We start from the raw sequence: 230,686 nt of genomic DNA on the forward strand, positions 1-230,686 counted from the left end.
AAGAAAACTCGTAGAAGTAGAAGAGGAGGTAAGAAAGCTTCAACAACTACTCCACCAGTTGAAACTAAAGCTTCTAACGAAGAAGAATAAATGTTGATAATCATTTATAAATATAAAGGATAAGCTATTTTAGTTTATCCTTTTTTTTTGGAATTTTGTAAAACCTTATTCTCGTACAAGCGAGATCTTTTTGAAAAGACTACAAATGAAATATAAACAAAGAAAAAAAGCCTTAATTCTTTTAGCTGACGGAACAATTTTTTATGGTAAATCCATAGGAAAAGAAGGTTCTGCATTTGGTGAAGTGTGTTTTAATACTGGTACAACTGGTTATCAAGAAATATTTACTGATCCGTCATATTACGGACAGTTAATGGTAACAACCAATGCACATATTGGTAATTATGGTACAAAAGAAGCCGATGTTGAATCTGATAGTGTAAAAATAGCAGGTTTAATATGTAAGAATTTCAGTTTTGAATATTCTAGACCTGGAGCAGATATGTCTCTTGAGGATTTTTTTGAGAAGCATAATACTTTAGCTATATCAGATGTAGATACACGAGCTTTAGTCAGCTATATTAGAGATAATGGAGCAATGAATGCTGTTATATCTACAGAAGTTGATAAAATAGATGAACTAAAAGCGCAATTAGCCGAAGTACCTTCAATGGTAGGCTTAGAGTTATCATCAAAAGTATCTACAAAAGAACCGTATTATTTTGGTGATGAAAATGCTACTTATAAAATAGCAGCACTAGATTTAGGAATCAAAAAGAACATTCTTAGAAATCTAGCTGCACGTGATGCTTACATAAAAGTATTTCCGTACAATTCAAAGTTTGAAGATTTAGAAGCCTTTAATCCTGATGGATATTTCTTATCTAATGGACCTGGTGACCCAGAACCTCTATCAGATGCAATCGCATTAGCCAAAGAAATTATCTCTAGAGATAAGCCTTTATTTGGTATTTGTTTAGGTCATCAAGTTATTGCTTTAGCAAATGGTATTTCAACTTATAAAATGCATCATGGTCACAGAGGAATTAACCATCCAGTTATGAACCTTGTAACTGGTAAAGGTGAAATTACATCTCAAAACCATGGCTTTGCTATCAATAGAGAAGAGACTGAAGCGCATAATGATATTGAAATTACTCATGTTCATCTCAATGATGATACTGTAGCAGGTATTAAAATGAAAAACAAAAATTGTTTTTCAGTACAATATCATCCAGAGGCTGGTCCAGGCCCAAATGATGCAGTCTATTTATTTGATCAATTTATAGAAAATATTCAAAAATAAATGATAAAAAAAACGCAATGAAACTTAAGTTTTATTGCGTTTTTTTAGTTACGAAAACATTTTAGTAAAGATTAATCATAAATATGATTTTTCGTTAACATTTAAGCTATAGATTTTCGTAAATTTGAATAAACTGAAAGGTGCTGTAATACTTGACTTGTTTAGAAATTAAACACCTTTCGATTAATAAATTAAAGTTAACTAAAACCAAAGAATAATGAGCATTATAATTAATGTACACGCAAGGCAAATTTTAGATTCCAGAGGGAATCCAACTGTAGAAGTAGATGTAGTAACAGAAAATGGAATAATGGGTAGAGCTGCAGTGCCTTCTGGTGCTTCTACTGGTGAGCACGAAGCTGTAGAGTTAAGAGATGGTGGTGATACCTACATGGGAAAAGGTGTTTTAAAAGCGGTGGATAATGTTAATTCAATAATTGCTCAAGAGTTAATGGGAATTTCTGTTTTTGAACAAAATGCCATTGATAAATTAATGATAGAATTAGATGGTACACCAAACAAATCAAAGTTGGGTGCTAATGCGATTTTAGGTGTGTCTTTAGCGGTTGCTAAGGCAGCAGCAAATGAGTTAGGAATGCCTTTATATCGTTATGTTGGTGGTGTATCAGCAAACACTTTACCTTTACCAATGATGAATATTATAAATGGTGGTTCTCATAGTGATGCTCCTATAGCATTTCAAGAGTTTATGGTTATGCCAGTAAAAGCTAAAAACTTTACGCATGCTATGCAAATGGGAACTGAGATTTTCCATAACCTAAAAAAGGTTTTACACGATAGAGGTTTAAGTACTGCTGTTGGCGATGAAGGCGGCTTTGCTCCAACTTTAGATGGTACAGAAGACGCTATTGATACTATTGCAAAAGCAGTTGAAAAAGCAGGTTACAAATTTGGTGAGGAAGTTATGATTGCATTGGATTGTGCTTCAGCTGAATTTTATGTAGATGGAAAATATGATTACTCTAAGTTTGAAGGTGAAACAGGAGTTATTAGAACAAGTAAAGAGCAAGCCGATTATTTAGCAGAATTAGTAGAAAAATATCCAATTATTTCTATTGAAGATGGAATGGATGAAAATGACTGGGATGGTTGGAAATATTTAACCGAAAAAATAGGTGATAAAGTACAGTTAGTTGGTGACGACCTATATGTAACAAATGTAGAGCGTTTATCTCGTGGTATTGAAAATGGTATTGCAAATTCAATTTTAATCAAAGTAAACCAGATTGGTACATTAACAGAAACTATTGCAGCTGTAAACATGGCGCACAATGCAGGTTATACATCGGTAATGTCTCATAGATCTGGTGAAACAGAAGATAATACTATCGCTGATTTGGCTGTAGCTTTAAATACAGGACAGATTAAAACAGGTTCTGCTTCTCGTAGTGATCGTATGGCAAAATACAATCAACTATTACGTATAGAAGAAGAATTAGGAGATGTGGCTTATTTTCCGCAAGAAAAAGCTTTCAAAGTAAAGTAAGACTCAAGTAAAATAAATGATTGAAAAAGCGATTACCCATTAAAAAGTAATCGCTTTTCTATTTAATAGAAAATAACAATACTGATATTGTTAAAACGCTTATAAATCCCCTTTAAAAATCGTAGGATATTTTGTAAATTTACCATCCTAAAATTCAAATAAAACAATATAAAAACATGTCAGATAAAGCTACCCTAGAAATCAATGGTAAAAAGTATGATTTCCCAATTGTAGTAGGTTCAGAAAATGAAGTTGCTATCGATATTAAATCCTTAAGAAGTTCAACAGGTGGAGTAATAACTATAGATCCAGGTTACAAGAATACTGGAAGCTGTGAAAGTGCTATTACTTTCTTAGATGGTGAAAAGGGAATTTTAAGGTATAGAGGGTATTCTATTGAAGAACTAGCTGAAAAAGCTGATTTCTTAGAGGTTGCATATTTGTTGATTTTTGGAGAATTACCAACTAAAGAACAACACGACAAGTTTCATGATGACATCAAGAGCCATTCTGTGGTTGACGATGATGTAAAGAAAATTTTAGAGGCCTTTCCTAAATCTGCCCATCCTATGGGTGTGCTTTCTTCTCTTACAAGTGCTTTAACAGCATTTAACCCATCTTCTGTAGATATTAATTCAGAAGAGGCAATGTATAATGCTATCGTAAGAATATTAGGTAAGTTTCCAGTAATTGTTGCGTGGACAATGCGTAAAAAACAAGGGCTGCCATTAGAATATGGTGATGATAGCTTAAGCTACGTAGAAAACGTCTTAAAAATGATGTTTAAGAGTCCAAACCGTGAGTATGAACAAAACCCAATCTTAGTTAACGCTTTAGATAAGTTATTGATCCTTCACGCAGATCACGAGCAAAACTGTTCGGCTTCTACAGTAAGAATTGCAGGTTCATCTCATGCTGGTTTATTCGTGTCTTTGGCATCTGGTATTTCTGCACTTTGGGGACCACTTCACGGTGGTGCTAACCAAGCGGTTTTAGAAATGCTTGAAGCTATTAAAGAAGATGGTGGTGATACTAAAAAGTATATGGCAAAAGCTAAGGATAAAGATGATCCTTTCCGTTTAATGGGCTTCGGTCACCGTGTTTATAAAAACTTTGACCCTAGAGCTAAAATCATCAAAAAAGCAGCTGATGAAGTATTAGGAGATTTAGGTGTGGAAGATCCTATTTTAGATATAGCTAAAGGTTTAGAAAAAGAAGCCTTAGAAGATTCTTATTTTGTGGATAGAAAATTATATCCTAATGTAGATTTCTATTCTGGGATTATTTACAGAGCTATGGGTATACCAGTAGAAATGTTTACTGTAATGTTTGCTTTAGGTCGTCTACCAGGTTGGATAGCACAATGGAGAGAAATGCGCATGCGTAAAGAACCTATAGGAAGACCAAGACAATTATACATTGGTGAAACTCACAGAGCATTTGTGCCTATCGAAAAAAGATAATTTCTCAATATAAATTATTAAAAAGCTTCATAAATTTTATGAAGCTTTTTGTATTTTACCCTCAATGAAACTACATATAAAAAACGAAACGTCTCGGTTAAGAGCTGTAATACTTGGAACAGCAGTAAGTAATGGTCCAACTCCTTCAATAGAGGATGCTTATGATCCTAAATCTTTAGAACATATAAAAGCAGGTACATATCCAGTAGAAGAAGATATGGTGTCGGAAATGGAAGCAGTTGCTAAAGTTTTTCAGAAATATGATGTGCAAGTTTACCGACCAGAGATTATAAAAGACTGTAATCAGATTTTTTCAAGAGATATTGGCTTTGTAATTGACGATATTTTTATAAAGGCCAATATTCTTCCAAATCGCGAAGAAGAGCTTGAAGCCATTCAATATGTAATTGATAAAATGGATCCTAACAAAGTAATTCGTCCTCCAGAGGAAGCACATATAGAAGGTGGTGATGTTATCGTTTGGAATGATCATATTTTTATAGGAACATATAGAGGTGAAGATTACCCAGATTATATTGTAGCGCGTACCAATAAAGCAGGTGTAGATTACATCATTGAAAAGTTTCCAAATAAAAAAATCAAAAGTTTTAACCTTAGAAAGTCACAAACCAATGCTATGGAAAACGCTTTACACCTTGATTGTTGTTTTCAACCCATAGGAAAGGATAAAGCTATTCTTCATAAAAATGGATTTTTAGAAGAAGAAGAATATCAGTGGCTGGTAGATTACTTTGGAAAAGACAATATTTTTGAAATTACCAAAGAAGAAATGTATCATATGAATAGTAATATTTTCAGTATTTCTGAAGACGTTATTATTTCAGAACAGAACTTTACTAGGCTTAATACATGGTTAAGAGAAAACGGGTTTACTGTTGAAGAAGTGCCATATGCTGAAATAGCAAAGCAGGAAGGTTTATTACGTTGCTCTACTTTACCTTTAATAAGAGATTAGAAACTTTTACTTTCTGTAAAGAAAATAATTGTTCACTAAGTCTATATACTCTCTTTTAGCTTCATCTTGACTAATCTTCTGCACTTGAAAAAGTGCATTAGTTTTGAAAGCATTTATAATGGGCTTTCTACTACTAGGTCTACCATAATCGTTGGTGGCCTTTTTGTAATAGGCATACAAGCGTAAAAGAAAATCTGCAGGAAAGGGTTCTGTGTACGCATTTACGCGCTCTACAGCATCTAAAAATTCAGTATCTAAATCTTCTTTTGAGGTCATTTTATTTCATTTCAGCAATGATACTTTCTCCTCCTCGAACCTTTTGGTTTAGTTCTACTTTGATATCGGCATCTAAGGGTAAAAATAAATCAACCCTAGACCCAAATTTTATAAATCCAGAATCAGCACCTTGAATAGCATTTGAATTCACTGTAGCATAGTTAACGATGCGTTTTGCAAGTGCACCAGCAATTTGTCGGTATAAGACTTTTCCAAAACCTTTATTCTCCACAACTACAGTAGTACGTTCATTTTCTTCACTAGCTTTAGGATGCCAAGCCACTAAATATTTACCAGGATGATATTTGCTATAGCTTACATTACCACTTATAGGATATCGAGTAACATGAACGTTTATAGGCGACATAAATACAGAAACCTGAATACGTTTATCATTAAAAACTTCTTTTTCAAAAACCTCTTCTATAACAACAACCTTGCCGTCAACCGGAGATAATGCTTGTTTTTCGTTAGGATGCGTATTGCGTTTAGGATTCCTAAAAAACTGAAGTATTAATAAAAAGAATATTAAAAAGGCTAGCATTAAGCCTTTTCGCAACCATTCGTTAGTAGCAAATTCATCAATTAAGAAAATAGCTCCAACCACTATCACTAATGTAACGAATATAATTTTATGACCTTCTTTATGAAACATAGGTTATAATTCTTAAAAATAAATAAATAAATGGTGCTGCAAAGATAACAGAATCTAACCGGTCTAGTAAACCTCCATGACCTGGCATTATCACTCCACTATCCTTAACACCAGCTTGTCTTTTAAATTTAGATTCTATTAAATCCCCAAATGTACCCAAAACACTCACAATTATTGCTAAAATTAGCCAACTATTAAACTCTAAACCTTCAAAATATAAAGAGATAAAATAACTGGATACACAGGCAAAAAATAAACCACCTAAAAAACCTTCAACTGTTTTTTTTGGTGAAATACTCGGAAATAGCTTCTGTTTACCAAAATTTTTCCCAACCAAATAAGCCGAACTATCATTTACCCATACCAATATAAAACTACCTAAAAGTAATAATGGCGTAAACGTACTTCTGTAATTTGCTATTAGTAGCATAAAAACAAAACCACTAGAAAGATAAAATGTTGTAGCTATATAGCGTTTAGATTCAAATAGAGGAATCTTTTTTTCCGTGAATAAATCTTTAATGAGAATGAGATTTACAAAAATGGTTATTACCAATAAAATTTGAATAGCTTCATTACTACCTCTAGCATCATTGTGATAAATGCAGAGATACCAAAATATTGAATATAGCAGTACAAAAATAACGTACTGGATATAAGATTTTAGTTTAATAAGCTTACTGAACTCAGCAAGACACAAAACACCAAAAAATCCAATAATAGCAATAGATGTATTTTGTAGGTATAATGAACCAACAAGTAATAAAACATAGATAGCACCAGAAACTGCTCTTATGGCTAACTCTTTCATTATAGGTCTTCTAATAGTAGTAGGTAAAGGTTTTTTGCACTACTTCCGTAGGTTAAAAAATCCTTATCATCATCTGTTTTAAAATTCTTTATGGTAGTGATGTTGGTAGGTATGGCTGTCTTGCTTTTTTCTTTTATTCCTTTAAGTCCTTCACCAATATTTTCTACAAATTGACTTGTAGTAGCATAGATTATAAAATGATCAGGTAATTCAATCAATTTTTTCTCTGCTATTTGATTTGAAGAAATTAAAAGTGATCCATCATCAGAAATTAAATATTCACATGTAGACAAGAAATAAGCACTTTCACTAGCATTCTTTGTACTATTAAGATTAAAATCTTTGAACAAATCAGAGAGACGATTATCTACAAGAAAGACTTTATCATTATGCCAATTGTTTTCATCTAGGATAGCATTAAAGCTTTCTTTTATTTCTTCCATATTTTCGCAATACAAAAATTTGCCACCGTTGGCTTTGAAGTTTATAGTAAAGCGTTCATCAGCAGGCAACTTGATTTCAGGCATATATTTGCCACGCTCTTGATTTGGTATGTTTTCTTCTGGCTCATTAGTTTTTTTGCCAAAGAATTTACGAAATAAGCTCATTCAATAGTTGCTATTAATCTCTAAATATGGTGTAATTCTCAAATATAAAAAAACTTAAACTAACATAAGATTAATTTAAGTTTTTTATAAGGTTTTATAAAGGTCTATTCCTCTTCTTCAGTAGCTTCTACTGTAATAGTATCTCCATTTTCAAACGCGCGTTTTCCGAATATTTTTTCTAAATTATCTTTGAAAATCACTTCTTTATCTAGTAAAACTTCAGCTAGTTCGGTAAGCTTGTCTTTGTTCTTTTCTAATAAATCTATAGCACGTTGATATTGTGCTTCAATGATATCAGAAATTTCTTTATCGATAAGTTCAGCAGTCTGCTCACTGTAAGGTTTGGTGAAACCATATTCTGATTGACCAGATGAATCATAATAAGTTAGGTTACCTACTTTGTCACTAAGACCGTAAATAGTTACCATAGCACGTGCTTGTTTTGTAACCTTTTCTAAGTCGCTTAAAGCTCCTGTTGAAATCTTATTGAAGATTACTTTTTCAGCAGCTCTACCACCTAAAGCGGCACACATTTCATCTAACATTTGCTCTGGTCTAACAATTAGGCGTTCTTCAGGTAAATACCAAGCAGCTCCAAGAGAACGACCTCTAGGAACGATAGTAACTTTTACCAAAGGAGCAGCATGCTCTAACATCCAACTTATTGTAGCGTGACCAGCTTCGTGGAAGGCTACAGCACGTTTTTCATCAGGAGTAATAATTTTATTTTTCTTTTCTAGACCACCAATGATTCTATCTACGGCATCTAAGAAATCTTGTTTGTTTACAGCTTTCTTACCTTTTCTTGCAGCAATTAAGGCCGCTTCATTACAAACATTAGCTATGTCAGCTCCAGAGAAACCTGGTGTTTGTTTTGCTAAGAAATCAATGTCTAAAGTTTCTTCTTTTTTAAGCGGACGAAGATGAACTTCAAAGATTTCTTTACGTTCTCTAACGTCTGGAAGGTCTACGTAAATCTGACGGTCAAAACGACCAGCACGCATTAATGCACTATCTAAAACGTCTGCTCTGTTAGTTGCAGCTAGTACAATAACGTTTGTATTTGTACCAAAACCATCCATTTCTGTTAAGAGTTGATTCAATGTGTTTTCACGTTCATCATTAGAGCCAGAGAAATTATTTTTTCCTCTTGCTCTACCGATAGCATCAATCTCATCAATAAAAATGATTGAAGGAGATTTCTCTTTAGCTTGTTTAAATAAGTCTCTTACACGAGAAGCTCCAACACCTACAAACATCTCTACGAAATCAGAACCAGAAAGTGAAAAGAACGGTACTTTTGCTTCACCAGCAACTGCTTTTGCTAATAAGGTTTTACCTGTTCCAGGAGGTCCTACAAGCAATGCACCTTTAGGAATTTTACCACCTAAAGAGGTGTATTTTTCTGGAAACTTCAAGAAATCTACAATTTCTTGTACTTCTTCTTTTGCCCCTTCTAAACCAGCAACATCTTTAAAAGAAGTTTTAGTATCTGATTTTTCATCAAAGAGTTTTGCTTTAGATTTTCCAATATTGAAAATCTGTCCACCAGCACCTCCGCCACCACCAGATGACATTCTACGCATGATGAAAATCCACACTCCGATAATTAAAATGAAAGGAAGTAATGTTAACAAGAAGTCGCCCCAAACATTGTGTTCGGTTTTAAAAGCTACAGTAACATTTAAGTTGTTTTCAGCTTTTATTTTGTTAATTTCTTCTTGAAATAAGGTTAAATCACCGAATTCAAATTTATAATTTGGAGATGCCGTTACGGAAGGAAATATACTATTCGGTTTAGAACTTTTATGGATTTCTTTGTCCTGAGCTTCTGATGTTAAGTAAACTCTCGCTTCACGATTGTTTATAATCTCTACCTTTTTTACATCACCACTTTGTAGGTAAGTAAAAAATTCATTAGGTGTCGTTTGTTTACCTGTAGATTCACCAAAACCTCCAGAGAAAAATTGAATTCCTAGAAATATTGCAATGATAACTCCATATATCCAATACGGATTAAGCTTAGGTTTTTTATTTAGGTTTTTATTGTCTTTTGCCATTAGTAGCTTTTGTCTATTTAGTAACTTGTTTCTATTTGTGTGGTTTTAGCATCTCCCCATAGACTCTCTATGTCGTAGTAATCTCTGATGTGTTTTTGAAAAACATGAACTACAACATTTACATAATCTATAAGTACCCATTCAGCATTGTCGGTGCCTTCAACATGCCAAGGTTTGTCTTTGAGGGTTTTGCTAACTAGTTTTTGGATGGAATTGACGATTGCGTTAACTTGTGTATTAGAAGTACCTTCACAAACTATAAAATAATCACAAACCGTATTTTCTATTTCTCTTAAATCTAAAATTGTTATCTCTTTACCTTTTACCTCTTCAATACCAGCTATGATAGTTGTAATGAGTTGGTCTGCACTAGCTTTTTCTTTCGTCATTAAATTGAATTAAATTTATGCAAAGTTATTATTTTTTTAGTACTTGTAAGCCTTATTTTGTCTTAACAAATCTATAAAATAAAACTACTGTTTTAATGTACATTATCAAACTTAATGCCATTGACTCTACAAACACGTATCTTAAAGAGATGGTGTCTGCAGGAATACCTGATGATTACACGGTTGTAGTAACTGAATCTCAGGAAGAAGGACGTGGGCAAATGGGTACGATGTGGCAAGCAGAAAAGGGCAAAAACCTTACTGTTAGTGTGTTTAAGAGATTGCCGAATCTAAAAATTGAACAGCAGTTTTATATAAGTATGGTTATGGCTTTAGCAATTTTAAAGACTTTAGAAGCATTAGAAATTCCGAAATTAAGTATTAAATGGCCTAACGACATTTTGTCAGCAGATCAAAAAATATGTGGGATTTTAATTGAGAATGTCATAAAAAATAATGCTTTAAAAGGCACTGTTTTAGGTTTTGGACTTAATGTTAACCAGAAGTTTTTTGACAATTTACCTCAAGCGTCTTCACTGACTTTGCTCACAGGAGTGACTTATGATAAGGACGAAATTTTATCTAAAATCCTAAAAAACCTGCAATTTTATTTTGAAAAACTAGAGTCTAGAAAGTTTAGTGAAATAAAAGAGGAATACGAAACTTTACTTTTTAGAAAAGAAAAACCTTCAACATTTCAATTGTTAGATAATGAAATGTTTTCTGGAATAATAAAAGGGGTTTCAGAAGATGGAAAGCTTAATGTTTGGACGGAAAAGGATATAATAAAAAGCTTTAATCTTAAAGAAGTAAAACTGCTGTATTAAACAGCAGTTTTCATATTTGTAGCTAAAGTTTCTATAAATTTACTAATAGGCCCTTTAATCATCATAGCCATCATAGCATTAAATTCGCCATTAAAAGTTAATTGTACTTCACTTTTTTTGTTAGCATCTACTTCAGTGATATGACCAGTTAAGGCAAAATCTAATTTGCCACCAGCTGCACCTAAAACAATTTTGCTATGTGGAATTGTTTCTTTTTTCTTAAGTACGATTTCAGGCATACCTTTCAGAGCAAAAAGAAATTTATCATCGTCTAAAACTTCAAATTTGCTAATGTTTTCTGGCATTAAAGCTTCGAAGTTTTTGACATCAGATAGAAAATTGAATGTTTCTTCTGCTGATTTATCTAAAGTAACCTTTGGAGATTCTAAATTCATTTTTTTGTTGTTTAATAGTTTAATCGCTTAGCTGTTAATCAAAAGTTCGTTTTAAAAACATTTCAACAATTAAACGATTCTACATATTATTATCAATTAGCGTTCCATTCGCTAGGATTGGCATTCCATTGTGCTAAAATGTCTTGTTGCTTTTCTGTAATGTAGTTGGTTTCAAGAGCTTGTTCAAGCAAATTTTCGTAATTGCTTAGTGTGTTCAATTCAATATTAGCTTCTTTGAAATTTTCACTAGCCACATTAAATCCGTAAGAGAAAATTGCCACCATGCCTTTTACGTGTAAATCAGCTTCTTTCAATGCAGCAACAGCGTTAAGACTACTTTTTCCGGTGCTGATTAAGTCTTCCACAACTACAACAGTCTGACCTTTTTCAATAAAACCTTCAACCTGGTTTTGACGACCATGCTTTTTAGCTTCGGGTCTAACATAGATAAAAGGAAGGTTAAGGTATTCTGCCACCAAAGCTCCAATACCAATGGCACCTGTAGCGACACCTGCAATAACATCAGGTTTGCCGTAGTGGTGCTCGATGTGTCTTGCCATGGTTTCCCTAATGTAATTTCTAATGAGAGGGAAGGAAAGGACTATTCTATTGTCACAATAAATTGGCGATTTCCAGCCAGAAGCCCAAGTAAACGGATTGTCGGGCTGTAATTTTATAGCGTTAACTTGCAATAAAACCTCTGCGGTTTTCTTTGCGGTTTCTTTGTTAAAAATCATGATGCAAAAATAGTGAATTTTAAAAGTTGGGAAATTTTAATTTAAATTAATTTTCATTTGAAAAGCTTTCCAATAAAAAATAATACTTTTACATAAGTAATGCGATAAAAAATCTTTTATGCACACTATATATGTTGGAGATAAACCAATAATCTTAACTACAAAAATTGAAAAAGAAACAGATTTTAAATCATATCTTCTAAAATCTGTAAACATCGGAAAGGTAATTAAGACACTTAATAAAACAGATTTACAAGCTGTACATCTCATTCATGATGATCCAGATAAACTTTTAAAAAAGTTTTTGAAACTGTTACCAAACGTTGTAGCAGGTGGTGGTAAGGTTTTTAATGCTAAAGGTGAAGTTCTATTCATTTACCGAAATGATAAATGGGATTTGCCTAAAGGGAAAGCCGAGCGTAAAGAAACCATTGAAGAAACTGCCATACGTGAAGTAGAGGAGGAGACGCAAGTAAGTGGTCTTAAAATCACGAAACCGCTACCGACAACCTATCATATCTTTAAACGTAATGGAAAGCATAAAATAAAAATCACCTATTGGTTTGAAATGAAAACAGATTTTGATGGTGAACTGCTGCCTCAAGAAAAGGAAGGTATTACTAAAGTGAAATGGTTAGACAGTAAAGCGTCTCAAAAAGCATTGGAAAATAGCTATGCCAATATTAAGATTTTAGTTTAAAATTTATTGATAAAAGATAAAATGAAAGCCCTAAAAGGATATTAACTTTTAGGGCTTTTTTGTTCAATTATTAACTTGATGTTCCCAACTTGCGCCACTGACATCAGTGATTTTTAGGGTATGGATGTTATTATCCAGATTTTTAATTTTGGAATCCTGGATAGAAAGTTTAGCCTTTGCTCCAAGAGGAATTATTAAACTATGTTTTCCAGGTTTAACTTTGGTAACATAATAGTTATCAATTGTCAATGTGTTGGATATAGCAAAATCATTATGAGATAGTTCTAAAACGGTTTCATTATTTGAATTTTTAAGTTCAATACTAATTATCCAAGCACCATAAACATCAACACCTTCAGTTCTGTAAACTTCAAAGGATAAATTGTCATTCTCAATTTTTCCGTTAGAAATTTCAACATGAGGTTTTACCGATTTATTATGAAGTGTTCCCCAAAGCCCACCATGAAAAACTTGATTGGTGTATAATGAAATTCCTAAAATTAGAAAGGAACCAACAATCACGATTTTAGAAAAAAGTTGATCTTTTATAGGTAAAATACCTGAAGCTAACCATTGAAACGATTTTTTCTGGGTGATTTTAAAATCCTTTTTAATCAGATAATTATCAATCGAAAGTTTTCCGCCTCCAGAAAGGAAGAGCAGAAATCCTGTAGCAATGCCTAAGATACCGATTTGCCATTCGTCTAGGCAAGTTGTGCCAATCCAACCAGAACCTAATAAAATTCCCAAAGCCAGCATGAATACTCCAATACTCATCAGTCTGGTGAAAAACCCAAACATTATTAATAGACCGACAATACCTTCTATAATAGTGAAAATTACCATATGCCACCACAAGGCTTCAGGATGGGTGACCAAATATTCTATCATGGGTTTTATACCAAGGGCATGAGGCAAAAAATGATTAAATTTTTCACCAATATAACCTGCGGTATCAGGATCTAATTTATCTGCTAAAAACAGTCGCCTCCAAAAGGCTGAAAAGTAAGTCCAGCCAACCACTAATCTTAATGCTAAGGCTAAAAAACCAGCATCATTTTTTATACTTGTAGTTTTCATAAAAGACTGAATTTAAATAGTAAGTGTTATAAATCCTTGCTTTGCTAATTGAAAACCATAGAGTATACCATTTTCGGTCAATTCCATGGTGTTCGGAATTTTATTGGGATCGATATTGAACTTTTTTAAGGAAATTCCACATACAAAAACTCTTATATTTTGAGCTTTTGTTTTTTGTAAAAGGTGTTTTAAGTCTTCATTATTCGGAATGTTTTGTACTGTTTTTCCACAAATAATGACAAAGAATTCTCCGAAGTTTGCGCCATCTTCATCTGCTAAAGCTGTTGCGGTTAGTAGTACTGGATTTAATTGCTTTATATTTTTTGAAAGCACTACATAATTGTGCTTTTCTGAGCTGAACTCTTGTGCTTCAACTGTTCCTAAAACCATCAGGAACAATGAAGTTATTAAAAATAGTTTTTTCATTTTTTTTAAGGTTTAATGCGTGCTGAAAAACAGGGAGTATAAAGTGTAACTAAGGTGTATTATAGAATAGCTTTATTCCTTTTTTTCAGAATTGTAATTGATAAAATAGCAGTTGTGACTGCTTCCGTTTTATAAAATTTTAAGGGAAATCAATTACGAATAAACCTTTAGGTTTTGGTATAAAATATAGAGTGGAACCTCAGACTCAGTTTGAGTTTTGGCCGTGTAAGTTTTAAAACTATGTTTTTCAGAATTATCGAAAAACAGAAAACTATAAAACTCTAAAGTAGATAGTTTATAAAGTTTTATAGTCGGTTTAGAAGTGGACTGAACAACTTGCGAAAGTTCAACATCCTGACAATTGGATTGAGAAACCGTTGTTTGGCTTTTGTTAGAAACTTCAGTTTTAGGAATGCCAATTTCAGCCTGAATAAAATTTCTGACTTTACAAGGGGAAACTAATAATAGAACGGCTAATCCTATTATTGAAAACATTCGATTTGTACTGACTTTTGCTTTCACGATACTAAAATAGAGCTTAGTTGATGAAATTTTGTTGCAGGAATGTTAAAAAAGAAACTAAGTACCAATAGCAACAGTTATGTTTTTATTAGGAATTCTCCTATTTAAGAATATCAACATCTGCTATTAATATTGCTATATTTCTGTTAACTTAATTGTCTGGATATATTTTAGCTCTTATTAAAATAATTATGGTGTTCTTTTTTTTGAGACTAAAAAAAAGCTATTGAAACAAGTTGGATTACGAAACTTTTATTTTTATTATTAGCTATTTACAGAAACTGATATTCAATTTATTATGTAACCATTTTATCTGACGCGACATTTCAACAATAGTAGCATATTTTCTCTTGAAGGAATTATCATTTTTTTCTATTTCTTTTATAATTGAAAGATATTTTAGATAAGTGCCATAATCTAAAGTGTCATCTGTGTAACATATTATGACCTTATTTGACTCTAGTATTTTTTTTAAATTTATCAAGTTAAGGTCCATCACATTTTCCCCTCCTAATTTAAATCCTTTATTCGTTAAAGTTATACATCTATAAGTTGTTTTCTCTAAAACCTCATTAATGACCTTAGGACGAATAGAATATAAAACGTCTTCTATTAGATATGGTAATTTTTTATATTTCCATTCATTTGGAACATCAGGGAACATTTTACTCTCGTTAACACGTCTTTCATTTTCGATTTTTTCAATACTATCTTTTCTAATTAGTTGTTTTCTTGTTAATAACTTTTCTTTTGGTTTTAGATTAAAAAATGAAGGGTGTAATTTATGGTCTAGACCACGTTGATTGAACTTTTTATCAAAATTAGTACGGTATATAATATGTTTCATATCTTCTACACCAGCAATTTCCGTTTTTACTGAATCAACAATTTTATAGGGTGTTTTGGCATCAGCAAAAATCTGTACAAATCTATTAGAATAAACGGTTAAATCTGTAAAAGGTGCACTTTGATAAGGTGTGACATACAACTTGTATTTTAACTCGGAGTATTGTATAGTGTCTTTTTCAAAAATAAGTATACCGTCTTTAGTTATATATATTGATTGTGTTGAGCCATAATTTAATTTATGGTCATTTTCTATATTAGGCAGATCTATATTTAGATTTTGACTATTAATAAAGTTAAAGATGAAGAAAAATGATAATGTAATTTTTACTCTAGTCATTTATAATTAAATTTTTAGGGTAGTACATGTTGTCTCTAAAACAACTATCGTCTATACCTTTAATTTTCACTATAGCTGCAACTTCAAAAGCCCAATAACCAAAGAAATCTAATCTTTCTTCTGGTAATAAATGAGAATTATAAAAACCAGCATTTTTATAACTTTTATACCATTCTTTTTCTAAATAAACTTTTACCATTTTAGAGCAAACGTTATCATCTTTCTCAAAAATGATATCCATTATTTTTGTTTTGGGTTTTTCTGGATAAATGTTTTCTGATATTATTCTGTCAGGGAATTTATAAGACAACAAGTAGTCATATAATCCATCTTTAACTTTGTCATTGTCTATTATATCTCTCAGTGTTTCAAAATAAACTTCATCAACATCAAACAAAACTAAGAAAGACAATAACTTTCTCATAAAAAAATTATACTCCAACCAATACATGGCATAATATATAGGTTTTCTTCCTTTACTAACCTTAACTAGTTCTGGTTGCCAATGATCTTTTATTAAATTAATAATTTTAGGTAAGTCTTTTAAAAGTTCACTTTTTTCTTCGTCTAATGAATATTTAATATGAATAACGTTAGTTAAGTTTATTGCAAGAGCAACTTTAAATTTATCATAGAGACTAACATCAAAACTCTTAAATTTTTCTGGAAATGATGATATTACTTTTAGTCTCTGTTTTAACACAAGTTTATAATATTGTTCTGTTTTTTTATTACAAATCATATTTTATTGTGAATTAAAAATATCTCAAATTCCATTTAGAATAAATTAATAAATCTCTCTTCTTCGTTAATATTCAAAATTGCCATACTATTCTAATCTATAAACAGGATACTGCAAATGCACTTTTTCATAATTAGCACTTTGCTTATGTAACCAATCTAATTGTGCATACCAATTATTAGCAAATTTTTCATCATAACTAACTTTAACATCAAATTCCATTTTTAGTTTTTGATTAGATGCAAGAAGTTCTTCAGCTTTATCTTCCCAAACATAAGGAGAGAAATGTTCCTTTTGTTGTAGAATGGTATCGAAGAAATTCCAGTTAAAAAAGGAATCAGGAGCGGTAGGTTCTAAAGTTTCTAATAAATAGCGTAAGCCTTTTTGATTGGTTGAAACCATATAATCACCTTCTTTAAAATGTACTTTTTCATGAGATGATGTCACTTTGGTATCGTAATGCTGATAGTGACCTTCGTATGGTGAATTTCGAGTTTCGTAAGTAGAAATTTTATAAGACTCTACGGTTAAAGTAGTGTCTTTTTTTAATTGCTTCATTTCAATAGCATTCAATTTCAATAAATCAATAACGTTGTGCCAACCTTGTGGTATAATGTAAGCTTTAGGAATGGTAACTTCTGAAGTTGATTTAAAATAATTCTGGTAAACTACTTCTTTAGTAAAAGGTTTAGTTCTGTCATATTTTAGTCGTTGTGCTCCTGTAATATTACTTGGCAACATTTCTCCTTCATAACCTTTAAAGGTCAGGGTTGAGGTTTTCGTCGTATCAACTTCCCAAGTCAAAGCATATGTTTTTCCTACTTCCCAATTTTTGGACTGTTTTTTTCGTAATGCTGTAATTTTATCACCTTGTTCTTCGGTGATTTCTATCATGCTTTTCATTAACTCATAAGTGCCTTCAACACGTTGTTTGTAAGGTTTTAGCATGTGCGTTTCTACCATCATTCCGAGTGTATTAAACAATGTTGTGTAACCCGTTGAATATCTTGGTGAATCCATAAATTGCGAAAATCCAGTTTCCGGCACACGATTAAAAACATTAACGTAGGGTGTAATATCCCAAGATTTTGAAGCTAGTTTTTCCTCAAGTTTAGGCATAATTTCGGTATGAAGATAGTCGCCCAATTCACCTCCTAGTTTATTATGTTGTGTAAATAAGTGTGTTAGTGTGTATTGATAATCGGCACCATTACTTACATGATTGTCAATAAATACATCAGGTTGTACTAAGTGAAATATTTCGGCAAAAGTTCTTGCATTTTTAGTGTCAGCTTTAATGAAATCTCTGTTCAAGTCATAATTGCGTGCATTTCCTCTAAAGCCATAAGCTTCAGGTCCGTTTTGATTAGTTCTAGAAGTAGAATTTCTATTAAGACTTCCTCCAACATTATATACAGGAATGGTAACCAAAACCGTTTTTTTAGGCGCTTCAATTTTCCCTTGAACAATATCTCTGTATAACATCATAGTGGCATCAATTCCATCAGGTTCTCCAGGGTGTATGCCGTTATTTATCAATAAAATTCGTTGGGTTTGTCTGATGCTTTCAAAATCATCACCAGAGCCGCTTGTGTTTAAGGTTACAATATGCAGTGGTTTGCCAGAATCAGTTTCACCTATAGCTTTAATTGAAATTTCTGGGTAAGCTTCAGCTAAGTTTGAATAATACGCAATTGTTTCTTCGTAAGTAGCAGTTTTTGAGCCTTCACTTTTTTCAAAAACCGTAGTAAAATCATAATCAGATTCTTGATTTTCAGTTTGAGTTTCTTTGGTTTTTTCGTTGCAGGATAAAACAATAAAAAATAACAATAGAAGTTTTTTCATGGTAGATGTGATTATACTTCAAACTTAACGATTTTAACTAAATAATGATGTTTAGATTAATTTCAAAAGCTTAAAAAAATAGTAATTTTGCAGTCCTAAAACTAAGTATATGCAACAAACAACTAATACTATTTTAATGATTCGTCCCGTAAATTTTAGGATGAACGAGCAAACGGCTGTCAATAATTATTTTCAGGAAGATTTAAAATTAAAGAATGCTGAAATTAATGCAAAAGCACAAGAAGAGTTTGACGCTTTTGTTGAAAAATTACAAGCTGTAGGTATTAATGTTGTTGTAGAAAATGATGATAAATCGCTAGATACTCCAGATTCTATTTTTCCTAATAACTGGGTAAGTTTTCATGCCAATGGTGATGTGGCGCTCTATCCTATGTTTGCTGAAAATAGACGTAGAGAACGTAGAGAAGAGGTATTAATGAGGCTAGAGGAAGAAGGTTTTAAGATCGAAAACATTATTGATTATACTTCTGCTGAAGATGAAGGTTTTTTTCTAGAGGGAACAGGAAGCATTGTGCTTGATAGAGCCAATAGAAAAGCGTATTGTGCTTTATCTCCAAGAGCAGATGAGGATTTATTTATTGAATTTTGTGAAGATTTTGAATATTCTCCTGTGATTTTTACCGCTTACCAAACAGTAGAAGGGAAGCGATTACCTATTTACCATACCAATGTTATGATGTGCATTGCTGAAAGTTTCGCGGTGATTTGCCTAGATGCTATTGATGATAAGAAAGAACGTAAGAACGTAGTAAAGCATCTTAAACAAGATGGCAAAGAAATTATCTCTATCACAGAAGCGCAGATGCATCAATTTGCAGGAAATATGTTGCAGCTTAGAGGAAAAGATAAGCGTTATTTGATTATGAGCGCATCTGCTCATAGCAGTTTAACAATAGCTCAAACCAATGCCATTGAAAAACATTGTGAGATTTTATCAAGTTGTTTAGAAACTATCGAAACTTGTGGTGGAGGTAGTGCTCGTTGTATGATGGCAGAGGTGTTTTTGCCAAAAGAAAATTAAACCTGAGGCGAAGCTTTTGGCAGCTCAATAAAGAATTTACTACCAACATTCACGGTACTTTCAACCCAAATTCTACCATTGTTAAGTTCAACTAAATCTTTAGCAATGGTGAGTCCAAGACCTGTGCCTTTTTCGTTTTTTGTACCGATGGTGGTGAAGTTTTTATTAGCATTAAATAGCTTGTCAATATTTTCTTTAGATATACCAACACCAGTATCTTCAACACAGATTAATGCTTTGCCATTTACGTCTTGGTTAGACACTGTGATGACGTCGCCAGTTCTACTGAATTTTACCGCATTAGTAATTAAATTCTGAATCACAATTTCTAACATACTCTTGTCAGCGTAAGCAAAATCACGCTGAGATTCATCAATTAATACAATGCGTTTGTCTTCCACTTTTTGCTCAACTAAAGCAATCTTATTATGGAAAACTTCCTGAATATTAAACAGCTCAGGTTTTGGTTCTAAATTCTGCATTTGAGATTTAGACCAGTTTAATAAGTTGAATAACAATGCAGAAGCGTTATTGGCGTTTTCACTTAATTCAGGTACTAAATCATAAAATTCATCCCTAGAGATACTATCTTCTTTAAGTAAATCTAAAAATGCTTTTATTGACGAAATTGAATCTTTTAAGTCGTGAGAGACAATTGAGAAAAGCTTATCTTTTACTTGATTAACCTCTTCTAGGTTTTCAATTTGTTCAGCAATACCTTCGTTTTTCTTACGTTCGTCAGCAAGTATTTTTTTCTGTTTTACAAGTTGACTTTTGTATTGCTTCGTTTTCGAAAAATTGAAGATGGTTAATCCTAGCAAAATAGCAATCAAACCTAAGGCTACATATAAAAAAATCGGATTAACCAACTTTGAAGTTTGGCTATCCTGATCTAACTTTTCATTTTCAGATTTAATATCTTCCTTTATAATATTATCAATAGGAAGTGTTTCAATTTCTGTTGGGAATTTAGGTTCTTTCTCTTTTGCTAAAGAATCCTTTAAGTCATAAAATTTATTCTGCCAGTAAAATGCATTTTGATAATAACCACGTGTAGAATCTAATACAATATGAAGTCTGTAGTTTTCTAAAAGCTCAGCTTTATTGTCTATTTTTTGAGCGATTTTATAAGCTTCACCGAGTTGGTTTTCGGCTAATTTTATCTTTTTTCTCTGAAGGTTTAATTGCCCAATAGCGTTCAAAGATCTTAAAAGTCCTTCTTTATTATCTTGTTTTCTGTTGAACTTTAAGCCTTCAACTAAATATTCAGAAGCTTTATCAAACTCATTAAAACGCAAATATTCACTACCTAATTTTGGTAATATCTCACCTCTTAAGGCTTTGTCTTTTTCAGGATCTAGGATTTGAAGTACTTTTTCGTAATACTCAATAGCTTTTCTGTGTTCTTTTGAAATTGAATAAAGTTCTGCGATGTTTTTAGTAGAAGCTATAATGCCATCACTGTCATTAATAATACGCCTTATTTCAAGGGCTTTAAAATTGTAATCTAAAGCCTTATCGGTTTGGTGTGTTTTGTAGTAAGCTTCAGCAAGATTATTATAAGCCGTACTTAACTCTTCTTTTAAGTTTTGTTCTTCAAAAATCTCTATAGCAGATAAAGAGTTTTGAAGTCCAATACCATAATTACCTCTTTTTATTTCTAACAAACCTATACTATTACTCACTTTAGCTACTCCAAGAGTATCTTTTATCTGGGCATAGTATTTTTTAGATTTATTATAATTGTCAATGGCATTATAGTAATCATTGCGTTTTGCGAAAATTAAGGCTCTGTAATAACTGCTTTCTGCAAGACCTTTAGTATAGTTAATGTCTTCAGACAATTTTGAGGTTTGGTTAACGTATAATAAAGCTTTGTCGTAGTTCCCTATTTTTAAAAGTTCATCAATAAGTAATACAGATATATCCACCTTAGTTGAGTCCTGTTCTTGGTACGCCAACTGAACGGTAAGATTATCTATCTTTTCGTTTTGGGAAAAAACAAAAAGGGATAGAAAACAAGCAATTATTATAGCAAACCGCTTCATCTTCGTATAGCAATGTATCGAATTGAAATGTTTTGGTGTAAAAAACTTTTAAAGAGGGATTTAAAAAGTAAGTCAACACTAAACAATAACAACAGGGTTAATGTTTGATATTTAGGCCTCATTAATGTTTGGGACATTGAGTTAATAGCAATCCAAAAGTGCTATTATGTCGACAAATATGCTAATAATTAGGTTTTAATACCGATAAATTAGATGAAGTGACAGCTGAAATGTATGAGTAAAACCAATGTATCGACAAACGGCAGAAATCTTGGAAAAAATACATGTTTGTCGATGAAATGCACGTCTTATTTAAGGTGTTGTTTTTTAGTTGTTTACATAAATTGTTTTAAGTTGAATAAAGCCTTTTGTTATTGAAATCGATTTGACTTTTTAGAGGGAATGACAGTAATTATTTATAAGCTTTAGATAAGCATAAGAAAACATAATAAAACTTCTATCTTTGCAGACGTTTTAATAATACCAAGTACTAGCAATAATGAATCTTCAAGAGACTTTAGAATTACATGTTAAAGCCGCAGTAAAAGCGTTATTTCAAGCCGAATTAGAATCTGTAGAATTTCAAGCTACTCGTAAGGAGTTTGCAGGAGATGTTACAGTTGTTGTGTTTCCGATGCTACGTGTGGTAAAAGGAAACCCAGTTGTAATTGGTGAGCAAATTGGTCAATATCTGCAAGATAATGTGGATTTGGTAAAAGGTTTCAATGTGGTTAAAGGCTTCTTGAATATTGAAATTAGTGATACTTATTACCTAAGTTTCTTCGAATCTATAAAGCAAAATGAAAATTATGGTTTTGTCACCGATAAGGACGATAAAGCCATTATGGTAGAATATTCTTCTCCTAACACCAACAAGCCTTTGCATTTAGGACATGTTAGAAACGTGCTTTTAGGTTATAGTGTTTCTGAGATTTTAAAAGCCTCAGGAAAAAAGGTTTACAAAACCCAAATCATTAACGATAGAGGTATTCATATTTGTAAAAGTATGTTGGCTTGGCAACGTTTTGGAAATGGAGAAACTCCAGAGTCTACAGGCTTAAAAGGCGATAAACTTGTTGGTAATTATTATGTAGAGTTCGATAAGGCTTACAAAAGAGAATTAAATGAAATTTATAAATCTGCCTCTAATGAATATAAAAAGTTATTAGAAGATATTAATTCTAATAAAAGAGCGATACCTGTATTAAATAATGAAAAAGAACCAAATTTAGTTGTTATTCAAAATGCTTTTCAAGAGGCCTTAAATGAATATTTAAAAGATTCTTTTTCTGAAGAACAATTGTTCGCTATTCCTCTTCTTAAAAGTTCACTTATATCTGATTTCTCTTTAGATAAAAATGACGCTTTAGATGTTGAAATACTGACAAAAAAAGATAAATTTAGAAAAATTCAGACAAATTTTAATTTTTTATCAGATCAAATCTCGGATATAAAAGATTTAGAAGAAAAGAAAATAATTGCTTTATGTATAAAGCATTTTCAGTCAAGAGTACCTATTCTCAATGAAGCTCAAGAAATGCTCCGTCAATGGGAAGCTGGTGATGAAGAAATTGTTGCACTTTGGAAGACAATGAACGGTTGGGTATATGATGGTTTTGAGGAAACCTATAAAGCCATAGGAGTCGATTTTGATAAATACTATTACGAAAGTGATACTTATCTTTTAGGAAAGGAGTTTGTTGCGGAAGGTTTAAAAACAGGTGTATTCTTTAAAAAGGAAGATGGTTCGGTTTGGTGTGATTTAACCGAAGATGGGTTAGACGAAAAAATAGTATTGCGTAGTGATGGTACTGCGGTTTACATGACGCAAGATATAGGTACAGCGATTCAGCGTATTAAAGATTTTCCAGATGTAGGTGGTATGGTTTATACCGTAGGGAATGAGCAAGATTATCATTTTAAGGTGCTGTTCTTAATTCTAAAAAAACTTGGTTTTGATTGGGCAAAGAACTTATACCATTTAAGTTATGGTATGGTAGATTTACCAAGTGGAAAAATGAAAAGTAGAGAAGGAACCGTTGTAGATGCTGATGATCTCATTCAAGAAATGGCAGATACTGCGGAAGAAATATCCAAAGAGTTAGGAAAGCTAGATGAGTATAATGAAGAAGAGAAGAAAGCTCTATATAAAACCATTGGTTTAGGTGCTTTAAAATATTACATCCTAAAAGTAGACCCTAAAAAACGCATTTTATTCGATCCAAAAGAATCTATTGATTTTCAAGGTAACACAGGGCCTTTTATTCAATATACTTATGCAAGAATTCAGTCTATATTAAGAAAGTCAGAAGACGCAATAAATTCTACAGTAGTAAGTGAACTGTCTTTACATGAAAAGGAGAAGCAACTTTTAAAACAGTTAGAACAATTTCCTGAAGTCATTCAGAATGCAGCGGAGCAACATAGTCCTGCTTTGATAGCAAACTATACCTACGATTTGGTGAAGGATTTTAATTCGTTCTATCAAAATGTTTCAATTCTAGGAGCTGATAAAGAAGAGGAGAAAATTTTTAGAGTTCAATTATCTAAAACAGTTGGGCAAACTATTAAAAATGCATTTAACGTACTAGGTATTAATGTACCAGAGCGTATGTAAATTAACTTTTTTCTTTACTATTAAAGCGATAAACATAGCCTAAACTCAATTCAGTAAAATCCGCTTGGCCAAGATTGGCATTGATATGTGCGCCAATAAAAATGTTATGTTTAGGCGCAGTATTGGTTGACCATAGGTAGTATTTTAAGCCCATTCTAGCAGAAACGGTTCGTTTTATTTCGTAGTACCAATCGAGCTCACCTAAGACTTCGATGGTTTCGCCATTGGCATTTTCGTAATCATAGCCTTGATTAAGTCTCCAATCAATTTTATAGAAGGGTTTGTAGACATTTAAGCCTAATTCAAATTCAAAACCTATATGGCTCATTAATAGTTCTGCAGTAGCAAAAAGCCCAAAATTGGTAGCATAGCCATATGCATTGTCTCTAAAATGTGGATAATCTTCTTCAACCAAAACTTCATTATTATTGATGTAATCATAATAATGCTCGTAAAATCTATAGTAAAAACCACCGCCAAATTTAAAGGTATTGTTTATGATTTTTCCTGCTGAAGCAGCATAAGTAAAAACCTCTTTTTTAGTATTAAATTTTTCCGACAGTACATTTTGTCCGATGCCAATTCTTGTAGAAAAGTAGGATTGAGATTTTGAGCTGAACTTAGGTTTTTCGAAATCTAGGTGCTGTTTTTTTGTGTCAATCTTTGTAGAAATACTAGCTGCTAAAGAATTTAATCCTTGATTTGGTAAACTTGTATGACCATTGGAATGGTGCAAATAGCCTAAACCAAATCTCCAAGATAATGTTTCGGATTTAAAGACATTATAGTATAAAAAAGACCGAAATGACCAGTTAATTTTAGTGGTTATTGCCTTGTTGAAAGGGTTAGTTGTTGCGTCGTACTGTGTGTCCATATAAGAACCACCAATGCCTACTTGTAGATTTAAGCCTTCAACTGTTTTTTTTAAAATTGAAAATTCTATAAAAGGCATTAGGGTATAAGCGTGCCCAACCTTTTCACTATTACCAAAGTCTGTATAACCTAAGGTAATACCTGTTTTAGGATAATTTAACCTTGCAGCCCATTCTTTATTTTTGTCAAAATTGTATTTTCCTAAACTAAGAAAAAGGTCTTTTTGAAGTTTAGTTTCTGGAAAAAATGTATTGGCTTCTAAGGTTTTTCCGACTACGATTTCAGGAATGATAAATATAGAATTATCTTTGTTTTGTGCCGTTGAAATTTGATAAAAAAGACCAAAAAAAAAGGTTAGTAGTAGCTTACAGTGATTCTTTATTTGCATTTATAATGTTGATTGGTACTACAATAAACAATTAAAAATTGACTCTCAAACTTAAATTTGGTGTAAATTTTAAAGACCTATTATTAACCTCTACAATATTATCATCAGGATTTAAGATGTAGTAACGATTGATGATATTGGTTTGATTAAAAATATTCCATATTGAAGCACCAACTTGGGTTTTTATTCCTTTTGAAAGTTTAAAATCATAGATAGCAGAAATGTCAGTTCTAAAATAATCGTCTAACCTTGAACTGTTAGGTGAATTGTATTCTATGCTAGAATTAGCATCATTTTGTGTTTCTGATGGTAATGTAAATGGTCGTCCGGAATGCCAATTCAAACCTAAACCCACCTTAAAATTATCTATACTGTAAGTAACCGAGGCATTTGCGACATGTCTTAAATCTAATGAGTTTGGAAAAGTGAGGCCTTCATTTAAATTTTCGAATTTATAGTTGTTGTTACTATAGGTATAACTAAGCCATGTACTAAAGTTGTTGAATTGCTTATTAACTAAAAAATCGAAGCCTGTGATGGTGTACGAGCCAATATCATTTGTAAACTGAAATTGATTTTGAAATCCTTGACTTCGAGAAGAAATATCCGAAACGTTTTTATAATAACCTTCAGATGAAATTAAAAGACCATTAAAATTATAACTTAGACCAGCGGAAACTTGTTGACTTTTAGTTAAAGGAACGTTATCGTTATTAGCTAATTGCCATCGTCTTTTTTCTATTCCAAAAAAATCTTGTTGTAAATCGACTATTTGAGTTATGGATTGGCTTTTTAGTTCAGCTAAAATTTCGAGTCTGATATGGTCAGATATCTTCTGGTTAAATGCTAACCTTGGCTCCATTAAAAATTCTGAGAGTTTTTCAAAATAATTGATTCTGGCACCAAACCTCATATAGGTATTTCTAGATTCGGATTTCCATTGTAATTCGCCAAAAAGCGCATGGGTTCTTATGATTTCTTTTTTATAGCTTGTGAAAACAGGATTTGTAACATCCTCTAAATCCTCTACGCTAACTTCATTAAATTGGTAACCACTACTAAATTTTGTGAGTTTGTCTATGGTTTTTGAAACATCAAACCTTAAGCCTAAATCAGTGACTTCATTTTCTTGAATAAGTCTTTGGTTACTAGTAATGTCATTATTCTCTGCAGCCAAATCATAATTAGAGTAGTAGACTTGAACGGATGTGTTTGTTTCCTTGTTCCAATCTTTAGAATATTTGGCTGTAGCTCCATAACTAACTTGATTTAGAGCACTTCGAGTTTCTTGAAAATTATTATTTGATGTTGTAAATACCTGATTATAATCTAGATTATTATAAATGTTCAACAGGTTAACACTCAGATTTGAAGACTTATCAATAGCATATGAAAATTTAGCATTGAAATCATAAAATAGAAAACGTTCATCTAAAGATAATAATGTGTTTACATCATTAGAAGTGTTTAATTCTGAATCATTGAAAATACGATCAAAGTACGAGTCGTATGTCGTAGAAGCTATAAGGTCGGTAAAAGATCGCCTAGCCGAAAGCTGCAATTCAGTCTTTTTAGATAAAGGTATTTTTGCAAAACCATCAACGCTCAATAAATTTCCACCTAAGCCAGCACTTGATTTTTCGTTAATATCATCAGAGTTGTCAATGGCTATTGTGCTAGAAACACCATTGCCAAATTTGGCACTTGTACCATTTTTTGAAATGCTTATTTCTTCGGATAAATAAGGATTAAACGCAGATATTAATCCAAAAAAATGACCCGATTGATACATGCGCATGCCTTCATATAATATTAAGTTTTGATCATTTGTACCACCTCTGACGTTAAGGTTAGAAATACGTTCGTCTACACTAATAACACCTGGAAGTTTTTGTACTATCTGTAATACATCGGGTTCAATAAGACCTGGTAGAATATTAAAAGAAGTATTGTCTACTTCAATGGTTCCATTATTGGTTTTAGAAATCCCTTTAGTTAGGTAGTTATTAATGACAACTTCTTCTAAATGTTGAATTGTTTTATTTTGTTCAGATTGAAGCGTCGGTGTTATAGCTATAAAACGACTACTTAATATTTCAAAATTAAGGTTAGTATAAGTTTTGAGCTGTGCAAGAGCCTCCTCTAATGAAAGCTCAGGATTTAAAGGTTCTACTAAAATGTCTTCAATTGTTGAGGTCTCGTAAGAAAATTTAATACTGTATCGAGATTCTAATTGAGTAATGATTTGAGCGAGAGGTAGCTTATCCTTTTGATTCTGACCATAAGAAAGATTACAAAAGGCAATAATTAGGAAATAAAAAACTATAGCTTGTAATAGTTTATTCACGCTTTATTGTAATAGATTTACCCGACTTGCTATAGCTTAAATGTAATGGTATTGTTATAGATTTCAAGGCTAAATCTAAATTTTTATGCGTAAAGCTTCCTGCGAATAAGCGAGAAGTATCAATAGTAGAGGCATCAACTTTTAAATCATATTGGTTTTCAAGTTCTAAAAACACATATTTTAAAGGAACATTGGTGAAGTTAGTTTCACCACGCAACCAGCTAGGCTGCGTGGCAACTTCTTTTTCTTCTGCAAATTGTTTCCCATCTATGACTTTAAAAGTGTAACCTGGTTTTAATTTTTGAGATGTATTATCGTAGGTTACCTGTACTAAACCTTCGTAGCATGTTACTTCAAAATAAGATCCGCGTTGTTTTACATTAAACTGAGTTCCTAATACTGTAACGATACCATCTTCGGTAATAACATCAAATTTTTTGCCTTTGGCAACTTTAAAAAATGCTTCGCCATCTAATTTTACTTCTCTATTGGTTTTCCAATCACTTTTATTAAATGAAAGTGTAGAATTAGAATTTAAGTCTACGGTTGAAGCATCTGGTAACTCTACAACTGTTTGTTGCGCAATGGTGGTTTCAAAATTAGAATCTAATGTTGTTGAATAATAATAAACACTAAAACTGATAGCTAAAACGGCAGCAATTCTCATTAACGGTTTTATCCAATTTCTGCTATTCTTTTCTTTAGGTTTTAGATTAGATTTTAAATTGTTGAAAGTATTTTCCACAGAGAATTCAGGTGCTTTAAATGACTTTATAGCACTGCTCATTTTTGTTAATTGATCGTAATCCTCTAAACGCTCAAAAGCCTTTTGCTCTTCAGGGTTGAGGTTATGATCTAACCATTTTTTTATGAGTTCTTCTCTTTCCATTTCACTTATATAACAATTTAGGTTTCAAAACTCCTACCCTTTAAATTCCATCAATATCTTCACGTAGTTTTTTTAGGGCTCCATATATACGTTTTTCAACCGCTTTAGTAGAAATATTTAAGATTTCTGCTATTTCCTTGAAACGTTTTCCTTCAATCCTATTTAATAAAAAAGCAGTTCTTTGGGCTTCGGTAAGATTAGCAAGTGCCTTTTGTATTTTTTCGTGGTACTCTTTTTCTTGTAATACAAACTCGGGAGACTCATTAGTAAAGCTCTTATGTGGTTTAGAATTGTATTTTAAAACTACTTTTTGATGTGATACAGCATTGAGCATTAAATTATTCGCTGTAGTAAATAGATAGCTTTTTGCTTTAGCTGGAGCAACCTTACCGCAATTCTGCCATAATTTCACAAAAGCTTCTTGAACTTTGTCTTGTGGATTTAAATGGTCACCAAATTTGTAATATAAAAAGTCATGAAGGTTCTTAGAATGTTTTTTGTAAAAACGCTCAAAGAGAGATTCATCACAAATATTATCGTGTAGAGGTTGGCTCATAACCGGTTTTTGCGGGTCGCAAATTATAAATAATTTTTTTTAAAACCTTAAGGTAGGAGATTCAGATTGTTAGCTGTTTTATAATAAACTAAGCAAAAAGGCAATGAAAATAAAAATCAATCATATCTTCCTCTTATTCATGATGGCGCTTCTAGGGTTTTTTTCATGTCAAGAAGAAGAAACGAACATCGATAATCCTTCAGAGCAAGAAACCATTTTAGCTAATTCATCTCTTTCAAGTTTAATGACAATGACATCATCAAACGATGGATCAGCGGATGATATCTTAGATGGATCCAGTTGTTTTTCTGTAGAACTTCCTGTTACAATTGTAGTAGGTGATGCTACTTATGTTATAGAAACTTTAGAGGATTTGGAAGAATTAGAAACGCTTTATAATAACATCAGTAATAGCGATGTTATGGATTTTGTGTTTCCTATTACAATTATTTTTAGTGATTACTCGGAGGTTACAATTGAAAATGAAGACCAATTAACAAACTACATTACGAATTGTAATGCTGAGGAAAATGATATTATAGAATGTGTAGATTTTGTATACCCAATATCTTTTTCAGTCTTTGATTCTGCCTTTAGTTTAACGGAAACAGTAGTGATTAATAACGATGAAGAACTTTATGTTTTTCTTGAAGATTTAGAAGATGATGACAATGCTTTAATTGTAAGTCTTAACTTTCCTGTTTCTTTAGAATATGCTAATGGAGATGTTGTTGAGGTAAATTCAAACCAAGAGTTGGCAGAAGCTATTGAATTAGCAGATGATGATTGTAATGAGGAAGAAAACAATTGTACAGAAGTACAAATAAGTCCTATTCTACAAGAATGTCCTTGGAATTTTACAGATGGTAATAATGCATATGCTAATCTTCAAATGGTGTTTTATGAAAATGGAGAGTTACAAATTACCGAAGGAGATACAACATCATTTATTGGGGGTTTTTATAACTTATCGTCTACAGATAATGGTTTGATGCTCACAATTTCAGAATTAACGTCTTTTCAAGACGATTTAGGCGGTGAATGGCTAATTGTAGATTGTGGTGAAAGTAGTGATGACAATCCAGAACTTACAATAACACGAGGCGATACGACTTTACAGTTACAACAAGACTGTTATGAAGCGCCTAGCTGTAACCAGTCAGAAGTAAGTGATTATTTAATGTCTTGTTACATAGAGCCTACAATTAATGGTTATACGTCACCGATGACATATTTTCAATTTTCAGAAAACAATAGTCTCTTTACAATGTATCAAGGCGACATGCCGTATAGTGGTACTTGGGATATCAGTACAGATGATGACGGTGTGTTTATTGTCATCAATTTTGATCCATCATTAGGCGATTATAATGGTTTCTGGTACTTACAAGAATGCAATGAAGATGAATTGGTGTTTAATCAAGGTGATGATGTGTTAATTCTAACGTGTGGTGAAGAAAATCCTTTTGAGTGCTTTGGTAACTATGACCTAACAGTGTGTGACCAAGATGATGGCAATGTAGATGGTGTCGCACTATTTGATCTAAACCTAATTTTTGCTAATTGTACTAATGACGATGTTGAATATACATTTTACTTAACATTACAGGATGCAGAAACTGAAGTTGGTGCTTTACCAAATCCATTTACAAATTCTACAACACCTATTCAGACAATTTATTCAAGAGTATCTTTAGCTGGTGATCCAAGTGTTTTTGAGATACTATCCCATAATTTAATTGTAGAAGATTGTTCAAATACCTGTAGTGAAGAAGAGGTAGATACATTTTTAACCACCTGTATTTGGAATGCTGTAAACTATAATGGAAGTGACAACCTAATGACATGGAATTTCGATTTTGAAGCTAATAGTCAAAACGTTATAATTTATAATAACGATACTACAATAGATGCTACTTGGACAACTTCACAATCTGCAGATGGAGTTATTGTTGAGTTTTCAAATGTTACTGGAACAAACATACAGGTCGTAACTGGGCAATGGCTTGTGGTAGAATGTCAAGAAGATCATTTAGAATTACATAGCGGAGACAATATTCTTGTCTTAGAAAGAGGCTGTGATTAAATAAAACCGCTAGATTAGTTAGTAAATTTAGTATGTTTAAGTTGGTAGAAAGAGTTGTCCAGTGCTAGGCAACTCTTTTCTTTTACATACAAGTTAGGGCATTAGGCTATATTTGTACATTTCACATTCGTATATCTCTTGTAAATTCTTAAATTTGCAACTTCCAAAAAGAGATAAAGATTATGTTTAATAATTTAAGTGAAAAGTTAGATAAAGCGCTACACGTACTCAAAGGTCATGGTAGTATTACGGAAGTCAATGTTGCAGAGACTTTAAAAGAAGTAAGACGTGCGCTTTTAGATGCCGATGTTAACTTTAAAATAGCAAAGGAATTTACCAATAAAGTAAAGGAAAAAGCGCTTGGACAAGATGTATTAACGACACTTCAGCCAGGTCAATTAATGGTTAAAATCGTTAAGGACGAATTAACCGAACTTATGGGAGGTGATGCTGAAGGGATTAATCTTTCAGGCAATCCTAGTGTAATCTTAATGTCGGGTTTACAAGGTTCTGGTAAAACAACCTTTTCTGGTAAACTGGCTAATTATCTTAAAAACAAAAAAACAAAGAAACCTTTATTGGTAGCCTGTGATGTTTACCGTCCTGCTGCGATAGATCAGTTACACGTTGTTGGTGAGCAAATCAATGTTGAGGTTTATAGTGATAAAGGTAATAATGATCCTGTAGCTATTGCGCAAGCAGGTATTACGCATGCAAAAGCAAATGGTCATAATGTTGTAATCATAGATACCGCTGGTCGTTTGGCAGTAGATGAAGCCATGATGACCGAGATTTCTAATATTCATAAAGCCATTCAACCGCAAGAGACATTGTTTGTTGTAGATTCTATGACAGGTCAAGATGCTGTAAATACAGCTAAGGCCTTTAACGATGTTCTTAATTTTGATGGTGTTATTCTTACTAAATTAGATGGTGATACTAGAGGTGGTGCAGCAATTTCTATTAAGTCTGTTGTAAACAAACCAATTAAATTTATTGGTACAGGTGAAAAGATGGAAGCGATTGATGTGTTCTATCCATCACGTATGGCAGATCGTATTTTAGGAATGGGTGATGTGGTGTCTCTTGTGGAGCGTGCTCAAGAACAATATGATGAGGAGGAGGCACGAAAACTTCAAAAGAAAATTGCCAAAAACCAATTCGGGTTTGATGATTTCTTAAAACAAATTCAGCAAATCAAGAAAATGGGTAACATGAAGGACTTGATTGGTATGATACCAGGAGCTGGTAAAATGATGAAAGATATTGACATCGATGATGATGCTTTCAAAGGTATTGAAGCTATTATTCATTCTATGACACCAGATGAGCGTGCTAACCCGTCAATCATAAATGCAAGTAGAAAGAAGCGAATAGGTAAGGGGTCAGGAACTTCAGTTCAAGAGGTAAACCAATTGTTAAAACAATTTACTCAAATGAGTAAAATGATGAAGATGATGCAAGGCGGTGGCGGAAAACGTATGATGCAGATGATGAAAAACATGCCGAGATAATTTTCTCAATTAATATCTAAATGAATTACAAAACAGACAAACCAAAGTTTCACGAAGAAGTATTTAAAGCTGTTAGTGAGATAGTGGAAATATGTTTTGACTATTTAAGCGATGAGGAAGTTAGGGATTTAGAAGTAATTTATGCAATGGGTATTGCTGAAGAGGATTGGTTGACTTTTAAACCTTTTTATCACATTAAGGATGAGTTGCTTAGTTATGGTGAAATTAAAGATAAGGACGATCATGATTCTCAAATAGGAATACAGATGAGTGGTACTGAATTTTTAATAGAATTAATTGATGTTTTTAAATCCTATGATCAAGAAACTCCTAAGTTGATTAAAATACAGTATTATTCAAAAATAGAAAAAGTAGAATATCAATTTGAATATGATTTAAAGTGGTCTAATAGTGAGCATAAATTGCCTGCTAATTTACATGAGGATTATTTTGAGGAAATTAAGAATAGCTTAGAATCTAAATAGTTAATACTTTCAAAATTATATTCAAATCAAAACAATTGAAAACCATAAAACATGACAATTCTAGACGGTAAAAAAGTTAGCAACGACATTAAAAATGAAATTGCAGAAGAGGTAAAACAAATGAAAGCCAATGGTGAAAAAGTACCTCACCTTGCTGCAGTTATTGTTGGTAATGATGGTGCAAGTTTAACTTACGTTGGCAGCAAAGTAAGAGCTTGTGAGCGTATAGGTTTTGAATCTACTTTGGTAAAACTATCTAATACTACAAGTGAAATTGAATTATTAGATAAAATTGAAGAATTAAACAATAATGATGATATCGATGGTTTCATCATTCAGTTACCGTTGCCACCTCAAATTAATACACAAAAGGTATTGATGGCTGTTAATCCAGATAAAGATGTTGATGGATTCCACCCAATGAACTTCGGAAAAATGGCTTTGGATATGTCAACATTTATTCCTGCTACGCCATTCGGTATTTTAGAATTGATAGATCGTTATGGAGTTGAAACCAAAGGAAAACACACTGTTGTTATCGGTCGTTCTCACATTGTTGGTCGTCCAATGAGTATCTTAATGGGACGTAAAGGTTTTCCAGGAAACTCTACTGTAACTTTAACCCATAGCCATACCAAAAATATTACTCAGATTACATCTCAGGCAGACATTATTATTTCAGCATTAGGAATTCCTAAGTTCTTAAAAGCAGAAATGGTAAAAGATGATGCTGTAATTATAGATGTTGGTATTACAAGAGTACCAGACGATTCTGAAAAAGGTTACTACATTACAGGTGATGTGGATTTTGAAAACGTTAGTAAAAAAGCAAGTTTTATTACTCCGGTTCCAGGTGGAGTTGGTCCAATGACTATTGCTATGCTACTTAAAAATACACTTATCGCTAGAGAACAGCACAAGAAGAATAAAAAGTAAGATTAATTATTTAGCGAATAGCTGATTTAAATCTTTAAAGGCTTTAAATTCTAAAGCATTTCCGGAAGGATCTTTAAAGAACATTGTTGCTTGCTCACCAACTTGTCCTTCAAAACGAATGTAAGGTTCTATGATGAATTTTATGTTTTTGCTTTTTAACATGTCAGCAAAACCATGAAAATCTTCCCAAGGTAAAACAACACCAAAATGTGGAACAGGTACATCTTTTCCATCAACGGAATTGGTATGGGTGTCTTCTTCAGTTTTTGGTTTGTAATGAATCACTAACTGATGACCAAAAAAGTTGTAATCGACCCAGTGATCACTACTTCTCCCTTCTTCAAAATTTAAAGTATTGGTATAAAAATCTCTACATTCCGAAAGATTATGTACAGGTATTGCCAAATGAAAGGGAGATAAAGCCATAGTTAACTAGTTTTTTTGGTTTCGTCTTCGGTTGGGTTGAAACGTCTTTTTTGAATCGCTAATAAGCTCGCTTAACGTATCGAATTCTGTTTTTGTAAGCTCTCGGTAATTACCAATAGGCGTATCGAGTTTAATATTCATAATTCGAATACGCTTTAAGGTCAGAACTTCGTAATTAAGGTATTCGCACATACGACGAATTTGACGATTCAATCCTTGAGTTAAAATGATACTAAAGGTGAATTTGTCAATCTTTTTAACAACACATTTTTTGGTGCGTTGCTTAAGTTCTTCAATATAAATACCACCAGTCATTCGCTGAATGAATGTTTGTGAAATCGGTTTGTCTACAGTAACGACATATTCTTTTTCATGATTATTACTGGCACGAAGTATCTTGTTCACGATATCACCATCATCTGTAAGAAGAATTAAGCCTTCACTTGGCTTATCTAAACGGCCAATAGGAAAAATACGTTTTGGATAATTTATAAAGTCAATTATATTATCTTTTTCAACTCTAGTATCTGTAGTGCAAACAATTCCAACAGGTTTGTTAAAGGCTAGGTAAACAAAATCTTTTTTGCGCTCACCTATAATTTCTCCATCAACTTTTACAACATCGTCTGGTGCAACTTTGGTTCCCATTTCAGGAACAATATCGTTAATCGTAACTCGACCAGCATCAATAAGCCGATCAGCTTCGCGACGTGAGCAATATCCAGCTTCACTGAGGTATTTGTTTAGGCGTTTTAGTTCTTCTGACATATTGCAAAAGTACTACAAAGAAATCTATTTGAAATACTTAAGATTTAGGTAAAAATAGAGTGGCATTTTCAAGCTGTACATTATCAAGATGTCCCATTTTCTTTTCATCTTTTGTAATAAGATGCATGTGAAGAAAGGAATCGTGATGTGTAAAAATACCTTGATGTTTGGTAGAGTAGAAGCCAATGATATCTACAGCTTCATAATCTAACATATAATTTATCTGACCTTGATGCGCTTCTTTAGGTGAGGATACTTTTGTGCCTTTAGGTAAATTTTGAATATGGATTTCAGCGGAATTCACCGTTCCACTGAGTTTAAAAACAAAAGGTGCGTCAGAATTTTTGCTTTTGGAAGTAATAAAAGTTTCTAGATCACTAATACTCTTAATGGTTTTGGGTAGCATCATAGTTTTCCAATCGGTAGAATTGGCATAAACAAAAAATGGTGCACTGGTTTTAGCGCTCTTTTCTACAATCATAGTGGAATCGCTAAGCACTTTAGAAGTATAAGTTGTACCGTTATTAATAAGGATTTCACCCGTTAAAAACGACTCAGGTCCCAAACCGTAAAGTCCTTTTTTGTTAGAAATCGTATCCAATAAAATCTTACCATCAAGTTTGCCCTTCCACATTACGTCTTTCATAGCTCCAACAATCTTTACTTCATTTTTAGAAGCTGAAGTTTCAGAGTTTTTCTTGTTAGAATTACAACTAAAAACTATTAAGGAAAGAACTATGACTAATAGGTTCTTGTATTTCATCAGTTTTGAATAATTACTGGTTAATAAAATCAATAATCTTAGGAGTTAAAGATTTATCCTTTAGTCCATGACCAAATCCCGAAGTTGTAATAAGTTCTGAATATTTATAACGATTAGCAAAAAGCTGACCATCTTCATAAGGAATAATTTTATCCTTTTTATCATGTATTATTAAGCCTTCAGCTTCAATAGCTTTAGTGAAGTTTGCGGCAGAGAAATAATCTACAGGATTTCCAAATCTATTAAGGACAATATTGTCTAAGCCGTTTGAGATTCTTTTGTTATAGCCCATCATAGATTTGTATCTGGAAAACACTCCTGTAAAATGAGCAGGAGCACCCAATAGCACCATTTTTTTTACGAATGGCAAATTGTGGTTATACATACAAAACACGCTTGCCATACCACCGACAGAGTGCCCAATGACTACTTCAGGTTGAAATTTTTTAGCCACAACATTTATAAATTCAGAATATAATATGGCGTTAAACTGTTTTCCTCCTGATTTTCCATGTGCAGGTCCATCAAGAGCGATGATGTTGTAATCTTGAGCTTTTAAAGCTTCTAGTATATAACTCCAGCGAGAGCTATTGCTTTCCCAACCATGAGCTAATAAAACAGTTTTGTTTTTGCCTTCCCAGTGGTAGGTGGCGATATTCAAATTATCATAGCTCAATTCTTCGAAAGAGGCTGAATTTATAACCTTCAGTTGATGTTCAGAATAGCGTCCTTTTCTAGGAGATGTGAATAGATTTAAAGCTTTTTTTGAAGCATATTTTGGCGAAATTAAACTTGTAAAGTTTAAAGCGTTACCTATAGATTTTATAACAAAACTACTCATATTATGCTTCTTCTCTGTTAACGGATTCAATCGAAAAAGCGGGTAAGCAAATGGCTAAATATTCACAAGGTTCTGTAAAGGGATTAGAATATTGAATTCTGGTGTTTTTCTCGATTTTAATAGATTGTCCAGCTTCAAGAATTATAGTTTCATCTTCAATAATGAACTGTTTTTTCCCTTTGATGATGAAGGTGTATTCATCAAATTCTGGAGTTTGAAATGGTTCACTCCAACCAGGTGGAGCAACCATATGAGCAATACTTATGTCAGAATTACCATCAGAAGCTTTTCCAAAATGTTCTTTTATAATTTTTCCATCATCAGTTGGGACGATGAAAGGTGAAGTTTGTATTTTATATTTCTTATTTTCTTCCAAATTAGGAACTATTAAATTTGATAATTGTAATATGAAGCTTAATCAGATATTACCAATGAATCATAAAGTACTTAATCTTTGCTTTTTCAGGAATTTGAATAGGATCAATAGTCATATTCATATCAAAACGCATACTAGCAGGAAGCTCTTTTTTATCAATTGTAAAAGAAGCGTTTAATTCATTTACTGAAACCACAATAACGTTGATAAGATTATCAATTTTTGAAATTTTATAAGCATCTTGTATGTCCTTGAATGTACTTAGGGTTGAAATCTTCTTTGCAGTTTTGTAACGTTCATCAATGATTCTAACACTTGAAATTACTGAAGTAGAATCTAACGCTTCCTCTGGTGAGAGATCTAATAATTTAGCGCCTCCTTTTTCAAAGATTTCAATAGTGTTTACTGAACCAATAAATTCATCTCCTGCAATATATCTTACAACCGAGTCATTGCTAAAAATGGTTTCTAAGTCTTTAACTTGGGTGGAGTCGGTTAGTAAACCAATTTGGTTTTTCTGAACTAAGAAAGGATCTACCGATTTATCTTTAGTACAACTTGTTATCAAAATAGCACAGATAACTATGGCAAAAAATATGTTTTTCATGTTTTAGATTATGGGTTTGTTATTTAAGCATTTTAGTTAGTATTCCTAACACACTTCGTATCACAGTTGGGCTGGATAAAACTTTTACAAGTGGGTTTTGTCGTGTACTTCGTCTGCTAGAAGTACTACGTCTTTTGCTTTCGGCTTTTTTAAGCGCTTCTTTTTCTTCTTCAGCTTTTCTTTTGGCTTCTTCAGCTTCAGCAAGTTCAATTTTTTTGTTCAACATTTCATAAGCACTTTCTCTATCAATCTCTTGATTGTATTTTCGTGCTAATTTTGATTGTGCAAGTAAATTGCTAAGTTCACTTTCTGTTAAGATATCCATGCGGCTCATTGGTGCGCGCATCATGGTCGCTGCTAGTGGAGTAGGCTTTCCTTTTTCATCTAGAGCAGAAACTAAAGCTTCACCAATTCCTAAAGAGGTTAATACTTCTGCAGTATCATAATATTCTGTGTCTGGATAGTTCTGTGCGGTAAGTTTTATAGCTTTTCTATCTTTTGCAGTAAAAGCACGTAAAGCATGTTGAACCTTTAGTCCTAATTGTCCAAGTACAGCTTCTGGTACATCAGTTGGGTTTTGCGTTACAAAATATAAACCAACACCTTTACTTCGAATAAGCTTAACAATACTTTCAATTTGGTTTAATAAAGCGTCAGAAGCTTCATTAAAAATCAAATGAGCTTCATCAATGAACATTATAAGTTCTGGTCTGCCACTATCTCCTTGTTCAGGAAATGTTGAATAAATTTCAGCCAAAAGACTCAACATAAAAGTTGAAAACAACTTCGGTTTGTCTTGAATGTCAGTAAGTCTGATAATGTTGATGTAACCACGACCATTTTCATCAATACGAAGTAAATCTTGCGTATCAAAAGAGGTTTCTCCAAAAAACAAGTCGCCACCTTGTTGCTCAATTTCAATAATTTTTCTTAAGATAGCTCCTGTTGAAGCTGTTGAGATTCTGCCGTAAGCTTCTTGAAATTCATCTTTACCTTCATTGGTAGCATACTGTAAAATCTTTTTGAAATCTTTGAGGTCTAGAAGAGGTAATTTGTTGTCGTCACAATATTTAAAAATCACTGAAATAATACCAGCTTGAGTCTCTGTGACGTCTAATATTCTCGAAATGAGAACTGGTCCAAACTCGCTAATAGTAGCTCTTAGTCTAACTCCATCCTGCTCAGACAACGTTAAAACTTCAACCGGAAAAGATTTGGCTTCAAAAGGCAGTCCGATTTTTTCCATGCGCTCATCAATTTTAGCATGGCCAGGACTAGGTTTTGCCAATCCACTTAAATCTCCTTTAATATCCATTAATAATACAGGAACTCCTTTTTCAGAAAGATTTTCGGCTAAAACTTGTAACGTTTTTGTTTTTCCTGTTCCCGTAGCACCTGCAATTAAGCCATGTCTGTTCATGGTTTTGAGGGGTACATTTACAAAGGCATTTGTTAGGGTTTCACCATTGAGCATTGCAGAACCTAAAGTAATGTAATCACCTTTAAATGTGTTACCTTCAGTTATATCTTTAAAGAAAGTTTCAGAATTCGTCATGGTCGGAAAATTTGTATAAAAATAGTGTAATTTCATTAAGTATAAAACAGTTTTTGACTTCGAATAAAGTTACTTTCCAATATACAGTAATGGTTTACTGCTTACTTATTAATATCTTTGCAAACTATGACAAGACGAGAACGACAAGAATTAATTGATAAAGGTTTATTACTGCCTTTAATGGAGGAATTTTATACTATACAAGGTGAAGGTTATCATAAAGGAACCGCAGCTTACTTTGTTAGAATTGGAGGTTGTGATGTAGGGTGTCATTGGTGCGATGTTAAAGAAAGCTGGTTAGCAGAATTACACCCACCAACTGAAACCAATAAAATTGTCGATAATGCTGTAAAATATAGTAACACAATTGTGGTTACAGGAGGTGAGCCATTAACTTGGGATATGGGACCGTTGACTGAAAAACTAAAAGCAAAAGGAGTGCAGACTCATATTGAGACTTCTGGAGCTTATAAGTTAACAGGACAATGGGACTGGATTTGTTTGTCACCAAAGAAGATGAAATTGCCAACAGATGAAATTTATAGTAAGGCTCACGAGTTAAAATGTATTGTTTATAATACGGACGATTTTAGGTTTGCTGAAGAGCAAGCTGAAAAAGTAAATAAAAATTGTATCTTGTATTTGCAACCAGAATGGAGCAAACGTGAAAAAATGATGCCCAAGATTGTTGACTATGTAATGGCAAATCCAAAATGGAAAGTATCATTACAAACCCATAAATATTTGAATATCCCTTAAATGTTCTTTAAAGAAATTAAAAATTACAGAGGTGAAATTTGGAAAGCTTTGGAATCCCCTAAAGAAGACAAAATTTCACCAAAAGAAAAATTTTTCGTTTCAAATTATGGTAGACTTATAAAGCTTGAAGGCGAGACACCAAGATTAGTAGACCCTTATCTATTAAATGGTTATCCGCATATCAAGATAAAGACCACCGAAACAAAAATTTACAGAGGCTACACAAAGCATAAATACAAAGGTTTTTATGTGCACAAACTTGTAGCGCAGTATTTTTTAGAAAATACTTATGGAGTTTACGTGATTCATTTAGATTATGACAAGGAAAATAACCAAGTCAGTAATTTAAAGTGGGTTACTAAAAGAGAAAAAGAACTGCATCAATGGAAAAACCCAAGGTTTATTGAAGCTAAAAAAAATGCAGATCCTCCCTATTCTAAACTTACTGAAAATAAAGTTAGGCTAATAAAAAAGATGCTTAACAATCCTGAGCGTAAAACACGATTAAAGATGATAGCCAAGCAATTTGGTGTGTCTACAACACAATTAAAAAGGATTCAAACTGGAGAAAATTGGGGGCATGTTCCTTCACTCTAGTAAATGTTATAAAAAAAACCTGATAAACTTTAGTTATCAGGTTTTTTTAATTTAAAGTAAATGAAAATTGTATCTTATACTTGCAGCCAGAGTGGAGTAAGAGAGAAAAGGTAATACCTATGATTGTTGATTATGTAATGGTGAATCCAAAATGGAAAGTGTCATTGCAAACCCATAAATATTTGAATATCCCTTAGTTTCACTGATTTTATAAAACAAAGGCAATTACTACTTTTTAATAAACTTTAATGAGGTTCTGCCAGAATTATTGTGAAAATCCAAAATGTATGTTCCAGAGGCTAATTCTGAAAGATCAAAACTATAATTATTTAAGGTTTGTTGTAAAATTATTTCTCGAGAAAGCTGCTTTATAAACTTACCTTTTATGTCATAAAGCTCAATTAGTAAATTATCATCTGCAGGAAAATCAATTGTAAAATTTAGATAGTTTTCAATAGGATTTTTTAGCATCTCTACTATAAGCTCGTCTTTGATAAACGGTTCTTCTTGAGTACTTAAAGTTGCGTCAGTAAACTTATATATAGTAGTTCCTGAGGCATAAGCAGTTGTAGAATTGATAATAAAAATTCGATTTAAATTGTTACCAATATTCAAACTATTCCATGTTTGTCCACCGTCAAGTGTTTCATAGAACCCTGTTGTGTGGCCACCCATCCAACCTTGGTTTTCGTTTATGAATCCCACAGCTTGTATATTTGTTTCAACTGAATCTAAGCTTATCCAATTGGTTCCACCATCGGTAGATTTTATCAGTTTGCCATTGTTAGGAGAAACAGAACTTACTGCTCCAAACATCAAATTACTATCACTCTCTAATACTTGTAGTTTCCATACATACTCACCCACTATGTTTGTGTTGTAAATTTCAGTCCATGTGTTACCACCGTCTATGGTCTTTAAGATACATCCTCCATTATCATTTCTGCCAGAAACAAAACCAATATCTTCATCTAAAAATAATACTTCTACTAAAGCACTAGCATAACTAGACATGTCTACATAAGTCCATGTCTCACCACTATCTGATGACTTAATAATGTGAGCAGGGCTGAAATAAGCACCACAGCCATAGACTGTTGAACTACCAGCGGTTTCAATACCGCAAATGGCGTTAGGATTGGTTGGGAAATTAGTTACTTCAGCCCAATTTGTACCTCCATCGGTAGTTCTAAAAAAAGTTCCATTTAGTGTACCAAGAAAACCAATATCTTCGTTTAAAAATTCAATATTTCTGAAATAATAATTTCCAGGAATATTATTTTCATTGAGTTGTTCTACCCAATCTAAGCCTCCATTAGTAGTTTTGTATATCCTAGCATAATAGCCATTAGCAGCCCATCCAAGGTTTTCGTTGAGGAAGAACACATCATCAAAGCGCTGTCCATAAGGATTTGAGAAAATATTAGGCATAGTTTGCCACATAGGTTGTGCACCTAAGGTTATTGATATTAAAAAAATGAATAGCTGTTGTAATCGCATGTATTAATCTTATAAGTTAATGTAAAGTTATAAATATGTTTTTTATAATTAATCTTTACATTGTAAACCTAGCACTAAATAAAAAAACATCTTGAGTTATCAAGATGTTTTTATTTAATTGTTTAAGCTGTTAGGACTTAGAAAATGGCACGGCAACTCTAACCGTTCCCCAGCCAATGTGCATGTCTGTACCACCTTCAGCCTCATCAAAAGCAATTGAGAATGCCTCAAGAGATTCTTCGCTTTTAGTTGTTGGCACTGTAATTCTAGCGACATCATTTTTCTCATCATAAAAATAACTTCCCCAAACATTTAAGTCTGTGCTAATAATGATGGTCCATTCGTTTTCACCTGGTATAGCATACATAGTGTAAGTTCCTTTTTTTATGTCTTTTCCGTCTAGTGTCATATCTGAATAGACTTGAAGTTCTGCAGCTTCATTAGCACCAAGTCTCCAAACTTCTCCTGGTTTTGCCAAATCGTAAACTTCTCTGCCTTTTAATTGAGGTCTGCTGTAAACAATCTTAATCAACTTATTTGATTCTTTGTAGCTACTTGGGTAAGACGCGGCATCCATTGGGCTTTTGTCTAATCCAGAAAATTTTTGAGCTTCAGCGTTGAATGATAAAAGCATTAAAAATGCGAAAGTGATGGTGGTGATTAGTCGTGTTGTTTTCATAATTTTTTTGATTTGTTGTTTTTTTAAAATTAAGTGATAATATTTTAAGAGGTCGTAATTAAATTCCAAAGTTTACAGATTAAAAGTTAAATACAGATTTTAATCTATTAATCTTTTAGAATTTATTTAAATACGCGTTTAATATTTTAAATTATAATTGATTTGTGTTTTATTGTTTAAAATATGAAAGTTTAATTTCATATTTGTTTCGTAATTAATAATAAAATATAAAGTTATGTGCGGAATAGTATGTGCGTTCGATATAAAACAAAAATCTGAAGATTTAAGATCTCAAGTCTTAGAGATGTCTAAAACAATTCGTCATCGCGGACCAGACTGGAGCGGGATTTATAGTGATGAAAAAACTATTATGGCTCACGAGCGCTTGGCAATTGTAGATCCAAGTTCTGGAAAACAACCATTATTTAGTGAAGATAAAAAGCTTATTCTAGCTGCAAATGGAGAAATCTATAACCACAGAAGTTTACGCAAGCAATTTCCAGATTATAAGTTTCAAACTGAAAGCGACTGTGAGGTTATCTTAGCATTGTATAAGGAAAAAGGTCATGATTTTGTAGATGAGATGAACGGAATCTTCGGTTTTGCTATTTATGATGTAGAAAAAGACGAGTATTTCATTGCAAGAGATCATATGGGAATTATTCCATTGTACATGGGTTGGGATAAGCATGGAACCTTCTACGTGGCTTCAGAGCTAAAGGCTTTAGAAGGAGTTTGTACAAAAATTGAATTGTTTCCTCCTGGGCATTATATGAGTAGCTCTGATGGTGAATTAGTACAGTGGTACAAAAGAGATTGGCAAGATTACGATGCTGTAAAAGATAATGAAACCAGTATTGCAGAAGTGAAAAAAGCTTTAGAAGATGCAGTACATAGACAATTAATGAGTGATGTACCTTATGGTGTGCTTTTGTCTGGCGGATTAGATTCTTCTGTAACGTCTGCTATCGCCAAAAAATATTCACAAATGCGTATTGAGGCTGATGACCAAGAGCAAGCTTGGTGGCCACAATTACATAGCTTTTCTGTTGGGCTTGAAGGTTCACCAGATTTAGCAGCTGCAAAAAAGGTAGCTGATCATATTGGTACGGTTCACCACGAAATTAAATTCACGATTCAAGAAGGTTTAGATGCTATAAAAGATGTGGTGTATCAACTAGAAACTTACGATATCACTACTATTAGAGCAAGTACTCCAATGTATTTAATGGCAAGAGTTATTAAATCTATGGGTATAAAAATGGTATTGTCTGGTGAAGGTGCAGACGAGTTGTTCGGAGGTTACTTGTATTTCCATAAAGCACCAAATGCTAGAGAATTTCATGAAGAAACCGTTCGTAAACTGAGCAAGTTACACATGTATGATTGTCTAAGAGCAAACAAGAGTTTAGCGGCTTGGGGAATTGAAGGACGTGTGCCATTCTTAGATAAAGAATTTATGGATGTAGCTATGCGAATTAACCCGCAAGACAAAATGATTACAGAAGATCGTATGGAAAAATGGGTGGTACGTAAAGCGTTTGAAGATATGTTACCAGAAAGTGTGGCGTGGAGACAAAAGGAACAGTTTAGTGATGGTGTAGGTTACAGTTGGATTGATACCTTAAAAGAATTAGTAAATGAAGAAGTGTCGGATGAACAAATGGCAAATGCACACTTTAGATTTCCAATTCAAACTCCTCAAAACAAAGAAGAGTATTACTACAGAACCATTTTTGAAGGGCATTTCCCAAGTGATGCAGCGGCACTGAGTGTGCCACAAGAACCGAGTGTAGCTTGTAGTACTAAGATAGCTTTAGAATGGGATGAGGCATTCAAAAACATGAATGATCCTTCAGGTAGAGCAGTCGCAAAAGTACATGCCGATGCATACTAAATTATATAACAAAATGTAATAAATAATTGAAAGCCAGTTTTTAAGCTGGCTTTTTTTGTACGGTAATTTGTAACAATTCATTACATTTATAAACATATAAGCATAACCAACCATCTCTACTTAAGTATTGCCTACTTACAATTAGATGTAAGTAATGATAAATTTTTTTCGTAAAACTCGACAGAAATTCCTTCGAGAGAATCGCTTTACAAAATATCTGCTTTATGCTATAGGTGAAATTATTCTTGTAGTCATAGGGATCTTAATTGCACTACAGGTTAATAATTGGAATATAAATAGACAGATTCAAAATAAGGAACAAGCCTATTTGCTAGAAATCCGAAATAACCTTCAACAAGATTCATTGAAATTACAATTAGTATTGGATTTTAATAGAAATAAGGTGAAAATAGTTGAAGACATGCTACAGATTTTTATAGACACACTTACAAACCAAGAACGTTATGCTATTTTGAATAAAAACGCCAATAACTTTACCTATTATGAAGTTTTCGATCCTGTACGTATTGCATTCAATAATATGCTGTCAGCTGAAAGTATTGGTCTCATTAGAAATAATGAGTTTAGGAAATCCTTGTCGGAGTATTACAACTATCCCTATTTAGATGGAGTTCAGAATCGTATATCAGTATTAAATAGGAGAGTTGTAGATGAGCATTATCCTAAGTTTTTCACAAAAGAATTTGTGCAAAATTGGATTGGTTTTTCATCAAAGATGCCTCCATTGAGCGATTTGGAAATTGAAAAGGACAATAAATTGATGTCTGATCTTTTTGGTATTAAAATGATTATTAATGTTCAAAATGAATTAATCAAAAATACTCAGAAACAAAATCAAGAATTGATGGCTTTATTGAATTCAAACCTAAAAAACTAATCAAAACCTGATGATAAAATTTTTCCGAAAAACACGTCAAAAATTACTTCAAGAAAATCGTTTTTCAAAGTATATGCTCTATGCTATAGGCGAAATAATACTTGTGGTTATTGGTATTTTGATTGCACTTCAAATCAATAATTGGAAAGATTACAAAAAGAATAGAGTAGAAGAGCAGCAAATTTTAAAGAACTTTAAGGAAGATTTAGAAACGGATAAGAAATTGCTTGATGAATTTAAGGGAAAGGCTTTATCCTATTCAAAATCTGCAGATACAATCTTGCTGTCAATAAATGAAGCTGTGCCTTTTGATCCTAATAAATTTATAGGTCATGCTTCAGCAATAATTTCAAATATCTATTTTGAGTCTAGTAGCTCAACTTTTGATCAGTCTTTGAGCACGGGTAAAATTGATTTGGTAGAAAATGCAGAACTTAGAAAAGAGCTTTTGGAGTACTACAAACTGACCAAACTTAATTTTGATGACAAGCGTATTTCAGAAACCAACCAAAATTTTGTTTTTCCTGAAGTTTTTTCTCAAATCGTTGCCACAAAAGAAGTGAGTGAACAATTAACAGGTATTGCAACCAAACTTCCTCAATTTGATTTGCATAGTCTCGCCACAAATAGAGCATTTAGTACATGGGTTATACTGAAAAAACTGGCTTTTAGGGAGCAGTCTATAAACTACACCGAACTATCTGAGAAAGTTATGGACTTAATAAGTAAAATAGATGAAGAAATAGAAGGTAACAACTAAAGTTCAATGATAAGATTTTTCCGAAAAATGCGTCAGAATTTAGTAGCTAAAAATCGTTTTAGTAAGTACTTGCTTTATGCTATTGGCGAAATTATTTTAGTGGTCATTGGCATTCTTTTAGCACTTCAGATTAACAGTTGGAATCAACAGCGCATTGAGGATAAAAAGGAAGAGGAATTGCTTTCAGATCTGAAAAGTGAATTTCAATATAATTTAACAGAGTTAGAGGAGTCTATCAAAATCAATAAAAAAGTGAGTCAATCTTGTATTGAGCTTACCGTAATAATTAGGTCTAACACCATTGGCAAAAACTCTCAAAAGGTTGATGAGTTATTGATAGCTATAGGTAACTTTAATTCTTTTGATGCTAGAACAGGGGTTTCTAATGAGATCGTTAATTCCGATAAATTAAGCTATTTAAAGAATGAGGAACTGCGCAGGCAATTGAGTAATTGGTTAACTACAATTGTAGATTGTGAAGAGGATATTCTTTTTAGGTCAGATAATTACACTATAAACCTTATCCCTTTTTTAATGAAGCGATTTCCTTTGGCAAATGGTGAGTTAACCAAAAAATTAGCATTTGACAAGAATAACTATTTGGAAGCCTACAAGGAAAGTTCACCATTCAAATATAATTTACCTCAAGAAGATTTAATGGAATTTGAGAACCAAATATGGCACCATAAACATAATCAAGATTATGTAGCGGTTAATGAATTAAACTTGAAAGATTTCATTCTAACCACCATAGATATGATTGAAAAACAACTAAAAGAAAACGAATGATTAAATTCTTTAGAAGCATCCGAAAATCACTTCTTAGTGAAGGCAAAACAAGCAAGTATTTTAAATATGCTATTGGTGAAATCATACTCGTTGTTATTGGTATTCTCATAGCGCTTCAAATTAATAACTGGAATGAGAATAGGAAATCTCAAGAAAAAATCGACAACTATTTCAATAAAATGCTTGTGGAGATGAGGCAAAAGAAAGATTGGCTCAAAAATTATCAAAAAGGTAATCGAAAGTTCAATCAAGACGTTGAGCGCATCGCACATATAACTGCTTATAAGAACGCGGATTCCATACCTGTTTTAAAATCCTTATTGGGAAGCCTTACAGTTGCAGGAGATCCAAATATTTCTTTTCCTGTGCTAGATGAGTTTTATAATCAGGATCTACAAGTAGCCATAAAGAACGATTCCTTAAAAATATACCTGGAGCGATTGCTGGATCTGAGATTGGTTAGAAATCAAGTGTCAAGCTTTGCTTTAGATCAATATATAACCAATGTTGAACCTTTTTACATTAAGCATATAAACTATAGCCAAACCGCTACCAATAATTACTACTATGATGGATTTCTTGATAAAGGTCCAGATACCAACTATGAGAACCTCCTTTATAGTATGGAATTTTGGAATATTATTAACTTAAAACTCGATACTAATAGTACTGCTTCAAGAATTTTAGAAGGTTTGATAATTACCATTGATCATATTATCGAGTTACTAGAAAAAGAAATAAAAATGCAAAAGTGACCTATGATAAAATTCTTTAGAAACATTCGTAAAAAACTTTTAAATGAGGGTAAAACCTCAAAATACTTTAAATATGCCATTGGCGAAATCATACTCGTTGTTATTGGTATTCTCATAGCGCTTCAAATTAATAACTGGAATGAAAAGCGCAAACAAACCGAATTAGGCTATCAATATTTAACCGAAATGCGCTATGAGCTACAGGATGATGTTGTTTTGCTCGACTTCTATATAAACGGATTAAAAAAAAGCATTGAAAACCATGAAGCTGCTTTAAAAACTAAAAACATAAACACCTTACCATTAGATAGTCTTTATATGCTTGTATCACCTCAAAATTTAGATTTTAAGGTAAGTGAATTAACTTATAATAAAATGACCAATTTAGGTATTTCTAAATTATCCAATAACGACCAGTTAAATACAATGGTTACCAATTATTATAATAAGCAGGTAGTAAACTTAAAACTATCACTATCCTTTTTAATTGAAGAATTAAAAAAATATGCGGACTATTTCCAGTATCAACAAGACTATTTTGATTGGTATCCTGTTGATGAATATCCGTCACTTATAAATGAAACTCAAGAAGAATATTATGGTTTAAACAGGCTAGGGCTTATAAAATTTGCAACGTCTGCTAGAGGAAGAAATCTCATCATTAATGATTTAGAAAGTAAGCAGTATGCATTAAATCATCTAGAAGAATTTCAAGCTGCTACGGTTGGCTTATTAAATGCTGTTTATAATGAGCTAAAACAGCAAGACCCTACTACAGACCCGTTACCAGAATTACCCGAAGAGTACAACTTTAAAGCTATTGAGCTACCCCAAGATGTTCTCAAACAATACGTTGGACGATATGAGTTAACACAAGAAACCTTTGTAATGATAAAATTTGAAAATAAAAAACTCTTGTTAAGTTACTATGACAAGGATGGCGCAAACATACCTAATAATGAAATTTTACCTTACGAAACGGATAAATTTTATATTAAAAAATATTTTCAGCGCGTGTATTTTAATAGAGATGAAGGCAACATAAAAAGTCTTGCCTTTGATCAAAATGGAGTAAGAGAGTTTAAAAAAATAGACTGATGCTATGATAAAATTCTTTAGAAATATTAGAAAATCACTTCTTAATGAAGGTAAAACAAGTAAGTATCTAAAATATGCTATTGGCGAAATTGTGCTTGTTGTTATTGGTATTCTGATAGCCCTACAGATTAATAATTGGAATGAAAACAGAAAAGGTTTAAATAAAAGAAGTGCTTACACCAAGTCCCTTTTAAAAGAACTAAAACAAGACACTACAGATTTTAGAAAGAACACAGAATTTCTTAAGAAACAAATGGATATCTTGAAAGGTTTTCATGAAAGACTAAAATCAGAAAGCGCAACCATAGACACCATGAAACAGATTGCCCGATATGAGTTTGATATGGTAATAGATAACAAAAAAAACTACAACGACAAGACAATGCGGTCTTTACAAACTTCGGGGGAAATACAATTATATCCTAAATATGTACAAGAGTTAATGCTCGAACTCACAGCGATTCAGGAAGAATATAATGATCTTATAGAGCTATACCTTGCGGATTATCTACATGCAGTCCAAGTGCAAAATCTTTTGGTCACAAAACCCGAAAAGTATAATTTTTTTGGAATCAATGATAAATTCAAATCTAAAACTTGGAATGCTATGGATGATGTTGATTTTATCACGGTTTTTGACAATTTACTAAATTCAAAGTTAGACTTTACTAACTCAAGAATCATGATTTATGATATGGTTTCCAAAAAAACGGAAGCGCTTATAGAAACCCTTCAAACTCTAGATGAAAATGATTAAACTCTTTAGAAACATCCGTAAAAAATTTCTTAGCGAAGGCAAAACTAATAATTACCTAAAGTATGCCATTGGAGAAATTATTCTGGTAGTGATTGGGATATTAATTGCGTTACAAATTAATAATTGGAACCAAAACCGAATAGAAAATAATAGAGCTCGTAAGTTATTAAAAAACATGGTAGAAGATTTGGCTACCGATACACTAATGCTAAACCAAAGTATTACAAATTATGAGTTTCAGAGTAATAATTGCGTAAAGCTTTTGAATGATTCTCTTTTTGCTAATACAAAGGCAGACTCTATATTTTTTATGCTTCCATTAAATCAAGCAGGACTACTTTTAACCACTCAAGCTTTTGATAAAATTAATAACGCAAGTCTCACCTCTTTACTGGGTTCATCTGAGTTAGATCAAGCTATTAGTGAATATTACATTACGTCAGCCGAGTATGCGGAAAAACAGTTTACATGGGAAGAACAAAGGACCAATAAAGATGAGGACTTTTGGCTTGATGCGCTACAAATGGAAATTCCGCAATATTTTAAGGTCAAAAACAACCCGAGTTATAAACAATCTGAATCTGAGAGAAAACAAGAGTTGTTACGAGTTATTGCTTCCACCGAAGGCAGACAAAGAATTCGATTTGCTTTAGATAGAAAACAAATGATATTGTATTCAATAAAAATTAGAAAGGAAATGGCAATAGATTTAATTTCTCAAATTAAAAAGTACTTATAAAATGACCAAACCAGTATGATAAAATTCTTTAGACATATTAGGAGGTCACTTCTAAATGAAGGCAAAACTACCCAATACTTTAAATACGCTATTGGGGAAATTGTACTTGTGGTTATTGGTATTTTAATGGCATTGCAGATTAATAACTGGAATGATAATCGTAAAACTCGAAATTATGAAAAAGAAATACTGTCTTTAATCAATCAAAATCTACAAAAAGATTCTTTAGCGCTATCAATTGAGTTAGATAAAGCAAAGGAAGGTATCTTATTAACGGATCGTGTATTAAAGGAGATTGCTAAGGGAAATTATATAGATAGTCTCTATTTCTGGATGGGAAAAATAATAACATTTGAAAGGTTCAAGTCACAATCTAGTGCATTTGAGATATTAAAAGCTAGAGGTATTGAAACAATATCTGATAAAACACTTCAACTGGCATTAATATCGTATTACGATGATAATTTATTTAAAGTATATCAGTCTTTAGATGATGTGGAGCAGTCTTTTAAAAAAGATTGGCAACCAATATTAAAGAATGATTTTCTTGATTTTAGGTGGCGTGAATATTGTGAACCTAATAATCCAAAAGAGTTCTTTGAAAATCCATCAACCATAACTTTTTTTAAAATTTATCAAGACAATAGAAAAGGGATTGTGAGGAACACGCAATTAGCAATAGACAAAATATCTGAAATAAGAATAATTACACAAAAGCATATTTATGATTAAATAAAACAGTTAAAATAAAACGAACCAAAACCACCAACCAAGATGCAAAATGATACAGTTAAACCCATTCAAAAAAGTGAGCGCATTCACTATCTTGATATTTTAAGAGGCATTGCCATATTCTTTATTTATTCTGCTAATATTTTATTCTTTTCTGGAATTTGGTTTTTTCCAAAAGAAAAGATAGCCTATACATTACCAACCGATGAAATCTTTGCTTTCGTAAACTATGTTCTTGTCGATGGTAAGTTCTATTCCATATTTTCCATATTATTTGGTATCGGTTGTTACATACAGTATAATAACCTTACGTCTAATAATAAAGCCTTTGCACCTTTTTTTAGGAAACGCATGTTTTGGCTTCTACTATTTGGTTTAATTCACATGTTTTTGTTTTGGCCAGGAGATATTTTGACCTTATATGCATTTCTAGGGTTTTTCCTCATTTGGTTTGTGAAGAAGTCAAACAAAACACTTCTTGTCACGGCCTCTATACTTATTTTATTTCCTTTGGTGAATTGGGCGTTTATGCATTTTTCAGGAATTTATTATCCAGGAATAGCTTTTCAAAAAAGTACTGAAGTCTATCAACACTTTGAAATGCCAGTAATTAAATTTGGTGAATATTTACAACCAAATATATTAGCCTTTCTTGAAAATGACAATATTGGTGATTTCTTCAAAATGAGCCTTGGAAACGGTTTTGTAAGGATAGGCATGATATTGGATGAAGCACGAATTTTTAAAGTTTTTGGTATTTTTTTGATTGGCCTTTGGGCAGGTAGAAAAATTTTAAATAATAATCTTCTTGAAGATACAAGTTTCCTAAAGAAAGTATTTGTAATTGGATTGATTGTTGGCTTACCAATAAATATTGTTAGAGGCTACATAGAAATTTATACTGAAAATTCAGATACCTTACATCTTTTTCATATTCTAGCTTATGCCTTAGGTACTGTGCCTTTAGCTTTGAGTTATGCGGCAGGAATTGCGTTGTGGACTAAAAAAGGGACAAAGTATTTAAATTGGTTTGCTCCCGTTGGTAAAACAGCATTGTCAAATTATCTTTTTCAGACCTTTATATCTATAATAATCTTTTACGGTGTTGGATTTAATTTAACAGGTAAGTTCGGTTTTACTTATGTTATGATTATCGGTTTAGTGATTTTTGCTATGCAAATCCTACTTAGCAAAATATGGTTATCCTATTTTAAATTCGGTCCTATGGAGTGGCTCTGGCGAAAACTAACTTATGGTATTAATCTCAAATTGAAGAAATAATCACCTATGCTTAAATTCTTTAGAAATATTAGAAAATCCCTTCTCAATGAAGGTAAGACTGGAAAGTACCTTAAATATGCTATTGGAGAAATTGTACTTGTTGTTATTGGTATTTTAATAGCGCTTCAAATTAACAATTGGAACGAAAATAGAAAATTAGAAAATAGTAAGGAAAAACTAATGTTGGCGCTAAAAAAAGAATTATTAATCAATCAGGAGACATTAGAACGCTATACTTTAGAGTTGTATGATAGCAACAGTAAGTTTAATAAAGTACTTAATGTTTCTGCAGGTAAAATTACTTTGCCTCCAGATAGCTTAAAGCAATATTTGTCTGAGGCGATGTATGCAACAACATTGTCATTTTTGAATACGGTTCAAGAGGAAGCTGTTTCCACTGGTAAATTTGAGCTTTTAAGTGATACTTTAAAACAAAAATTGTCCCTCTTAAAGGACTATACCAAGTCAAGAACTTCAATATATGAGGAAAGAAGTAAAAATTACTACAATAGTGATCTTAAACTTGAAAAACTAAAGATTAAACTGGGAATGAATCCTGATGTGCCAGAACGTATTTCATCACATCCGCCTATTCCTACACATCCAGAATTTTTGTTAAATGAATCGGAATTATTAGAAGTAATTAAGGATCCTGAGACCTATATAGCTCTTGGGAATATTTATAAAAATTATATGAATGATGAAATCTGGATAAAATTTGGTTTACTCAGGTTAACCAAGGAGTCTGTAGCTTTAATCGATAAAGAATTAAGTGAATTATGATTAAAATCTTTAGAAATATTAGAAAGTCACTTCTTAACGAAGGTAAAACTGGTAAGTATTTTAGATATGCTATTGGCGAAATCATTCTTGTTGTAGTTGGAATTCTAATTGCACTTCAGATTAATAACTGGAATGAAGAAAGAAAGGATAAAGTCAAGGAAACAAAAATGCTAATGTCACTTCAGGAAGACTTTCAATCTACAAGAAGTAATTTAAAAGCTTCGCTAGACTATTATCCTGTGCTCAGACGTCGTCTAGAGAGACAAATAAAATATCTGGGTTTCACTAAGGAAGAAATCAACGATTCGGTAATTAGTTATTTATCGGGTACTTTTTTTCCTAATACCGAAATCATAGAAGGAAGTTTAAATGTTATTTTAAGTTCAGATAATCTTCAGCTTATTTCTAACGATAGTTTAAAAAAACACCTTACAGCTTATCCATCTTACTTATCGAGCTTTAAAGAACAGGAATTTGAGACAAAAAATCTTGTTTTAAAAGAACATAGGCCTATTGTAGAACGTCATATTTCTTTAACAGATTGGTTTCTTGATGATGAAAAATATCCAGATTTAAGAGATAGGGCTATTCCTTCTGATTTTGTATCATTGGTCAATGATCATGATTTTCAAAACGTCTTAGTTAAAGAAATATATCATATATGGTACACTACTGATAGAGCAAAATTCCTTCTCGAAAAAACCGAGAAAATTCTCGAAAGTATCAACGAAGAACTAAAGTCTGATTAATGACTAAGTTTTGATTGTTTTAGAAAAATATCTTATCGTATTATGAAGCTTTTTAATAGTGGTGTGCTTCAAAACCCTTATATTTACTAATAATGACAGATAGGTGACATTTAAATGTCGTGCTAAAAACCAGGTGTTAGCTGTAAGTTTGTATCAGCAAAACAATAGCAATGAAAAATAATTCTATCAGTGACAACTTAGTTTATCAGAGAAAACTAAAAGGCTTTACACAAGAGCAGCTTTCAGAAGAATCATCAGTTACAATTCGTACAATACAACGAATAGAAAAGGGTGATGTGCAACCGCATTTGCAAACCGTAAAATTACTAGCTGTAGGTTTGGGAATAGAAGTAGAGGACTTAATAGTTTTAGACGACCCGAAAACAGAAACCGTACAACGCAAATGGATGCTGTTGCTACATGGCTCACCATTTTTTGGTTTAGTAATCCCTTTTGCAAATGTTTTATTTCCACTTTTTATATGGATAAGTAAAGCAGAAGACAATAAAATATATGATGAACATGGTCGTGCAATTATTAATTTTCATTGTACTATAAACCTCTTGCTGATTATATCTTTATTGTTGTTTTTTCCATTTCCAGGTTTCAATTATTTTCTAACGGCAGCAGTATTTCTTTTCGGTATTATTTTTAGCCTGAAAAATTTAATGTCTGCACTAAGTTCAGGAACTTGCTATTATCCGTTATCCATCCCTTTCCTTAAATCAAAAAAGATTTAGTTCATTTTTTAACATTTTAAAATTTATATGACATGAAAACAAAATTCATGCAGATATCTTCTGCACTTATGTTACCTATTGCTTTTATAGTAATTTTAATTCTTTTGAATATTGTGCCCTTTGCTTCACTGAGTAAGTATGGCTTTGGTGGAATACTCGTTACTGCAATTGCTTTGTTGCTTACCTATGGTTTTGTAAAAAAAGATGGGAAAACATTAAGGGATATAGGGTTTTCTTTTAGTAAGAATACTCCAATCAACTTTTTAAAAGGGCTAATGATTGGATGTTTGGTAGCAATAACAATGTTTGCGATAATTCTAACCCTTTCAGAATTGCAAATTTCTTTTAATGAAGAAGCAAATATTCCGAGTGTTTTGATATGGTTATTGGCTTTTTTTCCACTTGCATATATGGAAGAAGTGATTTTTAGAGGTTATGCATTTACAAAGCTCATTGAACTTGGTGGAATTTGGCCTGCCCAAATTTTAATGGCATTACTTTTTACTTGGTATCATGATTTTACAGGTGCTACATTTTTTGTTCAGTTGTTAGGTCCTGGTGTTTGGGCGCTAATTTATGGTGTTGCATTAATCTGGTCTAAAGGAATAGCGTTACCTACAGGATTGCACATGGGTTTAAATATTATTTTAGCTTTGGTAAGTCAAAAAGATAATAGAGAGGGTTTATGGTATTTAGACTATAAAACAGAAAATACTCAAGATTTAATTTTAGACAGTGAGACTGTTAGTTTGATTATGCAGATTTGTGTTTTAGTAACCGGAATAGTTTTGACAGAATATTTTAGAAGAAAGTATAGAAATAAAGGTAAAATGTTGAACCAATTAAAAGCAAAATAACGGTCGATAAAACACTTTTGTAAAATTCAATTGTCGGTAAGTAGAAAAAAACACTAAGATCCAATTTAAAGTACTTTTTAGGCGTTTTAAGCAACTTTTTCTTAATTAACAATTGTTAATAATTATCCCTTTCAATCGATTAAAAGCTTTTAAAAAGCCATCTAAATTCGTATATTTGTTTGTACTCAAAAGAGACGCCAAAACAGCGTCTTTTTTTGTGTTGAAATAGCAATAAAATTATAAGTTTATATGAGCGAAGAAAACAAAAAGCAATATGGCGCAGATAGTATCCAAGCCCTCGAAGGGATGGAGCACGTGCGCATGCGTCCATCAATGTATATTGGTGATGTTGGAGTAAGAGGATTACATCACTTAGTGTATGAGGTTGTAGACAACTCTATTGATGAGGCACTTGCTGGTCATTGTAATAATATTTCGGTAACTATCAATGAGGATAATTCCATAACTACAGAAGATGATGGTCGTGGTATTCCGGTAGATTTACATAAAAAAGAAGGTGTATCTGCATTAGAGGTTGTAATGACTAAAATTGGAGCAGGTGGTAAGTTCGATAAGGATTCTTATAAGGTTTCTGGTGGACTTCATGGTGTAGGTGTTAGTTGTGTGAACGCATTGTCAGAGCACTTAAAAGCTACAGTTTACAGAAGTGGACAAATTTGGGAACAAGAATACGAAAGAGGAAAAACACTTTACCCAGTTAAGGCTGTTGGTGAGTCTGATAAAACAGGTACTATTGTAACTTTTAAACCAGATCCTCAAATATTCCAACAAACATTAGAATACAATTACGATACTTTAGCAAGTCGTATGCGAGAATTGGCATACCTTAATAAAGGGATTACAATTCATTTAATAGACAAAAGAAGCAAAAAAGAGGATGGTTCTTTTGAAGGAGAAACGTTTCATTCGGAAGAAGGTCTTACTGAGTTTGTAAAGTTCTTAGACGGAAACAGAGAGCCTTTAATGCAAAGTGCTATAGCTTTTGAAGGGGAAAAGAATGGTATTCCTGTAGAGGTGGCTATGATTTATAATACGTCTTATGCGGAAAATCTTCACTCTTATGTAAATAACATTAATACGCACGAAGGTGGTACGCACTTATCAGGATTTAGACGTGGTTTAACGCATACATTGAAAAAATATGCGGATGAATCAGGAATGTTAGATAAGTTAAAGTTCGATATTGCAGGTGATGATTTCCGTGAAGGTTTAACAGCTATCGTTTCGGTAAAAGTTGCAGAACCACAGTTCGAAGGTCAGACAAAAACTAAGTTGGGTAATCGTGAAGTTTCAGCGTCTGTGTCTCAAGCAGTTTCAGAAATGTTAACAGATTACTTAGAAGAACACCCAGATGATGCTAAAACTATCGTTCAGAAAGTAATACTTGCAGCTCAAGCACGTCATGCAGCTCAGAAAGCACGTGAAATGGTGCAGCGTAAAACTGTAATGAGTATTGGTGGACTTCCTGGGAAATTATCAGATTGTTCAGAACAAGATCCTGAAAAGTGTGAAGTATTCTTGGTTGAGGGTGATTCCGCAGGTGGAACAGCTAAACAAGGTAGAGATAGAGCGTTTCAAGCAATTCTACCATTAAGAGGTAAAATTCTTAATGTTGAAAAAGCAATGACACACAAGGTTTTTGAAAATGAAGAGATCAAAAATATCTTTACAGCATTAGGTGTTACAATTGGTACAGAAGAAGATAGTAAAGCGCTAAACCTTTCAAAATTACGTTACCACAAAATCGTAATTATGTGTGATGCCGATATTGATGGGTCTCACATTGCGACTCTAATTCTTACCTTCTTCTTCCGTTATATGAAAGAATTGATAGAACAAGGACATGTTTATATTGCAACTCCACCATTATACTTGGTGAAGAAAGGCTCTAAGAAACAATATGCTTGGTCAGACAAAGAGCGTGATACTATAGCCGAATCTTTTGGTGGTAGTGTAGGTATACAACGTTATAAAGGTCTTGGTGAGATGAATGCAGAGCAACTTTGGGATACCACTATGAATCCTGAGTTTAGAACATTACGTCAAGTTAATATTGATAATGGAACTGAGGCAGACCGTATCTTCTCAATGTTAATGGGAGATGAGGTACCACCACGTAGAGAATTTATAGAAAAGAATGCTATCTATGCTAATATTGACGCGTAAATAATATTTTTTAAAACTAAACTTAAAGCAATTACGTTAATAATGTAGTTGCTTTTTTTATACACTTGAATGTCGATAAAATACAAATTATGTCGGTAAAGTGTTTAATTAAGGTTGTTTTAATATATTTGTCCCAGATTTAAACCCAATTCAAATGAAAAAAAGAATTTTATTTTCAATAGTTTTTTTAATCAGCTTATTAACTCGTGCGCAAAATGATATAGATGTTCTTCTTGCTGCAGGTATAGATGATGCGCAACGCTTCGCAAAAGATTATTTGGCTCCTGGTACTAATGGAATCATGCACAGTATGAATGCTAACTGGTTTAATTCGGCAAAAGTAAAGCCCTTAGGAGGCTTTGAGATTTCAGTAATAGCAAATGCTTCTTTGGTAAAAGATGAAGATAAAACCTTTTACTTGAACACGGCAGATTATAATAATGTGCAATTTGTAACTGGTCCAAGCGCACAGAATGTAGCTTCTGTTTTAGGAGAGAATAATCCTGATATTTTTGTTGAGATTCAATATGATGATCCGATTTTTGGAACACAAACAGCTCAGATTGAGCTTCCACAAGGTATAGGTGATCAAAGTGCTAATATGCTTCCGACAGCCTTTATACAGGGTGCCGTTGGTATAAGTAGTGGTTTAGAGTTAAAAGCACGTTTTGTTCCTAAGGTAGAAACTGATGAAGTTGATATAAGTATGTATGGTGCAGGTTTACAAGTGGAATTTACAGATTGGTTGCCAGCAGATAAAATTTGGCCAGTGGCAATTTCTGGTTTGGTAGCTTACAATCACTTAGATGGTTCTTATGATATTACCGATTCGTCAGGAATTGATGGTGAAAATCAGAAATTGGAAAATAGTACTAATACATGGTTGTTTCAGCTTATAGCTTCAACCAAAATGCCTGTAATTAATTTTTATGGTGGTTTAGGATATATTAGCGGAAAAGCAGAGTCTGATTTAAAAGGTAACTATAGAGTAACAAATGGATTTTTAACAACAGATACTATTACAGATCCATTTTCAGTTTCCAGTGAGGTTTCAGCTGTCAGAGGAACTATCGGGACAAAATTAAAACTAGGTTTTTTCAGATTGAATGCAGAATATCATCTTTCAGAATTTGATGCCTTTTCTGTAGGTATTAATTTTGGATTTAGATAGTCAGAAAAAATATTTTTTTAAATATTGAAAAGCACAAGATATACTCTTGTGCTTTCTTCTTTTACAGGGATTTTATTTGTAAATTTGTTGCTATTAATACATTTAGTTTCACAATAAAAAATTATATAAAAACATGAAAGTAACAGTAGTTGGAGCTGGAGCAGTTGGTGCAAGTTGTGCCGAGTATATTGCTATTAAAAATTTCGCTTCAGAAGTTGTAATTTTAGACATTAAAGAAGGATACGCAGAAGGTAAAGCAATGGACCTAATGCAATGTGCTTCACTTAACGGATTTGATACAAAAATTACAGGTAGTACAAACGATTATTCTAAAACTGCAGATAGTGACATCTGTGTAATTACTTCTGGTATTCCTCGTAAACCAGGAATGACTCGTGAAGAATTAATAGGTATCAACGCAGGTATCGTAAAAACTGTTTCTGCTAATTTAGTAGAGCACTCTCCAAATACTATTATCATTGTAGTAAGTAATCCGATGGATACAATGACTTACTTAGTTCATAAAACTACAGACCTTCCTAAAAATAGAATCATAGGAATGGGTGGAGCTTTAGATTCTGCACGTTTCAAATACAGATTAGCTGAAGCTTTAGAAGCACCAATTAGTGATGTTGACGGAATGGTTATCGGTGGTCACAGTGATGTTGGTATGGTACCATTAACATCTCACGCGACTAGAAACAGTATAAAAGTTACTGAATTTTTATCAGAAGAACGTCTTGAGCAAGTAAAAGAAGATACTAAAGTTGGTGGTGCTACACTAACTAAATTATTAGGTACTTCTGCTTGGTATGCTCCAGGTGCTGCTGTTAGTGGTTTAGTACAAGCGATTGCTTGCGACCAAAAGAAAATTTACCCTTGTTCTACGTTATTAGATGGGGAATACGGATTAAGTGATCTTTGTATTGGTGTTCCAGTTGTTTTAGGTAAAAACGGTATTGAAAGCATTGTAGATGTACCATTAAGCGATGCTGAAAAAGAGCATATGGCTGCAAGTGCAGAAGGAGTTAAAAAGACAAATGGTCTTTTAGAATTATAAAATTCATTCTTAACAGAATATATTTAATAAAGACTGTAGAAATACAGTCTTTATTTTTTTCTATATTTGGCGCGTGAAAATTAGATTGCAATTTGGAATCCTTATCGTTTTACTAGCGTTTTTTGGAACGTTAGTAGAGCAGCCTATTGTTCCAAATCAGCAGATTGTAGTTCATTTTTCTGATCAAAATATTTCTGATCAAGATACAGAAAAGACGATTCTGAACATTCAGGAAGAATTACAACGTATTGGCGCAAAGCATGTGCAAATTGGTTATGATGCACAAGGTCAATTGAAGATTACTTACTACAGTGAATCAGATGTTGAACTTATTCAAAATTTACTTCTTCAAGAAAACTTCAAAGTAAGTTTTAATTCAAACCAAGACAAGTCTAGTAACCCTTCAGAACAAAAGGATGTAAAGGATTATGAACTTAATATTTCTGAAATTCAGAAAGATACTCATAATAATGATTGGGGTTTTGAAGGTACAGAAGTTGTTGAGTTTAATCAAAAAACAGATCATCCTCATAACGATTTTAAAGTAAAAGCCTTTGCGAAATATATTAATACTTCGCATACTATATTTGAAAATACTACGGAAACAGAAATGTACGCTGTAGTCATTATTTCAAACAACAATACTCATAAAATACCTGAAGTTAGGGCAGGACCCAACGCTGCTAGAATTATATAATCTACAATAATTCTATAATCAACTTTTCAAAGCTTTTATCAATCAAAAAGCTATAAAAATCATATCAATAAAAACAATTGTCGAGTTTGGATGTAAAGTATATATTTGCGCCCAGAAAAATTTTATATAAGATTCGACACTAAATAATTACAAAATGCAAAACAAAGGAATAATTAAACTTTTTGCCATTTTATTTGGGTTGGTAAGTATTTACCAATTGTCTTTTACATTTAAAGCCAATCAAATAGATGAGCAAGCAGAGCAAGCCGCAATTAGTAAGTATCCTGACACGGTTGAGGATTACCAAACTAAGCGAAATGTAGCAGAAATTAACTACTTAGATTCTTTAAAAACAACTAAAGTTAAAGTAGGAGATAAGTTTGAGCCTATTGAGGTTTACAACTTAGGAGTAGCACAGTTTACGTACCCAGAAGTACAAAACAATGCCATGAACCTTGGTTTAGACCTTAAAGGTGGTATTAACGTAATTCTTCAAATTTCAGTAAGAGACATCTTAAAAGGTTTAGCAGGAAACAGTAAAGATCCTGTGTTTAACAAAGCTTTAGATGATGCTGATGAACTTCAAAAAGATTCACAAGATTCTTACTTGCAATCGTTCTTCGCAGCTTTCGATGCTATTAAAGGAGATACAAAATTAGCGTCGCCAGATATTTTCGCTAATCGTGATATGATGGGTACCATCGACAGAAACATGTCTGATGATGAAGTAAAAGGTATTCTTGAAACTAAAATAGATGAGTCTATTGTTTCTGCTTTTGAGGTATTACGTAAGCGTATCGATAAGTTTGGTGTTACATCTCCAAACATTCAACGTTTAGGAAACTCTGGTCGTATTTTATTAGAACTTCCAGGTGCTAAAGATATAGAGCGTGTTAAAGATTTAGTTACTAAAACAGCACAATTACAATTCTGGGAAACTTATAAAGTAGATGAGGTTGCACCTTATTTATTACAAGTTAATCAAGCTTTAGTAGAAGCAGCTGAAAAAGAAAAACCAGCAAATGAAGAAGAAGTTGCAGAAGCAGAAGTAGAGCAAGATTCAACCGCTAATGCTATTGATGAATTAACTGGTCAGATAGAGTCTGCAGATTCAACAAACGTTGCAGATGTAAACCCATTAGGTATTCAAGGTTTTGGAAACGGTCCTGTAATAGGGATGTTCCTAGCTAAGGATAAGGAAAGAGTAATGGCTAAGCTTAATGACCCTAAAAACAGAGCGCAGTTACCAGCAGAAATGCGTTACTTAAAATTTGTTTGGGGATTACAAGAAGAAGATTCTGAGTATTCTCAATTATATGCAATAAAAAATAATAGAGATGGTGAGCCAGAATTAAGTGGTGCTGTTATTACAGATGCAAGACAAGATTATGATCAGTTAAGCAGACCAGCAGTTAGTATGCAAATGAATGCTCAAGGTGCAAAGACTTGGGAGGAAATGACTAAAGTGGCTTATGAAACTCAAGGTTATATTGCCATAGTTTTAGATGATATTGTTTACTCTGCACCAAGTGTTTCTACAGGTCCTATTTCTGGAGGTAATTCTCAAATTTCTGGAGCGTTTTCTTTAACAGAGGCGGTGGATTTAGCAAACGTTTTAAGAGCTGGTAAATTACCTGCTTCGGCTACAATTGTTCAAGCAGATGAAGTTGGTCCATCTTTAGGACAAGAAGCTATTGATAGTGGAATGAAATCATTTATAATAGCATTGGTGTTTGTATTATTATGGATGGTGTTTTATTACGGTAAGTCAGGAATTTTTGCTGATATCGCTTTGTTATTAAACATCTTATTAATTTTTGGTGTCTTAGCAAGTTTAGGCGCAGTATTAACTTTACCTGGTATTGCAGGTATTGTATTAACAATAGGTATTTCGGTAGATGCCAACGTACTTATATTCGAACGCATTAGGGAAGAGTTAGCTAAAGGAAAATCGCAAAAAGAATCTATTAAAGATGGTTTCTCTAATGCATTATCTTCAATTTTAGATGCTAACATTACTACTGGTTTAACAGCGATTATCTTATTTGTATTCGGAACTGGACCTATCAAAGGTTTCGCAACCACATTAATCATAGGTATTTTAACATCATTATTTACAGCAATCTTTATCACAAGATTATTGATAGACTGGTATGTAAATAGAGGTGGTAACTTAGACTTCTCAACAGGTTTAACAAAGAACTTATTTAAGAATGTAAATATCGATTTCTTAAAGAAGCGTAAGATTGCTTATATTCTTTCAGGTGTTTTATTATTAGCAAGTTTAGGGTCTTTAGTCACTACAGGATTAGATCAAGGTATTGACTTTGTTGGTGGTAGAACATACCAAGTACGTTTCGACCAAGAAGTGAGTGTAGAGGAAGTAAAATCTGACTTAAATGCTGTTTTTGAAAGTGCTGAAGTTAAGACAATTGGTGGTCCTAACCAGTTAAAAATTTCAACAAAATATAAAGTTGAAGACAGTACAATAGAAGCAGATGAAGAAGTTCAGTCTATGCTTTTCGGTGCTTTACAAAAGTATTTGCCATCAGGAATGACATATGAAGAATTTTTAGATGGTTCTGGTGAGGCAAAAATTGGTAAAATGTTGTCTAGTAAGGTGAGTCCAACAATTGCAGATGATATTAAAAAATCTTCAGTATGGGCAATTCTGGGATCTTTGGTTGTGGTATTCCTTTACATCTTATTTAGATTTAAAAGATGGCAATTCTCTCTTGGTGCTGTTGCTGCAGTATTCCATGATGTTATAATTGTATTAGGTATCTATTCTATAACATGGAGATTTATGCCATTTAGTATGGAGATTGATCAAACGTTTATTGCTGCGATATTAACCGTTATTGGTTACTCATTAAACGATACCGTGGTTGTATTTGATAGAATTAGAGAATTCTTAAATGAGCATACAAGCTGGAACTTTAAGAGAACTATAAACGAATCTATAAACAGTACAATTAGTAGAACATTAAATACATCTTTAACAACTTTAGTGGTGTTATTAGCAATGTTCATCTTTGGTGCAGATTCACTTAAAGACTTATTATTCGCATTAATAATAGGTGTTATTGTAGGTACATATTCATCTGTATTTATTGCTACACCATTAATGTATGATACAGCTAAAAAAGGTGATGCAGCAGAATCACTTAAGAACAAAGTAAAAGAAGAAGAGGAAGCGTAATTGCTGAGTTTTCTATCATTGATACAAAAAAAGAGCCTTTCTGAAAAGAAGGGCTTTTTTTTTATTATCGTTTCTGTAAGACAGCAGTCTTGATCTTTATTTCAAAATTTTAAAATCAATTTTATCACCTTCTTCCAATTGCCATTCATCAAATAAACCACCATTTATTTCTAAAACATATTTAGCAGGTGTTCCTGAAGGTAAAGAGGCTTCATTAAAAGGCTTAGCGTTCTTTTGCACACTCACTATAGAACTATCTGCAGCGATATAAATAATGTCTAATGGAATTTTTGTATTCTTCATATAAAAACTTCTGTAGTCTTCATAAGGGAATACAAACAACATACCGTGATTAGTTTCTAATTTTGATCTGTACATCAAACCCGTTTGCGTTTCGTATTCGTTGTCAGCGACCTCAATATCTAAAGTTTTTATAATAGAGTCAGACTTAGTCCTTCTAATTTTTAAAACACCTTCTTTTTTAAAACTAACTTCAACTTTGTCCTCAGTTTTAGTAGGTTTATCGGTTTCTTTACATTGTGTAAATGCCAATAATCCTAATAGTACAAAAGGGTATTTAGAAACTTTAAAAGTCATTAGTTCAATTCTTTTTTAGGCTTATAGGCAAACATAAAATAAAGACCAATGAGTACAAATGGTATGCTTAACCATTGCCCAGTATTTAAGAACCAGTCTTCACGTGCATCTACTTGTGCTTTTTTTACAAATTCTACAAAGAATCGTATGGTCCAAAGTAGTACTAAAAATAGGCCGAATAAAAAGCCCTGTTGTTCTGATTTTTTAGTTTTCCAGTAGAAATAAAACAGAATTAAAAACACAAAAATATAGCAAAATGCTTCGTAAAGTTGTGCTGGATGTCTTGGCTCAGTTTCACTTAGCTGTTTAAAAACCACACCGAAATCACTATTGGTGAATTTTCCAACGATTTCAGAGTTGATGAAATTTCCAATTCTAACAAACACAGCGCCTAGTGCAACAGGAACAACAACTCGATCTAAAATCCATAAAACTGATTTTTTTAAGATTTTCTTATTGTATAAATACATTGATATAATCATCGCAATGGCAGCGCCATGACTAGCCAAACCTTGGAAACCAGTAAATTCAAATCCACCTTTAAATTTAAATGGAAGAAATATGCTAAAAAAGTCTTCTGTTATTAACTCTGGTTGATAAAATATAACATGCCCAAGCCTTGCACCCAACATTATACCTAAAACAGAATAAATAAATAATGAATCTAAAGATTCTTCAGATTGACCTTCGTTTTTGTAGATACGCTTCATAATGTAAAAGCCTAGGATAAAGGCTACAATCCACATAACGCTATAAAAATGAAGTTTAAAAAATCCTAAATCAAGATACTTTACAGGATCCCATACAATGTATAATAAATGCATATAATATCACTTTGAGCTGTAAATATACTATTTTGAAAGGTATTGAAAATGAGATTAACGTAATATTAATCTTCTTTTGGTGGAACAGGGTCGTAACCTTTTCCTCCCCAAGGATGACAACTAAAAATCCGTTTTATAGCTAACCATCCGCCTTTAAAAATTCCATGAACTTCCAAAGCTTCTTTAGCATAATGCGAGCAAGTAGGTTGATATCTACATGTTGCAGGTGTAAGAGGCGAAATAAAAGTCTGATAGATCTTTATTATAAATAAAAAGGGAGCAATCAGAATTTTTTTCATAATGAATGATATAAACTAATAAGTTCGTTCCTTTAAAGAATATTTAAAAGTGACTTTTAGTTGGTCGTAAAAGTTGTGCCATCCTTGCCATCTTGCAATTGTATGCCAGCTTCAGCGAGTTCATCTCTAATCTTATCAGAAAGTGCAAAGTCTTTATTTAATCTTGCTTCTTTTCTAAGATTGATTAAAATTTCAACAGCACTAGTTAATTTAACGGTAGTGTTGTCTGTTTTTGAAGCATCTTGTAAGCCTAAAATTTCAAATGAAAATAATTCTAGAGTTTCTTTTAGTAGCTCTAAATCGTCTTTAGAAATTGTAGCATTACCTTCCTTAACTTGGTTGATGAATTTTACAGCATCAAAAAGCTTAGCGATTAATATTGGTGTATTAAAATCGTCATTCATAGCATCATAACATTGCTGTTTCCATTCAGAAATGTTAATAGAAGAAGAATCATTTGTTTTTAAAGTACCAACAATTTTTAGAGCTTCCATTAGGCGATTGAAGCCTTTTTCAGCCGCAAGAAGTCCGTCGTCAGTTAAGTCTAGAACACTTTTGTAAGAGGCTTGCATCATAAAGAAACGCACAACACTTGGACTGTAACCTTTGGACATAATGTCGTTTTTACCAGAAAGTAATTCGGCAGGATTAATATAGTTTCCGGTAGATTTACTCATTCTAGCTCCATTTAACTCAAGCATGTTAGCGTGCATCCAGTATTTTACAGGATCTTGGCCTTTGGCAGCTTTATTTTGTGCTATCTCACATTCGTGATGTGGGAATTTTAAGTCCATTCCACCACCATGAATATCAAATTGTTCTCCAAGATATTTAGTGCTCATTGCTGTACACTCAAGGTGCCAGCCAGGAAAACCATCGCTCCAAGGAGATGGCCAACGCATAATGTGAGTAGGCTCAGCCTTTTTCCAAAGTGCAAAATCTTGTGGATTCTTTTTATCACTTTGTCCATCAAGCGTACGTGTATTATGAATAAGATCTTCAAGCTTACGTTTGCTCAAAATTCCATACTCGTTAGACTCATTATATTTGTGAACATCAAAATAAACAGAACCATTTACAATATAGGCAAAGCCATTGTCTATGATAGTTTGGATCAATTCTATTTGCTCAATAATATGACCTGTAGCAGTTGGCTCTATGCTTGGTGGCAAAAAGTTGAAGGTGTTTAAAACGTTATGAAAATCTACAGTATAACGCTGTACAATTTCCATTGGTTCTATAGCTTCTAAACGTGCTTTTTTGGTGATTTTGTCTTCACCACGATCGGCATCATTTTCTAAATGTCCTGCATCTGTAATATTTCTTACATACCTAACTTTATAACCAAGGTGCTTAAAGTATCTAAAAATCATGTCAAAAGACATGAAAGTTCTTACATTACCCAAATGTACATTACTATAGACCGTTGGTCCACAAACGTACATGCCTATGTGTCCTTTAGTTATAGGTTCAAAAGGTTCTTTTTCTCCCGTTAGAGAGTTGTAAATCTTTATATTTTGGGTATCGTAAAGTGGCATGTTTTGAGTTTGAAAAAATGTTTAGCAAAACTAAACAACTAACTCAGAGAAAACAAGCTAAAATTGCGTATCTAATTGAATATAATCCAAAAATTCTCTTCGAGTTTCCTTTTCTTTGAATTTTCCACCAAATTCAGAAGTTACAGTACTGCTTTCAATATCTCTTATACCTCTAGAATTTACACATAAATGTTTGGCGTCAATAACACAAGCGACATCTTCAGTCCCTAGTACGTTCTGAAGTTCTTTTACTATTTGAATAGTTAAACGCTCTTGTACTTGTGGTCGCTTAGCATAGTAATCAACAATTCTGTTCATTTTAGATAAACCAACAACAGTACCGTTAGAGATATAAGCAACATGAGCTCTACCAACTATAGGAAGTAAATGGTGCTCGCAAGTAGAGTAAACCGTAATGTTTTTTTCTACTAGCATTTCACCATATTTATATTTGTTGTCAAAAGTGGAAGCACTTGGCTTTTTTTCAGGGTCTAAACCACCAAAAATTTCATTGACAAACATTTTTGCAACACGGTTTGGAGTGCCTTTAAGGCTATCATCAGTAAGATCTAGTCCTAAGGTTTCCATAATATGGCGTACATCGTCCTTAATAATATCTATTTTCTCTTTACCAGAAAGTTTAAATGCATCAGCTCTCATAGGTGTATCACTTGAAGTTCCTACGTGGTCATCGCCTAAAGCATCAATATCATTAAAATCACTTTCAATTTTCATATACAAAATATTAGTCCATCATTAAAAGAAGATGCAAAGATAAGCAATAAAATAGTTTAGATAAGGTAGGAGTTTTTTAATTCTAACTGTTATATAAGTAAAACCGTTAAAATACCAATTAACACTGGTGAATTAACAGTTGTTTCTATAAAATTTTCTTATTTTTCGCAATTCTAAAATTCAGGTTAAGCTATGACAAAATTTTTTACAATTTTAATTTTTTTACTTTTACCCTTTTGTTTGTCTGGGCAGCAAACAGTTAAAAAAATCCCTCTTAAAGTTATTCAATTTGATGATAACGTAGATTTACCTCTAACTATTAAAGAGAGACAACAAATAGATGAAGTTTATGGTGATCAGGCTGAAAAGTATGTTTACAGTAATGCTTTTCGTTTAAAAAACATTAAAGACATTTTAAGAAATAGAGTGGTTATAAAATTAATCACAAAGGAAGCTGATAAAAAGCAGTGTAAAAACTTATCAGAAATTCCGCTATTGAACAGTTTTGTTTCAAACATTGAAAGAGATAAAACTTTCGATCCTAAAAAATTCAATCCTTTGAAATATAATTTTGCATTTAACTCTCAGGGTTCTAGTATTTATCATGTTGATAATACTAATTATTACATCATCATAAAATCTCAATATCAATGAAAAATTTCACAAAAATGAAGTGCTTTTTAGCTTTAATTTCAGTAATGTTTTCATCGGTATTGTTTGCGCAAGATGTTGACATGTTTAACGGAGTAGTCAATCAATGTGGAGGTGTTTTATATGACTCAGGAGGAGAGTTCGGTAATTACGGAAATGACGAAAATATTGTAATGACTATCTGTCCAGAAGATCCAGGTCAAAGAATAGAACTAAATTTCACAGAGTTCAGTACTCAACTTAATACTGATATTATAACTATTTATAACGGTGATACTAACGATCCTGACCTAGCTTTTGGTCAATTTTCTGGTGCACTATCCCCTGGTTTAGTAGTGGCGACAGAGGAAAATACTAGTGGTTGTATTACAATAGAGTTTGTTTCTAATGATTCAGGAAATACTAGTGGTTGGGCAGCAGCTATTTCATGTATTACACCTTGTCAAGTAATTACTTCACAGATAGATGTAGCCACTCCTGCACCAAATAGTGATGGATATATAAGAGTTTGTACTGGAGAAGAGATTACACTTGAAGGAAGTGGCAATTTTGAATTTGATGGTACTGGTGCTATTTATGAATGGGACTTAGGTGATGGTAATACTGTAGAGGGAGAAACTGCTGTGTTTTCTTATTCAGAACCCGGTGTGTATATAGTAAATCTAAATATTAGAGATGCTAATACATCTATTAATCCTGATGGTTGTCCTAATACGAATCTTATAAATCAGGTTATTCAGGTTGCCACAGATCCAGATTTTACAGGAACAGCTGCAGTCGAAAGTGTTATATGTTATGGTGAAAGTACAGATATTACAGGCTATGTAGAGGCTGTTCCTTTTGTTAATGATTGTACACCACCAGTCAGTGGAACAACATTTTTACCTGATGGATCGGGTGCACAATATGAAACCTGTATAACAGTAGATTGTTTTGATTCATCACAAACGTTAACAGATCCTAATCAATTAGTTGAGGTTTGTGTTAATATGGAGCATTCTTATTCTGGTGATTTAGATATATTTATTCAGAGTCCAAATGGGCAAGAAATTAGATTATTCGATCAAGCTGGTGGAGGAACCTATTTTGGTGGTGCAAATGATGATGGTTCTAACACACCAGGTACAGGTGAGACCTATTGTTTTACTATGAGTGCTTCAGTATTATTGGCTAATGCACCGACAGAAATTAATGGAACCAATCCACCAAACAATTCTTGGGTTCCAGGATCTTATTTGCCTTATGAAGATTTTAATGGTTTGGTAGGTAGTCCTTTAAATGGTGATTGGTGTATTAGAATTGTAGATAACTTATCAATAGATAATGGTTATATATTTGAGTGGTTCTTAAACTTTGATCCTAATATTCAACCACCAGAGTTATCATTTACACCTGTTATTACTGATGAAGGATGGTTAGATGACCCAACTATCACAAATACCAGTGGTAGTACAATTACTGTTTCTCCTCCTGATGCAGGTGTTTATACCTACACCTATGCAGCTACTGATGATTTTGGATGTGAGTACTTACAAAGTGTTCAGGTAGAGGTTTTACCAGAAATAATTACTGATGTTCCAAACAATTTATATTTATGTGACCAAGGTGCGCCACCTTACATTTTTGAATTAAGTTCAAATACTTCTGTAGTTACAGCTAATGCAACTAATCCATCAGATTTGGAGGTTACTTATCACAACTCATTAGCTGATGCTGAAAATGATGTAAGTGAAATACCTAATCCAGATAATTACTCGGGAACTGATGGTGAAATTATTTATGTTAGAGTAGAGTACTTGGAATCTGATTGTTATGAGATTCTAACATTTACGCTGAATGTCACAGACCAACCAACGATTAATCCAGTAGCTAATTTGGAGTTATGTGATGACGATAGTAATGATGGGGTAGAGGAGTTTGATTTGAGCTTACAGGACTTGGGTATTTTGGGTGTTCAGCCATCGACTGATTTCAACGTCACCTACCACTTGAGTTTTGCCGATGCGGATGCAGGAACAGGAGTGCTTCCTGATCTCTATACCAATGGAGGTAACCCAGAGCCAATCTACGTAAGAGTAGAGAACGCCAACGACCCAGATTGTTATAATGCGACTGTAAATCCGCTTTTCGAGCTTATAGTGAATCCAAGAGCGATAGCCAACGAGCCAGCAGGTATGGAGTTATGTGACGATATCAGTAACGATGGAGTTGCGGATTTTGACCTTAGCAGTCAAGAGGCAGATATATTGGGAGGTCAAGACCCAGCAATATATACTGTGAGTTTCCACGCGAGCCAGGCAGATGCAGAAGCTAATCAATCGGCATTACCGAGTAACTATACAGGATCAGACCAAGAGACTATCTATGTAAGGGTAGAAGATCCAGCTTATCCAGACTGTTATGGTACTACGAGTTTTGTGCTAACGGTAAATCCATTACCAGAGATAACTGTCGTTCCGCCATTACAAGTGTGTGACGACGACACGGATAACTATGTAAGTTTCCCATTAAGTACTAAGACTGATGAGTTATTGAATGGCCAAACAGGAGTTGAGCTATCCTACCATAGTACACCAGTAGGAGCGGATATGGACACCGACGAGATCTTCGACGGCTATATAGGAACTGACGAGACCATCTATGTGCGTTTAGTCAACACTACAACGAACTGTTACAATGTAGGGGTTTTGAATCTGGAAGTGTTAGAAAACCCGATAGCCAACCCTACGACACCATTAGAGGTCTGTGATGACGATAACGACGGCTTTGCAGAGTTCGATCTAACCTTACGTGACGCCGAAGTGATTGGAGCACAAACAGGAATGGTGGTAAGCTACCATGCCAATCCAGGTGATGCAGAGACAGGTGACGCACCATTACCAAGTAATTTCACCAATACAGATCCAGATGCTCAAGAAATATACGTACGTATAGAAAATGCGACAACAGGCTGTTACGCAACGACAACACTTCAATTGATCGTGAACCCAATACCAACAACGGTAACGGTAACACCATATGAGCTTTGTGACTATGATAATCCAGGAGACGAGATAGAGCTTTTCGACCTACCGACCAAGGACGCCGAGATCCTTAATGGACAAGTAAACGTTACGGTAGCATACTATGAGAGCCAAGCCGATGTAGATGCGGGCAATGCCATAACAGCATTGTATCCTAATAATACAGGCAACCCACAAGAGATTATAGCTGTACTAACCAATACCAATACAGGCTGTACATCCAGTACAACCTTTGACTTGGTGGTAAACCCATTGCCAGCATTGATAGATCCAACACCACTAGAGGTCTGTGACGACGGTACACCAGATGGTATCACAGAGATGGATCTTAGTGTAAAGAATACCGAGATCACAGGTGGTAATCCTAATTATTCGGTAAGCTATTATGAGAACATGGGAGATGCTCAGACACAGACAAACCCATTGCCGACACTTTACACGAATAACAGTAACAACCAAATCATAATCGTGCTTGTAGAGGATACCACAACAGGCTGTTACGATACCACAACAATGGAACTGATTGTGCAACAGGCACCAGAGGCTTTTGACCCAGAACCGTTACGCTATTGTGATCCGGACAACGATGGTTTTGGTGTATTCGATTTGACGACTGTTGACAATGAGATTACAGGAGGAGCATCGGGATTGACGGTAAGCTACCATGAGACTTTGGTCAACGCCGAGAACAACGTAGATGCCATAACAAATACCACGGCCTATAACAATATAGTTGTCAATACTCAGATGCTCTATGCAAGAGTGGAAAGTGCCACGATAGCTACAAACTGTGCCACGATAGTAGCACTTCAACTTATTGTAGAGCCAACACCACAGTTGGTAACACCAACACCATTGGAAGTGTGCGATGATATTTCTGCCGATGGTTTTGCTATCTTCAACTTAACAACGAAGAACGAAGAAATTCTTAATGGGCAAGACCCAGCACAATATATTGTCAGCTATTATGAGAATGAAAACAATGCTGAATTGGGCAACAACCCAATAGGAAATCCTAACGCTTATACTAATACAGAGGCTTTTACTCAGATTCTATGGGTGAGAGTAGAGGACACGTCAACTGTAGAGGGCTGTTATAAGCTTACAACCTTAGAACTTATCGTTAACCCATTGCCAGTACTGGTAACACCATCACCATTAGAGCTTTGTGATGTTAATAATCCAGGAGATGAGCAAGAAGCTTTTATTTTGGAAGAAGCTAATGCAGAAATCCTAAACGGTCAGACTGGTATAACGTTGACCTATTACGAGAATCAAGCAGATGCTGAGAATGAGACAAGCCCGATTACGAGCCCATATGTAAATACTAGTAATGCACAAACCATATTTGTAAGAGCAGAGAATGATGTTACGGGTTGTTATAATACGGTAACGGTAACCTTAAGAGTAAACCCGATCCCTTCCCCAGAACCAGATCCAACACCGATAGAGGTCTGTGACGATGACAATGACGGTTTTGCAGAGTTCGATCTAGAGATCCGTACGGTAGAGATCACCAACGGAGAGGATGATATTGTAATTACCTACCATGAGACCTTGGCAGAAGCGAATCAAGGCAATAATGCAATCACAGGACTTTATACGAATATTGTACCGGACAGTCAGATGATTTATGTGCGTTCAGAGAACACTATAACAGGTTGTTACAGTTTAACACTGAACACTTTGGAACTAATTGTGCTACCAGCACCTGAAGTGCCATTGGATATAGAGCCTTACATTATATGTGATGGTGATGATGACGGTATAGCACAGTTTGACCTGACAACCAAGGATGATGAAATCTTGGGAACACAAGATCCAACGGAAGTTGTACTGACCTATCATACCAGTGCGGCAGATGCAGAAAATGGTAACAATCCTATTATTAATGTAGGTAACTATACAAACACGAGCAATCCACAGACTATTTATGTAAGACTATATAATCCAACCACAGGTTGTCAGGATACGGGCATGTTCGATCTACAAGTAGAACTGCCACCAGTAGCGGTACAGCCAACCCAGTTGAGCCTATGTGATGACTTTGGAGAAGAAGGGGATGAAGTTACGGTATTTGACCTAACGGTAAAAGATTCAGAGATCACAGGCGGCAATGCAAGTTGGTCAGTAAGCTATTACGAGACCTTTACAGATGCCTTGTTACAGGACAATGTTATAGCTGACCCTACACAGTATACCAATACCTCTGTAGGAGGAGCTGTAGCAAACCCACAGACCCTTTACGTTGTTGTAACCGATACGGATACAGGGTGTGTAGACTATACCACTTTAACGATACGCGTATTACCAAACCCAACACCAACACCAAGTGAGGATCTGCCAGATCTAGAGCTATGTGATGATGTAAATACAGGAGACGGAGTAGAAGCTTTTGATCTTACAGAGCGTGAAGACCTGATATTAAACAGTGAAGATGGGGTTACGGCAACTTATTATGAGAGCTATGATGATGCCTTCGCAGCAACAGATGCGATAGCTGATCCAGCAGCATATACGAATATAGAGACACCAGAGCAAGAGATCTATGTAAGAGTGACCAAGGATGCAACAGGTTGTTTTACGATAGTAGACTTTACCATCCGTGTGAACCCATTACCAGAAGTAGTAGCCGTGACGGACTTTATACAATGTGAACTTAATACCGATGGTATTGATAGTTTTGATCTAACGAGTAAGAACGATGAAGTACTGAATGGTCAGGATCCATCACAATTTATAGTGACCTATCACGAAAGTCTGGTAGATGCACAAGATGGTATAAACGCTTTAGTAAGTCCATATACAAATACTAGTAGCCCACAACAGATCTTTGTGACCATTACCAATAATGTAACAGGCTGTTCTATCAGTACACAGAGTTTTTATTTGGAAGTACATGAAGGAGCAGAGGCTAACTCGGATATGGTAGATATAGTGTACGAGGAGTGTGATGACAATATGGAGACCGATGGAGATCCTAGTAATGATAGTGTGCAGTTCGATCTATCTACACAAGATGCTTTTGTACTTGACGGTCAGGATGCAGATAGCTACATTGTAAGCTATTACGCAAGCGCCGCTGATGCAAACTTAAATATCAATCCGTTACCTACGCTTTACGAAAACATCGTAAACCCTCAGATCATTTATGCAAGGGTAGACAACAATACTATGGTAGTAGGTGTTATAAATCTGGATTTAGCGGCACTAACCGAAGCACTAGATTTTGATGGAGATGGAACGCCGGATACTTACGACACTGATAATGATGGTATCTACGACTTAGTGGATATCAATGGTGATGGCATCTCTGATGCTACAGACACTACAGGTGATGGTCTTATCAATGAGATAGATACCAATGGAGATGGTATTGCAGACTTTGTGGACCTCAACAATGATGGAGAGTTCGATAACCAAGAAGATAGTTCAATTTGTTATGCAGTAGCACCGTTGACCCTACAGGTAAACCCGTTACCACTGTTTGATTTAGATGATAGCTATACATTGTGTATCGATACCAATGGAACAGAGATATTAGATCCATTAGTGATAGACACTTACTTGTCGGACACGGAGTATACCTTTGAGTGGAGCTATGAGGGTGCTGTTATTGCAGGTGAAACCGGATCTAGCATGATGCCAGGTCAGAGGAGGTACCTATAGTGTAATAGTAGTTAATATAGCAACAGGCTGTGTTAACAACGATAGTACTATTGTAATAGAAAGTGCACCACCTAGTTTGGAATTGATATCCCAGACACAAGCTTTTGTAGATAATAACGTTATAGAGGTATTGGCAACAGGAATCAGTGAGTACGAGTACAGTATGGACGGAGGACCTTGGCAGGATAGCGGTGTGTTTAGCAATGTGTCACCAGGTGACCATTATGTCACAGCAAGAGACAAGATGGGTTGTGGAACGGCAACAATATTGGTTCCTATAATAGACTATCCAAAGTACTTTACACCAAACGATGATGGTTATAACGATACTTGGAACATTATCAACATTGATAGTAGCGCAAAAATTTATATATTTGACCGCTACGGGAAGTTGATTAAGCAGATCAGTCCTTCGGGATCTGGTTGGGACGGTACCTTTAATGGGAACCTAATGCCGAGTAGCGATTATTGGTTCACCGTGGAATATGTTGAACCAACAACAAACGAACCTAAAGAATTTAAAGCCCATTTTACTTTAAAGAGATAGAGGTAAGAGTATATGCAAAAAAAGCCAGAGTTTTAACTCTGGCTTTTTTATTTATAATGTCCCGTCCTAAAATAAGTTGACTTATTATGAGAGATAAAGCGTAATCAAGGGCTAAACTTATACAAAGTGATTACAACTTAGGTTTTGAACAAGCTGTTGTATTCCAAGTTGAAAAAGACGAACAGAACCTATAAACAAGTTCATCAAGTAATCTATAGAAGCTTATAACAGTAAAAGACCAAAGACCGCATTTGAGCCTTAATGTGAAAACACCTAGTTTGTATATACAATAAAAAAACCTGTGAAACTAGCTTCACAGGTTTTTTTCTATTTTATTAAAAATTGTCAACCTATTTTAGTACTACTCAATAATATTTTTTTAGATATTAAAAGCGAATGTTAAAATGAAATCATTAAACTTTGAAGCTATTTCAGCAGAGTCTGTTAAGCCAACAGTATACAACTGATAGTTAATATCTCTTTGAGAATGACTAAAGGCTAAGTCTAAATTAAAATTACCAAAACTATAACCAAGGCCTAAAGAATACCTATCAAGGTCTCCATAAAATGAATCATCCTTGTAAGGACTTTCTTCAAAACGGTATCCACCTCTAAAACTTAAAGCTTTATAGCGGTATTCACCACCTAATCCGTATGAAATAGAAGAACCTAAAGTATTATTGATTTGATAATTTAAATCTGAAAAATAAAGATCAGAGCTAGGTTTAAATTTTGTATTACTATAATCTTTCAGTGAGTAATCAAAGCTTAATAGACCTTGTTTCCCAAAAACATAAGCTATACTCCCAGTGAGTTTTCCAGGTGTTTTTAGTTTGTATTCCTCATACACATTAATAACATTAGGATTAACAATTTGGGTCATATTTGTACCTCCTTCAATTCTAGTTGTAGCTAGATATTGAGATGTCTCATCCGAAATTCTGTACCAAGTAGGTGAGTTGTATGATATACCAAGTCTTAATTCGTCTGTAAGTTTAGCTATACTTCCAAGTTGAAAAGAAAAACCACTACCTGTTGTAAGTAAATTATTTTCAAAATTTACATTAGTAACAGTAGAGTTAACATTAGAGTTTGACTCCGTGAAATAAGTGCTACGTTCATAATTTATGAAATGAGAATTTAAATTTAATCCAAAGAAAACCTTGTCACCATAACTTGTAGCAAAGTTAAATGCTAATTTACCATTGTAACCTCTAGAGGCATAAGCGTAACTTTGATTAAAATTATTGCCATTGAGGTCAATACTTGAGGAATATGCAGTGTTTTCATCTATATCTTCAGCAGGATTTAGAATGTAGCCTTCGTAACCTAAAAAAGCTTGTTGATTACCATATCCGTAAAAAGCTCCAATTTCATTATAAGCCTCAGATATTGTTTCTCCTGGAAAAGCAGATATTTCATCCAAACGAAGTCCTTGTACATAATCCATAAAATAATTCCCGATAGTGTTTCCTGGGTTTACTCCACTAGCAAACCACTCATCATCAAAGTCAGATGTAGTATCATATGCAACTCCTAAAGTGAATTTTTTCCAAGGTGAATTTATGTCAGTATTGTTAAATACAAATGTAGCACCAAGCTGATTTAAATCTATATTGGTATCTGAGGTAGAATTTGTCCCTCCAAAATAATAGGTATCATTATTGGCATTAAACACACCTAATGATAACGAGGCATGACTATTGTTAAAAATAGCAGAGCCAGCAGGATTGATATTAACGGCAGACATATCACCACCTAGAGCGCCAAAGGCACCTCCCATAGCTTTAAATCTTGCTGTACCTTGAATTTCATCATTTGAATATCTAACAGCATCAGTAATGTCTTGTGCTAAAATTAAGGATGTGCTTAGCAACCCTACGCAGAGCATAAGTGATTTTTTCATAAGTAATTTTTTTAATGTGAAAATTAATTTTTATCCTCTTCCACCCCTTCTGCTACCGCCAGAAGAGCCTCCTCTTGATGATGACCCAGAAGATCTAGAACCGCCTGAAGATCTTACACTGCCTGAAGACCTTGATGAACTTCTTGAAGAAGAAGATCTTACAGAGCCTGAAGATCTAGTACTACCTCCAGATCTCATAGTTGATGATCTAGAAGATCTGCTTGTTGCTGGTCTTGTAATCCTACTCGATCTTGACGTGGAAGAAGAACTTCTTCTCATAGTAGAAGAACTAGATCTTAAACTTCTTGAATTTGAACTTCTAGATAGTCTTGATGAATTTGATAATCTACGAGTAGAATAATCTCTTCTAGATACAGCAGCATTGCTTCTTGTGCTTCTGCTCAAGTTATTGTTGTAAAGTAGTGAGCCTCTTCTTCCTGTACTGTAAGCATATCTATTATAACCTCTGTAATAAGGATTGTTCCAGCCGTAATTGTAAAAGCCACCATAATAGCCCCAATTATTCCAACCATAGCCGTAATAACCTCCATATAACCAAGGGTCATTCCATCCCCAACCATAATTCCAACGCCAGTTATTCCATCCCCAAGGTCTTCCCCAACCCCAAGCATAACTACCGTTCCATAACCAAGGATCATTCCAGCCGTACCATCCGCCATACCAGCCATTGTCAATATAATTGATGGTCACTGAACTATTGTTTTGTCCCCATCCTCCATAAGCAACTCTCTGTTGCGTACTATCTTGTTCAGTGTAGTTACCTTCATAGCCATCAATGTCAGTGAAAATTTCACCATCTTGATTTATAGCGTCAATCTCGGCAGAGTTTTCGGCAAAATAATTTTTATAATAATTAGAATCATTAGTGGAAGTCGTGGCTACTGGTTCTTCTACTTCAGTGTTGTAATTGTATTCTTCACTAGAGTATATACCATCATTGTCGTACCCTGCATATTGAAAGGAACCACATGAAGTTAACACAGCCGTTAGACCAAGTGCAACAAAAAATGGCAATTTTTGATTTAAAAAAGTATTAAATTGCATATCTCATTTATTTTATTGTTGAACATTACAAAAATAGTTAGTTTTGCTGAACTATTTTTTTATTTAACATAAGCACAACATCTGTGCCAAAACACGGTAAATGAGTAAAAATCTTACAAGTAGAGCAGAAGATTATTCCAAATGGTATAATGAATTGGTTGTAAAGGCCGATTTAGCTGAAAATTCGGCTGTTAGAGGATGTATGGTTATTAAACCTTATGGCTATGCTATTTGGGAGAAAATGCAGGCTGAATTAGACCGAATGTTTAAAGAAACAGGTCATCAAAATGCCTATTTTCCATTATTTGTACCAAAAAGTCTTTTTGAAGCTGAAGAAAAGAACGCTGAAGGTTTTGCTAAAGAATGTGCTGTTGTGACACATTACAGGTTACAAAACGATCCTGATAATGAAGGTAAGTTAAGGGTAGATCCAGAGGCTAAACTCGAAGAAGAATTAGTTGTAAGACCAACAAGTGAAGCTATAATTTGGAATACCTATAAAGGTTGGATTCAAAGTTATAGAGACTTACCTATATTAATAAATCAGTGGGCTAATGTTGTTAGATGGGAAATGCGTACGCGTTTATTTTTAAGAACAGCAGAGTTTTTATGGCAAGAAGGACATACTGCTCATGCAACAGAATCTGAAGCGCTACAAGAAGCAGAACAAATGAATAATGTTTACGCGGATTTTGCAGAGAACTTTATGGCAATTCCTGTGATTAAAGGAGTGAAAACAGAAAGCGAACGTTTTGCTGGTGCCGTAGAAACTTACTGTATAGAAGCGCTTATGCAAGATGGAAAAGCTTTACAGGCTGGTACATCACACTTTTTAGGTCAGAATTTTGCTAAAGCGTTTGATGTTAAGTTTACTAATAACGAAGGCAAGTTAGATTATGTTTGGGCAACTTCTTGGGGTGTTTCAACACGATTAATGGGAGCTTTAATCATGACACATAGTGATGATAAAGGTTTAGTACTACCACCAAATCTAGCTCCATTTCAAGTGGTTATTGTTCCTATATATAAGAATGACGAACAATTTGATTTAATTTCAGAAAAAGCAAATTCAATAATAAACGAATTGAAAGCTCTAAACATCAGTTGTAAGTTTGATAATAGAACAACACATAGACCAGGAGCTAAGTTTGCTCAGCATGAATTACAAGGTGTGCCTCTAAGGATTGCTATTGGACCTAAAGATTTAGAAAATGAAACTGTAGAATTAGCAAGACGAGATACACTTACAAAATCTATAGTTGAAATTTCAAATCTTTCAGAGACCATAAAGGATCTTTTATCTCAAATTCAAGATGAATTATTTAATAAAGCTCTAGATTTTAGAAATACACATATTACTGAAGTAGATAGTTTTGAAGATTTCAAGACCGTATTAGAAACTAAGACAGGTTTTATTTCTGCTCATTGGGATGGTACTGCAGAGACGGAACAAAAGATAAAAGAGCTTACTAAAGCAACCATACGTTGTATACCAATGGACAGCAAAATAGAGGAAGGTAACTGTGTTTATAGTGGTAAACCATCTACTAAACGAGTGCTCTTTGCAAAGGCGTATTAAAATTTTTTAAAAAAAAATTAATTTGTTGTTGCAACATTTAAAAATAGTTGTATTTTTGCATCCGCAATGGAAACGTTGTAGGTTCATTTAAATAAATAAGTAACCAAATGGCCCGTTCGTCTATCGGCTAGGACGCCAGGTTTTCATCCTGGTAAGAGGGGTTCGATTCCCCTACGGGCTACAATTTTTAATAAGAAAGAATAAAAATGGCAAATCATAAGTCAGCTTTAAAAAGAATTAGAAGTAACGATAAAAAGCGTGTGTTAAACAGATACCAACACAAGACTACTCGTAACGCTATAAAAAAATTACGTGAGATTACTGATGCTAAAGAAGCTCAGAAAATGTTGCCTTCAGTTATCAGTATGGTTGATAAGTTAGCTAAGAAGAATATTATTCATTCTAACAAAGCAGGTAACTTAAAGTCTCAGTTAACTAAACATGTAGCTGCTTTATAATAGCAATTCTTACTAAGATATTTAGAAAGTCTTTCCTTTTTGGAAAGACTTTTTTTGTTAAGCTATTTTGCTCTTTTAAAAAGCAATATCAATAATAGAAATAAGACTATTCCTGTTATCCAATATACACTATAAGATTTTGTATTAATTTCAATTGGAAATGTATTTCCAATTAAAACTAATCCAGCCCAATACTGATGAGATATTGCTTAAGGGGTGAAAAAAATTAAAGCATTAATTCTAGTATTTAGGCGAGGCGTTTAAGATACAGTTGACCACTATAGTCTAGCATATATAATAGAATACCTAGAAAAATTACTTAATCTGCGTAGTATATACTAATAAAGTAAAACTAAAACAATTTCTAAGTTTCTCAGAATTTAAGTTCAACTGAAAAAATGATTATTTAATCTATTAATGTGTTTTTTTTGAGTTTTTGACTCTAAAATATTTTAATTTTGATATTACGTATTTTTGACGTTAAAGCCCTAAATATTAGAGTGTAGGAAATAGAATTAAAGATGTTTTTGTTAAGTTTTAAAGACAATAATATTTTTAAAATGGTTTCTTTGTGTTCTGGACTTCTTTTTATTTGAATCAAAGGGTTTTGTCGATTTTAGTTAGGTTAAGTAAAAGAAATTAATCTGTTTAAGCATTATTTAATAACATCAAAAGCTATAAAGTGATTTTTGAAAACCCCTTTTTATCACAAAGTTTCAAATCAATTTGGTTAAAGCATTTTAACAGTAATAATGATTCAATTAAGTCTTTTGATTGTATATCTAATGTCGAGTTTCTAAAACATAATAACTGGCCTATTCATGTAAATGTTGGTGAAACGCTTACTAAGGGTATGGACTATGCATTAGCTTTAAATAACAAGTCTTGTCTCAATGGTGAAACTTTATTGATATATGACGTACCAACATATTTTAATGTTAATAGTTCAAATTTAGGTCCTAATATAGGATTGCTAAAATCTAAACAATATCCAGGTTTTTTAATTGAAACAGGAAATTATAGTAGTCTCGATGACTATATGCAACATAATTTTAGTAAAAGTAGTAGGAATAAAAACAGAAAATATAAAAGACGTTTAGAAACTGCTTTTAACATAAAATACAAAATGTGGTGTGGTGAAATCACTAAGTCAGAACATGATTCAATCTTCAAACATTTTAAAAGGCTTTTAATTAAACGTTTTGACGATAAACAAATAACAAATGATGTTCTAGGCTCAGAAAAATGGGCTTTTTATCATGATGTATCATATTCATTGATTTTAGAGAAAAAAGCATCACTTTTCGTTATTTATGATAACGACCAACCAATAGGTGTTACGCTTTGCTTTTTTTCTGAAGATATTTTATTTGATGCTGTTACGGTTTTTGATATAGACTACTTTAAGTTTCACCTAGGAGCAGTTACTATTATGAAATTAATAGAATGGTGTATAGATAATGGTATAAAAACTTTTGATTTTTCAAAAGGTTATTACGAATACAAAACAAGATGGTGTACAAAAACCTATGATTTTGAATACCATATTTTTTATGACACTTCTTCTTTAAAATCTAAATTTATAGCAAAGTGGGTTAAACATTTTTATGATGTTAAGCAAAAGCTAAGAGACAAAAAACTCAATGACCGACTACACAAAGTTACATACAGAATAAAGCATAAAGAACAAAAGGAGGAAAGTGAGAAAGCTAAGTATAGTTTTATTGATTGTGAAGATGTAAAAGCGTTAGGTAAATTTATAGCTATTGATTATGAGAAAAGTGAAAATCAAGCTCTAAGATTAATGCTTTTTGAGTATTTGTATTTGTATGAAGAAAATTATAATGACCTCAAGATCTTTAAATATCAAGATCAAAATAAAAAGTACTTAATTACAGGAAGTAAAACATCTGTGATAGCGTCAATAAACGACTAATTAAATTTTTTAAAAAGTGTTATTTAATTCCCTTCAGTTTTTAATATTCCTTCCTATAGTCTACATGCTATATTGGTTTGTATTTAAGAAGAATCTTAAGTTTCAAAACTTGTTAGTGATAGTGGCAAGCTATGTGTTTTATGGTTGGTGGGACTGGCGTTTTTTGTTTCTTATAGCATTTAGTACTTTTTTAGATTTTTATGTAGGACAAAAAATATATAAATATCTTAATGACAAAAAGAAAGCTAAATATTGGTTATGGTTAAGTGTTGCCTGCAATGTAGGTTTACTAGGTTTTTTTAAATATTATAACTTTTTTGTAGATTCATTTATAGATATGTTTAGTGCTTTTGGTTATGAGATAAAGAGTACTTGGACATTACGAATAATACTTCCAGTAGGTATTTCTTTTTATACGTTTCAGACCATGTCTTATTCGTTTGATATTTATTATAAAAAATTAAAGCCTACCGACAACTTTATATCTTTTGCAGCCTTTGTAGCTTTCTTTCCTCAATTGGTTGCAGGTCCTATAGAGCGAGCTTCTAATTTATTAAATCAAATTAATAATAAGCGTGTATTTAAGTATGAACAAGCAGTTTCTGGTTTAAAGCTTATTTTGTGGGGTTTTTTCAAAAAGCTAGTAATTGCAGATTCTCTAGCACCAATTGTTGATGATATTTTTGCTAATTATTCCAACTATCCTGCTTCAACATTAATTTTAGGTGTGTGTTTGTTTAGCTTTCAAGTTTATGGAGATTTTAGTGGTTATACAGATATTGCTATAGGTACAGCGAAGCTATTTGGGATAGAGTTAATGTCTAACTTTAAATTTCCAAACTTTTCTAGAAATATTGCAGAATATTGGCAACGATGGCACATATCGTTATCCACTTGGTTTAGGCACTATCTCTACATTCCCATGGGAGGTTCTAGAGTGAGTAAGCTAAAATCTGTTCGAAATATAGTAGTAATATTTCTCGTTAGTGGTCTATGGCATGGAGCTAATTGGACGTTTGTCATTTGGGGAGCTATTCACGCTTTATTATATATACCTGTTTTTTTAATGGGAAGAAATAGACTCTATGCAGATAATGTTATTGCACAAAATACTTGGCTACCCAATCCTAAAGAAATTATACAGGTTATTATAACATTTCTATTGGTAACCTTTTCTAGAATATTTTTTAGATCACCATCCATAAGTGATGCGTTTGATTACATTAATCAGATAATTAATAATTTTACTTATGAAAGCTATGTGCATCCTATGGGTTATAGAATGTTAGATTTCTATATTCTGATAGCAATGTTTACAGTTTACGAGTATCTCATTAGAAAAGATGAACGTAATCCTTTCAAGTTTAAGTATCCATTGGTAAGATTGCTTATTTACGCATTAGTAATTTTAAGTATGCTCTTGTTTTATGATGATGGAGTTAATAGATCATTCATTTATTTTCAATTTTAAATCGGATGAAAAAGTTTATAATAAAATCAGGAATTTATATTGTACTAATACTTCTAATTATAGAGATAATAGTACGAGTGTTTCATTTGTATACTGAAGATCCACCTCGTTTTATCGATGAGTATGGAGTAGAAAAACGTGTTCCTGGTAATACAGGCTATACCGTTTTTGGAAATAGAAACCAAAGTTATTCAAGGTTTAGTATCAATGAATCTGGCTTTAACTCTCACCGAGAATTTAATCCAACTAATGACAAATGTGAAATAGCTATAATAGGAGATTCTTTTATTGAAGGTTTTCATCAAGATTTTGATGATTCTACAGGTAAAAAACTTGAAGATAAATTAGGTAATTGTGAAGTCTATGAGTATGGTTACTCAGGTTATGATTTAGCAAATCAGATGCACTTGATACATGCTTATAAAGAGCAATTTGATTTAATTGATGAAGTGGTCATCTATCTTAACTATGATAGTGATTTGGATAGAGGCGTTTATGAACCAAATTATGATAGAATTAAAATGTTGAAATCCACTCCTTTTAAAATAAGGGATAACATTAAGATTTTAGCTTATGGTTCTAAAATAGGAATTTTGGAACCTCTAAAGCGTTTAGTTAGTGGTAAAGCTTTTGAAGAACCAGAAAATGGTTACCAGACTAATGAAATAGAGACTACGGATGATGAAAAAGAAAAAGCTTTAGATCTTCAAAAATTATCTAATTTTAAAAGCCTAGTTAAGCTTTATGGATTTAATAAGTCTAAAACATCGTTTTTGTTAGATTCTAGAAAAACCAGTAAACGGTTTTTAGAGTATTGCAGAAACAATGGTATCAATTATATTGATTTTGCAGATAATTTCAAAAAATCAAAAAAGGCTACAACTTTGATATATGATTGGCATTGGAATAATCACGGCAGAGATATTATAGCATCTACAATTGCGGACTACATGAAAGCTAAAAAGGAAAAGGTTTCAAAATGAAGACAAAAACTATAAATTTTGTTACTCAGCTTTTTGCTAAAAGAGATATTCCATATATCTATTCTAATATTTACAACAAAGTAAGTGGTGAATATATCTATGAAAATAATATTGAAATTGAACCACTTGAAGATGTATTTATTGTAGAAGATTTACCTCATTATCTGAAGATAGAGGAGGTTGAAAAACCTAAAAATTTTCATTCATATAAATTTAAACAATATCCTGGGTTTAGAATTGATTTCAAAGATGTAAAGAGTTTGTCAGGTTATTTAAGTGAGCGTTTTGGCAAATCCAGTAGATATAAATTACGAAGAGAACAACGTAAGTTAGAGCATTGTTTTGACATAAGTTATAAAATGTATTATGGTGAAATGCCGAAGGATGAATATGACTTTGTTTTTGATGAATTCTATAAATTACTTGAAGTAAGGTCAATAGAAAAAGGTATTACAGGCAATGCAAACCTTAAATATAAGGATGATTATTATAAGTGTGTTCATGACATGATTCTTAATAAGGATGCTTCCTTTTTTGTGATTTATAATGGTAAAAATCCAATAGATATTTGCCTTAATTTTCATGTGAAAAACACTATTTTTCAGTATATCAGAACTTATGATATTGCCTATTCTAAGTTCAATACAGGTTATACAGATTTAATGAAGCAAATCGAATGGTGTATTGCCAACAATGTAGATAGTATTAGTTTTTCCAAAGGGCCTTACTATTGGAAACAGCGATGGTGTAATACTGTTTATGATTATGACTATGAAGTGTTTTACAATACAAAATCTTTCAAGGCTATATTTTGCGCTACAAAGTTTAAGTTGATAAAAAATCTTAAGCAAATTACTCGTGAGTTAGGTGTTATTGAAAAATATCATGCTTGGAAAGAAGAAAAACGAAAAGCAAGCTTACCAGAACCAACTTATAAAACAGAAATTTTAGAGTCTCAAGAACTTGATTTTTCAACAATAGAACTTATAGATTTCACAAAAGAAGAGTTTAGTGATTTAAGAAGGCTCACCTATGAGTTTTTGTATGCTTCAGATGAAAAAGAAAAGGATATCAAAGTATATAAAGACAAAGTAAATAAGGACACTTTTTTTGTTTTAGGAAGTAGTAACCAAGCAAAGATTACTTTATAAATTATTGCACTACCTTTGTAAATAAATTTAAACTAAATGCACAAAGCAGGTTTTGTAAATATTATAGGTAATCCTAATGTTGGTAAATCTACCTTGATGAATGCCTTTATAGGTGAAAAACTATCAATCATCACTTCAAAAGCACAAACTACAAGGCATAGGATTTTAGGTATTGTTAATGGAGATGATTTTCAGGTTATTTTAAGTGATACACCAGGAATAATAAAACCAGCTTATGAATTGCAAGAATCCATGATGGATTTTGTAAAGTCTGCTTTTGAAGATGCAGATGTACTAATTTATATGGTAGAAATTGGTGAAAAAGAACTAAAAGACGAAGCCTTTTTTAAGAAAATAACCAATTCTAAAATTCCAGTTCTTTTACTATTAAATAAGATAGATAATTCTAATCAAGAGCAATTAGAAGAACAAGCAGAATTATGGCAACAAAAAGTACCTAATGCTGAGTTTTATCCTATTTCTGCATTAAATGGCTTTAATGTTCAAAATGTGTTTGATAGAATTATAGAGCTTTTACCAGAGTCACCACCGTTTTATCCTAAAGATCAACTCACTGATAAACCTGAACGTTTTTTTGTTAATGAAGCCATCAGAGAAAAAATTCTAATGCATTATAAGAAAGAAATTCCCTATGCTGTAGAAGTAGATACGGAAGAGTTTTTTGAAGAAGAGAATATCATTAGAATGCGTTCAGTAATTATGGTCGAAAGAGATACTCAAAAAGGTATTATTATAGGTCACAAAGGTTCTGCATTAAAACGAGTAGGAGTAGAAGCTCGTAAAGACTTAGAGAAATTCTTTGGGAAACAAGTACATTTAGAGCTTTACGTAAAAGTGAATAAAAATTGGAGAAGTAACCAAAACCAACTGAAGCGTTTTGGCTATAATCAACGATAGGCTCTAAGCGTTTCTTTCATAAAACCATGTAATTCGTACATTTCTGGCTTTCCTTTAGATCGTCCGATTCTTCCGGCAAAATAAAGCACAAACCAAAAGGCTACCATTAGTAGCATTAAAAAAAGCTGAATGGCAAAACTTTCTTTAAGTGAAATGTTAGTATATAGCCATATTCCGAATGCTATAAAAAGTCCGGCAACAACAAAATGTAAAAACATAAACATAGTCCACACTGTCGGGTTAGGTCCAAAAAGCCCATGAACCGTTGAGGAGTGTTCGCCGTTTTCATTAATTTCTAAATGTAGTTGAGGCGACCAAAAATGCTGCTTGTGTTTTGGAAATTTTAGAAATACATGGTCGTCAACACGAGTAACAATGAATTCAGTTTGATTGTTTTTCTCAACTTCAAAACCAGCTAGGAGTTGTTCGTTAGGAGCATTGACTTCAAACTTAAAACGCGGTCTTAAAACTACTTCATTAGATAAAGCCATAGTGTAGCATGTTAGAAGTTTTTATTTTAAGATAAGAAACTCACAACGTCTGTTTATAGAGAATTCAATCTCAGTACAGTTATCACCACAAGGTACAAGTGGTTGGCTTTCACCATAACCTTTAGAGGTTAGTCGAGCTCTATTAATACCATTTTCTACAAGATACTCTAAAGTTGCTCTAGCTCTCTTTTCAGATAAGTCCATGTTGAACTCATATCCTGCTCTAGAATCAGTATGGGCACCAAGTTGAATTTCCATACGTGGGTATTTTTTCAACAAAGCAACAAGTACATCTAGTGTTTTGGCAGCTTGTGGTTTTATATCCCATTTAGCAAAATCGAAATATATATTTTCAAGTTGAATGAAGGTATTTCCTTTGTCATCATCCGTGACAATTTCTTCTGCATCTTTATAAGATTCAATTTCAAGCTCTATATTAAACTCTATATTACCACTGTCGTTAGTATTGAAAAATTGAATTTCAGGAATATATTTAGGTTGAAAGCCTTCAATAGAATAACTTCTGTTAGGTCTTGTTTCTAGCTTGTATTTAGCATCGTCTCCAACGACCATTTCAGCAACCACATTGCCATCTTCATCAAATAGTGTCACTGTAGTATTTGGTAGTAAGTTGCCGGTAACTTTGTCTGTTACAAGACCCTCAATATAATATGTTCTATTTGTTGGTATGCGGTTAAAAGAGTAGATGTTGTCATTACCATCTCTATTAGAGGACATAAATCCTTTGTTTATGGAGTCTGTAACAACAAAAGCAAAATCGTCATACGAGCTATTAATGGTTTCACCTAAATTGAGTGCATCTAAAAATTCACCGTCTTTTTTTGAACTAGCATATAAGTCTAAACCTCCAAAACCAAACCTCCCATTTGAAGCAAAATATAGTGTACTGTCTTTAACTATAAAAGGAAATTGTTCTCTACGGTCAGTATTAACAGACGCTCCAAGATTAACAGGCTCTCCAAAAGAACCGTCTTCGGTAATATCTACATAGTATATATCAAACGAACCAATAGAACTAGGCATATCACTAGAAAAGTAAAGTTTACTCTCGTCACTGTTTAATGCTGGATGCATGGTGGAGTAAAATTCACTGGCAAAAGATACTGGTTTTGCCTCAGCCCATTCATTGTTGATTAATTCTGATTTGAATATGCTTACTACAGCTACTTTATTAGAATCAATTTCTACACGTTTATCTAGATTTCTAGAGAAGTAAACCGTTTTACCATCCTTGGTGAAAACCGCATTACTTTCGTGCTGTTTTTTTGTGTTTATTGATGATGGTAAGGCTTTAATACTATCGAGTTTGGTTGAATCTTTTTCAGAGAATTGAGATTCGTAAATATCTAGATATGGCTTTTTATTCCATTTGTAATCTGGGTTATCCGCATTGTGTGTAGACGCAAAAATAATTTTATCACCATATATGGTTGCACCAAAATTAGAACCACTTATATCGCTGGTGATATTGTAAAGTTGGTAGTCAAAAGGAACAACCTTTCTTAATTTTTCTAATTGTGCTTTAGTATCCAATGAATCTTTTAAATACTTTGTAGAGATTTCATCTGCTAGGTCATACTTTTTTGTACCTCTTAAAACATCAAAGAATTTAAAATAGAATGTTTTTGAAATTTTTTTATCAAGACTGTAGTCATTGTAGACTTTTTGATAGGCTTTGTAAGCTTTATCAAATTGAGAGTTGTAATAATAACAATCTCCTAATTTTTCATAAACTTCGGCTGATTTTGGGAGTTGTGAGTAAATTTCAGCAGCCTTAACATAAGCTCTATTATTATATAGATTGTCTGCTTTACGGAGTGATTGGGAGAAGCTAAAAAAACCGCTTGCTAAAACTATTAATAAGATATGTAGTCTAAAATTTCTCATATAATTTTACTAGAAAAATCTTGGGGATTTATCATATCCTTTTCCTAATCTATTGATGTTAAATAATAACATTATTTCGTGTGAACCATTATTGAATCTTCCTAAATTAGAAATAGTATGATCATATGCATAACCAATTTTAATTGAAGGAGAAACTGTAAGATTCACTAGCCCACTGAAAGAATCGGTAAAACGATAAGCGGCACCAAATTCAACTTTATTTTTTATAAGAACATTTGTTGTTAAATCGAAAGATATGGGAGCTCCACTAACTTGCTTAGCCATAAAGGCAGGTTTTAGTTTATAATTTTCACCCAAATTAAAAACATAGCCACCTGTAAAAAAGAGATGGATTTTTTCAGCACCTTGAGTAACGACTCCGCTATTCTGATCCATATGCTTAGACTCTAATAAATTTGGAGCTGAAAAACCCACATAGTAGTTGTCTGTAAAATAAAATAAACCGGCACCTACATTAGGAAACGTTCTGCTGATATTTTCTGCAAACGCAGGATCAAATGAAGGGTCTGAATATACAAAACCATCAAAATTTGTATTAAAGAAAGTTGCGCCAGCTTTAATTCCAAACGAAAGTTTTGAAGTTTCACTTACAGGTAATACATAGGCAATGTCAACAAAAGCATTTGTTTGTTTTACCACACCATCACCAACTTCATCATGAATTATGGATATACCACCTTCTAAGCGGTCGGTAATAGTTGAGTGTGCAAATAAGCTTGCTGTATTTGGTCCTCCTACAGCACCAACCCATTGAGAACGGTAGAGGAGTCCCAAATTAATATTATCTTCATCATCAATAGCGTATGCAGGATTTATGACACTCATATTATACATATATTGTGTATAATGTGGGTCTTGCTGAGCATAGGAAATTGTTCCTATTGCTAGAAGTAATCCAAAAACATAGTATTTCGCTACTCTTTTAATCATTTAAATTTGTGTCATTATCTATTAAGATAAACTCTTCCTTGTACAGCTTCCTTTTCACCATCATTAAATTCTAAAATATAAAAATAAACTCCTGCAGGTAATGGTTTGCTGTTATTTTTTGAGGTTCCGTCCCATTTAGGTGTATTTATATTGCCTTCATAAATTAAATTACCATATCTATTAAAAATGGTCAGTTTAAAGTTAGGGTAAAGATCCTCTATGTATAAGATGTCAAACACATCATTAACATTGTCATTATTAGGCGAAAAACCATCAGGAATAAGTAGGTCTCCAATACAAGAAATCAAACTCACAGTAACCGCTAATCTTGTTTGGCTTTCACAACCTTCAATTGTTAGTATAGACGCATAATATGTTTCACCATCAACTAACAATGTTGAAGAGTCATAAATGTTTCCATTTACAGGTGCATTATACCATACTATAATTTCATCATCTATAATATTAGTAGATAAGTTTGCTATAGTAGGATTTTCATCTAGACAAAATTCATATCCTCCACTTATGATTTGAGGTGTTGGTGGATCAATAATTAGAAATTTAAGACTTTCTATATTCTGAGTGTCTGCGCTACAATTTTGCCCAGCAATGAACAATTGAAGTATCGCAAGATCATTAGGACCTGCATTAGGTATTAAATTTGAAGGGACAATAAATGAACCTTCTCCATTTGTAATAGTTATGGTTACCGAGTTTATAGCTGAGTTACTATCTGTGATTTCATAAACTATAGTATAATCTCCATCAGCTAATTGGGTAGCTCCAACAATATTAACTTCTAGAGATTCACCTAAACAGATTCTATCCAGTGAACTCATCCTAAGTCCTGAAGCGTCTGGTATATCATTAATGTTTACTGTTACCGTAGCACTTGCTGTTAAATTACATTGAGAAGATGTTACATTATACGTATAATTACCAGGTGTATCAATGGTAGGATCGAAAACACCTGTGCCACTTGCTAGAGCAGGAGACCAAGTTCCTCCAGTTTCGGCCAAAGGACCTAAGCTATCAAATAAATCAACAGGATTTGTGTCATCTATACATATATCAACAATGGCATCTACACCAGCATTTGGAGCAGGTAATACCGTTACGGCTATTTGTGCTGAAGCAGGAGGGCAGGTTGAGCTTGGATTAAAAACTGTATAAGTATAAACACCTGAAGTATCAAGACTAGGATCAAAAATACCTGTACCACTTGTAAGGGTTGGTGACCAAGTGCCTCCTGTTTGTGGTGTGCCACCTAAACTGTTAAATAAATCTACAGGCATGTCGTTGCTACATAATTCTAAAGTACTGTTATTACCAGCATCATTAGGATCAGAAAATCCAACAGTAACAGTTGCAGAACTGTCTCCACAAGATGAAGTTACAGTATACGTATAAATGCCAGCTAAATCTATTGTAGGATCAAAAACTCCCGTACCACTCGCCAAAGTAGGTGACCATGTACCTCCTGTGTGAGGCGTTCCTAAAAGTATGTCAAATAAGTCTATGGTAGAAACATCTCCTGTACAGAAAAATATAGCACTATCATTACCTGCATCAGCTGTTTGCCCAATAGTAACTGTTACGGTTGCAGAATCATCAGGACAAAGCGATGATGAACCACTAGAAACTGTGTAAGTATAAGTTCCAGCAGTATCTATAGAAGGGTCAAAAATACCTGTGCCACTACTCAAAGTTGGCGACCAAGTTCCTCCAACTTGTGGTGTGCCTCCAAGAACGGTGAATAAATCTACAGAAGTATCATCTTCACATAAGTTTATAGAAGCATCATCTCCAGCATCATTCAAATTAGAAAGCGAAACAGTTACCGTAGCTGAGCTAGTACCACAACTATTGCTTACAGCATAAGTGTATGTACCTTCAGGATCAGTATTTGGATCGAAAACACCAGTACCACTTGCTAAAGCAGGTGACCAAGTTCCTCCAGATTGAGGTGAGCCAGTTAAACTATTAAATAAGTCAACGGTGTTTGTAGCGTTACATAAGTTGAGTGTAGCATCGCCTCCTGCATCAGGTAAAGATATAATGTTTACAGTTACAGTAGCAGAATCATCTGGACATAATGAAGTGCTGCTTGAAATGGTATAAGTATATGTACCTGCAGTATCAAGGTTTGGGTCAAAAACTCCAGTTCCACTAGCTAAAGCGGGAGACCAGGTTCCTCCGACTTGAGGTGTTCCTCCTAAACTATCGAATAAGTTTACAGGTAAATCATTAGCACATAATTCAACAGTACCATTCTCACCAGCATCATTTACGTTTGTATTAGACACTGTTACACTTGCTGAACTTGATCCACAAGAATTTGTAACTGTGTAGGTATATATTCCTTCTGAATCATTATTAGGATCAAAAACTCCTGTTCCGCTAATTAAAGCTGGTGACCAAGTACCATCAGTTTCAGGAGTTCCTGTGAGACTATTAAAAAGATCTACCGGATCTGTAGCTCCACAAAGGTTCAGTGTTCCGTCACCTCCTGCATTAGGCTCAGTTAAGATAGTTACAGTTATAGTTGCTGAATCATCAGGACAAAGCGTTGCAATATTTGATACTGTATAGGTGTAAACACCATCACTATCTATACTAGGATCAAAAAGGCCTGTGCCACTGTTTAGCGTCGGCGACCAAGAACCACCAACCTGAGGAGTACCTCCTAAAACGCTAAATAGGTCTATTGTAGGATCATTTTCGCAAATATCTAATGTTGCATTTTCACCTGCATCATTTTCATCAGTTAAAGAAACCGTAACATTTGCCGAACTTGTACCACAAGAATTGGTGACTGTATAAGTATAGATGCCTTCAGGATCAACATTAGGATCAAAAATACCAGTTCCACTTGCTAATACAGGAGACCAAGTTCCTCCAGAATCAGGAGTGCCAGCTAAGCTATTGAATAAATCTACAATATTAGAGCTGTTACAAAGATTTAAAGTACCATCATTTCCGGCATTTGGTTCTAATAATACAGAAACAATCACTGTTGCAGAATCATCAGGACAAAGAGAAGCACTATTAGAAACTGTGTAAGTGTATGTACCAGCACTATCTATACTAGGATCAAAAATTCCAGTTCCACTAGCTAAAGCTGGAGACCAAGTTCCTTCAGTATCAGGAGTATCGTTCAAGCTGTTAAATAAATCTATTGGAGGATCGTTTTCACATAGTTCGGCTACTCCATTACTTCCTGCATTATTAGCATCATTTACAGTTACTGTAACTGAGGCAGAAACATCACCGCATACAGCAGAGGTTAAGGTGTAGGTATAAGTACCTTCTGGATCAATATTAGGATCAAAAACACCAGTTCCACTTGCTAGAGCAGGAGACCATGTTCCGCCTACATCAGGCGTACCACCAAGGTTGTTGAATAAGTCTATTGTATTATCAAGGCTACACAAATTCACGGTGCTATTATTTCCAGCATTTGGAGGAGTTTCAATTGTGACGATAACAATTGCAGAATCATCATCACAGGTTCCACCAGGTGAAGTTGTGTATGTGTAAGTTCCAGCAGAATCAACATTAGGATTAAAAACACCAGTTCCACTTGTTAGAGCAGGCGACCAAGTTCCTCCAGAGTCAGGAGTACCACCAAGACTATTGAATAAATCTACAGGCGCATCTGTTGTACATAAAGTTATAGCTCCATTTTCACCAGCCTCCATAAAAGGTGTTACGTTTATGGTAACTGTTGCTGTTGCATCAGGACAAGGTGAAGTTCCTGTGATGGTATAAGTGTAAACACCATCAGGATCGATATTAGGATCAAAAATACCAGTTCCACTTGCTAGAGCAGGCGACCAAGTTCCGCCAGAGTCTGGAGTGCCACCAAGACTATTGAACAAATCTACAAGACCATTATCATCACAGATGTTCAATGTACCATCTAGACCAGCATTTGGTTCTTGAATAATTAAAACTTCAACTGTTGATGAAGCATCAGGACAAGGACTTGTTCCAGCTATTGAATAGGTGTAAATTCCAGGAGAATCAATTGTTGGATCAAAAACACCAGTTCCACTTGCTAATGCAGGCGACCAAGTTCCACCTGTATCTGGTGCCCCTCCTAAAGAAGAAAACAAATCGACAGAAGAATTGTCATTGCTACACAATTCTAAGATGTTATCAATACCAGTATCAGGTAAATTATTTACTGTAACTGTAACTGTTGCTGATGAATCTGGACAAGAACCACTTCCTGTAAAAGAATAGGTGTAAGTTCCAGCTGAGTCAACTAGTGGGTCAAAAATTCCTGTGCCACTTGCTAAAGTAGGAGACCAAGTTCCGCCAATATCAGGTGTGCCGTTGAGACTGTTAAATAAGTCAATTGTTCCATCGCTGTCACAGATTATGATACTTCCATCTTCACCTGCATCATTAAAAGGAGTTACTGTAACATTTACTGTAGCTGTAGCATCTGTACATGGTGGAGTAGCGCTTACAGTGTATGTGTATAATCCAGGCGCGTCAACACTAGGATCAAAAATACCAGTTCCACTTGCTAGAGCAGGAGACCAAGTTCCACCTACTTCAGGGTTACCACCTAAATTTTCAAATAAATCAATTGAGGTATCAGTACTACACAATTCTACAGAACTGTCAGTTCCAGCGGTAGGTTGTTCGTAAGTAGTTATGGTAATTGTTGAAGATTCGTTAGGACAAGTATTATTAGATAATACGGTATATGTATAAACTCCATCTGGATCTACGTTGGGATCAAAAACACCAGTTCCACTTGCAAGGGCAGGAGACCAAGTTCCGCCAGAATCAGGTGAACCACCAAGTAAAGTGAATAAATCTACAGGAGTGTTAGTGTCAGCATCGCATAAGTCTAGTATCCCGTCAATTCCAGGATCTGGTCCAGTTTCTAAAAGTACTAAAACTCCTAATCTACCGATACTTTCACAAGGAGGATCTAAAGTAGTGGCGTAATAAGTCTGGCCATTTACTAAAGGAGTAGTAGTTGGTAACGGTAAAGCAGAAAACAGTGAAATATACCAATTGTTAGTTCCGCTAGCGACTAAGTCTCCAACGGTTGGTATATTGCCTGAAGATGAACAGAAATATTGAATAGGGTCACCAGTTGGTATAGGTGTAAAACCTACGTTTACTAAAACCGTAAGTCTAGATGTTCTACAACCAGTATCAGGATTTAGTTGATCTGCATAATATAAAGTATTGTCAGTAAGTACAGTTGTGTCTGGTAGAGGTAATCCGCCAGAAGGAGTTAAGTACCATTGTACATCATTACCTACAGCAACTAAGTCGGCAACAGTTGCTAAAGTCGGATCGTCAAGACATACTCCTTGGAAGTTTTGCCCTGTTGGAGGACCATATATAACTACATCAACCCGTTGTCTAGCACCACAACTACCAGTGTTATCATCGGCATAATAATCTTCACCACTAACTAAGCTTTGAGAGTTTAATAAAGGAGTTGTAGATGTTGCAGTCTCGTACCAAACAATCCCACCACCATTATCAATAGCTTCTAAGTCTCCAACCAAAATAGATTCTACATCACAGAATGATTGCAAACTATTAACCACTGTTGGGCATTGTGCCGTTGAGGTTGATAGTCCGTAGGTTAGATATAAGGTTAGTATAAATACTAGCTTAAAATAACTTTTAAAACTTTGCGGTTTGGCTTTCATTAAAAATTTAAAATCAAATACTTTCTCTTGAAATCGATGCCATGGATTAAGAACAGCAAGTTCAATGTTATTCTATCTTGCTAAAAGCTTGATTAGAGGGCAAACAAATATATACATTTAGCGTTTACATAGCAAAATATTTATTGTTCTGTTTTGTAAGGTTTTTCTCTTGAACTTTTACTTGTCTTTTTCAAGTTCAATCATACCATTATTAGAGTCGTATTGCATTAAAAATAGACTGCTGTTAGAGTATAAGGTGTCACTAGTTTTCTTGTAGTCAAATTTCACATGTGAATGCTCTGATTTGATCTCGTTTATTGTGTTTTCGAAATCTTGATTCTGAGAAAGTCTGAGTAGAACATCTAAGGTAATATTGTAACCTAAAATAGCGTATCTAGAAGGTTTAATCTCGAAAAGGACTTCATATTTAGTTTCAAAGTCAGACGTTAATTTTGTGTTTTTTTGATCTATTGCTGTAGGAAAAACTAGTTTTAAAACTCTATATCTCATGTCAGAAACTTCGTTTTCTTCAGGAATTAAAGAAGAGTCTATAAGGGCAAGTTGGATGTTGTACTCTGATAGTTTGCTCATTAAAGAAGTTGTAGAGTTTAAGAATAGAATGGTTTTTTTACTATCTAGAATTACAAAGTTCAATTTATTCTTGTCTAGCGCTTCTTGTAAATCTTGCTCTTTGAAAAAGCCAGCATTATCTACTTTTAGAAATTTTGCTTCTGGAATTTTATTTAATATCAGTGTTTTATTTGTAGGTTCATCTAATTCGCTAACCACTATAACATTCGCATTTTTATTAGCAATGTAGTTTAGTGTTTCTGTTTTTTGAAAATTCTCTGAAGGTATGGATTTATATATCTTATTGTCGGTAGATGGAAGGTTAGATTCAATATCAATTATAGCTATACTTTCATTTGAAGTAATTTTAGGGAGCGTGGCTCCTTGTTTTAAAAAAGGAACGAGTAATGCGTTTTTTGGATATGAGCTTTCAATTTCAAGTTGAGAATTTATATTACTTTCTTTTATTACCGTAATATCAAAATTTATGCTAAGTGACAATGCGGAATCAATTGCTATTTGAGCACCTTGGAAAAAATCTAAATATTTATAGTTATCAGCATTTTTATTGAGCATTTTTTCTCTAAGCTCAGGAGAACTTAATTCTTTGCCAGAAAATGGAGTGTAAAAATATAATCCGCTTGTGCCTGAAGTATCTAAATTGGTATAAAGCGCTTCATTTCTTTTTTTAAGCTCAGTTTCAGTAGTTGTGTTTGTCTCTGTCTCTGTGTCAGTATTATTGTCTGTCGTTTCAACAATTTCAGGATTGCTATCTACGGTTTCTTCAGTTGGGTTTATTGGCATTTTTATAATGTCTCCAGCAATAACTCCATCTAATAATTTAGGATTTAGCTCTGTGAATTCCTCAATAGACATTCCAGCTTTTTTAGATAGACCATAAAGCGTTTCCTGTGGTTCTATAACATAATTTTTATAGGCTTTAGTTTCGGTTGTAGAGGTGGTGTCTGTTTCTGTTACTGTCTCTTCAACTGGAGTTGTTTCTTCATTTTCTATAGGTGTAGTTTCTTCAAGAGTATTGTTTTCCTCTGCAACCTCTACCTCCTGTTCCTCTTCCTGTTCTGTGTCAACCGTAACTAAAGAATCATCAGACTTACTAATATCTAAGACATGACCAGCCATTAACATTTTTACAATGTGTGGGTTTTTTTCTTCTAGCTCAGCTATGCTCATATTAAAGCGTTTAGCTAATGAGAACTTAGTATCTCCTCGCTTTACAAGATATTCTCCTTCTGGAGTTGCTATCTCATTTTTATCAGGAATTCTTAAAATTTGACCTATTTGTAAATATTCAGACAAGTTATCTGCATTAGCATTAATTAACTGATCTAAACTCACTCCATACCTTTTGGAAATTCCCCAAAGCGTTTCGCCTTTAATCACCAAATGTTCACCTTCATTAACCGTTTGCTTAACTTGAAGTGTTTTGTCAATATTAATAATGTGTCCGGCTTGAAGCATGCTAATGATGTGAGGATTTTGCTGTTCGAGCTGCGCAATGCTTACACCAAATCTTCTAGATAAACCAGATTTTGTTTCGCCTCGCTTTACTTTATAATTCTGAATTTTGGTGTCAGTTATAACTGCTGAAGAAGATGAAGAAGTGTTGGAATTGCTCGAATTAGGAACACGTAAAGTGCTTCCGGCATAAATGACATCTTCGGATCCAGGATTTAATTCAAATATGGCTTCCATGGTAACACCATATTTCTTGGAGATAGAATAAACACTTTCTCCTTTTTCAATGGGATGCTCAATAACATTATCTTGAGCAGTTATAAGATTTGAGCTTAAAATTAATAATATAATAAGCGTAAAAAAATTCCCCATTCTTTTTTGTTTATAGCTCCTGATATCAGTTTTTTTAATTTCAATTATATGTACTAACAATGCAACCAAACAAGAGGAGGGGCAACATTCTTGTGGAAGCATAATTAGGGAATAAGTGTTGCAAAGTCAGTGACTTTTTACAAGGAATAAAATTACTAAAAATATGGTGTAAGGTGTTATAATCTTTAGTTATTATCAACAGGATATTAACAATTTGTTTTTGGTGTAATTTCAAAAAAATAAGGGGAAAGTTTCTAAAAACGAATTATGAATAAAGCTAGATAAGGTCAATGTACTATCTTTGTAGCCTTAAATTATCAGAATGAGTAATATAGTCGCTATTGTAGGACGTCCTAATGTTGGAAAATCTACTTTTTTTAATCGTTTAATAAAACGACGTGAGGCCATTGTAGATGCGGTAAGTGGTGTTACTAGAGATCGTCATTACGGCAAAACAGATTGGAATGGAAAAGAGTTTTCATTAATAGATACTGGTGGATATGTTATAGGGAGTGATGACGTTTTTGAAGCTGAAATAGATAAGCAAGTAGAGTTGGCAATTCATGAGGCAGATGCTATAATTTTTATGGTAGATGTAGAATCTGGTATTACGGGAATGGATGAAGATGTAGCTAATTTACTGCGTAAGGTAGAAAAGCCTGTTTTTTTAGTGGTAAATAAAGTTGATAATAATAAAAGAGCTGAAGATGCCGTAGAATTCTATGCACTTGGTTTAGGTGAATATTTTACTATAGCAAGTATTAATGGTAGTGGTACAGGTGATTTATTAGATGCTGTTGTTGAAGCTTTGCCAGAAAAAGAAGAGGTTGCTGAAGAAGATTTACCACGTTTTGCTGTAGTAGGAAGACCTAATGCAGGTAAGTCGTCGTTTATAAACGCTTTAATAGGTGAAGATCGTTACATCGTAACCGATATAGCGGGTACAACAAGAGATTCAATAGATACAAAATATAATCGTTTTGGCTTTGAATTTAATTTAGTTGATACGGCTGGAATCCGAAGAAAATCTAAAGTTAAAGAAGATTTAGAGTTTTACTCTGTGATGCGAAGTGTAAGAGCTATTGAGCATTGTGATGTGTGTTTACTTGTGCTAGATGCTACACGAGGCTTTGATGGTCAGGTTCAAAATATATTTTGGTTAGCAGAGCGTAATAGAAAAGGTATTGTAATACTTGTAAACAAGTGGGATTTGGTTGATAAGGATACCAATACTACAAAGAATTTTGAAAAGCATATCAGAGAACAAACAGCACCTTTTAAAGATGTTCCTATTATTTTCATTTCTGTTTTAAATAAACAAAGAATTTATAAGGCTATTGAAACAGCTGTTGAGGTTTATCAAAATCGTTCAAAACGAATTAAAACAAGTGTGTTAAACGAGACTCTATTACCAATAATAGAAAATCAACCACCACCAGCATACAAAGGGAAGTATGTAAAGATAAAGTACATAATGCAATTGCCTACGCCACAACCTCAATTTGCTTTTTTCTGTAATTTACCTCAGTATATCAAGGATCCTTACAAGCGCTTTTTAGAAAACCAACTTAGGGAGCATTTCGACTTCAATGGAGTACCTGTAAGTGTGTACATGCGTAAAAAGTAGTATATTTAAAACTTGCTATGAAAATATTGAAGAGCACTTTTTTAGTATTCGCTTTCCTGCTGAGTTTTTGCGATCTTTTTTCACAAGATTCACCACCAGAAATACAGGTTGATGGAAATCAAATATATTGTCCAGGTATTCAAGTACCTATAGTTACATCGGTTTCAATTTCTGATCCAGATCCAACGGATACAACTTTAGATGAAATATTTATTCAAATATCTGAAGGGTACGCTTCAGGACAAGATCTTCTTTCTTTAACAGGAAGTAATCCAAATGTGTCATCAACTTGGAACGTTTCTGCAGGACTACTCACATTAATTGGTCCTGCAACTTTTGCTGAATTTGAAGCTGCTATTGAAAATGTAGTATTTGAAACTACTGATACAGATTATGCTCAAGACCGACAGTTTTCAATTAATCTAGGTAATGCAAATTATCTTCCAAGTACAGGACATTATTATTTTTATGTAGCAGATGTAGGTATTACATGGACCGAAGCTAGAGATGCTGCGGCAGCCCAAGACTATTTTGGTTTACAAGGTTATTTGGCTACGATTACAACAGAAGAAGAATCCCAATTAGCAGGAGAACAAACTTCTGGTACGGGATGGATTGGTGCTAGTGATGCAGAAACAGAAGGAACTTGGAAATGGGTAACTGGCCCAGAAGCCGGAACTACATTTTGGCAAGGCACTTCAACAGGAGCTCCTGTAGATGGTGAATATTCTTCTTGGAATACAGGTGAGCCTAATAATGCAGGAGATGAGGATTATGCTCATATTACAGCACCAAATGTGGGAATTTTAGGTTCTTGGAATGATTTGGCTGTAACTGGAGATCTTAATCCTAGTAGTGATTACCACCCTCAAGGTTATATTGTTGAGTTTGGTGGTCTGCCTAATGAACCAGTTATAAATCTTTCAGCATACAGTACAATGGTGATGCCTAGGATATCTTCTCAAGAAATTACTGCTTGTGGTTCTGTAGAAGAGACATTGGTAGTAAGTTCTTCAACTGGTGATGCGCAATGGTTTGAAACGTCAACTTCAATAGATGTTATTAATACAGGATTGACTTACGATGTTACTTTAACAGAAACAACAACATTTTGGGTTTTGCCTGTAGTACCAGGTTGTGCAAATAACTCAACTAGATATCCAATTATGGTTACTGTTAATCCATTACCAGAAGTTTCTAACATTACTATAAATCAATGCGAAGATGAAGTGATGGATGGTATTTCATTCTTTAATCTTAATGAATATAATGATGTTATTGTTTCAGGTAGTTTAAACAATATTGTTGTTGACTATTTTAAAGATGAAGAAATGTTTATACCAATTGATGATGAAAATTATGTTAATGAGAATAATTATCAAACAATATATGCTTTAGTAACCAACACTGAAACTAATTGTTCTGCTACAGCAGAAGTAACTTTAGTCGTTAATACAAACTCTGGAAATAGTGTTAACTTATCTTTTTGTGATAGTTTAGAAGAGACAGGAATCATAAATTTTGATTTGTCTTCTGTAGATGAGCAAATTTTAGAAAATGAAACTGGTGGCATAGAAGTTCTGGGGTATTATGAAACTTATAATCAAGCATTGCTTCAGCAAAATCCCTTAGGAAGTACTTACACAAATACAACACCTTATCATCAAACTATATTTGCAAGATTAGAACAGGATGGTAGTTGCTATAGTATTTTAGAAGTCAATCTAACTGTTGAGGAATTGCCAAGTCTTATGGACGATGAAACAGTTTACTATTGTACTAATACTTTTCCAGAAACTATTTCACTTTACGGAGGTATTGTAGATGATGTACCAAACAATTTCTATTATGAATGGTCAACGGGAGAAACAACTATTAACATAGAAGTTAATGAGCCGGGAACGTATTCTGTAGTGGTAACAAAACCTTTTGGCTGCTCTAATGAAAGAACTATTACCGTTTTGCCTTCTAGTACAGCTACATTTGAAATGATAGAGGTTACTGATATTTCGGAAAATAATACTATTACTGTATTGGTATCTGGCGAAGGTGATTATACCTATAGTTTAGATGACGAATTTGGTGTTTATCAAACATCAAACGTTTTTGAAAATGTAAATTCTGGTATACATACTGTATTTGTAAAAGATATTAAAAGTGATTGCGGCATAGTCTCAGAATTGGTTTCCGTTTTGGGTTTTCCAAAATTCTTTACACCTAATGGTGATGATGAAAATGACACTTGGGAAATTTCAGGATTTTCTGCTGAGTTTCCAGTAACTGCTTCTGTCCAGATATTTGATCGTTATGGAACATTGCTCACTGTGCTCAATGGAAATAACACAGCTTGGGATGGATATTTTAATGGAGAATTAATGCCTTCATCTGATTATTGGTTTATAGCCAAATTGCTAGATGGGAGGACTTTTAAGGGGCACTTTTCTCTAAAAAGATAAAGTTTTATAATTCTTTTAAGAAATTTCATACGATTTCTTAGTTAATTGCGTTAATCAATTAACTATCAATCTAATCATCAATCAATCTTCATGAAAAAACTCTTATCAGTTTTTGCACTATTATTTGCTTTACATTCATTTTCACAGGAAAAAACATTCAAAATTACAGGAACACTTATCGCTGAAGATTCAAACCAACCTATAGAATCTGCAACAGTTTATTTAGAACGTGTTAAAGATAGTAGTGTTATATCGTATTCGATTTCAGATAAATACGGAAAATTTGAATTAGAATCTTCAACTTACGATCAAAGTCTCAATTTCTACGTGTCTTATGTAGGCTATAAAACTTATTTCAAAAAAATAAATATTGACAAGGAGAACATTCAGCTCAATACTATTTCAATGCAATTAGATAGTCAACTCGATGAAGTTGTTATCAGATCTACTGCACCAATTACCATAAAAAAGGATACCTTAGAGTTTAATGTAAAATCTTTCAAAACAAAGAAAGATGCTAATGTTGAGGATTTACTCAAACAATTGCCAGGAGTAGAAGTAGATCCAGAAGGAAATATCACCGTAAATGGTAAGCCTGTAAATCAAATTTTGGTAAACGGAAAGCCATTTTTTGGAGATGATCCAACGATTACTACTAAAAATTTAACCAAGGATATTATTGAGAAAATTCAGGTGGTTGATACCAAGACTAAATCTGAAGCTTTTTCAGGTGAAGCAGGAGATCAAGAAAATAAAACCATCAACCTTACTATTAAAGAAGAAAATAACAAGGGAATTTTTGGTCGTGTTTCTGCAGGTGCTGGTACCGATGATCGGTATGAATATGCTGGAATGATTAACTTTTTTGATAATGATAGGCGTATTAGTGCTCTTGCAGGTGGTAACAATATAAATTCACCAGGTTTTAGTTTTGGTGAGATTTCTAAAATGTTCGGAAACATTAATAGTGTTAGATTTGAAAGTAACGGTTCTTTTACATTCAACGGTCGTTCTTTTGGTGGTGGTCAAGGTATAACGACTTCAAGAAGTAATGGTTTAAATTATGCTGATGTTATTGGTGAAACTGTAGATATTTCGGCTGATTATTTTAATTCTTCTAGTAATTCTGAAAATGAAACTTCAACACAGCGAGAAACTATATTATCTGATTCAAGATATTTTACCAATTCTAATTCTAGATCAGATAGTGATACAGATAGTCATTCTGCTAATTTAGAGTTTGAAATAGAAACCGATTCTACATTCCAATTAAATATAGAACCGTCTTTTAGTTATTCTAAATCAAGGACATTGTATAGTAGTTTTGACGAAACTTTTGACGAGGATCGTGAGCTTACTAACCAATCAAATGTAAACTCTAACGTAGAGAGTTTTGCAAGACAATTTTCTACAGATATATCTGCAACAAAGCGTTTTGGGAATAAAGGTGGGTTTATAAGAGCAGAATTTGAAACCAGCATTAATAAAAGAGAAAGTGATGATTTTTTAAACTCTATTGCTGAAATATTTGGAACCGAAGCTGAAACTATTGTCAGAGATCAGTTTACCGATGGTGAAAATGATAGTTATGGAGTTTCTGCTGAATTCACTTATAGATTGCCAATTATAGCCAAGAAATTTTTCTTGAATTTTGAGTACGAATTTTCAAGAGATAAAGATAAAAACAGGCAAAGTACGTTTGATTTTAATGATACTACACAAGACTTTACGGATTTCAATACGGAATTAAGTACAGATTTTGAATATACCGATTCTAGAAGTATTCCAACTTTTGGACTAACTTATAGAGGTGAAAAGTTTTTCACAAGGTTCAATTTAGGTTATAACATAAGAACTTTGGAGAATCAAGATTTACTCCGACCTCAATTTAACGTCGAACGAGATTTTAAAAATTTAGAACTGAACTATAGAGCTAACTACAGGTTTAGTCCTAAGTCATCAATCTATGGTAGCTACAGATTAGGTAATAATCCACCTGCATTAAGACAATTACAGGCTTTTACAGATGTGTCTAATCCATTGAGTATCGTCATTGGTAATCCTAATTTGGCACCATCTAATCGACATAGTTTTTATGCTGGTTATAACGGGTTTGATTGGCAAAAGCGTACAGGTTTTTATGGTAATATCAATGCAAGCTTTACTAACAATCAAGTGGTTTCAAGGACTGTTGTAGATCCAGAAACTTTAGTTAGAACTACTACTTACGAAAATGTAGACGGCAATTACAATTATGGAGTTTCGGGAACCTATAATAAAGATGTGAAATTAGACACTTTAAGAACTTTAAAGTTTAATATTAGAGCACGATACAATTACTCAAAAAACATTAATTATAATAATGATGTACAATATGCCAGTGAAGTTGGAACTTTTTCTCCAAGATTTGGGGTAGATTTTTTATGGGATAAGGTTATGGAGTTAAGACCATATTATGAACTAAATCTCTCAAACAACGCATATGATATTGAAGCTTTTGATGATCGTAATTTTACCAGTCATAATGCTGGTTTGAGAACAGCTACTTTTTTACCTGAAAAGTTTGAGTGGAGAAATGATATTGCCTTCAACTACAACCCGAATGTAGCGGATGGATTTCAGAAAAGTGCTTGGTTTTGGAACTCTACACTGTCTTATAGCTTCTTAAAAGACAAAGCGCTTATAACTTTAAAAGCTTATGATTTACTAAATCAGAATACTAACGCCAGACGTGTAGCAACTCAAGATTATATTCAAGATAGCCAAAGTACAGTGCTTAGACAGTATTTTATGTTGGGCTTTAGTTATAAGTTCAATAGCCTAGGTTCTAAAGGCAAGACAGGTGATGATGATTTTTTCTTTATTGATTAATCCCAAAGAATGGAAATTGAATCGATAGCTCTAGATACTCCTTTGTAATACTTTTTTTGAACAAAATTTGGAATCATGATACTATCAATTATTACCTTGCATTCATAATCAGAAATAGTTTTTTCTGTACCTAAGCCTGTTGAAATAGCTACTTGTCTATCAAATTTTGATATTGTAATCAATAATCCGTTGTCTTTTTCTTTTTTGCCTATTCCCCAATTCTTAGCAACATTAGTTCCAAAGAATTTGATATCCATATTTTTTGGAATTGAATCTACTGTTAAAATAGCAATTTCATTAGTTGTTTCTTTCTCATAAGTTATGATTTTTTGAATGAGAGAATCACTTTCTAAAGGTGAAAATAAATTTGAAGAGTCGAATACAACAGCCTCATTATAGTTTTTAGGAATATAGTCTGATGTATTTTTAGATTTTTTTGTTTCATATTTACATCCAGTCAGTAAAGCAATCGTAAATAGAATTGAAAAGTATATACGAATATTCATAATTAATTTATAAGCTTTTTCTAAATAGAGTAAAGTAGTAGTAATTTTTTAAATATTACCAACCACCAGAGGCGCCTCCACCACCGAAACTTCCTCCGCCGAAGCCGCCACCAAAGCCACCTCCTCCAAAGCTTCCACCTCCAGAACTTCCTCCCCAGCCACCAAAGCCACCAGAAGATGAGCCTCTAGAATAACTTCCGCGTCCCATGTTGCTAAGTATAATGGCTTCAAGAAGGCTTCTGCTGTCATCTGAACGATTTCCACCATTACCACCTTTTCCACCACCTCGTTTTTTGGTAAGTGCGATTATAAATATGATAAAAAAGAATAAGAGTACTATAACAACACCAACAGGGAAACCATTTGAGGAACCACCTTGTCTGGTACCTTGATATTCGCCTTGCATAACTTCAAATATGGCATCGGTTGCTCTGTTCAGTCCGCCGTAATAATCGTTACGTTTAAAATATGGGATAATATCATTATTAATGATGCGCTTGCTCATAGCATCAGTAAGCAAATGCTCAACACCTTTACCAGTGTTGATTCCTATTTTACGATCGTCTCTAGCTAATAAAATAAAAATGCCATTGTCTTTATCTGCTTGTCCAATTCCCCATGCTTCGGCCCATTGCGCGCCTAAATAATTGATGTATTCTCCTTTGGTAGAACTTATGGTTGCAATTACAATTTGTGTTGAGGTTGTATCAGAGTAACGAATTAACTTTTGTTCAAGATTATTTTTTTGAGTTGGTGTTAGCAATCCTATTTCATCATAAACACTAGTTTGCTCTTTTGGTACAGGAGGAATGTTATACTGAGCAAACCCAACCAAGGAACATAAAAGACAAACGGCTATTATAGATTTAAATAAAATGTATTTTAAATACTTCATTAGCCTTTTGAAATTGTATTGTCTAACTCGTTAGTGTCATTATGATGCCAAGGGAAATGCGTAGAAAGCACACGCCCTGCTTCAGTAATACCATCTACTAAGCCTTGTTTGAATTTACCTAATTTGAATTGAGAAGCAATTTTATCTCGTGTAGAATTCCAGAACTCAGAGCCAACAATGTTGTTAATGCCTTCATCACCAAAAATCACAAAGGCTTTGTCATCAACAGCGACGTAGATCAGTACACCATTACGTTCTTTGGTGTTATCCATTTTTAATAAATGAAACACATCTAACGTGCGTTCGTATACATCTTTATCGGTTGTTCTTTCGATATGCACACGAATTTCACCCGAAGTTTTATTTTCAGCAATTCTTATAGCTTCTACGATTTCCTCTTCTTCTTTTTTAGTGAGAAAATCTTCAATATTAGACATGGTGAGTTTTTTTAAAAATCGAAATTTACGTCTGGAACTTTTTCACTACCTGGATCGGCTTTATAACGTGGCATTTTTTCAAAACCAAACCAGCCAGCAAGTATCTTTCCAGGGAATTTGGTGATATAGATATCGTATTTATTTACAGTATTATTATATTTTTCACGTGCAATATTTATACGGTTTTCAGTACCTTCTTGTTGTGCTTGGAATTCTCTAAATTGATCTGAAGCTTTTAAGTTTGGGTAGCGCTCAAAGGAAGCAATTAATCTACTGAATGAACCACTTAATTGGCTTTGAGCTTGTTGGAATTTTTCTAAATTTTCAGGAGTTAAATCATCTGCGTTAATGTTGATTGAGGTTGCTTTTGATCGGGCTTCTATTACTTCATTCAATGTTTTTCTTTCAAAATCAGCAGCGCCTTGGACAGTTTTAATTACTGTACTATACAGATCACTTCTTCTTTGATATGCACTTTCAACATTAGACCATTCTGTTTTAGCATTAGCTTCAAGTTCAACAGCTGTGTTGTTAAAACCTACAGCCCATCTATATATTCCAAAAACAATTACTACAATTACAATTAAAGGAATTAACCATTTTTTCATGATGATAAGTTTTTTAAAGTTGAGTTTTTATTTTGATAAGTTGTGCTTTTATATCTTCCAGTTTTTCGATGATATCATATTTTTCTAAGGCTTGTTTACGCTCTTCTTTAAGATGTGTCTTTGCACCTTCCAATGTAAAGCCTCTTTCTTTTACAAGATGGTAAATAAATTTTAGATTTTTGATATCTTCAGGGGTGAATTTTCGATTGCCTTTAGCATTTTTTTTAGGCTTAAGGACATCAAATTCTTTCTCCCAAAAGCGTATTAAGGAAGCATTTACCTTAAAAGCTTTGGCAACTTCACCAATTCCGTAGTAGCGTTTTTCTGGTAAATCTATATGCATCTTAATCTAGAGATTGGTTTTCTAAAGAAGCTTTTTTCAACAGTTCATCATACTCTTCAGCAGATAGGTTGCCGTAGTAGAAGTTTATTGGGTTGATACGATCACCATCTTTGAACACTTCATAATGAAGATGAGGTGCTTCCGATCGTCCTGTACTTCCAACAAAACCTATTAAATCGCCTCGTTTTACACGTTGATTAACTCTTACATTATATTTATACAAGTGTGCATAAAGCGAAACATATCCGTAACCATGATCAATTCTAATGTGATTACCGTAACCTGTAGAACCATTGTCTGCACGTTTTACAACGCCATCACCAGAAGCATAAATAGGAGTACCACGTGGCGCGGTAAAATCCATACCATAATGAAATTTTCTAACTTTAGTAAATGGGTCTGTTCTATAACCATAACCCGATGCCATACGAGTTAAATCTTCATTGCTTACCGGTTGAATTGCTGGTATTGCAGCTAAGAATTTTTCTTTGTCTTCGGCAAGTTTTGCAATTTCATCCAAAGACTTGGATTGTACTACAATTGCTTTTTCTAAAATATCTAAGCGTTTATTGCTTTCGGCTATGAGTTGCGAGTTGTCAAAGCCTTCAAATTTTTTATAACGATTGATACCACCAAAGCCAGCACGACGTTGTTCGTCTGGAATTGGATTGGCTTCAAAATAAAGTCTGTAAATAGCATTGTCGCGTTCTTCAACATTTTCCAAAGCAGCAATGGCATCATCCATGCGTTTGTTCAATAATTCATATTGAATCTGCATGTTTTGAAGTTCTCTGGTAAGCTGACGCTCTTTTGGCGATTCAACATACTGTCCAGCAATAAAAACAAGTAGAAAGGCAAAAAGTGCAGTAGCCGTTAAAAAAGCAGCTACATATTTAAAAGTTGTAGATTTCTTACGCTTTATCTTACGGTACGAAAGCGTTTCGGAATCATAATAATATTTTACCTTAGCCATGTATTAATTTATACTATTTTTGCAGCTAATAAGCCTTTTGCGAGAGCAATTTTTTATTAGTGTAACGTCCAAAGATAAAAAATTGTTTTGCATTTGCAGTAATTAAATAAAAACAAGCTATAATTTCAATATATGAAGTCTCAGGAAATTCGTTCTAAGTTTCTAAATTTCTTTAAGGAAAAGCAACATCTTATTGTGCCTTCAGCACCAATGGTAGTGAAAAATGATCCTACCCTAATGTTTGTAAATTCTGGTATGGCACCTTTTAAGGAATACTTTTTGGGTAATGCCGAACCAAAGAAAAATAGAATAGCGGATTCTCAAAAATGTTTAAGAGTTTCGGGTAAGCATAACGATTTAGAAGAAGTGGGATATGACACTTATCATCACACACTTTTTGAAATGCTAGGAAACTGGAGTTTTGGCGATTACTTTAAAAAAGAAGCTATTGCTTGGGCTTGGGAATTGTTAACCGAAGTCTACGGAATTGATAAAGATATTCTGTATGTTACAGTTTTTGAAGGTAGTGATGAAGATAAACTAGATATGGATACTGAAGCTTACGATATCTGGAAACAGTATATCTCAGAAGACCGTATCTTAAAAGGAAATAAAAAGGATAATTTCTGGGAAATGGGAGACCAAGGACCATGTGGGCCTTGTAGTGAAATACATGTTGATATTCGTTCTGCTGAAGAAAAAGCTAAGGTAGATGGTAAAACACTTGTAAATATGGATCATCCGCAAGTGGTAGAAATCTGGAACTTAGTATTCATGCAATACAATCGTAAGGCAGACAAATCCTTAGAAATTTTACCAAATAAACATATTGATACAGGTATGGGCTTTGAGCGTCTTTGTATGGTGTTACAAGGAGTTCAGTCTAACTATGATACTGATGTTTTTACACCAATAATCAGAGAAATTGAAACCATAAGTGATAAAGATTATGGTAAAGACGAAAAAGTAGATGTTGCTATTAGAGTTATTGCGGATCACGTTAGAGCCGTAGCGTTTTCTATTGCAGATGGTCAGTTGCCAAGCAATACAGGTGCTGGTTATGTTATTAGAAGAATTTTGCGTAGAGCTATCCGTTATGGCTTTACATTTTTAGATAAAAAAGAACCTTTTATTTACAGGTTAGTTGACATTTTGAGTAAGAAAATGGGAGAAGCCTTCCCAGAAATGAAAGCTCAAAAACAGCTTATAGAAAATGTGATAAAAGAAGAAGAAGCGTCATTCTTAAGAACTTTAGAACAAGGCTTAGTACTTCTAAATCGTATTGTAGAAGAAACCAAAGGTGATACCGTTTCAGGTGAAAAGGCTTTTGAATTGTACGACACTTATGGTTTTCCAATAGATTTAACGGCTTTAATTCTTTCTGAAAATAAGATGAAGCTCGATGAAGAAGGCTTTAAAACTCATCTTGAAAAGCAAAAAGACCGTTCGCGCAAGGCAAGTGAAATGTCTACGGATGATTGGACGATTTTAGTCGATGATGCTGAACAGGAATTTATAGGTTATGATGCATTAGAAGCTAATGTAAAAATTACAAGATACAGAAAAGTAACCTCTAAGAAAGATGGTGAAATGTATCAGTTGGTTTTTAATTTAACTCCGTTTTATGCTGAAGGTGGAGGACAAGTAGGTGATAAGGGTTATTTGCAAGATAGTCATGGTGACACGGTTTACATCATAGATACTAAGAAGGAAAACAATGTTATTATTCACTTTGCAAAAAATTTACCTGAAGATTTAACGGCTACCTTCAAAGCTGTGGTAGATGCTAAGCAACGTTACAGAACCGAATGTAATCACACGGCAACGCACTTATTACATCAGGCGCTTCGTGAGGTTTTAGGAACTCATGTAGAGCAAAAAGGCTCTGCAGTGCATTCAAAATATTTACGTTTCGATTTTTCGCATTTTTCAAAATTAACAGTTGAAGAATTACGCGATGTTGAGAATTTTGTTAATGCACGTATTGATGGGAAATTACCATTAGAAGAAAAACGAAATGTGCCAAAAGATGTGGCTATAGCAGATGGTGCTATGTCTCTATTTGGTGAAAAATATGGAGATACCGTTCGTACTATTCGTTTCGGGCAATCTATAGAACTTTGTGGTGGGACACACGTGAAGAATACTGGAGATATTTGGCACTTCAAAATTGTATCAGAAGGTGCTGTTGCTGCTGGTATTCGTCGTATTGAAGCCATAACCAATGATGCGGTGAAGGACTTTTATTTTGAAAACAATAGAGCTTATTTTGAAATGAAAGACTTGCTTAACAATACCCAAGAGCCAGTTAAAGCATTGCAAAACCTTCAAGAAGAAAATGCCGATTTAAAGAAACAAATTGAGCAATTACTTAAGGACAAGGCTAAGAACATCAAAGGCGAGCTTAAGAATGAAATCACTGAAGTTAATGGCGTGCAGTTTTTAACTAAAAAGTTGGATTTGGATGCAGGAGGAATTAAAGATGTGTGTTTTGAATTAGGTAGTCAGTTTGATAATTTATTCTTGCTTTTTGGAGCTGAAAATAATGGTAAAGCTATTCTGTCTTGTTACATTTCAAAAGAATTAGTGGACACTAAAGGATTGAATGCAGGGCAAATTGTTAGAGAACTAGGAAAATACATCCAAGGCGGTGGAGGTGGTCAGCCATTCTTTGCAACAGCTGGAGGTAAAAATCCTGATGGGATTGATGAGGCTTTGGTTAAGGTAAGATCGTTTTTAGACTAAAATCTAACTATTATATTATTCATTATAAATAATATATATTAGCGCATTCAAATCTCAAAAACAATTTCATGAAAAAAATTAGCTACTTATTTTTTATTACAACCTCAATTTTCTTGTCATCTTGTAGTAGTGATGATTCCTCAGAAAACAATAACCAACCAAGTGAAAATCTTCTTCTAAGCCAATTAATCGTAAGCTATGAAGATGGTACAAGTTATATTACAAATTTTTCTTACGAAGGTGACAGATTAGTGGGAGCTTCAGACAATGATGGATATGAAGAAGTTTACACCTACACAAATAATTTATTGAGTCGTATAGATGAATATCAAGATGGAACTTTAGAAAGGTATGGTGAATTTGAATATGATTCACAAAATAGACTAATTGAGGAAACTTATAGTTTTGAAAATACAATTATTCAATCTAATAACTACTCTTACGATGAGCAAGGAGTAATTACAATGACTGATGATTGGGGTGAATATGATTATGTCCTAAATGATGATGGAGATATAATAGAGGAAATAGATGTAAATGGTAACCAGGATTATACCTATACTTATGACAATCATTTTAATCCATTCATTAATTTACATCAAAGAGAAACTCTAAATTTAATATCTGGAGGTTTTAGTATGACCATGCATAATGTTACTTCCTCTACAAATACTAGTGGAGCAAGTGTTACAGATGATTTTACTACAACTTATACTTATAATTCACAAGGGTTTCCTGTTTCAGCAACATCAATTTATGAGCCAGGAACTGTAAATGAAGAAACAGAAACGCTTCAATTTATTTATAACTAATAGAAAATAGAAATATTAAAAATCCTTAAGTTTATCCTTAAGGATTTTTTTGTTAAATGAAACTTCAAACTAACATACCACTACAACCACAACAGCATAATCAAATAGATTATAACGCTAAAGTGATGCTTTTAGGGTCTTGTTTTTCAGAGAATATTGGTGGCAAGTTTGACTATTTTAAGTTTCAATCCAATGTAAATCCCTTTGGTGTTTTATTTCATACTGTAGCAATTGAAAATTTAGTAGCTCGCAGTATCAATGAAGATTTTTATTCCGAAGAAGAGTTAATTTACAATAATGAAGTTTACAGTTGTTTTGATGCGCATTCAAAATTAAATTCTTCTACACAAAAAGATGTATTGAGGACTTTAAACGATAGTATTAAATCGACACATCAACAACTAAAAGACGCTACTCATATTATTGTTACCTTGGGTACAGCTTGGGTGTATAGGTATATAGCTTCAGACAAAATTGTGGCTAATTGTCATAAAGTGCCACAAAAGCAATTTCTAAAAGAACTATTGCCAATTGATGATATTTTAGCTTCAATAGAAAATACTATTGCATTAATTAGGAGTGTTAATCCTAAAGCAAATTTCATTTTTACAGTATCACCAGTACGACACTTAAAGGATGGCTTTGTTGAAAACACGCAGAGTAAATCGCATTTGCTTTCGGCAATACATCAAGTTGTTGATCCAAGACACCAACAATATTACTTTCCGTCTTATGAGATTATGATGGATGAGCTTCGTGATTACAGATTTTACAATTCTGACATGATTCATCCGAGCGATTTGGCTGTAGATTACATTTGGGAAAAGTTTAAAACAGTTTGGTTATCTGAAGATGCGCAACAAGTACTAGACAATGTCAAACAGATACAGTCTGGTTTAGCTCACAAGCCTTTTAACCCAGATTCAGAAGCGCATCAAAAGTTCCAAATGAAATTAAATGAGCGTATAGAAGTTCTTCAGACTGAATATCCTCATATGAACTTTAATAAATAAACTCTATTTACCTAATAGGTTTCTTTAGTTGTTCTTTTACTCTATCAAAAGACTTTTTGCTAGAGCGTTCCCATCTATGAATGTTATATTTTCTAGGAGCTTTATTTTTTTGAGACTCTTCTTTGTCTCTTATATTTTTTAACCAACTGAAGCGTTTTCGGGTGATAGAAATAACAAGTTCATTATTTGGTGAAATTCTTTCTAAAGCATTTAGAGCAGCAATGGAAACGTTGTGAATATTGTCATCAATAGCATTCAATAGCACAGGAACAGAAGAAGAGTTGCCAACAATTTCTAGGCCTTGAGCAGCAAGTTGACGTGTTTTATAATTCCCATATTTCAAACAATATTCTAACTTCAAAATATCTGAGTTTTTTACCCAGAACCTTATGGCTTTTTCAGAAGGTTCTGTAAGCTTCAGTTTGAAAAACAAGTATGAAATATTGTAAAACATTTTGATTACTAGGCTTATAATATCAGTATGAAAAATCGATATTTTGTTACAATCGGTCTTTTTCTAGATTTTGTTTTTAGGGCTTATACGCAATTCATCGTATAGTATTTTATAGAAATAATACTTTTATTTGTGTATGCTAAAAAGTGTATTTTATCCTAATAAAACAAATTCATTTGCATGGGTAAATGTATTGTTTCTCATCTTTCTGGTGACAATTGGAAAGGTTGAGGCTTATGCTGTACTTTTCGGTTATTTTTTAGAGAGTATAATTATTGGATTATTCAATGTGGTTAAGATGTACCTGTCTTACAAGCATAATGACAAAAAAGTTTCAATTCTATTTTCAATTCCTTTTTTTATTGTGCACTATGGTGGGTTTATAGCCATTCAATCTATTTTCTTGTTTGGGATTGTTTCCATAGCTGGTGATGTGTCTTTTAAAGAACCTTTTAACGTTTTAGCAAATTTTCAGAAAGTTTTAGAAATAGAAGGTGTGCCAATAGTTTTAGCGTTATTAGTGGGTACGCAGTTAATGAAATTTATATTTGATTTTCTTGTTCCTAAGAAATACAACCAATTCAAGGTGAACGAAATCATGTTTAAACCTTATTTCAGAATTTTTATTCAACAATTTACAGTGATTTTAGGATCGTTTTTTATGGTGTTTTCTAATGGTTCTATCGTTGCTGCTGTTTTACTGATTATCTTTCGATTTATTGTGGATTTTATCTTTATAGCTATTAAAGAAGATAGCGAGATTCTTGAAAGAATCGTAGATAAACTGCACGATGGTAAAACCAGTAAATCTGAAATAAGAAAGCAATTACTTCTCTTTACAGAATAGTTAATTCTGTTTATTGTATTCGTTTTTAATCATCTAAAAATCAAAATATACGTAATTCATCGTATGGTTTGGCTTTTGCTTATTGTTGAGATTTGTCTCATTAATAATCATAAAAATTTCAACAATGAAAAAATTAAACCAAATCTTGTTACTTATCATGACAGTTTCAGCAGTAACATTTACATCATGTTCTAGTAGTGACGATGGTGGTGGAGGTGGAAATGCTCCTTCGGGAACTTTAGTTGCAAAAGTTGATGGCACAAATTACGAATCTTGGGAGATATCATCTTCTGCTACAGTTGCCAACAATGGACAAAACTTAATAATTATTGCTTCTAATAGTGATGGAAATGCATTTTCATTCACAATTTTCGGTTATGAGGGAGTTGGTACTTACGATTTTGATGGCTCTTCAATCAATAATTTCAATACAGGTTCTTATTCAGAAACTGCTGTTGATTTAAACAATCCTCAAAACTCAACTACTGAAATGTGGCAAGCACCTTATGATAATTCTATGGTAGGTTCTTTAAGTGTTTCTGAAGAAACAGACGATAAGTTAATCGGAACTTTTGAGTTTACGGGTAAGAATCTTAATGGTGATCAATCTGTAAAGACCATTACTGAAGGTTCTTTCAATTTGAATAAACAAGTACAATAGAAAATTTGTATCATGAAAAAGCTATTAATTCAAATCAATAAAACAATGATGTTAGTACTCGTAATGGGTACTACATTGTTGTATGGACAAAAGGCAGAATCGCCAGATCAAAGCTATGATTTGGGTGCTAAAATAAATGAAATGACATTAACGGTTGGTGGTGTTTTAGTGGTTGCTACTAATGATGGCTTGGCAGGTATAAAGCCAGATCAAAGTCAACCTGTTTTTACCTTTAATAACTTCGGGAAGTTAAAACCTGAAGAGACCGATTTCATTCCAGGATCACCTTACATTGTGGTGTCTCAAGGAGCAGGTTCAAAATTTGCTGGTATAGCCAAAACCAAGCGTGCCGTTATAGATTATATGCAAGGAAAGGTAATATTTAATTCTGATGACGATAGTTGGAATCAGATTTACACTTGCGATGTGGTATTACCACAAAATAAACTTATAGTAAGTGGTATTCAAAAAGTAGGGAGTAAAGCAGAAAAAAGCACACCTAAAGTTGCGGTCTATGATCTAAACACATCAAAACTAGATTATAGTTTCTTTTTAGATACACCAGGACGAGTAGGAGTAGCAAAAGATTTTAGTGTAACAGGAACACCATTATTATTAAAAGATTTTTTAATAATACCAACAGCTCAAGGCTTGATTGCAAAATCGCATTCTGGTGAAGAGCTTTGGAAAAATAAAATTAAAAATGTGAGCTGGTTGGTTGCAGATAAAACAGAAAAGGAAATTTATGGTTTTGAAACTACAACTAACGGAAAGAACACACGTATCCATAAAATAGGAACAAGCGGACAAGAGCTTTGGGAAGATGATAGAAAAGTAAAAGGTATTGTTTCTAAATTCGAAATTCTGCCTCAAGGTTTGGCAGTTGTAAGTAATGTAACTGGTGGTGATGGTGCGTTTGCTGCAAAATCAGAATCTAAAATTACGATGTTTAGTGCTGCTACAGGTGAAGACCTTTGGGAAAAAGCACCAAAAACAAAAGGTTATGTACAGCATTTTTATATCATGGAAGATGGTATTTTGTTCGGAATCTATTCTGGTGGCATTAATAAGATTTCATTTGAAGGTGAAACACTATTCAAAAACCCATTAAAAACTGGTGAAAACATTATGATGATGGCACATACACCTCAAGGGTTAATCTATATTACAGGCGAAGATGCTAACATTGTTAACTTAGAAACAAGTGACCAAGTTTGGGATAAACCTTTAAAATATAAAAACATATCTTCAGTAGTATCAACTTTCGATAGTGATAATAACCGTTATTTAATTGCGGCTGGTGATGAATTGTTTGCTATAGATGCTAATTCAGGTGATGTTTCAGAGTTGGCAAAAATTAAGTTTGAAGAAAAGGAATATCCAAACTCAATTGAGATGAGAAATGATAACATATTCCTAAGTTCTTCTCAAAACTTAATGTCTTTAAGCGGTAATGGAGATGAAAATTTTCACGGTTATTACAAGTCACCAGGAAAAAGTGCTTTTATGAAAGTTGTAGGTGGTGCTGTAGCAGCAGCTTCTCTTGTAGCAACGGCTTCAACGGCTTACACTGCAGGAATGAACAATAATGGTATAAGTACCAACAATCTTAGAAATTATAATGATTATGGAAAGGAAGCAAAACGTGCTTCAGATATGTTTGCTTCAATAGCTGGCGCCTCTTTCGATATGATGTCTCAACGTTTTAAAGCTTCCTCAGCAACTGAAAATTCTCAGTTTATTTTAACAAAACTAGATAGTGGAGTTGGTCTTGTTAAGGTCAATAAAGATTCTGGTGAAGTAGAAAAAGAAATTGTGCTTAAAGACAAAAAACCAGAATATGAAGTAGACGAGTTTGGTGGTTATTTGTATTACAAAGCAGGTGATAACAAAGTTTATATGTACAATTTAAAAAATTAAACTTATTGATTAATTTTATAGAGATTAAGTGTAATCGTTGATTACGCTTAATCTTTTAAAATCGGCGCTTAATCGATAAAAATGTAACCAATTCTCAAATAGTTATATATTAGTTATGCTATTAATCAATTTTTGTAAGAAAGCATCAGGTAAATTTTCTGTTATAAACAGTAAGTTGTATCTGATGCTTTTTTTCTTCACCAACACGTTGCGATTTTCAATACTTACTTTAGTTTTTCTTTTTATGGGAATGGAGTTTGCCGCAGCTCAAGATGTAAAATCTCTTTTGCAGGAGCTTGAAAATCTCCAAAATGATTCACTTATAAGATTAAAGGCCCAAGAGATCTTGGAAAAACAGGATCTGAATGGTAATGAAAACATCATTGGCAAAGCCTATTATTATTTAGCAAGCTCTTTTGATGAAAAAAATAATTACAAGGCTATTGAATTCTATAAAAAAGCTAATGAGTTACTTGAAAATGATAGTGTTCTTGAAGACAGCTTCTTTAGACAATCTAGAATCCATACGATATTTTCCGAGTTTCCAGAAGCAATGAAAATGGCATTAAAATCATTGGAGTACAACAAGCTAAACAATAACTTGTCTAAGGTGCAGCGAGACATGTCTTATATTGGCTATATCAACGACCGAATGTATGAATTTAAGGCTTCTATTGATTGGAACAGAAAATCATTGGTCATTGCAAAACAACTTAAGGATACCATGGCAATGGCATATTGTTTTGGTAGAATTGGAATTGCTTATGACGAGTTGGCCGAAAAAGATGACTTTAACCCAAAACTTTTTGACAGTGCTTTATACTATAATAATAAGGCTGCAAAGTATGCGGAGTTGACAGGCAATTTGGGTTATGCCAGAACCACATATTCCAATATAGGGAATAGTTTTAGTAAGTTAAAAAACTATAAAAAAGCAGAAGAGTATACGCTTAAATCACTTGCCATACCTGGTTTTGAAGAATCAAAAGGTGTGACTTTAGTCAATCTTGGAAAGATTTATTTAGAGACTGGCAGATATAATGAAGCGAAAAAAATATTGGATAGTGCAATGCAGAATACCGTAAAGTACGGTACAAGAAAATATCAGCTTGAAGCTTTTTATCGATTGCACGAACTTGATGTTAAAAAAAATGATTACAAAAATGCTCTAAAGAATTATATAGACTATAAATCCATTGAAGATTCCTTGCTCAATGAAACCAAGACCAAACAGATTGTTGAAGCACAAGAACAATACAAGACAGCAGAAAAAGAACGTGAAATTTTAATGCAAAGGACCACTTTGGCAGAGCAAGATTTAATCATACAAGAACGGAATTATCAAATTTTTGGTTTAATTGCTTTAGCTGTTATAATGTCTGTAATAGGTTATCTTATTTATAAACAACAGCAGTTAAAGAACAATCAATTAAAGAAAGAAAGTGAATTAAAGGATGCACTTTTGAAAATTGAAACTCAGAATAAGCTTCAAGAACAACGCTTAAGAATTTCAAGAGATTTACATGATAATATTGGTGCACAACTCACCTTTATAATTTCGTCTATAGATAATTTAAAATATGCCTTTGAGATTAATGACCATAAGTTAAAACATAAGCTTAATACCATTAGCGACTTTACATCTAGTACTATTTATGAGCTTAGAGATACTATTTGGGCGATGAATAAAAACAAAATTACTTTTGAGGATTTACAAACCAGAATTTCAAATTATATAGATAAAGCGCACCTGTCTGATGCGCAAGTAAAGTTTGAATTTAATGTTGAAAGTAATGTTGATACTTCAGAGAAATTTTCTTCTGTTGAAGGCATGAATATTCTAAGAATTATCCAAGAAGCTATTCACAATAGTTTAAAATATGCTAATGCAAAAAGAATCAACGTTGATGTGTCTAAAAAGAATTCAAATGTAGAATTTCAAATTTCTGATGATGGAGCAGGCTTTGATTTAGAAAAAGTAAAACGTGGTAACGGTCTCAATAACATGGAAAAAAGAGCTATGGAGATCAATGGAAGTCTTGACATAAAATCAGGACAAGGAAAAGGAACAACAATAATACTTAGCGTTTAGTATTAACCACAAAAAAACTAAAATGAAAATAAGAATAGCCATAGTAGATGACAATACTTTTTTAATAAAAGCTGTAGAGGAAAAACTCTCCTTTTTTGATGACTTAGAGGTGAAGTTCTCGTCAATGAATGGGGTAAATTTACTACAGGATTTAGAAGAGAATAGTAATGTAGATCTTATATTGATGGATATTGAAATGCCTGTAATGAATGGCATAGAAGCTACTGAAAAAGTTAAGCAAAATTATCCGCATATTAAAATAATAATGCTTACTGTTTTTGATAATGATGAGAATATCTTTAACGCTATAAAAGCTGGTGCTGACGGCTATTTGTTAAAGGAGATTAATGCTGGTGACTTGCATTCTGGCATTTTGGAAACTTTAAATGGTGGTGCAGCAATGAATCCATCCATAGCGTTAAAAACCTTGAAGTTACTTAGAAACCCTTTTGTGATAGAAGATAAAGAAGAACAAGAAAACATTAAGCTTACCGAGCGCGAAGTTGACGTTTTAGAGCAACTTAGTAAAGGATTAAGTTATAATGCAATTGCTGAAAATCTTATTTTGTCCTCAGGTACTATTAGAAAGCATATAGAAAATATATACAGAAAATTACAAGTACATAACAAACTTGAGGCCGTTCAAAAAGCTAGGCGAAATAAAATTATTTAAGAAAAATAAATAATTGTTGTCATCCTGAACTAGTTTCAGGATTTCATAACATTATTAGCTTGAAATTTTAAGGGTGTACTCTTACACTATCAGGTACCAAAACTGTATAATCGCCATGGTTTCTAATGACATCACGTACAATAGAAGATGAAATAAAAGATGTTTTAGAAGCGGTTAATAAGAAGACGGTTTCAATTTTAGACAGTTTTCTGTTAGTATGAGCAATAGCTTTTTCAAATTCGAAGTCAGCAGGATTTCTCAAGCCTCTAAGGATAAATTCAGCATTAACCTCTTTACAAAAATCTATGGTTAAACCTTCATAGGTTACAACTTTTACTTTTGGCTCATCTTTAAAAGCTTCTTCAATAAAATGTTTGCGCTCTTCAAGAGAGAACATATATTTTTTTTCCGAGTTAATACCAATGGCAACAATAACTTCGTCAAAAAGTTTAATACCTCTCGTTATAATATCGTAATGTCCATTGGTAATCGGATCAAAAGATCCTGGGAAAAGAGCTCTTCTCATTTTGTAAACTTTATCTTTTCAAAGATAATTATTATTTCTTCAACGCTTCTTCAATAGCATTTGTAAACAAGTCTTTTAAGCTAATTCCTGCTTTTTCGGCTTGTTGCGGTAAAATGCTTTCTTTGGTCAGACCTGGTACAGTATTTACTTCAAGAAGATGCGGTTCATCATTTTTAAAAATAAATTCACTTCTAGAAAAACCGGTCATACCCAAAACCTCATATATCTTTTTGGCTACTGTTTCGACTTTAGTTTTATAATCATCAGATATTCTCGCTGGAGTAATTTCTTGAGATTTACCTTCGTATTTCGCTTGGTAATCAAAGAAATCATTTTCCGAAACTATTTCAGTAATTGGTAAAACAGTGGTTTCACCTTTATAAGATATTACACCAACAGAAACTTCTGTACCATCTAAAAATTGTTCAATAATAATTTCGTTGTCTTCCTTAAATGAGGTTTCAATAGCGGTCTTTAAATCTTCCTTTTTATACACTTTTGAAATACCAAAACTACTACCAGCTTTATTCGCTTTTACAAAACAAGGCAGACCAACTTTTTTAACGATTGCATCTTCGTTAATAGTATCTCCAAGGTTTACATAATAACTCTCTGCAGTTTTAATACCGAAAGGTTTTAAGGTCGCTAGCAAGTCTCGTTTGTTAAACGTTAATGCAGCCTGATACATGCTACAGCTAGTCTGAGGAATATTCAAAAGTTTAAAATAGGCTTGCATAAATCCATCTTCACCTGGTGATCCGTGAATCGCATTAAACACACAATCAAACGTGATTTTTTTAGAACCTACAGTTATAGAAAAATCATTTTTGTCAACAGGAAATTCTTCATTATCTTCATTGACATACACCCATTTGTCTTTAAAGATATGGATAGCGTATGGAGTATATTTTGTACGGTCTAACGTTTCAAAAACAACGGAGCCACTTTTAAGCGAAATCTTATATTCGCTAGAGTAACCTCCCATAATTATAGCAATAGCCTTTGTCATTCTATTTAATTAAAGTTGTAATGTAAAAGTATTCTTTTTTTGAAAAACTTAATCTATAATTTGATACGTATATTAGTTTTATGACGTTGTTAAAGCATCATAATATTTTATTAGTTTTGTCTTTTTACATTCACACCTATGAGTTTTGTTAAGTTTCTTACCAGTAAAGTCTTTTTTAAACAATTAGCTTTAGCTATTGTCGCCCTTGTTGTTCTATGTTTTTTCGCATTAAAGTGGTTAAATATTACAACAAATCATGGCGAGTTTGTAACCGTACCAGACTTAAAAGGTAAATCTTTGGAAACTGTTGAAATAGAATTGAATGATAATGACCTAACATGGAAATTACAGGATTCTGCCAACTACAATCCAGATTATCCCAAATATTCAGTAATAGAACAAAATCCAGTTGCGGGTTCTCAAGTCAAAGAGAATAGAAAAATATATTTGATTTTAAATCCTTCTGGTTACAGAAAGGTTGAAGTGCCAGATGTTTTAAAACGAACATTAAGACAAGCAAAACCGCAGTTAGAAGCTTTAGGTTTTAAAGTGGGCAATTCAACTTATGTAGATTACATCGGAAAAGATGTTGTCTTAGGATTAAAATTTGAAGGCGAAACTTTAAAGCCAGGAACTAAATTGCCTTTAACTTCAGAAATAGATTTGGTTTTAGGTAATGGTAATCGCGAATAATTATGGCTGATATTATTGAAAATTCTGACGATGAGTTAGATGATGAACTTTATGAGCATTATGCTTTTAAAGTAGAGAATGGGCAAAAGCCTCTCAGAATAGATAAATATTTAATGAATTTTGTTGAAAATGCAACACGAAACAAAATTCAACAGGCTGCAAAAGACGGTTCTATTTTCGTTAATGGTACTCCTGTAAAATCGAATTATAAGGTAAAACCACATGATCAAATTACGGTAAAGTTTGAACATCCACCTCATGAACATTTATTGGTTGCCGAGAACATTCCAATTGATATTGTTTACGAAGATGATGATTTACTTGTGGTAAATAAACCAGCAGGTATGGTGGTGCATCCTGGTCATGGTAACTATTCAGGGACTTTAATCAATGGATTAATTTATCATTTTGAAAACTTACCGAATAACTCGAGTAATCGTCCAGGCTTGGTACATCGTATTGATAAAGATACTAGCGGACTTTTGGTGGTAGCAAAAACCGAGCAAGCTATGGCACACCTGTCTAATCAATTTGCCGAAAAAACCAGTGAACGCGAATATGTCGCCATAGTTTGGGGAAATATAGAAGAGGAAGAAGGAACAGTTGAAGGTAATATTGGTCGTCATCCTAAAAATAGATTACAAAACACCGTTTTTGAAGGTGATGAGGCTTACAAAGGAAAAACTGCATTAACCCATTATAAAGTTTTAGAACGATTGGGTTATGTAACTTTAGTGAGTTGTAAGCTCGAAACAGGACGTACACACCAAATCCGTGTGCACATGAAGCATATTGGTCACACGCTTTTTAATGATGAACGTTATGGTGGCGAAAAAATCTTGAAAGGCACAACTTTTACCAAGTACAAACAATTTGTAGAAAATGCATTTAAGGTGTTGCCACGCCAAGCACTTCACGCTAAAACTTTAGGCTTTGAGCACCCAACAACAGGTAAGTGGTTAAGTTTTTCAACCGAAATTCCAGAAGATATGCAACAATGTATAGAAAAGTGGAGAGGCTACGCTAAGCATCAAGAGCTATAATAAGTCGATTTCTGTATTATTAAACTGTCACGCTGAGCCTGTCGAAGTGTTCTTTCAATAGCTTTAATTAGGAGATAGCAATTACTTATAACACTATCAAAATAAGTTTTTAGTTCCATTTTCAACTCTCTTTTTAAGGTTGTACTTTTGAATATCAAATTAAATGGGCTTTTATGAAACTTGTATTATCACCAGCAAAATCTTTAGATTACGACAGTAAATTACCAACAACTAAAACGACCGAAAGTTGTTTTTTAGCAGAAGCAGAACGCTTAAATAAATTACTGAAAAAGAAATCAGCAAAGAGTCTGTCTAAGCTAATGCACATTTCTGATAATTTAGGACAGCTGAATTACGACCGTAATCAAGAATGGGAGTTACCATTTACTAAAGATAACGCCAGACAAGCTATTTATGCATTTAATGGTGATGTTTATAGAGGGCTTGATGCCTATACTATTGATACCAAGAAATTGGATGAAGTTCAAGATACGGTTCGTATAATTTCTGGTCTTTATGGAATTCTAAAACCGTTGGATTTAATTCAACCTTACCGATTAGAAATGGGAACCAAAATGCCAGTTGGTAAGAATAAAAACCTTTACGAATTCTGGCAAAAGAAAATCACCAAGGCGCTTAACGACGAAATGACAGATGACGAACTGTTTTTAAATTTGGCTAGTAACGAGTATTCTAAAGCTATTGATAAAAAGGCTTTAAAAGTGCCAGTTGTTGATGTTAACTTTAGAGAGTTTAAAGATGGTAAGTATAAAACCATAGCGATTTTTGCAAAATTAGCTAGAGGTTTAATGACAAGGTACATTATCGACACCGATGCTAAAACGCTAGACGATATCAAAGGTTTTAATTATGAAAACTATGGTTTTAGCGAAGAATTGTCATCTGAAAAAGAGTTGGTTTTTACAAGATAGTTTCTATCTTTAAAAGCCTAAAAGTCATTTATGCTTTATTACCTTACTGTTGCTTTACAAGCTTTTTGTATCTATCATGTTTACAAAAATCACAAACCTTATTATTGGTACTTTGTTATTTTCTTTATTCCTGGTTTAGGGTCTTTAATCTACATCTTAACTCAGGTTTTTAGTAAGAGCGATGCGGATAAAATCCAAGAAGATATTACAACTATTATCAATCCAACTAAGAAGATCAAAGACCTAGAAAATAAAATAGAGTTTTCAGATACTTACACTAATAGAATTGATCTTGCTGCTGCTTATGCTAAAAGTGGGAATTTCTTAAAAGCCATTGAAAATTATAATAAAACTCTAGAGGATAAGGTGCAAGACGATTTTTATGCAAGGCAACAATTAGTATTATGCTATTATGAAATCCAAGACTACAATAATGTAATAGCACAAGCAGAAATTATAAAGCACAAATCTGAATTCAAAGGTTCAAAACAACAATTTTGCTATGGATTAGCACTAAAAGAAATAGGTAGAGTTGAAGAAGCTGAAGTTGAATTAAAAGCAATAAATAAGCCTTATTCAAACTATGAAGAACGATTAGAGTTGGCAAAATTCTATATTGAAAATAATAAATCTGAAGCCGGTAAATCATTGTTGGAAGAAATATCTAATGAAGCCCAATACATGACTAAACCTAACAGAAGACTTTACAGAAGTGCTATTGCTGAGGTTGAACGTATTTTGAAGTCTCTGTAATGTTTGTTCACAAACATCCATATCCACCATTTATAAAAGATAATACCGAAAAACTAATTGTTGGCACTTTACCACCTCCAAGATTTTCTACAGGTGAATTATTAGAGCAAGATGTTGATTTTTGCTATGGTAGTTATTACAATTCATTGTGGCTATTTATAGATAAGATCCATAATCTCAATTTTAGGTACGATAACTCTGAAGAAGCCATAGCGCAGCGAAAGCAGTTTCTGATTAAAAACAAAATAGGAGTTTGCGATATTGTAGCCTCATGCGAGCGCGAAAAAATTGATGCTTCAGATCTTGGAATGAGTAATGTGAAATTGAGAGACATTGTTGGTTATTTGAAACAATACTCAAATATTAAAACCATTTTATTTACAGGTGGAAATAGCAAAAATGGACCAGAATATTTCTTTCGAAAACATCTTAAAGATTACAATCTTAAATTGGAATTGGTAACTAACGAAGTGCCGAGAATTCATAAATTTACTCTAAGTCATCCTGAACCCGTTTCAAGATTTCATAAAGAGAATGAAAGAACTATAAAAACCGTCTCTCTAACTTCAGCTTCTGGAGCTGCGAACATATCCATTAGTAGATTGCCACTTTATAGACAACTAAAAACGAAAAATCCAGAGTTTAATACCTTTGATTTTAGGGTGATGCAGTATTCTGAGTTTTTTTAAGTAGCCATAAAATAATCCCCTTGCCTAAGCAAGAGGATTTTCTATCAAATCAATCAATCAATCAATCAATTTTTGCCACAATTATGCTGTGGTCTTTCTTTTTTGTGATTTTCGACAAAAGCTTTGTACTCGTCTATAGTTACAGTTCCGTTACCATTTTTATCCATTTCTGAAAAACGATCTTCAATACGTTTTTGCTTCATTAACTCTTTTCTGGCAATAAACTCTTCTAAGGATAATGAACCATTAGAATTTGTGTCTAATTCTTTAAAGTGTTCGCCAATTGTTTCTTCTTTAACCTCCTTTCGTTGACGCTGATCTTTAAATTCTTCCAATGATAATGCTCCATCATCATTAGTGTCTAGTTTTTTAAATAATTCTTCAGAGCTAGGTCTCTGTTTACGTTTTCTTTCCTGAGCATCTACAAAGGATACAGCACAAATAGCAATAACCAATACGCTTAATTTTAATGTTTTTGAAATCATAATTTATGTGTTTTAATTAATGAACACCTCTATGACTTCATAGTTTGAAAAGCGTTTAATTAGAATGTCTATTTTGTGATATTTTTAACGAAGTTGCCTTAAACCTTCATAAACAATAATACTCACAGCATTAGCAAGATTAAGACTTCTAATATTCTTACTATACATTGGTATTTTGAAAAGGTCTTCTTTTCGTTCTTCAATTAGAGGTTTTGGCAGACCTACAGATTCTTTACCAAAAACAAGAAACATATCATCCGTAAACTGTATATCCCAATGCGATTTAGTACCATTACTGCTTAAAAAAGCCATTTTTTTATCTGCATTTTTAGTAAAGAATTCCTCTTTGTTTTCGTAATAAATGACTTCAAGATGTTGCCAATAATCAAGTCCAGCACGTTTTAGGCGTTTGTCATCAATTTCAAAACCAAAAGGTTTAACCAAGTGTAATCGAGAGCCTGTAGCCAAAGCTAATCGACCAATATTACCTGTGTTATTCGGTATCTCAGGTTCTATAAGAACAATGTTTAAAGGCATACTTTTTAATTTGATTCTTTCTTAGCAGGAATAAGTTTTAAGATTATTAGTCGAACTAATAATAAAAATGGAAATCCATGTAAAAGTACATCAAAGTAATCCATTGGAGACATGCCAACAGCACCTCCTGCAAGCCATCTTACTTTTCCAACAATATGTGGTTCGGGAAAAAATGGTGCTAAACCAAGCGTTAAACATAGTAGAATAACAAGTTTCCAGTCGTTTATTAATTTTTTCATATTAAAAAAGCCTGTTCAAATATATGAACAGGCTTTCTTATTTTGTTGTTTAATACTTATTTTTTCTTTTGTTGATCCTTAATGGTATTTTCATCAATGTCAAACTCATTTGTAGACTGATTCACATTACCAGTAGGATTTGTTGGATTACTTTGTTTTTTAGTTGGTTTAAACTTTCTCTTATCTGCTATAATGCCCATAATTCATTTGTTTTTGTGTTCTATTTAATATAAGGAATTAAGGGGTTTTAATGTCTCAAAAGTATCTTAAAATCTAAGTTTTAATTGTTAAAAACTATTAATTCTTAAAAAGTATTGGGTTAACAAAGTTGTTCAATTCGTTTATCCCGTTTTCAGAAATATATTTAATAAAAGCACTACCAATAATAGCTCCTTTCGTATGAGTTGAAACTTGGGTAAATGTGTCGTTGTTTGAAATACCAAACCCAACAATTTGAGGATTGTTTAAATTCATTTTAGAAATACGTTCAAAATAAGTAGTCTGTGCTTCTCCGAAGCCAGATTGTGTACCAGTTGTACTCGCAGAACTTACCATATAAATAAATCCGTTTGAAATAGAATCGATATATCTAATACGTTCTTCTGAAGTTTGAGGCGTGATTAAAAACACGTTGATAAGTCCATATTTTTCAAAGATAGCTTTGTATTCCTCGTCATAAACATCAGCAGGTAAATCAGGAAGAATTAATCCATCGATACCGATCTCTTGGCATTTTTCACAAAAGGGCTCAACACCATATTGCAACACAGGATTAAAATAACCCATGATAATTAATGGAATTGAAACTGACTTTCGAATATCTTTAAGCTGTTCGAATAGTTTTTCTGTGGTCATACCATTTTTTAGTGCAGTTGTTGAACTGGCTTGAATGGTTGGTCCATCAGCAAGTGGATCGCTAAACGGTAGACCGATTTCTATCATGTCCACACCACTTTGTTCTAAATTCTGAATAATAGAAACCGTGTCATCTATATTTGGGTAGCCTGCTGTAAAGTATATGGACAATAGCTTTTTATCTTCGTTTAGTTTTTGGTTTATTCTGTTCATAATTTTATAGAAATGAGATATGAGAATATAGATATTAGACATTTATTTAAAGTCTTATGTTTCTTTTCTCGCATCTAGCGTCTTTTAAAGCTTGAAATAATCAATATAATTCTGTAAATCCTTATCACCACGACCAGATAAGCTGATAACAACAATATCATCTGGTTGAAATGTTTTATGTTTAAAAACAGCCAAAGCATGAGAACTTTCTATTGCAGGAATAATACCTTCCAATTTGGTTAATTCTAATCCGGCTTGCATAGCTTCATCATCTGTTGCAGAGTAAAATTCACCACGACCAGATTTGTATAAATGCGAATGTAATGGACCAACACCAGGATAATCTAAACCTGCAGAAATAGAGTAGGGTTCTGTAATTTGGCCATCATCAGTTTGCATTAACAAGGTTTTGCAACCATGAATAATACCTTCTTTACCTAATGCAGATGTTGCTGCACTTTCACCAGAATGGATGCCTTTACCTGCAGCTTCTACAGCAATAATACCAACGTTTTCATCATCTAAAAAATGATAATATGTTCCAGCTGCATTACTACCACCACCAATACAAGCTACAACATAATCTGGATTTTCTTGACCTTCCTTTTCTTTGAGTTGCCATTTTATTTCTTCTGAAATTACAGACTGAAATCGCGTCACCATATCGGGATATGGATGTGGGCCAATAGCTGAGCCAATAATGTAATGTGTGTCTACAGGATTGTTAATCCAATCTCTAATGGCTTCGTTTGTGGCATCTTTAAGCGTTCTACTTCCTGATAATGCAGGTCTTACTTCTGCACCTAGCATTTTCATACGAGCAACGTTTGGTGCTTGTCTGGCAATATCAATTTCTCCCATGTACACGATACAGTCTAGTCCCATTAGTGCACAAACCGTAGCTGTAGCAACTCCGTGTTGTCCAGCACCAGTTTCGGCAATGATTCTGGTCTTGCCCAAACGTTTTGCCATAAGGATTTGTCCAATGGTATTATTTACTTTATGTGCACCAGTATGATTTAAATCTTCACGTTTTAAATATACTTTGGTATTGTACTTTTCTGAAAGGCGCTTGGCAAAATAGAGTGGGGAAGGACGACCAACATAATCCTTAAGCAATTGATTAAACTCTTCTTGAAAAGACGATTCTGCCATTACTTTAAGATAGTTTTGGCGTAGTTCTTCTACGTTTGGGTAGAGCATTTCTGGTATAAAGGCACCACCAAATTCGCCGTAGTAACCTTTGTCGTTGATGTTGTATGTGTTTTTCATAGTCTAATGTCATCCTGAACTTGTTTCAGGATCTTATTTTGTTTTGTCAGGTCGAATTAAATTCGATAGAATTTTCTGTCAGAACCAGATACTTCTCGATACAATTTTTTCATTCTTCAAAAATCACTCGAAGTGACGTACTTTTTAAATTCTTCTAGTTTTTCAATAGCCTTTAATCCAGGTTTTATTTCAAATTTGCTGTTGATATCTACAGCATAGCAATATTTAGATTCCTCTCTCTGAAGGAATGATATAACATTGTCTATTTCTTCTAACCCAATACCACCACTTAAAAAGTAAGGTTTTGTTGATCGATACTCTTTTAACACGTTCCAATTGAAGGTGTAACCGTTTCCGCCTGGTAATTTTCCTTTGGTGTCAAATAGAAAATAATCTACTACATCTTCATAAGGTTGAAGTTGACTGAAGTCGAATTCATCTTTGATGCTGAATACTTTGATGATTTCAATTGATCTGTCATTGCGAGTTCTGACACTTTTTGTCAGTACGTGGCAATCTGTTTCTTTTGATAAGATTGCTTCGTCGCTGCGCTTCTCGTAATGACGTTTCAGGACATTACAATAATCTAGAGATTCATTACCATGAAGTTGAACTGCATCAAGTTCATATTTTTCAACTTTTTGCAGAATCATGTCAATTGCCCCATCTACAAAAACACCAACTTTTTTGATTGACTTTGGTAACTCTGGAATGATACCTTCAAAATTACGAGGTGATTTTTTGTAAAATATAAAGCCAAGATAGTCTGGTTGCAGTTTTGCAACTTCGGCTGTGTTATATTTCATTCCGCAGATTTTGAAATAAAGCCCCTTTTGCCTGTCGGCATTTTCCCCAGAGGGGAAAATAGGATTGCGATTATTTTCTTGTTCTTTTTCCATTAGCGTTTTGGTTCTCTTCCTTTGGAAGAGTTAGAGAAGGCTTTTTATAAAACTCTTTGCACTCTTACCAGGATTATCTGTCTTCATAAAATTCTCACCAATTAAAAAGCCTTTATATCCATAAGGTTGTAATTCTTTTATGGCTTCAATAGAACTGATACCACTTTCTGAAACTTTTACGAAATCATCAGGAATGTGATTACTCAATACTTTTGAAGTTTCTAAACTTACCTCAAAAGTTTTTAAATTTCTGTTATTAACACCAAGCATATCAATCGTTGGCATGATGGATTTTTGAAGTTCGTCTAAATTATGAACCTCAAGTAAAACATCTAGACCTAAGCTTTTAGCCAATTCCGAAAATTGTTTTATTTCTTCTTGACTTAGAATTGCAGCAATCAACAAAATCACGTCTGCTCCATAAGCCTTAGCTTCTACAATTTGATAGGTATCTATGATGAATTCTTTTCGTAATAGTGGTAAATCGCAACTTGCTCTAGCTACAAGTAAGTCGTCTAACGAGCCACCAAAATATTTACTATCTGTAAGTACAGACATGCCACAAACACCAGCATCTTCATAACCTTTAGCAACATCTTGCACATTCAAGTTTTGGTTGATTACAGATTTTGATGGCGAACGTCTCTTATGTTCGGCAATGATTCCTGAAGTACTGTTTATTAAACGGTCGGAAAGAGAGATTGTTGATCTTTCAAAAAGAACGGAACTTTCCAATTGCTTGAAAGGAATTAGACTTTTTCGAAGTGCAACTTCTTTACGCTTGTCTGCTACAATTTGATCTAAAATATTCATGGTTCAAATAGTCTATTTACTTATGGCTATTAAAGTTTTTAAACTGTCTTTTGCATTACCACTAAGTAATGATTCTTTCGCTAATTCAATACCTTCTTTAAGGTCAATGTCTTTTGCTGTAGCGATAGCTAAACCTGCATTTGCAAAAACCACGTTGTTTTGTGCTTCTGTTCCTTCTCCATTAATGATGCTTTTAAAAATCTCGGCAGCCATTTTTACACTTTTTCCTCCGAAGATTTCATTCTGACGTATAGTTGAAAACCCAATGTCTTCTGGTAAGAATAAAGATTCAGAGTTGCTAGAAACTACTTTGGTTTTTCCTGTTAATGAGATTTCGTCATAACCATCTAAAGCATGAACAATAGCATAATTTTTATTGGTTTCTTGATAAAGGTAACCGTAAAGCCTTAATAATTCGAGGCTAAATACACCAACCATTTGATTTTTTGGAAATGCTGGATTTACCATAGGACCCAACATATTAAAAAAGGTTTTTACACCAAGTTCTTTACGTATTGGAGCTACATTTTTCATCGCAGGATGAAATAAAGGAGCATGTAAAACACAGATATTTGCTAAGTCTAAACTTCGCTTTAAAAAATCAATATCATTGGTGAATTTAATGCCTAAATATTCCATCACATTAGAAGAACCACTGGCAGAAGAGACTCCATAATTGCCATGTTTGGTGACTTTAACTCCAGCTCCTGCAGTTATAAATGAGGATAATGTAGAGATATTAAAAGTATCCTTGGCATCACCACCAGTTCCACATAAGTCGATAGTATCAAAATCGTCTAAATTAACAGGTATGCAAAGCTCTAAAAGCGCGTCTCTAAAACCTCGTAACTCTTCAATAGTAATACTTCTCATCATATAAACAGTGAGAAAAGAAGCAATTTGGCTCTGATTATATTTTCCTTCTGAGATATTTACCAATACATTTTTTGCCTCTTCCGATGAGATGCTTTCTTGGTTTATTAATCTGTTTAGTATTTCTTTCATGGGTCTATCCCTAACCCTTTCCAAAGGAAAGGGAATTTCTTTTATTTAATTAAGTGTTCTGTAAATCAATTTTTTTATGTTTTCTATTAAAGTCCTTCCCGATGGGAAGGATTTAGGAAGGGCTCTTAACTATTCAACCAATTGTCTAAAATCTTTTTTCCATCAGGTGTTAACACTGATTCTGGATGGTACTGAACGCCTTTTACATCGTAGGTTTTATGTCTTATAGACATTATCTGTCCGTTTTCATCATAAGAGGTAGCTTCAAGGCTATTAGGAAGATTATCTTTCACCACCCAAGAATGGTAACGGCCTACTTCAAAAGTTTTGTCTAAGCCTTTAAAGAGAACTTCATCATCTACAGACAAAGTAACCTGTGTAGCCACGCCATGATAAACATCGGACAAATTTTCTAGCTCTCCGCCAAAAACTTCACCAATAGCTTGTAGGCCCAAACAGACTCCAAAAATACTTTTAGTAGGAGCGCAAGTTTTAATTATTTCTTTCAGAAGGCCAGCTTCATCAGGAATCCCAGGTCCTGGTGACAGCACAATTTTATGAAATGCCTCAACTTCCTCAAGTGTTAATTTGTCGTTTCGTTTTACAGTGACTTCACAATTTAAATCCTCTAAATAGTGAACCAAATTGTAAGTAAAACTATCATAGTTGTCTATTACTAATACCTTTTTCATATGTCTTTGGCTTGTTCTATAGCTTTTGTTAAAGCACCTAATTTGTTATAAACTTCTTGTAATTCACTTTCTGGGTTAGATCTTGAAACTAGACCTGCACCAGCCTGCCAATACAATTTATGGTTTTGGCTTAAGAATGTTCTAATCATGATAGCGTGGTTGAAGTTGCCTTCAAAATCCATAAATCCGATAGCGCCACCATAATAACCTCTACTTGTCTTTTCGTATTTTTCTATGAGTTGCATAGCCATATGTTTTGGAGCTCCACTCAATGTTCCGGCAGGAAAAGTATCTGCAACGACTTGCATAGTTTCGGCATCTTTATTTACACTACCTGTAACTTTACTCACTAAATGGATAACATGTGAAAAGAACTGAACTTCTCTGTAAGTTTCTACATTAACGTTATTTCCATGTCGGCTAAGATCGTTTCGAGCTAAATCTACAAGCATAACATGTTCGCTATTTTCTTTGTCGTCGTTAATTAGCTTTTCAGCTAGTTCAGCATCTTTAAGATCATTGCCTGTTCGCTTAAACGTACCAGCAATTGGGTGGATTTCTGCCTTTCCATCTTTTACAACTAATTGCGCTTCTGGTGAACTACCAAATATTTTGAAGTTGCCATAATCAAAATAAAATAGATAAGGTGAAGGATTAATACTTCTTAAAGCTCTATAAACATTAAATTCATCACCAATAAAACTTTGCGAAAATCGTTTGGATAAAACGAGTTGAAACACGTCACCTCTGGCACAATGTTTTTTAGCTAACTCAACATGCTGTTTGTATTCTTCGTCTGTGAGATTAGATTCTAATAACCCTTTTGTATCGAAATTGTATGATGCATATTGACGTGTTTGGATAAGTTGAAGCACTTCATCAATGTTATTATCCGTATCAAAACAATGTGCAAATACATAGGCTTCATTCTTAAAATGATTGATAGCAATAATGTTTTGATAAACGGCATAATAGACGTCTGGAATTTCAACGGAATCTTCCTTTTTTGAAATTTCAACATCTTCAAAATACTTTACGGCATCATAAGCTGTATAGCCAAAAATTCCGTTGTTGATGAACTTAAACTTTTTGTTAGATTCAGCTTTGAATCGCTTTGTGAATTTGTGAATCTCTTCTGTAACACTAATGTTTGAAGCAAAATTGCTTTTGGTACTTCCATCAGGATATATTTGATGGATTGTTCCTTCACTGACTTTAATAGAGGCTATTGGATTAAAACAGATATAAGAAAAACTATTATCATTAGCATGGTAATCACTACTCTCTAATAATATGCTATTAGGGAATTTGTCTCTTATCTTTAAGTAGATACTAACCGGAGTAATAGTATCTGCCAGAATTTTTTTGTAATGTGTATATAGACTAAATGTTTTCATTTAAGTACGATTATCGTTGTTTTTTGAAACTAAAAAAGGCTTGTCGTGAACGACAAGCCTTTTTCTATAATATAGCATACAAGGTTTCTTTCACGAACATGAGTTTGCAAAATTCCACCACCAAGTATGATTTGTTATTGTTTTCATCTGTGTGTCAAATATAGAAATGAAAATTTTTATTTCAAACTATATCATAAAAAAGATTCTTGTCTTCATATAAATTATATACTTGAACAAGAATCTTTATAAAGTGGATTACTATTAATCCTTAGGGAATTAAAATTTTAATTCTACATTAATATCAAATTCGTCATAGATTGCTTTATCTTTTAAAGTTTCTAATAACGAAGGTGATTTATATGTGATTTTGTGCTTTGTTCTGTCTATTTTTAAACTAGCAGTTGCAGAATTTTCAGTAACTGTCATAGGAAAAGAAATTGATTCTGTTATACCTTTTATGGTAATATCTCCTTTAACAGTGTATTTACCATTTTTACCGCTTACTGAAGTGATTTTTAAAGTCGCTGTTGGATATTCTTCTACACCAAAGAAATCATCAGATTTTAAATGACCATCTAATTTGTCTTTGTAATCTCCTGTTAAATCTGTAGTATTTATAGAAGTCATATCAATAGTAAAAGAACCACCTTCTAAAGTATCATCATTAAAAGATAAAGAACCTTCTTTAAGTTTAATTGTTCCTTCGTGCTCACCACCAACTTTGTAACCTTTCCATGTTACTTTACTTGATGATACATCTACTTTTTTGTCTTTTAAGACTGTAAATGACATAAAAGAGAATGCTAAGATAAATAGCATAGCGATTTGTGAATTTCTGTTTTTCATTGTAATTGTTTGTTTTTAAGTTTTAAATGTTTGTAAATAATTGATTTTCTGATTTTCTTACTTTTTTGTAGTGTTGAGTACCATCTTCTTCAGATCTATAGCCAAGAGTAACAACTACTGCAGCATTAAGGTTTTTAGAATTTAGATCTAGAATTTTGTTGTATTCTTCGCTTTGAAAGCCTTCCATAGGACAGGCATCTATTCTTAATTGTGCGGCGGCAGATAATAAGTTGCCCACTACTATATAAGCTTGTTTTGCTGTCCATAAAGCTTTTTGTTCTTGGCTAAGTTGGCCAATTGTTGATTTTATGGTATTTGCATAATCTGCAACATCTTCTTTATTCAGATTTCTGGTATCAATAACGTTTTCAAAATAGTTGTCAACTAATTCATCTCCGAAATCGGTCATATTAGCAAGTACTATCATGTGTGATGCATCTTCTATTTGTGATTGATTCCACGATGCAGCACGTAACTTTGTACGCGTTTCTTTGTCTACTATATTTAAGATTTTGTAAGGTTGTAATCCGTAAGAAGATGCTGTTAATTGCATAGCTTTTTTAAGCGTTTCAAAATCTTCTGTTGATATTGTTTTAGAACTATCGAATTTCTTTGTGGCATAGCGCCATTTTAAGTTTTCTATAATCATATTCATGTAAAAATTATTATGTTGTTAGTACTTAATTTGTATATACAAGTGTTGTTTGAAAATTTTTTAACTTCTCATTTTTGTGAGCAAAAGGTTCAATGTTTCTAACTCTTCCTTACTCAAATTATTTGTTAATTCGTTTTCTTTTTCTTCAATAATTGGATCAACTAGTTCAAGTAATCTAAGACCTCCGTCGGTTATGTAGATGTCAACTTTTCTTCGGTTTTTCTCACATGTGAAACGCTCAACCAAATTCTTGAGGATAAGTTTGTCAACTAGGCGAGTGGTATTACTCATTTTACTAATCATTCTGTCTTGAATATCTTTTAAGTTTGAAGGTTCACCGTTCTTTCCTCTCAAAATTCTTAAAACGTTGAATTGTTCTATAGATATATCATAAGGTTTTAAAACAGACAGGATGCCATCCTTAAAGTGATTACTTGCAAAAGACACATTTAAAACGGTCTTTTTGGCTAACGGTAAGTTGGTCTTTGTTTTTAATATTTCAGTTATATCTTTCATATACAACAATTGTATATACAAATGTATAATATTATTTTTATATCATAATTAATTTTTTGTTAATTATTCAATTGTGTGTGTTTCTATTAATAAATTTATGTCATGAAGCGAATACTATTTTTATGTCTATTGGTTATCTGTTCTTGTAAGGACAATACTGAAGAAACTAAAGAAATAAATGCATCTGAGTTAACTCTAAATAAAGAGAAAGAAGCTGAGAGTGTATTAGATTACGATTTAAAGATATATGACTACGATGGCTTAGAGCCATTAATCAATAAGCAAGATGATAAAGTTCACGTGGTTAACTTTTGGGCAACATGGTGTGCTCCTTGTGTAAAAGAGTTACCGTATTTTGAGGAAATTAATGAAAAGTATAAAAACAATAACGTTGAGGTTTTGTTGGTGAGTTTAGATTTCCCAAAAAATTATGATACTAAGTTAAAGCCATTTATTAAAAAGCATAATTTACAATCTGAAGTAGTTGCTTTTGATGATGTAGACCAAAACCGATGGATACCTGCCATTAATAAAGATTGGTCTGGTGCATTACCAGCTACAATAATCTACAATAAAGAAAAACGACAATTCTATGAAAAGTCGTTTACCAAAGAAGAATTAGAAGCCGAATTAAAACAATTTTTAAATTAACAAGCTTATGAATACTTTAAAATTATTCGCAGTAATGGTGTTGACAGTAGCATTATCTGCTTTTACAGCAACCACTGAAGAAGGTGGTTATAAAATTGGTGATGTTGCTACAGATTTTAGTCTAGAAAACATTGATGGTAAAATGGTGTCTTTATCAGATTATAAAGAAGCAAAAGGGTTTATTGTTGTGTTTACTTGTAATACTTGTCCATATGCTGTGGCTTATGAAGATAGAATTGAAGAATTGAACAAAAAATTTGCTTCAAAAGGTTACCCAGTAATAGCAATAATGCCGAATAATACAAAAGTTAAGCCAGGTGATAGTATGGAAGCTATGCAGGAAAGAGCTAGAGAAAAAGGATTTACTTTTCCTTATTTAATGGATGAGGATCAAGAAATCTACCCACAATATGGTGCTACTAAAACACCACATGTTTATGTACTTCAAAAATCAGATAAAGGAAATATTGTTAAGTACATTGGTGCTATTGACGATAATTACAAAGATGCTAGTGCAGTAACCACAACTTATGTGCAAGATGCTGTAAATGCATTATTAAATAAGCAAGAAATTGAAATAAAAGAAACAAAAGCAATAGGTTGTACTATAAAAGTTTAGTTTATGAAATGCTAAACTTAAAATGTTAAAATTAATCCGAAGTTGTAACACTTCGGATTTTTTTACGTCTATATCCTAAAGAAATGTTAATTTTGCTTAAATTTAATTCATATTTATGGCAGATTTATCTCAAAAAGACTGGGTCAATCAACTTGAAAATGATAATAATTCTGTAATTCTAGACGTTAGAACACAAGAAGAGGTTAACGATGGTTTTATACCTAATGCCATTAATATAGATATTTATAAAGGGCAAGGTTTTGTTTACGAACTTGAAGAATTGGATAAAACTAAGAACTATTATGTGTATTGCAGATCAGGAGCTAGAAGTGCTCAAGCATGTGCAATAATGAACCAATTAGGTTTTGAAAAGGCCTATAATTTATTAGGCGGATTTAATGAGTGGCAAGGTGATGTTGCCAACCAATAATAATAAAGCTCACTTATTATGAAAAAGTTAAGTTTAATCTGTTGTCTTCTTGTAGCAATAAGCTTCACAACAAGTTGTATAAACAAGTCTTATGAAGATGCTGAAGTAAAATTAGTAACTGCAGAAGAGATGCAAACTATTTTGGATACTGAAGATGTTCAATTAGTTGATGTTAGAACTCCTGAAGAGTTTGAAGAAGTTCGAATAGTAGATTCTCAAAATATAGATTTTAACTCACCTACTTTCGATGAAGATATTACTAAGCTAGATAAAGAAAAGCCTGTTATCTTGTATTGTAAGGGTGGTAACAGAAGTGCAAAATGTGCTAAAAAACTTAAAGATGCAGGTTTTAAAAAGGTCTACGATCTTGAAGGAGGCATCTCAAAGTGGCAGCATTCTGATAAAATAAAAATAGAAAGTACACCATAAATTTATTAACCGAACATTGAGTTCGGTTTTTTTTGTGCTTTAAAACAATCACAATTTCTTAAGGTTTTTATAAATTAGTCGACTATTAATTTTTAATAAAAACACAACAATTACTTTTGTGTTTTTAATGCCTTAATATATGACTATTAAAAGATCGCTCCTGTTCTTCCTTTTATTTCTAGGATTATCTTCAAGTGTATTTTCACAAATTTTAGAACCAGTTAAATGGAAGTCTGAAATTGAAAAAATTTCTGATACAGAATACAATTTAAAATACATTGCTGAGATTGATGAGCATTGGCATTTCTACTCTCAAACATCTTTAGATACAACAGGTTTAGGGCCAATTGCAACTGAGTTCACTTTTTTAGATCAAGATGGGAATTATGAATTGATAGGCGATACCAAAGAGTCTGAGTCTATTCAAATTTTTGAAGAAGCCTTTGATATGGAGGTGCTATATTTTGAAGAGACAGCCACATTCGAACAAAAAATAAAAGTTCTAAATCCTGAAATAAAAGAAATTAAAGCAGAGGTTTTTTTCCAGGTTTGCGATAATGAAAAATGTCTGCAACCAGAAGTAAAAGAGTTTACCACCTTGTTGAGTGGTGAAAAAGCACAAGAAGAGGTTGTAGCCATTGATGAGCGTAGTAAGGAACTTTCCAAAGCTTTAGATATAAATGTTACAGGTTGGAATAAATTTGAAAAGCAAACGGTTGAAGAACAAAGTAATTTATCAATATTCTTTCTTGGCTTTTTAGGAGGTTTAATTGCTTTACTAACCCCTTGTGTGTTTCCAATGATTCCGCTTACGGTTTCATTCTTTACCAAAAGTGCAAGCGACCCTAAAAAAGGCTTATTTAATTCAATTTTATATGGCTTCTTTATCTTCTTAATCTATGTATTGTTAAGTATTCCTTTTCATTTATTAGATTCTTTAGATCCAGGAATACTCAATAATATCTCAACTAATGTTACTTTAAATATTATTTTCTTCATCATATTTATAGCATTTGCATTTTCGTTTTTTGGATATTATGAATTGACCTTACCACAATCTTGGAGTGCTGCAATGGATAGCAAAGCGAATAAGATTGGAGGTTTTATCGGGATATTTTTCATGGCTTTAACCTTAGCTATTGTATCCTTTTCTTGTACAGGACCAATATTAGGAACTTTATTAGGAAGTTCACTGACAGCTGATGGTGGCGCGATGCAATTAACCATGGGAATGAGTGGTTTTGGTCTAGCTTTAGCTTTACCATTCACTTTATTCGCAATGTTCCCAAAATGGTTGAATTCTTTACCAAAATCTGGAGGATGGTTAAATACCGTAAAAGTGGTACTCGGATTTATTGAATTAGCCTTGGCATTAAAATTCTTATCAAACGCCGATTTAGTTGAGCATTGGGGAATTTTGAAACGTGAAATTTTCATAGGCATTTGGATTATTATCGGAATAGGTTTGGCATTATACTTATTCGGTAAGATTAAGTTTCCGCACGATAGTCCACTTCAAAAATTAAGTAAAGGAAGAATCACCACAGGAATTCTGGTAGTTTCTTTTATTATTTACTTAATTCCTGGACTCTCAAATACAAAGTATGCTAACTTAAAATTGTTGAGTGGTTTTCCACCACCTCTAACTTATAGTCTTTATGAAAAGACAGAAGAGTTTACCATTACAAAATCGCTTGAAGAAGGTATAGCGTTAGCTAAATCTTTAGATAAACCCATTATGCTCGATTTTACAGGTTGGGCCTGTGTAAACTGTCGTAAGATGGAAGAACAGGTATGGACAGACGATAAGGTAAAAGAAACATTGGTGAATGATTATGTAATTATTTCGCTATATGTAGATGATAAGGAACTATTACCAGAATCTGAGCAGTTTCAATACTTAAGACCGAATGGTTCTGTGAAAAAAATAAAGACTATTGGCGATAAATGGGGAACGTTACAGACCATTAATTTTCAGAATAATTCTCAGCCTTATTATGTCTTAGTTGACCATGATATGGAACTATTAAACACAACCAACGCTTTTGAACCAGATGACAAAGCTTACTATCAATGGTTACAAAAAGGTTTGGATAACTTCAAAAAATAAGTCAGCTATTTCAACTTATCAGCATGTAGCTTTCTAAGCTTTGTAAGTTTAGGTTCTACAACAAATGTGCAGTAGCCATAATCTGGATTGTTTTTATAAAAATCCTGATGTTCTTTTTCGGCTTCAAAAAATGGTTGTGCTTCAGTGATTTCTGTCACAATAGGATCATCATAATATTCCGCTAATTCATTTAGTACAATTTCTGCGGTATTTTTTTGTTCAGTATTATGATAAAAAATTACCGAACGGTATTGTGTACCTCTGTCTGCTCCTTGTCTGTTAAGCGTTGTTGGATCATGCGTAGTCATAAAAATCACAAGAATATCCTGATACGAAATAACATTGGCATCAAAAGTAACCTGAACCACTTCGGCATGACCAGTAAGGCCAGAACAAATTTCTCTGTAAGTAGGTCTTCCGGGAACGTTGCCACCAGAATAACCAGAAACCACATTTTCTACACCTTTGACTTCTTGAAAAACAGCTTCGGTGCACCAAAAGCAACCTCCGCCAACGGTAGCAATTTGTATATTCTTGTCTTCCATTAGGCCGTCTCTTTGTCTAAGGTCATAGACTCTGAATTAATACAATAACGTAAACCGCTAGGCTCTGGACCATCAGGAAATACGTGGCCCAAATGCGCATCGCAAGTATTGCACATCACTTCAACCCTAACCATACCAAAAGAGGAATCCTTTTCGTATTTAATAGCATTTTCTTTAATAGGTTGTGTAAAACTTGGCCAGCCAGTTCCAGAACTAAATTTTATGGTAGAATCAAAAAGCGGAGTATTGCAACAAATACAATTGTATTTGCCTTCATCATAAGTACTACATAATGCACCACTATGAGGGCGTTCTGTACCTTTTTGTCTGGTGATGCGGTACTGCTCTGGTGTGAGTTGCGCTTGCCATTCCGTTTCCAATTTTTCTACACGTTGGTCTGGTGTTGGGTTACCGTTAACGGCAAAATTTATAATGTCTTTCCAAGTAAGCATAGTCTTTTTTTGTAAAGATAATTCTAAGTAGGGAGAAAGCGTATTAAGTAAATCCTAAAATCTGGTTTAAGTTTTGAGTGGGTTTCAGAAGTAAGCGAGAACAAGCAATTAATTATAGCGTTACAGACAGACGTTGCTATTTTGCGTTTTCAATATTATAAATTTGTTCAATGGTTCCTTTAGTTTCTTCTCCATTTCCATTGAAAAATTTCCATTTTCTATTTTTTACTTTTGACATTTTTACCATAAAATCGCAACCTCCTCTTCCTTTTGCTAAAGCACTATCGATTTCAAATTCACCTTCCGCAATCAAATTTCTTTCTAAATTCCAAAATTTCCATTTTCCAACTTTGTAGTGATATTCAATTTCTTGAGGTACAATTCCACACTCAGTATATTTATCCTTTTTAATATATCCAATACCATACAAGTTTCCTAAATCAAGGATTCGGTTATCAGAATGAGATAAATAATTAAAGTCAAGAAATTCGTCGATAGAGATTTTTTTAGACAGTTTTATATGCTCTTGTTTTTGATTTAGATATTCAATATAAATACTGTCAACATTGATTTGAATCCTTAAATCTTCACCATTTATTGTATAAAAAGGATAGGTGTTTATATATTCTACCTCATTCAAATCTTCAAGATTATTGATATACGCTTTTAATCTCTCATATTCCTTTGAACCGTTCTCAATTATCATAAGTTGTCCTTTTTCCGGACGAATATTTATACGAAATTCTAAATTAGAATTATCGTTGATAATGTATACATCTTTTTCATTATGACAAGCTGTAAATATTGTAAATAGTAAAAATGAATATATGTAAGATTTATTGTATTTCATTTAATTTGAGTGTTTCTTGAAGAATGAACAGTTTTGTGTAAGGCTCATTGCGTGAAAATTCGTGAGGATTTTTCTGTCGTAAACCGAAGATAGCAAATTTGCATGGACTTTCTGAGAGGAAAGTCGGAAGCAATGAATTATAGATGTTGCTGGCAATAGTATTTATTCGATAATCTGTTAGCTACTATTTCTAAAATTGAATATCTCTAAATAGCCACTTCACAATTTCATTATCAAATTCAGTGCCTTGAGTATCTATGTCCCAATCACCATTTTTAAATTTTAATTTGTGTAGTTTAATCTTTTCCGATAAATTTTTTATTGAAACAACTTTGCCTTTTTCTATATTTAATTCAAAAACTTCTTCATATTCAGTTCCGTATAGTCTGTATCGTATATTTAAGTTGCTAATAACTCCCTTACCTATTAGAATATCTCCAGAATAGTTTACAAATAAGTTGAGATTTCTATATTCTCTATAAGTAGTTCTGGATTCAAGGTCTGTTTTCGAAGAAATGTGAGGCGAAACTCCATTAATTATTTTCATATCATCATTCATATTTACATTAACCCTAAAGTTATTTAGAATAAAGTTTGAGTTAGAGTCAATTTTGTATGATGTCAAATATCCTCTCATTAAAATTGAGGCACGGTATTTAGATTTAATTCCAAAATCTTTTGGTTCTATTAATCCTTCTTGTGTTGCTTTTAGTATGTCAAATTCTTTTTGATTTAAAATCAGTTTGTTTTTTATTTGATTCGACATTGCTTGTTTATATTGCGGTTATATATATTGTTGTGCAGTTTTTTAATTCCGTTTTTTTTCAGTTCTAATAAGTATTAGATTAGTCAAAAATATTTTCGATTTCATCATCAGTCATATATTTTCCAGTTGTTAATTCAATTCCTCCCGAAGAATCATGTATTGCAAGGCAAGCTAAAATTCCTGCGTTAGTATTCGTACTTGCGACTTGCCAACAATCCATAAACCAACTTTTAAAAATGTCACTTTTCATGCTTTGATATTCTTCACTATAATCCCAATATTCTGTTAGCTTATCTTTGTCCTCAAGCTCTTGATATTGTTTGTATATTTTATCTTCTTTTTCTTCTAGTTCGTAAGGAACAAATCTTCCATAATTTTCCATTGAGTAAAGATTTTCATAATCTTTTATCGGTAAACCAACAACATCAGTAATAGTTTCTCCTTTATTGTCTAGAGAATAAACTATAGTTTTAAAATCTTCAAAGGAATAAATGAAACTTAGCATCCGTAATTTTGGATTAGAGGATTCTCTTTTAATAAAAAATACCAAATCATAAATCATTGATTCCCTAACAGATTTTAAAAAATCTTCTAATTCAGGAATTAGCTTAAATAATGGATTCATATGCTCGCTGTTCAAATTGCATACAACGGTCTCGGCTATAAATAGTTACGTGGGTTAGCACTTAACTTTGCAAGTATATACCAAACATAAAATCCTCGAGGGTTTTCAGAAGTAGGTAATAACAAGCAATTACTTATAACTATTGTTGCGCATAGTTTTTTGTTTTTAATATCAAGGGTAAAATAACACTTTCTCTTCTTTATATTCACTAGGATTGTCATAAGGAATTGCTTTTTCCCACGAATAATAAATTTTCAGTTGTTTATTCTCTAAAGTAATATCGCCATCACCAGTAATTACATAGTCTTTACTTTCATTTGGGATTGGTATTATTTTGATTAATTTATCTTTTAAACTTTCACAAAACTTTGTTTCAGTCAAGATACATTCATTTAAATAAAAATCTATTGTTCTATAACTTCCTATCCAATCAGGACCAATATCAGAGCTGACTTTCCACTCAACAGAGAATTCCATTGTTTTCATTTTAGCAGTGAGTTCTTCAAAATTTTCAATTGTAATGGTTTTATTACTCATTCCAAATTAGTTCGATTTAGTATGAAATTTTTATCAAATGCACTGTTTTTCGTAATTATGCCCAACGGTTTGTGTGTGATTAGTGGCGAGATTGAGCAACTAATTTAGCAAATACAAACCGAATAGAAAATTCTAGCGAAATTTTCGTAGGTAGGCGATTACTAGCAATGAATTATAAACATTGTTAGCTACTGTACATTTTTAATATTTAATAGATTAAGTTCCAATCTACAAAAGGGTGTGATTGAGTTTATAAATAAGAAAAAAAGTATATCTATTCCTTTAACAAATTCGAATGACATCTTTTTTTGCTTTATTCTTTTTTCTATCTCATTTTCACGATACCATAAAAAACCTTCAAAACCAGTTTGCTCATCATAACCATAATATGAAAAGCCAGCTATTGTTGAATATTGGGAAAACAGTTCATCTTTATAGATTTCTTTAATATCTACACTATAACATTTGTCTAATCTGATTTTTGGATGAACAGAATTAACTTTTTCCAACATATACTCTTGAAAAAGAATATCTTCTGAGTCATGTCCATTAATGGAAGAAAACTGTCTCAACTCATTTATATCGTCATGTCCAATAATTATTCTTTTTTCATAAAATATTTCGCAAAATGGATTAATTATATTGAAATAGAGTAAGTTTAATAATCCAAAGTAATTAATCGAGGACAGCTCATAGTTTCTCTGGCTTTTCATTTCTTTGAATGTTAGACCGCCTGAATAAATCAAAATTCCATCGATGTATTTAGAAGCCTTTTCTTCATCAATTATGTTTTGAATTGAAACGTTATAGCGGTAATCAGCACGATCTATATTATATTTTGTCCTTATTAAAGATAGTTTATGTTCAGTTTTCAGAAAGTCCTCTGTAGTTCTATAATGTCCAGAACCATATTGTACAATTTCTTTGAACTTTTTACTTATATAAGCACTACCAAGTCCGACAAAATTTTTCCCAAACTCTCCAGTCTCAACATATTCTTTAGAGTTTATATAGAATTTAAAAAAATCATAATATTCTCTGAAAAATAAAGGTTTGGTATGCCACCTATCATCAAAATTTTCTAGAACAAAATTTTCTATGATTTCCTTTGCTTCTTTTTCGTTCATTGGTGAGTGTTGTAGCTAACGGCTCTGTATATGAAAAGTAGCGCTGAAAATAAGCTGTTATTTTTCAGATTAACACAAGCCAAATTTTTAAATTTTACTATTTATCTTTTTATGTTGGAAATCGTCAAATTTAAAAATTTGGCGACTTTCCATAAATACCCAAACCTTTGAGTTAGCAATGACTTGCGCTATTTTTTATATACAATGTTACCTGCCGTTATTTTTTCGTGTCAAAGTAATTTGGTTTTAATGTAGTCAAAAATTTATAAACAGCCTCTGAACTTTTATGATGTTTATAATCTATTAATTTCTTAAATAATTCTTGATACGAGGTGTTGTTACTTTTTTCAGTTCGCTTTAAATGAATTAAATCATTTCGTAATAAATTTGAGTTTATTATGCTTTGATATTCCTCGTTATGAAGTTCACTAAACTTCAAACCTAATAGTTCAGGTAAAATGATATTTAGCTTATCGTCTAAATTTGACCATTCTAAATCTTTTTTTGTTTTGGCTTTTCCATCTATTGTATATTCCTTTTCTTCAAAAAATTGATTTATGAAACCTTCTACAGTAGTTATTAAAAAGATGATTCCTTGACTTGTCAGGCTATAATATTGCGAGAATTTGTCAAAGTCGTCGAAAGCATCAAAATTCTGCTCTTTGGAAAGTATGGTGTTCTTTAATTTAGCGGATTTCTCTAAATTTTCATTGGCGATATTATAATAAATACAAACTGGATTTGGCTCGGGAAAAGTGTAAATCTTTTTTTTATTCGCAGACGATTTAACTTGACTTGATAAAAATACGTCTTTGCCCTTCCTAACACCAACCATTGAAATATCAGGATTTCTATTTACATAATTGAAAAGTGAAGTTAAATGCTTATCCACTTCTTCATTTCGGTTAACAGTTCCAACATTTACTTGCTTAACAACGTTTAAGTTCAAATCGGAAAAACTTTTTAAAGGCTTAATTTCAATCTTCCTGAATTCTTTCATATTCGCAATTTTTCTTATAATGGCAGGTAACAACAGGATATACGTATTAACTATATCCACATTATATATTTATGTTTACAATGTAACGAAAATTTATAATTAAAATAGGTGTATTAAAAAAGAAAAGCCTTGTATTTGTAAGTAATACAAGGCTTTATGTGGAGTCGGAGAGAATCGAACTCTCGTCCAAACAAGTAACCAAAGGGCTTTCTACACGTTTAGTCTTTTCTTATTTTTTCGATGCAAAGCTGGCTAAAGACAGCCTACTTTACACTTAGCTTTTTAATCTCGAAAGGGCATCAAAGCGCTACCCAATCTTGGTTAATTTTTACGATGCCTCTAATAGAAACGCCACTAACCAGGGCTTTTCGGAGACATTTAGCCTTCCTACCTTGTAGGAATGAGCAGAATCTTACTATAATTCAGATTACGCAGCTAAAGCGTAGTTATTCTCGCCGTTTAAAGTTTGGTCTAGCCTTTTACGTGTTTCAAAACCATTACACGACGTGCTTACCATTTAATTAATCTCGCTGTCAAAACCAGTCGACCCCAAAACTTCCTGTGTAGACAGGAATCTGTTAAATGATAAAATAATTTGGGCGTTACTCTACTAGTTTAACTTCGTAGAGTCGGGCTGTCCGCTGTATCTTTTTTACTTGTTCTCGATACGTTTCGCTCAGAAGCGAAACACTCGAACTGACGTAAAAAAGGATGCCGCTTCCATCCCTAACGCACCCACCAATGAACAGTAATCAGTATCCAAAGGTGTGCGAAATTACTAAAATAATTAACTCAAAAGCCGTACCAAGCTTATTTTATTAAATCGTTAAGAAAAATTGTCAGTAATAATCTCTAATTTCAAACAAAACAGATTACAATGATACAGAAAGGAACAAACGTAAAATGGAATTGGGGCAACGGAACGGCCAAAGGTAAAGTAGAAGAAACCTATACCGAAAAGGTAACGAAAACTATAAAAGGTAGCGAAGTAACACGCCATGGCGTGTCTGGCGATAAAGCACTTTACATAAAACAAGATGATGGAGACTACGTCCTTAAAAGCGAAAGCGAAGTAGAACGTATAGATTGATTTGTAAACCCATCTAAATAAACTTATTTTCGTGGCAAATTATTCCGTTTTCGAATTGTAGTCTACTACAACTATAAACAATTAAATGAATAAACAAATCAACATCAGTATGAAATTCGCCATCATAAAAGAACGTAAAAATCCCCCAGACAGACGAGTAGTCTTTTCACCAGAAACTTTAGCAGAAGCCAGAGAAAAATTTCCAGAAGCAGAGTTTGTTGTCGAGTCTTCGGATATACGTGTGTTTCCAGATGAGGCTTATGCTAAATTAGGTTTTACAGTTACAGATGATGTGTCTGATGCTGATGTTATGATTGGTGTAAAGGAAGTTCCGGTTGAAAATTTAATCCCAAATAAAAAGTACTTCTATTTTTCGCATACTATAAAGAAGCAACCTTACAATAGAGACTTGCTAAAGGCTATGCTAGACAAGCATATAGAAATGTACGATCATGAAACGATAGTTCGTGAAAATAACATGCGCTTAATAGGTTTTGGTCGTTATGCAGGTTTGGTAGGTGCTTATAATGGTTTTAGGGCTTTGGGATTACGTGATGGTTTGTTTTCGCTTCCAAAAGTAGAAACACTTGCTGACTTAGAAGAAGTAAAAGCAGAATTGGATAAAATTACCATTCCAAATATAAAAATCTTACTTACTGGAACAGGAAAAGTAGCCTACGGAGCCAAAGAAATTTTAGACCATTTGGGTATAAAACAAGTCAGCGATGCTTTGTATTTAACGTCTGAATTTACAGAACCAGTTTACGTCATGGCAGATGTAATGGAGTATGCAAAACGTAAGGATGGTAAAGTAGGGGACAAGTACAAATTCTATAAAGACCCAACAGGTTACGAAAGTAATTTTATGCCTTACGCAAAGCAAACGGATTACTTTATAGCAGGTCATTTTTATGGTAATAATGCGCCATATTTATTTACAAGAGAAGATGCTAAGCATCCAGAGTTTAGAATCAATTTGGTAGCTGATGTATCTTGCGATATTGATGGACCTGTAGCAAGTACTATTCGTCCTTCAACTATAGCAGATCCTTTTTATGGTTATAATCCGCAAACCGAACAAGAAGTTGCTTTTGATACCAAAGATGCCATAACCGTTATGGCGGTAGATAATTTACCTTGCGAATTGCCAAAAGATGCCAGCGAAGGTTTTGGTGAAACTTTTGTAGAACACGTTATACCAGCATTCTTCAATAATGATGAACGAGGTGTTTTGAAACGCGCAAAAATCACAACAGCTGATGGTAAGTTGACTGAACGTTTTAAATACCTTCAGGGTTATGTGGACGGGAAAGAATAATCTAATCCAGCCCTTTTTGTAATTTTTTATGATAATCTAAAATAACACCAAGATTTTTTTGATCTATGCGATTGCAATGCATAATCGTATTCTCAATATCTGACATTAGTAAGTTAAATCCACCATTTTCAAATATATTTCCTGTACGCTTTTCTATTGTACCACCGTCAATTAATGCTTCTTTTAAAGCGTTAACATTTTCAATATTTGGTAATTCAATGAACTCCATATTGTCAAAATTTTCTAAACTACTATTAAGACTTGTAGCCAAATCGTTAACTCTGTAGCCAAAACGTCTTACATCGTTTTCTGTTAGTTCTTGGGATTGGAGTTGATTTAATTCAGTATAAATAGTGTTTTTAATACCCAGTGCTTTTTTATAAAATGTGATTAGTTCTTGATGCTGTAGATATAGTTTTTTTAAGTGGTCATACTTATCTTGATTTTTTGCAAGAGCAAGGTGAAAAGCACAAAAGTCTTTATCCCATTCACTGAATGTTTCGGTAAATAATTTCTCTCGTTCTGCAACAAGTTCTTCATAACCTTGTTGTACAGTTTTCTTTTTATAAGTTTTACCCTTAAAAGCAAATGAGTTATCTTTAGTAGTGCCTTGTGCAATCTCGTTCGCTTTTAAAATTAGTAATTCAATTTCTTTCACAGGTTGCATTAACTCATCTAACTTACTTTTTAAATGCTCATAACTTGATAATTTAAGCTCTATATTATCTATCTCTTTTTCGATGATATCTAATTCTGGAATATTGATAAATCTATTTTCGAAAGCATTACCAAATTCATCCAACAATTCTTTACCGTGATTTTCTGAAGTAATAAAATTTTCAAACTCTTCAATGCTTGAAAAACTTTCAGCTTTCTTATTGATATACTGTTCGTATATTAATTGAGTCATTTTTTGTTGAAGATTCTCCTTATTATTAAAAAGTAACCAAGGAGAATCTTCATTGATTTCACATGCAACAAATGGTATTTTAGCATTGTCTTGACGCATGTTGTTTGGTGGGTGACTAGCATACATATTTACTTTAGAATGTTCAGAGCCTACAAAATAGGTTTTGCCTCCTCTGTCATCATTTGGTAATGCTTTGAGTAAAGCTGACTGCTGTTCCTTAATACGATCTAAACTAAGGTTGTTATGAGTATATAGATTTTTAGTAAACATTTTTTTTTGAGATGCTAAATAAGCATAGTTTACTGTGTTGTTCCATTTTTCGAAACCGCTGTCTAACTTCCATAATCCAGAAATTATAGCATCACTTCCGGAAGTACTTATAGCCACTTTGTCGGCATTAAACTCCATTTCTCTTGAAAGAGAAGAATACATAATATTAAGAAACTGATAGAATAAATTTAGGATTTGTCTTATCAGCCAAATAATAGGTGTAATAATCCAAGCAGCAAATGATAGTCTTAGGTCGGAGGCTCTCCATTGATCTAAAAGATTATCCCACTTATCTCTTGAGAAAATCATATCATGAATAATTGTATTTGCAGAAATAATATAACTCCCTATTTTCATACTTCGTTGGGAGAAGTGACCAAATTCATGACTCATTACAGCTTTAAACTCCGTTAGGTTTAAACAACTTACTAATCCTAAACCAATGGTGAGTTCTTTTTTAACTGGTAAAAACAAGCTTAGCTACATGTTTGTATAAGATACATAGGCATTAACGTCTGGATCAGCGTAAATAGCTTTAGGTTTTGGTGCACCAGTTTCATCACATATTTTTAAGATGAAACTCCAAAGTTCTGGATAATCTTTTTTGTCCAGTTTTATCCGGTTCTCTCGTTTATGATTTTTAAGCTTAAAAATAAATTTTAAGGTAAAAAAGAAAAGCATTACCGAGCCAGCTATTGCACCTATTTTACCTAAAATAGTTATTTTATTTATGTAACCAATATCATAGGTAAAAGACCAATAGACCAAATAGCCCAAAACAACAACTAATGCTCCGTATAAGATAAAGAATAGAATAATGGATAGTATTGCCAATAAAGCTCTTGTTTGGTAAGAAGTAGGCAACGCAGTTAATTTTTTTGGTAAAACTGTTGGGCTTGGTGGATATAGATTTCCTGTCATGTTATTTAGTTAAGAGACAGAAATATAAGAATTTTTGTACAAGTTTAACCTCTTAATTATTTTTTTAGATTAAAAGCAGTTTATGTAATTAACAAGTGTTGTTATGGATTAGTTTATTCGTTAGTAATGTCAATATATTTTAAAATGTAATATCCAACCAACAAAAAGCTTCCAAAACCCAATGTGAATAGCCATGCACCTGTGTGTTGCATAGGGAAAATTATCATATCTATAATATCGAGGAAAAGATTTTGAGGTTGACTCAAAATTTCCCAGGAATTATAACGTAAAAATCGACCTAGGTAAACACCAAACCCACAAAGAAACATTAAGCTAATGGTGACAAACGAAATCGAAATGCGCTTGAATTTTTGAGAAATTAATCGCTGCATATCCAAAACTGAAAGATAGAATAGAAATAACCCAGTCATAGCAAACGATAATACTACCAAAATATCAAGCCACATCAAATGGTAGGTGCTCTCTTTAAGATGAATAAGATCTGTGACAATATATGGCGCATTGGGCAAAAAGGCTAACCAAATAACAAACCAAACCGTTAACTTTAGTCGACTAAGATTTGGCTTCGTATTTAGGTACATTGTTATGGCAAAAGGAATGATAGCTAAAAAGATATTCCAGATTAAAAATAGAAAGAAGAAGGATTTGTTGAGCTTCATTCGTATCATAAGTGCTATAGCGCTAAAGGCTAATGCTAAAGTTACTAGTGATAAACTTTTAAATTTTGACTGTATGAGTGTTTTTACGTGTTCCATAGTAGTGTTCGATAATTAAAATTGTTGCAATTCCTAAAGTGTAAGCTATTAGATCTTCAACTTGAAATGTATTGCCAAAGATGAGGCTAGCCGTAAAACTATCTTGTAAATTAAAGTAGGTTAAGAAAGGTGTGAGTTGAAGTAGTTCGATTGTGTAAGCAATTACGAGGACGACCAATGCCGAGACCCAAACTTTCAGATTGGTACATCCTCTAATAATTGCATATAATAATATAACGACCAAATAATCGCCAAAGGTGTAGCGGATAAATCCGGTTTTTATAATGAATGCTATAGCTAGCTCAATCAAAAACAATGAATGTGCCAGCACTAGGTAATATTTGTTGAATTGTAGTTTCATTCTATAATTATTTTTTTACCTAAGAATTTTGGTTCTACATTAAAAACTAAGTCCAAGCTTGCTTTTGAACGTGCAAAGTATTCTCTGAAATGGAAATCGTAAACGTCTTTAGCATTGTAGCCAACAGCGTCTATGTCATAATTATTAGCGATATAAATAGCACGTTGGTTATGGAATTTTTGAGAAATAAAAGTGATAGAGGTTTGCCCGAATATCTCTTTGGCTCTAACGACAGAATCTAGCGTTCTAAAACCTGCATAATCCAAGTATATTTTATTTTCAGGAATGCCTTTAGCAATTAAATCTTGTTTGAATGTTGATGGTTCATCATAATATGTAGTGCTATTGTCTCCACTCACCAAAACGTATTCAATTTTACCGGCTTTATATAGTTCTACTGTAGCATCAATTCTATATTTATAATATAGATTTATGGTGCCATCAGTCATGTGTTTTGCAGTTCCAAGTACTAAACCGACTTTGTTTTTAGGAATAGATTCAAGGTTGTCGAATACCTGATTTCTAGTTTTAAAACTCATCCAATGATAAGTTATAAAAACACCTAAAAATAGTAAGACACCTATAAGAATTAACATTTTGAACTTTTTCATAATTGAGTAATGTTTAGTTTCAACGCTTCAGATTTTGAAAAAATAGCTTCTCTGAATTCTACTATAGATACGTTCAAAAGTTTTTTATAGTCGAAATGATGAAATGGATTAGCATTTTTCCCCTTCTTATAAGATGAATAATAATAACCGAAATAATCTGGAAGAATAGCCACGCCGAGAATTACAGCTCCATATAGGTATGGACTTCGTTTACCGTTACCAAAACATAAACATTGTAGCGCAATTTCTTCTTCAACTTCTGTGTTATAACCGCAAAGTACATGATAGCAATCGTGTCGCTCTACTTTTGGAATGAGTTCAAAATTATTACGATCTAAAAACTCCCCAAGATGTCTACCAAAAGATGGTTTAGGAAATTTCAATAAATCATGTTTGGTGATATTCCACGACTCATGGTTTTTGAACAAATTAGTGTATAGACGTTGTGAGTATTCAAAAAGCCAAATTATGATTTGCTTTCTTAAGTTTTTTAGTGGTAGCTTGCTCATGGTAGATTTGGTGTTTTCGGAGTTGAGTTTATTTGTTTTTGGTAACTTTTCAATTCGTATCTCCAGATTAAAAGTGCTATGATGTAAACAGACGAGAAATATTCCCACGCGAGAATGTCGAAATCCATACTCCAGATTAATCCGCTACAAACCATAGTTAAGAGAATGATATAGTAAGGAAAGTATAATCTAAAAACAGCTTGTTTATCTTTAGGATTATTTACTGACCAAAAAATGCAGGATATGCTAATTCTAACTATGGTATAGGTAAATAGTGTTACTATCAAAACGATGATGAAAATTAAACCCTCCATTTTATTCTGAATCAATCTTTAAATTATCGTATTGTAATTCTTGCCATGAGTTGGTTCTAAGCTCGTAGACATAGTTTCTGTATTTTTCTTCGATTTGATTTAAGAAGAAATCACCTAATTCCTTTTGTTCGGATTGATCTTTTAGAATAAGCGCATTGTTATTTGATAATTCAATGAGGTAGCCAACATCCATAGATTTGGCATAGTTGAAATTATAATTAGTAATATGATAGTCCCAGTTTATTGTTGCAGCAATAATTAATACTACAAAAGCAGCTTTTGTATTTAGTCTCAGTAAGTACCAAATATTTTTGATTTTACTGATTTTTAGAAGTGTTGTTATAAGTCCTGTAACCACAAGTATGAGATAAATTAAGACTCCAATTCTCTTATAGGTTAACCCGAAATAATAAATGTATTGCCCATTTTTCATCATGATACTTAATACAAGAATCATATTTAAAGTAATCCATGTAAAGGCGAGTTTCTTTAGAGTTTTGTTTTCGGCAAAGAAGTTGAGGTCACCTCTAAATACATAAAGTAGAATGACTATGGCTATTAATATTGATGCAATTAATGCATTAATGCCACTATGAACTTGAGCCGAAAATACAGAAGCTCTTATATCCATTGAAGAAAAGAGAAATGAAATATCAGTGATTAAGAATAGAACGATAAGCGCATTTAATACCGAAATAAGAACAACACCAAGCTGATTTTCTTGCTTTAGTTTTGGTAACGAAAATTTTGCTGTTTTTTCTAAAGAATTTCCTGTTGTTAAATCGAGTTCTGTGGCAGGTTCAACTTCCACTGGTTTATGAATATTCGCAAATAAATAATACCCTAATCCAGCAAATAAAATCCATTGAATATTAATAAAACTGAAATCAATTTTTGAAATGATATCGCTAAAAAACGGATTGCCGTCTTTGTATAATGCGATAAAGATGATTACAAAGACTAAAGGAATAAAAATGATTTTTAAAAGATGGATGTAATCAATCTTATGTTTTGGTTCTACGGTTTGTGTCTTTTCATTAACTGAAAAGTTTCTGTGAAAAAGACCTGCTATTGTGGTGTAAAGCCCATTTAACCAGTTCACATAAATTGAAGATTTATTTTCAGATAATAAACCAATCAGAGTAAAAAAACATATACAATTGGCAAGAATCGCTACGGACGAATCGTGAAAGAAAACAGCAACACCAGTAATGATGTAGATTGTACCGTAAATTAAAGTTCTAGTGTTCTCAAAGTCTTTTTTATTATTTAAAAACAAAATAGTAACTGTTGTAATGCTGAATAAAAAGAGGTTCAACCCGATGCTTTTATCATAAAACAGTGTGCTGAATAATAATGCTCCGATAAATAAGAATAGTTTTTTCATAGTGATTAATTTAAAGTACTTTGTTTTTCAAAGTAAAAATTTAAAATTTTTTAAATGCTGTTCAATTGTTTGATGTCTTGTTTGTAAGCTGATGGTAATAGTATGTCTTTTACAAGCCCATCAAGCTTTAGTTGCCTGGCGATTTTATATAGAATTATAAGTGGTTTTAAAAATGATATTTTTCTAAACTTAAGCATAGTTCTTACCGTTTGTGGAAGTAAAAGTATCTGAGCTTCAATCAGTAATTTATAGCGAACAGCACCTAAATGTTTGCGGTATTGCTTGTAAAGATCTTTAGTATAAGCTCCATTTTTGAAATTTTGTTCAAGGTGTTTTTGACGTGTCACTGTAAATTCGGAGTAGGTGAGTGGCAAGTTGGTTAAACCCATACGTTGCCCAACTTTGGTGAATACATCCAACACCTCTTGCTTTTGTTTTATTGACAATGGCTGTTCTAAAACTTCATAAGATGTTATAGAATAGTCAATAAGCATAAAAAGTACATCTTTATAGGCCCATTCAGGAATAGCTTTTCCGCGTTTTGCTTCTACTGAATTATGAATGGCAGTCATTTGATCTATAGCTTTTAAAGCAGATGCTTCGTTAGCAAAAACAATAGCTTTGGCATAATTTACGGTAGAAAACAAACGACCTAAAGAATCTTTAGGCAATTTACCTGTAAAATAGAGCCAGTCTACAGCTTTGTTTAGTGCAAATTCAGCCGATGCACCAGCAAACACGAGTAGAATAGTATCACTATTGCCCCAAATGTCTCTAACTATAGAATGTTTGTCTACAAAGTTTCTCATGAAATCAGTTTTATTTAAAATCCACTTTGAATTTCAAAGTAAAAAATCAAAATTTTTTAAGTTTTATTAATTAGTTTTTCAAGTGCTTCAATATGCTTTTTAAATTCAGCTTTACCCAGCTTAGTTGCACTATATCTGGTGTTTGGTTTTCGTCCGATAAACTGTTTTTCAACAGCAATATATTCTGCTTTTTCAAGTGCTTTGGTATGACTCGCTAAATTACCATCTGTGGTACCTAGCAATTCTTTCAACATATTAAAATCGGCATATTCATTTACCATAAGAATAGACATGATACCGAGTCGTATTCTATGATCAAATAATTTATTTATGTTGTTAATTATGCTCATAATATTTCCTGTATAAACAGGAATCTTATTTTCTAGTATGGTTTATTAAATTCACCATCAACTAAAATAGTGTCGTTTAAAATTCTAATATGAATAGCATTTTCAATTTGGTAACCATTGGTATAATAACCAAAGGGTTTTAAAACGGCTTTTTTACTTTCCGAATTTATATATGACATGTAATAACTTCCATCAGTTTTTACCTCATCCATAAAAATAAAGTGTTCTTTTGTTTCACCTTTTTTAAGATTGATGAACTGTTTTTTGGAATCTGGCATTATGTTCAAAGACTCAATGTTGAAATCACTTTCATTGATAATGATAAATTCACCTTTGTTATTATCACAGGAAAATAACAATACACCTAAAAAGAAAAAAAAGAAAATCTTATTCATATTATTTTCTATCATACTTAAAATGCATCCAAGTGCCATATACAATATGCATTACACCAAATCCAAGCGCCCAAAGCCAAAAACCATAACCAGGATAAAGCGTTGCAATGAGCCCCAAAGTTATGTCAATAAAACCTAAATATTTAATATCACCAATACTATACTTGGAGGCGCTCACTAATGCCAAGCCATAAAATATAAGCATTAAACCACCAGTTTGCCCGTATCTTCCTTGATTTAAGATGATAAGGCAATACAAACCACCTACAACGAGCGGAATTAAAAAGTTAATTAATAAGCGACGCGAAGAGCTATCCCATATTTTTTCATCATTTTTTTTAGCTTTTCTTACGGTAAGAATAATTCCGGTAAGAGCACTAAGAAAAGCGACCATTAATAGTATGAACATAGTTGTCCAAAATACCCAACCATGAAAAATATAGAGTTTACCATCACTATAATTCATTACAAGCCAATAGGCAATGGCTGCACCAATTAATGCATAGATGCCTGCCAAAACTCCCGAAAGACCGCTTAGGGAAATAAAACGAGAAGACTTATTCATGAGATTTTTTATCTCAGAGATGTCTTTTAAATAATCTTCGTTGCTCATAATTTAAAGTACTTTGAAATACAAAGTAAATAAATTTATTTAGATAAAACAAAATATTTTTTGATTGAGATTGATTAAATTTATATCAAACAAATAAAATCAAATGTCATGATAGGTTTGCTTTTAACAATTGCCAACATTACCGGAGGAATACTTCTAGGTTTGGCAACATTAGATAAGTGGGATGGGGAAAGTAATTTTTTTAATAAAATAGCAAGCGCGTTGTTGCCTTTTCAAAGCGTTATTGGTGGAGCATTAATTGTTTTACCGATTTTGGTGTTTTGGAGTGGTTGGATTTTTAATATCTTAAGTATTTTAGGAGGTATATTATTGTTGACGCATATGTTTAGCAAAGTCCCTTCACTAGAAGCAGGTTTAAGGAATTTATCGGCTAAATTAATGCCTTTTAAAGCCGTGATAGGCATTATACTTTTAATTGTTGGAATTATTAGATTGTTTTGAATCCAGCTGAGGTATATATACTAAAACAGGAAGAACCTTTTAAAACTATTCTTCTTCAACTTCAAGCTATTATTGAGTCTGTTGCTCCCAATCCAGAATTGTTATTCAAATGGAAAATTCCATTCTACTATAATAATGGTATTCCTTTATGCTTTTTAAATCAATCTAAAGACTATGTGGATTTAGCATTTTGGCATTTTGATCAATTGGATAAATTCAACGAGCATTTTGTTGATGCTAACAGAAAGTCAATTCGGTCGCTTCGTTATAAATCAGTTGAGGGTATCAATGATGAGGTTATTGTTTATGTGCTTCAAAAGCAATTAGAAATAAATGTAAATCCCTTTAAACTTATTCTGAACAAGAATAAAAAAGCTCAAAATTAGGATAAGATCTAGATTTTCTTAATGTTAACTTTTTGTTAATTTAATGTAAACAGCTATCTTGCGCTAGTATCCCTAATTCCCCTTGTAGTGAAAATCCATTGGCATTCAAACACCGATTTGATTGATAGTGCTTTAGAAAATAAAATTCAGTTAGAATTTAATTTTAGACAAAAAATCATTCGTTTTTTTATAGAGAACAATATCAAAGAGTGTTGTACTGACTACAGTTGTTATGTTTTCGATTATTATGTGGATAGTGAAAAAATAGAAATTTCTAAAGAAACACCAGAGCCTTATTATTCAAAACTTGTAAAAATTTGGAAACAATTCCCATTGATGGGATAGTGAAAATGCTTAGATATTTAGAAACTTTGAACAACTTTTCTAATCGCAACCAAATTGGTTAAAAGTCCTTCAAGATTATCTAGATGTAGCATGTTAGCGCCATCGCTTTTGGCATTTGCAGGATCAAAGTGTGTCTCTATAAACAAACCATCTACATTATTAACCACACCAGCTCTGGCAATAGTTTCAATCATGTCTGGTCGTCCTCCAGTAACACCAATAGTTTGATTTGGTTGCTGTAAAGAGTGTGTAACATCTAAAACTGTTGGTGCAAATTTTCGCATGGTTGGAATACCTCTAAAATCTACAATCATGTCTTGGTAGCCAAACATGGTGCCTCTATCGGTTATCCAAGCTTTTTCATTGCCAGCATCTTTTACTTTTTGCACAGCGTGTTTCATGGATTCAGGACTCATGAATTGTCCTTTTTTAAGGTTAACAACCTTTCCTGTTTCGGCTGCTGCCACTACAAGATCTGTCTGACGGACTAAAAATGCAGGAATTTGTAAAACATCAACATATTCTGCAGCCATAGCAGCATCAGAAATTTCGTGAATGTCGGTAATAGTTGGAACATCAAAAGTATCTGAAACTTTTTTCAAAATTTTCAATGCCTTTTCGTCTCCAATTCCTGTAAAACTGTCAATTCTACTCCGGTTTGCTTTTTTAAAACTTCCCTTAAAAACATAAGGTATTTGAAGCTTGTCAGTTATAGAAATTACTTTTTCAGCAATGCGAAGCGCCATATCTTCACCTTCGATAGCACAAGGCCCACATAGTAAAAAGAAATTATTAGAATCTGTGTGTTTTAATTTTGGAATTGTTGTCAACTTAAAAAGAGTTAAATATTACAGTACAAAGATAGCATTTTAAAATACCTTTTTTATACTATTTCTTATCATCCAAAGCGACATCACTAAATTACCAACAACGAATAGACCACCAAAAAAGAAAAATTGTTTCGCAGGTTCAGACCAATTAATAATATTCAGTAAATCGAATAAGTAAGCTAAGACCAGATACGAAGATAGACAAACGAAAATGATGCCAAGAGAGAAATTGAGTTCTCGGATAGGTTTTATAAGTTGCCACAAAAATGGAATTCCAAACAATAAAATAGGATATGCAGATAGACCTTCACTCTTATTTATGTCAGTAAACCAATATATGATGATCGACAAAAAATAGAGATAGGGTATAAATTTGGTGTATTTGCTAATTGTATGCATCTGCTTTTTAATTAAGGGTTCAGACGTAAAAGCCCAATTAGCGGTATGTTTAAGGGGATAGGCTTTTAGTTTTTAGTCAATTATTGCACTAAGTTACAAACTCAAATTAAGGCTTAATTAAATTATAACATATAATTAACGAAATGAGGAGAATATGATGTACCTTTGCGCGCTTAAAATCAGCATCAGTTATGACTAAGATTAAAAATATTGCAATTATTGCACACGTTGACCACGGTAAGACGACTTTGGTTGATAAGATTATGTACCATTGTCAGTTGTTTAGAGAGAATGAAAACACAGGTGATTTAATTCTTGATAACAATGATTTGGAACGTGAAAGAGGTATTACAATTACTTCAAAAAACGTATCGGTTATTTATCAAGATACTAAGATAAATATCATTGATACACCAGGTCACGCCGATTTTGGTGGTGAAGTAGAGCGTGTTTTAAACATGGCAGACGGTGTACTATTGTTAGTAGACGCTTTTGAAGGGCCAATGCCACAAACAAGATTTGTGTTACAGAAAGCGATTGACCTTGGTCTAAAACCATGTGTTGTTGTAAACAAGGTGGATAAAGAAAACTGTACTCCTGATGAAGTTCATGAAAAAGTATTTGATCTTATGTTTGAACTTGGTGCTGAAGAGTGGCAGTTAGATTTCCCAACAGTTTATGGTTCAGCAAAAAATAACTGGATGAGTGACGATTGGCAAAAGCCAACAGAGAATATTGAGCCATTATTAGATATGGTGATAGAGCATATTCCTGAACCGAAAATTGAAGAAGGAACAACTCAAATGCTGATTACGTCTTTAGATTTCTCTTCTTTCACAGGTAGAATTGCTATTGGTCGTTTAACAAGAGGAACTTTAAAAACAGGACAACCAATTTCTTTGGTAAAAAGAGATGGTGCTGTTGTAAAGAATAAAATTAAAGAACTACATGTTTTTGAAGGTCTAGGACGTTTAAAAGTAGATGAAGTTCAGACTGGTGATATTTGTGCCATTGTAGGTTTAGAAGGTTTTGAAATTGGTGATACCGTTGCAGATTTTGAAAATCCTGAAGGTTTAAAAACCATTGCTATTGATGAGCCAACGATGAGTATGTTATTTACTATTAACGATTCACCTTTCTTTGGTAAGGATGGTAAATTTGTAACGTCTCGTCACATTAAAGAACGTTTAACTAAGGAATTAGAAAAGAACTTAGCATTAAGAGTACAAGATACTGATAGTGCCGATAAGTTCATGGTATTCGGTCGTGGTGTATTGCACTTATCAGTTTTAATAGAAACTATGCGTCGTGAAGGTTACGAGCTTCAAATTGGTCAGCCACAGGTAATCATCAAAGAAATCGATGGTGTAAAGTGCGAGCCTTTTGAAGAAATGACTATTGATTTACCAGAAAACGTATCAGGTAAAGCCATAGAGATGGTAACCATGCGTAAAGGTGAAATGTTAAGTATGGAAGCTAAAGGCGACCGTATGGTTTGCGAATTTATAGTGCCATCTCGTGGTATTATAGGTCTACGTAACCAATTGTTAACTGCAACTGCAGGTGAAGCAATCATGGCACACCGTTTTAAAGAATATCAACCGTTAAAAGGTGGTATTCCAGAGCGTCAGAATGGTTCTTTAGTATCTATGGAAAACGGAACTGCAATTCCTTATTCTATTGATAAATTACAAGAAAGAGGAAAGTTCTTTATCGATCCAGGAGAAGATATTTACGAAGGTCAAGTTATTGGTGAAAACTCTCGTGGTGATGATATGACGGTTAACGTAACAAAAACTAAAAAGTTAAGTAACGTACGTTCTGCAGGTGCCGATGATAAAGCTAAGATTGTACCAGCAATAAAGTTTTCGCTAGAAGAAGCTTTAGAATATATTCAAAAAGATGAATATGTAGAAGTTACACCTAACCATCTTAGAATTCGTAAGATATTCCTTAAAGAGGTAGATCGTAAGCGAAATAAGAGTATATAAGGATTAAAATTATATAGATATTAAAAAGAGAAATGCTTTAAAGTGTTTCTCTTTTTTTATTTAATACCATAACTAAGCAAGTTTTATATCTTTACAAAAAACAAATACATGAATTTTCTTTATTTCGACCCAGGTATAGGGGCTATGATTATCCAGACAATTATAGCGGCAGTAGCAGGAGTGGTTTTATTTTCTAAAAATCTAATGCATAAGATTAAAGTGTTTTTAGGCTTGACAAAGAATTCTGATGATGATGTTTTTGAAGATATTGATGTAAAAGAAAAAGATTCAGAAAATTCTAAATAAAAAATGAATCAGACGGCTCATCCTTCTTCATTCAGAGATCCTTCAGGTTACATTTTATTGGGTGAAAACGAAATCAAAAGAGTTATTAATCCCGTATATTTTAAGCAATATTATGCTTTAAAGGAAACGGGTTTTTATGATAAATTAATAAAAAATGAGTTGATGGTTTCTCATGAGGAGGTTTTTTCATCTAAAGAAAAAATTATTTTAAAAGCTACAAAAGTACCATTTGTAACTTATCCTTATGAGTGGAGTTTTAATATGTACAAAGAAGCTGCTTTACTAACATTAAAACTTCAGAAGTTTAGTTTAGAGCATGGTTTTTCTTTAAAAGATGCATCAGCTTTTAACGTTACATTTCATAATGGGAAAGCAGTTTTTATAGACACGCTTTCATTTGATTTTTATCAAGAGAATTCTCCATGGAGAGCCTATAAACAATTTATCACACATTTTTTTGGACCGTTATTGTTGGCTCATTATCACGGAGCACAACAATTAAAACAAATGCAGACGTTTTTAGAAGGTATACCAGTAAAGACGTTAAGCTCATTGCTGCCCACAAGAACAAAACTAAATCCATTATTATATTCTAATATTCATTTGCTGGCTAAATCTGAAGATAAACATAATGAGAATTATGAAGGTGAGGTGAAAAATGCGGAATTATCTAAAAAAGGACAGCTTAACATTATTAAAAGCCTTTATGGTTTTATAAAAAAGTTAGAATTAAAAGAAAAGTCTGAATGGGGAAATTATTATAGTAAAACAAATTATAGTGATGATGCATTTAATACAAAATCAGAAATAATTAATGACTGGGTTGAAGGAATAACCCCAAATACATTAATTGATATAGGTGGAAATGACGGCACTTTTGTTAGGAAAATTAAAACTTCTTTAGATGTTGCATTAGTCAGTGATATTGATAATAATGCTGTTGATGCAAACTATAAGATAATGAAGTTGAATAAAGAGCAAAACATGCTTCCTCTAATTTTAGATGTCTTAAGTCCATCACCTGCAATAGGACTCAATAATGAAGAACGCGATTCTTTTATAAAGCGTATCGGTGAGTTTTCTCCTGATGTAACTTTAGCTTTAGCTGTAATCCACCATATTTCATTATCAGGTAATGTGCCTTTTGAGAGATCTGCAGATTTTTTCGCTAGATTTTCTAAAAATTTAATCATAGAATTTCCCAAACGTGAAGATTCCTGGGTACAACGCTTATTAAATAATAAGGCAGATTTCAAAGATTACTTTAATTTTTACAATATTGAAAATTTTGAAAAGGCTTATTCTCAAAAGTTTGATATTGTAGAGAAAAAAGCGATTAAGAATTCTGAAAGAGTTATCTACTTATTAAAAAGGAAGGATTTATGAAAATCTCAGAAAGAAAATTTTTTAAAAGACCTGCAAAAGATAATATTTCCCCAAGCTTAATTGTTTTATGTGCTGGTTTATATCCTTTCTTTCACTATTATAGTAGTAATATTTCTGAAGCTACTTCATGGCAGCAATTTGTCTTTTTATTTGGTTTGTGTTTTTTGTTACCACAGATTCTACTGTTTTTAATTCCTCTATTATTAAAAATTAATTTTTTTAAATCACTAAAACCTTTTAGTGTTTCTATTTTAAATAGTACTGTTTTTATTGGATTATTAGGTTTTTTAGCGTTCTATTATAATAAAAAAACGTTACTGCTAGTTCTTGTTTTAGCCTTTGGTGTTGGTTTTTTAATAGCTAAACATATTAAGAAGGTAGTTGTAATTCAATTATTATTTGCAGTGATGGGATTTGTGAGTTTAATTCCGAAACTAGTATTTCATTTTAATCAAAACAACAATACTTGGGCAAAATTATCAATTGAAGAACTACAAACTAAATTAAAAAATAAGCCTAATATTTTTGTAATACAGCCAGATGGTTATGTTAATTTTTCAGAAATTGATAAGCCTCCATACGACTATGATAATTCTGAATTTAAAAGCTGGCTATTATCAGAGGGATTTACCAACTACAAGGGTTTTAGAAGCAACTACTATTCCACATATACCTCAAACTCCTCGATGTTTGCCATGAAGCATCATTACTATTCTAACACTAATAAATCAACTTTAAAAACGCATAAACCTAATGAAGCTATTGTTGGAAAATATAATAATGTGCTTAGTATCTTAAAGCATAATGGTTACAAGTCATATTTAATTACCGACAACTCTTTTTTCTTAATAGACAGACAACCGCTGTCTTATGATTATTGTAATATCGATACAAAATGGATGTCATATCATAATTCAGGTTCTGTAACAGGTGCGGATATAAAGGTAGACTTAAGCAGAGCTCTAGATACCCTCACATCAAAACAAAATTTTATTTTCATAGAGAAGACACTTCCAAGTCATATCATATACAAAGAGAGTTTGTCTAAGGGGAAAAATTCTGAACGTACTAATTATCTTCAAAGATTAGAAGATGCCAATGAGTGGATAAAGTCTTTGATAAATGAGATTAATGTTTTTGATAAAAATGCTTTAGTCATTGTCGTTGCAGATCACGGTGGTTTTGTGGGACTAGATTATACATTGCAGGCTTCAAACAATAAACTAAATAAAACTGAAGCCTTATCTGTATTTAGTAGTTTGTTGAGTATAAAATGGCCAAAGAGTATAAATTTAGATAACGCAACTAATTATACAAGTAATGTAAATTTATTTAGAAATTTGTTCTATGCCTTGAGTAAAAACAAAAGCTTATTAGATAATTTAGAAGGTAATGAAAGTTTTTTGCCTTTAAAAAATGGAGAATACAATGGCTATTATAAATATTTTGATAATGATGGTAATTATGTATTCGAATTGATTTCTGAATGAATTTAGCTAGTATTATAACTTTTTAGTGTAAAATGAAGTTGTTTTTAAGAAAAATATCTCTTTTTGTTTTACCTGTCTTAGTGTCTTTGTTTTGTGTTGAGTATGCAATTAGGTCTTTACCCAACTCTTTTAAACTTAAGAATGAATTTATAGAAAATAGCGGAGGTGAAATAGAGACATTGATATTAGGAAGCTCACATACGTTTTATGGACTTAATCCTAAATGTTTTCAGTCTAAAACCTTCAATTTTGCAAACATATCTCAATCACCAGATGTTGATTTAGCTATTCTAAAGAGTTATGAGGATGAGCTAATAAATTTAAAAACTGTAGTTATAAGATTATCTTATGATACTTTGTTTGAACAATTAAAAAACTCATCAGAAGATTGGAGATTAAAAGATTATAAACTTTATACAGATGTTAATTTTGAATATTTGTTAAAGCATAATTCTGAAATTCTATCAATAGGAACAAGACAGGCTCTTAAGGTGTTGAAGAATAATTATGTAGATGAAGAAAGTCTTCTAAATTGTGATAGTTTGGGCTGGGGAAATGATTTAATTAATAAGCCTAAACTAGACTTAAAAAATGTTGGGCCAATTGCAGCGAAACGTCATACTGCTTCATCATGGGAATTATTAGAAAAGAATGTAGTTGAGTTCGAGAATTTAATTATAAGGTGTAAAAAAAAGAATATTAAAGTTATATTGATTACACCACCATCGTATAACAGTTACTATAACAATTTAGATAAAGCTCAATTAAAAAAAATGTACAAAGTCGGAAGAGAATTGTCTGATAATTATAGTAATTGCTATTATTATGATTTCTTAAAAAGTGAAGACTTTAAAGAGGGTGATTTCTACGACGCAGACCACCTTAACGCATCTGGTGCTAAGAAGTTTTCAAGCATCGTAAACAGCTTAATCGAAAATTAAGATTACATTTGATTAATGTCAGATTATATAGTAGAACGTTACCAAAATAAGCATCAAAACCTCTGGAACGATTTTGTCTTAAAAAGCAATCAAGACAGCTTTTTGTTTCATAGGGAATTCATGGACTATCATTCTGATAGATTTATGGATTTTTCACTTATGATATACAATAATGGTATATTGATAGCTTTGTTACCAGCAAATAGAGTTGATGACAAAATTTTTTCACATCAAGGATTGACATATGGAGGTTTGATTTATACAGAAGGTACTGATAGAGATCAAATAGAAGTTGTTTTTCAATCAATAATTGAGTATTTAAAAAAGAGTGAATTCACAGATGTTTATATTAAATCTTTACCTGAATTTTATGATAACAATAGTTTGGTTGTAAGTGAAATTATGGCTAACAAAGGATTCGAAATCTATAAGACCGATAGGGTTTTAGCTGTTGATTATAATAGGCCACTTACTGTTCATAAAACTAAACTTAAGAATTATCGAAAAAGCACAAAAAAAGGATTTAAAATAAAAGAAACCGATGACTTATCTCTATTTTGGAAAGAGGTTCTGGTTCCGAGATTGAAAGAAAAACACAACGCAAGACCTGTGCATAATTTAGAAGAAATAACCTTGTTAAAATCTAGGTTTCCTAGTAAGATTAGGCAATTCAATATTTATTTAGAGGATGAAATATTGGCCGGCATTACCATTTTCGATAAAGGTAATGTTGTAAAATCTCAATATGGTGCAACAACTTCAAAAGGTGAACGAACCCGAGCATTAGAATATATATTTTTATATTTAATCTATCAATACAAAGATTTAGGTAAAATTTATTTTTCTATGGGAACAGTTAGGGAAGATAACGAATTAGGATACAACCCAGGTCTGTTAAAACAAAAAGAAGAGTTGGGCTGTACATCATATTATCAAAACTTCTTTAAGTTGAAGCTATAATGATTAAGTTTTTAGATCTATATAAAATCAATCAACGGTTTAACGACGAATTTAATGCTACTTTTAATGAATCATTAGAGCAATCTCATTTCATATTGGGTAACAACGTTACTGATTTTGAAAAAGAATTTACTAACTACTGTGGTACAAAATATTGTATAGGTACTGGTAATGGTTTGGATGCATTAACATTGATTCTCAAAGGTTATATTCATTTAGGAAAACTGAAGAAAGGAGATAAGGTAATAGTACCTGCCAATACGTTTATTGCCACAATATTATCTGTTTTGCACGCCGATTTAGAACCTGTATTTGTTGAGCCCAATTCTAGAACCTATAACTTGTCAGCAGAAGATGTGGAGCTCAATATAGAAGGTGTGAAAGCTATAATAATGGTTCACTTGTATGGTCAATTAGCAGATGTTGAAAAATTAAAGTTTTTGGCAGAAAAGCATAAGTTGTTACTTATTGAAGATGCTGCGCAAGCTCATGGAGCCGAGTGTGGATTAGGTAAAGCAGGTGCTTTATCAGATGCAGCAGCATTTAGTTTTTATCCAAGTAAAAATCTAGGGGCTTTGGGAGACGGAGGTTGTGTTACAACTAATGATTCAGGGTTGTCTAGTGCTATAATCTTATTGCGTAATTATGGTAGTACCGAAAAGTATAAAAATGAAATAATTGGGTATAATAGTCGTTTGGATGATATGCAAGCGGCTTTCCTGAAAATTAAACTTAGACACTTAGATGTTGATAACGAAAGACGTAGAGCAATAGCAAATACCTATCTTGAAAACGTTAAGAATAAAAAGATAACACTACCATATTATGATGGATCTAAAAACCATGTTTTTTATGCTTTTGTAGTTGAGGTTGATAATCGTGAAGATTTCATTCAATTTTTAGACCATAATAATATTCAGTGGTTAATTCATTATCCAGTGGCGCCTCACAAACAGAAAGCATTTTCTGTATTTTCTCATTTAAAATTGCCTTTAACTGAGAAGATTCAAAAAAGAGTTATAAGTTTGCCAATAAGTCCTGTAATGACAAATAATGAAATTCGGACAGTAGTGAATGTCCTAAATGCGTATTGATTGAAAAGGTTTTTTCATTATATAAATAACGAAGTATTAATAGAAGCTGCAGGTTTAAATAGAGCTAACATTAGCTTAAAAATTGTAGCAGGAATTCTTATTTCTAAATTCATAGCTATTTATATAGGTCCTCAGGGAATGGCTCTTATAGGGAACCTTCGAAATTTTCTAAGTGCTATTCAATCCATGGCGATTTCTGGATTGTATAAAGGTTTTGTAAAGGCAATAGGACAATTTAAGTATGAAGCTAAGGAATTGTCAAAAACCTTATCTACTGTTTTTTATGCAGGTTTTTTTTCTTCCATATTTTTAGCCTTTTTATGTTATTACAATGCTGAATTTATCAATGATTTAATTTTCTCTGATAACTACAACTATATCTATGTTATAGAAATTCTAGCATTAGTATTGCCGTTTTATGCATTGAATATGTTTTCGTTTGCAATAATGAACGGTTTCTCAAAGTATAAAATATTACTGGTAATCAATATTTTGGGTCAAGTCTTAGGGTTGTTAGTGACATTACTCTTGATAAAACAAGAAAATATTGACGGAGCCTTAATGGCTGTAGTTATTACGCCAGCTTTAAATTTACTTATAACAATAGTTGGTATTGCATTTAGAAAAAGTTTAGTTGGTTCAATCAATATTACAGATATTAGTTTAGGTGTTTTGAAGAAACTAAGCCCTGATATGATTATGGCTTTGGTCTCTGCTGTGGCAGTACCTATTGTTATGATTATTATTAGGAATTATTTAATTTCTGAAGTTGGTATAAAATCCGCTGGCTATTGGACTGCAATGACGCGTGTATCCGACTATTATTTAATGTTCATTAATTCTTTGATGACGCTTTATATATTGCCGAGATTTAAGGAAATATCTACCAAAACGGAATTCAGAAAAGAAGTTTTTAGTTTTTACAAAAGCATTTTGCCAATCTTACTTTTAATATTGTTGATCATTTATTTTAGCAGATCGCTTCTTATTACGGTCCTATTTACAGAGGATTTCAGACCTGTCGAAGATTTGTTTGGTTATCAAATTTTAGGTGACATATTTCGTGTTTTGTCTATGGTGATTGCTTATCAGTTTTTAGCTAAAAAGATGTTTGCGCATTTTATAGTTTTGGAAGTTTTTTTGTTTGTTACCATGTATTTTTCAAGTGTTTATTTAGTAGATGCATTTGGTCTTGAAGGTGCGGTTATGGGACATTGCTTGAGTTACATTATGTATTTTGGAATAATCCTGCTCATTTTTGGTAGTTCTTTGTTTGGAGTTTTAACCGAGGAAGGTGAAACCGATTATTAAATTATAAAAACGTGAAGCTTCCAAAGTTCATTAGCGGTAATACTGTGTTAAAAATAACTTCGCTTAACGCAGTGGTTATTTCCATAAGGCTAGTTGTATCCGTAATAATACAAAGAATACTAGCGATAATGTTAGGTGAGGCTGGTATTGCAAGTATTGGTCAAATCCGAAACTTAATGGTAATGCTTACGAGCACATCTACATTAGGTGTTTTTAATGGTTTGGTTAAATATGTTTCTGAGTTTAAGGAAAATAAAACGGAACTTTCAAAAGTCTTTTCTACAGCTAGTATATTTATTCTTTCAGGATCCTTTATCACAGGATTCGCACTATTTTTCTGGGCTGACTTCTTATCTAAAGAGTTATTTAGCTCTATAGATTATGTGTATGTCTTTTGGATTTTAGCTGTCATTGTACCTTTTGTCGCTGTAAATCGAACCATAAATGCTGTTGTAAATGGATTGTCAGATTATAAAAGATATGCTAAAATAGAGCTGATAGGTTACCTTTTAGCATCGTTAGCATTAATCATAGGACTTTATACTTCAGCACTAAAAGGGGTGTTAATTGCTATAGCTATTTCACCTGTAATTCAGCTTTTGGTATTATTATTTGTTTTCGGAAAAACACTTCAAAATCATATAAAGTTAAGTGACCTTAAATTTAATATACCTTACAAAAAAGAGTTTTTGTCATTTACATTGATGTCTTTTGTATCTACCTTTTTGTTAAACTTTATTGAATTAGATATAAGAACACTGATTACGGACGAACTAAATATAAATGAAGCGGGTTACTGGACAGCTTTGACCTTTATATCCAAAAATTACATGGTCTTTGCGACAGGATTATTTACGTTATATGTTATTCCGAAATTTGCAAACATTCACACGGGTCATGAGTTTAAGGCAGAAGTTTTAAATATTTATAAGACTATCCTTCCTATTTTTGGATTAGGCATGTTGTTGGTTTATTTACTCAAAGGACTAATTGTGCAACTTGTATACCCTAATTTTGAAGGTATGCTTCCGTTATTTAAATGGCAGTTGTTAGGTGATTTTGTAAGACTAGCTTCATTAGTACTAGCACATCAGTTCTTAGCGAAACGTTTAGTGAAAAGCTTTATTATTACAGAAGTGATATCGCTAGTTTTGTTTTTTGTACTATCAAAATTATTTCTTCAGAGTTATGGTACGGAAGGTGTTGTAATTGCACACTTTGTACGCTACATCGTGTATTTCATCATCGTTATTTTTTCTATAAAAGTTTATTACAATAAGAAGAAACTTAAGTAATCATAAATCTATGATGGTTTTGTTTGGTCCCAGATTTCCAAATATTTCTTAGCGCAGTCAATATGATTGTGGTACTTCTCAACAAAAATTCTGGCATTTACAGAGATATCAGATATTTTGTCAGGGTTTGAAATTAACCATTCAAGTTTTGTCACGATATTTTCTACTTCAGGTAAGGCATTAATAGCAATTGTATCTTCTTTTATGCTGTAGTATTCTAGCCATTCTTTTTCTGCACCAGTAAAAACTACTTTTCCTTTTGCCATAGCTTCTAGAGCGTTAAAGCCTTGATCATAAGCATAAACTTGGTCTAGAAGAATATGAGCTTTGTCAAAGCTATTTATGTATTGTTTGTACGGTAGATTTTCAGCAACAATAATCTCAACTTTATCAGAAAATTTTTCCTCAATAATTTTTAGGGCAGCTTCAAAAATATCATTACCTTTTTTATAGTAATTATATCGATTGATACCATGGAAAATCACAACTTTGTCTGTCACTACTGACTTTTCAAATTTTAATTCATCAAGATTAATGGCATGAGGAATCATACCTAAATACTTTGGATGATTTAGAAGCGGAAGATGATAGTCTAAGTCATTACCTATAACACCTTCAATTTTAGAAAAAAGATACTTATGTAGTTTAATGTGTTCAGGACTTAAATAACTCAAGGCAGGAGAAAAATCTTTTTTAGAACCTTTGTTCTCAAAATAAGGAGTTAAAATATCGTATCTGAATTTTTTATCATAAGCATATTTTACACTTGGATAGTCTAATCCACAGGATAAGAGATAAAAAGAGCAATCGTTCCAATCGCATAACCAATTGAATATTTGTGTGTGACTTTTGCGTTCAAAAGGAAACGGAGCTTCATTGATGAATTGAACGATATCAAACCCAGAGAGTTCCTTTTTCTTTTCTTTAAATTGTTTTTTTACTGAAAGAGCTAAAAGGTCAATTTTAAAAACTAAATAAAGAAAAACCCTTATTTTCTTCAATAAAAAAGAAGTATAATGGTCTTTGATTTCAATATCAACATCGACTTTTTTAAAACCATCCCTATTAGCTACAACAACGGCTTCATGCCCTAATTCTTCAAGCCCTTTTTTAATGTTGAAATGAGCTTTGTTGTATTCGCCAACTAGTAATATCTTCATTAATATTATTACATTTGGGATAAATATAAGCGTTAATGCCAAAACATAATAATTTAAAAATATGTATCGTTGCAACTTCTTTAAGCAATGGTGGTACAGAGCGCTTTGCTTCTACATTATCTTTTATACTAGATAGCCTGGGCTATGATGTGTTTCTTTTGTCTACTAAAGACAGTATAGATTATCATTATGCAGGTCAGCTTTATAATTTAGAGAAGGAAGCTGGTTCTGTAAATAATGTTCAAAAACTTATTTGTCTATATAAGTTTTTCAGAAACGAAAATTTTGATATAATTATAGATAACAGAGCGAGAAGAGATTTTATAAAAGAGTTTTTGATTTATCGATTCGCTTATAAAAAATCAAGGATTATTTCAATGATTCATAATTATAATATTTATAATTATTTTCCAGGTTCTAAAAGTAGAGCTAGGTTGATTTATAAGTCTAATAATGAATTTGTAGGAGTCAGTAGAAGTATAAAGGATAGAGTGATTTCTGAATATGGATTTGAAAATATTAAGTATATATATAATCCAGTAAATCTTCAAGAGTTACAGAAAAAGGCAAATGAATTCATTGTAGAGCTTCCTTATCAATATATTTTGTACTATGGAAGGTTTGAGGAAGTGGCAAAGAACTTAACACTAATGATTAAAAGTTATGCCAAATCGCAATTAAATAAACAGTCCGTTAAACTTTTACTGATGGGAAAAGGTGATGATTATGATTATCTTAGAAAATTGGTGGAAAGACTTCAATTACAAGATATGGTGGTTTTTATGGATTACAACCCAAATCCGTTTCCTTATGTGAAACAAGCACTCTTCACAACGTTAAGTAGTAAGTATGAAGGTTTTCCAATGAGTATTATAGAATCTCTTGCTGTTGGAACTCCTGTAGTTTCTGTTGATTGTGATTCAGGACCGAGTGAAGTCATAAAAGATCGAGAAAATGGTTTGTTGGTAAAAAACTATGACGAAGAAGCATTGTCCTTAGCGTTTGATATGTTTTTAGAAGATGAACCGTTATATTTGAATTGTAAAAAAAAAGCGCCCAAAAGTGTTGCTCATCTCGATGTTAACGTTATAACTAATGCGTGGAAATCTATTCTAGAAAATGAAGCATAATTCAATAGAAGACTGTCGGTTAATTACCATCCCAAAAGTTCATGATGAACGAGGAAGTCTTGCCGTAATAGAAAAAACAGTTGTGCCGTTTTCTATAAAAAGAGTCTATTATTTATATGATGTGCCTAGTGATAGTTATAGAGGTGGTCATGCACACAAAAAGCAAGAATCAATAATTATAGCGCTAAGTGGAAGTTTTACTATCCTTATTGATGATGGCTCTCAGAAGAAAAAGATTATACTTAATAAACCTAATCAAGGCTTGTTTTTACCAACAGGGATTTGGCGAGAAATTGAAAATTTTTCTTCAGGTTCTGTTTGTTTAGTTTTAGCTTCAACTGAGTTTGAGGAAGTAGACTATATTAGAGATTATGAGTCCTTTGAATTATTTAAAAGCAGTTAGATAAATATTCCTTTTGATTAGCCAAGCCTGAAACCTCTTTAAAAAAACTAATAGTGACCTTGGTGACTTTAAAAGAGCCTTTTGTTTGTAATTAAGATTTTTATAATCAATGTTCTGCTTTGCAGAATTATAGATGAAATTTTCGTTTAGAATTTTACACCTTATAGCTAAGGCATATCTGTTCACGTCTAAAAATAGTTTTAGGGACTTATTCTCATTTTCTTCGGCTGTAAAACGATTTAAAAATTGAAGCCTTATTTGATTTGTTTCATTCTTGGTTAAACTATCCAGAATATACGATTTGTAAGACATGGTAACTTTTGGGTTAAATGAAACTGAGTAATTCAACCCAAACTTAATCCATAAGTCTAAGTCTTCATTGGTATCTAGAGTTTCATCAAAACAACCCAAGATCTCAAACTTTTCTTTGGTAAAAGCTACGGCAGAAGTCCATGCTACACAATTGATAATACTAGATTTGAAAAAATCCTTCACTAGTACTATGTCTTCTTCGAATTCAAAATTAAATTGTGCTGGTTTTACCGTATTCTCATTAAGAAAAACTTCATAATTATTACAATAGAGTTCAGCATCTGGAAATTTTGAGGTTTGATTCCTAAGTTCGGAAAGATGATTTCTATACCAAATATCATCAGCATCAATCAAGGCTATAAAAGCTCCTTTAGCAAATTTTATTCCATGGTTTCTAGCGTTGGAAGCACCTTTGTTTTCTTGATTAAATAATTTTATTCTGTTGTCTGAAAATTGTTCTAAAACTTCAAGACTATTATCTGTAGAACCGTCATTTATTATTAAAACCTCAAAATCAGTAAAATCTTGATTTAAAACACTTAGTAAGGTGCTTTTTATATAATCAGCCTTGTTGTATAATGGTATTATGACTGAAAAATAAGGCATTACAATTTAGATTTTAAGGTACAAAAATAGCCTAATCGGTATAAATCGAAAAGTAAGAGGGAAGGCTGAGAAGAACTAAAGTTTTTCAGCATTTGATTTTTTGATAATTTAAAAACAATCGTCGGTATCCAATTTAAACGCCAAAAGGATAAAGATTGGTAATAATTATATATTTTAGAATCTCTTCTAGAAATTTTTTTGTCAATTACCAATTCGTTTAAGGTGTTTAAACTTATCTCAACTTTCTTTATAAACTCCAGAGCACTTTCATTATCTAAATGAATAACAGGGTTTTTAATCGAATTAACGGTAATGTTGTTGTTTTCTAATGATTTAAAAAAAAGAACATCCTCGTATCCATATTTGTTTATGGATTCATCAAATAAATTTTGAAGTATTATACTTTTCTTTATAAAAAAATTAGAAGAACACTCAGCTTTTTGTTCACGTTTCTTAGTAAACAGCCATCTCAACCGAAAAGGTTTTGGTGGTTTATTGACGGTTTGAGAAATACCACCGTAAATTACATTTAAATCAAAATGTTCTATATATCTATTGATAAAATTATCATTTTTTGGTAATGTATCACAATCTAAGAATATGAGATTTTCAAATTTAGCTTCTTTAGCCAAAAGATTCCTAATTTTACTACGACCAATATTTTCTTTGAGTTCCCTAAAAGAGCAATTTTCTAATGAGTTGATAGCTCTATTTTGAATTTTGAAATTGGATTTAGAAGCATCATCAAAAACTAAGATTTCAAATTCAACAAGACTTGCTGAACACTGTTTGTGTATTTCTTGTACTAAGGGAACAATATTGTAATTATAGCAAGGGATTAAAACAGATAGCATGATTACCCCTTTCGTTGTACCACTTCAAAAACCTTGTTCTCGTCACACTTTAAAGTTTTACTTGGATATTTAAGAAGTAAAGCATAATCGTGTGTTGCCATAAGAATAGTATTGCCATTTTTGTTAAGTTCTTGAAGCACTTCCATAACATCAACACTAGTTTGAGGATCCAAGTTTCCTGTTGGCTCATCAGCTAAAATCAGTTCAGGATCATTAAGCAAAGCTCTGGCAATAGCAATACGCTGTTGCTCACCTCCGGAAAGCTCATGTGGATATTTAAACCCTTTAGTTTTCATGCCTACTTTATTCAAAACCGTTTCAATTCTATCAGCAATACGGTCTTTTTCTTTCCAGCCTGTCGCTTTGAGCACAAATTCCAGATTTCCATTTATAGTACGATCTGGTAATAGTTTAAAATCTTGAAAAACGATACCCAACTTTCGTCTTAAAAAAGGAATATCTTTTTCTTTCATGGTTCTTAGATCAAAATCCACGATAGAACCTTCACCTTCTGTCAATTCCAAATCGCCATAAAGCGTTTTCATAAAACTACTTTTACCACTTCCGGTTTTACCAATAAGGTATACAAAATCACCTTTTTGCATTTCAAAATTCACCTTAGAAAGCACCATGCTATCTCCTTGGTAAATCGTTGCGTTTCTAAGATGTAAAATAGTTTCTGGCATAGTTGTTTGTCAAATAAATTGAATTAGTGTAAAAGTATTATTAATAATGTCAATTATCAAATCCGTAAGTAAATGTTTAACGCTATTGTTTTGAGATTAATATGTCGCTAGCGTCAATTTTTTAATAAGTCCGTTTATAATTATACCTAATTTCTAGCGTTATAGATTTTGTATTGAATTATATTTGAATATACAAAACATTAAAATCAAAAAACGAAGCTAATGCTATTATTAAAAAGACCATTTTTTATCCTTTTTCTTTTAGTTTCTTCTATAAGTATTGCTCAAAAATCTGCGATTTACACTAGTGATTTGCAAGATTACCAAAAAGCTTTAACCTTATATAATAATCAACAATATAAGGCAGCACAATCCTTGTTTGACGACATAAAAGATACTACTGAAGATGTAACTATAGAATCTGATTGTGCCTATTATATTGCCAATTGTGCAGTGCGACTCAATCAACGAAATGCAGACCAGTTAGTTACGGATTTTGTTGAAGATTATCCAACAAGTACAAAACGAAATACAGCATTTTTAGACGTGGCAGATTATTACTTTAACAACGGTAAGTTTGCTTATGCCAGAAAATGGTACGAAAAAGTTGATGAAGGAAGTATTTCACGTTCAGAAAAAGACCGTTTTAACTTCAATTACGGTTATAGTTTGTATTCTACAAAGGACGAAAAAGAAGCTTCTAAATACCTAAACCGTGTTATAAATTCAAAAGAATATGGTTCTCAAGCTAAGTATTACATCGGTTACATGGCGTATGAAGGTGATGATTATGATACGGCCAATGAGTATTTCGATCAGGTTAGTGATAACGAGAGGTACAAAGAGAAGTTGTCTTATTACCAAGCCGATTTAAACTTCAAATTAGGAAAGTTTGAAAAAGCTATTGAGTTAGCAGAAGAACAATTACCAAGAGCACGTGGAGTAGAGGAATCGGAATTGAATAAAATCATTGGAGAGAGTTACTTTAACCTTGAAAAATATGCAGAAGCACTTCCATACCTAAAAGCCTATGAAGGAAAAAAAGGCAAATGGAACAATACAGACTATTACCAATTGGGTTATGCTTATTACAAGCAAAATGATTTTGAAGCTGCAATTTCAGAATTCAATAAAATTATTGGAGGAAATAATTCAGTGGCGCAAAACGCCTATTATCATTTGGGTGAAAGTTATATCAATCTTGATAAAAAACAGGAAGCACTTAACGCTTTTAGAAATGCATCTCAAATGGATTTTGATGCTAAAATTCAGGAAGATGCTTGGTTAAATTATGCAAAGATTAGTTACGAAATAGGAAATCCGTACCAATCAGCGCCTCAAGTTCTATCAGGTTATTTAGATCAATATCCAGAGACAGCTTACCGAGAAGAAGTAGAAACATTATTGATAGATTCGTATATCACTTCAAAAAACTACAAAGAAGCCTTAGAGCTTTTAAAAGGAAAAAACAGTTTTGAAAATAAGGTGGCTTATCAAAAAGTGGCCTTCTTTAGAGGTGTGGAGTTGTATAACGAAACAAAGTATAATGAAGCTTCAGAATTATTCAATAATTCTTTAAAAGAGCCTAGAGATCCTGTTTTTGTTGCTAAAGCTACATTCTGGAAAGCTGAAACAGAATACAATCTTACAAACTATAATGATGCTTTAATCGGTTTTAAGCAGTTTGCAGGTATGACAGAAGCTTTGGATTTGCCAGAAAATGATAATCTAGACTATAATTTGGGTTACACCTATTTCAAGTTAAAGGATTATGCTAATGCGTCTACCTATTTCGAAAAATTCATCAATACAAATTCAGAAGATAAGTTACGTCAAAATGATGCTTATCTAAGATTGGCTGATGGTTATTTTGTATCGAGTAAATATCAAAATGCAATTAATGCATACAAAAAAGCCATTCAATTAAATAAAATTGAAACGGATTATGCTGCATTTCAAATCGCCATGAGCGAAGGTTATTTAGGAAATGGTTCTGCAAAAATTGCAGCACTAAATGATTTTATAGGAACCTATCTAAAATCTGCTTTACGAGACGATGCTATGTATGAACTTGCAAACTCTTACGTAAAATCTAATCAGTCAGACAAAGCTATGCAAATGTATGACAGGCTGAATTCTGAATATAAACAAAGTGCTTTCACATCTAAATCATTATTACGTCAAGGTTTGGTGTATTACAATGCCAATGATAACGAGCGTGCATTGACGAAATTTAAAAAAGTAGCTACGGATTTTCCAAATTCAGGTGAAGCTGTTCAAGCTGTGGCAACAGCTCGTTTAATTTATATCGATTTAGGTCGTGTAGACGATTATGCAGCTTGGGTAAGAACTTTAGATTACGTAGAGGTGAGCGATGTGGATTTAGATAATACCACCTATTTAGCCGCAGAAAAACCATATTTAGATAATGATACGGATAAAGCCATCCGTCAGTTTAATAAATATCTTACGCAGTTTCCTAATGGAATTCACGCTTTAAAATCCCATTTCTATTTAGCGCAATTATATTACAAGAAAAACTTATTTGAAAATGCACAACCACATTACAATTATGTTGTTGATGCCTCAAAAAGTGAATATACAGAACAAGCAACGGTTAAACTTTGTGAAATCTACTTAAGCAATAATAACTGGGACAAAGCAATTCCTGTGCTACAGCGATTAGAGGCTGAGGCAGACTATCCTCAAAACGTTATTTACGCACAATCTAACCTAATGAATGCGTATTTTCAAACGGATGATTTCTCAAAAGCGGAAACGTATGCTGAGAAAGTTTTAGCACATTCCAATTTAGATAATAAAGTGAAAAGTGATGCTAAAATTATTATTGCACGCTCGGCAATCAAAACAGGCAATGAAGCTAAAGCAAAAACTGCTTATGCTGATTTAGAAAAAATAGCAACTGGTAGCGTCGCTGCTGAAGCTTTATATTACAAAGGTTATTTTCAAAATAAAGAAGGTAATTACGAAGCTTCAAATACCACAATTCAGAAATTAGCCAAGGATTATAGTAGTTACAAATACTATAGTGCAAAAGGTTTGGTAGTGATGGCTAAGAATTTCTATGCTTTGGGAGATGCGTTTCAAGCCACTTATATTTTGGATAGTGTAATTTCTAATTTCCCAGATTTTGAAGATGTTGTTGCAGAAGCAAAACAAGAATTAAATAAAATAAAAGCTGAAGAAGCGAAAACAAATTCATCAATTGAAACAGATGATAATTAAATCTGGACACTGAGGCTTTCGAAGTGCAAACAGGAATCTCAAATTCGAAATACCAAAACCAATATTCTAATAATGAAAAGTTTTAAGAATTATATACCATTTTTTATCATATTAATATCTGTAGGTGCTTTTATTTCATGTAGAGATGACGATAACAATAATCAAGAAGAGGAGGATGTATTTGCTGCATGTTGTTCTGGATTAACGGCATTTGGTGAAGATGTAGATAATTTAGATCAATCACAAGGAGAAATAGTAGTTGAAAATTTATTTACACCAAATGGTGATGGAACCAATGATTTGTTTGGGATTGAAAATATTGGATTATATGATAATCATACTGTAACCATTTATAATATGAATGATGATGTAATTTTTGAAAGTACAAATTATGGAAGTAATTTGAATGAGTATTTTCCTAATGTGCCTTATGGCAATTCTGGAGTTGAAGGTATTCCTGATGGAACCTATAAATATATGATAGTTGTAGAAAATGAACAGACATTTAAAAAATCAGGATTCTTTTGCTTATACACAAATAACCCGCCTTTGGAGCAGCAAAACTTTGCTGACTGCAACCCTTTAGAGCCAGGAGAATTTGATCCATTAATTACAGGTAATTAATTCAAAAAGATTCAATCAAAACATTAAACATGAAACTAAAGTTTTTAATTTTTATAATCACTATATCAAGCAGTTTATCAATAGTTGCCCAAGAACGCACCAAAGACACTATTGATGACCAAGTGGTAAATGTCATTAAACCTTATACTCCAACAATTTCGGATGCCTTTAAAATTAAGGATGCACCAAAGTTGAACGATTCTAGTACGGTAAAGAAAAAGGAAGTGAAATACAATATCTTTTCAATTCCAGTGGCATCAACATTTACACCAGCAAAAGGCAAAGCAGCAACTGTGGAAAAGGCGCGCAAAGTAAAATTATACGATAATTATGCGTCTCTTGGTGCAGGAACTTATACAACGCTTATTGGTGAAGTGTATCTTAACCATGAGTTAAGTAGTGGTGAAAGTGTTGGTGGTTATTTTAGTCATCATTCATCAGGTGGAGGTATTGATGGAGTGCAACTAGACGATGATTTTCTTAAAACAAATCTTAATGCATACTATTCACAAAAGCTAAGAGATTTCTCTTGGAAAGTTAATGGTGGTTTCGAGATTCAAAGTTATAACTGGTATGGCGTTCCAGAGAATTTTTATACAAATGAGCAAATCGGTATGATAGATCCAGGACATACCTTTACAAGTTTTAATTTAGGTGGAAAATTGAATTTTGATGATGCTATTATCGATAACGGTAGTTTAAGATTTAGACGTTTTGGTGACAACCAAGGTTCGGGTGAAAATCGTTTTGTAGCCAATGCAGGTTTTGATATTCCTATTCAAGGAGAAATCATCTCTGCTGACATTTTTGTAGATTATGTAGGTGGTAGTTTTGATAATGATTTTGCTAATTCAGGAGAAGAATTAAAGTATGGTAATGTCATTTTTGGATTAGCACCTTCTTACCAATTAATTCAAGATGATTTAACAGTTGATTTAGGTGTGAAATTTGTCTACTCAAATGATTTGGAGTACAGTGATAGTAAGTTCTTTATTTATCCAAATATTGAAGCGTCTTACCGTGTAGTAGATGAAATTTTAATTGGTTATGCAGGAGTAAAAGGTGGTTTACAACAAAATTCATATTATGATTTTGCAAATGAAAATCCGTTTGTGTCTCCAAATCTATTAATTACTCCAACAGATCAAGCTTACAACGGATTTATAGGTTTAAAAGGGAAGTTGTCTAATAGCATTAGCTACAATGTTAGAGGAAACTATTACGCAGACAATAACAAAGCGTTGTTTAAAGCTAATAATACCTACGAATTGCCGGAAGAGGATTATCTATATGGAAACTCGTTTGGAGTGGTTTATGATGATTTAACCACATTTTCGATAGCAGGAGAATTGAATGTCGATGTGAATAGAAATTTCACTTTAGGTGTTAAAGGCGAGTATTTTAGTTACAATACAGATAACCAAGAAGAGGCTTGGAATTTACCAGATATTACAGGTTCAGTATTTTTAGATTATCAGATTTCTGAACAATGGTTTGCTGGAGCAAGTGCTTTCTTTGTGGGTGAACGAAAAGATCAAAGTTTACAGGTTGGTCCGTCAATTTTCCCAGATCTTACACCAGCAACTTTAGATAGCTATTTTGATGTTAATGCACATGTAGGTTATAAAATAAATGATCAACTTTCGGTATTTGCAAAGGGTAATAACTTGTTTAACCAAGATTACCAACGCTATTTAAATTTCCCTGTGCAAGGCATACAGATTTTAGCAGGTGCAACATATCAGTTTGATTTTTAATATCCTATGGTTAGTTTTTATCAAAAAGTATTATATTTCGCAAAATTCATACAAACTTTAAAATGATTTTGAAAAAAAAATTCATTAAAAATTACGTAATCAATCTATGCTTATTTTTTGTTCTTTTTTCTTGCCAAGAGGAATCGATAGATAAGTATAAAGACGTTGTACAGGGAAGGGTATTGCAACGTATTTCATTAACTGATCTTAATTCTAAAATAGGTAGAAGTAAGGACTACTCTAAATTAAGTAAATTATTTGATGTTAATAGAACGTTAAATGATTTACAAAAAAATGATACTTCAAGTGTACCATATTTGGTAACAGACGAGATTATAATGATAGCAACTAATGATATGCTATATTTTACTTTTGTAATTGAAAATGTTACAGAATCAAATGGATATTACAATTTGGTGGTAGCTGTAAATACATCAAATACTATAGAATCTACTAGGGTATTAGAATATATTCCTTCTGATTATTGGTTGCAAAATACCTCACAGCCTTTTGAAGGAGAGGTTGTTATTGGTAATAATGATATCTTTTCATCGAGTGATATTGCTACACTTTTTATGGCAAAAACTACAGGGTATTGTGTGTCTGATGTAGTTGCAGATTGGGAATGTACAAGTGAGGTAGAAGTACCTAACCCACCAGGTGTTGAGTGCGAAACTTGGGACTATTTTGTTACTGTATATTGGGAACCTTGTTCAACATACATAGATCAAGGAAATTCAGGTGGTGGAGGATCTAATGGTGGAAGTTTCTTTATTGGAGGTAGTAATGGGGGTACAGGTAATTCCTCAAGTAATGGAAATACAAATACTGATAATGATATTGTAACATCACCATTTATACAGACACAACTCGATAAGTTAACATCTCAAACCAAAGACACAAAAGTAAAAGCTAGGATTGTGCAGATGCAAGGAGATTTAGATACTGCTAATAAAGAGCAAGGTAGTGAGTTTAGAAGAATTGAAGGTGGTATAGTGGCCATAGGCGAAAGTAGGTACACAGAACATCCAGTGCCAGAAGCCGATCTAGCTTTTGGAGAAACTGTTTTTCCTGATGCGGTTGCTAATACTGAAGTAAGGGTGCATTTGCACCATAATAATTCCCGAACCAATGATAATGGGGAAGAAGAATTTTTAGCACCCGTATTTAGTTTGGATGATGTAACCTCTATGGCAAACTTTTATAAAGATAAGCAGAATGCAGATTCTGGTTTACTCAATGCCGATGCTGAAGATTTTAATATCTCCTCTATACTGGTTTCAGAGAGAGGGTTATACGCTATGCGTGTTGTGGATGTAGACAAAGCAGAGGCTTTTTATCAAAAGATTGTTTTTGGACCATTGGTTGATGGTAAAACATATAGAGAACGGTTACAGGATAGATACAAAAAAGAAGTAATAGGTAGGGTCAAAAAATATTGTGAGCAAAATAGCTGCGACGACGCTTTAAGAGAATTGGCTTTTGAGGTCTATTTTGCTAGATTTTTTGCAAGTTTAGATACGGGCTTTGCGCTCTTCCATTCTTTAGAGACGGACGGAAATGGCAATTTTATATGGGATTTTTTAACTAATTAAAATTTTTAAAGAAATATGAAAACGATTATAAATATACAGATGCTTTTTTTTAGCCTTTTTTTAACGGCACAAGAGACTGTTATACCTTTGGAAAATGATTGGCACATGGACAACCCTGTAGATAACGTGTATTATAAAGACGTTAATAATATATTGGACAAGTATATAGGGGACTGGGTCATTGACGATGGCACCCATTATCTAAAGTTACAGATAGAAAAACAGGAGCATATATTAATAGGAGGAGGTTCTTTTAAATACACCAATTATGAGGACAGGTTGATTGTAAAATTTGTGTACAAGCTAAATGGGGTAGAACAGTATAATACTTTAAGCGGTACACGCTTGTTTATATCAGGGTCATCAATAAATTCTAATAATATTGTAAATTTACAATATAGGGAGCCTTCCCTTATAAATTGCTTTAGGACTATAGATGGTAGTTTGTCCTTAGAGTTTATACCAGATGGTACGTTAACACCTATAGGTGAGGCTCCAAGTGGTATGTTACATTGGAATAGAACTAAAGATGTATTTGGCCACAGGCCTATAGATGGGAGTTGTGAGGATACTTCGGATTTTATTATTCCTTATGATTTAACATTGGAAAGAGAATAGAGTGTAAAGTTGATATTACACAGAACTAGTCTAAGAGTTGTTAAATTTTTAAAGAAACATGAAAACGATTATAAGTATACAGATGCTTTTTCTAAGCCTTTTTTTAACGGCACAAGAGACTGTTATTCCTTTGGAGAATTTTTGGCATATGGATAATCCTATAGATAACGTGTATTATAAAGACGTTAATAATATATTGGACAAGTATATAGGGGACTGGGTCATTGACGATGGCACCCATTATTTAAAGCTACAAATAGAAAAACAAGAACATATATTAATAGGGGGAGGTTCTTTTAAATACACCAATTATGAGGACAGGTTGATTGTAAAATTTGTGTACAAGCTAAATGGGGTAGAACAGTATAATACGTTAAATGGTGAACGTTTGTTTATTGTAGGGTCATTAATTAGTTCCGCTAATTCGAATATAGTTAAGTTTCACTATACGGAGCCTTCTCTTATAGATTGCTTCAGGACCATAGATGGCCGCTTGTCCTTAGAATTTATAACAGATGGTACATTAACACCGATAGGTGAGGCTCCAAGCGGGACGCTGAATTGGAAGAGGAAAAAAAATGCATTTGGCCACAGGCCTATAGATGGGAGTTGTGAGGATACTTCGGATTTTATTATTCCTCATGATTTAACATTGGAGCGGGAATAGAATTTGACACATGCGTATGTTTTACAAGCGTTCCCATTCGGAGCGCTTTTCTTATTTTTACAAAGCTTTTAAAAAATCAACTATGAGAAAATCACTTTTCCTATTAATCTTAATGACCGTCTTTTCTTGTCAAGATGAAAAAGAAATGGCAGATTTAATTGTTACCAATGCTAATATTTATACGGTAGATGCTAACTTTTCTAAAGCAGAAGCTTTTGCGGTTAAGGACGGTAAAATTATAGCTATTGGAAGTAGTTCTGATATTGAAGATAAATACCAAGGTAAAGAACAAATAAATGCCGAAGGAAAAACAATTTTACCAGGACTTATAGATGCGCACTGTCATTTTTTAGGTTTAGGATATAATCAACAAACTGTAGATTTATTCGGAACCACAAGTTTTGATGACATGATAAAACGTGTTTTGGATTTTCAGAATGAATACAATAAAGATTACATTTTAGGACGTGGTTGGGATCAGAATGATTGGGAGGATAAATTTTTTCCCAATAAAAATCTTTTAGATAAACTTTATCCTAATACACCAATTGCATTAACGCGTATAGATGGTCATGCTATTTTATGCAATCAAGCAGCGTTAGATTTAGGAAATGTAACGGTTAATACAAAGGTTGACGGAGGAGAAGTGGTTGTTGAAAATGGTCAACTCACAGGAGTTTTAATTGATAATGCTGAAAATTTAGTAATGGATCACTGGCCAAAACCAAGCAGAGCAGAAACTGTAGAAGCACTTTTAGCTGCTCAAAAAATCTGTTTTGATTATGGATTAACTACAGTTGACGATGCTGGTTTAAGTAAAGAATCCATCGAAATTGTAGATAGTTTACAAAAAGCAGGGAAGTTGAAAATGCGCATATATGCTATGGTATCTTATTCTGATGATAATTTGGATTACTATTTAAATAAAGGGATTATAAAAACCGATCGGTTGAATGTAAGGTCATTTAAATTTTATGGAGATGGAGCTTTGGGTTCTAGAGGCGCAATGCTAAAAGAACCTTATAGTGACAAACCAGGACATTATGGATTGTTAGTAACCGATTTAGAAACACTTGAAAAATCAGCTGAACGCATTGCAAAATCAGATTACCAAATGAATACACACGCTATTGGTGATTCTACAAATCATGCTGTTTTAAACATTTATAATAACGTTTTAAAAGGTAAAAAAGATAGACGTTGGCGAGTAGAACATGCTCAAATTGTATCCCAAGAAGACTTTGATTTGTACGAAAACATTTTGCCGTCCATACAGCCAACACATGCTACAAGCGATATGTATTGGGCAGAAGATAGAGTTGGAGAAGAGCGCATCAAAGGTGCTTATGCTTACAAACAACTTTTAGAAGCTTATGGAAAAGTAGCTTTGGGTACAGATTTTCCAGTGGAGCGTGTTAGTCCATTTTTAACGTTCTATGCAGCGGTTGCGAGGCAAGATGTAGAGCAATATCCTGAAGGTGGTTTTCAAATGGAAAATGCTTTAACAAGAGAAGAAGCATTAAAAGGCATGACTATTTGGGCGGCATATTCAAACTTTGAAGAGCATGAAAAAGGAAGTATAGAGGTCGGGAAGTTTGCTGATTTTGTTATCTTGAACCAAGATATTATGACAATTGATAATAAAGACACACCTAATACAAAAGTTTTAAAAACAATTGTGGGTGGAGAAGTACAATAAGGGTTTTGTTCAAATATTATTGGGTGAGCTTAGCCAAATAGTCAAAATGTTCACCATCCATAATCTTTTCACATTGTAAGCCAACAGATTGGCAAGCAGTTTTTAGTGTGTCAAAATCAAGGTAGAGCCATTTCATAGGTGCTTCTTGTTCTCCTTTATAGCTTAGAAAATAATCGAGTTCCCCTGGATAATGACTATTTATATCAATCCATAAGCCGCCATCGTCATCTTCATACATGTATGAAATATCCGAAGAATCTATCAGGATTTGACCATTAGTGTTAAGTAATGATTTAAGATGTTTCAAATATTTAGAAACTTGGATGATCTCTTGAAAAATCCCAGTACCGTTCATCAATAATAAAATAGTATCAAAAGTTTCGGTTTCGTCTAATAACGCTTTTAATTCAGCTTTTGAAACACCACGTTTTGTGCAGACTTCAATAGCACCTTTTGAACTATCAATTGCTTTAACGTTAAAACCTTTGTCTTGCAACCATAAACTGTGAGATCCTGCACCGCAGCCGACATCCAGAATTTTTCCTTTCGCAAGTTGTAAGGCTTTCTGTTCCAATTTTGGCATTTCAGCATAACTTCTAAATAAGTATGGAATAGGTAAATCATCTTCATCGGAGATGTTAGTCCAGGTAATAATGTCTTCAGAATAGTTGTTATTCTGGTAATCTAAAAGGGCTTTTCCAAAAATATCCTTATTCATAGTTTTTTATAATACTGAACTTGATTCAGCATCTCATTCTGTTTATCTTTACATTATGCAAGACCAAATCAATAATCTTCCAGAGCTCGCCAAAGATAAGCATAAGGAAAATAAAACCTTCTTTACTAAGTTAAGAAAGAAGCCACCAAAACAATTAGATTATATCATGCAAGAATTGCATGAAGAAGAATTTGAACGTACAGATTGTTTGGAATGTGCTAATTGTTGCAAAACTACAGGGCCATTATTTACAGATAAGGATATTCAACGTATTGCTAAGTTTTTTAAGATGAAAGAACAGCAATTTATTGAGCAATATTTGCGCATAGATGAAGAGAATGATTATGTATTGCAGTCTGTGCCTTGTACATTTTTAGGTGCTGATAATTATTGCTCTATTTACGACGTTAGACCAAAGGCTTGTAGAGAATTTCCTCATACGGACAGAAAGAAGTTTCAACAGATTTCAAATTTAACCCTAAAAAATGTAGCTATTTGTCCAGCAGCTTTTAATATCGTTGAAGAAATGAAAAAACGCATTCAATTGTAATATTCGGAATAATTTTTGATACTCAATACTGAAAATCATTAAACAACATTATTTATGAAGCAACTTTTTACCTCAATCGTTTTCCTATTGTTTTTTGGAAATGTAACCCTTGCTCAACAATGGATGACTAATCTAGAGATTGCTCAAGATTTAGCTTTGATACAGAATAAAATGGTGTTGATGGTTTGGGAAGAAACAACACATTATCAGTACCCTGTTTTGGTTAAGGATGATTCGGGTAGAACCTTGTTGATTGAAAATTTATTCGAAGACGAAACGGTGAGTCCACTCATTTGGGAAAATTTTGTGCCTGTTATAGTAAACGAGAACAGATATGCGGATTTATATGAAAAAATAAAAGGGAAAAGAAAGCAAAGTTATATTGATAAGTTCAATGATGACTCCATTAAAATTATGGATGTTAATGGTAATATTCTCAATGTAGATGGTTACACTGAAAGCTATACAAATATTACAGACATAATTAGTGAATATGCGGTAAACACTGAGTTTGTAGCTTCTGAATTGGCAGATTATAGAAAAGAAAAAACGTTTTATTCGGCATTTTATTTAGCATCAAAATATTTGGACTTTTCATTGTATGCAAAGCCATCGTTACGACCAAAACTTATCGATTTATCCAATATCTATTTGGAAGATGCTAAACGCCTAGTGGAAAACAATAGCGAAGATAAAACTGTTTTGATGCAACGTGCAGAGTTATTAGAAACAGTACAATACCTCATAGACAAAAGACCCAAAAAAGTACTGCGAATGCTAAAACGAATGGATGCAGATACTATTGATAACGTTAATCAGAATTATGTAGCTTATTTGTATTACACAGCGTATATGTCTTCGGGTGATATTGAAGAAGCTGCGGTGTGGAAATCTAAAATTTCTTCAGTAAATTTGAAGAAAGCACAGATGATTATTAATCTAAACACTTAAGTTTTGGAACGTATAATTAATTATTTTGAAACCATTCCAACATTGCATAGAAGTTTACTTTTAGTAGGAGGTATTACTTTATTTTGGTTGTTAGAAGGTGGTTTACCCTTATTCAAATTCAAATACAAAAAATGGCAACATGCCATCCCTAATTTCTTTTTTACGTTAACGACAATAGTTGTCAATTTTGGATTGGCCTTTTTGCTTTTAGGTACTGCGGATTGGGTAAAAGCCAATGATTTCGGAATTATAAATTGGTTGCCAGAAATGCCTTTGTGGCTATATGCTATACTCGGAGTTTTGTTACTCGATTTTTTTGGAGCCTATTTAGCACATTACGTAGAGCATAAAGTAAAACCACTTTGGATGGTGCATTTGGTGCATCACACCGATCATAATGTAGATACAACTACAGGCAATAGACATCATCCTTTAGAAAGTGTGGTGCGTTTTACTTTTACCTTATTAGGTGTTTTTGTGGTTGGGACTCCAATTGCTTTGGTGTTTTTGTATCAATCACTTTCGGTAGTGTTTACGCAGCTTACGCATGCTAATATTAAATTGCCAAAACGTGTAGATAAAATTTTGAGCTATGTCATAGTATCTCCAGATATGCATAAGATTCATCATCATTATAGGTTGCCTTACACAGATTCTAACTATGGAAACATATTTAGTATTTGGGATCGTATTTTAGGAACTTATATGTATATGGAACGTGAAAACTTAGTGTATGGTGTAGATGTTTTTCCGGATGAAGAAAAAAATGGAAAAATTATGGAGTTATTAAAGCAACCTTTTCAGAAGTATGACAAACCAACGCTTACTGCTGATGTTGAAGAATAGTTTTGTAATCATATTGTTTGCTATTTTGCTTATGAGCTGTAGTTCTAAAAAACAAATCGACATACAAGGTCACAGAGGCTGTAGAGGTCTGCTTCCCGAGAATTCATTACCAGCTTTTGAAAAAGCAATTGACTTAGGAGTGCATACGCTTGAGTTGGATATAGCCATAACCAAAGACAACGAAGTTGTGGTGTCTCACGAACCTTTTATAAGTCGTTATATATGTTTTAATCCTAAGGGTGAAGAAATTCCAGATTCCATGGATATGAAACATAATCTATATAAAATGACGCACCAAGACATCAAGCAGTTTGATTGTGGTTCTAAGTTTCATCCAGATTATCCAAACCAAGAAAAATTAAAGACCTATAAACCACTATTAGCAGAAGTTTTTGAACTTGTAAAATCAAAAAGTTCTGATGTTAAGTTTAATATTGAAATAAAATCTAAGCCAAAGTATTACAGTATCTACACGCCAGAACCCGAAACTTATGTAAAATTGGTTTTAGATGCAATTGAAAAGCATAACATGTTCAATCGTGTTAATCTACAATCTTTTGATTTAGCTATTCTTGAAGAGGTAAAAAAGCAATCTCCAAAAATGAAAGTAGCTTTATTGGTTGATGATAACGAGACTATCAGTACAAAACTGAATAAGCTGTCCTACAAACCAGAAATCATAAGTCCTTACTTCAAGTTATTAACAGAAAAGGAAGTTGTTGATTATCAGGATCAAAACTTTCAAATTATTCCTTGGACGGTAAATGATACTGTCGATATGCAGCAAATGATAGACTGGCAGGTCGATGGCATTATAACCGATTATCCAGATCAGCTTATTAAATTACTTCAACAATAAGGTTGTTAACAAAGTTATTAACAAAAAGTGTTCTTCTTCGGATTTTTATGTAGTTCGTGGATGTTTTGTTGTAATTTAAGACAAACTAACTATGTTTAAAACGGATTGATTAATTTACTGTTGCACTAAGACATTAAAATAAATGTTTCATCTAATCGTGTGCCGTGTTTAAAAATTTAGTCCGTATCTGTCTCGTTGTTATCCTCATCTTTTTATTGAGTTTTACTTTAAATGCGCAAGAGCATTATGCCAAGCTTGAAAAAAATAGAAATGTTCAAGCACAAGGATTGGTTCATGAACTCAATAGTACCAAGGATACCTTAATTCTCAGAGGTGATAGAAAAATCAATTATCTCTATTCCATAAATAAAGAATACGGACGTGAACTGGATTTCACTATTAATGATACTATTTACAAACTTCCGCTAAATAAACTGACTAAAGGAAAACACGTTATGGTTGCTGTGCAATCACCGATGCGTATTGTTTTTGTGGTTAAGATTTTAAAGGAAATTCCTAAAGAGCAACCAGAAACACTTATTGCTGAAAAGATTGTGGCTGTTGAGCCTGCAAAAACTTTAGTTTCAGGAAGTAATTAATTGTATATCAAATACTTCTTACGAATCGTTTTGTAAGCTTCTATATCTTTTTTCCAAGTAGCTCTTATTTCAGTTTCGCTAAGTCCAGCTTCAATTTGCTGTTGCAATTTTGCTGTTCCTGCGTGTGTTGTGAAATTGTTAGTATTGAAAACTTTCGATTTGTTTGTAGCATGCTTGTAAGCATCTATCACATATTGTAAAGTGAATTGACGTTCAGCTTTAATATTTGATAAATCCATTCCGTAACAAACCTTACCTTCATGCTTAGGATATTTGGAACCAAAATTTGGTTCTGGAGTATAGTTGAATGTATAATAAGACTTATCTAAAAATGGTGCACCATAACGCTGAAACTGAAACTCGGTACCACGACCAGCATTAATATTAGTACCTTCAAACAAACCTAAACTAGGATATAAAGTGATGGATTGGTCATTCGGTAAATTAGGAGAAGGACGAATCGGTAAGCTATATGAGCTGTTATGATTATAATTCAAATTTTCAATGACAGTAATATCACATGAAATACCGTTCTTTAACCAACCTTCGCCATTAATCATTTTTGCATATTCGCCAATGGTCATACCATGGACTAGTGGAACGTTGTGCATTCCTAAAAAACTACTGTGCTGTGCTTCCAAAACAGGACCATCAACATAATTGCCGTTCGGATTAGGGCGATCCAAAATGAGTAAAGTCACATTGTTTTCAGCACAAGCTTCCATTACATAATGCAACGTTGAAATGTAAGTGTAAAACCGAACACCCACGTCTTGAATATCAAATACCACAATATCCAAATCTTTCAATTGTGCTTCCGAAGGTTTTTTGTGTTTGCCATGTAAAGAGAAAATTGGCAGACCAGTTTTTTTGTCCTTACCATCCGACACCAATTCGCCAGCATCTGCAGTACCTCTAAAACCATGCTCTGGAGAAAACACCTTTTGTATGTCGACGTTTAGGGCTAATAAAGAATCTACAATGTGAGTATAAGATCTTGTGTCTTGTGTCTTGTCTCTTGCGTCTAAAAAAACAACACTCGTCTGGTTCGCCACAATACCAACACGTTTTCCTTTTAATAATGGTAAATAAGCATCAGTTCTATTAGCCCCAACAATAATGGTTTTATCATCCTGATCTTTGTTGTCAATTGAAGCCAGAGTATCTTTTGAAACTGTATTATTTTCGGATAAGTCTTTTTTTGTTTTAGAAGCACAAGAAAGCGCTACCACGACAAATAATAAAACTGTATTTTTGAAAACCATAAAACGCATATATCGGTTTGAATTTTGAGTTGTTTGTAGCTAAACGTATAATTAGCAATAAAACGTATAAAAGTAGTGTTTCGGCACCAATTATTAAAATTGGTATTGCGGCTATCGCTATTGGTATCGTAGTAATGCTTATTGCTATTGCAACAGGATTTGGACTTCAAGAAAAGATTAGAGATAAAGTAGCCGCCTTTAATGGTCATATAGAAATCACTAATTACGATACAAATGCTTCGGACGAATCCCAAGTACCAATTTCTACAGATCAAGAATTTTATCCTGAATTTAAAAGTATAGAAGGTATTACACACATTCAAGCGACAGCTACAAAGTTTGGAGTTATTAGAACTGAAGAAGATTTTGAAGGAGTTGTTATTAAAGGTGTTGGTGCAGATTATAATTGGAAATATTTTGAAGAGTTTTTGGTCGATGGCAGACTACCTGATTTTTCTGCAAAGCGTAACGAGGAAATCCTAATTTCAAATTATTTAGCCAAACGATTAGGCTTTAAGGTTGGAGATAAATTTCAAACCTTATTCACTAATAATTTAGCGGAACTTCGACCAAGAATCATGGCATTTACCATTGTTGGGATTTATAATTCAGGTTTTCAGGAATTGGATGAAAAATTCTGTATTGCAGATTTAAGACATATTCAACGTCTCAATAAATGGGAAGCCAATCAGGTTGGAAGTTTTGAAGTATTCATAGATGACTTTTCTGAAATCGATGAAAAAGCAGACGAGGTCTTTCGAGAAATTCCTTCGATGCTCAATGCAAGACCAATTACCCAAAAATACTACACCGTTTTTGAATGGATAAAAATCTTTGATTCCAACACCAACATTATCATAGCGATTATGATTATTGTGGCTGGCATCAATATGATAACAACGTTATTAGTGCTAATCTTGGAGCGCACCCAAATGATTGGTGTTCTAAAGGCTTTGGGAAGTAATAATTGGTCCATTCGTAAAGTGTTTCTCTACAATGCCTCGTATCTTATTGGTTTAGGATTGCTTTGGGGAAATCTTATTGGTTTAGGCTTGTTGTTGACGCAGAAATATTTCAAACTCTTTCCGCTCAATCCAGATACCTATTATGTCAGCGAAGCACCAGTATACTTAAATTGGGATTACGTGGTGTTGCTTAACGTTGGTACATTTTTAGCCTGTCTTTTAATGTTGCTCATTCCTTCAATTATTATTTCTAAGATTTCGCCTGTTAAGGCCATTCGATTTGATTAGATAAAAAGCCCCTTGACTTTTTATAGTTAATTGGCTTTTGTCGGTTTACTTCCCCAAAAGGGGAAAAGCTAAATTCGTTGAAGCACCAAAAGGTTTTAATTTTTTCTAAGCTTTTTATATTGAATAACGTCTTCGACAGGCTCAGACTGACACATTTCAGAATCGCAATTAATTAAATTATAGAACACTGTTGTCACACTGAGCCTGTCGAAGTGTAATATTTGTTCCGAATAATGTTTTTATACATTTAAAAAATAAATTACCAATAGAGCACTATTGTCACACTGAGCTTGTCGAAGTGCTAATTTTATAGTTAACGAGGCTCAGACTGAAGTATGCTAAAACACCAAAAACCAAAAACCAAAAACCAAACACTAAATACTAAACACTAAAACACTTTGTACTTACCACTTAATACGTAAATTTGCAGCTCAGAAAAACAACTATGGATTACGCAGAAAATATATTAGGCACAATAGGAAACACACCATTGGTAAAAATGAACAAACTTGTGGAAGAGTTACCATGTTTAGTGCTGGCAAAATACGAAACGTTTAACCCAGGAAATTCCGTAAAGGACCGTATGGCAGTTCAGATGATTGAAGATGCTGAAGCTGAAGGAAAATTAAAACAAGGAGGAACCATTATAGAAGGTACGTCTGGAAATACAGGAATGGGCTTGGCGCTTGCTGCTATTGTAAAAGGCTACAAGTGTGTTTTTGTAATGGCAGATAAGCAATCTAAAGAAAAAGTAGATATTCTTAAAGCGGTTGGAGCAGAGGTTGTGGTTTGCCCTACAGATGTAGAACCAAACGATCCGCGCAGTTACTATTCTGTGTCTAAGCGTTTGGGTGAAGAAACTCCAAATTCTTGGTACGTTAACCAATATGATAATCCAAGTAATACCAAAGGACATTATAAAACTACAGGTCCTGAAATCTGGAACCAAACCGATGGAAAAGTAACACATTTTGTCGTTGGAGTTGGTACAGGAGGCACCATTTCTGGAGTAGGAAAGTATCTTAAAGAACAAAACCCTAATGTAAAAGTTTGGGGAGTGGATACTTACGGCTCGGTATTTAAGAAATACCATGAAACGGGTGAGTTTGATGAAAACGAAATCTACCCATACGTTACCGAAGGTATTGGCGAAGATATTTTACCAGAAAACGTCAACTTTGATATTATTGATGGTTTTACTAAAGTTACCGATAAAGATGCTGCGGTTTACACACAACGTTTAGCTAAGGAAGAAGGTATGTTTTTAGGGAATTCTGCTGGTGCTGCCATAAAAGGTGTGTTGCAGTTAAAAGAACATTTTAAACCAGAAGATGTGGTTGTGGTCTTATTCCACGATCATGGTAGCCGTTATGTGGGTAAAATGTTTAACGACGATTGGATGCGTGAAAAAGGGTATATTGAGTAAAATTATAAATAATTAACTTTAAGACATCATCATTTCATAGTGAGCAATATGTCCTGTTTCATTAAAAACTGATTTGAACACTTTGAAATAGTTTTCAATTGTATTATCCTGTAATTCTACAAACAAATCATCTGGAATTGTATGAGAACCTTCATTAATCCAGCAGATTAGAGACCTGCAAATTTCCCTTTCTTGTGGATTATTGAATTTGTTAATTATTTCGTCATCAACATAACCGCCAAGTATCTTGAAATAGTTTTCAATTATTCGTCTCATTGTATTTTGTATTGTTATCCCTGAATTTTGGTCTTTGTTTTTTAGTTCCCTCCAAAGTAGTTCGTAAGAGTTTTGAATTGGGTTTGTTAATTCGAAATCTTGTAAGTATGAGATATTATCAATCTTTCTTAAAATCCAATAGTTTGTCTCTTTACATTCTTTTGTTCGTCCATTTATGAAAGACACTTCTTTATGAAAGTATACGTTGTGTGTTAGAAGTATCAATTGCTTAATATTTCCTTCGTTACTTCTAATTATCTTAGTGATTTCTTTCAAAAGTGAGCTTACAATAAAAAGAATATTGCTATCCAAACTTGAGATTGGGTCGTCAATTACAAGTATTCTGTCATCTGTAATATCAGTTTCGGTTGTGCTTCCTTTTGCTAATTGAAGAAAATATAAAAATGTAATAAAGGTTATTTCACCTTCGCTTAGTGTTTTTTCTGCTAATTCGCCATTTTCACGTTGAATTTGATATTGATTTACACCTGTCTTTGCAGGAACAATTTTAAAATTCTGGAATCCAAATGATTTTAGAGTTTGATTAATTTCATCAACAGAAGGTTGTATGCTTGTAACATTTTTGGTTAGTTTCTTTATCTCTTTGTCTAATGCTAAGTAATCTTCTCTTAATTTTTTGACTCTTGCTTTAATATTGTCAATACCTTTTTGCAGTCCTGACTCTTTCTTTATAAATTTATCGATACGAGTTTTATTATCTTCAATTATAAATTTCCAAATCTCATCGATTAACCTATATTTTTCAATAGCATAGTTGTCAACTATGTTGTTATGTTTATTTATTACAGAATTTGTCATTTTGATGAGTTTTTCGAATTCATCAAATTGCTCTTTTGTTGAGATCAATTCAATACTTCTACTCGGTTCTTTTATTTTACTATTCAAGAATTCCTTATTACCAGTAAGTTGGCCAGATAAAGTTTTTAAGAGAGAACTAAATTTATTTAAATCGAGTTTTGATTCCTTTTTTGCCATTTCGGTAGTCTCGATAAGTTGAAGTTCACTAATTAGATTTTGAAAGACTCTAAGATATTCATCATTTAATTCTTTAACATTTTTTGTGTCCTCAGTAAAAGAGTCATCAAAATAACTCTCTAGCTGATTTCGAAACCTTTTGGTTATTGTATCTTGTTGACAAAAGGGGCAAGTTTCATCTTCTTGTAAATAATTTTTCCCTTCATTTACCCAATCATTAATGTTTAGTCTTTGAATCATTTTAGCGATTTCTACATCTGATTTTCCGATAATCTTCTTAGACCAAATTTTATCTTGTTCAATTTCATTTAGTCTGGAATAAGTAATAGTTTGGATTGTATCTATACTTTTAGGTTGTTCGCCAAGAATCGTTTTAGCTCTTTCCTTTAAATTTTCGACAGTTTTTAGATCAGAATTGTTGTTTTCAATCTCATCAAAAATTTTTAATAAAAAAGATTTCTTCTGCATTACACCCTTAAAAGCTTCTTTGAAGTGATTTTCATATTTTTTATAAATATCAATCCAAACTTCTTCTCGAAAATCATTTGTTAGTACATCTCTTGTTTCAATCTGTTTATCTAGGACTTTGTTTAGTTGGACTCCATCTTGTTCTAACTCTTTTAGTTCTTTTCTTTTTTCTTCTATTAGTTCAGCTTCTTCCTTTGTAGCTTGACCCAAAGTAAAAACACCAGCAATTGTACCTTTTCCGAAATTTCTGTCTCTGAATTCTTTGTTATATACGAGTGTTTTTAACTGAATCCCGTTTAGCCATTCTAATTGACATTCAGGGAACCGTTTGTTTATGGGATCATAAATAAAATTAGATAATGTGGTTTTACCACTACCATTTGCTCCGTAAATGAAGTTCACTTTTTTTAATTTTGGAATTTTAATTCCTGTATTATCAAAAGTTGCAACATTACTTACAGTAATACTATCTATCATAAATTGTTTTTTTGGCTAATTACTCACTCTTAATCTTTTCCAAATAGCTTAAACTAAAATTAATCTTTAGTTCGGTCCACATGGGTAAATGGTCACTAAGCTGAAATGTGCGCCATTCTTTTTTGTAGTAGTCTTTTTGTTGGTCTTCGTCAGCTATAATGCCTTCAAACTTAGCTATACTTTTTTCAATCTTTTTACGGGATTCCACATCGGTTTCGTCAGCAAGTTTGATTTGTTGTTGGGCAAGTTTATCGTTGAGGTTTTTTAAAACCACAGCTTGGTAATCTTTAAACTGTCTTGTAGTAAATACTTTGCTGTAGCAATCGTAAGCTCCAGCACTATTGTATTGGTCACCATAAATGACTTCGCCTTTCTTTTCCATAAAGGCAATTTGGTCGTAATGCTTGGTTTTATACATGTTAGACGGATGGTCTTCAATGCCTTTTGGGATAACAAAACCATGCTTTTTTAGGGCTTGCATAGTTTCGTGCTCAGGACTAAAAATATTAAAATCGCCTAATAGAATAAGGTTTTCGTCATAGCGTTTCGCACGCTTTTTTATGTTCTTGGCAATGGTGTCTATTTCCTCAATACGCTGATCTAGCTTAGCACCAGAATCGGCACCAAAATAAATATGAACCGTACAAAGCTTAAAATTAAACCAACCCGATTGAAAACCTACCAAAAATGGAGTACGCGCAAATTGCTTTTTACCATTAATAAGATTGCTTGGCGTGAGAACAATTTCACCAGCTACTTTCTGAAACGATACACGGTTAGTGTCGTAGAGATAAGCCATGCGCTCACCATTACCAGAATGACCTTCGGTAACGTCGGTCATAATATAATCCCACTGATCTCCCATAACGTACATTAAGCGATTGAAAGCATAAAGATCTTCGTTGACTTCTTGTATAGCCACCAAATCGAAACTCGAGATGATTTCAGACATATAGAAAAATGCTTCTTTGGTCCGTGGACCATAACCATATTGGTTAGAATCAAAATCTCTAATATTCCATGTGGCAATAAGGACGTTTTCGTTAAAAATCTTTTCAGGGACTTTTTCGTCCAAGTCTGCTTTAAGGCTTGTCAATCGCTTAATGACGCGTTGGCGATCTTCCAATTCGGGAAAATCGTTTTTTAGAGCAAAGTAGCGCATAAAATTAGGGTTATAAATCGCGTTTACAATTTAACACTTTTCACAGTGGTATACTATAAGTAACTTTACGTATTTTTAAGATTTATAGCATATTAGCACAAAAAATCTGTGTAGAATACCTATTTTAGTTTTATGCAAGAAGATTTTCTTCACTACATCTGGAAACATAAAGCGTTTGACACCTCGCAATTAAAAACATCGAAAAACGAGGTGGTTGAGATTCAGCAGTTAGGACAACACAATCTTAATGCTGGTCCAGATTTTTTTAATGCACAACTTATAATTGATGGGCAACTTTGGGCTGGTAATGTGGAAATTCATATTAAAGCATCCGATTGGTACGTGCATCATCATGAAACAGACAAAGCTTATGATAATGTGATTTTGCATGTGGTTTGGGAAGATGATTCTGAAATTTTCAGAAAGGATAATACGGCGATTCCAACCTTAGAATTACGACGTTTTATTGATTTGGACTTGCTGAATAATTATCAAAAGCTGATAAAATCTAATACGTGGATAAATTGCGACAATAGTTTTTTAGAAGTTGATGATTTTTTGCTCAATAATTGGTTAGAGCGTTTGTATATAGAGCGTTTAGAACGAAAGTCTGATGCTATATTCGATTTGCTAAAAACCTCTAATAACGATTGGGAAGCCGTTTTGTTTAAAATGCTGACCAAGAATTTTGGACTCAAAGTGAATGGTGAATCGTTCTTTAGTTTATCTAATTCGTTTGAGTTTGCTATAGTTAGAAAACTTCAAAGTGAGGTGCCAGATTTGGAAGCGCTATTTTATGGTCAAGCCGATTTGTTATCTGAAGATGATGTGCAAGAAGTCTATTATAAAGACCTTCAAAAACGTTATCAGTTTTTAAAGCAAAAATTCAAGCTAAATAATCAAGGAGTGTTACCGCTTCATTTTTTTAGGTTAAGACCACCGAATTTCCCAACGATTAGATTGTCGCAACTAGCAAATTTATACCATTCGCATACCAATTTGTTTTCGGAAGTTATATCTGCAAAGTCCATTGAAGAATTATATAGCTTATTCAAAATAGAAACTTCAGATTTTTGGAAAACGCATTATACGTTTACAAAATCATCAAAACAAACTAAAAAAGTATTGACTAAGTCTTTCATTGATTTACTGATTATTAATACAGTTATTCCTTTAAAATTCAGCTATGCAAAGTCACAAGGAAAATCCATTGACGACGATTTGTTTCAGCTTATCAAACAAATCAAAATTGAGAAGAATAGCATAGTATCAAAATTCTTGGATTTAAAACCTTTGGAAAAGCACGCTCTAAATTCCCAAGCTTTACTGCAATTAAAGCTCAATTATTGTGATAAAAATAAATGCTTGCAATGTGCTGTAGGCAATAGCTTGATTGTTAAAAAATAAGTAACTTGCGCCTATGAATTGGTTCTATAAACTATTACTTTATTTTCAGAAACGCGGTTATTACGTGTGTCAGCGTATAGCCGATCGTTTGGGTATTAGAGCCAAGGTGGTACGAACATCTTTTATGTACCTTACCTTTGTTACTGTTGGTTTCGGATTTGCGTTATATTTGTTTTTAGCGTTTTGGATGCGGATAAAGGATATTATTTATACCAAGCGTTCTTCGGTTTTCGATTTGTAATATGAATAACCCATTAATAAAACTCTTTAGATCTAAAATTTATACGGCACTGACCATGTTGGTTATTTTGCTGTTCATTGGTATTTTGGGCTATAAATTTATTTCAGGATACACTTGGATAGACGCTGTTTATATGACAGTGATTACTATAACCACTGTAGGTTTTGCTGAAGTGAATCCGTTGGATATAGAATCTAAGATATTTACTATTTTCCTAATTTTAGCTAGTGTGGTTATTGTGGGTTATGCTATATCCATTATAACCGAATATATATTGAGCAGAAATAATTTTGAAGATATAAAACAACGTAAGATGCAAAAGAAGATTGATGCCATGTCTAGCCATATTATTATTTGTGGTTATGGACGTAATGGAAAGCAGGCTGCTAAAAAATTATTGGCGTATAAAAAGCCTTTTGTGATTATTGAGCGCGATAAGGAGATTATTGATAAGTTTCAGGATGATAATATTTCGTTTATTTTCGGTAATGCCAATGAAGATGAAATTTTGTACGCAGCAGGTATTGAGCGTGCATCTACGTTGATATGTGCGTTACCAAGTGATGCAGATAATTTATTTATTGTGCTTTCGGCAAGGCAAATAAATAAGCAAATGTCTATAATCAGTAGGGCATCTCAGGAAACATCTTATGAAAAATTGAAATTGGCAGGAGCCAATAATGTTATTCTTCCAGATAGAATTGGAGGAGATCACATGGCCTCTTTGGTAGTAGTACCAGATTTGGTAGAGTTTATTGATAACTTAGGCATTGTAGGAGAACGCAACATTAATATTGAAGAAATTAAGGTAGAGCAGCTGTACAATGCATCACAAGAGAAAACAATTAAGGATTTAGATTTACGACACAAAACAGGTTGTACTGTGATTGGCTTTAAGGATGATAAAGGAGAATATATTGTAAATCCTGAAGCAGAGACCAAGCTAATTCCTGGATCAAAAATCATAGTTTTAGGTCGCCCAGAGCAGATACAAAAGCTAAATTCTGAGTACAATATAGCACAAGACTAAAGCCCTTTTTAACGTCTCAGGCTTTAAAAACTCATTTTTTTTTAGCATCTTGTCGCCTTTTAACACAAAAACTAACTAATAACTACATTTATGAAGAAATATCTTCTAACAATTTTTGCAATCGTATTACCGCTTTTAAACTTTGCTCAAGAAGTTACCACATCAGAAAAGATTGATGCTGCTTTCAAGAAATATACAGGATGGTTTGTGGATGGCATTTTTTATGAGATTCCATTTTCTGATACCTATCAGATTCCATGGGTACTTATAGTGTTAATTGGTGGAGCACTGTTCTTTACAATTTATTTCAAGTTCATTAATGTTACAGGCTTTAGAACAGCAATTAAAGTTGTTCAAGGAAAATACGAAGACATAGAAAAACATGGGGCAGATACTTTATATGGAGATAGTACACCTAATGAAGGAGGAGATATTATTGAGACAATTAGAGATGAAGGGGCAGATGGTGAAGTCTCACATTTCCAAGCATTAACAGCAGCCTTATCAGCTACTGTTGGTTTAGGGAATATAGCAGGTGTTGCAGTAGCTTTATCTATTGGAGGTCCTGGAGCAACATTTTGGATGATTATTGCTGGTCTTTTAGGAATGGCATCAAAGTTTGCTGAATGTACACTAGGTGTAAAATATAGAGATGTAGGTGAAGACGGAACGGTATACGGTGGACCAATGTACTATTTAACAAAAGGTTTGAAATCTAAAGGAATGGGTGGCTTTGGTAAGTTTTTAGCTGTAGTTTTTGCCATATTCGTAATTGGTGGTTCATTCGGTGGCGGAAATATGTTCCAAGCCAATCAAGCTGCGGCACAATTTGTTAAGTTGTTCGATTTAGAAGGTGGTAATGCAGGTCTGTATTTTGGATTAGTAATGGCAGTTTTAGTAGCTATTGTTATCATTGGTGGTATTAAGCGTATAGCTTCGGTAACAGAAAAAGTTGTACCGTTTATGGCAGGTATATATGTATTGGCAGCTTTAATAATTTTAGGTGCTAATTTTACACTTATAGATGATGCCTTCGCGTTGATTTATGAAGGTGCGTTTTCTGGTCTAGGTATAGCAGGTGGGCTTGTTGGTGTGATGATTCAAGGTATTAGAAGAGGAGCTTTCTCAAACGAAGCAGGTGTAGGTTCTGCAGCAATTGCTCATTCAGCGGTAAGAACTAAGTACCCAGCAAGTGAAGGTATTGTAGCGTTATTAGAACCTTTTGTTGATACAGTTGTAATCTGTACGATGACAGCTTTAGTTATTGTGATTACAAATTTTGATGGCTCTTTTATGGAATACGGAGTAGAAATTAAAGAAGGTGTTGAGATTACAGCAACAGCTTTTGATAGTGTTATTCCACATTTTTCAATTGTACTTACAGTAGCGGTAATTCTATTTGCATTTAGTACAATGATTTCTTGGTCTTACTATGGAATGCAAGGATGGGTATTCTTATTCGGAAAAGGAAAAGTTTCAGATTTGGCATATAAAATCTTATTTTTAATATTCGTGGTAGTTGGAGCTTCAATTAGTTTGGGAGCCGTTATCGACTTCTCAGATGCAATGATCTTCGCTATGGTTGTTCCAAATATTATTGGTGTAGTATTATTGTCACCAATAATCAGAAACGAATTGAAAAAATACTATAAAGCTATCAATGTTAAAGACGAAGCTATCGAAGAAGGTGCAGATGACTTAAACGAAGTTTTATAAAATAGATTTATAACACATATGAAATCCCATTTCCAGTTTTCAAATCAACAACGGAATGGGATTTTTTTATTGGTAGCAATTATAGTTATTGCTCAATGTGTTTACTTTTTTGTGGATTTTTCTAATGAAGATGATATCATAGTAGATGAACAAGAGCTAGAACTATTCAGAAAAGAAATCGACTCTTTACGAACAGTTGAATTAGAAAACAGTAAACCAAAAATTTATCCTTTCAATCCTAATTATATTACAGATTATAAAGGTTATACTCTAGGCATGACTAATGAAGAAATCGATAGACTTCATGTCTTTAGGGAAGAAAATCAATGGGTGAATTCCGCGAAACAGTTTCAGGAAGTTACAGGTGTTTCAGATTCATTGCTAGATCAAATATCTCCATATTTTAAGTTTCCAGATTGGGTAACAAATCCAAAACCTAAAAAACAATATACCAATACATATTCCGATTCAAAAACACCAAAAACCTTCGCTCAAAAAATAGATTTAAATCAAGCTACAGCGATTCAGCTTCAAAAGGTTTATGGAGTAGGCGAAAAGCTTTCAGAGCGCATCATAACATATAGGGAAAAGTTTAACGGTGGTTTTATCGCAGATATTCAACTTGCTGAAGTTTGGGGTTTAACTCCAGAAGTTATAGAGCGTATTACAAATGACTTCACAGTAAAAACTCCAAGGCCAATAACTACGTATAATTTAAACAGTGCAACTAGAGACGAATTAGTTAAGATACAATACATAGATTACGAAATAGCAAATAATATAATTGAAGAAAGAACGCTCAGGGAAGGCTTTAAAACTTTAGATGAATTAACAAAAGTTGAAGATTTTCCGGTAAGTAAGATCGAGATAATTAAATTATATTTGCACCTATAATAAACAACAATACATGTCCAATTTATATTTTACAGAAGAACATAATTTATTCAGAGAAAGTCTTAGAGATTTTTTACAAAAAGAAGTCGTTCCGCATATCGAAAAGTGGGAAGAAACAGGTCATATAGAGCGTTTCATTTGGAAGAAGTTTGGTGATATGGGCTATTTCGGTTTGGCTTATCCTGAAAAATATGGTGGTTTAGATTTAGATTTATTTTACACGGTAATACTTCTTGAAGAATTACAACGAATTAATTCTGGTGGCTTTGCTGCGGCAATGTGGGCACATGCTTATTTGGCAATGACACATCTTAATAAAGAAGGAGACGAAGCAATAAAAGAAAAATACCTAGCCGATAGTATTTCTGGAGACCAAATAGGGTGTTTGTGTATTACTGAGCCTTTTGGAGGAAGTGACGTAGCAGGTATGCGAACTACTGCGGTAAAAAAAGGCGACTCATATATTATTAATGGTTCTAAAACTTTTATAACCAATGGTGTTTATAGCGACTATCTTGTGGTTGCAGCTAAGACAAACCCAGAATTGGGAAATAAAGGTATAAGCATTTTTGTAGTTGATAGAGATACTCCAGGTGTTTCTGCAACTAAACTCGATAAATTAGGTTGGCGAGCTTCAGATACAGGAGAGATTGCTTTTGATAATGTAGAAATACCAGCATCAAATTTAATGGGAAAAGAAAATCAAGGCTTCCCGTATATTATGCAGCATTTCGCATTAGAGCGTTTAATTATGGCAATAAACGCACATGCAAGAGCAGAATTCGCGTTAGAATATGCTAAACAATATATGTCTGAAAGAACAGCTTTTGGAAGAACAATTGATAAATTCCAGGCATTAAGACATACGTTTGCAGATTGTACTACACAAATGGAAATTTGTAAGCAATTCAATTATTATGTCGCTAAGCGTTTAGATATGGGTGACTATGTCGTTAAAGAAGCTACAATGTCTAAACTACAGTCTACTAAAATGGCAGATGATGTTATCTATCAATGTTTACAATTTTTAGGCGGTTATGGTTATATGGAAGAATATCCTATGGCAAGATTGGCTAGAGACAGTCGTTTAGGACCTATTGGTGGTGGCACCTCTGAAATCTTAAAGGAGATTATCGCCAAAATGGTAATTGACAATAAAGACTACAAACCTGCTACCTAAACATTAAGATTAGCGTTTTGGAGAAAATAGTTTTGATTATCGCCAAAATGGTAATTGATGATAAAGACTATAAACCGGCTACCTAAACAATAAGATTAGCGTTTTGGCGAAAATAGTTTTTATTATCGCCAAAATGGTAATTGACAATAAAGACTATAAGCCTGCGACTTAGATTCGTGTAAGAAATTATATAATAAACAGATTTAAATCCTGCCAGTCGGCGGGATTTTCTATTTAATTTTTAAAAAAATTAGAACAAATCACTATATTTAAAGTTCAACCAAAAACTAAAAATGAGCCTCAAAGCCTTTTCAGAATATCTACTTTTAGAAAAGAAATATTCCAAACACACTGTTTTGGCATATATGAGAGACATTGAAATGTTTCAGCTTTTTCTTGATGAGCAGCATGATTCAGAAGAGGTTTCTAAAGTTGGTTATTCCGAAATAAGACAATGGATCGTGGAATTGGTTAATAGTGGTATTTCTAACCGAACCATTAATAGAAAAATTTCTTCACTAAATACGTATTATAAATTTTTACTAAAAACTCAAAATCTACAAGTCAATCCTTTAAAGCAACATAAAGCTCTAAAAGTTGGTAAAAAAGTACAATTACCTTTTTCTGAACAAGAATTGAAAATAGTTTTGGAAAGCACTATTGAAGTTAATGATTTTGAGAGTGCGAGAGATCACTTGATTATAGAGTTGTTTTATGCCACAGGAATAAGACGTATAGAATTGGTGAATATCAAATTATCTGATATTGATTTTGGGAATAGACAACTCAAAGTTCTGGGTAAAAGAAACAAGGAGCGGTACATACCATTAATAGATACTTTAATAAACGCAATTAGGGACTATTCTGTATACAGAAATCAATTGCCAATTATTGAGGATTCTGATTATTTATTTTTAACAAAAAAGGGAGTTAAGATTTACGAAATGCTTGTTTACAGAATAATAAATAAGTATTTTAGTGAAGCATCTTCTAAAGCAAAATGTAGTCCGCATGTATTAAGACATTCATTTGCAACACACTTATTAAATAAAGGTGCAGATTTAAATGCGGTAAAAGAACTTCTTGGACATACCAGTTTAGCAGCTACTCAGGTCTACACTCATAACAGTATAGCAGAATTAAAAAAAGTATATGCTAAATCGCATCCAAGAAATTTACGTTAAGTCATAAAACTTAACACATATATTTAGTGCTAAAGAATTGTTTTTAGCATGCATGTTTAACTTAAAATGTAGAATATGAAAGTAAACACTCAATCTGTAAATTTCACAGCAGACGCAAAGCTGATTAATTTTATCCAAAAGCGAATGGATAAATTAGATTTGTTTTATGATAAGATCATACAGTCTGATGTATATCTTAAAGTTGAAAATACTAGTGATAAAGAAAACAAAATTTTTGAAGCTAAGCTACGCGTACCAGGTGATAGCTTTGTAGTAAAGAAACAATGCAAAACCTTTGAAGAGGGCGCAGACATTGCGATTGCCTCTTTAGAGAGACAAATAAAAAAACGCAAGCAAAAATTAAGAGCATATAATTAGATAATTTTTTTTCAAAAATGTTTTGAATAAAAAAATATTATCTTACATTTGCAGTCCGTTAGAAATAGCGGGCTTTTTTATGGTCAGTTTTCGACTCTAAAAAAGTAACAAAAAGCCGATGTAGCTCAGCTGGCTAGAGCAGCTGATTTGTAATCAGCAGGTCGTGGGTTCGAGTCCCTCCATCGGCTCTTTTAGAGGTTGTTTTTTAAAGAGTGAAATAACCGATAAATGTTGAAATTTTGAATTGTTTTGGGGAGATACTCAAGCGGCCAACGAGGGCAGACTGTAAATCTGCTGACTAAGTCTTCGCAGGTTCGAATCCTGCTCTCCCCACTAAATTTCTGATAAGTCAGAAAACTTTGAAATATTGAAAACCTTTAATTAAGGAAACTTAATTATAAATGCGGGAGTAGCTCAGTTGGTAGAGCGTCAGCCTTCCAAGCTGAATGTCGCCGGTTCGAACCCGGTCTCCCGCTCTAAAATTTACGAGTAATGATGCGCGATTTGCGAATCGTGAATCTTAAATCGGCAATCGTAAATGATCGGCCGGTGTAGCTCAGGGGTAGAGCGTTTCCTTGGTAAGGAAGAGGTCACGAGTTCAAATCTCGTCATTGGCTCTTTTTCTAATTTCATTTAGAACAACATTTGAACACTAATATTAAAAATAAGATTAAATAAATTAAACATGGCAAAGGCAACTTTCGATCGTTCAAAACCACACTTAAATATTGGTACTATTGGACACGTAGATCACGGTAAAACAACTTTAACTGCTGCTATTACTAAAGTATTAGCTGATGCAGGTTTATCTGAAGCAAGATCATTCGATCAAATTGATAATGCACCAGAAGAAAAAGAAAGAGGTATCACTATTAATACTTCTCACGTAGAATATGCTACTGCTAATCGTCACTACGCTCACGTTGACTGTCCAGGTCACGCGGATTACGTAAAGAACATGGTTACAGGTGCTGCTCAAATGGATGGTGCTATCTTGGTTGTTGCTGCAACAGATGGTCCTATGCCACAAACTCGTGAGCATATCTTACTTGGTCGTCAGGTAGGTATTCCTCGTATCGTTGTATTCATGAATAAAGTGGATATGGTTGATGATGAAGAGTTATTAGAATTAGTTGAAATGGAAATCAGAGATTTATTATCATTCTATGAGTATGATGGTGATAATGGTCCTGTAGTTGCAGGTTCTGCTTTAGGTGCACTTAACGGTGAGCAAAAGTGGGTTGATACTGTAATGGAATTAATGAATCAAGTTGATGCTTGGATCGAAGAGCCAGAAAGAGATATGGATAAGCCTTTCTTAATGCCTATCGAAGATGTATTCTCTATTACTGGTCGTGGTACAGTAGCAACTGGTCGTATCGAAACTGGTGTAGCTAACACTGGTGATCCTGTTGAAATCATTGGTATGGGTGCTGAAAAGTTAACTTCTACTATCACAGGTATCGAAATGTTCCGTCAAATCTTAGATAGAGGTGAAGCTGGTGATAACGCTGGTATCTTATTAAGAGGTATTGAGAAAACTCAAATCTCTAGAGGTATGGTAATTGTTAAGCCAGGTTCAGTAACACCACACGCTAAATTCAAAGCTGAGGTTTATATCCTTAAGAAAGAAGAAGGTGGTCGTCACACGCCATTCCATAATAACTACCGTCCACAGTTCTACGTACGTACAACTGACGTAACTGGAAATATCCAATTACCTGATGGTGTAGAAATGGTAATGCCTGGTGATAACTTAACAATCACTGTTGAGTTGATTAACACAATTGCAATGAACGTAGGTTTACGTTTCGCTATCCGTGAAGGTGGTAGAACAGTTGGTGCTGGTCAGGTAACTGAAATTTTAGACTAAACTAAAATATAATAAATAGGTAATTGAGGTGTTCCGTTTTTTCGGAACGCCTTGATTATTATTTACGGGTGTAGCTCAGTTGGTAGAGCACTGGTCTCCAAAACCAGGTGTCGGGAGTTCGAGTCTCTCCTCCCGTGCAAATTTAATCAGATGATTATTTCATCTTAAAAAAGTATTCAAATGGCAGGAATAGCAACTTATATAAAAGAATCTTTTGAAGAATTGAAAAACAATGTATCATGGACACCATGGCCAGAAGCACAGAGATTAATGGTAATCGTAGCTGTGTTTTCAATTCTATTTTCTTTAGCTATTTGGGGTGTGGATACAGTGTTTAGTAGAGCTGTGAAAGCTTATTTTGAAATGATTAGCTAATAATAACATAAGGAGAAAGATGTCTGATAAAAAATGGTATGTTGTTAGGGCTGTAAGTGGTCAAGAAAATAAAATAAAAACCTACATAGAAAATGAAATTTCTAGATTGGGTTTAGATGATTATGTTGATCAGGTTTTAGTACCTACAGAAAAGGTAATACAAATACGTAACGGGAAAAAAATCAATAAAGAAAAGGTTTATTTTCCTGGTTATATAATGATTCAAGCCAATTTAAGTGGTGAGATTCCTCACATTATTAAGTCAATTACAAACGTTATTGGTTTTTTAGGTGAGACAAAAGGCGGTGATCCTGTACCGTTAAGACAGTCTGAAGTAAACAGAATGTTAGGTAAAGTAGATGAATTGTCAATTGAAGCAGATGCTAATGTTGCAATACCATTTACAAAAGGAGAAACTGTTAAAGTTATCGATGGTCCATTCAACGGATTTGATGGAACAATCGAGAAAATCAATGAAGAAAAGCGTAAGCTTGAAGTAATGGTGAAGATTTTTGGAAGAAAGACACCATTAGAGTTAAGCTATATGCAAGTAGAAAAAGTATAATAATTGTTACAATAAAGATAGCGAGTCATCTAGCTTCCAAATTTAGATATTCGCATTAAACATTTAGAAATGGCAAAAGAAATAGACAAAGTAGTTAAGCTACAAGTTCGGGGAGGTGCTGCGAATCCATCGCCACCGGTAGGACCCGCTTTAGGTGCCGCTGGAGTTAACATCATGGAGTTCTGTAAGCAATTTAATGCTAGAACTCAAGATAAACCAGGTAAAGTTTTACCTGTGGTAATCTCTGTTTACAAAGACAAATCTTTTGATTTTGTAATCAAGACTCCACCAGCAGCAGTACAATTATTAGAAGCGGCCAAAGTAAAAAAAGGATCAGGAGAACCTAACCGACGTAAAGTAGCAAAAGTAACTTGGGATCAAGTTAAAGCAATTGCAGAAGATAAAATGCAAGATTTAAATGCATTTGAAATCGAGTCAGCTATGAAAATGGTAGCTGGTACTGCAAGATCAATGGGTATCACTGTTAAAGGAGGTGAAGCTCCAAACTAAATTTTTAGAAATGGCAAGATTAACAAAGAAGCAAAAAGAAGCTAGAGCAAAGGTTGATAATAACAAACTTTACTCTATAGAAGAAGCTTCAGCTTTACTAAAAGAAATTACATACACTAAGTTTGATGCTTCAGTAGATATAGCAGTAAGATTAGGTGTAGATCCACGTAAAGCCAACCAAATGGTTCGTGGTGTTGTTTCTTTACCTCACGGTACAGGTAAAGACATGAAGGTTCTTGCATTAGTAACACCAGATAAAGAAGCAGAAGCTAAAGAAGCTGGTGCTGATTATGTTGGGTTAGATGATTACTTACAAAAAATAAAAGATGGTTGGACAGATGTAGACGTTATCGTTACTATGCCAAGCGTTATGGGTAAGTTAGGACCATTAGGTAGAGTATTAGGACCAAGAGGTCTTATGCCAAACCCTAAAACAGGTACAGTTACTATGGATATAGGTAAAGCTGTAAGTGAAGTAAAAGCTGGTAAAATAGATTTTAAAGTTGATAAAACAGGTATTGTACATGCACCAATAGGTAAAGCATCGTTCAGTACTGATAAATTAGTTGGTAACGCTAACGAATTACTATCTACTTTAATTAAGCTAAAGCCAACTGCTGCTAAAGGTACTTACGTGAAAAGTATTTACATGTCTAGTACAATGAGCCCAAGTATAGCAATAGACACAAAAATAGTATAGTAGTTAAACTTAGAATATTATGACAAGAGAAGAAAAATCGCAAGTAATTGAAGAGTTGACTGCTCAGTTAGCAGATAGTACTAACATCTATTTAACAGATATATCTGGTTTGGATGCAGCAACAACTTCTAATTTAAGAAGAGCGTGTTTTAAATCTAATATAAAATTAGCTGTAGTTAAGAATACACTTTTAGAGAAAGCTATGGAAGCATCGGAAAAAGATTTCGGTGAGTTACCATCAACTTTAAAAGGAAATACATCAGTAATGTATTCTGAAACAGGTAATGCTCCTGCAAAGGTAATTAAGGAATTTCGTAAGAAATCTGAAAAGCCTTTATTAAAAGGTGCTTTTATTGAAGAAGCAATCTATGTTGGAGATGAATTGTTAGATACACTAGTTGAAATTAAGTCAAGAGAAGAACTTCTTGGAGAGATTGTTACATTGTTACAATCGCCAGCTAAGAATGTTATTTCTGCACTTAAGTCTGGTGGAGGAACAATCGCTGGTATAGTAAAAACATTATCTGAAAGAGAAGGATAATATTTCAAACAAACACAAAAGAAAATAACACACACATATTAAAACAATAGAAAAATGGCAGATTTAAAAGATTTCGCAGAACAATTAGTTAATTTAACAGTAAAAGAAGTTAATGAATTAGCTACTATATTAAAAGATGAGTACGGTATTGAGCCAGCTGCTGCTGCTGTTGCAGTTGCTGCAGGTGGAGCTGCTGCAGGTGGTGACGCTGAAGAAGAAAAATCAGAATTTGATGTAGTATTAAAAGCAGCAGGTGCTTCTAAATTAGCAGTTGTGAAATTAGTTAAGGAATTAACTGGTTTAGGATTAAAAGATGCAAAAGAATTAGTTGACGGTGCACCAAACAACGTAAAAGAAGGTGTTGCTAAAGACGAAGCTGAAGCATTAAAAGCGCAGTTAGAAGAAGCTGGTGCTGAGGTTGAGCTTAAGTAAGCTCAGCTTAACCTACAATATATGGTTTAGGTCTGTTTCGCAATAAATTTGCGGAATAGGACCTAAACCCTTTTGTGTATATAAGTGTTATATACATTTTTAGTATTTTTTTAATAAAAAATCTCGTTCATCAATGTTAGCAAAAAAGGCTGAAAGAATTAATTTCTCTTCTATTGTAAATAGAACAGATTACCCAGACTTTTTGGATATTCAAATAAAATCTTTCCAAGATTTTTTCCAATTAGAAACAAAGTCAGAAGAAAGAGGAAATGAAGGCTTATACAATACCTTCATGGAAAATTTCCCAATTACCGACACACGTAATCAATTCGTATTAGAATTTTTAGATTACTTCATTGATCCACCTAGATATACAATTGAAGAATGTATCGAAAGAGGATTAACCTACAGTGTACCTTTAAAAGCAAGATTGAAATTGTATTGTACGGATCCTGAGCATGAGGATTTCGAAACAATCGTTCAAGATGTTTACTTAGGTACAATTCCATACATGACACCTAGTGGTACTTTTTGTATCAATGGTGCAGAGCGTGTGGTAGTTTCACAGTTACACAGATCGCCTGGTGTATTCTTTAGCCAGTCTTTCCATGCTAATGGAACAAAATTATATTCTGCAAGAGTAATTCCTTTTAAAGGGTCTTGGATAGAATTTGCTACAGATATTAATAGTGTGATGTACGCTTACATTGATAGAAAGAAAAAGTTACCTGTAACAACACTTTTCCGTGCTATCGGTTTTGAGCGTGATAAAGATATTTTAGAGATTTTTGATCTTGCTGAAGAAGTAAAAGTTTCTAAATCTGGATTAAAGAAAGTTTTAGGTCGTAAACTTGCTGCTCGTGTACTTAACACATGGCATGAAGATTTCGTTGATGAAGATACTGGTGAAGTAGTATCTATTGAGCGTAACGAAATTGTATTAGATCGTGACACAATTATAGATAAAGACAATATTGAAGAAATCCTTGAAGCTGAAGTGAAAACTATTCTTTTACACAAAGAAAGTGCACAGCAAGGAGATTACGCAATTATTCATAATACATTACAAAAAGATCCAACAAACTCTGAAAAAGAAGCTGTTGAACACATCTACCGTCAATTACGTAATGCTGAGCCGCCAGATGAGGAGACAGCACGTGGTATAATTGACAAGTTATTCTTCTCTGACCAACGTTACTCATTAGGTGAAGTAGGTCGTTACAGAATGAACAAAAAATTAGGTTTAGATATCGGTATGGATAAGCAAGTGCTTACCAAAGAAGATATCATTACCATTATAAAATATTTAATTGAGCTTATTAACTCTAAAGCAGAGATTGATGATATCGATCACTTATCTAACCGTCGTGTACGTACAGTAGGTGAGCAGTTATCTTCTCAGTTTGGTGTTGGTTTAGCTCGTATGGCGCGTACTATTCGTGAGCGTATGAACGTTCGTGATAATGAGGTGTTTACTCCAATAGATTTGATTAATGCTAAGACTTTGTCTTCAGTTATTAACTCTTTCTTTGGTACAAACCAGTTATCTCAGTTTATGGATCAAACCAATCCATTAGCAGAGATTACACATAAGCGTCGTTTATCAGCATTAGGACCAGGTGGTCTTTCTAGAGAAAGAGCAGGTTTCGAGGTTCGTGACGTTCACTATACACACTATGGTCGTTTGTGTCCTATTGAAACTCCTGAAGGTCCAAACATTGGTCTAATTTCTTCTTTAGGTGTATATGCTAAGGTGAATTCAATGGGATTCATTGAAACTCCATATAGAAAAGTAGAAAATGGTGTTGTAGATATCAAAAATGCTCCAACTTACTTAAGTGCAGAGGAGGAGGAAGATATGTTAATCGCTCAAGCAACTGTTAAGGTTGATGATGATGGAAAGATATTACATGATAAAGTTATCTCTCGTCAAGAAGGTGACTTTCCTGTAATTGAGCCAACAAGTGTTAACTATACCGATGTTGCACCAAACCAGATTGCATCGATATCTGCGTCATTAATTCCATTCTTGGAACATGATGATGCTAACCGTGCTTTGATGGGATCTAACATGATGCGTCAGGCAGTTCCTTTATTACGTCCTGAAGCTCCTATTGTTGGAACAGGATTAGAGCGTCAAGTAGCATCAGATTCAAGAGTATTAATTAATGCTGAAGGTGCAGGTGTTGTAGAATATGTAGATGCTGAAAAAATTACTATTAAGTACGAGCGTACTGAGGAAGAAGCTATGGTAAGCTTTGATAGTGATGTTAAAGAATATCCTTTAGTGAAGTTCAGAAAAACTAACCAAGGTACTTCAATCAACTTAAAGCCTATTGTTGAAAAAGGTGATAAGGTTGTTAAAGGTCAAGTGCTTTGTGAAGGTTATGCAACTCAAAACGGAGAATTAGCTTTAGGTAGAAATATGAAAGTAGCCTTCATGCCTTGGAAAGGGTATAACTTTGAGGATGCGATTGTAATTTCTGAAAAAGTGGTTCGTGATGATATTTTTACATCTATCCATATTGATGAATATTCTCTAGAAGTTAGAGATACAAAATTAGGTAACGAAGAGTTAACTAATGATATACCAAACGTTTCTGAAGAAGCAACTAAAGATCTTGATGAAAATGGTATGATCCGTATTGGTGCGGAAATCAAACCTGGCGACATCTTAATCGGTAAGATTACACCAAAAGGTGAATCTGATCCAACTCCAGAAGAAAAACTTCTTCGTGCAATCTTTGGTGATAAAGCAGGAGATGTTAAGGATGCATCATTAAAAGCTTCGCCATCATTAAATGGTGTAGTTATCGATAAAAAATTATTTGCTAGAGCGGTTAAGGATAAGCGTAAGAGAGCTCAAGACAAAGAAGATATCGAAAAACTAGAAGCTTCTTATGATAGACGTTTTGACGATTTACAAGCAATTTTAGTTGATAAACTTTTTGCTATCGTAAACGGTAAAACAGCTCAAGGTATCTATAATGATTTAGGTGAAGAGATTATACCAAAAGGTAAGAAGTACACTTTAAAAATGTTAAATGCTGTTGATGATTATACACATTTAACTTCAGGAAAGTGGACAACTGATGATCATACAAACGAGCTTGTAGCAGATTTAATCCATAACTATAAGATTAAGGAAAATGACTTACAAGGTTCATTAAGACGTGAGAAGTTTACAATTTCAGTAGGTGATGAGTTACCTGCAGGTATCATCAAACTTGCTAAAGTTTACATTGCTAAGAAACGTAAACTAAAAGTAGGTGATAAGATGGCAGGTCGTCACGGTAACAAAGGTATTGTGGCACGTATCGTTCGTCAAGAAGATATGCCGTTCTTAGAAGATGGAACTCCAGTTGATATTGTATTAAATCCACTTGGTGTACCTTCTCGTATGAACATTGGTCAGATTTATGAAACTGTATTAGGTTGGGCAGGTCAGAAGTTAAACAGAACTTATGCAACTCCAATTTTTGATGGTGCAACATTAGATCAGATTAATGGCTTTACAGATGAAGCTGGTGTGCCGAGATTTGGTCATACTTATTTATATGATGGTGGTACAGGAGATCGTTTTGACCAACCTGCAACAGTAGGTGTAATCTATATGATTAAGCTAGGTCACATGATTGACGATAAGATGCACGCACGTTCTATAGGTCCTTACTCATTAATTACGCAACAGCCGTTAGGTGGTAAAGCACAATTTGGTGGTCAGCGTTTTGGTGAGATGGAGGTATGGGCTCTTGAAGCTTATGGTGCATCAAGTACTTTACGTGAAATCTTAACTGTAAAATCAGATGACGTAATTGGTAGAGCTAAAACTTACGAAGCTATCGTTAAGGGTGAGCCAATGCCAGAACCTGGACTTCCAGAATCATTCAACGTACTTATGCACGAATTGAAAGGTTTAGGATTGGATATTAGATTAGAAGAATAAAAAAATAGTAGGCAGTCGTCAGTATACAGTTAAAGATGTATACTGAAGACTGAAGACTGAATACTATAAAATAACATGGCAAGAAAACAAGATAAGAATACAGTACAGAAATTTAATAAAATTTCTATTGGTTTAGCATCTCCAGAATCTGTTTTGGCAGCTTCTCGTGGTGAAGTATTAAAGCCAGAGACTATCAATTATCGAACTCACAAACCTGAACGTGATGGTTTGTTCTGTGAGCGTATTTTTGGTCCTGTAAAGGATTTTGAATGTGCTTGTGGTAAATATAAAAGAATACGTTACAAGGGTATTGTTTGTGACCGTTGTGGTGTAGAAGTAACAGAAAAGAAAGTACGTAGAGACAGAGTAGGACATATTAACTTAGTTGTGCCTGTAGCTCATATCTGGTATTTCCGTTCTTTACCAAATAAAATAGGTTACCTTCTTGGATTACCATCTAAGAAATTAGATATGATAATCTATTACGAGCGTTATGTAGTTATCCAATCAGGTAATGCTATAAATGCTGAAGGTGAACCAGTACAAAAAATGGATTTCCTTACTGAAGAAGAATATCTAAACATATTAGAAACACTTCCTCAAGAAAATCAATATTTAGAAGATACAGACCCTAACAAATTCATCGCTAAGATGGGTGCGGAGTGTCTTATCGACTTATTAGCTAGAATTGATTTAGATGAATTATCATACGAATTAAGACATAAAGCTAATAACGAAACTTCTAAACAACGTAAAACTGAAGCTTTAAAGCGTTTACAAGTTGTTGAAGCTTTTAGAGATTCAAACGAAAATAGAGAGAACAGACCAGAGTGGATGATCATGAAGGCCGTTCCTGTAATTCCACCAGAATTAAGACCATTAGTGCCATTAGATGGTGGACGTTTTGCAACTTCAGATTTAAATGATCTTTACCGTCGTGTAATTATCCGTAACAATCGTCTTAAGAGATTGGTTGAGATAAAAGCACCAGAAGTGATTTTACGTAATGAAAAGCGTATGTTACAAGAATCAGTAGATTCATTATTTGATAACACTCGTAAGTCATCTGCTGTAAAAACAGATTCTAACAGACCATTAAAATCTTTATCAGATTCATTAAAAGGTAAGCAAGGACGTTTCCGTCAAAACTTACTTGGTAAACGTGTCGATTACTCTGCACGTTCTGTAATTGTTGTAGGACCAGAATTAAAATTATTCGAGTGTGGATTGCCAAAAAATATGGCAGCAGAGCTTTACAAGCCTTTTATCATTAGAAAATTAATTGAAAGAGGTATTGTAAAAACTGTAAAATCTGCAAAGAAAATTATAGATAGAAAAGAGCCTGTTGTTTGGGATATCTTAGAGAATGTTCTTAAAGGACATCCAGTATTACTAAACCGTGCTCCTACGCTTCACAGACTTGGTATACAAGCATTCCAGCCAAAACTTATTGAAGGTAAAGCGATTCAGTTACACCCATTAGTGTGTACGGCATTTAACGCGGATTTCGATGGTGACCAAATGGCGGTGCATTTACCATTAGGACCAGAAGCAATCTTAGAAGCGCAACTTTTAATGTTAGCTTCTCACAACATATTAAACCCTGCAAACGGTTCTCCTGTAACAGTACCTTCTCAGGATATGGTACTTGGTCTTTATTATATGACTAAGTTACGTAAGACTGATGATACTTATACTGTTAAAGGTGAAGGGTTAACATTCTACTCTCCAGAAGAAGTAACTATTGCTTACAATGAGAAGAAAGTTGATCTTAACGCAGGTATTAAAGTAAGAACTAAGGACTTTAATGAAGAAGGAGAGTTAACTACTCAAATCATTGAGACGACTGTTGGTCGTGTGCTTTTCAACGAAAAAGTGCCAGAAGCTGCAGGTTATATTAATGAGGTATTAACTAAGAAATCTTTAAGAGATATTATTGGTAATATCTTAAAAGTAACTTCTGTACCAGAAACGGCTGAGTTCTTAGATGAAATCAAGACTTTAGGATATAAGTTTGCATTCCAAGGTGGATTATCTTTCAGTTTAGGTGATATTATTATACCTAAAGAAAAGCACGCTATGATTGATGCAGCCAACAAGCAAGTTGATGGTATTATGGGTAACTATAACATGGGACTTATTACCAACAACGAACGTTATAACCAAGTTATTGATATCTGGACTTCTACTAACGCTGAGTTGACAGAATTGTCTATGAAACGTATCCGTGAAGATCAACAAGGATTTAACTCAGTATTTATGATGTTAGATTCTGGTGCTCGTGGATCTAAAGAACAGATTCGTCAGTTAACTGGTATGCGTGGTTTGATGGCTAAGCCTAAAAAATCTAATGCTGGTGGTGGTGAGATTATTGAAAACCCGATTCTTTCTAACTTTAAAGAAGGTCTTTCAATTTTAGAATACTTTATCTCTACTCACGGTGCTCGTAAAGGTCTTGCTGATACGGCTCTTAAAACTGCCGATGCAGGTTACTTAACACGTCGTTTGGTAGATGTTTCACAAGACGTTATCGTTTACGAAGAAGATTGTGGTACATTAAGAGGTATCGAAGTTTCTGCATTGAAGAAGAATGAAGAAGTTGTAGAAAAATTAGAAGCTAGAATTGTAGGTAGAACATCTCTAAATGATGTTTACGATCCTTTAACTGAAGAGTTATTAGTAGAAGCTGGTGGTCACATCAATGATACTATCGCTAAGAAAATTGGAGATTCAGCAGTAGAATCTATCGAAGTACGTTCTCCATTAACATGTGAGGCTAAACAAGGTATCTGTGTGAAGTGTTACGGACGTAACCTTGCAACAGGTAAGATGGTTCAACGAGGTGAAGCAGTTGGTGTTGTGGCAGCACAATCAATTGGTGAGCCAGGAACACAGCTTACACTACGTACATTCCACGTAGGTGGTATTGCAGGTAACATCTCAGAAGAGAATAAGCTAATCGTTAAGTTCGATGGTATTGCTGAGATTGATGATCTTAAAACAGTAAAAACTAAAGATAATGAAGGCAATGAGGTAGATGTAGTTATCTCAAGAACTTCTGAATTAAAATTAGTTGATGCTAAAACAGGAATTGTCTTAAGTACTAGCAATATTCCTTACGGTTCTCACGTATTTGTGAAGCCAGGAGATAAAGTTAAGAAAGGTGACGTTATCTGTCAATGGGATCCATATAACGGTGTTATTATTTCAGAATTTGCAGGTAAAGTGAAGTATGAAAACATCGAGCAAGGTGTAACTTACCAAGTTGAAATAGATGAACAAACAGGTTTCCAAGAAAAAGTAATTTCTGAATCTAGAAACAAGAAGTTGATTCCAACATTATTGATTGAAGATTCTAAAGGTGAAACTATTCGTTCATACAACTTACCAGTAGGTGCACACATTATGATTGATGATGGTGATAAAATTGAAGTTGGTAAGATTTTAGTTAAAATACCTCGTAAATCTGCTAAAGCTGGTGATATTACTGGTGGTCTTCCTCGTGTAACAGAGTTATTCGAAGCACGTAACCCATCTAACCCAGCAGTAGTAAGTGAAATTGATGGTGTAGTATCTTTTGGTAAGATTAAGCGTGGTAACCGTGAAATCATTATTGAGTCTAAGCTTGGTGAGGTTAAGAAATACTTAGTGAAATTATCTAATCAAATTCTTGTTCAAGAAAATGATTATGTAAAAGCTGGTATGCCTTTATCAGACGGATCTATAACACCAAACGATATCTTAAATATCAAAGGCCCTTCTGCAGTACAACAATACTTAGTAAACGAAGTACAAGAAGTATACCGTTTACAAGGTGTGAAAATTAACGATAAACACTTCGAAGTTGTTGTAAGACAGATGATGCGTAAAGTTAGAATTATGGATTCTGGTGATACTATTTTCTTAGAAAACCAATTAGTTCATAAGTCAGACTTTATCGAAGAGAATGATAAGATTTTCGGAATGAAAGTAGTAGAAGATGCTGGTGATTCTGAAAACTTAAAATCTGGTCAGATTGTAACGGTAAGACAGTTAAGAGATGAAAACTCTAGCTTAAGAAGAGAAGATAAAAATCTTGTTACAGCAAGAGACGCTAGTCCTGCAACTGCAACACCAATACTACAAGGTATTACTAGAGCGTCATTACAGACTAAATCGTTTATTTCTGCGGCATCGTTCCAAGAAACAACTAAAGTTCTTAACGAAGCAGCTGTAAATGGTAAAATAGATAACCTAGAAGGACTAAAAGAAAATGTTATTGTAGGACATAGAATACCGGCTGGTACTGGTGTTAGAGAATACGATAATATTATTGTAGGTTCTAAAGAGGAATTTAATGAAATGATGAAAGCTAAAGAAGAAATGAACTTCAACTAGAATTTATCATTCCTATTCCTGCGGAGGCAGGAATCTAAATAAACTAAAAGCCTTCATCCTGTAAAGTTTGAAGGCTTTTTTAATTTAAAATAAAATAGTATAGATATGTCAGACGAAAATAATAATCCAAAAAAAGGACAAATAAATATAGAGCTCGATGAGAAAGTAGCAGAAGGTACTTATTCTAACTTAGCTATAATTAATCACTCTGTTTCAGAGTTTGTTGTAGATTTTGTTAGTATAATGCCAGGAACTCCAAAAAGCAAAGTGAAATCTCGTATCATTTTAACACCACAACATGCAAAGCGTTTACTTAAGGCTTTAGGAGATAATGTTTCAAGATTTGAGAAAGCTCATGGTGAAATTAAAGATTACGAGCAACCACCAATTCCTCTAAATTTCGGACCAACAGGTCAGGCCTAAAATTTTATATTTTTAATTATAGAAAATAATAATTGGTGGTTATCGAAATTTTTTGAAGAGCAACCACCAATTCCTTTAAATTTTGGGCCAACAGGTCAGGCTTAAAGTTGTATAGTTGAATTGAATCAATAGTAAAGAATCAATTGTTTTTTATTATTAATAATGGATTCGTTTAAGGCGTTATTAGTTTTTTGTAAACACATTTCATATATCTTTAAACTAAAGGCTTTAAATAGTCTATAACAATATAAACTAAAAAAATCCCTTAGATTTTTATTAAAGCTAAGGGATTTTCTATTTATACTAAGATAAATAATGATTAAGCCACTTCTTTTTTCTTTAAGTGGTATTTCAGAGCACCAGAAGGACATTTTTTAATTTGATTAATGATGTCTTCGGTTTCTGCTCCGTTAAGATCAATCCAAGGAATTACAGAATTTCTGAATACACTTGAAAGTTGTTTTGCACATAATTCTGCATTAGTGCAACAACGCGGTTGATAGGTTACAGTAATGTCTTCATTACTATAAACGTTTTCATTGGTTTCCATAATAAGTAGATTAGTTTGGGGTTAATCTTATTTTGAAATAATGATTACTGGTGCTATTTTAATCAAAAAAACAGATTAAAAACAAATATAATCGACAAAATGCGTTGTATTTTAATAGTTTGTGAGAATTTTTATTCAAATTCTGAGGTCATATGGAACTTAATGCTTGGATATTTTTGCTGTGTCATCTGTAGTGAGAACATAGAGTCAGCCAAGAAAACTAATTGATTTTGTTTATCTCTTGCAAGATAACGTTGCTTTACCCTTAAGAAATCTTTAAATTCTTCACTTTTTTTATCTTCAGTTTGTACCCAACATGCTTTATGTACATTGAGGTTTTCATACGTACATTTAGCACCATATTCATGTTCTAAACGATATTGAATTACTTCATATTGAAGCGCTCCAACAGTACCGATAACTTTTCTTCCATTATAGTCTAAAGTAAAAAGCTGAGCTACACCTTCATCCATTAACTGGTCAATACCCTTGTAAAGTTGCTTAGCTTTCATAGGATCCGCGTTGTTAATGTATCTAAAATGCTCAGGTGAGAAACTAGGAATACCTTTATAATTAAGGATTTCACCTTCAGTTAGCGTATCACCAATTTTAAAGCTACCAGTATCTTGTAAACCTACTATATCTCCAGGGTATGATACATCTACAATCTCTTTCTTTTCCGCGAAGAAAGCATTTGGACTAGAGAATTTTAGCTTTTTATTATGTCTTACATGAAGATATGGAACATTACGTTTAAATTCACCAGAAACTATTTTTACGAATGCCAAACGGTTTCTGTGATTAGGATCCATGTTGGCGTGAATTTTAAAAACAAAACCACTAAACTTATCTTCTTCAGGTTTTACCAAACGCTCTTCACTTTGTTTAGGTCGTGGTTTTGGTGCAATTTCAACAAAACAGTCCAAAAGTTCTCTAACACCAAAATTATTTAATGCAGAACCAAAGAAAACAGGTTGCAAATCTCCTTTAAGATAAGCGTCTTTATCAAATTCAGGATAAATGCCATTAACCAATTCTATTTCGTCTCTTAATGTATTAGCCGCTTTTTCGCCAACTAATTTATCTAATTCAGAAGAAGATAAATCTGATATTTCTATAGTCTCCTCTATATTTTTTCTACTGTTACCACTAAATAGATTGACATTCTTTTCCCATAGATTGTAAATGCCTTTAAAATCATAACCCATACCAATTGGGAAACTCATAGGCGTAACGGTTAGTCCTAATTTTTGCTCAACTTCATCTAAAAGGTCAAAGGCATCTTTACCTTCACGGTCTAATTTGTTGATGAATACAATCATAGGAATATTACGCATTCTACAAACTTCAACAAGTTTTTCAGTTTGTTCCTCAACACCTTTGGCCACGTCAATAACAACAATCACACTATCTACAGCTGTTAGAGTTCTAAAAGTGTCTTCTGCAAAATCCTTGTGTCCTGGTGTATCTAGAATATTAATCTTAATGCCTTCATATTCAAAAGCTAATACAGAAGTAGCAACAGAAATACCACGTTGACGCTCAATTTCCATAAAGTCACTGGTAGCTCCTTTCTTTATCTTATTGCTTTTTACGGCACCAGCCTCTTGAATGGCACCACCAAACAGAAGTAGTTTTTCTGTTAGTGTAGTCTTACCAGCATCGGGATGCGAAATAATACCAAATGTTCGTCGTCTTGCTATCTCTTTTAAAAAACTCATATCTATCGTTAAAAATGATGGCAAAGATACTACTATTATAAACAATTAAAATATGCGGCTATAAATGAATATCCAAAGTTGAAAATAGATATAGAATCCCACACTGATTCTCGCGGAAATGGTAATTATAATTTAAACTTATCGAGTAGAAGAGCACAATCAACTTTACAATGGTTTATTAGTAAAGGCATACAGAAGAAGCGCTTGTCTGCTAAAGGTTATGGAGAGTCGCAATTAATCAATAAATGTTCTAATGGAAAGGATTGTGAGGAAGACGAACATCAATTAAACAGAAGGTCAATGTTTCTTATAATGGACTAATTAATTCCTACTTTGAAAAAAGCCTTAACTTTTAATAGTTAAGGCTTTTTTTGTGCTCTATTACTTTATTTTTAAAGTAGTGATGTCATTCAATCCAAAATACTTGCCATTGGTCTAAATTTATACAATAGATCCAAATACTAAATTAGCTTTGTAGGAAAGGGATTAGATGTTCAAAATAAATTATTTATAATGATTTATTTTGAAGACTTTCCTTGGTAAAATGAAAATAAATTAATTCCAAATTCAGTCAGTCTTCAAAGTTTGATATGAATAAGAATTAATTTTTGAAGTTGGTTAATAGCTGATCTCTTCACCAAGTTTTACAAAATATTTTATAGTGTAATTATCACAGTTGATTATTCCTTAAGTAGGAATAATCGATTAATAAATGTTTGAAATGTAAGTGATTGCTTAATAAAAAATTTGCAAATTACATTTTATCGAATATATTTGCACTTTATCGATAAAAATAATTATCGTTAACAATATTGAATGTATATCAACTTTTCTAAAATATGAAAATCTTTACGCGATTACAATTGCTTAAAAAAAACATTGATAATGTATCTTTAAAGATAGATTTGATATTAAGCAGGAAATACTCTAATTCTGCTTTATTTGTTTTTAGTTTACTTTTTAGCTTGTTCAGTTATTCTCAAGAACCAGTAACAGCTATATATGGTGATGAAGGGGGTTTTTACGAATCAACAACATCTGCCCAAGTCACGGCTACTGGATCTAATAATTTAATAGGTTTTACAATAAACGGTGTAACTTATTCTACAGGTATAGATGATTCTATTTTAACGAGTAATGGTGTAACTTATACGCCTGCCGATTTTCAAGCCTTTCCTGTTCCAGGGCTTATTTCCTATTCAAGCTCAGAATTAATAGGTGTTGGTTATACTTGGGGAGGTAATAACCAAACTAATGTCGCAACAGATCATATCAACTCATTTCACCCTATAGTTCCAAGTGCTTTTATAAGAGACGGTGAAAATGGACTTGAGTTATCTACTAATTTTTTCAATATTGACCCTCAGGATTTTAATTATGATAATTTGTCGATAAATTCAACTACTAGTATTAATGATAATGTTCCAGATATCATAGCAACCCAAACAGGGCAGCCTTCAGGGAGCGATACTTTTAAATTTGTTGATAGTGGAGGTAATACTGTAGGAAATAGCATAGTTGTTAACTTTTCTACTGTAGGTGTTGTTGGTGGAACTAATTGGACAATATATAATGTTAACCCTACTACAGGTGTAGTTACAGGTACATTTGCGATAAATAGCTATAGAGATTTAAGACTTTTAACTTTTGAACTTAGTGATTTTGGCATCACAACAGCTAATGCTGCTCAAATTACAGAATTTGTGCATACAACTTCTGGTAATACAGATATTGCATTTACAGCTTTTAATACTAACAGTTTAATTTTTACACCAGTTGATTTAGGTATTACATCAGATGTTAATTCCTCAACAGACTTATGTTCTGCAAGTTCAATTGATTTTGTTACTACAGTTACTAATAATAGCGCTATAGATAGTAATGGTTTTGAAGTTGAAAAGATGTTGCCTGCAGGTGTAAGTTACTCTAGTAGTAATGCTGTGTTTTCATCAGGAACGGGAACGGCTACGTATGATAGTACGTCAAACAAATGGATAGTTACAAGATTGGATGCAGGTGAAAGCATTACGCTTACGGTTTCTGTCTCGGTTACATCAATAAGTCTTCCTTTAACGTATACAGCCAATATAATTAATATGGCCCAATCAGATACGGATACGAGTAATAACTCATCTTCATTGACTGTAAATGATTCTGATTGTGATGGTGTTAATGATGTGTCAGATATAGATAGTGATAATGATGGTATTTTAGATATTTATGAGGATCTGAATTTAGACTTAGATAATGACCCATCTACAAATCCAACAGATACAGACCAAGATGGCATTCCTGATTATTTAGATCTAGACTCAGATAACGATGGTATTTATGATGTAGATGAGTCTGGTAATGGTGCGTTAGATACAAATGGAGATGGAGTCATTGATTCTAATGATACTGGTTTTAGTGATGCTAATGGTAATGGTGCAGATGATACAGCAGAAGTTACGGTACCAATAGATACATTGAATGATGGAAGTTATGACTTTCAGAACACAGACAGTGATGGAGATGGTTGTCCAGATGCAAACGAGGCATATAATGATCCGAATGCAGCAGGAGCAGATGGAGGGCAATTTGGGGATTCAGATCCAGCAACTGTCAACCCAACTAATGGTTTGGTTACAGAAACAGGTGTAGACTATTCTCTTGGGACTAATGCTAGCGTTACAGATCCTTTAGGTTTAACAATCTGTGATTGTTCAATTGATAATATTTCATCTAGCAATGTATCAACATGTAATGACAACGGTACACCATCTGATATAACCGACGATACTTTTACAGCGGACATAACTATAACATTTAATACTGTTCCAGGAACGGGCACGTTGGAATTATCAGGTGACGGTAGTGGGTCTGTTTCAGTGTCTGGACTTAGCTCGCCATATACTTTTACAGGTGTTACATTACCAGCTAATGGGAATGAGATATCTTTAACGGCTGAGTTTTCAGCTGAGAGTAGTTGTACATTGACCAATTCAAATGTACTTACGGCACCATATGAATGTAGCGACGATGCATGTATGGACGTTATACCGACAGGCAGTCCTATATATGCTTTACCAGCTTCAGACGTTACATTCGACATAACAGGTACAGATAGCTCAACAGGGGCTATATTGAATTCTATATCGGTAGTAGGTGAGCCAAATCCATTTACAGGTTTTTATGTTCCTACCTTGGTAGAATATTCATTTACTAATGAAGATGTGTCGAACCAATATATTTACGATGGTCCAACGATAGTGTCTGATATAACGGATGGCCCAGAAATATTTACACCAGCTTTATTGAGCACATTTTCAGATAGGGACTTGACAAATTACCTGTCTACAGATAATCAAATAACCGCATCGGATTATGTTGATATATTCTATGATTCACCTATATCAACGGCATCAAATAGATATTTATTTATATCTGAGCGCAATGGTAACAATGAATATAGAATACAGGCACTGGATATAAACGGTGATGTTATAGGTCCTGTCAGAATAGCTTATATACCCAATTATATAGATACAGGTATAACAACCAATGTAGGAGGTCAGAATGTTTATGCTAATATCTATCCTTTAACATCCTTTTTAAGTGCAGGCAATGATATTTATGGATTTAGAATAATTTATAGGACGTCAGGTGTTGGCGATGCAGGTGACGGTAAAATATTTATATTATATGATCCATCTTTTTTAACGCCCCCCCCAACAATCGAGCCTACTACGAGTTCAGTTCAGCCAACATGTCCTTCAAACGAGGGATCTATAACGATAGATGCAACGGATAATGGTGGTGGAACTATAGAGTATAGTATAAATGGTAGCTTGGGACCATGGCAAACATCTAATGTGTTTAATAACTTGCCCTCATCAACTTATACACCAGCAGTTAGATATCAGTCGATGCCTACATGTATAGGTATATCTAATAATCCTATTACGCTTGATGATTCATGTTGTAATTTAATTAATATTTCATCTAGCAATGTATCAACATGTAATGACAACGGTACACCATCTGATATAACCGACGATACTTTTACAGCGGACATAACTATAACATTTAATACTGTTCCAGGAACGGGCACGTTGGAATTATCAGGTGACGGTAGTGGGTCTGTTTCAGTGTCTGGACTTAGCTCGCCATATACTTTTACAGGTGTTACATTACCAGCTAATGGGAATGAGATATCTTTAACGGCTGAGTTTTCAGCTGAGAGTAGTTGTACATTGACCAATTCAAATGTACTTACGGCACCATATGAATGTAGCGACGATGCATGTATGGACGTTATACCGACAGGCAGTCCTATATATGCTTTACCAGCTTCAGATGTTACATTCGACATAACAGGTACAGATAGCTCAACAGGGGCTATATTGAATTCTATATCGGTAGTAGGTGAGCCAAATCCATTTACAGGTTTTTATGTTCCTACCTTGGTAGAATATTCATTTACTAATGAAGATGTGTCGAACCAATATATTTACGATGGTCCAACGATAGTGTCTGATATAACGGATGGCCCAGAAATATTTACACCAGCTTTATTGAGCACATTTTCAGATAGGGACTTGACAAATTACCTGTCTACAGATAATCAAATAACCGCATCGGATTATGTTGATATATTCTATGATTCACCTATATCAACGGCATCAAATAGATATTTATTTATATCTGAGCGCAATGGTAACAATGAATATAGAATACAGGCACTGGATATAAACGGTGATGTTATAGGTCCTGTCAGAATAGCTTATATACCCAATTATATAGATACAGGTATAACAACCAATGTAGGAGGTCAGAATGTTTATGCTAATATCTATCCTTTAACATCCTTTTTAAGTGCAGGCAATGATATTTATGGATTTAGAATAATTTATAGGACGTCAGGTGTTGGCGATGCAGGTGACGGTAAAATATTTATATTATATGATCCATCTTTTTTAACGCCCCCCCCAACAATCGAGCCTACTACGAGTTCAGTTCAGCCAACATGTCCTTCAAACGAGGGATCTATAACGATAGATGCAACGGATAATGGTGGTGGAACTATAGAGTATAGTATAAATGGTAGCTTGGGACCATGGCAAACATCTAATGTGTTTAATAACTTGCCCTCATCAACTTATACACCAGCAGTTAGATATCAGTCGATGCCTACATGTATAGGTGTATCTAATAATCCTATTGTTTTGGTTGAAGCAGAATGTCCAGAATTAACAGTGACCAAGACCGTTACAGTAAGTGGCAGTTCCTTAGGAGACGTTATAGAATATGATATTGTAGTGACCAACACAGGTAATTTAACGGTAAGCAACATAGATATAACAGATGCGAACGCCGATGCAGGCAGTATTGTAGGCAGCCCAATCGCAAGTTTAGCACCAGGATCAAGTGCTATAGTCACAGTAGAACAGACGATCACACAATCCGACATCGACGCAGGTTACATAGAGAACAGTGCCACGGCAACGGGAGATAGCCCAAGCGGCACAGATGACGTTGTCGATGTATCGGATGCAGGAGACGAGACCGTTGAGACCGCCGATGGTCAGGGTAATACGGATGGAGATCCAACGAACGATCCAACGGTAACTATTTTAACTCAAAATCCAGATTTTAATATAACTAAGACTAGTAGTTTAGATTTAGGTATAGATGGAATAGTGAGTGTAGGTGATATAATTACTTATACTTATACAGTGACAAATACTGGAGATGTTACTATTTATGATATAGATGTAAACGAAAATTCGTCAAACTTTACAGGCACAGGTATATTACCTACACCTATTTATAATAGTGGAGGAAGTGATGAAGATGGAGAAGGTGATTTACAGGATTTAGTTGTAGGTACAGGAAGTATAGTTTATACAGCAACATATGCAATTACTCAAGAAGATATTGATTCGGGTATAGTAACAAATCAAGCGTCTGTTGAAGCTATAGATCCAATGAATAATATATTGAATGATGATAGTGATGATCCTACAGACCCAACAAGTGATAATGATCCAACAAATACATTATTACCAGAGAGTCCACAGATAGAAGCCGTAAAAGTAGCTACTATCACTAACGATGTAGCACCAACAGGAGCAAGTTTAGGAGATACAGTAACGTATACGATAACAGTAACGAACAACGGTAACGTCAGCTTAAGTAACGTAGCCATAGTAGATACGTTTGTAGATGGCAACGGTAACCCATTAACGTTTGTAAGTGGTCCATCGTTCGACAGTGCTGACCAAGGCAGTTTAGAAGGTACGTTATTAGTAGGAGAGACGGCCACATATACAGCAACCTATGTCATCGAGCAAGGATCAGTAGATAGTGGATCAATCAGCAACAGCGTATTGGCTAGTGGAGAAAGTCCAGAAGGCACAAATGTTGATGATGTCAGTGACGATGATGATGACACAGACGGTAATACAGAAGACGATGCCACAGAGCTATTCATTTCAGAAGATCCAAGTATAGAAGCCGTAAAAGTAGCCGCTATCACTAACGATGTAGCACCAACAGGAGCAAGTTTAGGAGATACGGTAACGTACACGATAACAGTAACGAACAACGGTAACGTCAGCTTAAGTAACGTAGCCATAGTAGATACGTTTGTAGATGGCAACGGTAACCCATTAACGTTTGTAAGCGGCCCATCGTTCGACAGTGCTGACCAAGGCAGTTTAGAAGGTACGTTATTAGTAGGAGAGACGGCCACATATACAGCAACCTATGTCATCGAGCAAGGATCAGTAGATAGTGGATCAATCAGCAACAGCGTATTGGCTAGTGGAGAAAGTCCAGAAGGCACAAATGTTGATGATGTCAGTGACGATGATGATGACACAGACGGTAATACAGAAGACGATGCCACAGAGCTATTCATTTCAGAAGATCCAAGTATAGAAGCCGTAAAAGTAGCCGCTATCACTAACGATGTAGCACCAACAGGAGCAAGTTTAGGAGATACGGTAACGTACACGATAACAGTAACGAACAACGGTAACGTCAGCTTAAGTAACGTAGCCATAGTAGATACGTTTGTAGATGGCAACGGTAACCCATTAACGTTTGTAAGCGGCCCATCGTTCGACAGTGCTGACCAAGGCAGTTTAGAAGGTACGTTATTAGTAGGAGAGACGGCCACATATACAGCAACCTATGTCATCGAGCAAGGATCAGTAGATAGTGGATCAATCAGCAACAGCGTATTGGCTAGTGGAGAAAGTCCAGAAGGCACAAATGTTGATGATGTCAGTGACGATGATGATGACACAGACGGTAATACAGAAGACGATGCCACAGAGCTATTCATTTCAGAAGATCCAAGTATAGAAGCCGTAAAAGTAGCCGCTATCACTAACGATGTAGCACCAACAGGAGCAAGTTTAGGAGATACGGTAACGTACACGATAACAGTAACGAACAACGGTAACGTCAGCTTAAGTAACGTAGCCATAGTAGATACGTTTGTAGATGGCAACGGTAACCCATTAACGTTTGTAAGCGGCCCATCGTTCGACAGTGCTGACCAAGGCAGTTTAGAAGGTACGTTATTAGTAGGAGAGACGGCCACATATACAGCAACCTATGTCATCGAGCAAGGATCAGTAGATAGTGATCAATCAGCAACAGCGTATTGGCTAGTGGAGAAAGTCCAGAAGGCACAAATGTTGATGATGTCAGTGACGATGATGATGACACAGACGGTAATACAGAAGACGATGCCACAGAGCTATTCATTTCAGAAGATCCAAGTATAGAAGCCGTAAAAGTAGCCGCTATCACTAACGATGTAGCACCAACAGGAGCAAGTTTAGGAGATACGGTAACGTACACGATAACAGTAACGAACAACGGTAACGTCAGCTTAAGTAACGTAGCCATAGTAGATACGTTTGTAGATGGCAACGGTAACCCATTAACGTTTGTAAGCGGCCCATCGTTCGACAGTGCCGACCAAGGCAGTTTAGAAGGTACGTTATTAGTAGGAGAGACGGCCACATATACAGCAACCTATGTCATCGAGCAAGGATCAGTAGATAGTGGATCAATCAGCAACAGCGTATTGGCCAGTGGAGAAAGTCCAGAAGGCACAAATGTTGATGATGTCAGTGACGATGATGATGACACAGACGGTAATACAGAAGACGATGCCACAGAGCTATTCATTTCAGAAGATCCAAGTATAGAAGCCGTAAAAGTAGCCGCTATCACTAACGATGTAGCACCAACAGGAGCAAGTTTAGGAGATACGGTAACGTACACGATAACAGTAACGAACAACGGTAACGTCAGCTTAAGTAACGTAGCCATAGTAGATACG

At 33.3% G+C, this 230,686-nt stretch carries 210 protein-coding genes, 6 tRNA genes, 1 other RNA gene and 2 pseudogenes (2 of these 219 cut by a window edge); 123 read left to right on the plus strand and 96 right to left on the minus strand.

Annotated features, from left to right (window positions below; genetic code table 11):
• The 5 genes from rplQ to AC2H4K_RS11850 all read left to right on the plus strand — a co-directional run.
• On the plus strand, positions 1 to 90 hold the 3' end of the coding sequence (rplQ, locus tag AC2H4K_RS11830; RefSeq protein WP_281141496.1) for a 50S ribosomal protein L17. 384 nt of this gene lie to the left of the window's left edge; 90 of the gene's 474 nt are visible here — the last part of the coding sequence; its start codon lies off the left edge, out of view; its stop codon occupies positions 88 to 90.
• A 115-nt stretch (positions 91 to 205) separates the two neighbouring features.
• Positions 206 to 1,306 (plus strand): glutamine-hydrolyzing carbamoyl-phosphate synthase small subunit, encoded by a 1,101-nt coding sequence (carA, locus tag AC2H4K_RS11835; protein WP_281141495.1) that lies wholly within the window; start codon positions 206 to 208, stop codon positions 1,304 to 1,306.
• Between the two features lie 217 nt (positions 1,307 to 1,523).
• Positions 1,524 to 2,813: a phosphopyruvate hydratase gene (eno, locus tag AC2H4K_RS11840; RefSeq protein WP_281141494.1), complete on the plus strand. Its 1,290-nt coding sequence runs from the start codon at positions 1,524 to 1,526 to the stop codon at positions 2,811 to 2,813.
• Positions 2,814 to 2,989: 176 nt separating this feature from the next.
• The gene (locus tag AC2H4K_RS11845) at positions 2,990 to 4,276 is read left to right on the plus strand and encodes a citrate synthase (protein ID WP_281141493.1); all 1,287 of its coding nucleotides are present in this window, start codon (positions 2,990 to 2,992) and stop codon (positions 4,274 to 4,276) included.
• 64 nt (positions 4,277 to 4,340) lie between these two features.
• Positions 4,341 to 5,252 (plus strand): dimethylarginine dimethylaminohydrolase family protein, encoded by a 912-nt coding sequence (locus AC2H4K_RS11850; RefSeq protein WP_281141492.1) that lies wholly within the window; start codon positions 4,341 to 4,343, stop codon positions 5,250 to 5,252.
• A 6-nt stretch (positions 5,253 to 5,258) separates the two neighbouring features.
• Here AC2H4K_RS11850 and AC2H4K_RS11855 read toward each other — a convergent pair whose 3' ends face one another.
• From AC2H4K_RS11855 to rsfS, 6 genes are all read right to left on the minus strand, one after another.
• Entirely contained in the window at positions 5,259 to 5,528 is a 270-nt protein-coding gene (locus AC2H4K_RS11855) for an acyl-CoA-binding protein (protein WP_281141491.1), read from the minus strand.
• A 1-nt stretch (position 5,529) separates the two neighbouring features.
• Positions 5,530 to 6,183, minus strand: coding sequence for a phosphatidylserine decarboxylase family protein (locus tag AC2H4K_RS11860; RefSeq protein ID WP_281141490.1), 654 nt, complete (start codon positions 6,181 to 6,183; stop codon positions 5,530 to 5,532).
• Complete coding sequence (locus tag AC2H4K_RS11865) at positions 6,173 to 6,994, minus strand: phosphatidate cytidylyltransferase (protein ID WP_281141489.1); 822 nt, start codon at positions 6,992 to 6,994, stop codon at positions 6,173 to 6,175. Before AC2H4K_RS11865 ends, AC2H4K_RS11860 begins: the two co-directional genes overlap by 11 nt.
• Complete coding sequence (locus AC2H4K_RS11870) at positions 6,994 to 7,602, minus strand: LUD domain-containing protein (RefSeq protein WP_281141488.1); 609 nt, start codon at positions 7,600 to 7,602, stop codon at positions 6,994 to 6,996. The genes AC2H4K_RS11865 and AC2H4K_RS11870 overlap by 1 nt, the downstream gene beginning before the upstream one ends.
• 104 nt (positions 7,603 to 7,706) lie before the next feature.
• Entirely contained in the window at positions 7,707 to 9,662 is a 1,956-nt protein-coding gene (gene ftsH, locus AC2H4K_RS11875) for an ATP-dependent zinc metalloprotease FtsH (protein ID WP_281141487.1), read from the minus strand.
• Positions 9,663 to 9,679: 17 nt separating this feature from the next.
• A complete protein-coding gene (rsfS, locus tag AC2H4K_RS11880) occupies positions 9,680 to 10,051 on the minus strand; it encodes a ribosome silencing factor (RefSeq protein ID WP_281141486.1) in 372 nt (123 codons plus the stop codon).
• A 95-nt stretch (positions 10,052 to 10,146) separates the two neighbouring features.
• Here rsfS and AC2H4K_RS11885 point away from each other — a divergent pair, with 95 nt between their 5' ends.
• Positions 10,147 to 10,878, plus strand: coding sequence for a biotin--[acetyl-CoA-carboxylase] ligase (locus AC2H4K_RS11885; protein WP_281141485.1), 732 nt, complete (start codon positions 10,147 to 10,149; stop codon positions 10,876 to 10,878).
• Here the strand turns inward: AC2H4K_RS11885 and AC2H4K_RS11890 are convergent.
• Both AC2H4K_RS11890 and pyrE read right to left on the minus strand, forming a co-directional pair.
• Complete coding sequence (locus AC2H4K_RS11890) at positions 10,875 to 11,273, minus strand: SRPBCC family protein (RefSeq protein WP_281141484.1); 399 nt, start codon at positions 11,271 to 11,273, stop codon at positions 10,875 to 10,877. The genes AC2H4K_RS11885 and AC2H4K_RS11890 overlap by 4 nt on opposite strands.
• A 92-nt stretch (positions 11,274 to 11,365) precedes the next feature.
• Complete coding sequence (pyrE, locus tag AC2H4K_RS11895) at positions 11,366 to 12,010, minus strand: orotate phosphoribosyltransferase (RefSeq protein ID WP_281141483.1); 645 nt, start codon at positions 12,008 to 12,010, stop codon at positions 11,366 to 11,368.
• 118 nt (positions 12,011 to 12,128) lie between these two features.
• Here pyrE and AC2H4K_RS11900 point away from each other — a divergent pair, with 118 nt between their 5' ends.
• Positions 12,129 to 12,710, plus strand: a complete 582-nt coding sequence (locus AC2H4K_RS11900) for an NUDIX hydrolase (RefSeq protein ID WP_281141482.1) — start codon at positions 12,129 to 12,131, stop codon at positions 12,708 to 12,710.
• Positions 12,711 to 12,773: 63 nt separating this feature from the next.
• On the opposite strand, the gene AC2H4K_RS11905 is transcribed toward AC2H4K_RS11900, so the two are convergent.
• The 6 genes from AC2H4K_RS11905 to AC2H4K_RS11930 form a co-directional block, all read right to left on the minus strand.
• On the minus strand, positions 12,774 to 13,790 hold the full coding sequence (locus AC2H4K_RS11905) for a TQO small subunit DoxD (protein ID WP_281141481.1): 1,017 nt from the start codon (positions 13,788 to 13,790) through the stop codon (positions 12,774 to 12,776).
• A 12-nt stretch (positions 13,791 to 13,802) separates the two neighbouring features.
• Positions 13,803 to 14,216, minus strand: a complete 414-nt coding sequence (locus tag AC2H4K_RS11910; RefSeq protein ID WP_281141480.1) for a DsrE family protein — start codon at positions 14,214 to 14,216, stop codon at positions 13,803 to 13,805.
• Positions 14,217 to 14,369: 153 nt separating this feature from the next.
• On the minus strand, positions 14,370 to 14,711 hold the full coding sequence (locus AC2H4K_RS11915) for a hypothetical protein (protein ID WP_281141479.1): 342 nt from the start codon (positions 14,709 to 14,711) through the stop codon (positions 14,370 to 14,372).
• A 295-nt stretch (positions 14,712 to 15,006) separates the two neighbouring features.
• Positions 15,007 to 15,924, minus strand: a complete 918-nt coding sequence (locus AC2H4K_RS11920; RefSeq protein ID WP_281141478.1) for a hypothetical protein — start codon at positions 15,922 to 15,924, stop codon at positions 15,007 to 15,009.
• Positions 15,917 to 16,666, minus strand: coding sequence for a PoNe immunity protein domain-containing protein (locus AC2H4K_RS11925; RefSeq protein ID WP_281141477.1), 750 nt, complete (start codon positions 16,664 to 16,666; stop codon positions 15,917 to 15,919). The genes AC2H4K_RS11920 and AC2H4K_RS11925 overlap by 8 nt, the downstream gene beginning before the upstream one ends.
• An 87-nt stretch (positions 16,667 to 16,753) precedes the next feature.
• Positions 16,754 to 18,511, minus strand: a complete 1,758-nt coding sequence (locus tag AC2H4K_RS11930) for a M14 family metallopeptidase (protein WP_281141476.1) — start codon at positions 18,509 to 18,511, stop codon at positions 16,754 to 16,756.
• Between the two features lie 109 nt (positions 18,512 to 18,620).
• Between AC2H4K_RS11930 and ctlX the strand changes: the two genes are divergently transcribed.
• The gene (gene ctlX, locus AC2H4K_RS11935) at positions 18,621 to 19,553 is read left to right on the plus strand and encodes a citrulline utilization hydrolase CtlX (RefSeq protein WP_281141475.1); all 933 of its coding nucleotides are present in this window, start codon (positions 18,621 to 18,623) and stop codon (positions 19,551 to 19,553) included.
• Here ctlX and AC2H4K_RS11940 read toward each other — a convergent pair.
• Positions 19,550 to 21,601, minus strand: coding sequence for an ATP-binding protein (locus tag AC2H4K_RS11940; RefSeq protein WP_281141474.1), 2,052 nt, complete (start codon positions 21,599 to 21,601; stop codon positions 19,550 to 19,552). The genes ctlX and AC2H4K_RS11940 overlap by 4 nt on opposite strands.
• A 499-nt stretch (positions 21,602 to 22,100) precedes the next feature.
• On the opposite strand from AC2H4K_RS11940, the gene argS reads away from it, so the two are divergent.
• On the plus strand, positions 22,101 to 24,218 hold the full coding sequence (gene argS, locus AC2H4K_RS11945; RefSeq protein WP_281141473.1) for an arginine--tRNA ligase: 2,118 nt from the start codon (positions 22,101 to 22,103) through the stop codon (positions 24,216 to 24,218).
• Between the two features lies 1 nt (position 24,219).
• Here the strand turns inward: argS and AC2H4K_RS11950 are convergent, their stop codons facing one another.
• Genes AC2H4K_RS11950 through AC2H4K_RS11965 form a run of 4 tightly spaced genes read right to left on the minus strand, consistent with a single transcriptional unit; the run spans position 24,220 to position 29,271 of the window.
• Entirely contained in the window at positions 24,220 to 25,479 is a 1,260-nt protein-coding gene (locus tag AC2H4K_RS11950) for an acyloxyacyl hydrolase (RefSeq protein ID WP_281141472.1), read from the minus strand.
• A 31-nt stretch (positions 25,480 to 25,510) separates the two neighbouring features.
• Positions 25,511 to 27,826, minus strand: a complete 2,316-nt coding sequence (locus AC2H4K_RS11955) for a TonB-dependent receptor plug domain-containing protein (protein ID WP_281141471.1) — start codon at positions 27,824 to 27,826, stop codon at positions 25,511 to 25,513.
• On the minus strand, positions 27,819 to 28,715 hold the full coding sequence (locus AC2H4K_RS11960) for a FecR family protein (protein ID WP_281141470.1): 897 nt from the start codon (positions 28,713 to 28,715) through the stop codon (positions 27,819 to 27,821). Before AC2H4K_RS11960 ends, AC2H4K_RS11955 begins: the two co-directional genes overlap by 8 nt.
• Positions 28,716 to 28,755: 40 nt before the next feature.
• Positions 28,756 to 29,271: an RNA polymerase sigma factor gene (locus AC2H4K_RS11965; protein ID WP_281141469.1), complete on the minus strand. Its 516-nt coding sequence runs from the start codon at positions 29,269 to 29,271 to the stop codon at positions 28,756 to 28,758.
• Between the two features lie 103 nt (positions 29,272 to 29,374).
• On the opposite strand from AC2H4K_RS11965, the gene AC2H4K_RS11970 reads away from it, so the two are divergent.
• The 4 genes from AC2H4K_RS11970 (at position 29,375) to AC2H4K_RS11985 (ending at position 34,292) form a co-directional block, all read left to right on the plus strand.
• Positions 29,375 to 31,357: an FIDD domain-containing protein gene (locus AC2H4K_RS11970; protein ID WP_281141468.1), complete on the plus strand. Its 1,983-nt coding sequence runs from the start codon at positions 29,375 to 29,377 to the stop codon at positions 31,355 to 31,357.
• A 182-nt stretch (positions 31,358 to 31,539) separates the two neighbouring features.
• The gene (ffh, locus tag AC2H4K_RS11975; RefSeq protein ID WP_281141467.1) at positions 31,540 to 32,871 is read left to right on the plus strand and encodes a signal recognition particle protein; all 1,332 of its coding nucleotides are present in this window, start codon (positions 31,540 to 31,542) and stop codon (positions 32,869 to 32,871) included.
• Between the two features lie 20 nt (positions 32,872 to 32,891).
• Positions 32,892 to 33,356 carry a hypothetical protein gene (locus AC2H4K_RS11980; protein ID WP_281141466.1) on the plus strand — a complete coding sequence of 155 codons (465 nt, stop codon included), beginning with the start codon at positions 32,892 to 32,894 and terminating at the stop codon, positions 33,354 to 33,356.
• A gap of 51 nt (positions 33,357 to 33,407) precedes the next feature.
• Positions 33,408 to 34,292 carry a bifunctional 5,10-methylenetetrahydrofolate dehydrogenase/5,10-methenyltetrahydrofolate cyclohydrolase gene (locus tag AC2H4K_RS11985; protein ID WP_281141465.1) on the plus strand — a complete coding sequence of 295 codons (885 nt, stop codon included), beginning with the start codon at positions 33,408 to 33,410 and terminating at the stop codon, positions 34,290 to 34,292.
• Between the two features lie 6 nt (positions 34,293 to 34,298).
• Here AC2H4K_RS11985 and AC2H4K_RS11990 read toward each other — a convergent pair whose 3' ends face one another.
• The 7 genes from AC2H4K_RS11990 to AC2H4K_RS12020 are packed head-to-tail and all read right to left on the minus strand — an operon-like array spanning position 34,299 to position 39,628.
• Positions 34,299 to 34,718 (minus strand): VOC family protein, encoded by a 420-nt coding sequence (locus tag AC2H4K_RS11990; protein WP_281141464.1) that lies wholly within the window; start codon positions 34,716 to 34,718, stop codon positions 34,299 to 34,301.
• A gap of 6 nt (positions 34,719 to 34,724) precedes the next feature.
• The gene (rluF, locus tag AC2H4K_RS11995) at positions 34,725 to 35,486 is read right to left on the minus strand and encodes a 23S rRNA pseudouridine(2604) synthase RluF (protein WP_281141463.1); all 762 of its coding nucleotides are present in this window, start codon (positions 35,484 to 35,486) and stop codon (positions 34,725 to 34,727) included.
• A gap of 37 nt (positions 35,487 to 35,523) precedes the next feature.
• Entirely contained in the window at positions 35,524 to 36,249 is a 726-nt protein-coding gene (locus tag AC2H4K_RS12000) for an acetolactate decarboxylase (protein WP_281141462.1), read from the minus strand.
• 13 nt (positions 36,250 to 36,262) lie between these two features.
• Positions 36,263 to 37,090: an alpha/beta hydrolase gene (locus AC2H4K_RS12005; RefSeq protein WP_281141461.1), complete on the minus strand. Its 828-nt coding sequence runs from the start codon at positions 37,088 to 37,090 to the stop codon at positions 36,263 to 36,265.
• Position 37,091: 1 nt separating this feature from the next.
• Positions 37,092 to 37,466 (minus strand): cupin domain-containing protein, encoded by a 375-nt coding sequence (locus AC2H4K_RS12010; RefSeq protein ID WP_281141460.1) that lies wholly within the window; start codon positions 37,464 to 37,466, stop codon positions 37,092 to 37,094.
• 49 nt (positions 37,467 to 37,515) lie between these two features.
• The gene (locus AC2H4K_RS12015) at positions 37,516 to 38,073 is read right to left on the minus strand and encodes a hypothetical protein (protein WP_281141459.1); all 558 of its coding nucleotides are present in this window, start codon (positions 38,071 to 38,073) and stop codon (positions 37,516 to 37,518) included.
• Between the two features lie 19 nt (positions 38,074 to 38,092).
• Positions 38,093 to 39,628 carry a helicase HerA-like domain-containing protein gene (locus AC2H4K_RS12020; protein ID WP_281141458.1) on the minus strand — a complete coding sequence of 512 codons (1,536 nt, stop codon included), beginning with the start codon at positions 39,626 to 39,628 and terminating at the stop codon, positions 38,093 to 38,095.
• 126 nt (positions 39,629 to 39,754) lie between these two features.
• Between AC2H4K_RS12020 and AC2H4K_RS12025 the strand changes: the two genes are divergently transcribed.
• The 3 genes and pseudogenes from AC2H4K_RS12025 to AC2H4K_RS12035 form a co-directional block, all read left to right on the plus strand.
• Entirely contained in the window at positions 39,755 to 40,387 is a 633-nt protein-coding gene (locus tag AC2H4K_RS12025) for a 7-carboxy-7-deazaguanine synthase QueE (protein WP_281141457.1), read from the plus strand.
• Positions 40,388 to 40,984 (plus strand): HNH endonuclease, encoded by a 597-nt coding sequence (locus AC2H4K_RS12030; protein ID WP_281141456.1) that lies wholly within the window; start codon positions 40,388 to 40,390, stop codon positions 40,982 to 40,984. It abuts the gene before it with no gap.
• Between the two features lie 53 nt (positions 40,985 to 41,037).
• A pseudogene (locus tag AC2H4K_RS12035) lies at positions 41,038 to 41,181 on the plus strand (7-carboxy-7-deazaguanine synthase QueE); the annotation flags it as partial.
• Between the two features lie 31 nt (positions 41,182 to 41,212).
• Here AC2H4K_RS12035 and AC2H4K_RS12040 read toward each other — a convergent pair.
• The gene (locus AC2H4K_RS12040) at positions 41,213 to 42,484 is read right to left on the minus strand and encodes a YCF48-related protein (RefSeq protein WP_493742430.1); all 1,272 of its coding nucleotides are present in this window, start codon (positions 42,482 to 42,484) and stop codon (positions 41,213 to 41,215) included.
• 130 nt (positions 42,485 to 42,614) lie between these two features.
• Positions 42,615 to 43,163, minus strand: a complete 549-nt coding sequence (locus tag AC2H4K_RS12045) for a DUF2911 domain-containing protein (protein WP_281141454.1) — start codon at positions 43,161 to 43,163, stop codon at positions 42,615 to 42,617.
• 235 nt (positions 43,164 to 43,398) lie between these two features.
• On the opposite strand from AC2H4K_RS12045, the gene asnB reads away from it, so the two are divergent.
• From asnB to secDF, 19 genes are all read left to right on the plus strand, one after another.
• Positions 43,399 to 45,060: an asparagine synthase B gene (asnB, locus tag AC2H4K_RS12050; RefSeq protein ID WP_281141453.1), complete on the plus strand. Its 1,662-nt coding sequence runs from the start codon at positions 43,399 to 43,401 to the stop codon at positions 45,058 to 45,060.
• Between the two features lie 154 nt (positions 45,061 to 45,214).
• Positions 45,215 to 45,958, plus strand: coding sequence for a DUF6090 family protein (locus AC2H4K_RS12055; protein ID WP_281141452.1), 744 nt, complete (start codon positions 45,215 to 45,217; stop codon positions 45,956 to 45,958).
• A gap of 10 nt (positions 45,959 to 45,968) precedes the next feature.
• The gene (locus tag AC2H4K_RS12060; protein ID WP_493742431.1) at positions 45,969 to 46,718 is read left to right on the plus strand and encodes a DUF6090 family protein; all 750 of its coding nucleotides are present in this window, start codon (positions 45,969 to 45,971) and stop codon (positions 46,716 to 46,718) included.
• 6 nt (positions 46,719 to 46,724) lie between these two features.
• Positions 46,725 to 47,507 (plus strand): DUF6090 family protein, encoded by a 783-nt coding sequence (locus AC2H4K_RS12065; RefSeq protein WP_281141450.1) that lies wholly within the window; start codon positions 46,725 to 46,727, stop codon positions 47,505 to 47,507.
• Positions 47,504 to 48,262, plus strand: coding sequence for a DUF6090 family protein (locus AC2H4K_RS12070; protein WP_281141449.1), 759 nt, complete (start codon positions 47,504 to 47,506; stop codon positions 48,260 to 48,262). The genes AC2H4K_RS12065 and AC2H4K_RS12070 overlap by 4 nt, the downstream gene beginning before the upstream one ends.
• 3 nt (positions 48,263 to 48,265) lie before the next feature.
• Complete coding sequence (locus tag AC2H4K_RS12075) at positions 48,266 to 49,360, plus strand: DUF6090 family protein (RefSeq protein WP_281141448.1); 1,095 nt, start codon at positions 48,266 to 48,268, stop codon at positions 49,358 to 49,360.
• Between the two features lie 4 nt (positions 49,361 to 49,364).
• A complete protein-coding gene (locus AC2H4K_RS12080) occupies positions 49,365 to 50,117 on the plus strand; it encodes a DUF6090 family protein (protein ID WP_281141447.1) in 753 nt (250 codons plus the stop codon).
• A complete protein-coding gene (locus AC2H4K_RS12085; RefSeq protein WP_281141446.1) occupies positions 50,110 to 50,856 on the plus strand; it encodes a DUF6090 family protein in 747 nt (248 codons plus the stop codon). Before AC2H4K_RS12080 ends, AC2H4K_RS12085 begins: the two co-directional genes overlap by 8 nt.
• A 15-nt stretch (positions 50,857 to 50,871) precedes the next feature.
• Entirely contained in the window at positions 50,872 to 51,588 is a 717-nt protein-coding gene (locus AC2H4K_RS12090; RefSeq protein ID WP_281141445.1) for a DUF6090 family protein, read from the plus strand.
• A 42-nt stretch (positions 51,589 to 51,630) separates the two neighbouring features.
• A complete protein-coding gene (locus AC2H4K_RS12095; RefSeq protein ID WP_281141444.1) occupies positions 51,631 to 52,869 on the plus strand; it encodes a DUF418 domain-containing protein in 1,239 nt (412 codons plus the stop codon).
• A 6-nt stretch (positions 52,870 to 52,875) separates the two neighbouring features.
• Complete coding sequence (locus tag AC2H4K_RS12100) at positions 52,876 to 53,652, plus strand: DUF6090 family protein (protein ID WP_281141443.1); 777 nt, start codon at positions 52,876 to 52,878, stop codon at positions 53,650 to 53,652.
• Entirely contained in the window at positions 53,649 to 54,401 is a 753-nt protein-coding gene (locus AC2H4K_RS12105) for a DUF6090 family protein (protein WP_281141442.1), read from the plus strand. The genes AC2H4K_RS12100 and AC2H4K_RS12105 overlap by 4 nt, the downstream gene beginning before the upstream one ends.
• Before the next feature lie 170 nt (positions 54,402 to 54,571).
• Entirely contained in the window at positions 54,572 to 55,141 is a 570-nt protein-coding gene (locus tag AC2H4K_RS12110) for a helix-turn-helix domain-containing protein (protein ID WP_281141441.1), read from the plus strand.
• Positions 55,142 to 55,173: 32 nt separating this feature from the next.
• The gene (locus AC2H4K_RS12115; protein WP_281141440.1) at positions 55,174 to 55,998 is read left to right on the plus strand and encodes a CPBP family intramembrane glutamic endopeptidase; all 825 of its coding nucleotides are present in this window, start codon (positions 55,174 to 55,176) and stop codon (positions 55,996 to 55,998) included.
• A 249-nt stretch (positions 55,999 to 56,247) separates the two neighbouring features.
• Positions 56,248 to 58,185, plus strand: coding sequence for a DNA topoisomerase (ATP-hydrolyzing) subunit B (gene gyrB / locus AC2H4K_RS12120; RefSeq protein WP_281141439.1), 1,938 nt, complete (start codon positions 56,248 to 56,250; stop codon positions 58,183 to 58,185).
• Positions 58,186 to 58,339: 154 nt separating this feature from the next.
• Positions 58,340 to 59,356: a DUF6588 family protein gene (locus AC2H4K_RS12125; RefSeq protein ID WP_281141438.1), complete on the plus strand. Its 1,017-nt coding sequence runs from the start codon at positions 58,340 to 58,342 to the stop codon at positions 59,354 to 59,356.
• Positions 59,357 to 59,489: 133 nt separating this feature from the next.
• Positions 59,490 to 60,416: a malate dehydrogenase gene (locus AC2H4K_RS12130; protein WP_281141437.1), complete on the plus strand. Its 927-nt coding sequence runs from the start codon at positions 59,490 to 59,492 to the stop codon at positions 60,414 to 60,416.
• 73 nt (positions 60,417 to 60,489) lie between these two features.
• Entirely contained in the window at positions 60,490 to 61,113 is a 624-nt protein-coding gene (locus AC2H4K_RS12135) for a hypothetical protein (protein WP_281141436.1), read from the plus strand.
• 154 nt (positions 61,114 to 61,267) lie between these two features.
• Positions 61,268 to 64,315: a protein translocase subunit SecDF gene (gene secDF, locus AC2H4K_RS12140; protein ID WP_281141435.1), complete on the plus strand. Its 3,048-nt coding sequence runs from the start codon at positions 61,268 to 61,270 to the stop codon at positions 64,313 to 64,315.
• Positions 64,316 to 64,411: 96 nt separating this feature from the next.
• Here the strand turns inward: secDF and AC2H4K_RS12145 are convergent, their stop codons facing one another.
• From AC2H4K_RS12145 to folE, 5 genes are all read right to left on the minus strand, one after another.
• On the minus strand, positions 64,412 to 64,912 hold the full coding sequence (locus AC2H4K_RS12145) for a DUF192 domain-containing protein (RefSeq protein WP_281141434.1): 501 nt from the start codon (positions 64,910 to 64,912) through the stop codon (positions 64,412 to 64,414).
• Positions 64,912 to 65,736, minus strand: a complete 825-nt coding sequence (gene lgt / locus AC2H4K_RS12150; RefSeq protein WP_281141433.1) for a prolipoprotein diacylglyceryl transferase — start codon at positions 65,734 to 65,736, stop codon at positions 64,912 to 64,914. Before lgt ends, AC2H4K_RS12145 begins: the two co-directional genes overlap by 1 nt.
• 65 nt (positions 65,737 to 65,801) lie before the next feature.
• On the minus strand, positions 65,802 to 66,035 hold the full coding sequence (gene yidD, locus AC2H4K_RS12155) for a membrane protein insertion efficiency factor YidD (protein WP_281141432.1): 234 nt from the start codon (positions 66,033 to 66,035) through the stop codon (positions 65,802 to 65,804).
• A 56-nt stretch (positions 66,036 to 66,091) separates the two neighbouring features.
• Positions 66,092 to 67,573, minus strand: a complete 1,482-nt coding sequence (gene cysS / locus AC2H4K_RS12160) for a cysteine--tRNA ligase (protein WP_281141431.1) — start codon at positions 67,571 to 67,573, stop codon at positions 66,092 to 66,094.
• A 57-nt stretch (positions 67,574 to 67,630) separates the two neighbouring features.
• Positions 67,631 to 68,308 carry a GTP cyclohydrolase I FolE gene (gene folE / locus AC2H4K_RS12165; RefSeq protein ID WP_281141430.1) on the minus strand — a complete coding sequence of 226 codons (678 nt, stop codon included), beginning with the start codon at positions 68,306 to 68,308 and terminating at the stop codon, positions 67,631 to 67,633.
• Between the two features lie 192 nt (positions 68,309 to 68,500).
• Between folE and AC2H4K_RS12170 the strand changes: the two genes are divergently transcribed.
• The 3 genes from AC2H4K_RS12170 to AC2H4K_RS12180 all read left to right on the plus strand — a co-directional run bounded on the left by AC2H4K_RS12170 (position 68,501) and on the right by AC2H4K_RS12180 (position 76,198).
• Positions 68,501 to 68,962, plus strand: coding sequence for a hypothetical protein (locus tag AC2H4K_RS12170; protein ID WP_281141429.1), 462 nt, complete (start codon positions 68,501 to 68,503; stop codon positions 68,960 to 68,962).
• Complete coding sequence (locus AC2H4K_RS12175; RefSeq protein WP_493742432.1) at positions 68,959 to 75,651, plus strand: FIDD domain-containing protein; 6,693 nt, start codon at positions 68,959 to 68,961, stop codon at positions 75,649 to 75,651. The genes AC2H4K_RS12170 and AC2H4K_RS12175 overlap by 4 nt, the downstream gene beginning before the upstream one ends.
• An 82-nt stretch (positions 75,652 to 75,733) precedes the next feature.
• Positions 75,734 to 76,198: a T9SS type B sorting domain-containing protein gene (locus tag AC2H4K_RS12180; RefSeq protein ID WP_493742433.1), complete on the plus strand. Its 465-nt coding sequence runs from the start codon at positions 75,734 to 75,736 to the stop codon at positions 76,196 to 76,198.
• A 379-nt stretch (positions 76,199 to 76,577) separates the two neighbouring features.
• On the opposite strand, the gene AC2H4K_RS12185 is transcribed toward AC2H4K_RS12180, so the two are convergent.
• Together AC2H4K_RS12185 and AC2H4K_RS12190 are read right to left on the minus strand one after the other, a co-directional pair.
• The gene (locus tag AC2H4K_RS12185) at positions 76,578 to 78,104 is read right to left on the minus strand and encodes an OmpP1/FadL family transporter (RefSeq protein WP_281140280.1); all 1,527 of its coding nucleotides are present in this window, start codon (positions 78,102 to 78,104) and stop codon (positions 76,578 to 76,580) included.
• Positions 78,105 to 78,134: 30 nt separating this feature from the next.
• Positions 78,135 to 79,169 carry a hypothetical protein gene (locus tag AC2H4K_RS12190; protein ID WP_281140279.1) on the minus strand — a complete coding sequence of 345 codons (1,035 nt, stop codon included), beginning with the start codon at positions 79,167 to 79,169 and terminating at the stop codon, positions 78,135 to 78,137.
• Between the two features lie 100 nt (positions 79,170 to 79,269).
• On the opposite strand from AC2H4K_RS12190, the gene proS reads away from it, so the two are divergent.
• From proS to era, 8 genes are all read left to right on the plus strand, one after another.
• Positions 79,270 to 80,748: a proline--tRNA ligase gene (proS, locus tag AC2H4K_RS12195; RefSeq protein ID WP_281140278.1), complete on the plus strand. Its 1,479-nt coding sequence runs from the start codon at positions 79,270 to 79,272 to the stop codon at positions 80,746 to 80,748.
• 109 nt (positions 80,749 to 80,857) lie between these two features.
• Positions 80,858 to 80,929: transfer RNA gene (locus AC2H4K_RS12200), tRNA-Glu, on the plus strand.
• 25 nt (positions 80,930 to 80,954) lie between these two features.
• Positions 80,955 to 81,206 carry a 30S ribosomal protein S20 gene (gene rpsT / locus AC2H4K_RS12205; RefSeq protein ID WP_281140277.1) on the plus strand — a complete coding sequence of 84 codons (252 nt, stop codon included), beginning with the start codon at positions 80,955 to 80,957 and terminating at the stop codon, positions 81,204 to 81,206.
• A gap of 682 nt (positions 81,207 to 81,888) precedes the next feature.
• A complete protein-coding gene (locus tag AC2H4K_RS12210) occupies positions 81,889 to 83,142 on the plus strand; it encodes a GNAT family N-acetyltransferase (protein WP_281140276.1) in 1,254 nt (417 codons plus the stop codon).
• 16 nt (positions 83,143 to 83,158) lie between these two features.
• Entirely contained in the window at positions 83,159 to 84,613 is a 1,455-nt protein-coding gene (locus AC2H4K_RS12215; RefSeq protein ID WP_281140275.1) for an MBOAT family O-acyltransferase, read from the plus strand.
• Positions 84,614 to 84,618: 5 nt separating this feature from the next.
• Positions 84,619 to 85,596, plus strand: a complete 978-nt coding sequence (locus AC2H4K_RS12220) for a hypothetical protein (RefSeq protein WP_281140274.1) — start codon at positions 84,619 to 84,621, stop codon at positions 85,594 to 85,596.
• Positions 85,593 to 86,747 (plus strand): GNAT family N-acetyltransferase, encoded by a 1,155-nt coding sequence (locus tag AC2H4K_RS12225; RefSeq protein WP_281140273.1) that lies wholly within the window; start codon positions 85,593 to 85,595, stop codon positions 86,745 to 86,747. Before AC2H4K_RS12220 ends, AC2H4K_RS12225 begins: the two co-directional genes overlap by 4 nt.
• A gap of 36 nt (positions 86,748 to 86,783) precedes the next feature.
• The gene (era, locus tag AC2H4K_RS12230) at positions 86,784 to 87,665 is read left to right on the plus strand and encodes a GTPase Era (RefSeq protein WP_281140272.1); all 882 of its coding nucleotides are present in this window, start codon (positions 86,784 to 86,786) and stop codon (positions 87,663 to 87,665) included.
• On the opposite strand, the gene AC2H4K_RS12235 is transcribed toward era, so the two are convergent.
• The 5 genes from AC2H4K_RS12235 to AC2H4K_RS12255 all read right to left on the minus strand — a co-directional run bounded on the left by AC2H4K_RS12235 (position 87,656) and on the right by AC2H4K_RS12255 (position 99,123).
• Positions 87,656 to 88,156, minus strand: a complete 501-nt coding sequence (locus tag AC2H4K_RS12235; protein ID WP_281140271.1) for a GTP-binding protein — start codon at positions 88,154 to 88,156, stop codon at positions 87,656 to 87,658. The two genes, era and AC2H4K_RS12235, sit on opposite strands and share 10 nt — an antisense overlap.
• Before the next feature lie 21 nt (positions 88,157 to 88,177).
• A complete protein-coding gene (locus AC2H4K_RS12240) occupies positions 88,178 to 90,064 on the minus strand; it encodes an OmpA family protein (protein ID WP_281140270.1) in 1,887 nt (628 codons plus the stop codon).
• Between the two features lie 9 nt (positions 90,065 to 90,073).
• On the minus strand, positions 90,074 to 91,015 hold the full coding sequence (locus AC2H4K_RS12245; protein WP_281140269.1) for a PorP/SprF family type IX secretion system membrane protein: 942 nt from the start codon (positions 91,013 to 91,015) through the stop codon (positions 90,074 to 90,076).
• A gap of 14 nt (positions 91,016 to 91,029) precedes the next feature.
• The gene (locus AC2H4K_RS12250; RefSeq protein WP_281140268.1) at positions 91,030 to 96,705 is read right to left on the minus strand and encodes a T9SS type B sorting domain-containing protein; all 5,676 of its coding nucleotides are present in this window, start codon (positions 96,703 to 96,705) and stop codon (positions 91,030 to 91,032) included.
• Positions 96,706 to 96,882: 177 nt separating this feature from the next.
• Entirely contained in the window at positions 96,883 to 99,123 is a 2,241-nt protein-coding gene (locus AC2H4K_RS12255) for a LysM peptidoglycan-binding domain-containing protein (RefSeq protein WP_281140267.1), read from the minus strand.
• A 322-nt stretch (positions 99,124 to 99,445) separates the two neighbouring features.
• On the opposite strand from AC2H4K_RS12255, the gene der reads away from it, so the two are divergent.
• The 3 genes from der (at position 99,446) to AC2H4K_RS12270 (ending at position 106,077) form a co-directional block, all read left to right on the plus strand.
• A complete protein-coding gene (gene der, locus AC2H4K_RS12260; RefSeq protein ID WP_281140266.1) occupies positions 99,446 to 100,750 on the plus strand; it encodes a ribosome biogenesis GTPase Der in 1,305 nt (434 codons plus the stop codon).
• Between the two features lie 17 nt (positions 100,751 to 100,767).
• Positions 100,768 to 103,206: a T9SS type B sorting domain-containing protein gene (locus AC2H4K_RS12265; RefSeq protein ID WP_281140265.1), complete on the plus strand. Its 2,439-nt coding sequence runs from the start codon at positions 100,768 to 100,770 to the stop codon at positions 103,204 to 103,206.
• Between the two features lie 90 nt (positions 103,207 to 103,296).
• Complete coding sequence (locus AC2H4K_RS12270; protein ID WP_281140264.1) at positions 103,297 to 106,077, plus strand: outer membrane beta-barrel protein; 2,781 nt, start codon at positions 103,297 to 103,299, stop codon at positions 106,075 to 106,077.
• Here AC2H4K_RS12270 and AC2H4K_RS12275 read toward each other — a convergent pair.
• From AC2H4K_RS12275 to AC2H4K_RS12300, 6 genes are read right to left on the minus strand one after another with little or no spacing between them, the layout of a single operon-like run.
• Positions 106,074 to 106,583: a TPM domain-containing protein gene (locus AC2H4K_RS12275; RefSeq protein WP_281140263.1), complete on the minus strand. Its 510-nt coding sequence runs from the start codon at positions 106,581 to 106,583 to the stop codon at positions 106,074 to 106,076. The two genes, AC2H4K_RS12270 and AC2H4K_RS12275, sit on opposite strands and share 4 nt — an antisense overlap.
• A gap of 55 nt (positions 106,584 to 106,638) precedes the next feature.
• Positions 106,639 to 107,478: a TPM domain-containing protein gene (locus AC2H4K_RS12280; RefSeq protein WP_281140262.1), complete on the minus strand. Its 840-nt coding sequence runs from the start codon at positions 107,476 to 107,478 to the stop codon at positions 106,639 to 106,641.
• On the minus strand, positions 107,478 to 107,915 hold the full coding sequence (locus AC2H4K_RS12285; RefSeq protein ID WP_281140261.1) for a TPM domain-containing protein: 438 nt from the start codon (positions 107,913 to 107,915) through the stop codon (positions 107,478 to 107,480). The genes AC2H4K_RS12280 and AC2H4K_RS12285 overlap by 1 nt, the downstream gene beginning before the upstream one ends.
• Positions 107,916 to 107,926: 11 nt before the next feature.
• Positions 107,927 to 108,523 (minus strand): LemA family protein, encoded by a 597-nt coding sequence (locus AC2H4K_RS12290; protein ID WP_281140260.1) that lies wholly within the window; start codon positions 108,521 to 108,523, stop codon positions 107,927 to 107,929.
• Between the two features lie 13 nt (positions 108,524 to 108,536).
• Positions 108,537 to 108,866, minus strand: coding sequence for a MerR family transcriptional regulator (locus AC2H4K_RS12295; protein ID WP_281140259.1), 330 nt, complete (start codon positions 108,864 to 108,866; stop codon positions 108,537 to 108,539).
• A gap of 1 nt (position 108,867) precedes the next feature.
• Positions 108,868 to 109,839, minus strand: a complete 972-nt coding sequence (locus AC2H4K_RS12300; RefSeq protein WP_281140258.1) for a M23 family metallopeptidase — start codon at positions 109,837 to 109,839, stop codon at positions 108,868 to 108,870.
• Positions 109,840 to 109,971: 132 nt separating this feature from the next.
• Between AC2H4K_RS12300 and alaS the strand changes: the two genes are divergently transcribed.
• The 3 genes from alaS (at position 109,972) to AC2H4K_RS12315 (ending at position 114,409) form a co-directional block, all read left to right on the plus strand.
• Positions 109,972 to 112,584 (plus strand): alanine--tRNA ligase, encoded by a 2,613-nt coding sequence (gene alaS, locus AC2H4K_RS12305; protein WP_281140257.1) that lies wholly within the window; start codon positions 109,972 to 109,974, stop codon positions 112,582 to 112,584.
• Between the two features lie 68 nt (positions 112,585 to 112,652).
• A complete protein-coding gene (locus tag AC2H4K_RS12310; protein WP_281140256.1) occupies positions 112,653 to 113,396 on the plus strand; it encodes a hypothetical protein in 744 nt (247 codons plus the stop codon).
• A 56-nt stretch (positions 113,397 to 113,452) separates the two neighbouring features.
• Positions 113,453 to 114,409, plus strand: coding sequence for a GSCFA domain-containing protein (locus AC2H4K_RS12315; RefSeq protein ID WP_281140255.1), 957 nt, complete (start codon positions 113,453 to 113,455; stop codon positions 114,407 to 114,409).
• A 7-nt stretch (positions 114,410 to 114,416) separates the two neighbouring features.
• Here AC2H4K_RS12315 and AC2H4K_RS12320 read toward each other — a convergent pair whose 3' ends face one another.
• Positions 114,417 to 114,863 carry a HEAT repeat domain-containing protein gene (locus tag AC2H4K_RS12320; protein ID WP_281140254.1) on the minus strand — a complete coding sequence of 149 codons (447 nt, stop codon included), beginning with the start codon at positions 114,861 to 114,863 and terminating at the stop codon, positions 114,417 to 114,419.
• A gap of 136 nt (positions 114,864 to 114,999) precedes the next feature.
• Between AC2H4K_RS12320 and AC2H4K_RS12325 the strand changes: the two genes are divergently transcribed.
• The 5 genes from AC2H4K_RS12325 to AC2H4K_RS12345 all read left to right on the plus strand — a co-directional run bounded on the left by AC2H4K_RS12325 (position 115,000) and on the right by AC2H4K_RS12345 (position 121,056).
• Entirely contained in the window at positions 115,000 to 115,710 is a 711-nt protein-coding gene (locus AC2H4K_RS12325) for a DUF6498-containing protein (protein WP_281140253.1), read from the plus strand.
• Positions 115,711 to 115,834: 124 nt separating this feature from the next.
• Positions 115,835 to 116,371 carry a DUF6252 domain-containing protein gene (locus tag AC2H4K_RS12330; protein ID WP_281140252.1) on the plus strand — a complete coding sequence of 179 codons (537 nt, stop codon included), beginning with the start codon at positions 115,835 to 115,837 and terminating at the stop codon, positions 116,369 to 116,371.
• A gap of 12 nt (positions 116,372 to 116,383) precedes the next feature.
• Positions 116,384 to 118,291, plus strand: a complete 1,908-nt coding sequence (locus AC2H4K_RS12335; protein ID WP_493742434.1) for an outer membrane protein assembly factor BamB family protein — start codon at positions 116,384 to 116,386, stop codon at positions 118,289 to 118,291.
• Between the two features lie 184 nt (positions 118,292 to 118,475).
• Positions 118,476 to 120,383 carry a tetratricopeptide repeat-containing sensor histidine kinase gene (locus AC2H4K_RS12340; protein WP_281140250.1) on the plus strand — a complete coding sequence of 636 codons (1,908 nt, stop codon included), beginning with the start codon at positions 118,476 to 118,478 and terminating at the stop codon, positions 120,381 to 120,383.
• Between the two features lie 22 nt (positions 120,384 to 120,405).
• On the plus strand, positions 120,406 to 121,056 hold the full coding sequence (locus AC2H4K_RS12345) for a response regulator (protein ID WP_281140249.1): 651 nt from the start codon (positions 120,406 to 120,408) through the stop codon (positions 121,054 to 121,056).
• Between the two features lie 67 nt (positions 121,057 to 121,123).
• Here the strand turns inward: AC2H4K_RS12345 and coaD are convergent, their stop codons facing one another.
• Positions 121,124 to 121,582 (minus strand): pantetheine-phosphate adenylyltransferase, encoded by a 459-nt coding sequence (gene coaD, locus AC2H4K_RS12350; protein WP_281140248.1) that lies wholly within the window; start codon positions 121,580 to 121,582, stop codon positions 121,124 to 121,126.
• A gap of 31 nt (positions 121,583 to 121,613) precedes the next feature.
• Positions 121,614 to 122,591, minus strand: coding sequence for a D-alanine--D-alanine ligase (locus AC2H4K_RS12355; protein ID WP_281140247.1), 978 nt, complete (start codon positions 122,589 to 122,591; stop codon positions 121,614 to 121,616).
• A gap of 138 nt (positions 122,592 to 122,729) precedes the next feature.
• Here AC2H4K_RS12355 and AC2H4K_RS12360 point away from each other — a divergent pair, with 138 nt between their 5' ends.
• The 5 genes from AC2H4K_RS12360 to AC2H4K_RS12380 all read left to right on the plus strand — a co-directional run bounded on the left by AC2H4K_RS12360 (position 122,730) and on the right by AC2H4K_RS12380 (position 126,701).
• A complete protein-coding gene (locus AC2H4K_RS12360) occupies positions 122,730 to 123,284 on the plus strand; it encodes a PASTA domain-containing protein (RefSeq protein WP_281140246.1) in 555 nt (184 codons plus the stop codon).
• A gap of 2 nt (positions 123,285 to 123,286) precedes the next feature.
• On the plus strand, positions 123,287 to 124,327 hold the full coding sequence (locus tag AC2H4K_RS12365; protein ID WP_281140245.1) for an RluA family pseudouridine synthase: 1,041 nt from the start codon (positions 123,287 to 123,289) through the stop codon (positions 124,325 to 124,327).
• Positions 124,328 to 124,500: 173 nt separating this feature from the next.
• Positions 124,501 to 125,259, plus strand: coding sequence for a peroxide stress protein YaaA (yaaA, locus tag AC2H4K_RS12370; RefSeq protein ID WP_281140244.1), 759 nt, complete (start codon positions 124,501 to 124,503; stop codon positions 125,257 to 125,259).
• 30 nt (positions 125,260 to 125,289) lie between these two features.
• A complete protein-coding gene (locus tag AC2H4K_RS12375) occupies positions 125,290 to 126,012 on the plus strand; it encodes a hypothetical protein (RefSeq protein ID WP_281140243.1) in 723 nt (240 codons plus the stop codon).
• On the plus strand, positions 126,012 to 126,701 hold the full coding sequence (locus AC2H4K_RS12380; RefSeq protein ID WP_281140242.1) for a uracil-DNA glycosylase family protein: 690 nt from the start codon (positions 126,012 to 126,014) through the stop codon (positions 126,699 to 126,701). Before AC2H4K_RS12375 ends, AC2H4K_RS12380 begins: the two co-directional genes overlap by 1 nt.
• A 65-nt stretch (positions 126,702 to 126,766) precedes the next feature.
• Here AC2H4K_RS12380 and AC2H4K_RS12385 read toward each other — a convergent pair whose 3' ends face one another.
• The 14 genes from AC2H4K_RS12385 to AC2H4K_RS12450 all read right to left on the minus strand — a co-directional run bounded on the left by AC2H4K_RS12385 (position 126,767) and on the right by AC2H4K_RS12450 (position 137,125).
• Positions 126,767 to 127,186, minus strand: coding sequence for an EF-hand domain-containing protein (locus AC2H4K_RS12385; protein WP_281140241.1), 420 nt, complete (start codon positions 127,184 to 127,186; stop codon positions 126,767 to 126,769).
• 84 nt (positions 127,187 to 127,270) lie between these two features.
• Positions 127,271 to 127,723 (minus strand): tRNA (cytidine(34)-2'-O)-methyltransferase, encoded by a 453-nt coding sequence (locus AC2H4K_RS12390; protein ID WP_281140240.1) that lies wholly within the window; start codon positions 127,721 to 127,723, stop codon positions 127,271 to 127,273.
• 5 nt (positions 127,724 to 127,728) lie between these two features.
• Complete coding sequence (locus AC2H4K_RS12395) at positions 127,729 to 127,962, minus strand: hypothetical protein (RefSeq protein WP_281140239.1); 234 nt, start codon at positions 127,960 to 127,962, stop codon at positions 127,729 to 127,731.
• Positions 127,963 to 128,018: 56 nt separating this feature from the next.
• A complete protein-coding gene (locus AC2H4K_RS12400) occupies positions 128,019 to 128,162 on the minus strand; it encodes a hypothetical protein (protein WP_281140238.1) in 144 nt (47 codons plus the stop codon).
• Positions 128,163 to 128,259: 97 nt separating this feature from the next.
• Positions 128,260 to 129,030: a tryptophan synthase subunit alpha gene (gene trpA / locus AC2H4K_RS12405; protein WP_281140237.1), complete on the minus strand. Its 771-nt coding sequence runs from the start codon at positions 129,028 to 129,030 to the stop codon at positions 128,260 to 128,262.
• A gap of 84 nt (positions 129,031 to 129,114) precedes the next feature.
• Complete coding sequence (gene trpB, locus AC2H4K_RS12410; RefSeq protein WP_281140236.1) at positions 129,115 to 130,302, minus strand: tryptophan synthase subunit beta; 1,188 nt, start codon at positions 130,300 to 130,302, stop codon at positions 129,115 to 129,117.
• A 116-nt stretch (positions 130,303 to 130,418) separates the two neighbouring features.
• Complete coding sequence (locus tag AC2H4K_RS12415; protein WP_493743070.1) at positions 130,419 to 131,108, minus strand: phosphoribosylanthranilate isomerase; 690 nt, start codon at positions 131,106 to 131,108, stop codon at positions 130,419 to 130,421.
• A 123-nt stretch (positions 131,109 to 131,231) separates the two neighbouring features.
• Positions 131,232 to 132,014: an indole-3-glycerol phosphate synthase TrpC gene (gene trpC, locus AC2H4K_RS12420; protein WP_493742435.1), complete on the minus strand. Its 783-nt coding sequence runs from the start codon at positions 132,012 to 132,014 to the stop codon at positions 131,232 to 131,234.
• Positions 132,015 to 132,026: 12 nt separating this feature from the next.
• Complete coding sequence (gene trpD / locus AC2H4K_RS12425; RefSeq protein ID WP_493742436.1) at positions 132,027 to 133,019, minus strand: anthranilate phosphoribosyltransferase; 993 nt, start codon at positions 133,017 to 133,019, stop codon at positions 132,027 to 132,029.
• 125 nt (positions 133,020 to 133,144) lie between these two features.
• Positions 133,145 to 133,711: an anthranilate synthase component II gene (locus AC2H4K_RS12430; protein WP_493742437.1), complete on the minus strand. Its 567-nt coding sequence runs from the start codon at positions 133,709 to 133,711 to the stop codon at positions 133,145 to 133,147.
• Complete coding sequence (locus AC2H4K_RS12435; RefSeq protein WP_493742438.1) at positions 133,708 to 135,108, minus strand: anthranilate synthase component I family protein; 1,401 nt, start codon at positions 135,106 to 135,108, stop codon at positions 133,708 to 133,710. The genes AC2H4K_RS12430 and AC2H4K_RS12435 overlap by 4 nt, the downstream gene beginning before the upstream one ends.
• Positions 135,109 to 135,384: 276 nt before the next feature.
• On the minus strand, positions 135,385 to 135,954 hold the full coding sequence (locus tag AC2H4K_RS12440; RefSeq protein WP_281140231.1) for a YceI family protein: 570 nt from the start codon (positions 135,952 to 135,954) through the stop codon (positions 135,385 to 135,387).
• Between the two features lie 22 nt (positions 135,955 to 135,976).
• Positions 135,977 to 136,609, minus strand: a complete 633-nt coding sequence (locus tag AC2H4K_RS12445; protein ID WP_281140230.1) for an NAD(P)H-dependent oxidoreductase — start codon at positions 136,607 to 136,609, stop codon at positions 135,977 to 135,979.
• 60 nt (positions 136,610 to 136,669) lie between these two features.
• Positions 136,670 to 137,125 carry a MarR family winged helix-turn-helix transcriptional regulator gene (locus tag AC2H4K_RS12450; RefSeq protein ID WP_281140229.1) on the minus strand — a complete coding sequence of 152 codons (456 nt, stop codon included), beginning with the start codon at positions 137,123 to 137,125 and terminating at the stop codon, positions 136,670 to 136,672.
• A 102-nt stretch (positions 137,126 to 137,227) separates the two neighbouring features.
• Here AC2H4K_RS12450 and AC2H4K_RS12455 point away from each other — a divergent pair, with 102 nt between their 5' ends.
• From AC2H4K_RS12455 to AC2H4K_RS12475, 5 genes are all read left to right on the plus strand, one after another.
• Entirely contained in the window at positions 137,228 to 137,776 is a 549-nt protein-coding gene (locus AC2H4K_RS12455) for a TlpA family protein disulfide reductase (RefSeq protein ID WP_281140228.1), read from the plus strand.
• A gap of 7 nt (positions 137,777 to 137,783) precedes the next feature.
• A complete protein-coding gene (locus AC2H4K_RS12460; RefSeq protein WP_493742439.1) occupies positions 137,784 to 138,395 on the plus strand; it encodes a thioredoxin family protein in 612 nt (203 codons plus the stop codon).
• Between the two features lie 115 nt (positions 138,396 to 138,510).
• Positions 138,511 to 138,825 (plus strand): rhodanese-like domain-containing protein, encoded by a 315-nt coding sequence (locus tag AC2H4K_RS12465; protein ID WP_493742440.1) that lies wholly within the window; start codon positions 138,511 to 138,513, stop codon positions 138,823 to 138,825.
• 18 nt (positions 138,826 to 138,843) lie between these two features.
• On the plus strand, positions 138,844 to 139,254 hold the full coding sequence (locus AC2H4K_RS12470) for a rhodanese-like domain-containing protein (protein WP_281140225.1): 411 nt from the start codon (positions 138,844 to 138,846) through the stop codon (positions 139,252 to 139,254).
• Positions 139,255 to 139,393: 139 nt separating this feature from the next.
• Positions 139,394 to 141,364 (plus strand): protein-disulfide reductase DsbD family protein, encoded by a 1,971-nt coding sequence (locus AC2H4K_RS12475; protein WP_281140224.1) that lies wholly within the window; start codon positions 139,394 to 139,396, stop codon positions 141,362 to 141,364.
• Positions 141,365 to 141,369: 5 nt separating this feature from the next.
• Here the strand turns inward: AC2H4K_RS12475 and msrA are convergent, their stop codons facing one another.
• The 9 genes from msrA to ssrA form a co-directional block, all read right to left on the minus strand.
• Complete coding sequence (msrA, locus tag AC2H4K_RS12480) at positions 141,370 to 141,909, minus strand: peptide-methionine (S)-S-oxide reductase MsrA (RefSeq protein ID WP_281140223.1); 540 nt, start codon at positions 141,907 to 141,909, stop codon at positions 141,370 to 141,372.
• Positions 141,909 to 142,361, minus strand: a complete 453-nt coding sequence (gene msrB, locus AC2H4K_RS12485) for a peptide-methionine (R)-S-oxide reductase MsrB (RefSeq protein ID WP_281140222.1) — start codon at positions 142,359 to 142,361, stop codon at positions 141,909 to 141,911. Before msrB ends, msrA begins: the two co-directional genes overlap by 1 nt.
• 136 nt (positions 142,362 to 142,497) lie before the next feature.
• The gene (locus tag AC2H4K_RS12490) at positions 142,498 to 143,211 is read right to left on the minus strand and encodes a hypothetical protein (RefSeq protein WP_281140221.1); all 714 of its coding nucleotides are present in this window, start codon (positions 143,209 to 143,211) and stop codon (positions 142,498 to 142,500) included.
• A 190-nt stretch (positions 143,212 to 143,401) separates the two neighbouring features.
• Positions 143,402 to 143,977: a hypothetical protein gene (locus tag AC2H4K_RS12495; protein ID WP_281140220.1), complete on the minus strand. Its 576-nt coding sequence runs from the start codon at positions 143,975 to 143,977 to the stop codon at positions 143,402 to 143,404.
• Between the two features lie 79 nt (positions 143,978 to 144,056).
• On the minus strand, positions 144,057 to 144,602 hold the full coding sequence (locus AC2H4K_RS12500) for a hypothetical protein (protein ID WP_281140219.1): 546 nt from the start codon (positions 144,600 to 144,602) through the stop codon (positions 144,057 to 144,059).
• Positions 144,603 to 144,773: 171 nt separating this feature from the next.
• Positions 144,774 to 145,139, minus strand: a complete 366-nt coding sequence (locus AC2H4K_RS12505) for a hypothetical protein (RefSeq protein WP_281140218.1) — start codon at positions 145,137 to 145,139, stop codon at positions 144,774 to 144,776.
• Between the two features lie 188 nt (positions 145,140 to 145,327).
• Positions 145,328 to 146,266, minus strand: coding sequence for a hypothetical protein (locus AC2H4K_RS12510; RefSeq protein ID WP_281140217.1), 939 nt, complete (start codon positions 146,264 to 146,266; stop codon positions 145,328 to 145,330).
• 217 nt (positions 146,267 to 146,483) lie between these two features.
• Complete coding sequence (locus AC2H4K_RS12515) at positions 146,484 to 147,266, minus strand: hypothetical protein (RefSeq protein ID WP_281140216.1); 783 nt, start codon at positions 147,264 to 147,266, stop codon at positions 146,484 to 146,486.
• Positions 147,267 to 147,422: 156 nt separating this feature from the next.
• Positions 147,423 to 147,817, minus strand: a transfer-messenger RNA (tmRNA) gene (gene ssrA, locus AC2H4K_RS12520).
• Between the two features lie 326 nt (positions 147,818 to 148,143).
• On the opposite strand from ssrA, the gene AC2H4K_RS12525 reads away from it, so the two are divergent.
• Together AC2H4K_RS12525 and AC2H4K_RS12530 are read left to right on the plus strand one after the other, a co-directional pair.
• Entirely contained in the window at positions 148,144 to 148,356 is a 213-nt protein-coding gene (locus AC2H4K_RS12525; protein ID WP_281140207.1) for a hypervirulence associated TUDOR domain-containing protein, read from the plus strand.
• 109 nt (positions 148,357 to 148,465) lie between these two features.
• Positions 148,466 to 149,674 carry an NAD(P)-dependent oxidoreductase gene (locus tag AC2H4K_RS12530; protein ID WP_281140285.1) on the plus strand — a complete coding sequence of 403 codons (1,209 nt, stop codon included), beginning with the start codon at positions 148,466 to 148,468 and terminating at the stop codon, positions 149,672 to 149,674.
• Between the two features lies 1 nt (position 149,675).
• Here the strand turns inward: AC2H4K_RS12530 and AC2H4K_RS12535 are convergent, their stop codons facing one another.
• The 12 genes from AC2H4K_RS12535 to AC2H4K_RS12590 all read right to left on the minus strand — a co-directional run bounded on the left by AC2H4K_RS12535 (position 149,676) and on the right by AC2H4K_RS12590 (position 157,900).
• Complete coding sequence (locus AC2H4K_RS12535) at positions 149,676 to 151,328, minus strand: M48 family metallopeptidase (protein ID WP_281140206.1); 1,653 nt, start codon at positions 151,326 to 151,328, stop codon at positions 149,676 to 149,678.
• Between the two features lie 6 nt (positions 151,329 to 151,334).
• On the minus strand, positions 151,335 to 151,775 hold the full coding sequence (locus tag AC2H4K_RS12540; protein WP_281140205.1) for a M48 family metalloprotease: 441 nt from the start codon (positions 151,773 to 151,775) through the stop codon (positions 151,335 to 151,337).
• A 113-nt stretch (positions 151,776 to 151,888) separates the two neighbouring features.
• On the minus strand, positions 151,889 to 152,551 hold the full coding sequence (locus tag AC2H4K_RS12545; protein ID WP_281140204.1) for a DUF1361 domain-containing protein: 663 nt from the start codon (positions 152,549 to 152,551) through the stop codon (positions 151,889 to 151,891).
• Positions 152,514 to 152,912 (minus strand): ribosomal maturation YjgA family protein, encoded by a 399-nt coding sequence (locus tag AC2H4K_RS12550; RefSeq protein WP_281140203.1) that lies wholly within the window; start codon positions 152,910 to 152,912, stop codon positions 152,514 to 152,516. The genes AC2H4K_RS12545 and AC2H4K_RS12550 overlap by 38 nt, the downstream gene beginning before the upstream one ends.
• Positions 152,909 to 153,523: a SanA/YdcF family protein gene (locus AC2H4K_RS12555; RefSeq protein ID WP_281140202.1), complete on the minus strand. Its 615-nt coding sequence runs from the start codon at positions 153,521 to 153,523 to the stop codon at positions 152,909 to 152,911. The genes AC2H4K_RS12550 and AC2H4K_RS12555 overlap by 4 nt, the downstream gene beginning before the upstream one ends.
• Complete coding sequence (locus tag AC2H4K_RS12560) at positions 153,520 to 154,032, minus strand: Coq4 family protein (protein ID WP_281140201.1); 513 nt, start codon at positions 154,030 to 154,032, stop codon at positions 153,520 to 153,522. The genes AC2H4K_RS12555 and AC2H4K_RS12560 overlap by 4 nt, the downstream gene beginning before the upstream one ends.
• On the minus strand, positions 154,029 to 154,346 hold the full coding sequence (locus AC2H4K_RS12565; protein ID WP_281140200.1) for a hypothetical protein: 318 nt from the start codon (positions 154,344 to 154,346) through the stop codon (positions 154,029 to 154,031). Before AC2H4K_RS12565 ends, AC2H4K_RS12560 begins: the two co-directional genes overlap by 4 nt.
• Position 154,347: 1 nt before the next feature.
• Positions 154,348 to 155,733 (minus strand): DUF4153 domain-containing protein, encoded by a 1,386-nt coding sequence (locus AC2H4K_RS12570; protein WP_281140199.1) that lies wholly within the window; start codon positions 155,731 to 155,733, stop codon positions 154,348 to 154,350.
• Positions 155,734 to 155,783: 50 nt separating this feature from the next.
• Positions 155,784 to 156,542, minus strand: coding sequence for an oxygenase MpaB family protein (locus AC2H4K_RS12575; RefSeq protein ID WP_281140198.1), 759 nt, complete (start codon positions 156,540 to 156,542; stop codon positions 155,784 to 155,786).
• Between the two features lie 56 nt (positions 156,543 to 156,598).
• Positions 156,599 to 156,892 (minus strand): winged helix-turn-helix domain-containing protein, encoded by a 294-nt coding sequence (locus AC2H4K_RS12580; RefSeq protein WP_281140197.1) that lies wholly within the window; start codon positions 156,890 to 156,892, stop codon positions 156,599 to 156,601.
• Positions 156,893 to 156,924: 32 nt separating this feature from the next.
• Positions 156,925 to 157,302, minus strand: a complete 378-nt coding sequence (locus tag AC2H4K_RS12585; protein ID WP_493742441.1) for a hypothetical protein — start codon at positions 157,300 to 157,302, stop codon at positions 156,925 to 156,927.
• Entirely contained in the window at positions 157,289 to 157,900 is a 612-nt protein-coding gene (locus tag AC2H4K_RS12590) for a hypothetical protein (protein WP_281140195.1), read from the minus strand. The genes AC2H4K_RS12585 and AC2H4K_RS12590 overlap by 14 nt, the downstream gene beginning before the upstream one ends.
• Positions 157,901 to 158,008: 108 nt before the next feature.
• Here AC2H4K_RS12590 and AC2H4K_RS12595 point away from each other — a divergent pair, with 108 nt between their 5' ends.
• From AC2H4K_RS12595 to AC2H4K_RS12605, 3 genes are all read left to right on the plus strand, one after another.
• Complete coding sequence (locus AC2H4K_RS12595; protein WP_281140194.1) at positions 158,009 to 158,362, plus strand: hypothetical protein; 354 nt, start codon at positions 158,009 to 158,011, stop codon at positions 158,360 to 158,362.
• Complete coding sequence (locus AC2H4K_RS12600) at positions 158,359 to 158,748, plus strand: DUF1801 domain-containing protein (RefSeq protein WP_281140193.1); 390 nt, start codon at positions 158,359 to 158,361, stop codon at positions 158,746 to 158,748. Before AC2H4K_RS12595 ends, AC2H4K_RS12600 begins: the two co-directional genes overlap by 4 nt.
• 87 nt (positions 158,749 to 158,835) lie before the next feature.
• The gene (locus AC2H4K_RS12605; RefSeq protein ID WP_281140192.1) at positions 158,836 to 159,093 is read left to right on the plus strand and encodes a hypothetical protein; all 258 of its coding nucleotides are present in this window, start codon (positions 158,836 to 158,838) and stop codon (positions 159,091 to 159,093) included.
• A gap of 17 nt (positions 159,094 to 159,110) precedes the next feature.
• Here AC2H4K_RS12605 and kdsA read toward each other — a convergent pair whose 3' ends face one another.
• Together kdsA and AC2H4K_RS12615 are read right to left on the minus strand one after the other, a co-directional pair.
• The gene (gene kdsA, locus AC2H4K_RS12610) at positions 159,111 to 159,923 is read right to left on the minus strand and encodes a 3-deoxy-8-phosphooctulonate synthase (protein WP_493742442.1); all 813 of its coding nucleotides are present in this window, start codon (positions 159,921 to 159,923) and stop codon (positions 159,111 to 159,113) included.
• A gap of 39 nt (positions 159,924 to 159,962) precedes the next feature.
• Complete coding sequence (locus AC2H4K_RS12615; protein WP_493742443.1) at positions 159,963 to 160,274, minus strand: hypothetical protein; 312 nt, start codon at positions 160,272 to 160,274, stop codon at positions 159,963 to 159,965.
• A 239-nt stretch (positions 160,275 to 160,513) separates the two neighbouring features.
• Here AC2H4K_RS12615 and typA point away from each other — a divergent pair, with 239 nt between their 5' ends.
• From typA to AC2H4K_RS12660, 9 genes are all read left to right on the plus strand, one after another.
• A complete protein-coding gene (typA, locus tag AC2H4K_RS12620) occupies positions 160,514 to 162,313 on the plus strand; it encodes a translational GTPase TypA (protein ID WP_281140190.1) in 1,800 nt (599 codons plus the stop codon).
• Positions 162,314 to 162,421: 108 nt separating this feature from the next.
• On the plus strand, positions 162,422 to 162,619 hold the full coding sequence (locus AC2H4K_RS12625) for a hypothetical protein (protein ID WP_281140189.1): 198 nt from the start codon (positions 162,422 to 162,424) through the stop codon (positions 162,617 to 162,619).
• 3 nt (positions 162,620 to 162,622) lie between these two features.
• Positions 162,623 to 164,005, plus strand: coding sequence for a class I SAM-dependent methyltransferase (locus AC2H4K_RS12630; protein ID WP_281140188.1), 1,383 nt, complete (start codon positions 162,623 to 162,625; stop codon positions 164,003 to 164,005).
• Positions 164,002 to 165,495, plus strand: a complete 1,494-nt coding sequence (locus AC2H4K_RS12635) for a sulfatase-like hydrolase/transferase (RefSeq protein ID WP_281140187.1) — start codon at positions 164,002 to 164,004, stop codon at positions 165,493 to 165,495. The genes AC2H4K_RS12630 and AC2H4K_RS12635 overlap by 4 nt, the downstream gene beginning before the upstream one ends.
• A gap of 32 nt (positions 165,496 to 165,527) precedes the next feature.
• A complete protein-coding gene (locus AC2H4K_RS12640; RefSeq protein WP_281140186.1) occupies positions 165,528 to 166,436 on the plus strand; it encodes a DUF1574 family protein in 909 nt (302 codons plus the stop codon).
• 15 nt (positions 166,437 to 166,451) lie between these two features.
• Entirely contained in the window at positions 166,452 to 167,396 is a 945-nt protein-coding gene (locus tag AC2H4K_RS12645; protein WP_281140185.1) for a GNAT family N-acetyltransferase, read from the plus strand.
• Positions 167,396 to 168,490, plus strand: a complete 1,095-nt coding sequence (locus tag AC2H4K_RS12650) for a DegT/DnrJ/EryC1/StrS family aminotransferase (RefSeq protein ID WP_281140184.1) — start codon at positions 167,396 to 167,398, stop codon at positions 168,488 to 168,490. The genes AC2H4K_RS12645 and AC2H4K_RS12650 overlap by 1 nt, the downstream gene beginning before the upstream one ends.
• Complete coding sequence (locus AC2H4K_RS12655; protein ID WP_281140183.1) at positions 168,491 to 169,801, plus strand: O-antigen translocase; 1,311 nt, start codon at positions 168,491 to 168,493, stop codon at positions 169,799 to 169,801.
• Between the two features lie 11 nt (positions 169,802 to 169,812).
• Positions 169,813 to 171,096 carry an O-antigen translocase gene (locus AC2H4K_RS12660; protein ID WP_281140182.1) on the plus strand — a complete coding sequence of 428 codons (1,284 nt, stop codon included), beginning with the start codon at positions 169,813 to 169,815 and terminating at the stop codon, positions 171,094 to 171,096.
• An 8-nt stretch (positions 171,097 to 171,104) separates the two neighbouring features.
• Here the strand turns inward: AC2H4K_RS12660 and AC2H4K_RS12665 are convergent, their stop codons facing one another.
• The gene (locus tag AC2H4K_RS12665; RefSeq protein ID WP_281140181.1) at positions 171,105 to 172,256 is read right to left on the minus strand and encodes a glycosyltransferase family protein; all 1,152 of its coding nucleotides are present in this window, start codon (positions 172,254 to 172,256) and stop codon (positions 171,105 to 171,107) included.
• Positions 172,257 to 172,291: 35 nt separating this feature from the next.
• On the opposite strand from AC2H4K_RS12665, the gene AC2H4K_RS12670 reads away from it, so the two are divergent.
• Together AC2H4K_RS12670 and AC2H4K_RS12675 are read left to right on the plus strand one after the other, a co-directional pair.
• Positions 172,292 to 173,386, plus strand: coding sequence for a glycosyltransferase (locus tag AC2H4K_RS12670; RefSeq protein ID WP_281140180.1), 1,095 nt, complete (start codon positions 172,292 to 172,294; stop codon positions 173,384 to 173,386).
• Positions 173,376 to 173,789 (plus strand): sugar 3,4-ketoisomerase, encoded by a 414-nt coding sequence (locus tag AC2H4K_RS12675; protein ID WP_281140179.1) that lies wholly within the window; start codon positions 173,376 to 173,378, stop codon positions 173,787 to 173,789. The genes AC2H4K_RS12670 and AC2H4K_RS12675 overlap by 11 nt, the downstream gene beginning before the upstream one ends.
• Here the strand turns inward: AC2H4K_RS12675 and AC2H4K_RS12680 are convergent.
• The 3 genes from AC2H4K_RS12680 to AC2H4K_RS12690 are packed head-to-tail and all read right to left on the minus strand — an operon-like array spanning position 173,772 to position 176,247.
• Positions 173,772 to 174,707 (minus strand): glycosyltransferase family 2 protein, encoded by a 936-nt coding sequence (locus AC2H4K_RS12680; RefSeq protein WP_281140178.1) that lies wholly within the window; start codon positions 174,705 to 174,707, stop codon positions 173,772 to 173,774. The genes AC2H4K_RS12675 and AC2H4K_RS12680 overlap by 18 nt on opposite strands.
• A complete protein-coding gene (locus tag AC2H4K_RS12685) occupies positions 174,707 to 175,561 on the minus strand; it encodes a glycosyltransferase family 2 protein (protein WP_281140177.1) in 855 nt (284 codons plus the stop codon). The genes AC2H4K_RS12680 and AC2H4K_RS12685 overlap by 1 nt, the downstream gene beginning before the upstream one ends.
• A 2-nt stretch (positions 175,562 to 175,563) precedes the next feature.
• On the minus strand, positions 175,564 to 176,247 hold the full coding sequence (locus AC2H4K_RS12690) for a cell division ATP-binding protein FtsE (protein ID WP_281140176.1): 684 nt from the start codon (positions 176,245 to 176,247) through the stop codon (positions 175,564 to 175,566).
• Between the two features lie 222 nt (positions 176,248 to 176,469).
• Between AC2H4K_RS12690 and AC2H4K_RS12695 the strand changes: the two genes are divergently transcribed.
• The 7 genes from AC2H4K_RS12695 (at position 176,470) to AC2H4K_RS12725 (ending at position 186,453) form a co-directional block, all read left to right on the plus strand.
• Entirely contained in the window at positions 176,470 to 179,493 is a 3,024-nt protein-coding gene (locus tag AC2H4K_RS12695; protein ID WP_493742444.1) for a tetratricopeptide repeat protein, read from the plus strand.
• 72 nt (positions 179,494 to 179,565) lie between these two features.
• Entirely contained in the window at positions 179,566 to 180,117 is a 552-nt protein-coding gene (locus AC2H4K_RS12700) for a T9SS type B sorting domain-containing protein (RefSeq protein ID WP_493742445.1), read from the plus strand.
• A 29-nt stretch (positions 180,118 to 180,146) separates the two neighbouring features.
• Complete coding sequence (locus AC2H4K_RS12705; protein WP_281140172.1) at positions 180,147 to 181,874, plus strand: TonB-dependent receptor; 1,728 nt, start codon at positions 180,147 to 180,149, stop codon at positions 181,872 to 181,874.
• A 62-nt stretch (positions 181,875 to 181,936) separates the two neighbouring features.
• Positions 181,937 to 183,469 (plus strand): hypothetical protein, encoded by a 1,533-nt coding sequence (locus AC2H4K_RS12710; protein WP_493742446.1) that lies wholly within the window; start codon positions 181,937 to 181,939, stop codon positions 183,467 to 183,469.
• A gap of 15 nt (positions 183,470 to 183,484) precedes the next feature.
• Positions 183,485 to 184,087: a DUF6705 family protein gene (locus AC2H4K_RS12715; protein WP_281140170.1), complete on the plus strand. Its 603-nt coding sequence runs from the start codon at positions 183,485 to 183,487 to the stop codon at positions 184,085 to 184,087.
• A 58-nt stretch (positions 184,088 to 184,145) separates the two neighbouring features.
• Positions 184,146 to 184,754 carry a DUF6705 family protein gene (locus AC2H4K_RS12720; protein ID WP_281140169.1) on the plus strand — a complete coding sequence of 203 codons (609 nt, stop codon included), beginning with the start codon at positions 184,146 to 184,148 and terminating at the stop codon, positions 184,752 to 184,754.
• An 82-nt stretch (positions 184,755 to 184,836) separates the two neighbouring features.
• A complete protein-coding gene (locus tag AC2H4K_RS12725; protein ID WP_493742447.1) occupies positions 184,837 to 186,453 on the plus strand; it encodes an amidohydrolase in 1,617 nt (538 codons plus the stop codon).
• Positions 186,454 to 186,469: 16 nt separating this feature from the next.
• On the opposite strand, the gene AC2H4K_RS12730 is transcribed toward AC2H4K_RS12725, so the two are convergent.
• Positions 186,470 to 187,171 (minus strand): class I SAM-dependent methyltransferase, encoded by a 702-nt coding sequence (locus tag AC2H4K_RS12730; RefSeq protein ID WP_493742448.1) that lies wholly within the window; start codon positions 187,169 to 187,171, stop codon positions 186,470 to 186,472.
• Positions 187,172 to 187,226: 55 nt separating this feature from the next.
• Between AC2H4K_RS12730 and AC2H4K_RS12735 the strand changes: the two genes are divergently transcribed.
• The 5 genes from AC2H4K_RS12735 to AC2H4K_RS12755 all read left to right on the plus strand — a co-directional run bounded on the left by AC2H4K_RS12735 (position 187,227) and on the right by AC2H4K_RS12755 (position 190,976).
• Entirely contained in the window at positions 187,227 to 187,721 is a 495-nt protein-coding gene (locus AC2H4K_RS12735) for a YkgJ family cysteine cluster protein (protein WP_281140166.1), read from the plus strand.
• Positions 187,722 to 187,775: 54 nt separating this feature from the next.
• A complete protein-coding gene (locus AC2H4K_RS12740; protein ID WP_493742449.1) occupies positions 187,776 to 188,672 on the plus strand; it encodes a hypothetical protein in 897 nt (298 codons plus the stop codon).
• A gap of 3 nt (positions 188,673 to 188,675) precedes the next feature.
• Positions 188,676 to 189,518, plus strand: a complete 843-nt coding sequence (locus AC2H4K_RS12745; protein ID WP_281140164.1) for a sterol desaturase family protein — start codon at positions 188,676 to 188,678, stop codon at positions 189,516 to 189,518.
• Positions 189,505 to 190,377, plus strand: coding sequence for a glycerophosphodiester phosphodiesterase (locus tag AC2H4K_RS12750; protein WP_493742450.1), 873 nt, complete (start codon positions 189,505 to 189,507; stop codon positions 190,375 to 190,377). Before AC2H4K_RS12745 ends, AC2H4K_RS12750 begins: the two co-directional genes overlap by 14 nt.
• 215 nt (positions 190,378 to 190,592) lie before the next feature.
• Positions 190,593 to 190,976: a hypothetical protein gene (locus tag AC2H4K_RS12755; RefSeq protein ID WP_281140162.1), complete on the plus strand. Its 384-nt coding sequence runs from the start codon at positions 190,593 to 190,595 to the stop codon at positions 190,974 to 190,976.
• Here the strand turns inward: AC2H4K_RS12755 and AC2H4K_RS12760 are convergent.
• Positions 190,973 to 192,250 carry an exo-beta-N-acetylmuramidase NamZ family protein gene (locus AC2H4K_RS12760; RefSeq protein ID WP_493742451.1) on the minus strand — a complete coding sequence of 426 codons (1,278 nt, stop codon included), beginning with the start codon at positions 192,248 to 192,250 and terminating at the stop codon, positions 190,973 to 190,975. The genes AC2H4K_RS12755 and AC2H4K_RS12760 overlap by 4 nt on opposite strands.
• 8 nt (positions 192,251 to 192,258) lie before the next feature.
• On the opposite strand from AC2H4K_RS12760, the gene AC2H4K_RS12765 reads away from it, so the two are divergent.
• Both AC2H4K_RS12765 and AC2H4K_RS12770 read left to right on the plus strand, forming a co-directional pair.
• The gene (locus tag AC2H4K_RS12765; RefSeq protein ID WP_493742452.1) at positions 192,259 to 193,494 is read left to right on the plus strand and encodes an ABC transporter permease; all 1,236 of its coding nucleotides are present in this window, start codon (positions 192,259 to 192,261) and stop codon (positions 193,492 to 193,494) included.
• Positions 193,495 to 193,939: 445 nt separating this feature from the next.
• On the plus strand, positions 193,940 to 194,920 hold the full coding sequence (locus tag AC2H4K_RS12770) for a PLP-dependent cysteine synthase family protein (protein ID WP_493742453.1): 981 nt from the start codon (positions 193,940 to 193,942) through the stop codon (positions 194,918 to 194,920).
• A gap of 18 nt (positions 194,921 to 194,938) precedes the next feature.
• Here the strand turns inward: AC2H4K_RS12770 and AC2H4K_RS12775 are convergent, their stop codons facing one another.
• Together AC2H4K_RS12775 and AC2H4K_RS12780 are read right to left on the minus strand one after the other, a co-directional pair.
• Positions 194,939 to 197,137, minus strand: coding sequence for an AAA family ATPase (locus AC2H4K_RS12775; RefSeq protein ID WP_493742454.1), 2,199 nt, complete (start codon positions 197,135 to 197,137; stop codon positions 194,939 to 194,941).
• A 19-nt stretch (positions 197,138 to 197,156) separates the two neighbouring features.
• Entirely contained in the window at positions 197,157 to 198,299 is a 1,143-nt protein-coding gene (locus tag AC2H4K_RS12780) for an endonuclease/exonuclease/phosphatase family protein (RefSeq protein WP_493742455.1), read from the minus strand.
• A gap of 132 nt (positions 198,300 to 198,431) precedes the next feature.
• Between AC2H4K_RS12780 and AC2H4K_RS12785 the strand changes: the two genes are divergently transcribed.
• From AC2H4K_RS12785 to AC2H4K_RS12895, 23 genes are all read left to right on the plus strand, one after another.
• Positions 198,432 to 199,706 carry a DUF2851 family protein gene (locus tag AC2H4K_RS12785; protein WP_493742456.1) on the plus strand — a complete coding sequence of 425 codons (1,275 nt, stop codon included), beginning with the start codon at positions 198,432 to 198,434 and terminating at the stop codon, positions 199,704 to 199,706.
• 13 nt (positions 199,707 to 199,719) lie between these two features.
• Entirely contained in the window at positions 199,720 to 199,947 is a 228-nt protein-coding gene (locus AC2H4K_RS12790) for a PspC domain-containing protein (protein ID WP_281140155.1), read from the plus strand.
• Between the two features lies 1 nt (position 199,948).
• Positions 199,949 to 200,977: a potassium channel family protein gene (locus AC2H4K_RS12795; RefSeq protein ID WP_493742457.1), complete on the plus strand. Its 1,029-nt coding sequence runs from the start codon at positions 199,949 to 199,951 to the stop codon at positions 200,975 to 200,977.
• A 90-nt stretch (positions 200,978 to 201,067) separates the two neighbouring features.
• Entirely contained in the window at positions 201,068 to 202,693 is a 1,626-nt protein-coding gene (locus AC2H4K_RS12800; protein WP_493742458.1) for an alanine/glycine:cation symporter family protein, read from the plus strand.
• Positions 202,694 to 202,711: 18 nt separating this feature from the next.
• Positions 202,712 to 203,587 carry a ComEA family DNA-binding protein gene (locus tag AC2H4K_RS12805; RefSeq protein ID WP_493742459.1) on the plus strand — a complete coding sequence of 292 codons (876 nt, stop codon included), beginning with the start codon at positions 202,712 to 202,714 and terminating at the stop codon, positions 203,585 to 203,587.
• Positions 203,588 to 203,600: 13 nt separating this feature from the next.
• Positions 203,601 to 204,767, plus strand: a complete 1,167-nt coding sequence (locus tag AC2H4K_RS12810) for an acyl-CoA dehydrogenase family protein (protein WP_493742460.1) — start codon at positions 203,601 to 203,603, stop codon at positions 204,765 to 204,767.
• A gap of 293 nt (positions 204,768 to 205,060) precedes the next feature.
• The gene (locus AC2H4K_RS12815; protein ID WP_493742461.1) at positions 205,061 to 205,951 is read left to right on the plus strand and encodes a tyrosine-type recombinase/integrase; all 891 of its coding nucleotides are present in this window, start codon (positions 205,061 to 205,063) and stop codon (positions 205,949 to 205,951) included.
• A gap of 75 nt (positions 205,952 to 206,026) precedes the next feature.
• Positions 206,027 to 206,329, plus strand: a complete 303-nt coding sequence (locus tag AC2H4K_RS12820) for an HPF/RaiA family ribosome-associated protein (protein WP_281140149.1) — start codon at positions 206,027 to 206,029, stop codon at positions 206,327 to 206,329.
• A gap of 114 nt (positions 206,330 to 206,443) precedes the next feature.
• Positions 206,444 to 206,517, plus strand: a tRNA-Thr gene (locus AC2H4K_RS12825).
• A 63-nt stretch (positions 206,518 to 206,580) separates the two neighbouring features.
• Positions 206,581 to 206,662 (plus strand) — tRNA-Tyr (locus AC2H4K_RS12830).
• A 70-nt stretch (positions 206,663 to 206,732) separates the two neighbouring features.
• A tRNA-Gly gene (locus AC2H4K_RS12835) sits at positions 206,733 to 206,805 on the plus strand.
• Between the two features lie 69 nt (positions 206,806 to 206,874).
• Positions 206,875 to 206,946: transfer RNA gene (locus AC2H4K_RS12840), tRNA-Thr, on the plus strand.
• A gap of 68 nt (positions 206,947 to 207,014) precedes the next feature.
• Positions 207,015 to 208,202 carry an elongation factor Tu gene (gene tuf, locus AC2H4K_RS12845; RefSeq protein WP_281140148.1) on the plus strand — a complete coding sequence of 396 codons (1,188 nt, stop codon included), beginning with the start codon at positions 207,015 to 207,017 and terminating at the stop codon, positions 208,200 to 208,202.
• 64 nt (positions 208,203 to 208,266) lie between these two features.
• Positions 208,267 to 208,339: transfer RNA gene (locus AC2H4K_RS12850), tRNA-Trp, on the plus strand.
• 43 nt (positions 208,340 to 208,382) lie between these two features.
• Positions 208,383 to 208,577, plus strand: a complete 195-nt coding sequence (gene secE, locus AC2H4K_RS12855) for a preprotein translocase subunit SecE (RefSeq protein WP_281140147.1) — start codon at positions 208,383 to 208,385, stop codon at positions 208,575 to 208,577.
• 19 nt (positions 208,578 to 208,596) lie between these two features.
• Complete coding sequence (gene nusG, locus AC2H4K_RS12860; RefSeq protein WP_281140146.1) at positions 208,597 to 209,142, plus strand: transcription termination/antitermination protein NusG; 546 nt, start codon at positions 208,597 to 208,599, stop codon at positions 209,140 to 209,142.
• A gap of 69 nt (positions 209,143 to 209,211) precedes the next feature.
• Positions 209,212 to 209,652 (plus strand): 50S ribosomal protein L11, encoded by a 441-nt coding sequence (gene rplK / locus AC2H4K_RS12865; RefSeq protein WP_281140145.1) that lies wholly within the window; start codon positions 209,212 to 209,214, stop codon positions 209,650 to 209,652.
• 10 nt (positions 209,653 to 209,662) lie between these two features.
• Positions 209,663 to 210,352 carry a 50S ribosomal protein L1 gene (gene rplA, locus AC2H4K_RS12870; protein ID WP_281140144.1) on the plus strand — a complete coding sequence of 230 codons (690 nt, stop codon included), beginning with the start codon at positions 209,663 to 209,665 and terminating at the stop codon, positions 210,350 to 210,352.
• A 19-nt stretch (positions 210,353 to 210,371) separates the two neighbouring features.
• The gene (gene rplJ / locus AC2H4K_RS12875) at positions 210,372 to 210,893 is read left to right on the plus strand and encodes a 50S ribosomal protein L10 (RefSeq protein WP_281140143.1); all 522 of its coding nucleotides are present in this window, start codon (positions 210,372 to 210,374) and stop codon (positions 210,891 to 210,893) included.
• Positions 210,894 to 210,947: 54 nt separating this feature from the next.
• Complete coding sequence (rplL, locus tag AC2H4K_RS12880; protein WP_281140142.1) at positions 210,948 to 211,325, plus strand: 50S ribosomal protein L7/L12; 378 nt, start codon at positions 210,948 to 210,950, stop codon at positions 211,323 to 211,325.
• Positions 211,326 to 211,458: 133 nt separating this feature from the next.
• Positions 211,459 to 215,271 carry a DNA-directed RNA polymerase subunit beta gene (gene rpoB / locus AC2H4K_RS12885; RefSeq protein ID WP_281140141.1) on the plus strand — a complete coding sequence of 1,271 codons (3,813 nt, stop codon included), beginning with the start codon at positions 211,459 to 211,461 and terminating at the stop codon, positions 215,269 to 215,271.
• Between the two features lie 75 nt (positions 215,272 to 215,346).
• Positions 215,347 to 219,648, plus strand: a complete 4,302-nt coding sequence (rpoC, locus tag AC2H4K_RS12890) for a DNA-directed RNA polymerase subunit beta' (RefSeq protein WP_281140140.1) — start codon at positions 215,347 to 215,349, stop codon at positions 219,646 to 219,648.
• A gap of 105 nt (positions 219,649 to 219,753) precedes the next feature.
• The gene (locus tag AC2H4K_RS12895) at positions 219,754 to 220,071 is read left to right on the plus strand and encodes a DUF3467 domain-containing protein (RefSeq protein ID WP_281140139.1); all 318 of its coding nucleotides are present in this window, start codon (positions 219,754 to 219,756) and stop codon (positions 220,069 to 220,071) included.
• 319 nt (positions 220,072 to 220,390) lie between these two features.
• On the opposite strand, the gene AC2H4K_RS12900 is transcribed toward AC2H4K_RS12895, so the two are convergent.
• Both AC2H4K_RS12900 and AC2H4K_RS12905 read right to left on the minus strand, forming a co-directional pair.
• Entirely contained in the window at positions 220,391 to 220,621 is a 231-nt protein-coding gene (locus tag AC2H4K_RS12900; protein WP_281140138.1) for a (4Fe-4S)-binding protein, read from the minus strand.
• 131 nt (positions 220,622 to 220,752) lie between these two features.
• Complete coding sequence (locus AC2H4K_RS12905) at positions 220,753 to 222,342, minus strand: peptide chain release factor 3 (RefSeq protein WP_493742462.1); 1,590 nt, start codon at positions 222,340 to 222,342, stop codon at positions 220,753 to 220,755.
• A gap of 57 nt (positions 222,343 to 222,399) precedes the next feature.
• Here AC2H4K_RS12905 and AC2H4K_RS12910 point away from each other — a divergent pair.
• From AC2H4K_RS12910 to AC2H4K_RS12920, 3 genes and pseudogenes are all read left to right on the plus strand, one after another.
• Positions 222,400 to 222,663 (plus strand): annotated as a pseudogene (locus AC2H4K_RS12910) (OmpA family protein); the annotation flags it as partial.
• A gap of 518 nt (positions 222,664 to 223,181) precedes the next feature.
• Entirely contained in the window at positions 223,182 to 230,123 is a 6,942-nt protein-coding gene (locus tag AC2H4K_RS12915; protein ID WP_493742463.1) for a beta strand repeat-containing protein, read from the plus strand.
• A gap of 20 nt (positions 230,124 to 230,143) precedes the next feature.
• Positions 230,144 to 230,686, plus strand: partial view of a CLIPPER-2 domain-containing protein gene (locus AC2H4K_RS12920; protein ID WP_493743071.1) — the 5' portion only. 294 nt of this gene lie beyond the right edge of the window; the window shows 543 of its 837 coding nt (coding positions 1-543); its start codon is at positions 230,144 to 230,146; its stop codon lies beyond the right edge, outside the window.

It is taken from the genome of Winogradskyella sp. 266wxhm (assembly GCF_058964685.1).

What these genes read in the sequence shown, in the direction of transcription:
- carA (WP_281141495.1), top strand. Translation starts at nt 206, where the DNA reads ATGAAATATAAACAAAGAAAAAAAGCCTTAATTCTTTTAGCTGACGGA.
- eno (WP_281141494.1), top strand. Translation starts at nt 1,524, where the DNA reads ATGAGCATTATAATTAATGTACACGCAAGGCAAATTTTAGATTCCAGA.
- AC2H4K_RS11845 (WP_281141493.1), top strand. Translation starts at nt 2,990, where the DNA reads ATGTCAGATAAAGCTACCCTAGAAATCAATGGTAAAAAGTATGATTTC.
- AC2H4K_RS11850 (WP_281141492.1), top strand. Translation starts at nt 4,341, where the DNA reads ATGAAACTACATATAAAAAACGAAACGTCTCGGTTAAGAGCTGTAATA.
- AC2H4K_RS11855 (WP_281141491.1), bottom strand. Translation starts at nt 5,528, where the DNA reads ATGACCTCAAAAGAAGATTTAGATACTGAATTTTTAGATGCTGTAGAG.
- AC2H4K_RS11860 (WP_281141490.1), bottom strand. Translation starts at nt 6,183, where the DNA reads ATGTTTCATAAAGAAGGTCATAAAATTATATTCGTTACATTAGTGATA.
- AC2H4K_RS11865 (WP_281141489.1), bottom strand. Translation starts at nt 6,994, where the DNA reads ATGAAAGAGTTAGCCATAAGAGCAGTTTCTGGTGCTATCTATGTTTTA.
- AC2H4K_RS11870 (WP_281141488.1), bottom strand. Translation starts at nt 7,602, where the DNA reads ATGAGCTTATTTCGTAAATTCTTTGGCAAAAAAACTAATGAGCCAGAA.
- ftsH (WP_281141487.1), bottom strand. Translation starts at nt 9,662, where the DNA reads ATGGCAAAAGACAATAAAAACCTAAATAAAAAACCTAAGCTTAATCCG.
- rsfS (WP_281141486.1), bottom strand. Translation starts at nt 10,051, where the DNA reads ATGACGAAAGAAAAAGCTAGTGCAGACCAACTCATTACAACTATCATA.
- AC2H4K_RS11885 (WP_281141485.1), top strand. Translation starts at nt 10,147, where the DNA reads ATGTACATTATCAAACTTAATGCCATTGACTCTACAAACACGTATCTT.
- AC2H4K_RS11890 (WP_281141484.1), bottom strand. Translation starts at nt 11,273, where the DNA reads ATGAATTTAGAATCTCCAAAGGTTACTTTAGATAAATCAGCAGAAGAA.
- pyrE (WP_281141483.1), bottom strand. Translation starts at nt 12,010, where the DNA reads ATGATTTTTAACAAAGAAACCGCAAAGAAAACCGCAGAGGTTTTATTG.
- AC2H4K_RS11900 (WP_281141482.1), top strand. Translation starts at nt 12,129, where the DNA reads ATGCACACTATATATGTTGGAGATAAACCAATAATCTTAACTACAAAA.
- AC2H4K_RS11905 (WP_281141481.1), bottom strand. Translation starts at nt 13,790, where the DNA reads ATGAAAACTACAAGTATAAAAAATGATGCTGGTTTTTTAGCCTTAGCA.
- AC2H4K_RS11910 (WP_281141480.1), bottom strand. Translation starts at nt 14,216, where the DNA reads ATGAAAAAACTATTTTTAATAACTTCATTGTTCCTGATGGTTTTAGGA.
- AC2H4K_RS11915 (WP_281141479.1), bottom strand. Translation starts at nt 14,711, where the DNA reads ATGTTTTCAATAATAGGATTAGCCGTTCTATTATTAGTTTCCCCTTGT.
- AC2H4K_RS11920 (WP_281141478.1), bottom strand. Translation starts at nt 15,924, where the DNA reads ATGACTAGAGTAAAAATTACATTATCATTTTTCTTCATCTTTAACTTT.
- AC2H4K_RS11925 (WP_281141477.1), bottom strand. Translation starts at nt 16,666, where the DNA reads ATGATTTGTAATAAAAAAACAGAACAATATTATAAACTTGTGTTAAAA.
- AC2H4K_RS11930 (WP_281141476.1), bottom strand. Translation starts at nt 18,511, where the DNA reads ATGAAAAAACTTCTATTGTTATTTTTTATTGTTTTATCCTGCAACGAA.
- ctlX (WP_281141475.1), top strand. Translation starts at nt 18,621, where the DNA reads ATGCAACAAACAACTAATACTATTTTAATGATTCGTCCCGTAAATTTT.
- AC2H4K_RS11940 (WP_281141474.1), bottom strand. Translation starts at nt 21,601, where the DNA reads ATGAAGCGGTTTGCTATAATAATTGCTTGTTTTCTATCCCTTTTTGTT.
- argS (WP_281141473.1), top strand. Translation starts at nt 22,101, where the DNA reads ATGAATCTTCAAGAGACTTTAGAATTACATGTTAAAGCCGCAGTAAAA.
- AC2H4K_RS11950 (WP_281141472.1), bottom strand. Translation starts at nt 25,479, where the DNA reads ATGCAAATAAAGAATCACTGTAAGCTACTACTAACCTTTTTTTTTGGT.
- AC2H4K_RS11960 (WP_281141470.1), bottom strand. Translation starts at nt 28,715, where the DNA reads ATGGAAAGAGAAGAACTCATAAAAAAATGGTTAGATCATAACCTCAAC.
- AC2H4K_RS11965 (WP_281141469.1), bottom strand. Translation starts at nt 29,271, where the DNA reads ATGAGCCAACCTCTACACGATAATATTTGTGATGAATCTCTCTTTGAG.
- AC2H4K_RS11970 (WP_281141468.1), top strand. Translation starts at nt 29,375, where the DNA reads ATGAAAATAAAAATCAATCATATCTTCCTCTTATTCATGATGGCGCTT.
- ffh (WP_281141467.1), top strand. Translation starts at nt 31,540, where the DNA reads ATGTTTAATAATTTAAGTGAAAAGTTAGATAAAGCGCTACACGTACTC.
- AC2H4K_RS11980 (WP_281141466.1), top strand. Translation starts at nt 32,892, where the DNA reads ATGAATTACAAAACAGACAAACCAAAGTTTCACGAAGAAGTATTTAAA.
- AC2H4K_RS11985 (WP_281141465.1), top strand. Translation starts at nt 33,408, where the DNA reads ATGACAATTCTAGACGGTAAAAAAGTTAGCAACGACATTAAAAATGAA.
- AC2H4K_RS11990 (WP_281141464.1), bottom strand. Translation starts at nt 34,718, where the DNA reads ATGGCTTTATCTCCCTTTCATTTGGCAATACCTGTACATAATCTTTCG.
- rluF (WP_281141463.1), bottom strand. Translation starts at nt 35,486, where the DNA reads ATGTCAGAAGAACTAAAACGCCTAAACAAATACCTCAGTGAAGCTGGA.
- AC2H4K_RS12000 (WP_281141462.1), bottom strand. Translation starts at nt 36,249, where the DNA reads ATGAAATACAAGAACCTATTAGTCATAGTTCTTTCCTTAATAGTTTTT.
- AC2H4K_RS12005 (WP_281141461.1), bottom strand. Translation starts at nt 37,090, where the DNA reads ATGAGTAGTTTTGTTATAAAATCTATAGGTAACGCTTTAAACTTTACA.
- AC2H4K_RS12015 (WP_281141459.1), bottom strand. Translation starts at nt 38,073, where the DNA reads ATGAAAAACATATTTTTTGCCATAGTTATCTGTGCTATTTTGATAACA.
- AC2H4K_RS12020 (WP_281141458.1), bottom strand. Translation starts at nt 39,628, where the DNA reads ATGACGAATTCTGAAACTTTCTTTAAAGATATAACTGAAGGTAACACA.
- AC2H4K_RS12025 (WP_281141457.1), top strand. Translation starts at nt 39,755, where the DNA reads ATGACAAGACGAGAACGACAAGAATTAATTGATAAAGGTTTATTACTG.
- AC2H4K_RS12030 (WP_281141456.1), top strand. Translation starts at nt 40,388, where the DNA reads ATGTTCTTTAAAGAAATTAAAAATTACAGAGGTGAAATTTGGAAAGCT.
- AC2H4K_RS12040 (WP_493742430.1), bottom strand. Translation starts at nt 42,484, where the DNA reads ATGCGATTACAACAGCTATTCATTTTTTTAATATCAATAACCTTAGGT.
- AC2H4K_RS12045 (WP_281141454.1), bottom strand. Translation starts at nt 43,163, where the DNA reads ATGAAAACAACACGACTAATCACCACCATCACTTTCGCATTTTTAATG.
- asnB (WP_281141453.1), top strand. Translation starts at nt 43,399, where the DNA reads ATGTGCGGAATAGTATGTGCGTTCGATATAAAACAAAAATCTGAAGAT.
- AC2H4K_RS12055 (WP_281141452.1), top strand. Translation starts at nt 45,215, where the DNA reads ATGATAAATTTTTTTCGTAAAACTCGACAGAAATTCCTTCGAGAGAAT.
- AC2H4K_RS12060 (WP_493742431.1), top strand. Translation starts at nt 45,969, where the DNA reads ATGATAAAATTTTTCCGAAAAACACGTCAAAAATTACTTCAAGAAAAT.
- AC2H4K_RS12065 (WP_281141450.1), top strand. Translation starts at nt 46,725, where the DNA reads ATGATAAGATTTTTCCGAAAAATGCGTCAGAATTTAGTAGCTAAAAAT.
- AC2H4K_RS12070 (WP_281141449.1), top strand. Translation starts at nt 47,504, where the DNA reads ATGATTAAATTCTTTAGAAGCATCCGAAAATCACTTCTTAGTGAAGGC.
- AC2H4K_RS12075 (WP_281141448.1), top strand. Translation starts at nt 48,266, where the DNA reads ATGATAAAATTCTTTAGAAACATTCGTAAAAAACTTTTAAATGAGGGT.
- AC2H4K_RS12080 (WP_281141447.1), top strand. Translation starts at nt 49,365, where the DNA reads ATGATAAAATTCTTTAGAAATATTAGAAAATCACTTCTTAATGAAGGT.
- AC2H4K_RS12085 (WP_281141446.1), top strand. Translation starts at nt 50,110, where the DNA reads ATGATTAAACTCTTTAGAAACATCCGTAAAAAATTTCTTAGCGAAGGC.
- AC2H4K_RS12090 (WP_281141445.1), top strand. Translation starts at nt 50,872, where the DNA reads ATGATAAAATTCTTTAGACATATTAGGAGGTCACTTCTAAATGAAGGC.
- AC2H4K_RS12095 (WP_281141444.1), top strand. Translation starts at nt 51,631, where the DNA reads ATGCAAAATGATACAGTTAAACCCATTCAAAAAAGTGAGCGCATTCAC.
- AC2H4K_RS12100 (WP_281141443.1), top strand. Translation starts at nt 52,876, where the DNA reads ATGCTTAAATTCTTTAGAAATATTAGAAAATCCCTTCTCAATGAAGGT.
- AC2H4K_RS12105 (WP_281141442.1), top strand. Translation starts at nt 53,649, where the DNA reads ATGATTAAAATCTTTAGAAATATTAGAAAGTCACTTCTTAACGAAGGT.
- AC2H4K_RS12110 (WP_281141441.1), top strand. Translation starts at nt 54,572, where the DNA reads ATGAAAAATAATTCTATCAGTGACAACTTAGTTTATCAGAGAAAACTA.
- AC2H4K_RS12115 (WP_281141440.1), top strand. Translation starts at nt 55,174, where the DNA reads ATGAAAACAAAATTCATGCAGATATCTTCTGCACTTATGTTACCTATT.
- gyrB (WP_281141439.1), top strand. Translation starts at nt 56,248, where the DNA reads ATGAGCGAAGAAAACAAAAAGCAATATGGCGCAGATAGTATCCAAGCC.
- AC2H4K_RS12125 (WP_281141438.1), top strand. Translation starts at nt 58,340, where the DNA reads ATGAAAAAAAGAATTTTATTTTCAATAGTTTTTTTAATCAGCTTATTA.
- AC2H4K_RS12130 (WP_281141437.1), top strand. Translation starts at nt 59,490, where the DNA reads ATGAAAGTAACAGTAGTTGGAGCTGGAGCAGTTGGTGCAAGTTGTGCC.
- secDF (WP_281141435.1), top strand. Translation starts at nt 61,268, where the DNA reads ATGCAAAACAAAGGAATAATTAAACTTTTTGCCATTTTATTTGGGTTG.
- AC2H4K_RS12145 (WP_281141434.1), bottom strand. Translation starts at nt 64,912, where the DNA reads ATGACTTTTAAAGTTTCTAAATACCCTTTTGTACTATTAGGATTATTG.
- lgt (WP_281141433.1), bottom strand. Translation starts at nt 65,736, where the DNA reads ATGCATTTATTATACATTGTATGGGATCCTGTAAAGTATCTTGATTTA.
- yidD (WP_281141432.1), bottom strand. Translation starts at nt 66,035, where the DNA reads ATGAAAAAAATTCTGATTGCTCCCTTTTTATTTATAATAAAGATCTAT.
- cysS (WP_281141431.1), bottom strand. Translation starts at nt 67,573, where the DNA reads ATGCCACTTTACGATACCCAAAATATAAAGATTTACAACTCTCTAACG.
- folE (WP_281141430.1), bottom strand. Translation starts at nt 68,308, where the DNA reads ATGAAAATTGAAAGTGATTTTAATGATATTGATGCTTTAGGCGATGAC.
- AC2H4K_RS12170 (WP_281141429.1), top strand. Translation starts at nt 68,501, where the DNA reads ATGACAAAATTTTTTACAATTTTAATTTTTTTACTTTTACCCTTTTGT.
- AC2H4K_RS12175 (WP_493742432.1), top strand. Translation starts at nt 68,959, where the DNA reads ATGAAAAATTTCACAAAAATGAAGTGCTTTTTAGCTTTAATTTCAGTA.
- AC2H4K_RS12185 (WP_281140280.1), bottom strand. Translation starts at nt 78,104, where the DNA reads ATGAAAAAATCACTTATGCTCTGCGTAGGGTTGCTAAGCACATCCTTA.
- AC2H4K_RS12190 (WP_281140279.1), bottom strand. Translation starts at nt 79,169, where the DNA reads ATGCAATTTAATACTTTTTTAAATCAAAAATTGCCATTTTTTGTTGCA.
- proS (WP_281140278.1), top strand. Translation starts at nt 79,270, where the DNA reads ATGAGTAAAAATCTTACAAGTAGAGCAGAAGATTATTCCAAATGGTAT.
- rpsT (WP_281140277.1), top strand. Translation starts at nt 80,955, where the DNA reads ATGGCAAATCATAAGTCAGCTTTAAAAAGAATTAGAAGTAACGATAAA.
- AC2H4K_RS12220 (WP_281140274.1), top strand. Translation starts at nt 84,619, where the DNA reads ATGAAAAAGTTTATAATAAAATCAGGAATTTATATTGTACTAATACTT.
- AC2H4K_RS12225 (WP_281140273.1), top strand. Translation starts at nt 85,593, where the DNA reads ATGAAGACAAAAACTATAAATTTTGTTACTCAGCTTTTTGCTAAAAGA.
- era (WP_281140272.1), top strand. Translation starts at nt 86,784, where the DNA reads ATGCACAAAGCAGGTTTTGTAAATATTATAGGTAATCCTAATGTTGGT.
- AC2H4K_RS12235 (WP_281140271.1), bottom strand. Translation starts at nt 88,156, where the DNA reads ATGGCTTTATCTAATGAAGTAGTTTTAAGACCGCGTTTTAAGTTTGAA.
- AC2H4K_RS12240 (WP_281140270.1), bottom strand. Translation starts at nt 90,064, where the DNA reads ATGAGAAATTTTAGACTACATATCTTATTAATAGTTTTAGCAAGCGGT.
- AC2H4K_RS12245 (WP_281140269.1), bottom strand. Translation starts at nt 91,015, where the DNA reads ATGATTAAAAGAGTAGCGAAATACTATGTTTTTGGATTACTTCTAGCA.
- AC2H4K_RS12250 (WP_281140268.1), bottom strand. Translation starts at nt 96,705, where the DNA reads ATGAAAGCCAAACCGCAAAGTTTTAAAAGTTATTTTAAGCTAGTATTT.
- AC2H4K_RS12255 (WP_281140267.1), bottom strand. Translation starts at nt 99,123, where the DNA reads ATGGGGAATTTTTTTACGCTTATTATATTATTAATTTTAAGCTCAAAT.
- der (WP_281140266.1), top strand. Translation starts at nt 99,446, where the DNA reads ATGAGTAATATAGTCGCTATTGTAGGACGTCCTAATGTTGGAAAATCT.
- AC2H4K_RS12265 (WP_281140265.1), top strand. Translation starts at nt 100,768, where the DNA reads ATGAAAATATTGAAGAGCACTTTTTTAGTATTCGCTTTCCTGCTGAGT.
- AC2H4K_RS12270 (WP_281140264.1), top strand. Translation starts at nt 103,297, where the DNA reads ATGAAAAAACTCTTATCAGTTTTTGCACTATTATTTGCTTTACATTCA.
- AC2H4K_RS12275 (WP_281140263.1), bottom strand. Translation starts at nt 106,583, where the DNA reads ATGAATATTCGTATATACTTTTCAATTCTATTTACGATTGCTTTACTG.
- AC2H4K_RS12280 (WP_281140262.1), bottom strand. Translation starts at nt 107,478, where the DNA reads ATGAAGTATTTAAAATACATTTTATTTAAATCTATAATAGCCGTTTGT.
- AC2H4K_RS12285 (WP_281140261.1), bottom strand. Translation starts at nt 107,915, where the DNA reads ATGTCTAATATTGAAGATTTTCTCACTAAAAAAGAAGAAGAGGAAATC.
- AC2H4K_RS12290 (WP_281140260.1), bottom strand. Translation starts at nt 108,523, where the DNA reads ATGAAAAAATGGTTAATTCCTTTAATTGTAATTGTAGTAATTGTTTTT.
- AC2H4K_RS12295 (WP_281140259.1), bottom strand. Translation starts at nt 108,866, where the DNA reads ATGCATATAGATTTACCAGAAAAACGCTACTACGGAATTGGTGAAGTT.
- AC2H4K_RS12300 (WP_281140258.1), bottom strand. Translation starts at nt 109,839, where the DNA reads ATGGCTAAGGTAAAATATTATTATGATTCCGAAACGCTTTCGTACCGT.
- alaS (WP_281140257.1), top strand. Translation starts at nt 109,972, where the DNA reads ATGAAGTCTCAGGAAATTCGTTCTAAGTTTCTAAATTTCTTTAAGGAA.
- AC2H4K_RS12310 (WP_281140256.1), top strand. Translation starts at nt 112,653, where the DNA reads ATGAAAAAAATTAGCTACTTATTTTTTATTACAACCTCAATTTTCTTG.
- AC2H4K_RS12315 (WP_281140255.1), top strand. Translation starts at nt 113,453, where the DNA reads ATGAAACTTCAAACTAACATACCACTACAACCACAACAGCATAATCAA.
- AC2H4K_RS12320 (WP_281140254.1), bottom strand. Translation starts at nt 114,863, where the DNA reads ATGTTTTACAATATTTCATACTTGTTTTTCAAACTGAAGCTTACAGAA.
- AC2H4K_RS12325 (WP_281140253.1), top strand. Translation starts at nt 115,000, where the DNA reads ATGCTAAAAAGTGTATTTTATCCTAATAAAACAAATTCATTTGCATGG.
- AC2H4K_RS12330 (WP_281140252.1), top strand. Translation starts at nt 115,835, where the DNA reads ATGAAAAAATTAAACCAAATCTTGTTACTTATCATGACAGTTTCAGCA.
- AC2H4K_RS12335 (WP_493742434.1), top strand. Translation starts at nt 116,384, where the DNA reads ATGAAAAAGCTATTAATTCAAATCAATAAAACAATGATGTTAGTACTC.
- AC2H4K_RS12340 (WP_281140250.1), top strand. Translation starts at nt 118,476, where the DNA reads ATGCTTTTTTTCTTCACCAACACGTTGCGATTTTCAATACTTACTTTA.
- AC2H4K_RS12345 (WP_281140249.1), top strand. Translation starts at nt 120,406, where the DNA reads ATGAAAATAAGAATAGCCATAGTAGATGACAATACTTTTTTAATAAAA.
- coaD (WP_281140248.1), bottom strand. Translation starts at nt 121,582, where the DNA reads ATGAGAAGAGCTCTTTTCCCAGGATCTTTTGATCCGATTACCAATGGA.
- AC2H4K_RS12355 (WP_281140247.1), bottom strand. Translation starts at nt 122,591, where the DNA reads ATGACAAAGGCTATTGCTATAATTATGGGAGGTTACTCTAGCGAATAT.
- AC2H4K_RS12360 (WP_281140246.1), top strand. Translation starts at nt 122,730, where the DNA reads ATGAGTTTTGTTAAGTTTCTTACCAGTAAAGTCTTTTTTAAACAATTA.
- AC2H4K_RS12365 (WP_281140245.1), top strand. Translation starts at nt 123,287, where the DNA reads ATGGCTGATATTATTGAAAATTCTGACGATGAGTTAGATGATGAACTT.
- yaaA (WP_281140244.1), top strand. Translation starts at nt 124,501, where the DNA reads ATGAAACTTGTATTATCACCAGCAAAATCTTTAGATTACGACAGTAAA.
- AC2H4K_RS12375 (WP_281140243.1), top strand. Translation starts at nt 125,290, where the DNA reads ATGCTTTATTACCTTACTGTTGCTTTACAAGCTTTTTGTATCTATCAT.
- AC2H4K_RS12380 (WP_281140242.1), top strand. Translation starts at nt 126,012, where the DNA reads ATGTTTGTTCACAAACATCCATATCCACCATTTATAAAAGATAATACC.
- AC2H4K_RS12385 (WP_281140241.1), bottom strand. Translation starts at nt 127,186, where the DNA reads ATGATTTCAAAAACATTAAAATTAAGCGTATTGGTTATTGCTATTTGT.
- AC2H4K_RS12390 (WP_281140240.1), bottom strand. Translation starts at nt 127,723, where the DNA reads ATGCCTTTAAACATTGTTCTTATAGAACCTGAGATACCGAATAACACA.
- AC2H4K_RS12395 (WP_281140239.1), bottom strand. Translation starts at nt 127,962, where the DNA reads ATGAAAAAATTAATAAACGACTGGAAACTTGTTATTCTACTATGTTTA.
- AC2H4K_RS12400 (WP_281140238.1), bottom strand. Translation starts at nt 128,162, where the DNA reads ATGGGCATTATAGCAGATAAGAGAAAGTTTAAACCAACTAAAAAACAA.
- trpA (WP_281140237.1), bottom strand. Translation starts at nt 129,030, where the DNA reads ATGAACAGAATAAACCAAAAACTAAACGAAGATAAAAAGCTATTGTCC.
- trpB (WP_281140236.1), bottom strand. Translation starts at nt 130,302, where the DNA reads ATGAAAAACACATACAACATCAACGACAAAGGTTACTACGGCGAATTT.
- AC2H4K_RS12415 (WP_493743070.1), bottom strand. Translation starts at nt 131,108, where the DNA reads ATGAAATATAACACAGCCGAAGTTGCAAAACTGCAACCAGACTATCTT.
- trpC (WP_493742435.1), bottom strand. Translation starts at nt 132,014, where the DNA reads ATGAATATTTTAGATCAAATTGTAGCAGACAAGCGTAAAGAAGTTGCA.
- trpD (WP_493742436.1), bottom strand. Translation starts at nt 133,019, where the DNA reads ATGAAAGAAATACTAAACAGATTAATAAACCAAGAAAGCATCTCATCG.
- AC2H4K_RS12430 (WP_493742437.1), bottom strand. Translation starts at nt 133,711, where the DNA reads ATGAAAAAGGTATTAGTAATAGACAACTATGATAGTTTTACTTACAAT.
- AC2H4K_RS12435 (WP_493742438.1), bottom strand. Translation starts at nt 135,108, where the DNA reads ATGAAAACATTTAGTCTATATACACATTACAAAAAAATTCTGGCAGAT.
- AC2H4K_RS12440 (WP_281140231.1), bottom strand. Translation starts at nt 135,954, where the DNA reads ATGAAAAACAGAAATTCACAAATCGCTATGCTATTTATCTTAGCATTC.
- AC2H4K_RS12445 (WP_281140230.1), bottom strand. Translation starts at nt 136,609, where the DNA reads ATGAATATGATTATAGAAAACTTAAAATGGCGCTATGCCACAAAGAAA.
- AC2H4K_RS12450 (WP_281140229.1), bottom strand. Translation starts at nt 137,125, where the DNA reads ATGAAAGATATAACTGAAATATTAAAAACAAAGACCAACTTACCGTTA.
- AC2H4K_RS12455 (WP_281140228.1), top strand. Translation starts at nt 137,228, where the DNA reads ATGAAGCGAATACTATTTTTATGTCTATTGGTTATCTGTTCTTGTAAG.
- AC2H4K_RS12460 (WP_493742439.1), top strand. Translation starts at nt 137,784, where the DNA reads ATGAATACTTTAAAATTATTCGCAGTAATGGTGTTGACAGTAGCATTA.
- AC2H4K_RS12465 (WP_493742440.1), top strand. Translation starts at nt 138,511, where the DNA reads ATGGCAGATTTATCTCAAAAAGACTGGGTCAATCAACTTGAAAATGAT.
- AC2H4K_RS12470 (WP_281140225.1), top strand. Translation starts at nt 138,844, where the DNA reads ATGAAAAAGTTAAGTTTAATCTGTTGTCTTCTTGTAGCAATAAGCTTC.
- AC2H4K_RS12475 (WP_281140224.1), top strand. Translation starts at nt 139,394, where the DNA reads ATGACTATTAAAAGATCGCTCCTGTTCTTCCTTTTATTTCTAGGATTA.
- msrA (WP_281140223.1), bottom strand. Translation starts at nt 141,909, where the DNA reads ATGGAAGACAAGAATATACAAATTGCTACCGTTGGCGGAGGTTGCTTT.
- msrB (WP_281140222.1), bottom strand. Translation starts at nt 142,361, where the DNA reads ATGCTTACTTGGAAAGACATTATAAATTTTGCCGTTAACGGTAACCCA.
- AC2H4K_RS12490 (WP_281140221.1), bottom strand. Translation starts at nt 143,211, where the DNA reads ATGAAATACAATAAATCTTACATATATTCATTTTTACTATTTACAATA.
- AC2H4K_RS12495 (WP_281140220.1), bottom strand. Translation starts at nt 143,977, where the DNA reads ATGTCGAATCAAATAAAAAACAAACTGATTTTAAATCAAAAAGAATTT.
- AC2H4K_RS12500 (WP_281140219.1), bottom strand. Translation starts at nt 144,602, where the DNA reads ATGAATCCATTATTTAAGCTAATTCCTGAATTAGAAGATTTTTTAAAA.
- AC2H4K_RS12505 (WP_281140218.1), bottom strand. Translation starts at nt 145,139, where the DNA reads ATGAGTAATAAAACCATTACAATTGAAAATTTTGAAGAACTCACTGCT.
- AC2H4K_RS12510 (WP_281140217.1), bottom strand. Translation starts at nt 146,266, where the DNA reads ATGAACGAAAAAGAAGCAAAGGAAATCATAGAAAATTTTGTTCTAGAA.
- AC2H4K_RS12515 (WP_281140216.1), bottom strand. Translation starts at nt 147,266, where the DNA reads ATGAAAGAATTCAGGAAGATTGAAATTAAGCCTTTAAAAAGTTTTTCC.
- AC2H4K_RS12525 (WP_281140207.1), top strand. Translation starts at nt 148,144, where the DNA reads ATGATACAGAAAGGAACAAACGTAAAATGGAATTGGGGCAACGGAACG.
- AC2H4K_RS12530 (WP_281140285.1), top strand. Translation starts at nt 148,466, where the DNA reads ATGAAATTCGCCATCATAAAAGAACGTAAAAATCCCCCAGACAGACGA.
- AC2H4K_RS12540 (WP_281140205.1), bottom strand. Translation starts at nt 151,775, where the DNA reads ATGACAGGAAATCTATATCCACCAAGCCCAACAGTTTTACCAAAAAAA.
- AC2H4K_RS12545 (WP_281140204.1), bottom strand. Translation starts at nt 152,551, where the DNA reads ATGGAACACGTAAAAACACTCATACAGTCAAAATTTAAAAGTTTATCA.
- AC2H4K_RS12550 (WP_281140203.1), bottom strand. Translation starts at nt 152,912, where the DNA reads ATGAAACTACAATTCAACAAATATTACCTAGTGCTGGCACATTCATTG.
- AC2H4K_RS12555 (WP_281140202.1), bottom strand. Translation starts at nt 153,523, where the DNA reads ATGAAAAAGTTCAAAATGTTAATTCTTATAGGTGTCTTACTATTTTTA.
- AC2H4K_RS12560 (WP_281140201.1), bottom strand. Translation starts at nt 154,032, where the DNA reads ATGAGCAAGCTACCACTAAAAAACTTAAGAAAGCAAATCATAATTTGG.
- AC2H4K_RS12565 (WP_281140200.1), bottom strand. Translation starts at nt 154,346, where the DNA reads ATGGAGGGTTTAATTTTCATCATCGTTTTGATAGTAACACTATTTACC.
- AC2H4K_RS12570 (WP_281140199.1), bottom strand. Translation starts at nt 155,733, where the DNA reads ATGAAAAAACTATTCTTATTTATCGGAGCATTATTATTCAGCACACTG.
- AC2H4K_RS12575 (WP_281140198.1), bottom strand. Translation starts at nt 156,542, where the DNA reads ATGAGAAACTTTGTAGACAAACATTCTATAGTTAGAGACATTTGGGGC.
- AC2H4K_RS12580 (WP_281140197.1), bottom strand. Translation starts at nt 156,892, where the DNA reads ATGAGCATAATTAACAACATAAATAAATTATTTGATCATAGAATACGA.
- AC2H4K_RS12585 (WP_493742441.1), bottom strand. Translation starts at nt 157,302, where the DNA reads ATGATAGAAAATAATATGAATAAGATTTTCTTTTTTTTCTTTTTAGGT.
- AC2H4K_RS12590 (WP_281140195.1), bottom strand. Translation starts at nt 157,900, where the DNA reads ATGAGCAACGAAGATTATTTAAAAGACATCTCTGAGATAAAAAATCTC.
- AC2H4K_RS12595 (WP_281140194.1), top strand. Translation starts at nt 158,009, where the DNA reads ATGATAGGTTTGCTTTTAACAATTGCCAACATTACCGGAGGAATACTT.
- typA (WP_281140190.1), top strand. Translation starts at nt 160,514, where the DNA reads ATGACTAAGATTAAAAATATTGCAATTATTGCACACGTTGACCACGGT.
- AC2H4K_RS12625 (WP_281140189.1), top strand. Translation starts at nt 162,422, where the DNA reads ATGAATTTTCTTTATTTCGACCCAGGTATAGGGGCTATGATTATCCAG.
- AC2H4K_RS12630 (WP_281140188.1), top strand. Translation starts at nt 162,623, where the DNA reads ATGAATCAGACGGCTCATCCTTCTTCATTCAGAGATCCTTCAGGTTAC.
- AC2H4K_RS12635 (WP_281140187.1), top strand. Translation starts at nt 164,002, where the DNA reads ATGAAAATCTCAGAAAGAAAATTTTTTAAAAGACCTGCAAAAGATAAT.
- AC2H4K_RS12640 (WP_281140186.1), top strand. Translation starts at nt 165,528, where the DNA reads ATGAAGTTGTTTTTAAGAAAAATATCTCTTTTTGTTTTACCTGTCTTA.
- AC2H4K_RS12645 (WP_281140185.1), top strand. Translation starts at nt 166,452, where the DNA reads ATGTCAGATTATATAGTAGAACGTTACCAAAATAAGCATCAAAACCTC.
- AC2H4K_RS12650 (WP_281140184.1), top strand. Translation starts at nt 167,396, where the DNA reads ATGATTAAGTTTTTAGATCTATATAAAATCAATCAACGGTTTAACGAC.
- AC2H4K_RS12665 (WP_281140181.1), bottom strand. Translation starts at nt 172,256, where the DNA reads ATGAAGATATTACTAGTTGGCGAATACAACAAAGCTCATTTCAACATT.
- AC2H4K_RS12670 (WP_281140180.1), top strand. Translation starts at nt 172,292, where the DNA reads ATGCCAAAACATAATAATTTAAAAATATGTATCGTTGCAACTTCTTTA.
- AC2H4K_RS12675 (WP_281140179.1), top strand. Translation starts at nt 173,376, where the DNA reads ATGAAGCATAATTCAATAGAAGACTGTCGGTTAATTACCATCCCAAAA.
- AC2H4K_RS12680 (WP_281140178.1), bottom strand. Translation starts at nt 174,707, where the DNA reads ATGCCTTATTTTTCAGTCATAATACCATTATACAACAAGGCTGATTAT.
- AC2H4K_RS12685 (WP_281140177.1), bottom strand. Translation starts at nt 175,561, where the DNA reads ATGCTATCTGTTTTAATCCCTTGCTATAATTACAATATTGTTCCCTTA.
- AC2H4K_RS12690 (WP_281140176.1), bottom strand. Translation starts at nt 176,247, where the DNA reads ATGCCAGAAACTATTTTACATCTTAGAAACGCAACGATTTACCAAGGA.
- AC2H4K_RS12695 (WP_493742444.1), top strand. Translation starts at nt 176,470, where the DNA reads ATGCTATTATTAAAAAGACCATTTTTTATCCTTTTTCTTTTAGTTTCT.
- AC2H4K_RS12700 (WP_493742445.1), top strand. Translation starts at nt 179,566, where the DNA reads ATGAAAAGTTTTAAGAATTATATACCATTTTTTATCATATTAATATCT.
- AC2H4K_RS12705 (WP_281140172.1), top strand. Translation starts at nt 180,147, where the DNA reads ATGAAACTAAAGTTTTTAATTTTTATAATCACTATATCAAGCAGTTTA.
- AC2H4K_RS12710 (WP_493742446.1), top strand. Translation starts at nt 181,937, where the DNA reads ATGATTTTGAAAAAAAAATTCATTAAAAATTACGTAATCAATCTATGC.
- AC2H4K_RS12715 (WP_281140170.1), top strand. Translation starts at nt 183,485, where the DNA reads ATGAAAACGATTATAAATATACAGATGCTTTTTTTTAGCCTTTTTTTA.
- AC2H4K_RS12720 (WP_281140169.1), top strand. Translation starts at nt 184,146, where the DNA reads ATGAAAACGATTATAAGTATACAGATGCTTTTTCTAAGCCTTTTTTTA.
- AC2H4K_RS12725 (WP_493742447.1), top strand. Translation starts at nt 184,837, where the DNA reads ATGAGAAAATCACTTTTCCTATTAATCTTAATGACCGTCTTTTCTTGT.
- AC2H4K_RS12730 (WP_493742448.1), bottom strand. Translation starts at nt 187,171, where the DNA reads ATGAATAAGGATATTTTTGGAAAAGCCCTTTTAGATTACCAGAATAAC.
- AC2H4K_RS12735 (WP_281140166.1), top strand. Translation starts at nt 187,227, where the DNA reads ATGCAAGACCAAATCAATAATCTTCCAGAGCTCGCCAAAGATAAGCAT.
- AC2H4K_RS12740 (WP_493742449.1), top strand. Translation starts at nt 187,776, where the DNA reads ATGAAGCAACTTTTTACCTCAATCGTTTTCCTATTGTTTTTTGGAAAT.
- AC2H4K_RS12750 (WP_493742450.1), top strand. Translation starts at nt 189,505, where the DNA reads ATGTTGAAGAATAGTTTTGTAATCATATTGTTTGCTATTTTGCTTATG.
- AC2H4K_RS12760 (WP_493742451.1), bottom strand. Translation starts at nt 192,250, where the DNA reads ATGCGTTTTATGGTTTTCAAAAATACAGTTTTATTATTTGTCGTGGTA.
- AC2H4K_RS12770 (WP_493742453.1), top strand. Translation starts at nt 193,940, where the DNA reads ATGGATTACGCAGAAAATATATTAGGCACAATAGGAAACACACCATTG.
- AC2H4K_RS12775 (WP_493742454.1), bottom strand. Translation starts at nt 197,137, where the DNA reads ATGATAGATAGTATTACTGTAAGTAATGTTGCAACTTTTGATAATACA.
- AC2H4K_RS12780 (WP_493742455.1), bottom strand. Translation starts at nt 198,299, where the DNA reads ATGCGCTACTTTGCTCTAAAAAACGATTTTCCCGAATTGGAAGATCGC.
- AC2H4K_RS12785 (WP_493742456.1), top strand. Translation starts at nt 198,432, where the DNA reads ATGCAAGAAGATTTTCTTCACTACATCTGGAAACATAAAGCGTTTGAC.
- AC2H4K_RS12790 (WP_281140155.1), top strand. Translation starts at nt 199,720, where the DNA reads ATGAATTGGTTCTATAAACTATTACTTTATTTTCAGAAACGCGGTTAT.
- AC2H4K_RS12795 (WP_493742457.1), top strand. Translation starts at nt 199,949, where the DNA reads ATGAATAACCCATTAATAAAACTCTTTAGATCTAAAATTTATACGGCA.
- AC2H4K_RS12800 (WP_493742458.1), top strand. Translation starts at nt 201,068, where the DNA reads ATGAAGAAATATCTTCTAACAATTTTTGCAATCGTATTACCGCTTTTA.
- AC2H4K_RS12805 (WP_493742459.1), top strand. Translation starts at nt 202,712, where the DNA reads ATGAAATCCCATTTCCAGTTTTCAAATCAACAACGGAATGGGATTTTT.
- AC2H4K_RS12810 (WP_493742460.1), top strand. Translation starts at nt 203,601, where the DNA reads ATGTCCAATTTATATTTTACAGAAGAACATAATTTATTCAGAGAAAGT.
- AC2H4K_RS12815 (WP_493742461.1), top strand. Translation starts at nt 205,061, where the DNA reads ATGAGCCTCAAAGCCTTTTCAGAATATCTACTTTTAGAAAAGAAATAT.
- AC2H4K_RS12820 (WP_281140149.1), top strand. Translation starts at nt 206,027, where the DNA reads ATGAAAGTAAACACTCAATCTGTAAATTTCACAGCAGACGCAAAGCTG.
- tuf (WP_281140148.1), top strand. Translation starts at nt 207,015, where the DNA reads ATGGCAAAGGCAACTTTCGATCGTTCAAAACCACACTTAAATATTGGT.
- secE (WP_281140147.1), top strand. Translation starts at nt 208,383, where the DNA reads ATGGCAGGAATAGCAACTTATATAAAAGAATCTTTTGAAGAATTGAAA.
- nusG (WP_281140146.1), top strand. Translation starts at nt 208,597, where the DNA reads ATGTCTGATAAAAAATGGTATGTTGTTAGGGCTGTAAGTGGTCAAGAA.
- rplK (WP_281140145.1), top strand. Translation starts at nt 209,212, where the DNA reads ATGGCAAAAGAAATAGACAAAGTAGTTAAGCTACAAGTTCGGGGAGGT.
- rplA (WP_281140144.1), top strand. Translation starts at nt 209,663, where the DNA reads ATGGCAAGATTAACAAAGAAGCAAAAAGAAGCTAGAGCAAAGGTTGAT.
- rplJ (WP_281140143.1), top strand. Translation starts at nt 210,372, where the DNA reads ATGACAAGAGAAGAAAAATCGCAAGTAATTGAAGAGTTGACTGCTCAG.
- rplL (WP_281140142.1), top strand. Translation starts at nt 210,948, where the DNA reads ATGGCAGATTTAAAAGATTTCGCAGAACAATTAGTTAATTTAACAGTA.
- rpoB (WP_281140141.1), top strand. Translation starts at nt 211,459, where the DNA reads ATGTTAGCAAAAAAGGCTGAAAGAATTAATTTCTCTTCTATTGTAAAT.
- rpoC (WP_281140140.1), top strand. Translation starts at nt 215,347, where the DNA reads ATGGCAAGAAAACAAGATAAGAATACAGTACAGAAATTTAATAAAATT.
- AC2H4K_RS12895 (WP_281140139.1), top strand. Translation starts at nt 219,754, where the DNA reads ATGTCAGACGAAAATAATAATCCAAAAAAAGGACAAATAAATATAGAG.
- AC2H4K_RS12900 (WP_281140138.1), bottom strand. Translation starts at nt 220,621, where the DNA reads ATGGAAACCAATGAAAACGTTTATAGTAATGAAGACATTACTGTAACC.
- AC2H4K_RS12905 (WP_493742462.1), bottom strand. Translation starts at nt 222,342, where the DNA reads ATGAGTTTTTTAAAAGAGATAGCAAGACGACGAACATTTGGTATTATT.
- AC2H4K_RS12915 (WP_493742463.1), top strand. Translation starts at nt 223,182, where the DNA reads ATGAAAATCTTTACGCGATTACAATTGCTTAAAAAAAACATTGATAAT.